This window comes from Chitinophaga sp. W2I13 (assembly GCF_050434005.1).
GTDB lineage: Bacteria > Bacteroidota > Bacteroidia > Chitinophagales > Chitinophagaceae > Chitinophaga.
The window spans coordinates 2363185-2593870 of sequence record NZ_JBNPWD010000001.1; the positions used below are offsets into that span (position 1 = coordinate 2363185).

183 protein-coding genes, 6 tRNA genes and 1 riboswitch (2 of these 190 running past the window's edge) are annotated in these 230686 nt (G+C 46.3%); of the genes, 94 read left to right on the forward strand and 95 right to left on the reverse strand.

The features are described from left to right. The 10 genes from QFZ48_RS09605 to QFZ48_RS09650 form a co-directional block, all read right to left on the reverse strand. On the reverse strand, positions 1-183 hold the 5' end (the start) of the coding sequence (locus QFZ48_RS09605) for a cytochrome c oxidase subunit 3 (RefSeq protein ID WP_370909122.1). It extends 399 nt beyond the left edge of the window; the window shows 183 of its 582 coding nt (coding positions 1-183); it begins with the start codon at positions 181-183; the stop codon falls past the left edge of the window. A 1-nt stretch (position 184) separates the two neighbouring features. Continuing rightward, entirely contained in the window at positions 185-1084 is a 900-nt protein-coding gene (gene cyoE / locus QFZ48_RS09610; RefSeq protein ID WP_429062097.1) for a heme o synthase, read from the reverse strand. Between the two features lie 125 nt (positions 1085-1209). Continuing rightward, complete coding sequence (locus tag QFZ48_RS09615) at positions 1210-3021, reverse strand: cytochrome c oxidase subunit I (RefSeq protein ID WP_429043657.1); 1812 nt, start codon at positions 3019-3021, stop codon at positions 1210-1212. 112 nt (positions 3022-3133) lie between these two features. After that, the gene (locus QFZ48_RS09620; protein ID WP_370909119.1) at positions 3134-4186 is read right to left on the reverse strand and encodes a cytochrome c oxidase subunit II; all 1053 of its coding nucleotides are present in this window, start codon (positions 4184-4186) and stop codon (positions 3134-3136) included. Positions 4187-4249: 63 nt separating this feature from the next. Next, on the reverse strand, positions 4250-5455 hold the full coding sequence (locus QFZ48_RS09625; protein ID WP_429062099.1) for a quinol:cytochrome C oxidoreductase: 1206 nt from the start codon (positions 5453-5455) through the stop codon (positions 4250-4252). Between the two features lie 43 nt (positions 5456-5498). Next, positions 5499-6098: a c-type cytochrome gene (locus QFZ48_RS09630; protein ID WP_370909117.1), complete on the reverse strand. Its 600-nt coding sequence runs from the start codon at positions 6096-6098 to the stop codon at positions 5499-5501. Between the two features lie 83 nt (positions 6099-6181). Further along, positions 6182-6775, reverse strand: coding sequence for a DUF3341 domain-containing protein (locus tag QFZ48_RS09635; RefSeq protein WP_370909116.1), 594 nt, complete (start codon positions 6773-6775; stop codon positions 6182-6184). Positions 6776-6823: 48 nt separating this feature from the next. Continuing rightward, positions 6824-8260 (reverse strand): NrfD/PsrC family molybdoenzyme membrane anchor subunit, encoded by a 1437-nt coding sequence (gene nrfD / locus QFZ48_RS09640; protein ID WP_370909115.1) that lies wholly within the window; start codon positions 8258-8260, stop codon positions 6824-6826. Between the two features lie 109 nt (positions 8261-8369). Next, positions 8370-11438, reverse strand: coding sequence for a TAT-variant-translocated molybdopterin oxidoreductase (locus QFZ48_RS09645; protein WP_429043650.1), 3069 nt, complete (start codon positions 11436-11438; stop codon positions 8370-8372). 69 nt (positions 11439-11507) lie between these two features. After that, positions 11508-12782, reverse strand: coding sequence for a c-type cytochrome (locus QFZ48_RS09650; RefSeq protein WP_429062101.1), 1275 nt, complete (start codon positions 12780-12782; stop codon positions 11508-11510). A 508-nt stretch (positions 12783-13290) separates the two neighbouring features. Here QFZ48_RS09650 and QFZ48_RS09655 point away from each other — a divergent pair. From QFZ48_RS09655 to QFZ48_RS09665, 3 genes are all read left to right on the forward strand, one after another. Then, the gene (locus QFZ48_RS09655; protein ID WP_429062103.1) at positions 13291-13983 is read left to right on the forward strand and encodes a copper resistance protein NlpE N-terminal domain-containing protein; all 693 of its coding nucleotides are present in this window, start codon (positions 13291-13293) and stop codon (positions 13981-13983) included. A 171-nt stretch (positions 13984-14154) separates the two neighbouring features. Continuing rightward, the gene (gene purN / locus QFZ48_RS09660) at positions 14155-14730 is read left to right on the forward strand and encodes a phosphoribosylglycinamide formyltransferase (protein ID WP_429043643.1); all 576 of its coding nucleotides are present in this window, start codon (positions 14155-14157) and stop codon (positions 14728-14730) included. A gap of 48 nt (positions 14731-14778) precedes the next feature. Further along, complete coding sequence (locus QFZ48_RS09665) at positions 14779-15447, forward strand: hypothetical protein (RefSeq protein WP_370909110.1); 669 nt, start codon at positions 14779-14781, stop codon at positions 15445-15447. A gap of 6 nt (positions 15448-15453) precedes the next feature. Here QFZ48_RS09665 and QFZ48_RS09670 read toward each other — a convergent pair whose 3' ends face one another. The 3 genes from QFZ48_RS09670 to QFZ48_RS09680 form a co-directional block, all read right to left on the reverse strand. Further along, positions 15454-17919 carry a TonB-dependent receptor gene (locus QFZ48_RS09670; RefSeq protein WP_429062105.1) on the reverse strand — a complete coding sequence of 822 codons (2466 nt, stop codon included), beginning with the start codon at positions 17917-17919 and terminating at the stop codon, positions 15454-15456. Between the two features lie 135 nt (positions 17920-18054). Then, complete coding sequence (locus QFZ48_RS09675) at positions 18055-19239, reverse strand: GTP-binding protein (protein ID WP_429062107.1); 1185 nt, start codon at positions 19237-19239, stop codon at positions 18055-18057. Between the two features lie 97 nt (positions 19240-19336). After that, positions 19337-19795 carry a MerC domain-containing protein gene (locus QFZ48_RS09680; protein ID WP_429043634.1) on the reverse strand — a complete coding sequence of 153 codons (459 nt, stop codon included), beginning with the start codon at positions 19793-19795 and terminating at the stop codon, positions 19337-19339. 203 nt (positions 19796-19998) lie between these two features. On the opposite strand from QFZ48_RS09680, the gene QFZ48_RS09685 reads away from it, so the two are divergent. After that, positions 19999-20625, forward strand: coding sequence for an SCO family protein (locus tag QFZ48_RS09685; protein ID WP_429043631.1), 627 nt, complete (start codon positions 19999-20001; stop codon positions 20623-20625). 14 nt (positions 20626-20639) lie between these two features. Next, entirely contained in the window at positions 20640-21074 is a 435-nt protein-coding gene (locus QFZ48_RS09690) for a Fur family transcriptional regulator (protein ID WP_079471705.1), read from the forward strand. Between the two features lie 52 nt (positions 21075-21126). Here the strand turns inward: QFZ48_RS09690 and QFZ48_RS09695 are convergent, their stop codons facing one another. From QFZ48_RS09695 to QFZ48_RS09705, 3 genes are all read right to left on the reverse strand, one after another. Further along, on the reverse strand, positions 21127-22848 hold the full coding sequence (locus QFZ48_RS09695) for a M3 family oligoendopeptidase (RefSeq protein WP_429043628.1): 1722 nt from the start codon (positions 22846-22848) through the stop codon (positions 21127-21129). 207 nt (positions 22849-23055) lie between these two features. Continuing rightward, positions 23056-23730 carry a DUF5606 family protein gene (locus tag QFZ48_RS09700; RefSeq protein WP_370909104.1) on the reverse strand — a complete coding sequence of 225 codons (675 nt, stop codon included), beginning with the start codon at positions 23728-23730 and terminating at the stop codon, positions 23056-23058. A 93-nt stretch (positions 23731-23823) separates the two neighbouring features. Continuing rightward, positions 23824-25536: a lamin tail domain-containing protein gene (locus QFZ48_RS09705; RefSeq protein ID WP_429062109.1), complete on the reverse strand. Its 1713-nt coding sequence runs from the start codon at positions 25534-25536 to the stop codon at positions 23824-23826. Between the two features lie 148 nt (positions 25537-25684). On the opposite strand from QFZ48_RS09705, the gene QFZ48_RS09710 reads away from it, so the two are divergent. Beyond that, the gene (locus QFZ48_RS09710; RefSeq protein ID WP_370909102.1) at positions 25685-26674 is read left to right on the forward strand and encodes an aspartate-semialdehyde dehydrogenase; all 990 of its coding nucleotides are present in this window, start codon (positions 25685-25687) and stop codon (positions 26672-26674) included. Between the two features lie 315 nt (positions 26675-26989). Then, a complete protein-coding gene (locus QFZ48_RS09715) occupies positions 26990-27241 on the forward strand; it encodes a hypothetical protein (protein ID WP_079471700.1) in 252 nt (83 codons plus the stop codon). Positions 27242-27462: 221 nt separating this feature from the next. Here QFZ48_RS09715 and QFZ48_RS09720 read toward each other — a convergent pair whose 3' ends face one another. The 4 genes from QFZ48_RS09720 to uvrB all read right to left on the reverse strand — a co-directional run bounded on the left by QFZ48_RS09720 (position 27463) and on the right by uvrB (position 33507). After that, positions 27463-28122 carry a DUF2461 domain-containing protein gene (locus QFZ48_RS09720; RefSeq protein ID WP_429043622.1) on the reverse strand — a complete coding sequence of 220 codons (660 nt, stop codon included), beginning with the start codon at positions 28120-28122 and terminating at the stop codon, positions 27463-27465. 154 nt (positions 28123-28276) lie between these two features. Beyond that, positions 28277-29362, reverse strand: coding sequence for a porin (locus tag QFZ48_RS09725; protein WP_429043619.1), 1086 nt, complete (start codon positions 29360-29362; stop codon positions 28277-28279). A 289-nt stretch (positions 29363-29651) separates the two neighbouring features. After that, positions 29652-31043, reverse strand: a complete 1392-nt coding sequence (locus tag QFZ48_RS09730) for an ammonium transporter (RefSeq protein ID WP_429043616.1) — start codon at positions 31041-31043, stop codon at positions 29652-29654. Positions 31044-31452: 409 nt separating this feature from the next. Then, positions 31453-33507 carry an excinuclease ABC subunit UvrB gene (gene uvrB / locus QFZ48_RS09735; RefSeq protein ID WP_429043613.1) on the reverse strand — a complete coding sequence of 685 codons (2055 nt, stop codon included), beginning with the start codon at positions 33505-33507 and terminating at the stop codon, positions 31453-31455. Between the two features lie 104 nt (positions 33508-33611). Between uvrB and QFZ48_RS09740 the strand changes: the two genes are divergently transcribed. Then, positions 33612-34403, forward strand: a complete 792-nt coding sequence (locus QFZ48_RS09740) for a S1/P1 nuclease (protein WP_429043610.1) — start codon at positions 33612-33614, stop codon at positions 34401-34403. Positions 34404-34621: 218 nt separating this feature from the next. Here QFZ48_RS09740 and QFZ48_RS09745 read toward each other — a convergent pair whose 3' ends face one another. Both QFZ48_RS09745 and QFZ48_RS09750 read right to left on the reverse strand, forming a co-directional pair. After that, the gene (locus QFZ48_RS09745; protein ID WP_370909096.1) at positions 34622-35545 is read right to left on the reverse strand and encodes a PfkB family carbohydrate kinase; all 924 of its coding nucleotides are present in this window, start codon (positions 35543-35545) and stop codon (positions 34622-34624) included. Positions 35546-35623: 78 nt separating this feature from the next. Next, positions 35624-37039: an MATE family efflux transporter gene (locus QFZ48_RS09750; protein ID WP_429043607.1), complete on the reverse strand. Its 1416-nt coding sequence runs from the start codon at positions 37037-37039 to the stop codon at positions 35624-35626. Positions 37040-37489: 450 nt separating this feature from the next. Here QFZ48_RS09750 and QFZ48_RS09755 point away from each other — a divergent pair, with 450 nt between their 5' ends. Beyond that, positions 37490-37999, forward strand: a complete 510-nt coding sequence (locus tag QFZ48_RS09755) for a hypothetical protein (protein WP_429062111.1) — start codon at positions 37490-37492, stop codon at positions 37997-37999. A 212-nt stretch (positions 38000-38211) separates the two neighbouring features. Here QFZ48_RS09755 and QFZ48_RS09760 read toward each other — a convergent pair whose 3' ends face one another. The 4 genes from QFZ48_RS09760 to QFZ48_RS09775 all read right to left on the reverse strand — a co-directional run bounded on the left by QFZ48_RS09760 (position 38212) and on the right by QFZ48_RS09775 (position 54415). Beyond that, a complete protein-coding gene (locus tag QFZ48_RS09760) occupies positions 38212-40266 on the reverse strand; it encodes an OmpA family protein (protein ID WP_429043603.1) in 2055 nt (684 codons plus the stop codon). A 63-nt stretch (positions 40267-40329) separates the two neighbouring features. Continuing rightward, positions 40330-41337, reverse strand: a complete 1008-nt coding sequence (locus QFZ48_RS09765; RefSeq protein ID WP_429043600.1) for a PorP/SprF family type IX secretion system membrane protein — start codon at positions 41335-41337, stop codon at positions 40330-40332. An 89-nt stretch (positions 41338-41426) separates the two neighbouring features. Then, the gene (locus QFZ48_RS09770; RefSeq protein WP_429062113.1) at positions 41427-50774 is read right to left on the reverse strand and encodes a gliding motility-associated C-terminal domain-containing protein; all 9348 of its coding nucleotides are present in this window, start codon (positions 50772-50774) and stop codon (positions 41427-41429) included. Next, positions 50753-54415 carry a hypothetical protein gene (locus QFZ48_RS09775; RefSeq protein ID WP_429062115.1) on the reverse strand — a complete coding sequence of 1221 codons (3663 nt, stop codon included), beginning with the start codon at positions 54413-54415 and terminating at the stop codon, positions 50753-50755. Before QFZ48_RS09775 ends, QFZ48_RS09770 begins: the two co-directional genes overlap by 22 nt. A 631-nt stretch (positions 54416-55046) precedes the next feature. Here QFZ48_RS09775 and QFZ48_RS09780 point away from each other — a divergent pair. From QFZ48_RS09780 to QFZ48_RS09800, 5 genes are all read left to right on the forward strand, one after another. After that, complete coding sequence (locus QFZ48_RS09780; protein ID WP_429043594.1) at positions 55047-57650, forward strand: hypothetical protein; 2604 nt, start codon at positions 55047-55049, stop codon at positions 57648-57650. Between the two features lie 33 nt (positions 57651-57683). Further along, a complete protein-coding gene (locus QFZ48_RS09785; RefSeq protein WP_429043591.1) occupies positions 57684-58592 on the forward strand; it encodes a transglutaminase domain-containing protein in 909 nt (302 codons plus the stop codon). 16 nt (positions 58593-58608) lie between these two features. Next, on the forward strand, positions 58609-60459 hold the full coding sequence (locus QFZ48_RS09790) for a chloride channel protein (protein WP_429043589.1): 1851 nt from the start codon (positions 58609-58611) through the stop codon (positions 60457-60459). Between the two features lie 73 nt (positions 60460-60532). Further along, entirely contained in the window at positions 60533-61138 is a 606-nt protein-coding gene (locus QFZ48_RS09795) for an NAD(P)H-dependent oxidoreductase (protein ID WP_429062117.1), read from the forward strand. Position 61139: 1 nt separating this feature from the next. Then, the gene (locus tag QFZ48_RS09800; RefSeq protein WP_429062119.1) at positions 61140-63032 is read left to right on the forward strand and encodes a monovalent cation:proton antiporter-2 (CPA2) family protein; all 1893 of its coding nucleotides are present in this window, start codon (positions 61140-61142) and stop codon (positions 63030-63032) included. 1 nt (position 63033) lies between these two features. Here QFZ48_RS09800 and QFZ48_RS09805 read toward each other — a convergent pair whose 3' ends face one another. From QFZ48_RS09805 to QFZ48_RS09815, 3 genes are all read right to left on the reverse strand, one after another. Continuing rightward, positions 63034-63285 (reverse strand): hypothetical protein, encoded by a 252-nt coding sequence (locus tag QFZ48_RS09805; RefSeq protein ID WP_370909085.1) that lies wholly within the window; start codon positions 63283-63285, stop codon positions 63034-63036. A 7-nt stretch (positions 63286-63292) separates the two neighbouring features. Further along, complete coding sequence (locus QFZ48_RS09810) at positions 63293-63550, reverse strand: hypothetical protein (protein ID WP_370909084.1); 258 nt, start codon at positions 63548-63550, stop codon at positions 63293-63295. Between the two features lie 153 nt (positions 63551-63703). After that, positions 63704-64885 (reverse strand): DUF5009 domain-containing protein, encoded by a 1182-nt coding sequence (locus tag QFZ48_RS09815; protein WP_429043581.1) that lies wholly within the window; start codon positions 64883-64885, stop codon positions 63704-63706. 140 nt (positions 64886-65025) lie between these two features. Between QFZ48_RS09815 and QFZ48_RS09820 the strand changes: the two genes are divergently transcribed. The 4 genes from QFZ48_RS09820 (at position 65026) to QFZ48_RS09835 (ending at position 69877) form a co-directional block, all read left to right on the forward strand. Next, positions 65026-67077: a M13 family metallopeptidase gene (locus QFZ48_RS09820; protein WP_429062120.1), complete on the forward strand. Its 2052-nt coding sequence runs from the start codon at positions 65026-65028 to the stop codon at positions 67075-67077. Positions 67078-67294: 217 nt separating this feature from the next. Further along, a complete protein-coding gene (locus QFZ48_RS09825) occupies positions 67295-67684 on the forward strand; it encodes a GxxExxY protein (RefSeq protein ID WP_429043577.1) in 390 nt (129 codons plus the stop codon). A 160-nt stretch (positions 67685-67844) separates the two neighbouring features. Further along, positions 67845-68783, forward strand: a complete 939-nt coding sequence (locus QFZ48_RS09830) for a carbohydrate-binding family 9-like protein (RefSeq protein WP_429062122.1) — start codon at positions 67845-67847, stop codon at positions 68781-68783. Positions 68784-68788: 5 nt separating this feature from the next. After that, complete coding sequence (locus QFZ48_RS09835) at positions 68789-69877, forward strand: family 10 glycosylhydrolase (protein WP_429062124.1); 1089 nt, start codon at positions 68789-68791, stop codon at positions 69875-69877. A gap of 191 nt (positions 69878-70068) precedes the next feature. On the opposite strand, the gene QFZ48_RS09840 is transcribed toward QFZ48_RS09835, so the two are convergent. The 3 genes from QFZ48_RS09840 to QFZ48_RS09850 form a co-directional block, all read right to left on the reverse strand. After that, positions 70069-71328, reverse strand: coding sequence for a GH92 family glycosyl hydrolase (locus tag QFZ48_RS09840; protein ID WP_429062126.1), 1260 nt, complete (start codon positions 71326-71328; stop codon positions 70069-70071). Beyond that, a complete protein-coding gene (locus QFZ48_RS09845) occupies positions 71300-72358 on the reverse strand; it encodes a glycoside hydrolase domain-containing protein (protein WP_429062128.1) in 1059 nt (352 codons plus the stop codon). The genes QFZ48_RS09840 and QFZ48_RS09845 overlap by 29 nt, the downstream gene beginning before the upstream one ends. A 63-nt stretch (positions 72359-72421) precedes the next feature. Beyond that, a complete protein-coding gene (locus tag QFZ48_RS09850; protein WP_429062129.1) occupies positions 72422-73633 on the reverse strand; it encodes a glycosyltransferase family 87 protein in 1212 nt (403 codons plus the stop codon). A 327-nt stretch (positions 73634-73960) separates the two neighbouring features. On the opposite strand from QFZ48_RS09850, the gene QFZ48_RS09855 reads away from it, so the two are divergent. Then, positions 73961-75808: an ABC transporter ATP-binding protein gene (locus QFZ48_RS09855; protein ID WP_429043562.1), complete on the forward strand. Its 1848-nt coding sequence runs from the start codon at positions 73961-73963 to the stop codon at positions 75806-75808. 79 nt (positions 75809-75887) lie between these two features. On the opposite strand, the gene QFZ48_RS09860 is transcribed toward QFZ48_RS09855, so the two are convergent. Together QFZ48_RS09860 and QFZ48_RS09865 are read right to left on the reverse strand one after the other, a co-directional pair. After that, on the reverse strand, positions 75888-76259 hold the full coding sequence (locus tag QFZ48_RS09860; RefSeq protein WP_429043559.1) for a hypothetical protein: 372 nt from the start codon (positions 76257-76259) through the stop codon (positions 75888-75890). Then, positions 76249-76734, reverse strand: a complete 486-nt coding sequence (locus tag QFZ48_RS09865; RefSeq protein WP_429043557.1) for a sigma factor-like helix-turn-helix DNA-binding protein — start codon at positions 76732-76734, stop codon at positions 76249-76251. Before QFZ48_RS09865 ends, QFZ48_RS09860 begins: the two co-directional genes overlap by 11 nt. Positions 76735-76830: 96 nt before the next feature. Between QFZ48_RS09865 and QFZ48_RS09870 the strand changes: the two genes are divergently transcribed. Further along, positions 76831-77550, forward strand: coding sequence for a hypothetical protein (locus QFZ48_RS09870; RefSeq protein ID WP_429062131.1), 720 nt, complete (start codon positions 76831-76833; stop codon positions 77548-77550). A gap of 20 nt (positions 77551-77570) precedes the next feature. Here the strand turns inward: QFZ48_RS09870 and QFZ48_RS09875 are convergent, their stop codons facing one another. Then, complete coding sequence (locus tag QFZ48_RS09875; protein WP_429043551.1) at positions 77571-78287, reverse strand: hypothetical protein; 717 nt, start codon at positions 78285-78287, stop codon at positions 77571-77573. Between the two features lie 29 nt (positions 78288-78316). Beyond that, entirely contained in the window at positions 78317-78529 is a 213-nt protein-coding gene (locus QFZ48_RS09880) for a helix-turn-helix transcriptional regulator (protein ID WP_429043548.1), read from the reverse strand. 164 nt (positions 78530-78693) lie between these two features. Between QFZ48_RS09880 and QFZ48_RS09885 the strand changes: the two genes are divergently transcribed. Next, entirely contained in the window at positions 78694-78945 is a 252-nt protein-coding gene (locus tag QFZ48_RS09885) for a hypothetical protein (protein WP_429062133.1), read from the forward strand. 541 nt (positions 78946-79486) lie between these two features. Here the strand turns inward: QFZ48_RS09885 and QFZ48_RS09890 are convergent. From QFZ48_RS09890 to QFZ48_RS09900, 3 genes are all read right to left on the reverse strand, one after another. After that, positions 79487-79762: a hypothetical protein gene (locus QFZ48_RS09890; RefSeq protein WP_429043544.1), complete on the reverse strand. Its 276-nt coding sequence runs from the start codon at positions 79760-79762 to the stop codon at positions 79487-79489. A gap of 156 nt (positions 79763-79918) precedes the next feature. Continuing rightward, positions 79919-80215: a winged helix-turn-helix domain-containing protein gene (locus QFZ48_RS09895; RefSeq protein WP_429062135.1), complete on the reverse strand. Its 297-nt coding sequence runs from the start codon at positions 80213-80215 to the stop codon at positions 79919-79921. Next, entirely contained in the window at positions 80212-80595 is a 384-nt protein-coding gene (locus QFZ48_RS09900; RefSeq protein WP_429043539.1) for a response regulator, read from the reverse strand. Before QFZ48_RS09900 ends, QFZ48_RS09895 begins: the two co-directional genes overlap by 4 nt. Positions 80596-81493: 898 nt before the next feature. On the opposite strand from QFZ48_RS09900, the gene QFZ48_RS09905 reads away from it, so the two are divergent. From QFZ48_RS09905 to QFZ48_RS09925, 5 genes are all read left to right on the forward strand, one after another. Beyond that, positions 81494-81566: transfer RNA gene (locus tag QFZ48_RS09905), tRNA-Ile, on the forward strand. 7 nt (positions 81567-81573) lie between these two features. Then, positions 81574-81647: transfer RNA gene (locus QFZ48_RS09910), tRNA-Gln, on the forward strand. Positions 81648-81686: 39 nt separating this feature from the next. Continuing rightward, positions 81687-81758, forward strand: a tRNA-Phe gene (locus QFZ48_RS09915). A gap of 482 nt (positions 81759-82240) precedes the next feature. Continuing rightward, positions 82241-83335 (forward strand): slipin family protein, encoded by a 1095-nt coding sequence (locus QFZ48_RS09920; protein ID WP_429043537.1) that lies wholly within the window; start codon positions 82241-82243, stop codon positions 83333-83335. Positions 83336-83353: 18 nt separating this feature from the next. Beyond that, complete coding sequence (locus QFZ48_RS09925) at positions 83354-83602, forward strand: YwbE family protein (RefSeq protein WP_429043535.1); 249 nt, start codon at positions 83354-83356, stop codon at positions 83600-83602. Here QFZ48_RS09925 and pth2 read toward each other — a convergent pair. Then, positions 83599-83994, reverse strand: coding sequence for an aminoacyl-tRNA hydrolase (pth2, locus tag QFZ48_RS09930; protein WP_429043533.1), 396 nt, complete (start codon positions 83992-83994; stop codon positions 83599-83601). The genes QFZ48_RS09925 and pth2 overlap by 4 nt on opposite strands. Positions 83995-84017: 23 nt before the next feature. Then, a complete protein-coding gene (locus QFZ48_RS09935; RefSeq protein WP_429062136.1) occupies positions 84018-84578 on the reverse strand; it encodes a hypothetical protein in 561 nt (186 codons plus the stop codon). Positions 84579-84675: 97 nt separating this feature from the next. Between QFZ48_RS09935 and recD the strand changes: the two genes are divergently transcribed. The 4 genes from recD to QFZ48_RS09955 are packed head-to-tail and all read left to right on the forward strand — an operon-like array spanning position 84676 to position 93162. Then, positions 84676-86493 (forward strand): exodeoxyribonuclease V subunit alpha, encoded by a 1818-nt coding sequence (recD, locus tag QFZ48_RS09940; RefSeq protein ID WP_429062139.1) that lies wholly within the window; start codon positions 84676-84678, stop codon positions 86491-86493. Between the two features lie 45 nt (positions 86494-86538). After that, positions 86539-89748, forward strand: coding sequence for an exodeoxyribonuclease V subunit gamma (gene recC, locus QFZ48_RS09945; protein ID WP_429062140.1), 3210 nt, complete (start codon positions 86539-86541; stop codon positions 89746-89748). Further along, entirely contained in the window at positions 89745-91862 is a 2118-nt protein-coding gene (locus QFZ48_RS09950; protein ID WP_429062142.1) for a UvrD-helicase domain-containing protein, read from the forward strand. Before recC ends, QFZ48_RS09950 begins: the two co-directional genes overlap by 4 nt. Then, on the forward strand, positions 91843-93162 hold the full coding sequence (locus QFZ48_RS09955; protein ID WP_429062143.1) for a 3'-5' exonuclease: 1320 nt from the start codon (positions 91843-91845) through the stop codon (positions 93160-93162). The genes QFZ48_RS09950 and QFZ48_RS09955 overlap by 20 nt, the downstream gene beginning before the upstream one ends. Positions 93163-93196: 34 nt before the next feature. Here the strand turns inward: QFZ48_RS09955 and QFZ48_RS09960 are convergent, their stop codons facing one another. From QFZ48_RS09960 to QFZ48_RS09975, 4 genes are all read right to left on the reverse strand, one after another. Continuing rightward, the gene (locus QFZ48_RS09960) at positions 93197-93910 is read right to left on the reverse strand and encodes a hypothetical protein (RefSeq protein ID WP_429043520.1); all 714 of its coding nucleotides are present in this window, start codon (positions 93908-93910) and stop codon (positions 93197-93199) included. Between the two features lie 68 nt (positions 93911-93978). Continuing rightward, on the reverse strand, positions 93979-95148 hold the full coding sequence (locus QFZ48_RS09965) for a glycoside hydrolase family 76 protein (RefSeq protein ID WP_429043519.1): 1170 nt from the start codon (positions 95146-95148) through the stop codon (positions 93979-93981). Between the two features lie 231 nt (positions 95149-95379). Continuing rightward, positions 95380-96078 (reverse strand): dTMP kinase, encoded by a 699-nt coding sequence (gene tmk, locus QFZ48_RS09970; protein WP_429043516.1) that lies wholly within the window; start codon positions 96076-96078, stop codon positions 95380-95382. Positions 96079-96185: 107 nt separating this feature from the next. Beyond that, a tRNA-Asn gene (locus QFZ48_RS09975) sits at positions 96186-96259 on the reverse strand. A 288-nt stretch (positions 96260-96547) separates the two neighbouring features. Between QFZ48_RS09975 and QFZ48_RS09980 the strand changes: the two genes are divergently transcribed. The 7 genes from QFZ48_RS09980 to QFZ48_RS10010 all read left to right on the forward strand — a co-directional run bounded on the left by QFZ48_RS09980 (position 96548) and on the right by QFZ48_RS10010 (position 105113). Continuing rightward, positions 96548-97132 carry a sigma-70 family RNA polymerase sigma factor gene (locus QFZ48_RS09980; protein ID WP_429043515.1) on the forward strand — a complete coding sequence of 195 codons (585 nt, stop codon included), beginning with the start codon at positions 96548-96550 and terminating at the stop codon, positions 97130-97132. Between the two features lie 75 nt (positions 97133-97207). After that, entirely contained in the window at positions 97208-98395 is a 1188-nt protein-coding gene (locus QFZ48_RS09985) for a FecR family protein (protein WP_429062144.1), read from the forward strand. 57 nt (positions 98396-98452) lie between these two features. Then, entirely contained in the window at positions 98453-100330 is a 1878-nt protein-coding gene (locus QFZ48_RS09990; RefSeq protein WP_429062146.1) for a TonB-dependent receptor plug domain-containing protein, read from the forward strand. Between the two features lie 103 nt (positions 100331-100433). After that, positions 100434-101993: a hypothetical protein gene (locus QFZ48_RS09995; RefSeq protein WP_429062148.1), complete on the forward strand. Its 1560-nt coding sequence runs from the start codon at positions 100434-100436 to the stop codon at positions 101991-101993. Between the two features lie 4 nt (positions 101994-101997). Beyond that, positions 101998-103464, forward strand: a complete 1467-nt coding sequence (locus tag QFZ48_RS10000) for a RagB/SusD family nutrient uptake outer membrane protein (protein WP_429062149.1) — start codon at positions 101998-102000, stop codon at positions 103462-103464. 29 nt (positions 103465-103493) lie between these two features. Beyond that, positions 103494-104165: a hypothetical protein gene (locus tag QFZ48_RS10005; protein ID WP_429062150.1), complete on the forward strand. Its 672-nt coding sequence runs from the start codon at positions 103494-103496 to the stop codon at positions 104163-104165. An 18-nt stretch (positions 104166-104183) separates the two neighbouring features. After that, positions 104184-105113 (forward strand): DUF5007 domain-containing protein, encoded by a 930-nt coding sequence (locus QFZ48_RS10010; RefSeq protein WP_429043502.1) that lies wholly within the window; start codon positions 104184-104186, stop codon positions 105111-105113. Positions 105114-105207: 94 nt separating this feature from the next. Here QFZ48_RS10010 and QFZ48_RS10015 read toward each other — a convergent pair whose 3' ends face one another. Both QFZ48_RS10015 and QFZ48_RS10020 read right to left on the reverse strand, forming a co-directional pair. Next, positions 105208-106059 (reverse strand): nucleotidyl transferase AbiEii/AbiGii toxin family protein, encoded by an 852-nt coding sequence (locus QFZ48_RS10015; protein WP_429062151.1) that lies wholly within the window; start codon positions 106057-106059, stop codon positions 105208-105210. Continuing rightward, positions 106056-106694, reverse strand: a complete 639-nt coding sequence (locus QFZ48_RS10020; RefSeq protein ID WP_429062152.1) for a type IV toxin-antitoxin system AbiEi family antitoxin domain-containing protein — start codon at positions 106692-106694, stop codon at positions 106056-106058. Before QFZ48_RS10020 ends, QFZ48_RS10015 begins: the two co-directional genes overlap by 4 nt. Positions 106695-107102: 408 nt before the next feature. On the opposite strand from QFZ48_RS10020, the gene QFZ48_RS10025 reads away from it, so the two are divergent. After that, entirely contained in the window at positions 107103-108020 is a 918-nt protein-coding gene (locus QFZ48_RS10025; protein WP_429062153.1) for a restriction endonuclease, read from the forward strand. A 422-nt stretch (positions 108021-108442) separates the two neighbouring features. On the opposite strand, the gene QFZ48_RS10030 is transcribed toward QFZ48_RS10025, so the two are convergent. Beyond that, on the reverse strand, positions 108443-110917 hold the full coding sequence (locus QFZ48_RS10030) for a S8 family peptidase (protein ID WP_429062155.1): 2475 nt from the start codon (positions 110915-110917) through the stop codon (positions 108443-108445). Positions 110918-110929: 12 nt separating this feature from the next. Further along, entirely contained in the window at positions 110930-111910 is a 981-nt protein-coding gene (locus QFZ48_RS10035; protein ID WP_429062157.1) for an AAA family ATPase, read from the reverse strand. Between the two features lie 309 nt (positions 111911-112219). Here QFZ48_RS10035 and QFZ48_RS10040 point away from each other — a divergent pair. Then, positions 112220-113319 (forward strand): IS3 family transposase gene (locus tag QFZ48_RS10040; protein ID WP_394349268.1). Its coding sequence is split into 2 segments (ribosomal slippage): positions 112220-112475 and positions 112475-113319, totalling 1101 coding nucleotides; the frame shifts between segments, so codons are not numbered across the junction. Between the two features lie 251 nt (positions 113320-113570). After that, complete coding sequence (locus QFZ48_RS10045; protein WP_429062159.1) at positions 113571-115112, forward strand: recombinase family protein; 1542 nt, start codon at positions 113571-113573, stop codon at positions 115110-115112. Here the strand turns inward: QFZ48_RS10045 and QFZ48_RS10050 are convergent. The 4 genes from QFZ48_RS10050 to hflX all read right to left on the reverse strand — a co-directional run bounded on the left by QFZ48_RS10050 (position 115075) and on the right by hflX (position 118502). Then, positions 115075-115151 (reverse strand) — tRNA-Asn (locus QFZ48_RS10050). The genes QFZ48_RS10045 and QFZ48_RS10050 overlap by 38 nt on opposite strands. Before the next feature lie 126 nt (positions 115152-115277). Further along, positions 115278-116900 carry an ArnT family glycosyltransferase gene (locus QFZ48_RS10055; protein WP_429062161.1) on the reverse strand — a complete coding sequence of 541 codons (1623 nt, stop codon included), beginning with the start codon at positions 116898-116900 and terminating at the stop codon, positions 115278-115280. 70 nt (positions 116901-116970) lie between these two features. Next, complete coding sequence (locus tag QFZ48_RS10060; protein WP_079471652.1) at positions 116971-117312, reverse strand: Rieske (2Fe-2S) protein; 342 nt, start codon at positions 117310-117312, stop codon at positions 116971-116973. Continuing rightward, complete coding sequence (hflX, locus tag QFZ48_RS10065; protein ID WP_370909043.1) at positions 117312-118502, reverse strand: GTPase HflX; 1191 nt, start codon at positions 118500-118502, stop codon at positions 117312-117314. Before hflX ends, QFZ48_RS10060 begins: the two co-directional genes overlap by 1 nt. A 135-nt stretch (positions 118503-118637) precedes the next feature. Between hflX and QFZ48_RS10070 the strand changes: the two genes are divergently transcribed. Both QFZ48_RS10070 and QFZ48_RS10075 read left to right on the forward strand, forming a co-directional pair. After that, the gene (locus QFZ48_RS10070; RefSeq protein ID WP_429062162.1) at positions 118638-120623 is read left to right on the forward strand and encodes a S9 family peptidase; all 1986 of its coding nucleotides are present in this window, start codon (positions 118638-118640) and stop codon (positions 120621-120623) included. 22 nt (positions 120624-120645) lie between these two features. Then, a complete protein-coding gene (locus QFZ48_RS10075; protein ID WP_429062164.1) occupies positions 120646-121422 on the forward strand; it encodes an enoyl-CoA hydratase-related protein in 777 nt (258 codons plus the stop codon). A gap of 98 nt (positions 121423-121520) precedes the next feature. On the opposite strand, the gene QFZ48_RS10080 is transcribed toward QFZ48_RS10075, so the two are convergent. Beyond that, entirely contained in the window at positions 121521-122225 is a 705-nt protein-coding gene (locus QFZ48_RS10080; protein WP_370909040.1) for a porin family protein, read from the reverse strand. Positions 122226-122508: 283 nt separating this feature from the next. On the opposite strand from QFZ48_RS10080, the gene QFZ48_RS10085 reads away from it, so the two are divergent. Next, a complete protein-coding gene (locus QFZ48_RS10085; protein WP_429062166.1) occupies positions 122509-125457 on the forward strand; it encodes a PAS domain S-box protein in 2949 nt (982 codons plus the stop codon). Between the two features lie 5 nt (positions 125458-125462). Here the strand turns inward: QFZ48_RS10085 and QFZ48_RS10090 are convergent, their stop codons facing one another. From QFZ48_RS10090 to QFZ48_RS10120, 7 genes are all read right to left on the reverse strand, one after another. Further along, positions 125463-127157: an ATP-binding protein gene (locus QFZ48_RS10090; RefSeq protein ID WP_429062167.1), complete on the reverse strand. Its 1695-nt coding sequence runs from the start codon at positions 127155-127157 to the stop codon at positions 125463-125465. Continuing rightward, positions 127154-128278, reverse strand: a complete 1125-nt coding sequence (locus QFZ48_RS10095) for a sensor protein KdpD (RefSeq protein ID WP_429062168.1) — start codon at positions 128276-128278, stop codon at positions 127154-127156. The genes QFZ48_RS10090 and QFZ48_RS10095 overlap by 4 nt, the downstream gene beginning before the upstream one ends. 11 nt (positions 128279-128289) lie before the next feature. Then, positions 128290-129372 carry a porin gene (locus QFZ48_RS10100; protein ID WP_429043468.1) on the reverse strand — a complete coding sequence of 361 codons (1083 nt, stop codon included), beginning with the start codon at positions 129370-129372 and terminating at the stop codon, positions 128290-128292. A gap of 111 nt (positions 129373-129483) precedes the next feature. Further along, positions 129484-130047: a potassium-transporting ATPase subunit KdpC gene (gene kdpC / locus QFZ48_RS10105; RefSeq protein ID WP_370909035.1), complete on the reverse strand. Its 564-nt coding sequence runs from the start codon at positions 130045-130047 to the stop codon at positions 129484-129486. Between the two features lie 26 nt (positions 130048-130073). Further along, positions 130074-132119 (reverse strand): potassium-transporting ATPase subunit KdpB, encoded by a 2046-nt coding sequence (kdpB, locus tag QFZ48_RS10110; protein WP_429062170.1) that lies wholly within the window; start codon positions 132117-132119, stop codon positions 130074-130076. A gap of 21 nt (positions 132120-132140) precedes the next feature. Then, positions 132141-133853: a potassium-transporting ATPase subunit KdpA gene (kdpA, locus tag QFZ48_RS10115; RefSeq protein ID WP_429043465.1), complete on the reverse strand. Its 1713-nt coding sequence runs from the start codon at positions 133851-133853 to the stop codon at positions 132141-132143. 235 nt (positions 133854-134088) lie between these two features. Continuing rightward, positions 134089-134433 carry a DUF7674 family protein gene (locus tag QFZ48_RS10120; protein ID WP_429043462.1) on the reverse strand — a complete coding sequence of 115 codons (345 nt, stop codon included), beginning with the start codon at positions 134431-134433 and terminating at the stop codon, positions 134089-134091. 246 nt (positions 134434-134679) lie between these two features. On the opposite strand from QFZ48_RS10120, the gene QFZ48_RS10125 reads away from it, so the two are divergent. Then, positions 134680-135711, forward strand: coding sequence for a tetratricopeptide repeat protein (locus QFZ48_RS10125; RefSeq protein WP_429062171.1), 1032 nt, complete (start codon positions 134680-134682; stop codon positions 135709-135711). A 30-nt stretch (positions 135712-135741) separates the two neighbouring features. Continuing rightward, positions 135742-136275, forward strand: coding sequence for a DUF3267 domain-containing protein (locus tag QFZ48_RS10130; protein ID WP_429043457.1), 534 nt, complete (start codon positions 135742-135744; stop codon positions 136273-136275). A 45-nt stretch (positions 136276-136320) separates the two neighbouring features. Here the strand turns inward: QFZ48_RS10130 and QFZ48_RS10135 are convergent, their stop codons facing one another. Next, positions 136321-140061, reverse strand: a complete 3741-nt coding sequence (locus tag QFZ48_RS10135) for an SNF2-related protein (protein ID WP_429043454.1) — start codon at positions 140059-140061, stop codon at positions 136321-136323. 227 nt (positions 140062-140288) lie between these two features. Beyond that, the gene (locus QFZ48_RS10140) at positions 140289-141083 is read right to left on the reverse strand and encodes an MBL fold metallo-hydrolase (RefSeq protein WP_429043451.1); all 795 of its coding nucleotides are present in this window, start codon (positions 141081-141083) and stop codon (positions 140289-140291) included. A 227-nt stretch (positions 141084-141310) separates the two neighbouring features. Between QFZ48_RS10140 and QFZ48_RS10145 the strand changes: the two genes are divergently transcribed. After that, positions 141311-141691, forward strand: a complete 381-nt coding sequence (locus QFZ48_RS10145; RefSeq protein ID WP_429043448.1) for a DoxX family protein — start codon at positions 141311-141313, stop codon at positions 141689-141691. Between the two features lie 194 nt (positions 141692-141885). Here the strand turns inward: QFZ48_RS10145 and QFZ48_RS10150 are convergent, their stop codons facing one another. The 3 genes from QFZ48_RS10150 to gcvT form a co-directional block, all read right to left on the reverse strand. Next, entirely contained in the window at positions 141886-142608 is a 723-nt protein-coding gene (locus QFZ48_RS10150; RefSeq protein WP_370909026.1) for a 2-phosphosulfolactate phosphatase, read from the reverse strand. A 16-nt stretch (positions 142609-142624) separates the two neighbouring features. Beyond that, positions 142625-143098 (reverse strand): SRPBCC family protein, encoded by a 474-nt coding sequence (locus QFZ48_RS10155; RefSeq protein WP_429043445.1) that lies wholly within the window; start codon positions 143096-143098, stop codon positions 142625-142627. Positions 143099-143189: 91 nt separating this feature from the next. Next, positions 143190-144278: a glycine cleavage system aminomethyltransferase GcvT gene (gcvT, locus tag QFZ48_RS10160; RefSeq protein WP_429062173.1), complete on the reverse strand. Its 1089-nt coding sequence runs from the start codon at positions 144276-144278 to the stop codon at positions 143190-143192. A gap of 202 nt (positions 144279-144480) precedes the next feature. On the opposite strand from gcvT, the gene QFZ48_RS10165 reads away from it, so the two are divergent. From QFZ48_RS10165 to QFZ48_RS10200, 8 genes are all read left to right on the forward strand, one after another. Then, positions 144481-145758 (forward strand): M28 family peptidase, encoded by a 1278-nt coding sequence (locus tag QFZ48_RS10165; protein WP_429062174.1) that lies wholly within the window; start codon positions 144481-144483, stop codon positions 145756-145758. A gap of 106 nt (positions 145759-145864) precedes the next feature. Next, the gene (locus QFZ48_RS10170; protein ID WP_370909022.1) at positions 145865-146260 is read left to right on the forward strand and encodes a nuclear transport factor 2 family protein; all 396 of its coding nucleotides are present in this window, start codon (positions 145865-145867) and stop codon (positions 146258-146260) included. 12 nt (positions 146261-146272) lie between these two features. Further along, positions 146273-146683 carry a hypothetical protein gene (locus QFZ48_RS10175; protein WP_429043435.1) on the forward strand — a complete coding sequence of 137 codons (411 nt, stop codon included), beginning with the start codon at positions 146273-146275 and terminating at the stop codon, positions 146681-146683. Between the two features lie 12 nt (positions 146684-146695). Beyond that, positions 146696-147382 carry an NUDIX hydrolase gene (locus QFZ48_RS10180; RefSeq protein ID WP_429043432.1) on the forward strand — a complete coding sequence of 229 codons (687 nt, stop codon included), beginning with the start codon at positions 146696-146698 and terminating at the stop codon, positions 147380-147382. Between the two features lie 206 nt (positions 147383-147588). Beyond that, positions 147589-148494: an NUDIX domain-containing protein gene (locus tag QFZ48_RS10185; protein WP_370909019.1), complete on the forward strand. Its 906-nt coding sequence runs from the start codon at positions 147589-147591 to the stop codon at positions 148492-148494. Between the two features lie 18 nt (positions 148495-148512). Next, the gene (locus tag QFZ48_RS10190) at positions 148513-149928 is read left to right on the forward strand and encodes a nicotinate phosphoribosyltransferase (protein ID WP_429043429.1); all 1416 of its coding nucleotides are present in this window, start codon (positions 148513-148515) and stop codon (positions 149926-149928) included. 121 nt (positions 149929-150049) lie between these two features. Beyond that, entirely contained in the window at positions 150050-151636 is a 1587-nt protein-coding gene (locus QFZ48_RS10195) for a transferase (protein ID WP_429043426.1), read from the forward strand. Positions 151637-151698: 62 nt separating this feature from the next. Then, a complete protein-coding gene (locus QFZ48_RS10200; RefSeq protein ID WP_429043424.1) occupies positions 151699-151899 on the forward strand; it encodes a hypothetical protein in 201 nt (66 codons plus the stop codon). A gap of 33 nt (positions 151900-151932) precedes the next feature. On the opposite strand, the gene QFZ48_RS10205 is transcribed toward QFZ48_RS10200, so the two are convergent. The 6 genes from QFZ48_RS10205 to QFZ48_RS10230 all read right to left on the reverse strand — a co-directional run bounded on the left by QFZ48_RS10205 (position 151933) and on the right by QFZ48_RS10230 (position 160489). Next, positions 151933-155115, reverse strand: coding sequence for an efflux RND transporter permease subunit (locus tag QFZ48_RS10205; RefSeq protein ID WP_370909014.1), 3183 nt, complete (start codon positions 155113-155115; stop codon positions 151933-151935). Between the two features lie 41 nt (positions 155116-155156). Then, a complete protein-coding gene (locus QFZ48_RS10210) occupies positions 155157-156227 on the reverse strand; it encodes an efflux RND transporter periplasmic adaptor subunit (protein WP_429062175.1) in 1071 nt (356 codons plus the stop codon). 37 nt (positions 156228-156264) lie between these two features. Then, positions 156265-157629: a TolC family protein gene (locus tag QFZ48_RS10215; RefSeq protein ID WP_429062176.1), complete on the reverse strand. Its 1365-nt coding sequence runs from the start codon at positions 157627-157629 to the stop codon at positions 156265-156267. 24 nt (positions 157630-157653) lie between these two features. Continuing rightward, positions 157654-158268 (reverse strand): TetR/AcrR family transcriptional regulator, encoded by a 615-nt coding sequence (locus QFZ48_RS10220; RefSeq protein ID WP_370909011.1) that lies wholly within the window; start codon positions 158266-158268, stop codon positions 157654-157656. A 9-nt stretch (positions 158269-158277) separates the two neighbouring features. After that, the gene (locus QFZ48_RS10225; protein WP_429043407.1) at positions 158278-158883 is read right to left on the reverse strand and encodes a TetR/AcrR family transcriptional regulator; all 606 of its coding nucleotides are present in this window, start codon (positions 158881-158883) and stop codon (positions 158278-158280) included. Between the two features lie 346 nt (positions 158884-159229). Next, complete coding sequence (locus tag QFZ48_RS10230) at positions 159230-160489, reverse strand: pyridoxal phosphate-dependent aminotransferase (protein ID WP_370909009.1); 1260 nt, start codon at positions 160487-160489, stop codon at positions 159230-159232. A gap of 386 nt (positions 160490-160875) precedes the next feature. Here QFZ48_RS10230 and dnaN point away from each other — a divergent pair, with 386 nt between their 5' ends. From dnaN to QFZ48_RS10245, 3 genes are all read left to right on the forward strand, one after another. After that, a complete protein-coding gene (gene dnaN / locus QFZ48_RS10235) occupies positions 160876-161994 on the forward strand; it encodes a DNA polymerase III subunit beta (protein ID WP_370909008.1) in 1119 nt (372 codons plus the stop codon). Between the two features lie 336 nt (positions 161995-162330). After that, positions 162331-163167: a sterol desaturase family protein gene (locus QFZ48_RS10240; protein ID WP_429062177.1), complete on the forward strand. Its 837-nt coding sequence runs from the start codon at positions 162331-162333 to the stop codon at positions 163165-163167. Between the two features lie 49 nt (positions 163168-163216). Next, complete coding sequence (locus tag QFZ48_RS10245; protein ID WP_370909006.1) at positions 163217-163468, forward strand: hypothetical protein; 252 nt, start codon at positions 163217-163219, stop codon at positions 163466-163468. On the opposite strand, the gene QFZ48_RS10250 is transcribed toward QFZ48_RS10245, so the two are convergent. Then, the gene (locus tag QFZ48_RS10250; RefSeq protein ID WP_370909005.1) at positions 163465-163941 is read right to left on the reverse strand and encodes a lipocalin family protein; all 477 of its coding nucleotides are present in this window, start codon (positions 163939-163941) and stop codon (positions 163465-163467) included. The two genes, QFZ48_RS10245 and QFZ48_RS10250, sit on opposite strands and share 4 nt — an antisense overlap. A gap of 63 nt (positions 163942-164004) precedes the next feature. After that, positions 164005-164108, forward strand: a riboswitch (TPP riboswitch). Between the two features lie 52 nt (positions 164109-164160). On the opposite strand from QFZ48_RS10250, the gene thiS reads away from it, so the two are divergent. The 7 genes from thiS (at position 164161) to thiH (ending at position 170264) form a co-directional block, all read left to right on the forward strand. Then, positions 164161-164328 carry a sulfur carrier protein ThiS gene (gene thiS, locus QFZ48_RS10255; RefSeq protein ID WP_429062179.1) on the forward strand — a complete coding sequence of 56 codons (168 nt, stop codon included), beginning with the start codon at positions 164161-164163 and terminating at the stop codon, positions 164326-164328. Between the two features lie 121 nt (positions 164329-164449). Next, positions 164450-166306 (forward strand): phosphomethylpyrimidine synthase ThiC, encoded by a 1857-nt coding sequence (thiC, locus tag QFZ48_RS10260; protein WP_429043396.1) that lies wholly within the window; start codon positions 164450-164452, stop codon positions 166304-166306. 23 nt (positions 166307-166329) lie between these two features. Then, positions 166330-166986, forward strand: a complete 657-nt coding sequence (locus QFZ48_RS10265; protein ID WP_429062181.1) for a thiamine phosphate synthase — start codon at positions 166330-166332, stop codon at positions 166984-166986. After that, on the forward strand, positions 166962-167714 hold the full coding sequence (locus QFZ48_RS10270) for a hydroxymethylpyrimidine/phosphomethylpyrimidine kinase (RefSeq protein WP_429043391.1): 753 nt from the start codon (positions 166962-166964) through the stop codon (positions 167712-167714). Before QFZ48_RS10265 ends, QFZ48_RS10270 begins: the two co-directional genes overlap by 25 nt. Continuing rightward, positions 167711-168343 (forward strand): thiamine phosphate synthase, encoded by a 633-nt coding sequence (locus tag QFZ48_RS10275; RefSeq protein WP_429043388.1) that lies wholly within the window; start codon positions 167711-167713, stop codon positions 168341-168343. Before QFZ48_RS10270 ends, QFZ48_RS10275 begins: the two co-directional genes overlap by 4 nt. After that, positions 168331-169104, forward strand: a complete 774-nt coding sequence (locus QFZ48_RS10280) for a thiazole synthase (RefSeq protein ID WP_370909000.1) — start codon at positions 168331-168333, stop codon at positions 169102-169104. Before QFZ48_RS10275 ends, QFZ48_RS10280 begins: the two co-directional genes overlap by 13 nt. A gap of 29 nt (positions 169105-169133) precedes the next feature. Next, the gene (gene thiH / locus QFZ48_RS10285) at positions 169134-170264 is read left to right on the forward strand and encodes a 2-iminoacetate synthase ThiH (RefSeq protein ID WP_429043384.1); all 1131 of its coding nucleotides are present in this window, start codon (positions 169134-169136) and stop codon (positions 170262-170264) included. 404 nt (positions 170265-170668) lie between these two features. On the opposite strand, the gene QFZ48_RS10290 is transcribed toward thiH, so the two are convergent. Next, on the reverse strand, positions 170669-171124 hold the full coding sequence (locus QFZ48_RS10290) for a ferritin-like domain-containing protein (protein ID WP_370908998.1): 456 nt from the start codon (positions 171122-171124) through the stop codon (positions 170669-170671). Positions 171125-171381: 257 nt separating this feature from the next. Between QFZ48_RS10290 and QFZ48_RS10295 the strand changes: the two genes are divergently transcribed. From QFZ48_RS10295 to QFZ48_RS10345, 11 genes are all read left to right on the forward strand, one after another. After that, positions 171382-171534, forward strand: a complete 153-nt coding sequence (locus QFZ48_RS10295) for a lmo0937 family membrane protein (protein WP_325640676.1) — start codon at positions 171382-171384, stop codon at positions 171532-171534. A 256-nt stretch (positions 171535-171790) separates the two neighbouring features. After that, a complete protein-coding gene (locus QFZ48_RS10300; protein ID WP_429062182.1) occupies positions 171791-172507 on the forward strand; it encodes a ferritin-like domain-containing protein in 717 nt (238 codons plus the stop codon). Positions 172508-172548: 41 nt separating this feature from the next. After that, positions 172549-173385 (forward strand): ferritin-like domain-containing protein, encoded by an 837-nt coding sequence (locus tag QFZ48_RS10305; protein WP_429043380.1) that lies wholly within the window; start codon positions 172549-172551, stop codon positions 173383-173385. 124 nt (positions 173386-173509) lie between these two features. Next, positions 173510-174655 carry an esterase-like activity of phytase family protein gene (locus QFZ48_RS10310; protein ID WP_429062184.1) on the forward strand — a complete coding sequence of 382 codons (1146 nt, stop codon included), beginning with the start codon at positions 173510-173512 and terminating at the stop codon, positions 174653-174655. 44 nt (positions 174656-174699) lie between these two features. Then, positions 174700-175143, forward strand: coding sequence for a copper resistance protein NlpE (locus QFZ48_RS10315; protein ID WP_429043375.1), 444 nt, complete (start codon positions 174700-174702; stop codon positions 175141-175143). 122 nt (positions 175144-175265) lie between these two features. Further along, positions 175266-176867: a DUF6377 domain-containing protein gene (locus QFZ48_RS10320; protein WP_429043373.1), complete on the forward strand. Its 1602-nt coding sequence runs from the start codon at positions 175266-175268 to the stop codon at positions 176865-176867. Positions 176868-177257: 390 nt separating this feature from the next. Continuing rightward, positions 177258-180209 (forward strand): SusC/RagA family TonB-linked outer membrane protein, encoded by a 2952-nt coding sequence (locus tag QFZ48_RS10325; protein ID WP_429062186.1) that lies wholly within the window; start codon positions 177258-177260, stop codon positions 180207-180209. A gap of 23 nt (positions 180210-180232) precedes the next feature. After that, positions 180233-181771: a RagB/SusD family nutrient uptake outer membrane protein gene (locus tag QFZ48_RS10330; RefSeq protein ID WP_429043370.1), complete on the forward strand. Its 1539-nt coding sequence runs from the start codon at positions 180233-180235 to the stop codon at positions 181769-181771. A 141-nt stretch (positions 181772-181912) separates the two neighbouring features. Beyond that, positions 181913-184372 carry a TIM-barrel domain-containing protein gene (locus QFZ48_RS10335; protein WP_429062187.1) on the forward strand — a complete coding sequence of 820 codons (2460 nt, stop codon included), beginning with the start codon at positions 181913-181915 and terminating at the stop codon, positions 184370-184372. Positions 184373-184423: 51 nt separating this feature from the next. Next, the gene (locus QFZ48_RS10340) at positions 184424-185086 is read left to right on the forward strand and encodes a hypothetical protein (protein WP_429043365.1); all 663 of its coding nucleotides are present in this window, start codon (positions 184424-184426) and stop codon (positions 185084-185086) included. Between the two features lie 81 nt (positions 185087-185167). After that, a complete protein-coding gene (locus QFZ48_RS10345) occupies positions 185168-186649 on the forward strand; it encodes an FAD-binding protein (protein ID WP_429062189.1) in 1482 nt (493 codons plus the stop codon). Between the two features lie 4 nt (positions 186650-186653). Here QFZ48_RS10345 and QFZ48_RS10350 read toward each other — a convergent pair whose 3' ends face one another. From QFZ48_RS10350 to QFZ48_RS10360, 3 genes are read right to left on the reverse strand one after another with little or no spacing between them, the layout of a single operon-like run. Beyond that, entirely contained in the window at positions 186654-189830 is a 3177-nt protein-coding gene (locus QFZ48_RS10350) for an error-prone DNA polymerase (RefSeq protein ID WP_429062190.1), read from the reverse strand. A 15-nt stretch (positions 189831-189845) separates the two neighbouring features. Beyond that, positions 189846-191348 carry a Y-family DNA polymerase gene (locus tag QFZ48_RS10355; RefSeq protein ID WP_429043357.1) on the reverse strand — a complete coding sequence of 501 codons (1503 nt, stop codon included), beginning with the start codon at positions 191346-191348 and terminating at the stop codon, positions 189846-189848. A 1-nt stretch (position 191349) separates the two neighbouring features. Next, positions 191350-192081, reverse strand: coding sequence for an ImuA family protein (locus QFZ48_RS10360; protein ID WP_429043354.1), 732 nt, complete (start codon positions 192079-192081; stop codon positions 191350-191352). A gap of 127 nt (positions 192082-192208) precedes the next feature. Between QFZ48_RS10360 and QFZ48_RS10365 the strand changes: the two genes are divergently transcribed. The 3 genes from QFZ48_RS10365 to QFZ48_RS10375 all read left to right on the forward strand — a co-directional run bounded on the left by QFZ48_RS10365 (position 192209) and on the right by QFZ48_RS10375 (position 194118). Continuing rightward, positions 192209-192820 carry a hypothetical protein gene (locus QFZ48_RS10365; RefSeq protein ID WP_429043351.1) on the forward strand — a complete coding sequence of 204 codons (612 nt, stop codon included), beginning with the start codon at positions 192209-192211 and terminating at the stop codon, positions 192818-192820. 77 nt (positions 192821-192897) lie between these two features. Then, positions 192898-193395, forward strand: coding sequence for a methylated-DNA--[protein]-cysteine S-methyltransferase (locus QFZ48_RS10370; protein WP_429043349.1), 498 nt, complete (start codon positions 192898-192900; stop codon positions 193393-193395). A gap of 51 nt (positions 193396-193446) precedes the next feature. Beyond that, positions 193447-194118, forward strand: coding sequence for a DNA-3-methyladenine glycosylase family protein (locus tag QFZ48_RS10375; RefSeq protein ID WP_429062192.1), 672 nt, complete (start codon positions 193447-193449; stop codon positions 194116-194118). A 74-nt stretch (positions 194119-194192) separates the two neighbouring features. Here QFZ48_RS10375 and QFZ48_RS10380 read toward each other — a convergent pair whose 3' ends face one another. From QFZ48_RS10380 to QFZ48_RS10395, 4 genes are all read right to left on the reverse strand, one after another. Continuing rightward, positions 194193-194942, reverse strand: a complete 750-nt coding sequence (locus QFZ48_RS10380) for a LytR/AlgR family response regulator transcription factor (RefSeq protein ID WP_429043344.1) — start codon at positions 194940-194942, stop codon at positions 194193-194195. Beyond that, complete coding sequence (locus QFZ48_RS10385) at positions 194939-197656, reverse strand: sensor histidine kinase (protein ID WP_429062194.1); 2718 nt, start codon at positions 197654-197656, stop codon at positions 194939-194941. Before QFZ48_RS10385 ends, QFZ48_RS10380 begins: the two co-directional genes overlap by 4 nt. A 274-nt stretch (positions 197657-197930) precedes the next feature. Next, complete coding sequence (locus QFZ48_RS10390; protein WP_429062196.1) at positions 197931-199601, reverse strand: glycosyl hydrolase family 28-related protein; 1671 nt, start codon at positions 199599-199601, stop codon at positions 197931-197933. A 252-nt stretch (positions 199602-199853) separates the two neighbouring features. Further along, positions 199854-199927 (reverse strand) — tRNA-Ile (locus QFZ48_RS10395). Between the two features lie 117 nt (positions 199928-200044). Between QFZ48_RS10395 and QFZ48_RS10400 the strand changes: the two genes are divergently transcribed. Beyond that, on the forward strand, positions 200045-200674 hold the full coding sequence (locus tag QFZ48_RS10400; protein WP_429062198.1) for an HAD family hydrolase: 630 nt from the start codon (positions 200045-200047) through the stop codon (positions 200672-200674). Positions 200675-200702: 28 nt separating this feature from the next. Here QFZ48_RS10400 and QFZ48_RS10405 read toward each other — a convergent pair whose 3' ends face one another. The 3 genes from QFZ48_RS10405 to QFZ48_RS10415 form a co-directional block, all read right to left on the reverse strand. After that, on the reverse strand, positions 200703-200945 hold the full coding sequence (locus QFZ48_RS10405; protein ID WP_429043336.1) for a hypothetical protein: 243 nt from the start codon (positions 200943-200945) through the stop codon (positions 200703-200705). Positions 200946-201028: 83 nt separating this feature from the next. Continuing rightward, a complete protein-coding gene (locus QFZ48_RS10410) occupies positions 201029-201379 on the reverse strand; it encodes a TM2 domain-containing protein (protein ID WP_370908959.1) in 351 nt (116 codons plus the stop codon). 10 nt (positions 201380-201389) lie between these two features. Further along, positions 201390-201686, reverse strand: coding sequence for a DUF2752 domain-containing protein (locus QFZ48_RS10415; protein ID WP_370908958.1), 297 nt, complete (start codon positions 201684-201686; stop codon positions 201390-201392). A 166-nt stretch (positions 201687-201852) separates the two neighbouring features. On the opposite strand from QFZ48_RS10415, the gene rimP reads away from it, so the two are divergent. From rimP to QFZ48_RS10445, 6 genes are all read left to right on the forward strand, one after another. Further along, positions 201853-202317: a ribosome maturation factor RimP gene (gene rimP / locus QFZ48_RS10420; RefSeq protein ID WP_370908957.1), complete on the forward strand. Its 465-nt coding sequence runs from the start codon at positions 201853-201855 to the stop codon at positions 202315-202317. Positions 202318-202333: 16 nt separating this feature from the next. Continuing rightward, the gene (gene nusA, locus QFZ48_RS10425; RefSeq protein WP_079471571.1) at positions 202334-203581 is read left to right on the forward strand and encodes a transcription termination factor NusA; all 1248 of its coding nucleotides are present in this window, start codon (positions 202334-202336) and stop codon (positions 203579-203581) included. Next, positions 203568-207380: a translation initiation factor IF-2 gene (gene infB, locus QFZ48_RS10430; protein WP_429043333.1), complete on the forward strand. Its 3813-nt coding sequence runs from the start codon at positions 203568-203570 to the stop codon at positions 207378-207380. The genes nusA and infB overlap by 14 nt, the downstream gene beginning before the upstream one ends. A gap of 219 nt (positions 207381-207599) precedes the next feature. Continuing rightward, positions 207600-208982, forward strand: a complete 1383-nt coding sequence (locus QFZ48_RS10435) for a peptidylprolyl isomerase (RefSeq protein ID WP_370908955.1) — start codon at positions 207600-207602, stop codon at positions 208980-208982. Positions 208983-209254: 272 nt separating this feature from the next. After that, on the forward strand, positions 209255-210982 hold the full coding sequence (locus QFZ48_RS10440) for an amidophosphoribosyltransferase (RefSeq protein ID WP_429043331.1): 1728 nt from the start codon (positions 209255-209257) through the stop codon (positions 210980-210982). Between the two features lie 212 nt (positions 210983-211194). Further along, entirely contained in the window at positions 211195-211689 is a 495-nt protein-coding gene (locus tag QFZ48_RS10445; RefSeq protein ID WP_370908953.1) for a SixA phosphatase family protein, read from the forward strand. Here QFZ48_RS10445 and proC read toward each other — a convergent pair. Continuing rightward, positions 211686-212483: a pyrroline-5-carboxylate reductase gene (proC, locus tag QFZ48_RS10450; RefSeq protein WP_429043329.1), complete on the reverse strand. Its 798-nt coding sequence runs from the start codon at positions 212481-212483 to the stop codon at positions 211686-211688. The two genes, QFZ48_RS10445 and proC, sit on opposite strands and share 4 nt — an antisense overlap. Before the next feature lie 88 nt (positions 212484-212571). Here proC and QFZ48_RS10455 point away from each other — a divergent pair, with 88 nt between their 5' ends. Further along, entirely contained in the window at positions 212572-215862 is a 3291-nt protein-coding gene (locus QFZ48_RS10455; RefSeq protein ID WP_429062199.1) for an AAA domain-containing protein, read from the forward strand. A 102-nt stretch (positions 215863-215964) separates the two neighbouring features. On the opposite strand, the gene QFZ48_RS10460 is transcribed toward QFZ48_RS10455, so the two are convergent. Next, positions 215965-216534 (reverse strand): NUMOD4 domain-containing protein, encoded by a 570-nt coding sequence (locus QFZ48_RS10460; protein ID WP_079471790.1) that lies wholly within the window; start codon positions 216532-216534, stop codon positions 215965-215967. Positions 216535-216578: 44 nt separating this feature from the next. Further along, a complete protein-coding gene (gene dusB / locus QFZ48_RS10465; protein WP_370908950.1) occupies positions 216579-217646 on the reverse strand; it encodes a tRNA dihydrouridine synthase DusB in 1068 nt (355 codons plus the stop codon). Positions 217647-217829: 183 nt separating this feature from the next. Between dusB and QFZ48_RS10470 the strand changes: the two genes are divergently transcribed. The 5 genes from QFZ48_RS10470 to QFZ48_RS10490 all read left to right on the forward strand — a co-directional run bounded on the left by QFZ48_RS10470 (position 217830) and on the right by QFZ48_RS10490 (position 221047). After that, positions 217830-218777 (forward strand): CPBP family intramembrane glutamic endopeptidase, encoded by a 948-nt coding sequence (locus QFZ48_RS10470; protein WP_429062201.1) that lies wholly within the window; start codon positions 217830-217832, stop codon positions 218775-218777. Between the two features lie 29 nt (positions 218778-218806). Further along, positions 218807-219058: a DUF2007 domain-containing protein gene (locus tag QFZ48_RS10475; RefSeq protein WP_429043322.1), complete on the forward strand. Its 252-nt coding sequence runs from the start codon at positions 218807-218809 to the stop codon at positions 219056-219058. 112 nt (positions 219059-219170) lie between these two features. Then, positions 219171-220052, forward strand: coding sequence for a phosphatidate cytidylyltransferase (locus QFZ48_RS10480; RefSeq protein ID WP_429062203.1), 882 nt, complete (start codon positions 219171-219173; stop codon positions 220050-220052). A 94-nt stretch (positions 220053-220146) separates the two neighbouring features. Continuing rightward, positions 220147-220800: a phosphatidylserine decarboxylase family protein gene (locus QFZ48_RS10485; RefSeq protein WP_370908946.1), complete on the forward strand. Its 654-nt coding sequence runs from the start codon at positions 220147-220149 to the stop codon at positions 220798-220800. Between the two features lie 28 nt (positions 220801-220828). After that, positions 220829-221047 carry a hypothetical protein gene (locus QFZ48_RS10490; RefSeq protein ID WP_429043311.1) on the forward strand — a complete coding sequence of 73 codons (219 nt, stop codon included), beginning with the start codon at positions 220829-220831 and terminating at the stop codon, positions 221045-221047. A gap of 38 nt (positions 221048-221085) precedes the next feature. On the opposite strand, the gene QFZ48_RS10495 is transcribed toward QFZ48_RS10490, so the two are convergent. Continuing rightward, on the reverse strand, positions 221086-221781 hold the full coding sequence (locus QFZ48_RS10495) for a YjjG family noncanonical pyrimidine nucleotidase (protein WP_429062204.1): 696 nt from the start codon (positions 221779-221781) through the stop codon (positions 221086-221088). Positions 221782-221876: 95 nt separating this feature from the next. Here QFZ48_RS10495 and QFZ48_RS10500 point away from each other — a divergent pair, with 95 nt between their 5' ends. The 3 genes from QFZ48_RS10500 (at position 221877) to QFZ48_RS10510 (ending at position 225471) form a co-directional block, all read left to right on the forward strand. Beyond that, positions 221877-222578: an SDR family oxidoreductase gene (locus QFZ48_RS10500; RefSeq protein WP_429043307.1), complete on the forward strand. Its 702-nt coding sequence runs from the start codon at positions 221877-221879 to the stop codon at positions 222576-222578. A gap of 147 nt (positions 222579-222725) precedes the next feature. Then, a complete protein-coding gene (locus QFZ48_RS10505; protein ID WP_429062206.1) occupies positions 222726-224669 on the forward strand; it encodes a BatD family protein in 1944 nt (647 codons plus the stop codon). 19 nt (positions 224670-224688) lie between these two features. Continuing rightward, positions 224689-225471 carry a tetratricopeptide repeat protein gene (locus tag QFZ48_RS10510; RefSeq protein WP_429062208.1) on the forward strand — a complete coding sequence of 261 codons (783 nt, stop codon included), beginning with the start codon at positions 224689-224691 and terminating at the stop codon, positions 225469-225471. Here QFZ48_RS10510 and QFZ48_RS10515 read toward each other — a convergent pair. From QFZ48_RS10515 to QFZ48_RS10545, 7 genes are all read right to left on the reverse strand, one after another. Then, complete coding sequence (locus QFZ48_RS10515; RefSeq protein WP_429043301.1) at positions 225466-226212, reverse strand: LytR/AlgR family response regulator transcription factor; 747 nt, start codon at positions 226210-226212, stop codon at positions 225466-225468. The genes QFZ48_RS10510 and QFZ48_RS10515 overlap by 6 nt on opposite strands. A 116-nt stretch (positions 226213-226328) precedes the next feature. Next, on the reverse strand, positions 226329-227135 hold the full coding sequence (locus tag QFZ48_RS10520) for a sensor histidine kinase (RefSeq protein ID WP_429062209.1): 807 nt from the start codon (positions 227133-227135) through the stop codon (positions 226329-226331). 221 nt (positions 227136-227356) lie between these two features. Continuing rightward, positions 227357-228067 carry a response regulator transcription factor gene (locus tag QFZ48_RS10525; RefSeq protein WP_079471554.1) on the reverse strand — a complete coding sequence of 237 codons (711 nt, stop codon included), beginning with the start codon at positions 228065-228067 and terminating at the stop codon, positions 227357-227359. A 61-nt stretch (positions 228068-228128) separates the two neighbouring features. After that, a complete protein-coding gene (locus QFZ48_RS10530) occupies positions 228129-229148 on the reverse strand; it encodes a sensor histidine kinase (protein ID WP_370908938.1) in 1020 nt (339 codons plus the stop codon). Next, positions 229145-229633 (reverse strand): gliding motility lipoprotein GldH, encoded by a 489-nt coding sequence (locus tag QFZ48_RS10535; protein ID WP_429043293.1) that lies wholly within the window; start codon positions 229631-229633, stop codon positions 229145-229147. Before QFZ48_RS10535 ends, QFZ48_RS10530 begins: the two co-directional genes overlap by 4 nt. Before the next feature lie 15 nt (positions 229634-229648). Beyond that, entirely contained in the window at positions 229649-230524 is an 876-nt protein-coding gene (locus QFZ48_RS10540; protein ID WP_429062211.1) for a YicC/YloC family endoribonuclease, read from the reverse strand. A 142-nt stretch (positions 230525-230666) separates the two neighbouring features. Beyond that, a protein-coding gene (locus tag QFZ48_RS10545; protein ID WP_429043287.1) for a pseudouridine synthase crosses the window boundary here: on the reverse strand, positions 230667-230686 show its 3' portion. 577 nt of this gene lie beyond the right edge of the window; only the last 20 of its 597 coding nucleotides appear in the window; its start codon lies beyond the right edge, outside the window; its stop codon occupies positions 230667-230669.

Here is a 230686-nt window from a genome sequence, read left to right on the forward strand (position 1 = left end):
CCAGAAAATATGCGGCAGTTCAAATGCCAGCCAGTTTGCCTGGGATCTTTTAACAATGTAAGCACTGGTAAACCCTATGAACATCATGGTAATACTACCCATGGCGATCCATAAGGAATATTTATGCGGATGTATTTTCTTACGTTGTTCTAATGTCATAGTATCCATCACTCCTCTTTTCATTTTACGCTTTGTCCAGCAGTTGTACCAGCTGAACAATTGTCAGATAAATATAAGATCCGAACATGAGCTTTCTCGCTGCAGGAACATCGTTCTTTCTGTACAGGTTAACTGCCCTGTAAAGGAAGAAACCTCCCGCCAGAATAGCCACTATGGCAGAAATGCTTCCAGTGATCTTCAGGAGGTATGGCGCTACGCCGGCGGGAATCAGCAACAACGTGTACATGGCGGCCTGTATGGCGGTGTACTTGTTGGGCTCTCCGCTGCCCGGCAGCATTTTAAAACCTGCCCTCGCATAATCTTTATACGCAATCCAGGCAATGGCCCAGAAATGCGGAAACTGCCACAGGAACTGGATAGCAAACAACGACCAGCCACCTTCGCTCAGGTTGTTGGCGCCGGCTGCCCAACCGATCAGGGGAGGCATGGCACCAGGAATAGCTCCTACCAGCACGGCAAGAGAGTTCCATTTTTTCCAGGGCGTGTACACAAAACCGTATAACACCAAAGATAACCCGCTCAATGCAGCACTTAACCAGTTAAAGCAGTACCCCATTACGAGGAGTCCCGCAACACCGGTTACCGCAGCCAGCGCTATCGCCTCGTTGTCGTGCATACGCCCCGAAGGCAATGGACGAACAGCGGTGCGCGCCATCAGTTTATCTGTCTCCTTCTCCCAAATCTGGTTAATGGTATTGGCTGATCCGGAAACCAGCAAACCACCAGCAAATAATAAAAGAACTTTTACTAAGTTAAACTCCACGCCAGGCACCAGCAGGTAACCAACCACAGATGAAAATACCACCATAAAGGTGAGATTAAACTTCATTAACTGAGAGTAATCTTTCACCTTGCTTGCTACCGCATATGATGACGACAATTTTATGGAGTTTTCTTGCAACATTTTTTTTCTAGCCACATCCCGGGTTTAAGTCCGGAACAAATTTACAAACATCACAGTGAACAAAATCCCGGAAGGAAGATTTTTCGCCTGAAAGGTGTCTTCCTGCCGGAATTCCGAACTATATTTTAGTGCGCTGATTCATTAGGTCCGATAGGCTCTGTTTGCGGAATGAAATCTCTTCCATCCTTGCTATAGTCATAAGCCCAACGGTATACTTCAGGAATTTCACCAGGCCAGTTACCGTGACCGGCATGGATAGGTGTAGTCCATTCCAGGGTAGTTGCGTTCCACGGATTCTGTGTGGTCATCTTTCTACCTTTGAAAATGCTGTAGAAGAAGTTGAACACAAACAGCAGCTGTACTGCAAATACCAGGATTACCACGATAGTGATGAACTCATTCAAACCACCAAACTGTTTGAAGGAAGCCCAGCCAGATACATCATAGTACCTTCTTGGCATACCCGCCATACCTTCGTAGTGCATTGGCCAGAAGATCAGGTAAGCACCGATCATGGTTACCCAGAAGTGGATATAACCAATGGTCTGGTTCATGAAACGGCCATACATTTTAGGGAACCAGTGGTAGATACCGGCAAACATACCAAAGAACGCAGATACACCCATTACAATGTGGAAGTGAGCGATTACGAACATGGTATCATGCAGGTGAATATCGATAGAAGAGTTACCTAACCAGATACCTGTTAAACCACCGGAGATGAAAGTGCTCACAAAACCGATAGAGAACAGGGAAGCAGGCGTAAAGTTGATATTACCCTTCCAGATAGTAGTGATCCAGTTAAATACCTTGATGGCAGATGGTACCGCAATCAATAAGGTTAAGAGTACGAAGAATGCACCCAGGAATGGATTCAAACCTGTTACGAACATATGGTGCGCCCAAACCAGGAAGGCCAGGATACAGATGGCGAACAGGGAACCGATCATCGCCAGGTAACCAAAGATAGGCTTGCGGGAACTTACCGCCAGTACTTCAGAAACCATACCCATCGCCGGGAGGATGATAATATATACCTCAGGGTGACCTAAGAACCAGAATAAATGTTGATAGAGAATAGCGCTACCACCTTCATTTGCCAGTGCTTTACCAGCAATAAAGATATCAGACAGGTAGAAGCTGGTACCAGCGTGACGATCCATGAGCAGCAGGATGAAACCTGACAACAATACAGGGAAAGACAATACGCCCAATACAGCAGTGAAGAAGAATGACCAGATAGTCAAAGGCATTTTGGTCATCGCCATACCTTTGGTACGCATGTTCAGCAGTGTGGAGATATAGTTCAAACCACCCAGCAGCTGCGAAACAACAAACAGCGCCATACTGGTCAACCAAAGATCCACACCTATTTTAGAACCGATGGAAGCGTCTCCCAATGCACTCAGCGGCGGATACATCGTCCAACCTCCGGAAGCCGGACCTGTTTGAACAAACAGGGAAGCCATCATTACCAGGCTGGCCAGGAAGAAGAACCAGTAGCTCAAACAGTTCATAAAGGGAGAGGCCATGTCACGTGCACCTACCTGCAAAGGAATCAGCAGGTTAGAGAAGGTACCGCTCAGGCCGGCCGTTAATACAAAGAATACCAGGATGGTACCGTGCATTGTTACCAGTGCATAGTAAGCTTCCGCTGTAATGCGGCCACCTTTAGCCCAATGACCCAGGATACTTTCCAGCCAGGGGAAAGTGGCATCAGGAAAACCAAGTTGCAAACGGAACAGTACAGAGAAGAAAGCACCAATGATAGCCCAAACGATACCAGTAATCAGGAATTGTTTGGCGATCATTTTGTGATCCATGCTGAACACATATTTCGAAATGAAACTGTCTTCATGGTGGTGCTCATGATCATGATGATCATGCGCTCCGTGCATTACCTCCTGTTGACTGTGCAATGTTGCTTCGTTACTCATAATCGGTTCGGTTTATTATAAACTAACGCCCGGGAAGTATCGTCGTTTGTCAGTTTGTCTTTTTAGTTTTTAATTGTACTCCGTCAAAAATTCTTCTACACAAAATTACAGCTTACTGAATATTTGCAGCTACTGCTTTTTGTGTGCTATCTGCTTTGGCTTCGCCGGCAGGCGCAGCCGGAGCTGCAGTGTCTGCGTGTGTCAGGCTGTATGTTGATTTCTGGGCAGCTACCCATTTATCATATTCTGCCTGAGTTTCCACCACTATCACGCCTCTCATGGAGTAGTGACCGCTACCACACATCTGATCGCAGGAAATTTCATAGGTGAAATCCGGGTTACCGGTTTTTTCCTTCATTTGTTTAGTAGTGTACTTAGGTGTAAACCACAGGGTAGTAGGGATACCGGGAACCGCATCCATTTTCATGCGGAAGTGAGGCAAACCTACGTCATGGATTACATCGCGGGAACCAATGATGAATTTTACCGGTTTACCAACTACCAGGTGCAGTTCGGTAGGCATAAAGTCATCCTTGTTCAAAGGATCGTTCCAGTCCAGACCCAGTTCATTACCGGCGGAAGGATCAATATTCTTAATGTCACGACGACCCAGTGCGCCATCCTTACCAGGATAACGGAAGATCCAGTTAAACTGTTTGCCGGTTACTTCTACCACAGCAGCGTCTTTTGGCGCTTCTGAGGTAAGCTGGAACCAGTGTTTCAAACCAAAAGCCACCAGTACTGTTAAGGCAATAGCCGGGATAACGGTCCAGATAACTTCCAGTTTATTATTATGCGGAAAGTAAAATGCTTTACGGCCTTCTTTCTCCTGGTATTTGAATGCAAACCAGAACAATGCAACCTGGGTAACCACGAACACGATACCGGTGATGGCCAGTGTTACGTAAATGAGGGTATCAACGCCTTCGCCCTGTTCTGATGCAGATTCGCCCAGGATCTTGCCCTTCAGCAAATCATTACAGTAGTACACTCCTATAAGCCCCAGCACCAGGAATGCAATCAGCAGGAAACCATTTATACGGTTGCTTTGCTCGCGCGCTTTCTTTTCTCCCTTCAATATGGACACATATTCGCTCGCCTTCGCAATCTGGAAGATGACTATGAATATGAGAACAACAACTAAGACTGCTAAAAATCCTGACATTGCTATATGAAATAATTAAGTTATCTAATGCTTTTCTTTTGCCTAATCTCCTTGATCACCCAATTAGGTGTGGTGAATGATACTTTCTTTCAGGTAAGGATGATTCTTCGGAACCAATGCAGCTTTAGTCAGCTGGTTAGATACCAGGAAGATGATCAGTCCTACGAAACCGAGTCCGAGTCCGAATTCATACCAAGGGAATACCAGGGTTTTAACGGTACCTGGGTAAACCATTTGCCAGAAATCCAGCCAGTGACCGAAGATGATCACAATAGCGATGAAAACGATGGCAGTATAGTTACGTTTGGTGTCCCTTTTCATCAGGAACAACAACGGAGTAACAAAGTTGATCAGGAGGTTCAGGAAAAAGATTGGTCTCCACTGGCCCCAAACACGCGGCTGGAAGTATTCAGTTTCTTCCGGCATGTTGGCGTACCAGATCAGCATGTACTGGGAGAACCAGAGGTAAGTCCAGAAAATGCTGAATGCAAACATGAATTTACCCAGATCGTGCAGGTGCTCTTCCGTTACATAAGTGAGATAACCGTGTTTTTTCAGATATACTACGAACAGTGCTATCAGCGACAGACCGGATACCCAGGTGCTGGCGAAAGTGTACCAGCTGTACATGGTAGAGAACCAGTGTGCATCGATACTCATTAACCAAACCCATGGTGTGGTAGATCCAACGCTCAGGGTAAATACTACCAGGAAGCCACCGCATACAACGGTATTTCTCCAGAGTAATTTACGGCCTGTTTCAGGACGCAGATCCCATCCATCTTCTTCGATAGACATTTTGCGGAGCTTCAGGGTAAAGAATATCCAGAGGCCCAGTGTCAGGATAGTAGCTACGGTAAAGAATCCTTTGTTCAGGAAAGCAGATTTCCAGGTCAGGATCTTATCCTCCGCTACGTGATGTGCGTTTACCCAGTGGTAAATATCTTCTTTTCCACCAAAAACAAGGATCATTACAATCACAAATAAAATGGCAGACAAAACAGGAACGGCCATTGAAATCGCTTCAGGTACACGGCGGAAAGCAATCTGCCAGCCACCATGTGCCAGGGTAGTGGCAGCTATAAAGAAGGTGCTCGCCAATGTAATCAGCAAAAAGAAGCTGCTGTTTTGCAACAGACCGGCCCAAAACCGTGTCGCGTTCTCACCTCGAAACGCAATTAATCCGATCAATAACGTCAGCAAGCCCACGCCCATTAACACGAAGCTGGTCTTTTTTAATCTTGCCGGTACTACAAATTGGTCTTTCATTACTGTATATTAAAATACTTGATTGAAATTCAGTTTAACTCATTTATTTAGCTGCAGTGCTATCGTTAGCAGGAGCGGCAGACGGGGCGGCAGCACCTGGCTGTTTACTCTTGATATAAGCAGCAATCTTCCAGCGCTGGTCTCTGTCGAGCTGACTGGCATAACTACCCATCATGTTATAACCATAAGTCATTACATGGAACAGGCGGCCTTCTGTGTAACCGGATTTTGCACCGGCAATCAGGTTGGCAGGAGCTGCAGGATAAGGTCCATCTCCACCTTTGTACAGCGGACCATTACCATCTAATGCAGTACCATGACAGATACCACAGTAGATATTAAATAAACGTTCGCCTTCCTTCAGATCAGATGGCGTAATAGTTAATGGATTCTTTACCAGATTAGCCAGTGCCGTATCTGATTCTTTCAGATGGTATGGCAAAAGTTCTCCTCTTTTTACTGTTCCTTCCACTGGCTTCAGGCCTGACAAACGAGCACTGTAAAATTCATACGCACGGGATTCATACATGTCTGGCATATAAATCCTGCCGGGCTTTCTGTTATGCTCCCCCCTGTTACAGGCTGCCAGGAAAGCTCCAGTTGCCAATGCGGCTACAATCAATATGTTGGAAGTCCTTTTCATCAGAAATTATTTATCTAGCTTTCATTAGTTCTTGCTTGCTCAAATCCTAATGTCGCAACGGTATGTTTTAGCTGTTATTTTAATTAAGCGTTTGCGGTCTGAATCTTACGGAGATAAGGCTCATCGTCCTTATCGTATCTTCCGAACCACCATCCTGCTTCAGCCTTCTGCTCATTGATATCCTGTGCACCTGCAGCAGCGAGGAAGCTCTTTACTTCTTCCGCATTGGTTTTTTCTGTCAGCTCTATTACCATCACAAACTTATCGTCTGTTTGTCTTGGATGGAAGATGTGTTTCTTTACACCCGGCATTAACTGGCACAGATAACAGAAAGTCATCACCATACCCACCGCCGCAAATAATACGGTCAGCTCAAAGGTGATAGGAATGAAAGCTGGTAACGGGAAATGTGGTTTACCACCAATGTTCAGCGGCCAGTCTACATTAAACACCCAACTCATGAAACCCAATGCTGTAGTGGTACCAGTGATACCATATATGAAACCGGCTGTGTGCAGACTGGTTTCTCTTAAACCCATTGCATGATCGAGGCCGTGAACAGGAAAAGGAGTGTATACATCGTGCAATTTGTATCCTGCAGTGCGTACTTTCTTTACTGCCGGAAACAATACCGCCTCATCGTCAAACAAGCCTACAACAAATTTTTTAACAGCCATATATTTAAAAATTCAAATTCCAGGTAATAAGTTCTCTTAATTCATCTATTAATGTGCGTGAGCCACATCATGAGCAAATTTCTCTGCAGGCTCTTCTTCGTACACTTCCATTTTCTCCTTGTAGTTCTGACCGGATGTTTTCAGGATTGACTTGATTTCAGCCAGTGCAATTACAGGGAAATATTTAGCAAACAGGAAATAGCAGGTAAAGAACAAACCGAAAGTACCCATGTAGAAACCTACTTCAGGCCAGGACGGACGATAGTATGACCAGCTGGATGGCAGGTAATCGCGGTACAGTGAAGTACAGATGATTACGAAACGCTCGAACCACATACCAATGTTCACAATGATGGACATTACGAAAGTCACCATTACATTTCTTCTCATTTTACGGAACCAGAATACCTGCGGCGTTACCACGTTACACGTCATCATGATATAATATGACCATCCTAACGGACCGGCAGCACGATACTTGAAGAAAGTAGCGAACTCGTAAGGGTTAGCGCCATACCATGCCATGAATAACTCAGTCAGGTAAGCACAACCTACTACAGAACCCGTTAACACAATTACCTTGTTCATGGCTTCCATGTGACCCAGGGTAATGTATTCTTCAAGATGTAATATTTTACGTGTAATGATCAGCAGCGTTTGTACCATCGCAAATCCGGAGAAGATCGCACCCGCCACAAAGTAAGGAGGGAAGATGGTAGTATGCCAACCAGGAATTACAGAAGTCGCAAAGTCAAAAGATACGATCGTATGTACAGACAATACCAGTGGAGTAGCCAAACCTGCCAGTACCAGCGACAGCGCTTCATGACGTTGCCAGTGCTTGGTAGAACCGGTCCAGCCGAATGCTGCTACACCATATAATAACTTGCGCAATTTTGTTTTAGCCCTGTCACGAACACTGGCGAAATCCGGAAGGAGACCAGAGTACCAGAACAGCAGGGATACGGTAAAATAAGTAGAGATCGCAAATACGTCCCAGAGGAGCGGAGAGTTAAAGTTAACCCATACCGGACCGCGGGTATTTGGATAAGGCAGAATGAAAAACGCCATCCATACACGACCCATGTGAATGATCGGGAACTGACCGGCGCACATTACCGCGAAGATCGTCATCGCTTCCGCCGCACGGTTCACCCCTGTACGCCAACCCTGGCGGAACAGCAGGAGGATCGCGGAAATCAGGGTACCGGCGTGACCAATACCTACCCACCATACGAAGTTGGTAATATCCCAACCCCAACCGATGGTTTTATTCAGATTCCATACTCCGACACCGAAATAGATCTGCCAGAACACGGAAAAGGCACCAAAGCCCAACAGTGTCAGGGAGATGAAAAAGCCTACATACCACAGTTTTCCGGGCTTCCCTTCAATGGGACTAATGATATCTTCCGTTACCTGGTGATAATCCTTAACCCCGTCTACCAAAGGTTCTCTCAGTGTGGATTCGTATTTTAAATGCATATTCTATAAGCTTTTAGCTGCTAGCTTCTAGCTACTAGCCCTTGTCTTTTGTTATGATCTCAGATTCTGTTCTTTCTGTCTTTTTCTTAACGGTTACCGGTTAAGACCATTACGCGTGATGCGCTTCTTCCTTGTGAGCAGACTCTTTTTCTGCTTTAGGAGCGGCATCCTTGTTTCTGATCTTCGCCAGGTAGCTGATAGATGGCAGTACGTGTGTTTCTTCCAACACATAGTACATCCTGTCTACCTGCTGCTCGTTACGAATCTTATAGATTTCGCTGTTCTTGTCGTTGATGTTACCAAATACAATCGCATCAGCGCCACAAGCTTGCTGGCAGGCGGTTTTAGCAGCTCCATCTTTCAATGGGTGACCAGCTTTCTTCGCATCCAGTTTCGCTTCCTGTAAACGTTGTACGCAGAAAGAACATTTTTCCATCACACCACGGCTACGAACCACTACATCCGGGTTCAGTACCATGCGCGTCAGGTTATCGTTCATATCAGCTACATCGTACAGGTTGTTTTCAAAGCTGTCAGCACCATTCCAGTCTCTCCAGTTCAGGCGACGTACTTTGTAAGGACAGTTGTTAGCGCAGTAACGGGTACCGATGCAACGGTTGTAAGCCATCTGGTTAATACCTTCAGAGCTGTGGTTGGTTGCGCCAACCGGACAAACGTTTTCGCAAGGCGCGTTATCGCAATGCTGACACAACATCGGCTGGAACACCACTTCCGGATTCTCTTCATCCCCGCTGAAGTAACGGTCGATGCGGATCCAGTGCATTTCATGCGCTTTAGCCACCTCTTCTTTACCTACAACAGAAACGTTGTTTTCTGCCTGGCAGGCAATTGTACATGCACCACAACCGAAACAGGTGTTCAGATCAATAGACATGCCCCATTTGATACCAGGGTAGCTGTAATTAGGATACAGGGTAGCATCCTTGCGGAAGTCAGGACCAAATTTCTTCAGTTCCAGTCTGTCTTCGTTTACCTCTTTAGGGTTCTTGATGAACTCTTCCAGGGTAGTTTCTTTAACGATCGGACGACCTTCGTAACTATTATGTGTTTGCGTTAAAGCAACAATTTCCTTTTGACCGGTAGCCTCTACTGTTGCGTCAACAGCGAAGTAGTCGAAGTTCTGACCATTGAAGCTAACAAGCGGATAAACATTTTTACCGATACCACCGGCAGCTCTTCCTACATTATTGCTCCGGCCGTAACCTACTGCAATAGCGATTACTTCAGGGTGCATACCCGGAACAATCAGCAGCGGCAGTTCGATTTCTTTACCGTTGGCTTTAACCTTCAGCACTTTCTTCTCTGCGTTGATTTCGTAATCATCACCTAATTGAGTAGAGAAAGTTTTAGCCAGTTTGTTGGAGATACAGGCGTAGTTACCCCAGGTAGAACGGGTGATCGGATCAGGCATTTCCTGTAACCATGGGTTGTTGGCAGATCTGCCGGTACCGATAGCTACTTTTTCATAAAGCACCAGTTCCAGTTTACCACCTTTCTTGGCACTGCCGATCTTCGATGCAGCACCGGCAATATCACCGGCAAATGTAGCACCACCTAAAGCAGGAGCTGCAGCTGGTTCAACAATACCATCCTGTAATGCTTTATCCCATGCTTCCTGTCCGCCCAGTTTGCTGATCCACTCATTTTTCAGGTAGTCAGCCCAGGTAGTAGTAGTGTTACCAGACCAGGTGAGGAGGGTATCCTGTATAGCGCGTGTTTTAAACAGCGGCAGGATAGTAGGTTGGGCAAAGCTATAGTAACCTGCTCTTCCTTCAGCATCGTTCCAGGATTCCAGGAAGTGATGATCAGGAGCTACATATTTACACAGTTCAGTTGTTTCGTCATTTCTGTCGTTAAAGGATACCGCGACTTTCACTTTCTTCAGACCTTCTGCGAATTTCTGAGATTCAAAGTAGTCGTAAGCAGGATTAGCGCCATAAATCAGTACAGCACCGATGCTGCCTGCGTTCATATCGCTTACCAGTTTGGTCATGTCGCTGTCGATACCCTGTCGGTAGTTGGATGGAGATGCGAAATCGATGGTAGTACCATTGGCGCCAACGATGTTGTTGATGGCGTTTACAATGATCTGTACATTTACATCGTTAGAACCGCTTACTACCAGTGCTTTACCGGCATTGGCCTTCAGTGATTCCGCTGCTTTTTTGATACCATCTGCTACACGTTTGTCAGCAATAGCCGGAGCGGTAACGCTGCCGCCAACTGCTGCCAGCAGTGCCAGTGCTACTGCACCGGTTTCAGAAGGTTTGTGTGTATATCTTTCGTCCGCGTTTGCACCGGTAAGGCTCATATGGCTTTCGAACGCGAAAAGTTTGGACATTTCGGGTTTCTGAGCATTGATCTTACGGGTAGAAGAAAACTGGCGGGCATATTCAACAGGGTTCAGCCAGGTTCCGATAAAGTCTGCACCTAAACTCACTATCGCTTTGGCATTTTCAAAGTGGTAGGAAGGAACAACTCTTTGACCGTAAGAGGCTTCATTTGCCTGCAGCATACCGGAGTAAGAAACTGCATCGTATACTACGTGGCGGGAGTTTGGATATTTTGCCAGGAACTCGCCGATCACTTTTTTGGTAGTGGGGCTGAGTAAAGTAGCGCTTAATAAAACAACAGGAGCACCGCCTAATCCGGCCAGTGCTGCACCTACTTGTTTATCCAGTTCTGCCCAGGTTGTTTCCGTACCACCAATAGATGGGAAACGGAGACGGGCAGTATCATACAGGCTTAATACAGCGCCCTGTACTTTGGCGGATGTAGCGCCCTGTGTGATAGCTGATAAAGTATTCCCCTCCATTTTGATGGGACGACCTTCGCGGGTTTTCACCACAACCGGTACGTATTCGCCATCAATGGCGTAAGAAGAAGCATAATAATTGGCTACACCCGGGGTGATCTCTTCCGGTTTGTTTACATACGGAATCGCTTTCTTAACCGGTGTTTCACAGCTGGCAGCAATAGCGGCTGCAGCGGTGGTGAACCCCAGATATTTCAGAAAATCCCTGCGGGGGGTAGTAGCATTCAACAGGCCTTCACTCTCGAACGGAAGTTCTTCACTGAATTCATTCTTCACAATTTCCTGATGCGCATCGGTATTGTGCAACTCCTCCAAGCCTTTCCAATACTTTTTTTGCTCCATGTTATATTAACGAGTTACGTTTATAAATTTGATATCTTCTGATTAAGAGAAAATCTCTCTAAATCCTTCCTAGTAGTGACATTTTTGACATTCAGTACCACCTACCATCTCAACTGTTACGCTATCGATCTTCTTATCTTTAATATCCTGATGAAGCTTTTCGAAGATGCTGTAATAGTTGTTGTCCGCAAACTGCACTTTGGTAGTACGGTGACAGTTGATGCACCATCCCATAGAGAGATCGGCAAACTGATGTACTTCATCCATTTCGGTGATGGCACCGTGGCAGGTTTGACATTGTTGCTGACCGGCAACCACGTGTTGAGAGTGGTTAAAGTAAACGTGGTCAGGCAGGTTGTGGATTTTAGTCCATTCGATCGGTCTGCCTGGCTTGGTATATTTACCAGCTTCAGGATCCCAGCCTACGTAATCGTATAATTTTGCAATTTCAGCAGTACCATCTACCTTCTTACCTTCTGCAGTTGTCAGCTCAGGACCGGAGTATTCCTTAATGGCCTTGTGACAGTTCATACAGATATTTTCAGAGGGGATCATTGCATGCTTGCTCTTCTCAGCACCGGCGTGGCAGTACAAACAGTTGATCTGGTTGATACCCGCATGCACCTTATGGCTGTAGAAGATAGGTTGCTCCGGCATATAGTCTTTCTGGCGACCCAGGCCGATAGCCCCCTGAATAGTGAAGTAACCGCCTACCATGAACAGCACCAGGATAATCAGCGCCAGGTAAGCTTTATTTTTGTAGAAAGGAACAGGGTCTGGAGTAGGAACACCCTCTTTATCACCCGCCAGCTTATTCAGGTTGCTGTTGATCTGCATGAGGATCAGCGCTACTACTGCAAGGATCAGTGTGATGATACCAAACAGTAAACTGTTGTCATTGCCTTTGTCTTCAGCACCTTCAGTTGCACCAGCTTCAGCAGGTTTGGCGCCTCCGGGAGTTTTCGCTTGCTCAACTTTTACGTAAGCCAGGATGTCGTCAATTTCCTCGTTGGATAACTGGGGAAACGGCGTCATCGCTGTCTTGTTGTACTCCTGGTACAGAGCATTAGCATACTTATCTCCCGTAGCCAGTACAGACGCAGAGTTGTGGATCCACTGGTGCAATAATTTCTTATCGGGCCAGCGATCTTCTACCCCCGCTAATGCAGGACCTGTCAGCTTCTTATGGACATTATGGCAGGAAGCGCAATTTGTTTGGAATAATGCTTTACCCTTCGCTGGATCCGCTGCCTTAACAGAAGAAAACGGAATTACTATACTAGCGCATAGAATAAGCACACTCACAAAATGCTTGCGCAAAAGAATGGAAACACGACGATACACAGCCTATATAGTTTAGATTTGACCTAAAGTTTCTTAAAAGTGCCAGCAAAAATAAGACAGAATGTTGACAATTTACCAACAATTAAAAAAAATTATTGTCTTATAGAATGCTGTTTTTAACCCGTTTTTTGAACAACGATTGAGCTGAAAGTCTTGCTGCTGGCCTATTTAAACACTTTGTTTAATATTTCCTTTCAAAACTTATTATTTTAATTGAAAGTTCAATTCCTCTGTGGGCGCACGTCTACATCATAACGTGGGGCAAGGTTTGCGGGGATATAATTATAATATATGCAGATGAAAATCAAATAGTGGTCCCCTATATCCTTCAACACACAATATAATATATTATCTGTCAGCGCAGTTAATTTCTGCGAGAGTTGTTATTTTTACCTTTATAACCTGCCGGCGGACCAGAATGTTCAATCCACCACCGAAAAAATCGCTCCCATGAAAAAAAGTATCATATTCCCCGTTTTGCTTACCGCCTTCGTGGCCTGTAATAATAATGCCTCCACCACCCCAAAACGATAGCACCACGCAAAAAAGCACACCGGGTATACCCCCCCCCGCCGTGATAACCGGCACCTACCAGGGTACCCTCCCGTGCGCCGACTGCCCCGGTATGGACTACCAGATCAGTTTGTTTGACGATCATACGTTTCATGAACTGGTGGCTTACCAGGGAAGAGGACAGGGGATAGCCTCCGTGGAAACCGGTACCTGGAAACAAACCTCCGACTCCACCGTAATGCTTCAAAAGAAAACGGACAGCACCTCCTTCCTCGCCTCTGAAGGAAAACTCCTCCTCCTCGATACCAAAGGCAAACGGATTGAAGGTGTGCTGGCCAGCAACTATATCCTCAAGCCGGTAGAGGGTGGCGACCGCAGGCAACTGCTCGCCGAAAAGACAAAAGCCGGCATCCGGTTCACCGCCAACGGCAACGAACCCTTCTGGAGCCTCGATCTTGATAACAAAAAAATACGTTTCAACAACGTTAACGGCGACAGCCTGCAGGCAACCCTGCCCCCTGCAAAACCCAATACCGATACTTTAAAGGTGTATACCACACCGGATATCACGGTAAGTATCCGCAACACCGTTTGCACCGACGATATGAGCGGACTGATGAAACCCAATACCGTACAGGTTCAGGTGAAAGACAAAACATACCAGGGCTGCGGGGAATATCTCAAATAAGGATCAAGTCCACCTCAACTCCCCATCAAGTCCACCTCAAAGGCGTGTCAAAGGCTGGTATAAAGCATGCCTGAAGCGTATTCCAGGCATGTTGGGGGCGTCTTTATATTCATTACTTTAAATCCCTGCTAAATTATCTATTTTTGTACCCTACTCAAACAGTAAGAGATTTTGAAAAATATTGCCATATTCGCATCGGGTGCAGGAAGCAACGCGCAGAAAATTATAGATCATTTCAAACAGTCAGATAAGGCCAGGGTTACCGTAATTGTATGTAACAAACCCGGAGCCGGTGTTTTACAGATTGCCGAACGCGAAGGCATTACGAGTATACTCATTGAAAAGGAGGCCTTCCTCCATTCAGATAAATACATCCAGTTATTAAAAGAGCAAAAGATCGACCTGGTAGTGCTGGCCGGATTTTTATGGAAAATCCCCGCTAACCTGGTACAGGCTTTTCCTAACCGCATTATCAATATCCATCCGGCCCTGTTACCAAAATTTGGCGGGAAAGGAATGTATGGACATTTTGTGCACGAAGCCGTTATCGCTGCCGGAGAAAAAGAAAGTGGGATCACCATCCACTTCGTGAACGAGAAATACGACGACGGGGAAACGATCCTGCAGGAACGCATTATCATTACACCGGAAGATACGCCCGAGTCGGTAGCACGTAAAGTACAAGCGCTGGAACATCAGTGGTTTCCGGTAATTGTGGAACGATTATTGACCGGTTCTGAAAGCTGACAAACGCCCGGATGGAGGTCCTGAAGCCAGTCTAACCCTTACAACTGTATGAAAAAGACACTGCTGTTAATATGGTTATCCTGTTCGTTTATTTTATCATCCTCTGCCCAGGATGGTAAAACACAATTGAGCAAAAACACCTTTCTTAAAGTAAATCCCACCACCTTAATTAATGAACTCGATATTTACCTGGAACAGGAAATAACTGATAAATTCAGCCTGGAGGTAGGTATCAGTGGTATCTATACCGATTATCCGGATTATGTGCTGGCGAAAAAGATTGACATCGGCCAGAAAAAACCAGACATCAGTACGGAACAATTTGTGGACGGCCGGGGCCTCGGCTTCCGCGTGGGTGCACGCCTGTACCTTATTTCACAGGAAATGTCGCCCTCCCGCGCAGCCGGCACTTACTTTGAACCTGTATTATTCGTTAAAAAGGTGTTCTATCCTAATGAAGACAATACCTTCAGTAATATTACCTACACTAACTCCGGCGATAAAACCGTAATTGGCCTGCAGCTTTTAATAGGCCGGCAGTTCAAAAAGGACCGCTTTATCCTGGATCCCTTCATCGGCGTAGGTATCCGCAGTAAAATCTATAAATACAGTACCTATCATTTCGATGACGACAAAGTATCACTGAACGATGGTAAAATGGTCAGCATACTGCCAAGTCTCCAGATAGGTATTAAAATGGGACTTAAACTATGGTAATCTTCCCTAAAACGGTACAATCACTTTAGCGCTGAAATTTCTGCCCATGTTATATATGCCCAGCCGCCCATTGGGGGAGGAGCTGTAGTATTCAAAATATTTCAACCGGTTCATATTGGCCTGGTAGGCTACGTTGGCCACATTATCCAGCTGCAGGAATACTTCACACACCGTTTTCCCTTTTTTGTTAAGAATACCCGAACCGACGCCTATATTGAAAAGAGTATATCCCGGCGTAAATGTTTCAGTATCATCCACCCCGTAAAAATGGGGCTGGTCAGCGATAATATCAGCCTCCACACGGGCATAGGCTTTGGTGAATATCCCATAATTGCGTTGGGTGGTTGCCTTCAGCTCGCTGCGTATATGCGTGGGGGGTATAAACGGCAGATACCGCGCCTCGTCGCCATGCGTACTAATCAGTTCCATATTCCGGTTACGCCCCTGCGTGTAGGCGATACTGTTATTCATAGTCAGCCAGGCAATACTCCGCGGATGGAGATTCACACTCACTTCCGCTCCAAATAACCTCGCGGCAGATTGCTGGTACTTGTAAGTAGCGTTACCTGGCACAATTACCACCGGGTTGCCAGTATTATCATATAGCTTTGCCTGGTAGATATAGTTCTCAATATTATTGTTAAACAACTCCACACTGATATCCGCATCCGGCAACCAGGCCTGAATGCCAATATCTTCCTGCAAACTGAACTCCGGCTTAAATCCACGGTTTCCCAGGTATACAATATGCGCCCCCGGATCAAGACCGTTGGAGCCAATCTCTGTGATATTCGGGGCACGGTAGCCCCTTGCAATGTTAGCCTTTACCAGCACCCGCTCGCTGATGTTCCAGGTAGCGCCCAGGCTGCCGGAAATACCGGTATACTGATGACTGAAAGAAGGGAACTGCAGATGGGCTCCCGCGGTATCCGGCAACTGCGCATGCTGCTCAAAGCCATTCTGTTTATTGGGTCCCACGTAGAAATCATTCCAGCGGATAGAGCGGTTATCGTAGCGGATACCACCCGATACATCTACTTTACCAAAAGACTTCCTGGCAAAAATAAATCCGCCTATGTCAAACAGGTTATAATCCGGAATGGGGAAATCGGTGCCGTTCTTACTTTTATTCGACTGGTACATACCGTTTACCCCTATGGTTGTTTCCAATCCGTTCATTACCGGCAAATTGTAGCGCACATCATAGTTCAATGTATTCAGCACCACGTACAGCCCAGGCTGCTCAGGCATCTCCGGGTGATTATACTCCCGCCGGATACTTTGCTGCACGCCAATCATGGTATTAACATCGCCGGTACCCACATTCCATTTGGAATGGTTATACACGCGGTAATGCTGGATACGCTGATGCAACGGGTTAATGGTGTAAGTGCGCAGCTCATTTTCCGGCACCAGTGGCCGGTCTTTTATATCATCCCCACTGTCTTTCACTTGCTTTGTAAACTTGCGGGTCAGGGAATCACGGCTGCCATCAGGAATTTCCTGTGTATTGTCATAAAGTGTAGCGCCGAACTGGGAATGCCCCCACGATTTATCTACCCTTGCCAATGCCGTGAGATTATACTCCCGGAAGGCCGTGCCGTATACAAACCCATCCACACTGTTGCGGTAATTATGCGCTGCCTTTACAGTGCCCCGCAATACATATTTCCAGTCGTTTTGCCGGTAAGCCAATCCAAGTGAAGAACCTATCATCCCGTTATTACTGTGGTAATCAGTGAGAAAGCTGCCCTGTAATTTTCCGGGTGTCAGTTCCGGGATGTCGGGGATCATGTTGATCACGCCGGCCAGGGCATCGGAGCCATAGGTAAGACTGGCAGGGCCTTTCACCACTTCCGCCCGTGCAATGCCGTATTGGTCTATTTCAATGCCATGTTCATCCCCCCATTGTTGTCCTTCCTGCCGTACGCCATCGAACAGCGTCAGTACACGGTTGTAGCCCAGCCCACGGATAAATGGTTTTGAAATATTGGGGCCGGTGGTTACCGCGCTTACACCCGGTACTCCTTTAATAATAGCATCGATGATGTTATTATTTACGTTCATATTCATTTCCCTCTTACCAATAACGGCAATGGGTATAGGATTTTTCCGGACAGCCGTGGCGCGGGATACACCGGTTACTACTACTTCATCTAACTTCGACAGATCCTCTTCCAGTGAAACATTCAATACCGTTGTCTGACCTGCGGTAATTTGTTTCTTCAGCTTAACCGTTTGGTATCCTACCATTGATATTTTGATATCATAAGTACCTGCTGCCAGGTTTTTTATATTGAAAATACCCTGCTGGTCGGCAGTAGCGCCGGTACGCAGAGCAGGAATGGCAATGTTGGCAAATTGCACCGGCTTCCCCTCTTTGTTCACCACCGAGCCTTTCACCATGCCTTGCTGGGCATATGCTGTAGTAATGATTAATAAGAAGAATAGTAATGTAGATACTTGTTTCATGCGTATAAGTAATGTAGGTTTTAAACTTTAGTATAGTGTTTTCACGGATAGTAACAATGGATCACACTTCCAATTTAATTTTCAACAAAACTATCTTCTATTTTTATACTTGTCTTAATTATTTTTTAGATTAGTCTAAATATCAAGAAAAGGATCTTTAAAAAGATGACCATCCCGGAAATTTGTAATCTCGGATTCTGTGCACAGGCAGCTGTCGAGATCAATGATGATATCATGCGTATCCAGCCCCTGGCCTATGATTACCAGTTCATTATACCTGTCTGCAAAGCGGGTATCCCAGCGGTTGGTGATGAGTTCATAGGTTTCGGGATCCATTTGCCATTGCCCCCGGGGAATGGCACACCACCAGTAGCCCGCCTTTTCTGCGCGCAGTGATCCGCCGGCCTGGCTCCAGTTCACCGCTATATCCGGCCGCGAAGCCAGCCAAAACAATCCTTTACTGCGGATAATATTACCAGGCCAGCGTTCATTGATATACTGCCAGAAGCGTTCCGGGTGAAAGGGTTTGCGGCTGCGGTATACAAAAGAAGAGATGCCGTATTCTTCCGTTTCAGGGGTATGCTCATTTTCCAGTTCGGCCTGCCAACCGGCACTTTGGGAAGTGGTGTCAAAGTCAAAAAGACCGGTGTGCAGTATTTCATTCAACGGCACCTGGCCTTTGATTGATTCCACGATGCGGGCAGTGGCATTTAGTTTACGCAGTACGGCTTTCAGGTTGCCCAGTTGGTCTTTTGTTACCAGGTCGCATTTATTCAACACAATCACATTGGCAAACTCCACCTGGTCGGTCAGCAGGTTCACAATAGTGCGCCGGTCAGCCGCATCATCCGTTAAGCTTCTGTCCTGCAGTAACGACATGCTGCTATAGTCGCCGATAAAATTATACGCATCCACTACCGTCACCATTGTATCCAGCTGGCTTACCGTAGTAAGGTCAATGTTGTTGGCTTCATCCTGGTAGCAAAAAGTTTGCGCCACAGGTATTGGTTCCGAGATCCCGGTAGATTCTATCAGCAGGTAATCAAACCGTTTCTCGGCGGCCAGTGCAGCTACTTCCTTCAGCAGGTCTTCCCTCAAAGTGCAACAAATGCAGCCGTTGCTCATTTCCACCAGGCGTTCTTCCGTTTTGTGCAGCGTATTTTCATTCTTCACCAGTTGCGCGTCGATATTCACTTCGCTCATGTCGTTAACAATAACGGCTACACGAAGATTTTCGCGGTTGTGCAGCACGTGATTAAGCAGCGTAGTTTTCCCCGCGCCGAGAAAACCACTCAACACCGTAACAGGTAATTTTTCCATGTGTGATAAGTTATATTGCTATAGGACTGTGTATTTTAGTTGTGGCACTGTTTATAAGTCCCGGGTGATACGACCCTGCTGTTTTACAATCAAATTGTTATAATCCCTCTGCTGTCAAATGCTGTTTACCGGATGATGGCCCCAGGTGATTATGAACCCCGTGTTTCCCATTGACGCATTGCTTACAACGCTTCAGGTTTAATATATGCGCAGTCGTTACTCCCGCCGCGCCGGCAAAGATGATAGCGGGTGTCCAGAACCCGCCGGCCACCCCGAAGTGCCCTCCCACTAACAAGGCAAATCCCGCGGTGAAGATCAGCAGCGGCGCTATGCGCCGGTGAAGTCTGAAATACCCGCGCCCCAGCGATAAACAACCCACGCCAAAGGAGAAAGACAACAAGCCATACTCCAGCATTTCATTTTCCAGTACATGCGATCCTATCAATGGTAATACCGTGAGCAGCAAGGGGAGTAAGGCACAGTGCACGGCGCACAACAGGGATGCCCCTATTCCAATAGTGTCCAAACTCATCTTCTTTAAAATATTCACTTCCATGTTCCCATTTTTTCTATCCGGACAAAACTACGTAAATTTGCAACAATGTTGCAAATTAAAATATCTCTTATCTTCAGATAATTTATTTTTTCAACTATAAAATGTTGCAGGCGTGTTAAAAAAATAAGAGATGGGTGGTACTGATGGGCATCTGTTAACTATGTGCTACCTTTGTATATCGAATAAAACAAGGAATCATACCTATGTCGAAGAAAGCAATTATACTGATTTCATTTTTTGTGTTGTTGAGCGCAGGCTTCCTGACCTATGCGGGTTATATTATTAAGGGAGAAACAGGCACCTTCTTTGGAAAAGATAAATTGCCTCACCTGGGCGCGCCGGGACATACCATCCCCGGCTTTTCCTTTACCGACCAGGATGGCCGCACAAAAGCGAAGGCAGATGTTGAAGGCAAGATCTATGTATCTGAGTTCTTTTTTACCACCTGCACCGGTATTTGTCCGAAGATGAATGCCAACATGGATAGGGTATATGCGAAGTATAAAGACAATCCCAACTTCCTGATCCTTTCGCATACGGTAGATCCCGAACACGACAGCGTACCGGTACTAAAGGCATATGCCGCCAAACATGGCGCTGATTCCAAAAACTGGTGGTTCCTCACCGGCGATAAGAAACAGCTTTACCGGTTGGCCAGGCAGGGCTACCTGGTAGACGATGGCGTATATACCGGGGAAGAAGACTTTGTACATACCCAGTGGTTCGCGTTGGTCGATAAAACAGGACAAATCCGCGGTTTGTATGAAGGCACAAAAAAACAGGATGTAGATAAATTGATTGAAGACATAGACCGTTTAATGGAAGAATAAAGTTTTTTTTCATCATGGGCACCAAACAACAAATAACAGAACGAATTGGCAGTATACTGCGCGAAAGCAAGCTGAGTGTAACAGAAACCCGGACAAGGATCCTGGAACTGTTCATGAAAAGCAACGGTGCGCTGGAACATAGCGATTTTGAAAAGCTGGCCGGTCAGTCGTTCGACCGTGTAACCGTATACCGTACTTTACAAACATTCCTCGACAAAGGAATCATTCATAAAATACCCACTACAGATACATCTGTACGCTACGCTTTATGTAAGTCGGAGTGTTCAGAGCACCATCATCACGATCATCATATTCATTTCAAGTGCGAAGAATGCGGCAATACGATTTGTTTAGATGAAACTGATGTGCCGCAGATACAGCTTCCCAAAGGTTATGCAGCGCATAATGTGGAAGTAGTGGTGAGTGGGGTTTGTAAATCCTGTAAATAAAAAAATGCCTTTGTTAATGCCGCTACGCGGAACGTTAACAAAGGCATCCTTACTATATCTTTTCTATCTCCGCTTTCACAAAATCGGCCAGCTCCTTCACATAGGCCGGAGAAAAATCAAATTTAATTCCTGCGGCTTTATACAACTCAGGCAACGTTTTGGTATTACCTAAACTTAACGCCTGTACGTAATTATTCAGCGCCTGGGTTTTGTTTTCCTTGAATTGCTTCCACATGGCAATAGCGCCTAGCTGTGCAATACCGTATTCAATATAATAGAAAGGTACTTCAAACAGGTGGAGTTGCTTTTGCCAGGTGATGGCGCGGTAATCTTCATGACCACTCCAGTCAACCACAGCAGGGGAGAACTCATTCAGTATTTCGAGCCATTTGGCGGTTCGTTCTTCTGTAGTGTGCTGCGGATGTTCGTAGATCCAGTGCTGGAACTTATCGATGGTGGCAATCCACGGAAAAATGGTGATGGCTCTTTCCAATTGCTGCAAGCGTGCACGGCGGAGCTGTGTTTCATCATCAAAGAAAATGTTCCAGTAGTCCATGGTAAATAATTCCATGCTCATGCTCGCTACTTCCGCAATCTCCATTGGGTATTCCTTGAAGGCGCTGAGTGCGAGGTGATGACTGAGGAAAGAGTGTACCGCATGCCCACCTTCGTGTACCATGGTGGTAAGATCTTTCATTTGGCCGGCGGCATTCATAAAAATGAAAGGCACGCCTGTTTCTGCCAGCGGGCAGTTATAGCCTCCCGGCGCTTTACCGTTGCGGCTTTCCAGGTCGAAGCGCCCCATTTGTTTCATTACCCGGAGGCAATTGCCAAAGAAGGGGCCCAGTTCATCAAAAGTAGCAATGGCTTTATTCACCAGCTCTTCACCTGTATGGAATGGCTCCAGTGGCTTCACGCCCACTGGTTCTGCCTCTGTGTCCCACGGGCGCAGGGTGTCCAGCTGCAGTTTGGCTTTTTGCTTTTCCAGGATCTGTTGTACCAGCGGAACAATGTGCGCTTTAATGGCTTCATGAAACTGGAAGGCATCTTCTTTTGTATAGTCGAAGCGACCGAGTTCTTCGAATTTATAATCACGGTAATTTGCGAAGCCGGCATTCTTTGCTACCTGGTCGCGTTTTAAAATCAATCCGGTGTACAGGTCATCCAGTGCTTTCCTGTCTTCCAGGCGGCGGGCGCCGGTTTTGGTGAACACTTCTTCCCGCAGGGAGCGGTCGCTGTTTTCCAGGAATTTAGCAGCCTGTTGCAGGGTATATTCCTGGTCTTTTACTTTGATGGTCATTTTACCTGCAATAACACCGTACTGTTGCGCCATTACGCTCAGTTCCGCCTGGATAGGAATGTTTTCCTCCCGGAACAGTTTCACCTGTTTCTCTACATTGCGGAGATAGGTTTTATACAGGTCGGGGTCTAATCCCTTTACAAACGGACTTTCCAGCAGTTTTTTATTGAGCGCATCTGCATAGGGTTGCAGTTTGGGCTGAATTTCCATACAGAAGTAGGCAAAGGCTTCTTCGAGCGATTTATCGGTGATATCGCAGGTCATGCGGATCTGGCGCCAGCAAGCGTCTTCACTGATCACTGCTTCCAGTTCACTCATGTCTTTCAGCCATTTTTCCAGGTCGTGCACACTGTTGATTTTTCTTTCCTTCAGCGCTTCAAAGTAAGGCTGCAGGGTATCCCAGGTGGTTACTTTAAAATCTTCCGGAAGAAATGTACGCGGTAGTTTCTTTATATCTGCACTTAGTTTATCCATGCTATCTGCTATTTTTAAATTTTTCGGATGTAGAAATTTAGGCAATTTTACGCTAATGCCCGGTGTTTCCGGCTAAAAGAATCGTTAAATATCGGAAGGCTAAAACGATTCAGGCTTCTATTTACAGAAAATGATCTCTGTAAATAGAAGCCTGAAATATTTTGCCGGCAGATGATTGTTTTGATCATCAAACCGCCCGGATCCTTACTATTCTTCTGTTTTCTTCTTGCGTGGCTTAGCAGCTTTTTTAGGCTCTTCACCTTCTGCAGCCGGTGCGTCATCTTTCTTAGCTTTGGCTTTCTTAGGTGCTTTTTCTTCAGCGCCTGTTTCGCCTTCTTCTTTTTCAGCGGCCTTTTTAGCGCGTGGCTTCTTAGGCTTTTCTTCTGTAGCTGCTTCTTCAGAAGCTTCAGGAGCTGCTTTCTTCTTTTTCTCCGGAGCAGCGGTTTCTTCTACTGCCACTTCTTCCACTTCTCCTTCACCTTCGGCGAGGATCTCATCAAATTTCAACAGATCGTTTGCTTTGAGGATACCAAACCATTTTACCATCTTCTTCATATCACTCACATACACTCTGTCTTCATCGAATTCAGGGAATACGCTTTTGAAATAAGCTTTGATAGCATTGTTGTCTGCTTTACCGGCTACAGGCGGGTGTGCCGCTGCCTTTTCCTCCATGGCCTTGAATACCTCAGCCAGGTTTACGTTTTCGCCGGTAGTGAATACTTCAATACTTTCCAGTGGAGTAAAATTATGCACGCGGGAAGATACAAACCTTGTACTTTTATCTTCCAGTGACCTTACGATGGCGCCATCTTGTTTACTGGCTACTAACTGAAACAAACCGCCCAATCCGGTTACTGCAACAATTTCTCTGTACTGCATGTTCAAATTTTTAGGAAGCGCAAATATAAATAATTATAATAGATTGCCCGCGGCTATTTTTAGCTTGCAAAAAGCGGGCAACGGGGGCGTGCGTCAATTCAACTTTCGTGCCATGACCACCGTGCGTTTACAGCGTTTTACGTAGCCCTGAAGATTAAATATCTCTATAAAAAATATATAAATCCCTGACGGTAAAACTACTGCATTTTCACCAATTCCATCCCACGGCAAATATCCGGTATTTCCCATCAAAATATTGCGGGCCAGGTATCTCACCGGTTTGCCCTGCAAATCATATACGGTAACATTACCCATGAAGCCCGGGCCGGGCAGTTGCCAGGAAAGCTGTGTTACATCCGTTGTTCCGTCGTGATCAGGTGAAAACACTTCCGGCAACAATGCAATATTTAGCGAATCGTCTGCATTGCCCCGGCGCTGGGAATTGGGCCATCCCGGGGTGGCGTATCCTGCTGTAGCAGCGGCAGAGTGCCAGTTGGCCGCATCAGAAGCGGGAAGCTGGTACGCCAGCCGCTCCAGCGAAATACCCTGCAACTCACTGGCCAGCGGAAAGTGTTGTCCGCTGGTATATGGCAATTCATCAATAACCATACTATCGGCCCGCAGCAGCACAACATCCCCACCGTCCAGCGGCATGGAGGGCAGGCTGCTTACTTCCTGGATATTTTCCTGCGACCGGCAGTTATAATAACTGCAAAGCAAATCCTTGTTGGTGGTAAATGCCAGCAGGTGCCCGGGCATCAGCAGACGGCCGCTGGTGGTTATCTTTTTAAAAGTACTTAATCCGCCACCGGCGGTACGTGCGCAAAGGCGTAGCTCATTTAAGTTCACCACTTTACGGCTCGCGTTATATAGTTCAATAAATTCGGGGATACCGGTGGGCGGGTAAAACAATACTTCATTAATTAATACGTCGTTGCCAGCCGGTGGTTGTGATATGCCAAGTGTTGCACTGTTGTAGATACTGCTGGTAGCCCCATTGCAATCTGCCAGTCCGCTGGTATTAATAGTATATACCTCCTCTGGCCGGATAACAGCATCCAGTTGCAGTTCCACACTGTTAAACAGCGGAGGCTGTACCCGGCAGGCCGTTATGTGTATTCCGCCAGTAATCTGATAACGCGCAGGATCTGCTGCCAGCACACTATCCAGCGTTTTACTGAACTGTAACAACACCCGCATGCTATCTGCAATGGCAGCAAACAGCAGGTCTGGTTTGGAAAGATCCGGGGTGTTCGCGGCCGCAGCATTTACGGAGCCGGGCGTGCCACCGGCAGAGGCAGTACTGGCCATCCAGTTTGCTTTTCCACTGCAAGGAAATGCCGTATTGATCATTTCCAGGCTGATTCCGCCCTTGCCGGCCTTTCCGCCTGCGTACCATCCTTGATGATAATCTACCGCATGTATCACCCTTTTGAATGCGTCATATAAAACAATCAGCGCGCTGTCGTCTGCCACTGCCGGAAAACGGTCTATTCCCCTGATATTGGGAATGTTATAACTGCTCACTGCTGCCTGAGCGCATAGCACCAGCAAACTGTCGGGTTGCAGCAAATACGCTGGCAGCAGCACTTCCCGCTTATTTACCGCTAAACGCCAATTGCTAAGTTGCACAGGTGCAGTGCTGATATTCCGCAGTTCTATGTATTCATACGGTGGCAAACCTAATACAGGAGTGGGTTTGGGCATCACCTCGTGGATAATCACGTCATAAATAGCCGGCGCCTGGGTAAAACCGGTGAGGGCCTGCAGTAGCAGCAGGCAGGAACAAACAATGGGTAACCGCATGAATAATTATTTTATAGCTTTCAAACTTAACATTCTGTTGATCGCCTGGTGTTAATGCCATGTAAATGGTAAAAAAAAATCTTAATGTTATGAAAAGCGGGGGCTATATGTTAATTTTGGGCTTCCAAAATTAAAAATGTAAAACAAAATGAAAGTTGCCGTAGTTGGAGCGACCGGACTGGTAGGCTCAAAAATGTTACAGGTGTTAACGGAAAGGAATTTTCCCGTTACTGAATTGATTCCCGTGGCTTCTGAGAAGTCCGTTGGTAAGGAAGTAACATTTAAGGGCAAGACCTGGAAGGTGGTGAGTGCGGATACGGCGATTTCTATGCAACCAAATGTGGCTATCTTTTCTGCCGGTGGCAGTACCTCCCTGGAGTGGGCGCCTAAATTTGCAGCGGCAGGCATTACTGTAATTGATAATTCCAGCGCGTGGAGAATGGACCCTACCAAGAAACTGGTAGTGCCGGAAGTAAACGGCGATGCTATTACGCAGGAAGATAAAATTATTGCCAATCCTAACTGTTCTACTATTCAGATGGTGCTGGTACTGAAACCCCTGCACGAAAAATATAAAATCAAAAGGGTAGTGGTATCTACCTACCAGTCGGTAACCGGCACCGGTGTAAAGGCAGTGACGCAGTTAATGAATGAAAGACAAGGTATTACCGGTGAAATGGCGTATGCTTACCCGATAGATCTGAATGTTATTCCGCAGATAGACGTGTTTCTCGATAACGGCTATACGAAAGAAGAGATGAAGATGGTAAATGAAACCAAGAAAATTATGAGGGACGACAGCATCCTGGTAACGGCTACGACTGTACGTATTCCGGTAATGGGTGGTCATAGTGAAGCGGTGAACATAGAGTTTGAAAATGAATACGATGTGGCGGAACTGAGGGCATTGCTTGAAAAAACACCTGGAGTAATCGTTGTAGACGATCCGTCGAAGGCTTTATACCCAATGCCAAAGGATGCACACGATAAGGACGAAGTGTTTGTGGGCCGTATCCGCAGGGATGAAACACAGCCTAAAACAGTGAATATGTGGATAGTAGCAGACAACCTTCGCAAGGGGGCTGCTACCAATGCCGTGCAGATAGCAGAATACCTTACCGGTAAAAACTGGCTGTAATCATACTGTTGTGCTATGTAATTTAGGAGTATACCACTCTTAATAGCACCTCCCGTATATGACTATACGAAAATATATTTATAACTCGTTAAGAGCAAGCATTTTACCGCTTGCTCTTTTTTGCGCGTGTTACAAAAGCATAACACACAAACCTTAAAAATTACACGGAAGTAGTATTGATTTGTGCGGGATAAAATCCAATTTTGGTAGTAATAATCCTATGCCAACTTAACTCTTTGAAAAAGAAGAGAAGTCCAATTTTAGAGATGCCGGTATTTTTCGTTATTTTCTAATCAGAAAACACCCTTAAGTCCTATGAAAACCAACACCAATCGAGAGCTTCTGTTAATGCACAAGTTCACCGAAGAGTGGAGCACTAATTTCTCTTCACAAGTATCCAGGATCATGAACATCGTTGATCAGCAGGATACGCTTGACGGAATTATACCGATTATTGAAGTGGCCAATGTTTACAATCAACGTTTTGCTCACGCACGCACGGACAAGGAAAATCTTTTAAAGAATCGCAAAGCGCGGCCGTTCGAATTCCTGATTCACAAGAATTAAGCCGGGGTAAGCCGGAGAAGTATTTATTAGTTTATCAGGTAGTCCGCTATCATGAAATTACCAGGAGAGAATAAAGAACCATTTGCATATCTATTGGTTTGGATACTGGGTATTGGTTGCGGTGTACTTTTTTTAATGATGTTTGCAGCCACTGTTTACATGTTAGTAACAGGCAACTATTAAAAGGTTAACTATCTGATAAACTAATAAACTACTTTACATTAGTCCATGGCGCGGTTAATGAACTGCAATAAGGGTTGCATCAGTGCAAATGTCTTCAGAATTTCCTTTACCATAGCAGGTTGTATACACGCCTCATCTGTAAACGGGTGAGACACAATCACGCTTTTCAGTTTTAGATACGCGATAGCCGGGTTATCTGGCTGATATCCCTGCGGAGCTGTTTTAAGAGCATCGCCCTCTACCTTCCCAAAGTGTTTGATAAATTCTTTATTAGAGATGATTTGTTCAAATTCCCGGAAATTATAGTCGATTTCCTGGCGGAGCTTTTTCAGTTCCGGAGCTGCCGGCATCCAGATACCGCCGCCGGCAAAACTATTGCCTCCTGGTTCAAGCTGAAAATAATAACCGGCAAACGCCGATTTTTTGCCACCTGCCTGAAAAGAAGCACCGAGATTGGTTTTATAGGGAGTTTTGTCTTTTGAAAATCTGACATCCTTGTAAATACGAAACACACAGTCTTTCACCTGGAGCCCCTGCATGGTGGCATCCTGTCTTGCCAAACCATCTATCAGCTGCTGTACCATGCTTTCAAAATCGGCCTTGGCCGCCATGTACTCGGTTTTGTGTTCATCGAACCAGACTTTATTATTATTCAGCCTGAGTGACTTAAGAAATTTTAACGTGGACGGCTGCAACATTACTTCTTTTTGCCAGCAAGATAATACAAATCATTTATGGTTTTTTGAATTTTGAGGGGCCATTTGGAGGGGTTTAAAAAAAACAGATGCAGGATGTATGCCGGAAGGCGATCTCTTCCCGTGGCAAACTCCTGCACCTGTTTGAATGCAACTTTTAGAAGTGGTAGGTGGCGGCTAATAAAACATTGGATGTGATATCAGCAGGTTTACCATCCGACTTGCTGAAAATATCTGCGGAGGCTTTATCCAGCCTGAACTCCGGCATAATAGTAAGGTTTCCTACCTTATAGTTAAAGGTGAGTGTACCGGCAACTACATTACCTCCATCCGGTACGGCTCCAAAAACTTTAAGCCCGTCTTTATCACTGAAATATTCTCCACGAACTGTTAATCCGATCTTGTCAGTGAAATCGAGGTTCACATACAGCGCATTGCCCCACCATTTTGCGTTTTCGCGGGTGCTTTTAGGTGCACGTGTGTCGGTATAGGTGCTGTAGGTAGCGTTATATCCCAAACCGAATACGGTGTTGATCTGGTAAGTGGCTACCAGGTCTACCTGGTGATTCTGGATACCGAAAGTATCTTTTCCTTCCAGGTAATTCAGGTATAATTTGATGGGTGTTTCTGCCGGAGCAAAGCCCAGCTGAGCACCAATATATTTGTGGCTGTTAAGGGTAACTGATTTCAGATCGGTAGGATTAAATACGCCTACCATAGCGCTTAAAGAAGAGGTGAGTGCAATATCTGCCTTCACGCCTGTATTAAAGAAAGGGCCGTAACTGAACATATAGCTCATGCTATAGTTCCTGTTGGCGTAGGCATCTACCAGTTCGTAACCAATGTGGGTGGCGAAGCTACCGAGACTTATTTTTACTTTCTCAGCTACCTGGTAAGATACATACAATTGTTTAATAGCCATTGACAGGCCGTTAGCGGAGCCGGGAACATCGTTATAGGAAAACTCTCCGGCTCTTTTGCCGAAGCCGAGGTCGGCAACGATGCTACCATTTTTAAATCCGTGTTCTACTTTCAGCGACACCATTCCCAATTCGAAAGAGTTGTGGGAGTTGGTAAAGCTGGTTTTATTATCAGTATAATTTCCGTTGAGATTGTATTTATAATACACATCTGCAGATCCTGATAATTTAAACGCGGGAGCAGATGTACTATCTGTCGTGGATTGTGCCATGGCAACGAGGGTGCTGCCCATGGCAAATAAGGTCGTTAACATTCTTTTCATACTTATAAATTTGGTTGATAAAATGGTAAGTACTAATGCGGCCTTTTCTCACGGATTGTTTCGGGGGTGCGTGCTACAGTATCTTCTGATGCTACATTCAGAAAAATAGAAGGAATGGATAATCAGTAATCAATGATTGGTGCGAGTTTCACTTATTTACAGCAAGTTTAACTACCAATTATCCATTCCAGGTTCTTACAACGTAAAGTATATGCGTTTAATAAAGTTGATAAAGATCGTACTCAAAGAACTGTAACTCATTTTTGATACCTCTGAAAGGAATTGTTTTTCAGGAGTGAATCAGTTCGTCTTCTTCTTTCAGTGAACCGTTGTCGGAGATACTGATCATAGAAGGATGATAGTTTTCGTTGTGCTGTGTAACATCCAGACCCAGTTCTTCTTCTTCTTCAGATACGCGCAGCGGGTGAATCAGGTTGATGAGTTTGAAGATACCGTAAGATACAGTGAAGCTGTAACCTACTACCAGTAACAGACCCAATACCTGGTTTTTGAACAGTTCGAAGTTGCCGTAAAGCCAGCCATCAGTACCAGCTGAATTCACAGCCTTGGTAGCGAAGATACCGGTGAGCAGCATACCTACCATACCACCTAAACCATGGCAAGGGAATACATCGAGTGTATCATCAATGCTGGTTTTGGATTTCCAGTGTACCGCAATATTAGAAATGATAGAGGCAATGAAACCGATGAATATACTCTGCGGGATAGCAACAAAACCAGCAGCAGGAGTGATAGCCACCAGACCAACTACCGCACCGATGCAGAAGCCGAGGGCAGATGGTTTGCGTCCGCGGATTACATCGAAGAATACCCATGCTAAACCGGCAGCAGCAGTAGCTGTGTTAGTAGTAGCAAAAGCGGAAGCTGCGAGGGCGTTGGCGCTCAAAGCAGAACCTGCGTTGAAACCGAACCAGCCGAACCAGAGTAAACCGGTACCCAGTAATACAAAGGGAATATTTGCAGGTTGTAATTCTTTCTTTTCGATATGATCCTTTCTTCTTTTCAGTACCAGGGCGCCTGCCAGGGCAGCGCAACCTGCAGAAATATGTACCACAGTACCACCGGCAAAATCCAGTACTCCTAATTTAAACAGGATACCATCAGGATGCCAGGTCCAGTGTGCAATTGGTGCATATATCAGCAAACTGAATAACACCATGAACAATACATAAGAAGTGAAACGGATCCTTCCCGCTACTGCTCCAACTACCAGTGCAGGAGTGATGATTGCAAACTTCATCTGGAAGAGCGCAAACAATAACAGCGGAATAGTAGGCGCCAGGCTCCATGGAGCTCCTGATCCTACATTCTGAAACATAAAGAATGTACTGGGATCTCCAATAATGCCATTAACAGATTTACCAAACGCCAGGCTAAATCCAACTACTAACCAAACGATGCTGATTAAGCCGGTAGCAATGAAACTTTGCATCATGGTAGAAATCACGTTCTTCTTATTTACCATGCCTCCATAAAAGAAGGACAAACCGGGAGTCATCAAAAATACCAGGGACGATGCTACAAGAATCCAGGCGATATCAGCGGAATTATATTTGCTGGCATCAGCAAAACTTGGGAGGGCAGGCATAAAAATTCCAACTATTGCGATGAGCGCAAGGAAAATGAAGGGGAGATAGTCCTGAAAAGATATTTTCTTCATAGCGTTTGATTTTTAAATTTCTTAAATAAAAGTAGGTCCGAAATTTAAAACATCAAATAGAAGGGTCTAAAAATAGAAATATTTGAATAAGAGGTACGATAATTAGGATTAAATCAATGATATTATAATTTATAATAATATTAATTATTATTTTTTAAGATATAGCGGCTTTCAGGGAGATAAAATTTTGATCTAAATAATTGAATATCAGTAATATTAGAGGAATATTAAGGAAAGGTTAACAATTTTCAAATTTGCCAGGTGCACGCGCTACTGTAATAAGGGAACAAGCCGCGCAAACACCTGGTAAACAACAATATATAAATTAATAATTAATCACTTTAATTGCTGGAACAACTAATTTATATTACAAATAATTGCATATAATGTTCTGAATTTGCGAAGCCGATTATTGTTTCATTTCGAGTAATTCGCGCTCCATTGCAAACATCTGATCCCTCAAACGGGCGGCTTCCATGAAATCAAGATCGCGGGCAGCCTTCTCCATATCTTTCTTCACTTTGGCAATCGACTTCTCCATCTGTGGGATGGTTTTTACATTGGCTGCAGAGGATTTTGCATAAGCCATCGCATCTTCCGCTACCAACAGCACTTCATCATGGATAGCCATCGGTGAGTTTTCATCGAAGTGCTTGATTTCCAACACGGAAGTTTGTCCCATGATCTGTTCTTTGCTTTTACGGACAGTACGGGGCGTAATATTATGTTCTATATTAAATGCCACTTGCTTCTCACGGCGGCGATCCGTTTCGTCAATCGTCCGCTGCATACTCTCCGTGATCTTATCAGCATAGAAGATCACCAGCCCGTCCACATTACGTGCCGCACGACCCGCCGTTTGTGTAAGAGAGCGCTCATCGCGCAGAAACCCTTCCTTATCGGCATCCAGGATAGCCACCAATGATACCTCCGGCAAATCCAACCCCTCCCTCAGCAGGTTTACCCCAACCAATACATCTATATTACCTAACCGCAGGTCACGCAATATTTCAATTCGCTCCAGGGTGTCTACCTCAGAATGGATATAACGCGACTTAATATTAATACGTCCAAGATATTTGTCCATTTCTTCGGCCATGCGCTTTGTCAGGGTGGTTACCAGCACGCGGTCGCCTTTTTGCACCCGCTTGTCTATTTCTTCCAGCAGATCATCCACCTGGTTCACACTTGGTCTCACTTCAATAGGAGGTTCCAGCAGGCCTGTAGGCCGCACCACCTGTTCTACCACTACCCCTTCTGTTTTCTTCAGTTCATAATCACCGGGGGTAGCGCTCACAAATATGGCCTGGTTCACCATATTCTCAAATTCATAAAAGTTCAGCGGGCGGTTATCCAGTGCGGAAGGCAACCGGAAGCCAAATTCCACCAGGTTCAGTTTACGGGATCTGTCGCCCCCGTACATCGCCCCGATCTGCGGAATGGTCACATGGCTTTCATCCACCACCAGCAGGAAATCTTTCGGGAAATAATCCAGCAGGCAGAAAGGCCGGGCGCCGGGCTTACGACGGTCGAGGAACCTGGAATAGTTTTCAATACCACTGCAATAACCCAGTTCACGGATCATTTCCACATCATAGTTTACCCGGTCAGACAGGCGCTGCGCTTCTATCAGCTTTCCGTTAGCTTTAAAATATTCTACCTGTGCTTTTAGCTCATCCTGTATTTCATATATGATCTGCTGCATCATATCCTTTGGAGCCAGGTACATGTTCGCCGGAAAAATGGCCGCGTTGTCTACCACTGTGATCCGCTTACTGTTTTGCACATCAATGGTTTCTATCTCTTCTATCTCATCTCCAAAAAAAGTAATCCGGTAACCATAATCCACATAAGGCAGGTTAATATCAAGGGTATCGCCCTTTACGCGGAAGTTACCCCGGTTAAAATCGCCGGTAGTACGACTGTACAGGGAGTTTACCAGGCTATGCAGCAAGGTATTGCGACTCACCGTTTGTCCTTTCTGAATGCGGATAATACCATTTTCATAATCTGTAGGATTACCGATACCATAAATACAGGAAACGCTGGCTACCACAATAATATCCCGTCTGCCGGAAAGCAGGTTGGACGTAGCCTTCAGCCGGAGCTTATCCAGTTCCTCGTTAATGGCCAGGTCTTTTTCTATATAGGTATCACTTACCGGCATATACGCCTCTGGCTGGTAATAATCGTAATAGGAAACATAATATTCTACGGCATTTTCCGGGAAAAACTGCCTGAGTTCGCCGTAAAGTTGGGCCACCAGCGTTTTGTTATGGGTCAGCACCAGGGTAGGGCGCTGCACCTGCTGGATAACATTAGCAACTGTAAATGTTTTACCCGAACCCGTTACCCCGAGGAGCGTCTGAAACGGTTCGCCTTCTTCGATTCCTTTTGTTAATTGTTTGATCGCTTCCGGCTGATCACCAGCTGGAGCGTATGGAGCATGTATATTAAAAGACATATTGAAATTGTATTTGAGCAGTATCTGTAAAAATACTAAAGAATATGGAAGTGAAAGTGTTAAAAAAGAAGCTTTAATTTGCTGCCACAATCAAGAAAGGACTTATGAGAAAAAAAATTTTAATAGGGCTGATACTGGCCTTCCTGTTACCCATTGCCACCTTTGCCTGGGGCCCCAACGGGCACCGTATTACCGCCGAAATAGCCTGGCTTCATCTTACCCCCCAGGCGCGTAAAGCCATTACGAATATCCTGGGCCGCGAAAGCCTGGCGATGATCGCCAACTGGCCTGATTTTATCAAATCAGACACTACACACCAGTACGATCATACCAGTAAGTGGCACTACCTCGATTTTCCCGGCAATATTGACCGGGCAAAATTTGATCAGCTCCTGAGCGCAGCCAGCGGTGAAAACCTGTACACGGAAACACAGGCCATGATAAAGGATCTGAAAAACCGTAACCTGCCGAAAGACAAACAACGGTTTGCACTCACCTTCCTGGTTCATATGATGGGCGATATGCATCAGCCACTCCACGTAGGCCGTGATGAAGATATGGGCGGAAACAAAATCGCGGTTATGTGGTTTGATAAACCTTCCAACCTGCATAAGGTATGGGACGAACAATTGATCGATTTCCAGCAGCTGAGTTATACAGAATACACCAAAGCGCTGGACATTGCGTCTGCAGCGGAAATTAAGGCCATGCAGCAGGGTTCTATCGCCGACTGGATGTTTGACTCACACCAACTCTCCGACAGGGTATATGCTTATACCCAACCTGATGCCAAGCTCAGCTACCGCTACAATTACGTTTTTGTAACCGACCTGAACCAACAGCTGCTGAAGGGGGGCCTCCGGTTGGCGGCTGTTCTTAATAGTATTTACAAGTAGCGCCTTCGGCGCTGGGAAATTGTCTTGGGCGCTGATTATACTGATTTTCGGATTTTATTTTTTGGATTTTATTATAATTAATAAGGGAGATATAAGCGGATAAGTCCGCATATATCTCCCTTAATCTTATAAAATCAAAACTGATCAAATCCAAAAAATCAGTATAATCAGCGTAATCAGCGCCCAAGACAATTTCCATCGCCGAAGGCGATCCTCCGCTACACCAGGTCGATATCGAAGTTCACCAGCTGAACAAACTGCTCCAGGCGGGCCGCAATATCTTCATGGGTAATTTCGCGGATGCGTTCTGTTCCGAACTTTTCCACGCAGAAAGAAGCCATAGCAGAACCTACGATGATAGCGGTTTTCATGTTTTCAAAGGAAATGTCCTTTGTTTTAGCGAGGTGGCCAATGAAACCTCCCGCGAAAGTATCGCCGGCGCCGGTTGGATCATATACATCATCCAGTGGCATCGCAGGAGCGAAGAACACATGATTTTCGTAAAACAACAATGCGCCATGTTCGCCTTTCTTGATGATCAGGTAACGGGGCCCCATAGACATAATTTTACGGGCAGCCTTTACAAGAGAGTATTCCCCACTCAACTGGCGGGCTTCTCCATCGTTTACCATCAGCACATCCACTCTTTTCAGTACTTTCAATAAATCGTCCAGTGCTACTTCCATCCAGAAGTTCATGGTATCCATCACTATCAGCTTGGGACGTTCCTTCAACTGATCCAGTACACTCATCTGCACCTGTGGGGTCAGGTTACCAAGAATGAGGAACTCACTTCCCTGGTAGCTTTCCGGGATAACAGGCTGGAAATCGGCCAGTACATTCAGTTCTGTTGCCAGTGAATCGCGGGTATTCATATCCATATGGTACTTGCCGGACCAATAGAACGATTTTTCACCCTTCTTCACCTGCACGCCATCCAAAGCTACGCCTTTAGCAGTCAACGCATCCAGTTCTGAAGCGGGAAAGTCTTCGCCTATTACAGACACCTGGTTAATAGGCTGCACGAAATTAGACGCTGCCCATGCGATGTAGGTGGCAGACCCACCAATGATTTTACCTGACTTTCCAAAGGGGGTTTCGATTTCATCGAACGCCATAGTGCCTACGACTGTGAGTGACATGCTTATTGAGTTATTTTTATTATGTAAAAATTTAATGCAAACCTCGCAAAGGTAACTACTTATACAGAAAGCAGGAAGCTAAATCTTCACCTGCTTCCAGGTGCCCCGGCGAAACAGCCATATAGCCACCAAAGCGGAAGTGGACTCCGATATGGCCATAGCCCAGAAAACCCCAACAGGGCCCATTTTAAGCCATATAGCCAGTGTATAGGCCAACGGCATCTGGAATAACCACATAATAAACATATTGATCAACATAGGCGTGCGCGTATCACCGGCGCCATTGAAAGATTGGGTAAGCACCATACCATAGGCAAAGAAGACATAACCGGCACTCATTAACCGGATACACTGCACGCCATAGTTGATTACCACCGGATCGGTGGTAAAGAAACCAATAATGGCAGGCGCCCATGCCATAAATACTACTGCCACCACACCCAGGAAGATCATATTGAAGAAGGCAGCCCTCCAGGCCGATTTTTCGGCACGCTCCGGCTGCTGCGCCCCCAGGTTTTGCCCTACCAATGCAGCAGCGGCATTCGCCATTCCCCAGGCTGGCAATATGGTAAAGATCACCACCCTGATAGCGATCGTATATCCAGCTACCGCATCTTTTCCAAAATATGAAATGATCCGCACCAGGAAAATCCAGCTTGCAGAAGCAATCAGCATTTGCGCAGTAGCGCCGGCGGCAATTTTAAGAATGGCGCCAATCAATGGAAATGCCGGAGCCAGGTGTTTTTTTGTAATGCGGATCAGGTCTTTTCCTTTTACCAGGTGATATAACTGGTACATCACGCCTGTGCCCCTTCCAATAAAGGTGGCTATAGCAGCGCCTTTCAGGCCCAATGCAGGAACCGGACCCCATCCCGAAATTAACAGCGGGCATAATATAATATTCAGGCCATTCGCAATCCATAAAGAGCGCATCGCCAGCGCCGCATCACCCGCACCTCGAAAGATACCATTGATCAGGAATAATAAAATGATGACGATATTACCACCAAGTATTATCTGCGTATATTCGTGGCCGTAGTCAGCCACTTCTTTGGCAGCCCCCATTACCAGCAATATATCTTTCGCGAAAAATATTCCTGCTATACTGATGAGTACAGACACGAGCAATCCCGGGTATAAGGATTGCATGGCTGCATGCGCTGCGGCATCAGGATCCTTCTCACCGGTTCTGCGGGCAATCATGGCGGTTGCCGCCATACTCAATCCCATAGCGCCGGTATATACCAGCGTGAGCACAGATTCCGTAAGCCCTACCGTGGTAATAGCATTCACACCCAAATGACTTACGAAATAAATATCGACTACCGCAAACAATGACTCCATGGCCATTTCAAGGATCATCGGAATAGAGAGCAGAAATATTGCACGGTCTATACTTCCAGTGGTGAATTCTTTTTCACTACCGGTAACGGCTATCTTAAATAACTGAAAAAAACGACGTATACGCTGCGGTGCGTTCGTTAAAAGAGGCATAACTTACTTTTGAAAAATAACAATGAGGAACAGTGCACCATTGGCACTGCAAACTAAAACAGGAAAAGTGGGAGGGCGACAAACGGAAGTACCGTGGTCTGATTAAATTTTCATATGCTATCAGTTCTGGCATCTTATGATGCTTCGCAAATGTAATTTAATTTTTCAATCATCAAAAACCATCTTTTCAAATAGGCGGATCAACATCAGTTATAACAGGTATTTTCTTTCAAAGAGAAAATGCGATCGCTACGATCCACAATAGGTAAAGGTTACAGGCAGGCGAAAAAAATATTTAAAAAATACTTTACCTATAGCTGTAACTTTTTATTTCCACCTCCGTTTAACATTCCTAGTAAGCGCTGAAAACCTATATTAAAACAAGATCACAAATCACAAACATTACAATTACAAAACCACAATCGTAAAATCTTCATAAAAACTGAAATCATGCTTATGTTCAACAAAAACACACTCCTGACGGGAGTAGTGATCGCTACTGTATTGGGTATTACTGTAAGTTCCTGTAAAGATGATGATAATCCAACGCCACCTCCACCAACACCACGTTCCAAGACGTTTGATCTGAAAGGAGCCGGCGCAGACAGAGATAAAAAGGTAGGTGATATTACCATCACCGAGAACACAGATAGCAGTGTGAATGTTGTACTGAATCTCACCAAAAATGTTAAGGATGCGGATCATGGCGTTTACCTGATAGCCGGTACTGCCGCGGCTCCCAAAACAGATACCTTGCTGAAAGGAACGTTCAAAGGAACTGGTGCTGCACTGAAAATAGATCTTTTAACAAAAGTAAAATCTATTAAGGTTTCAAAGCCAGGCGGCATTCAGAAAGATACTGCATTCAAGTATAACAATGCGATAGAACTGAGTTCTCATCTGAAAGTGATGAAAGCTGCTGACACCATTGCTATTGGTCTCTTTGGCAAAAGCAACTAATCCGGAAGTTAAAAATTTACATTACAACTATTGAAAGCATGTTCACAAAATGAACATGCTTTCTCCTGTGTTATATTTAAGAAGGAATCCTAATAATAATGAAATACTGCAACATCATCAAACAAAAAGCCGACCACGGGGGCCGGCTTTCTAAATGGTTATTACAGGATATGGAAGGATCCGGCTACCAACAGCCGGTTTAAGGGAAAACTTTATTGACTACTACTGTTACCATCTTCCACCTTTACCTGAACTTGTCTTTTTAACACCTTGAATTCAGTTCTGCGGTTAAGCTGACGTCCTTCAGGATTGTCTTTATGATTAGGCAGAGAGTTTGGTGCAATTGGTCTGGATTTACCGTAGCCTTTAGCAATGAGCCTTTCCGCGGAAATACCTTTACTGATCAGGTAATCCACACAGGATTGCGCCCTTGCCTGCGACAGTTTCTCATTGAATTTCACGGAGCCTACGCTATCGGTATGTGCGCTCATCTCGATAGTTAACTTCGGATTATCGTTCAGCATATCAACCACTGTATCCAATACTACTTTAGATTCTTCGCGGAGGGTTGCCTTTCCGAAATCGTAGTAGATATTATTAAGAACAATTGGTTTTTCTATTTCGTAATGCTTGAGGCAAAGTGTGGGATTATCCATTGAATCTATCCGCACTAAAGAATCTGTATTAAAATAGAGTGCTTTGGTGAAGTAATTATCTTTTTCAGCAATTACCTTGTAAAAGCGCTGTGGGTCTACTTCAAAGGTATACCTTCCGGTGGCGTCCAGGGTAACTTTACGGATTGTTTTCTTCCTCACAGTATCAAGCAGGGTAACAGTAGCCCCTTCCAGCGGGAGATGAGTATCGCAGTCGATGATCAAACCGCTTGCTATTTTACGGATGCGGTTAATACTGAATACTTCCAGGCAGCAGATAGATTCCCTGTCGGAGCTGATGAAGCCGGCTGCAAAAGGATGTGTATTATCCAATGCCGTATAATAGATATCATCCTTAGGAGAGTTCAATGGTTTTCCCATATTAACGGGAGCAGACCAGGTACCGAAATCGCCCTCGCTCTGGAAGAAATCGAGCCCTCCCAAACCTACGCGGCCATCGCTGCTAAACACGAGCAGGTTTTTCTCTGCATCGTAAAATGGCGCCTGTTCTTCATCTTTCGTATTGATGGCAGTGCCCATGTTGCGCGCTCCACCGGGTGTGCCGTTGGTCATGATGCAATACCACAAATCATTTTTACCCATACCTCCGGGCCTGTTGGACGCAAATAGCAGGTATTTTCCATCGGCCGTGATATAGGGCTGCATAGAATTATACCCTGCAACATTTACGTTCTCGCCTAATATTTTCGGTTCCGACCATACCCCGTTCTGGCGACTGCTAAAATAGATAGCGGATTGTTTCACCCCATCTTTCACAGACCAGCGGGTGATATAAAGTGAATTACCATCGGGGGTAATGGCAGATACTCCCTGATCGAATCCTTTGGCGGCAGGGATTTTTACCTTCTGGCTGTTGTCGAAAGTATTGCCGCTTCCGGTGGCTGTGTAAAGGTCATTTACATATGGGGTTCCTTTTTTTGCTTGTTTTTTTGTTGTGGGTTGCTTAACAGTGGTTGGCAACGGTGGGTTCTCAGCACGGGAAGAGGTAAACATTAAAGTGCCGGGATCCAGGATCACCGGCGCGTAGTTTGCTCCGCCTTCATTAACATTGCCGGCAGTTTTCACGATCGTAAATCTCGGTTCCTTATTGGATTCGGAAAGTGCGAATTCGCAGCAGGCAATTTCAAGCGGGGTTCTTACAGACAGTTCATCGGCGACGGTGTAGCTTTGTTTGAATTTTTTAAATTCATCCAGTGCTTCCTGGTACTTTCCATTGTACCGGAGGCAGATGGCATACCAGTATCGTGCCTGGGGATATGCCGGGTTATTAAACCCAACCAGCTGTGCATACCAGGTTTCAGCATTTCCATAGTCGTAGAAGAGCCGGTAGGATTCGGCCAGCCGGGCTACTACCTGTTGATAATCTTTTAGTTTACCACTGGGAGGAGCGCCTGCAACTGTATAGGGCAATACCTGCTCTGGCTTGATTTTGAAAGTGCCCAGTGCCTTATTGTAGTACTGTGCAGCGGAATAATAATCCCGTGAGCTATAAAAAACATCCGCAGTATGTTTAAAATCATAAACATATTGCGCTTGTATAGAGCTAATTATTCCTGCAAAAATCACCAGCCAACAGAGAGTAATTTTTTTCATGAGGGTTCCATTTCTTTTTTCTGTATAAGTTTTTGCCTCCATTCTGATCCGGTTTTTGATAGATTATAACCTGGGACAAATAAAGTATTCTTCGTTAAGCGTTCTTCTTTTGCGGCTGATAAAAGAAAGTGATATTTCAAAGCTCTGGCTGCCATTTACGAGGCGGCGCATGTTGGAAGTATTGGCATCATAGCTTAATCCCAGTACAAAGCTTTTGAAATGGAAACCGGCAAAAGGAATCACCGCATCATTGAAGCGGTAGTTACCTCCTACCAGGAAGTCGAATTCAGGATTTACCATTAGCTGCGCATACATACCTGCCACGATTTCCTCGGCATTGCCTTGTCGCATGTAAAGACCAGTAGGAGTAAGCGTCACGGCGTCATTCAACCTGATCTTGGTACCACCGTGAACAAGATATCTCACTGGCAGTTTTCTTTCGGTGCCATCGGAGGAAAACGGATCTTTCGGTTGTGTGAGATGTTGCGCTGCAAATCCGGCGAATGGGTTCAGGATATGATTTGGATTACCATCAAAAAACACAACCCCTGCGCCGGCGTCAAATTGATTGGAGGTTGTATTACTTACATTTTCTCCGTTAAATATGCTTGGATCGAAACCGGTTACCGGCTGATACTGGCTGCCTGTCTGGAATTTGGCAGGGTCCAGTCTTCTGTTGATCAATCCCGCATTAATCCCAAACACCAGCTGGCTGGTTTTGGTACGGCCAAATTTCACACCGGTATAAGAAACGCTGGCCATTGCATTAAAAAAGTTATAGCCTGCGTCACCTGCCGACATATTCATTACATTGATACCTACACCGATGTTCTTATCTGTGGCGGCATCTGCAGAAATGCCCACTGTTGAGAATGGCTTCCCATAATTGGCCCACTGATTACGATAATCAGCGCTAATCCGGTAGTCGCCATCTATTACACCTGTCAGAGCAGGGTTAAGCCATAACGGGTACGCATAATACTGCGAAAAGTGCGGATCAACCTGGGCAACAGCAGTGCGGGGCAATAGGCTGCTCCATAAAATCATTGCAACTATAAAAATCCTTTTCATAGGAACATTTTTAAGTATTTCTGGATAAACCGGGATGCCTTGAAGCACCCCGGTTTTATTTTTGATTTGATCTTGCTGATGAATCATCATTATCTCATGAGGGTCACGTTACCCTTCTTCGTGATCACGGTGCCATCCTGCATAGTAGCCTTCACTATCCATACATACACACCTACAGGTTGTTTCTGTCCGCTCATGGTACCATCCCATCCCTGACGCTGGTCTTTCGATGTGAATACCAACTGACCCCACTGGTTGTAGATCCTGAATTCAAGCTGTGCGATGGCGGTTCCATATACATACTCGATATCATTTATACCGTCACCATTCGGGCTGAACAGGTTTGGTACATAGATGTTATTGCCTTGCGGGTTCTTCGTTTTGTCCGTTACTGCGGCAGACAGTGCACTGTTCTGGCAGGTGGATGCCCCGATGGCACGTACCTGGATCGTAGCACTCTGGTTCGGCTGCAGGCCGGAGATAGTATGTGTGGTACCAGTTGCACCTGAGCTTGGCGCTGTGAATGTGACGCCATTGTCTACTGTTACTTCGTAACGTTGCGCTCCAGTAACCGGTGACCAGCGGAAGGTGATAGCGGTAGCCGTCGTGTTATCCACTGTTACAACTGGTGCAGGCAGCGGTTGTGCCAGGCTGACATCCACCCTTGTTCTGGCGGAGCTGGTGCAACCACCTGCTGTAAATGCTTCTACATAATAAGTAGCATTGGCATTCAGCGCCGGTGTAACAAATGTTGCACCTGTGGTTATCGGCGTACCGCCAGTGGCCACGGAGTACCAGCGGAAATCAACATCCGTAGTGGTGGAAGTAGCCATCAGTATGGCTGTGCTGCCCGGGCATACCGGATCGTTTCCGGTTACACGTGGCCCGGCTGGCGGAAGTGTTACTTCAACGCTTACCGCGGTACGTGTTGGACTTGAACAACCATTATTGCTGGAAGCTTCCAGGTAGTACATCTGATTTGCGGTTACCGCAGGTGTTGTATAAGAAGCACCTGTGGAGACAGCTGTACCGCCTGTTGCGGTAGTATACCATTTGTAGGTGAGCGTGTTATCCGGGTTCAGCGCATTCAGCGTAGCTGTGAGGCCGGTACAAACTTTAATGCTTGCACTGGCTACTGCAGGAGCAGCTGGCGACGGATTCACGGTTACTTCCACCCTTGTTCTGCTTGCACTGATGCAACCGCCGCTGGTAGATGCTTCCAGGTAGTATACGGTACTTACTGTTGGTGTGATGGTGAAATCTGCACCGGTAAATACTTCTACTCCGCCACGTAATACGGTAAACCATTTGTAAATGATGCCCGGCTGCCTGCCTTTCACAGAAAGTACCGCTGTGTGTCCGCTACATACTGTCAGCGGATCTGCCAATGGTGCGTCTATATCGTTGCGGACATTTGCTGTTACGGCTTTGCGTCCGCTGCTGCAACCCTGGCTGTTCAGTGCTTCCACATAGAAGGTGGTGTTTGAGGCCAGCGGTTTGGTTGCGTATGAAGTACCACTTGCGAGGAATACACCGTTGTTCTGCGCATCATACCAGCGATAAGTCAATGAAGCGTCTGCACCCTTGATACTGAATGTTACGGTGCCACCTATGCAGGTTGTCAGGTTATCCGCATTTACTTCCGGTATTGGCGGAGTTGGGTCAACGGTTACTGTTACCGCTGTTCTGCTGCTGGAGCAGCTTCCCAGATTCGCCTGCACATAGAAGGTAGTGTTCTGGGTAACCACCGGTACGCTGTACACTGCATCAGAAGAAAGCAGGTTGCCACCCGTTGCAGCATCGTACCACTGATAGGTAACTCCAGGTTTGATAGTTTTCACAGATACGGTGATACCTGTGCCCGCACATGTTTTAAGTGCGGAGGCTACTACATCCGGAGCTGTTGGCGGAGCCACTACTGTTACAGTAGCTTTCACCCTCGCGGATGGACTACCGCATTGACCCGTAGTTCCGGTTGCTCCCACATAATAATCCATGCTGGCGTTGAGCGGTCCTGTCTGGAATACCGGTCCTACACCTACAGAATCATTACCTGCGGCCGAAGTATACCATTTATAGATTATTCCGTTGGTAGCGGAGGTTACACGGAGTGTTCCGGAAGTTCCCATACAGATAGTGAGTGCGTTGCTTTCCAGGATTGGTGTTGGCGCTTGTCCTACGCCTACGGAAACTTTCGCTCTTACACTATTGCTGCAATTACCATTATTCGCTTCTGCATAGAAATCAGTACTTGTATTTAATGCGCCGGTTGTGTAACTGTTGCCTGTGGCAAGCAATGTACCACCAGATGCGACGCTGTACCAACGGTAGGTAACACCCGCCACAGGATTCTGGATTGAAAGTGTTACGCTGCCACCCTGACAAACGAACAGGGAAGTGGATGCAATTACAGGTGTTGCCGGTACGCTCTTCACGGTGATGGTGGCCTTCGTTCTGCTTGCGCTTGGGCAGCCTCCATTTACCAGTGCCTGTACGTAGTAGCTCACTGTAGAATCCAGCGCCGTGATATTAAACGTTGGTCCTTCGTTCACTTTATTGCCGCCTGTTGCTGCATCAAACCATTCGTAGGTAACTCCTGCGGCAGGATTTTGTATCTGCAGTGTTATATCCTGGCCTTTACAAACTTCCGCACTGTTGCTTACCAATACAGGAGCCGATGGTACCGGTACTACGTTGATCTTCGCAGCAGCTCTTACAGAAGGTTTACCACAATTTGATGTGTCACCTGTAGCTTCCACATAGTAGGTTACATTAGCGGTCACATTATTCACGGTAAAGATTGGGCCTGTAAACACCGCTACTCCGCCGGTTAATGTGGTGTACCACCTGTATGTGATATTATTCACAGAAGAGGTCACTTTCAGTACAGCTGTTCCGCCCTGACATGCTGTTACATTATTATTTTCCAGTATTGGGGTTGGAGCAACACCCACACCGATTGACACCTTCGTTCTGGCAGCACTGCTACATCCACCCAGAGAAGCTTCTGCATAGAAGTCTTTCGAAGCGGTGAGGCCTGTCACCTTGTACACCGGACCGGTGAACAGTAATGTGCCGCCTGTTGCTGCGCTATACCAGCGGTAGGTCAATGTATTGTCCGCATTCTGAATGCTCAGTGTTGCGGTATCGCCTACACAGATGCTGATGGCTGATGCAGTAATAATCGGAGCTGGTATATTACCTACTGTCACTTTCACTTCCTTCGCGCTGCCGGCTGCATTTGCGCATCTGTTGCTTCCTTCTACTGTTACATAGTAAGAAGTAGTTGCGCTCAATGCACTGGTAGTATATGTTGCGCCTGATGCAAGGAATGTTGTCAGGGCAGCATCTGCATACCATTTGAATATTGGGTTTGTTACGGTAGTTGAAGCAGCTGTGAGTTTAACCGTAGTGTTTGCACAGATAGTTGTATCTGCCGCTACAATGTCTGATGGTGTGGCGGTATTATTCACGGTTACTTTTACTGCTTTCAAATCACCTGCTTTATTCTCACACTTGCCGGCGTTGCTTACACTTACATAGTAGGTGTATGTTCCTGGCATTAATCCTGTGATACTTAATACGCCTGTGCTGCTTACACCCTGCGTGATCGGACCGGTTCTGTCGGCATTAGCGTACCATTTGAATACAGGGTTCTGTACGGTAGTGGTAGTTGGTGTTAATACCGCTGTATCACCGGCACAGATTACTTTATCTGTGATCTGAATGTCGGCCGCTGTTGAGGCGCTGTCTACAGTGAGTGTAATTCTGGTGCGGCCGCTGTCGTTAGCGCAGTTACCTGCATTCACTGCTTCCACATAGAAGTTATAGATACCTGCCTGCAGACTGGCCGGCGTAGTATATTCATTACTGTTAGTTACCAATGTTGCTCCGCCTGTTGCTGCGTCGTACCAGTTGTAGCGAACACCTGCTACAGCTTTTACCCTGAGGGTAGTTGGTGTATTCAGACAGGTAGATACATTATTGGCTTCCGGAACCGGAGCTGATGGTGATCCCTGAACGGTTACTGTTATCGCTGCGGATGCGGCGCCCGGACAACCGTTCCTGGTTGGTACTACTGTATAAGTATGTACTCCGGAATCGAGTGTGGTTGGCGTTACATATGCAATACTATCCAGTAAATGATTACCCTGGCTGTTGTACCAGCTGTAAGTGATACCTGGTGCAGGATTTATTACGCTGAGAGTAGCTTGACTACCCTTACAGATAGTAGCGTTGTTCACCTGTACTTTCGGTTGAGCAATAACGCGTTGTGCGTAGTTGAAGTCAACATCGAGTAAGGCTCCCAGGATACCTGATCTGAGTTTCACTTGCACACCGTCAAACTGCTTGGTTGGTACAAACCACAGGATAGCGCTTCTGCTACCGCTCAGCAGATCCAGGTGCAGGATCGGATTGGATGTTAATACGGAATCACCTGGGGTGTTACCGTTGTAGGTAGTGAGTTGTATACTGCCGAGCACCGCTGCAGAAAGGATCTGGCTTGGGTTAGACAGTTTCACTCTTACAGTATCACCCGGAGTAGATAATCCGTTGAAGGTTACTTTCTGGAACACCGTTGCATTGATAGCTCCGAGGTTTATCACCAGGGAAGATCCTGTGCTTGTAAAGGCATCCACAGCGAGTTGCGGGTTATATACATTACCCAGCACCAGCAAGCCGGATCCGCCAATTGTTTGTCCGGTAGCGGCTTCACATGGCACCTGACCTGAAGGAGTTACGGTAATTGCATTCACCGCTATCCTTGCAGACTTACAGGTTGCTGCACCCGGCAGGGCTGCTTCCACCCAGTAGGTAACGGCTCCCAGGGCGGTAGACGCAGGACCTTCGAAGGAAGCACCTTTAAATAAGGTGTCTGTTGCTGTTTGTGTTCTGAACCAATAGAATTCTGCGTTAGCCGCATCTGCTTTTGCAATGAACAGCGGACGCTGGCCAATCACAACGGTGTCGTTTACAGGTGTTACTGTTGGCGGCGCCAATGATGTACCTGTTTTAACGGTAACCGCTGTTCTGGTGGCAGATATGGTATTACAGCTATCGTTGATAGCTTCTACGTAATAGATTGCCTGTGCAGTTACGTTGGTCACAGTAAATGTTAAGCCGCTGTCCGGAACCGGATTCAGTCTGGTTCCACCAGTAGCCACATTGTACCATGCGTAGCTGTATCCACTTACCGGGTTGTTAATGGCAAGTTGGGCATCAGATCCGGCACATACTTCCACATTCGCAGATCGTACTACCGGAGGCGCAGGCGCTGCCACCACTTTTACATCCACCCTTGTGCGACCACTGCTGGCGCAATTGTTCCTGAATGCTTCTACCAGGAAGGCAGTATCTGTAGTCAGGGTACCGGTGGTGAAGGATACACCATCTTTACCTGTGAGATAAACACCTTTGCTGGTGTACCAGCGATAAGTAACGCCTGCTGCAGGATTCTGTACATCCAGTTTGGCGGTACCGCCAGCGCATACTGTTACCTGTGCTGACTGAACTTTCGGAGCTGCCAGTGCACGTTGTGCGTAATTGAAGTCTACCGTGGTTAATGCACCGAGTATGCCTGATTTCAGTTTTACTTCTACTGCATCAAATGCTTTGGTCGGTACAAATTCGAGGATAGCCTGTCTCTTGCTGCTCAGTATAGTGAGTTTAATGAGCGGGTTATTTACCAGGAGAGAATCTCCGGGAGTGGTACCATTATAAGTTGTTAACTGCACACCACCCAGCAGTGCTGCAGAAAGCACCTGGCTTGGGTTCGACAGCCATACCCTTACGGTATCTCCAGGAGCAGATACTCCGTTGAATTTAGTTCTTTGCCATACCTGTGCGTTCAATGCGCCCAGGTTAATTACCAGTGAAGATCCGGTGCTTAAGCTGCCATCTACTGCCAGGGCAGGATTGTATACATTACCCAATATGAGTAATCCGCTGCCGCCAATTGTTTGCGTAGAAGCGCCTTCACATGGACCAGGATCCGGACCAGGTTCAGGTCCGTAAACTATTACTGCAGGCACCCTGATAGATTTGCAGGAAGCACCGCCTGTTAACCTGGCTTCCACCCAATAGGTAACGGTTCCTATTACATTGGATACAGGAGGAGTGTATACTGGTCCTGTAAACAGACTATCATTACCAGCCTGACTTGCATACCATACAAACTGAACATTTGCCGTATTGGAGGTTGCTGTCAGTGCAGTTTGTCTGCCTACTACAGTTGAATCCGGATTTGGCGTTACCACCGGCGCGCTCAATGAAGCAGATATCACAATGCTGATGGCTTGTCTGCCTGATGCAGCACCACAACTGCTAACCGCTTCTACATAGAAGGTAGTATCCCTGTTAACCGCTGTTACATTAAATACAAAGCCGCTGTCGGTATTCAGTTTGGTACCGCCGGTTGGCACATTGTACCAGTTGTAGGTCAGTTGATGATCCGGGTTAGAAACCTGCAGAGACGCATTTGAACCAGGGCAAATATTCACGGTAGCCGGAACTCCTGGTACAGAAGGAGCAGGTGTAACGGTAACGGTTACAGGTATACGATCCGGGTTAGGACAATTGTCTGGTCCGCCCAGTACCGCTACATAGTAGGTTACTTTACCTGCCACTTTCAGCGTATCAGTAGTGTAACTGTTTTGTGTGCTTAATACGGTGCTGCTGGTTGAATCAGCATACCACCGAACAGATGTGCCGGCCGCAGGAGTTACAGAAAGCGTAGCCTTGCTGTTGATACAAGCGGTTGCATTTGTCGTATTTACAGTTGGTTTAGGATATATGATCCTTGCACCATAAATATCAATTGAATTCAGGAGATTCAGTACACCTTTCATTCTTACTTCTACCCGGTTGTAAGCAGCAGGAGCTACTACGGTAGCCAGGAATTGCTGGCCATTGAGTAACCGCAGGGTAAGCAATCTTGAGAGGGTGTCTGTTTTAACCAGTACATTATTGTTATAGAGAGAAATCAGTGTACCTCCCAGGAGACTTACGTCCGCCAGTCCTACTGAATTACCAAGACGTACCTGAACACTGTCTGCTGCAGATCCTGCATGCGGGAAGATCAGCTGTTGATATACTGAGCCTCCGAGCGCACTAACAGGTACAGACAGCGTAGTGAAGTTGGTTTTGCTACTGTCTATATCATTAGTAGGATTATTTACACTACACAGGATACAACCCAGGGTAGTACTTGAGGTCTGACTGGTTGGAACATTACAATCCGGAGAAGGAATCACAACTCCTGTTACTTTTACATTTACAGTTGCACGGGCAGATTCGCAGGCGCCGGCAATTCTTACCGCCGCATAATAAGTATAAGTGCCCGGTGTGTTAAATGGTCCTACCTGGATGGTGTCACCCATACCCTGAACAGTAGTCGCATCTCTATACCATACAATAGTGGCCCCTGGTACCGGTTGAGCGCTTAATATCGCTTTTACACCGGTGGTTACCACCACATCGCCGGTTACAACCGGAGCAGCTGGAGCTGGTACCACACGTACTGTTGCTGCCTTCAATGTACCGGCTGCATTTTCACACTGACTGGTTCCGGATACACTTACATAGTAAGTATAGGCGCCGGCAGTCAAGCCAATGATGGTCAGGTTGCCTGTGCTATCCAGTGCATAGCTTACCGCGCCTTCTACCAGGCCGTTGGTAATTGGAGATGTTTTGTTTGCATTTTTATACCACTTGAATACAGGAGCGGTAACACCTGCTGCAGTTGGAGTTAATACTGCTGGTCCGCTGGTGCAGGCAGTAGTAGTATCTGCGATAGTGATATCACCTGACTGGCTGATTGGGTTAACGGTTACCCTAACCGGCACCCGGTTTGGATTCGCGCAACCATTTGCGCCAACCGCCTGAACATAATAGGTAAATGTACCTGCTGTTTTCAGCGTGTCGGTGATGTATGTATTTAAAGTGCTCTTTATAATAGTGGTAGTAGAATCGGTATACCAGCGTACAGTTGTACCTGCTGCCGGTGTTACTGTTAATGTGGCAGGTTGACCAGCACATACCACCACGTTTTGTGTGGTAACTGTGGGATCCGGAACAACTGCACGTACATCATAGATGTCCAGTGAATTGAGCAGATTAGCAACACCTGTCAGCTTTACTTCCACGCGATCATAAGCGCCGCCTGCCGGAACAGTAGCAAAGTAGCGGGTACCGCTCAATATTCTCAGCGTGAGCAGCTGGGATAATGTTTGAGTGCTTACAACGGTTGAGCCGTTATAAACAGTTACCACTGCACCACCGAGCAGGCTAACATCTGCCAGTCCGCCTGGTGAAGCCAGTTCAAAGCGGATACTGTCTGATGCCGCACGCACTGCAGGGAAGATGAGGCGTTGGTAAACTGAACCTCCCAATAAACCTACCGGTATATTCAGGCGGGTGAAATTAGTAGGAATAGAATCAATGTCGTTGTTTGGATCAACAACGCTACACAGCACGCAACCGAGCGTAGTTCCGGTTACCTGGCTGGTAGGCACGTTACAGCTGGCAGGTATAACCGGACCAGTTACTGTAATCACGATTGGCAAACGGTTGGATAAACAACCACCTGCCAGGCTATCGCCTACATAATAAGTATATACTCCCGGACTTGCGAACGGAGGCAAAGTAATAGAATTGCCAGTAGCAATTGGCGCCAGCGTAGTATCGCTATACCACAGCACAGTGGCGCCCGGAGCAGGCGTTGCGGTGATGGTTAACGGCAACCCGGTGCTGATAGTATAATTCTGTACCACTGTTGGCGGAGCCGGAGCGCTGACAACTTTGATGGTAGCAGCCTTCAAAGTTCCGGCTGCATTTTCACAACGGTTAGCACCGGATACACTTACATAATAAGTGTGATTACCTGGTGTAAGGCCGGTTACACTAAGCTGACCGCCTGCGGTGATGGTAAAGGTAGCACCGCCAATAACAGCACCATTTACAATCGGCGTAGTTTTATTAGCATCTGTATACCATGTAAATACAGGTGTAGTAACACCGGCTGCAGTTGGTGTCAACACTGCCGGTCCGCTACCACAACTGGTTGTGGTATCTGCTATGGTAATATCTGCCGCAGTAGCCAATGGATTTACAGTGGCTGTAACCGGGATACGGTTTGGATTAGGGCACGTGCCATCCATTACCTGTACATAGTAGGTATAGGTACCGGCGGTTCTCAGCGTGTCTGTTGTGAATGTAGGTTGATTACCCAGGGAAACGCCGCCGGTTGAATCAGCATACCACTGAACAGTGGTACCAGCGGCCGGAGTGGCGGTGAATACGGCACGCTGACCAGCACATACTGCCACATTTTTGGCGGTAATAACCGGATCCGGAACAACGGAACGCACGCCATAGATATCCAGGGAGTTAAGCAGGTTCGCTAACCCGGTTAATTTTATTTCAACGCGGTCATACACGCCACCAGCAGGTACTGTAGCATAGTAACGGTGTTACCGCTTAATAATCTTAAAGTAACTAATTGTGATAAATTCTGAGTACTTACCACAGTAGTACCATTATATACAGTGACTACTGCGCCACCCAGTAAACTTACATCTGCCAATCCGCCTGGTGAAGCCAGGTCGAAGCGGATGCTGTCGGTTGCATCACCTGCGGCAGGGAAGATGAGCTGTTGATAAACAGCGCCTCCCAACAAACCTACCGGTATATTGAGGCGGGTGAAATTGGTGCCAACGGTGTCGATGTCGTTGGTTGGGTTTACAACACTACACAACACGCAGCCAAAAGTTGTTCCGGTTACCTGGCTGGTAGGCACGTTACAACTGGTGGTAGTAATAGGACCTGTTACCGTGATGGTGATCAGCACGCGGCTGGAAACACAACCACCTGGCAGGCTGTCGCCGGCGAAGTAGCTATATACACCCGGCGTAGTAAACGGCGGCAAGGTAATAGAATTGCCGCTGCCAATGGATGCCTGTGTAGTATCGCGGTACCAAACTATCGTTGATCCCGGAGCCGGTGAAGCTACCAGTGTTAATGGTAAGCCGGTAGATACGGTGTATGACTGAACCAGCGTAGGAGGTGCAGGAGGGGTAGTTACTTTTATAGTAGCAGATTTCAGGCTGCCGGCTGCATTTTCGCAACGGTTGGCACCTGATACGCTTACATAATAAGTATGATTACCCAGTGAAAGGCCAGTGACAGACAGGCTGCCGGCTGCATTTATAGTAAAGGTGGCGCCACCAATAACAGTGCCGTTGGTAATGGGTGTTGTTTTATTGGCGTCTGCATACCATTTAAATACGGGAGTTGTTACGCCTGCGGCTGTTGGTGTGAGTGTGGCAGCACCACTTCCGCAAACGTTAGTAGTATCTGCAACGGTAATATCAGCTGCAGTGCCCAATGCGTTCACGGTAACGGTAACAGGTATACGATTTGGATTCGCGCAGGTACCATCCATTGCCTGTACATAATAAGTAAAGGTACCGGCGGTTCTTAACGTATCGGTCGTAAATGTCGGCTGATTGCCCAGGGAGATATTGGTGGTTGAATCAGCATACCACTGAACAGTAGTACCAGCAGCTGGAGTGGCTGTAAATACAGCGCGCTCGCCAACGCATACGGTCAGATTGCCGGCTGTAATAACAGGATCCGGTACAAGAGAGCGTACACCATAAATATCCAGGGAAGTAAGCAGATTCGCTACGCCCGTAAGTTTCACTTCCACGCGGTCGTATACGCCACCAGCGGCCACTGTAGCATAGTAGCGGGTTCCGCTCAGTAATCTTAAAGTGAGCAACTGGGATAAAGTGTGTGTACTTACAACCGTTGTTCCATTATAAATGGTAACTACAGCGCCGCCAAGTAAGCTTACATCTGCCAGTCCGCCTGGTGAAGCCAGATCAAGACGAATGCTGTCTGTTGCATCGCCTGCAGCAGGGAAGATAAGTTGTTGATAAACTGATCCTCCTAATAAACCTACCGGTATATTGAGACGGGTGAAATTCGTAGAAACCGTATCTATATCAAATCCGGGATTTACAACACTACACAATACACATCCCAATGTGGTTCCGGTTACCTGGCTGGTGGGCACGTTACAACTGGTAGTGGTAACAGGGCCGGTTACGGTAATGACCACAGGAACACGGAAAGACGTACAACCTCCGGTAGTTTTTACACCTGCGTAGTAAGTAAATACACCAGGACTGGTAAACGGAGGCAGGGTGATGGAGTTGCCTACTGCAACCGGCGCCTGCGTGGTATCGCTGTACCATTCAATAGTAGCGCCGGATACTGGTGTGGCTGTTAACACCAATGGTATTCCGGTTGTTACCGCGTACGTTTGGGAAAGTACCGGTGGCGCAATTTGCGCGGATACAGTTACCGGAGCCGCCTTCAGGGCGTTAGCTGCATTTTCACAATGATCGCTGTCCGATACGCTTACATAATAGGTGTATGATCCTGCAGCAAGACCGGTAATATTTAATTTTCCGGTAGTATCGATGCTGTATTTAACGGCTCCTTCTATCAGGCCATTTGTAATAGGCCCGGTTTTATCAGCATTTTTATACCAGCTGAATACCGGGTTATTATTAACAGTTGCAGAAGTAGGGGTAATTGTTACGGTATCCGCGATGCAGCCCTGTGTAGTGGCAGGAACAGTAATATCTGCAGCGGTAGAGAAATTATTAACCTTTACAGTCACCAACGTTTTGGCTGATTCGGTTGAACAGCCGATCCTGGTGGCGGAAACATAATAACGGAAACTTCCGGCAACACCTACAGGAGGACTGTAACTGGTGCTGTTGGAAGCTACCACAGTGGTTTGGGTAGAGTCGTACCAGCTATAAGTTAACCCTGCTTCCGGACTACTTACATTCAATGTAAGCGGCGAATTCAGGCAGGTAGTTCTCAATATCCCACCAGCTGTTGACGGACCTGCCGGGAAACGTTGTATTTCATGTACTCTCAGGGAGGCGAGTGCGCCTGCCAGCCCGGAGCCTATCTGCACTGTTACGTGATCGAAAGGCGCTGTAGGCTGGAAAGTTAACGCCTGTAAATTTCCTCCTCCTGAAAGAAGATTGAGGCGCAATAAATTGCCATCGGCCTGAATATTATCAACTACAGTACCTCCATTATAAGTAATAATTCTAACAGAACTAAATAGCTGTAGGGTAAGCAGCGAAGCAGGATCTGACACTACCACACGGATAGAATCACCTGCTTTAGAGAGACCAGGGAATACTGCAGTAACCTGGGCACTGCTGCCTAACGCCCCAACAACGCTGCTCAGCGTTGCATAATTGGCTGCAGTAACAATACCATCACCTGCAGCAGCAGGATTGGTTACTACTCCAAGTGAAGCTGCCTGCCCGGTAACGCCGTACAGCACATCTATTGCAGCGCCACAGTTTATTGTACCTGAAGCAGGTGTATCATAATATGCTGAGAATACCTGTATGCTACCGGCTACTCCTGCTAATCCGCCATCTACTGTTACTCTTACACGGTCGTATGTGCCGCCTGGAGCAGGTAAAAATATTTCCGCCTGGTTGCCACTTGCCAACAGGGTTAATACTGAGTTATTGGCAAAGACAGTACCACCTACCGGCGTACTGCCATTGTAGGCTTGTACATAAACGCCGCCAAGCAGGTTTAAATTTACCAGCGTGCCGAGTGTGCCGGCAGTACCTATTTTAACTACCGCAGGCGTATTATTGGTAACGGCAGCCGGAAAAATCAGGTCCTGTGAGGCCGTAGCGCCCAACAGTGTTACCAATGTAGAAATAGTGGAGGCTGTAGTAAGGGAGCCATCCACTGCCTGTGTACCATTTGTTACACCACAACCGATGCAAAGTCCGGAGGCTCTGCCTACTTGTGTATTGGCATATACCCTCGTGGTATAGGTTTGCGCCTGGCTGTCCCGCGCGCCTATACCGAATAGTAATAATAGTAGCAGAAAACTTTTCCAAGCTATTGACCCGGCTTTATGGAAAAAGTGGGCAACGCTGGTTTTCACAGCTTCCTTCCCTGCAGAGCGAGGGAAACAGAAAAGGGCAGTAAAAGGGCTATTAGGAGTAGCTTTTGAATGCATAGCATCAAATATTTGAATAAAAATTGTTCAGTTTCATTGCATTACAACAAAACTCTAAGGGCGGCAGGCAGGTTAGGAATAGCTTGGGGAAGGGATACTGGTTGATAAAAAAGTATACTTCCTTGCGGTCATTTGTTAAAAGAATGTTACAAGAACGCTACGAATGTATACTGAAGGGCTGATTTTTGGATGTGTCTTTCTTGTTCATTTCCGGCTGACAATTCAGTTTGTTCAATCTTCGTTTTTTCTGTTCATTTTGTTCATTCGGAAGGTAGGAGTTGGAGAAAAACAGGCAGGAAAATAAGGGACCATTGCATTTAAAACAGGAAAAAGAAAAGTTTCGGGGCTGGCTAATAAAGTTATTTGTCCGTTTTCCTTACAGTCAAAGTACTGGAAAATAATATATAATATATACTCATATAGAAACATTATGCTGTACGTCATCATATTTATATATGATATCCAGATGACAACTAATAATAAAATTAATTTTATTAGTTATTTTCATATATATAATTCAATTTAATGTTTTCTGTTCATTTTGTTCATTCGGTCTTCCGAAAATCTAAACGCAAATACGATACGTAATTAAACAGGTACCGACAATTCGAAAATCCATTTATTGTCCCCTATGATTGATCTATCCTATGACTTTATCATTACCCTGCAGAATGAAGTTCTCCGCAGGTTCGGTGTTGAAGTCATGTTGCCAGGAGATTGCAAACATCTCTCTCAGTCCATATTGGATAACACCACGAAACTGGTAAGCGAAACTACGCTTAAAAGGGTGTTCGGATTTGCTGTTGCTCAACACAGCTTCTCCAGATATACCCTGAATACCCTTTCGCAATATTGCCAATATAAAGACTGGGAAGATTTTCAGCAACATCACTACCGGAAGATGAACACCGCTTCCACTGCCACCAATGCGGCTACTTCAGCCGTAGCATTGGATAATGGAAAATGGTCTGACCTGAAAAACAAGGCAGACGCAGTTTCCCATTACACGATGCTAACCCTCAAAAACCGCTCTGGCATTGCTTTTCCGTATACCGTTCACCGGCCCTTCTGTAATGCCCACATCGAAAAATTCCTGGAAAGCGACTACGCCGCTACCGCGTTAATAGCGCCATCAGGATGGGGTAAGTCGCTGGCATTGGTACACCTCGCAGAACATTGCTGGTTTGGCAAAGAAGCCCGTTATAAACAGGACGTTTGCTGGTTCATCCATGCTCATGCGGCCGGCAGCCTCCTGCTGAAAGGATTCTCCCTTTCCTCCTGGCTCGATAACCAGATGAACCTCGGTAATGGTGAAAACTTCCGCGAATACTTTTCCAGCCACTTCGATAAAAAAGGCGGACGCCTTATATTAATAATAGACGGCTTCGATGAAATCGCCGTAGCCGGCGAGAAACTCCGCCTACTATATTCCAAACTGGAAGACTTTGTGTATTCCAACGACTTATACCCCTGGGTGAAAGTCATCCTTTCCATCCGGAGTAGTACCTGGGCCGAAATATTCCAGCACTCCCAGCAATACCCCGCCTTCCGGCGCTATTGGTACCTGGGCGCTGAAATGGATGAGGAAACCAATATCAATATGCCCCGGCTTACGGAACAGGAAGTGAAGTCTATTCTTTATAACCACCAGTTTGATCCCGCTACCGTACGGCTGTTTTCTGAAAACTTCCTGCAAAAACTGCGTTATCCTTATTACCTGCAACTATTTTGTCAGCTCAACAGCGGCCCGGATCAAACCTTTGTAGATGAACACCTTAGCCTGTTCGAAATTGTATCGCGCTTTATTCAGAACCGCGTGTTCAATTCGCAAAGCAATTCTTTCAAAATAAAAATCATTGAAAAATTACTCACCCTGCTCGACCTCGGCAGAACAGGGATCTACGCAGATAAAAATTTGCTGCTCACCCAGAATGCCGATCTGTTCCCTGCCTACAAAGAACTACTGGCCGATAATATATTGGTGGAAGAAAACCTGAGCCAGGAAATTATGTTCAATGTGAAGGTGCGCTTTGCCCATACCATGTTGCTCGAATATTTTGTGGCCATGCACTACCTGAAAGAAAACGGCCAGGAAATAAACGAGCCCCTGCTAATGGCAATACTCGAACACCTGCCACAGTCGCCTTACCGCATCGGCGTATTCAGATGGCTGCTCCGCTACGCTATCAACCATGCGCAGATCGATGGCATCATCAAAATGTTGCATTTACCATTATCCAACATAGAAAAATCCCACCTGCTGGAATACCTCGTATTACACTACCAGCATGATGGCAACAACCAGGGTGAACTCAAATCCATCTTCCCCGCGGGCTTCTTCAAGAAGAACCCTATTGGCCCTTTTATCAGTGACGAATTTATTCATTTCAGGAAACGCAAAGTACTTAACGCTTTGCTGGGACTTGCCGAAGCCCGGGAAGACAAGCTCAAAATCAGGAGCAAATTATTTACAATGGCCCTGCTGCAACTCGATGCAGAACAGTGCGAAATAGAACTCAATAATATTAAGAAAATCTACGCAGCCGATGAATTTGAAGATGAGCTTTGGGTAACACCTTATGAAATCCAGCTCTTCATCTATGAATTCCTCAAATTTGGTATTATAAACGAAGATATCCGGGAGAAGATCTATAACTATTTCCGCTACTGGACCGGCACCAGCGGTGGTAAGAAACCCATCAGTGAACCCCAGGAAATCGTATTCCGTAATATGGGGATCGTGTTCACCCTGCTGGGAGACAACGAACACCTCCTCAGCTTTACTACCCGGATTTTTGAAACATATCCTTCTTTACAACACCGTAAAACAGATTCACTACGCCTCATGTTACTCTGCTGGCAGGCGCAAGCCTACCTCGGCCTGGGCCAAACAGCTTCCGCTGCGCGGATCTGCCGGCACACCGACCAGGTGATCAAGAAATATTCTGCCGATTATTTCGGCGGAAAATACCTGGAGTCTGTGCAGAAATTATTATACGCGGGCGTATATTTTAATGAACACGAATTCAATAAAGCTATCCGCACTGCAGAAACAGCTGTAGAGAACGCGCAAAAACTGGATTTCAAAGTATTGGCGCTGATGAATTTCGGATTGCTGAATAAAATCTATCAGCAGCTGCAAATGGATAAACAGAAAAATGATACGGTTCAGCAAATAGAACTCATCCGGAAAAGTACTTCCTTTAAACAGGCCGTTTCAAACTTTGCGAGGTGATTATGGCATAATTTTGCTTTATTGCGTAGCATAATGGCCATAGACGAAAGCAAATATACCGTAGCACAGAATATATTGTTCAACACATTGAGTTTGTTGACCTTATTATTGCTGGCACCCTATATCAACAGCTTTACACCTCCCATCGTAGCGAACGGCTGGCACATCGACCTATTATTGGCCGTGGTAGCGAGTTTCATAGTTGTTTATTTGCTCCGCTGGGTGTTCAGGCCACTGATTATTCCCATCTTTTTACTGGTATGCAGTGTAATGGTCATTAATAAAGTTACTGACCGCTATACCTTTTATAATGTACTCAACGACTATAAAGGTATGGTACAGGGCAACCTCAACACCAAAGGCAGCAAACAACTGGATATCCTCAGTCTTTATCCGAGAAGAGTAGAAAGCTACCGCGATAAAACCGTACGCGGCATGCGGGAAAAAATTAATTTCCAGGACTCGGTGGTCCGCAACTTCTCCGTAAAACACTCCCTCGATTACTACGACGAATATTTTTATAAATACGGGAAAATAACCCGGTTCCTTTCCCTGTTCCGTTATATCAACGGCCAGTTTAAATATGTGCTGGATTCCCGGCGCGACGAATACTTCGCCACTGCACAGGAAACCATACAAAATGGTTTGGGGGGCGACTGCGACGACCACTCCATCCTCATGACGTCCTGCCTGCAATCGATCGGGGCAAGATGCCGTATTGTACTGGTGAAAGGCCATGCCTACCCGGAGCTATATTGCGGTGATAAACAAGAGTTTGAAATCATGAAGCAGGCCATCATCACACTTTTTCCGAAGCCAGCCGTGAAAGAAATATACTATCACGAACTGAAAGGGGAGTACTGGATTAACCTGGATTACACGGCCCGTCGCCCTGGCGGTCCTTATATGAATGATAAAGTTTATGCACTGATTGAGCTTTGATCCTTAAATTTGCCGCATGAGTCAATTTAACCGCCTGCGGAAATACCATAGCTTTTTTCGATTCAAAAAGGATTTTGAACAATACAGTTTAAAGAGTGCCAAAAGCTATGAGCTCATATTACATTGGTTACACAGCAAAATGAGCCGCAGCCAGTTCTTGCTGCTTTCAGGTATACTGGTAGGCTGTTCGGCAGGGTTAGCAGGCGTTGTCTTAAAAAGCCTCGTCCATTACATTCATTATGTAATCACCTATAAAGTACATTTCAGCACACAGGTTATTTTTTATGTGGTGTTTCCCTTCCTGGGAATTGTGCTCACTACCCTCATGGTCATCTGGTTTTTCAAGGGGCAATCGAGGAAAGGGATTCCCGCAATCCTGCACGAAATAGCCCGGAACTCCAGCCTGATCCCACCCGTAAAAATGTATTCACAAATATTACAGAGTGCTATCACTGTGGGGCTTGGCGGCTCAGCCGGATTGGAAAGTCCCATTGCAGTTACCGGTGCAGCACTGGGCTCCAATTATGCGCGTACCTATAAACTTGGCTATAAAGAACGTACGCTGTTACTGGCGGCCGGCGCTACCGCCGGGATAGCGGCGGCATTCAATGCACCGATTGCGGGGATGATGTTTGCTTTTGAAATATTACTCACCGGCGTGGTATTTTCTGATTTCATGCCGCTGATTGTGGCAGCCGTTTGTGGCAGCTTACTCTCTAAAATCATTTTACAGGAAGAAGCCTTGTTTCATTTCGAGTCGAGGGTTGCCTTTAACTATCATAACGTACCTTATTACATAGCCCTGGGCATACTCAGCGGATTTTATGCAAGATATTACGTGGTCATCTCACAAAAAATAGAACATTTTTTCCACTCGCTAAACTGGACAGCGATACAACGCGCCCTCCTGGGCGGTGTGCTGGTATCTGCCCTCTGCGTGGCGCTGCCTCCTTTATTCGGTGAAGGCTACTCCAGCGTGAAATCGCTGGCGGCCGGCAATGGCGAGGCCATTCTTCAAAATAGTTTCTTCCGGTATCTTCCCCTGCAAAGCTGGATGATAGTGGTGTTTACCGGCTGCGTGTGCCTGCTGAAAGCATTGGCCGCTTCCGTCACCATACAAAGCGGTGGTAACGGCGGGAACTTCGCACCATCACTGTTTGCCGGCGGATTCCTGGGATTCTTTTACGCCATGGTTTGTCAGCAGATGGGATTCACCGATATTCCGGTTACCAACCTCGTGATTGTTGGTATGGCCGGCGTAATGGCCGGTGTAATGTATGCCCCGCTAACGGCCATCTTCCTGATTGCCGAATCCAGCTCCGGGTACGATCTTTTTATTCCGCTGATGATTGTTTCTACCATCTCTTTCCTGATGGCAAAATGGTTTTCACCTATCTCCCCGGAAATTAAAGAACTGGCCAAAGATGGCAAAGTATTTACGCATGCCCATGATAAAAACATCCTGCTACTCCTGAAAATGGAGGACCTTCTTGAAAAAGATGTACAAACAATTTCTATTGACGCCACCCTGCGGGATATTATAGAACTGGTGAAAGAAGGCAGCCGGAATATTATTGCGGTAGTGAACCACGAACAACTGTTTGAAGGCGTTATTACGCTGGATGAAATCAGGCCGATTATGTTTAATCCTGAACTGTACGATACCGTTACCGTAAAGAAGCTGATGCACGCCCCGCCGGCGGTGGTTAATTTAAAAGATAACATTAACGTAGTGATCAAAAAATTTGATACGGCCCAGGCCTGGAACCTGCCGGTAATACAGGATCAACAACTGGTGGGCTTTATCTCCAAATCCAGTATCCTCAATAAGTACCGGCTGCTTTTACAGGAGTATTCGGAAGGTTGATACGGAATTCGTTATCACAGAAGGACTATGTTTGAAACAAAATACCTAAATTCCTTTATACGAAAATCCAATAATGGCGAGAGTTCTGATAAATTTTGCACATCCCGCCCTGGAAAAATCCAGGGTACATTCCCAGTTGCTGCGGGTGGTTAAAAATATCCCGGGGATTACTTTCAACGACCTGTATGAACAATACCCTGATCTGGATGTGGATGTAGCCCGTGAGCAAAAGTTGCTGGAGCAGCATGATATTATTTTTATGCAACATCCTTTTTACTGGTACAGTGCACCAGCTATTGTAAAGCAGTGGATCGACCTGGTGCTGGAGCACGGCTGGGCATATGGACATACCGGCAAAGCCTTACAGGGAAAGTATTTCAGCAATATTATCACAGCAGGGGGCGCCGAACATTCCTATCAACCGGATGGTCACCACGGACATACCGTGCATGAATTCCTGCTGCCTTTTATACAAACCGCCAAATTATGCAATATGCATTATGCGGCTCCTTTTGTGATATATGGCGTTCACCGGCAGGATATTTCAGATATCCAGGAAGATACGGCCCAGTTGAAACAGGTGCTGGAACGTCTCCGCGACGATAAATTTGACCTTACACCTTTGCCTGGCCTGGAAAATCTCCGTCAAATACTTCAACTACCCGCTCAAACCAGATAATATGGATCAACATTCTTTACTATTTCAGTCGATGGTATACCTCGCTGCAGCCATTGTGTTTGTGCCGCTGGCCAAAAAGATGGGACTGGGAGCTGTTTTAGGCTACCTGATCGCAGGTATTATCATAGGCCCTTCTTTACTGGGTTTTATAGGAAGAGAGGGAGAAGATATTATGCATTTTGCGGAATTCGGTGTAGTGATGATGCTGTTCCTCATAGGGATAGAGCTGGAACCGGCGCTGTTGTGGCGGCTGCGGTCCTCCATTCTCGGGCTGGGAGGGCTGCAGGTGATAATCAGTGCCGCTGCCATTGCGGGCATTGCCTACCTGGTAGGACAACCCATCAACACATCGCTGGCACTGGGCATGATCCTTTCGTTGTCGTCCACCGCCATTGTGTTGCAAACGCTGAATGAAAAAGGGTGGATGGGCACATCTGCCGGGCAGAGCGCCTTTTCGGTGTTGCTGTTCCAGGATATTGCCGTGATCCCGATGCTGGCCATATTTCCATTGCTCGCTGGTAATGTCGCAGCAGATGCCGCTCCACACAGCGCCTCCCTGAGGGATAATTTACCCGGATGGGCGCAAACACTGGTAGTGCTGGGCGCAGTAGCCATCATCATTATTGCAGGCATGTACCTGGTGCGGCCGCTGATGCGTATCATTGCCCGGACCCGTGTACGCGAATTATTTACCGCCACGGCCTTGCTGATGGTGGTTGGCATTGCTGTGCTGATGAACCTGGTGGGCCTCAGCTCTGCGCTGGGAGCATTTTTGGGCGGCGTGGTACTTGCCAACAGTGAATACCGCCATGAGCTGGAAAGTGATATTGAACCTTTCAAGGGATTGTTACTCGGCTTATTTTTTATCGCCGTTGGAGCATCTATTGATTTCAGGCTGATCATGGAACAGCCCTGGCTGATCATGGGTTTGGTAGTAGGGATCATGGCCCTGAAAGGTGTTGTGTTGTTGCTGCTGGGAAAAATATTCAGGCTGAGCACCGACCAGAACCTGCTCTTTGCTTTTGCCCTCGCAGACATCGGGGAGTTTGCGTTTGTGTTGCTGTCGTTTACCAGTCAAACGCGGCTGATGAGTAAGGAAATGACGGCCATGATAACAGCAGTAGTAGCCATCAGCATGGCGCTTACCCCGCTGATTATGCTGCTATATGAAAAAGTGATTCAACCGTATTATACCCGCTCAGAAGTAAAAGCGGAAAGGGAAGCAGATGAGATCAACGAAAAGAACCCGGTGATCATTGCAGGCTTTGGCCGCTTCGGCAGCATGACCGGGCGTTTCCTGCGGGCCAATGGTATTAATGCTACTATCCTCGACCTGGATTCCGACCGGGTAGATGCGCTGCACAACCTGGGTATTAAAGTATATTATGGAGATGCGTCCCGTTATGACCTGCTGGTTGCCGCCGGCGCTAAAGATGCAAAAATGCTGATCATTGCCACTGATCATGCGGAACAAACACTGGAAATAGTGAGAATGGCCCAACGGTATTTTCCTCATCTGCAACTGTTGGTAAGGGCAGAAAATAATGAAGATACTTTTGAACTGATGGACCTGGGCGTACTACATATTTACCGCGAAACGGTAGACACTTCCCTGCGTGTTGGCGTGGATGCCCTGCGTATGCTGGGTGGAAGGGCTTACCGGAGTGAACGTGCCGCACGGACTTTCTTCCGCCAGGATGAACGCACCCTGAAAGGCTTATCTGCATTGCGCGATGATAAAAAACAATACATCAGTTCCATGAAGGAACGTATCGATGAAATGGAAAAGCTCATTTCCTCCGACCGTGTAAAAACCTGGCTGGATGAAGGGCAGGGATGGGACCCTGAATCATTGCGTGACGAGATCCGGGGAGAAAAAATTGATGAGGAATAATTTATTGCTGAATATGCTGGATAATGAGTTCTGCCACATGATGTAGCAATCCTACATCTACAGGATTTAAATGATCGTGCATAGGCTTGCTGGAAACAGCGCGTACGTAGCCTTCTTCATCAGGCTCAAAAGTAATTTCATGTTCCTGAACGGCTACCTTATAAACCGTTTTGAATTGCTGATGAGCGGTTTGCACATCCAGGATGTGCGGATGCCCGTTGTATTCAAATTTAAGTGTGAAGAAGTCAGACATATCGTTATTACCGTTGTGCAGTATTCACTTCGCTTTCATCGTGCTGGCGATGATAGTAACGTTTTATCCTGTTTTTTTCATCACGGGAAAACTGATGAATCAACCACAGGCAAAAACAAGCAAGACCGCTGATGATCAATATGTAGCCTATAAACCCAAGGGTGTGGAACACTTTGAACCACATCCAGTCGTTGACTAAGGCGTACTGCGCTAAGATAGCTAAAATCAATCCTGCTGACGCTAATACAATTGCAATTTTTTTCATGGGGGAACTTTTGGGATGCAAAATCTGTTTACATGAATGAAAGGGACAAACGAAATGCCACAACTATTTACGCGCTATACCCGGTTACGGATGTATTTCACGTAGATATTTTTCTACATTACGAGAGTTATAACGAAGCAGTGTGTAAGATTGTTACAGTTGCAGGCGAATTCCCAGCTTGTTTAATCCCTTTACCAGGAAGAGCATGATTACTGCAAAAAAAGCGCACCAGGCAATACCCGGCAGTCCTTCTCCCAATACAGCCGGCAGGCTGATCCCCGCGAGCAACATGCCATAAAAAACAATGTCCGGCAGGATATAAGTGAGCAAAGGATTGGAACCTGCCGGGCGAAAGAAAGCCGTCCACTTACTGACCTGCTTTACATCTATCAGAAAATATAACAGGGAAAATACAGCCACACATATAGCACTGCAATAGAGGCACCAGCTGGGGGTAGCCTGGATCTTGGATAGTTTATAAGCAGGTCTTAACAAAACACCGGCTATCAACAGTAAAATAAGGTATCCCGTTACCCGCGACACCAGCTTACTTCCTTTCAGGCCCAGGTCTTCATCAAAATAAAATAATGTCAGCAACATTCCCGACAACACAATGGAAGTATGCGCAGCATGACCTGCCTGTGATGTAAGCCAGCCCCATTCTCCCATGAACGGCTGTTTACATAAAATATAATACCCGATACATACCGCTATCATCAGCATGATGGCGCCCGCCGCACCTTTAAACACCTGGTAAATGATACATGCATACAGGTATGCCCAGCCTATCAACCCCAAAATACCCCACCAATCCGGGGTTAATCGCTCCGTTCCATCTTCACCTCCGCGGAAAATCAATGCCAGGATGATCAATCCGATCATGCCCGCACCCTTGAAACACCATGCGAGCCATGCGTTTTTAAATTTATAAACATTCCAAACCAGTATAGCGCATACATAAAATAGAAGTGACCACGCGGCGCCACTCATACCGGTAGCAGCTGCATTCACCTTTTCAGCATTTACCATAAAAATACCCAGCACCCACAAACCCAATGTACGCCAGGCAATATGCCGCTGCAACTGCCAGAAAGTATCTCCCTTTGCCAACCGGCTATTGATAGCAAAAGGTACCGACATCCCCACTATAAACAGGAAGGCAGGGAACACCACATCTACAAAGGTCATCCGGTCTTCATTACCATGCGCATGCTGCATCCAGGAAGGGATACCGCTCACTCCCGCCACACTGTTAACGAAAATCATGACAAGAATAGTAATGCCGCGGAAAGCATCGATAGATAAAATGCGGCCAGTCTTTAAATTGTTGATCATAAGCGTTGCAGGTAAGGAAATGACTTTGTACCAAAATACATTATTTACTTTATATTCTCCTGCTGCCGTTAAGCCCATTTTAATAATCAGGGTGATAAAAAATAATTACCTTTCTTCCGATAACAAAATCTCAACAGCTTATGATAAAATCCATCCTCACCGGAACCGGTCTGGCTGCCATTACCTGCTTCGCTGCATGTAACCAGGGACAGAAACAACCCGGCACCGACGCATCTTCCACCCCCGACGCAGTAGCCGCTAATGTAGACAGCACCGTAAATCCCACCCAAGATTTTTTTGATTATGCCAACGGCGGCTGGATAAAACGCAATCCCATACCAGCAGAATACAGTTCATGGGGCATCGGTAACCTGGTACAGGAAGAACTGTACAAACGCCTGCGTATCATCAATGAAAAAGCGGTAGAAAATCCTACCGATCCTATCTCTAAAAAAATTGCCGCCTTCTGGACCAGCGGAATGGATTCCGTGCGCATCAACCAGGAAGGCATAAAGCCTATTGAAGCGGAGCTGAAAGCCATTGATGCCATTACCACCATCCCGCAGCTGGTGCAAATGGCCTCCAAGCTGAATATCAACACCGGTGCCTTCTGCAGCCTGTACATCGGGCAGGACGCCAAAAACAGTGACGTCATCGCTGTGCAGCTGGCACAAGGCGGGCTGGGTCTTCCCAACCGCGACTACTACTTCAACACCGACGCACGCACCACCAACATCCGGAATGCCTATCCCGGTCACGTTGCTAAAATGCTGCAATTTGTTGGCTACGACAGCACCGCCGCTAAAAAGGCTGCTGCCGGTATCGTACAACTGGAAACAAACCTGGCTAAAAACAGCCGCAAACTGGAAGCACTCCGTGATCCGGAAGCCAACTACCATAAGATGGCTGTCACCCAGCTAAATAAAATTGCCGGCAACATCGACTGGAATGAGTTCATCAAACAACAAGGCATCAGTAAATTCGCCGATACAATTATTGTTGGCCAGCCGGAATTTTATTCCAACCTGAGCAACGCCGTTAAATCGCAACCACTTCAAACCTGGAAGGACTACCTCAAGTGGAACCTGATCAACGCAGCCTCCCAACATCTCAGCGATACCATCGCCAACACCGACTTCGCATTTTATGGCACCCTTCTCAAAGGACAAGACAAGCAGAAACCGCGTTGGAAACGAGTGCTGGACGCAGAGGAAAGCGCAATGGGAGAGGCCCTCGGCCAACTGTTTGTAAAAGAGTTCTTTAATACCACCGCCAAAAAAAGATATGAAAACCTGGTAGAAGAAATCCGTGCGGAACTGAAAATACGCATTGAACACCTCGACTGGATGAGCGATAGCACCAAGCAAAAAGCATTATACAAACTCTCCAAGATCACCAAGAAAGTAGGCTATCCCGATAAGTGGAAAGATTTTACTGCAATGGATATCAAGGAACAATCGTACCATCAGAACATCGAAGCAGCCCACCAGTGGTGGCAAAACTACCAGATCAACAAACTTGGCAAACCGGTTGACCGTAATGAATGGGATATGACGCCGCAAACATACAATGCCTACTATAACCCCAGCAACAACGAAATTGTGTTGCCTGCCGGTATCTTCACCGTTCCCGGTAAGCGCGATGAAGAGCTGGACGATGCCGTTGTATACGGCTATGCCGGCGCCTCCACCATTGGCCACGAAATCACACACGGGTTTGATGATGAAGGCCGCCAGTTTGATGCCGCCGGCAACCTGAAAAGCTGGTGGACCAAAGACGATGAGAAAAAATTCAATGAGCGCGCATCCGTCATGGTAAAACAATTCAACAACTACGTAGTAGTAGATACCTTATGCATCAACGGCAAAGCCACTCTTGGTGAAAATATCGCGGATCTCGGCGGTATCCTGCTGGGATGGGAAGCGTTCAAAAAAACAGCACAATATAAGAAGAACGAAAAGATCGCCGGATACACGCCGTCGCAGCGGTACTTCATGGGCTACTCCCTGGGCTGGCTGGGCCACACCAAGAAAGAGTCGCTGGCCAGGCAGGTACTGACCGATGTACACTCTCCCGCCAAATTCAGGGTGAACGGTCCTTTTAGCGACGTGGACGCCTTCTACGAAGTGTATGGCGTGAAGCCGGGGGATGGCATGTACCGGGCGGATAGTGCGCGTGTACGCATCTGGTAACGCGCGCGAAGGTTGTCTTACCCAGGATTACGCTGATTTTGTTGATTACCGTGATTTTGTTCTTTGTGATTTTATTACTGATTTTACTTTTGAGTTATTGGTTCTGATTTTACTTTTTTTGATTTTATTTTTTTTAGCCGGATAAATTATCCGGCTCTTTTTTTTATTGGAATAGTTAAATTAGCGTCATTGTTTGTTTAACCTTAATACATGACGTATGATTAACCCAATTTATAAGCATTCGGAGCTTACCGGAAAAATTATTGGCTGTGCCATGCAAGTGCATCAGATACTCGGATCAGGATTTCAGGAAGTAATTTACCAGCGTGCATTGGCCATCGAAATGAGCGAAAAACAAATTCCATTTGAAAGAGAAAAAGACATGCCTATATACTATAAAGGTGAAGTAGTGGGAAGCAGACGAGCTGATTTCCTGGTGGAAAACGTTGTTGCTGTAGAACTAAAGGCTTTATCATTAATGGAGCAATCAAACATCTTACAAGCCAAAAGCTATATCGAAGCATATAACGTAGAAACCGGATTACTTATTAACTTTGGCCGGCCAAGCTTAGAATTTAAAAGACTCATTAACGGAAAATATAAATGACAATAAATCCTTCCATCACAAAAAAAATTATCAGCGCAATCATTATAATCAGCGTAATCCTGAGTAAGACAACCTCCGCTCAAACCGGGCTGGAATTGTATAAGCCCGTAAACGAAACACCCCGCGCCACTACGTATGCCAGGAAACGAAAAATAAAGTAGTGATCGATGGTAAACTTGATGAAGCCGCCTGGCAACAAGCCGCCTGGACGGAAGATTTCAAAGACATCGAAGGCGACGCTAAACCGGCGCCGGCACTGCGCACCAGGGTGAAGATGATGTGGGACCAGCAATATCTTTATATCGCAGCTACGCTGCAGGAGCCACATATCTGGGGAACACTGGTGGAGCATGACGCCATTATTTTCCGGGATAATGACTTTGAAGTATTTATAGATCCCGATGGAGATACCCACCAATACTACGAGATAGAAATCAATGCTTTAAATACCGTGATGGACCTGTTTATGGGTAAGCCTTACCGCAACATGGGAGAGGCGCTGATCAACTGGGACACCAAAGGAATTATCACTGCCATACATATCGATGGCACTATTAATAATCCGTCGGATACCGATAAAGAGTGGACAGTAGAGATGGCCGTGCCTTTCAGCGCCCTCAGCTTCTTCAATAAAAACCAACGACCCGGAGAGAATAGCCTGTGGCGCATCAATTTTTCGCGGGTGGAGTGGGACACTGATATTAAAAACGGCAAGTACGTAAAACAACAGCAGCCAGAACACAACTGGGTTTGGTCGCCACAAGGAATTGTGAATATGCATGCGCCTGAACGGTGGGGTTACCTGTTGTTTACCAGCAAAGCCAATACTACTTTCCAGCTACCTCCGGCGGAGGAAGCCAAACAATATCTCTGGCAGATTTACAGCGCCCAACTACAATTTAGGCAAGCCAATGGCCGTTATGCTAAAAACTTAAAAGAGCTGAAGATCTCTGAAAAACAAACCGGTACTAATAAAGAAGCATATACATTATCAATGGAAGGCATTTCATTACAGTATAACGCCAGCGTTACCGGTAGTAGTTTTGCTGGATCCGTAAATATCAACCAGGAAGGTAAAGTGTATAGTAACAGAAAATAAGCGCTATGGATAAACGTCTTTTTATAAAATCATTGGGCATCGGTGGATTGGCACTGGCGAAATCTGCGCTGCCGGCCAGCGCAGCTACTGCAAAAGAAACAGCGCCCACACTGGAAAAGAATGCCGTGCAACACCGCGTGTGGATCAATCCGGATCATAAAGATACCGCCGCTGTCTTAAAAGCAAGATACGCTGCTTACAGAAAAGCAGGGATCACGGATATTATGTTTGAGGAAGATAGCGAACTGCATTTTAAAACCGCTAAAGCCAACGGCATCAACGCTCACCGCTGGATGTGGACTATGAATCGCGGGGAAAAAGAACTGCTTGCCAGTCACCCGGAATGGTATGCGCAAAACCGCAAAGGTGAATCCTGCGCCAACCATCCTCCCTATGTGGATTACTACCGCTGGCTATGTCCCAGCAAACCGGAGGTAGTGAATTATCTGAAAGACCAGGTGGAAAAAATCCTTTCACTGGATTACGTGGATGGCATCCATCTCGACTATGTCCGTTACTGCGATGTGATATTACCCGTGAACCTCTGGAGTAATTATGGTATTGATCAGTCGAAGGAATTGCCAGAATACGATTTCTGCTATTGCGAACAATGCCGCAATGCCTATAAAGAAAAACATGGCGCAGATCCTTTACAAATAGAGCATCCCGATCAAAGTCCTTCCTGGCGCAAGTTCCGCTACGACCGGATCACTAATGTGGTGAGCAATCTCGCACAAGTAGCCCGGCAACATAAAAAGCCAATTTCCGCAGCAGTATTCCCTACTCCTGAAATCGCCAAACGTATCGTACGCCAGGATTGGACCAACTGGCCTTTGAACGCCATCTGCCCAATGATCTATCATGGCTTTTACAGGGAAAACGTGAGCTGGATAGGCGATGCGGTAGCAGAAGGTGTGAAGGGGCTCCATGGCGCCTTCCCATTATACGCAGGCCTGTACCTCCCGGACTTCCATAGCAACTACGCCGACCTGGCCGAAGCTGTTAAACTGGCCATCCAGAATGGCGCGGCAGGCGTTTCCATCTTCGGCAACGTAACACCAGAGGTGTTGCGCGTGCTGGGCGAGAATGCCTAACGCGTAGGTTGTCTTACTCAGGATTACGCTGATTTTGCTGATTACATTGATTTTACTTTTTGGATTTAAAATGATTATGGGAGATATAAGCGGATATTTTCGCTTATATCTCCCATAATCATTTTAAATCCAACGTGATCAAATCCCGAAAATCAATAAAATCAGCGTAATCCTGAGTAAGACAGCCTACGCTAAAGCGCGTTTGATGGTCTGTCCGCTGCAGCCTTACCAAAGCTGAGGTTGGGTTTGTTGCCCATTTTAACTACCAGCGTTCCGCCGGCTACCACATCCTGGTGAGTGATGAAACTCTTCGTATATGGTTTACCGTTAAGGGTAACGCTTTGGATATAGATGTTCTCTGCACTATTGCCGATGGTTTGTACCGTGAAAGTTTTACCGGCGCCTACTTTAATAGTTGCTTTGTCGAACAGCGGGCTGCCTAATACATAGGTGCCGCTGGCGGAGTTTTCAGGGTAGAAGCCCAGGGAGGAGAATACATACCAGGACGACATCGCGCCGCAATCTTCGTTACCAGCAAGACCTTCCGGCTGATCGAAGTAAAATTCTTTCATTACCTGTCTTACTTTTTCAGCGGTTTTCCATTGATAACCGGAGAATGCGTACATATAGGTAACGTGATGACTTGGCTCATTACCATGCGCATACATACCTATGAGACCGGAGATATCGCTGGATGCTTCCGCGCCCATATCGCCTTTAGCGGTGAAGAGGCTGTCGAGTTTGTTGGTGAACGCATCGTCGCCACCCATCAATTGGATCAGTCCTTCCACGTCCTGTGGCACCAGCCAGGTGTATTGCCAGCCGTTACCTTCGGTGAAGTCGCCTTTTTCGTGGACGGAGTTAAACGGATCGTAAGGCGTTTTGAAGCTGCCATCGCTCATACGCGGACGTACAAAACGGATGGTGCTATCGAAATAATTGCGGTAGTAAGCAGCGCGTTTTTTGTAGTATTCGAAGTCGGCAGTTTTGCCTAATTTCTTCGCCATGGCTGCAATGCACCAGTCGTCGATGGCGTATTCCATGGCTTTGGAAACGGATTCGTATTCTTTATCTGCCGGGATGTAACCCAATTCCTTTACGTATTTCAAGCCCAGGTCGTCGCGGTTAGCGGTAACCTTCATGGCTTCAAAAGCCTCTTCTGCGTTGAATCCTTTAAATCCTTTCAGGTAAGCGTCCACAATAGGCGGTACGGCGTGATAGCCCACCATACAGTTGGTTTCATTGCCCATCAGCGGCCATACCGGCAATTTGCCTTGTTGTTTGTGGATGGTGAGCATGGAGTTCACGAAACTGTTCACCTTTTCAGGATGCAGGATGGTGGCGAGTGGTGCGCAGGAACGATAAATATCCCAGAGAGAAAATACGGAGTAGTTATCGAAGCCTGGATTGGTATATACTTTTTTATCGGTGCCCGCGGTAGCTGCCGTCATGGTCATTGAACAATGCCGGATCAATCATGGTGTGATACATGGCAGTGTAAAATACGCGGCGGGCGGCTTCGTCTTTTGTTTCAATGCTTACTTTAGCCAGTTCCTTGTCCCATTTAGCGTTAGCGCTGTTAATGGTTTTGATGAAGTCCCAGCCTGGTATTTCTGCTTTTATATTTGCCAGTGCGTTTTCGCTGCTTACGGGAGAAACGCCTACTTTCAGCATTACCTGTCCGGGCGATTTATCGAATACAATCACCCCTTTCGCTTCTTTCGATTTTACTTCTTTACCGGTTTGTTTATTATCTCCATCAAATACCAGGAATTGTTTCACCGGTACATTTGATTTAATGGCAAACCAGAGGCGTTGGTCTTCCGCCCATCCCTTGGAGTAGCGGTATCCTTCGAGCGTATATTCATCTACCTGGCGGATAAATGTTTCTACCGGCGCATCCCAGCCGATACCTTCTTTCAGGTCGATGATAATATTGGCAGGTTGATCTTTCGGAAAGGTATACTTATGAAAAGCAACTCTTTCTGAAGCGGTTAATTCTGCTTTGATATTGTAGTCGTCCAACTGAACGGCGTAGTAGCCGGGACGAGCAGTTTCGCGGTCGTGGGAGTAATGGGAGCCGTATCCTGAAGTTGGATCTTCCTGTGTGCCGCGGTTAGTTCTCACCTTGCCGGTGTAGGGCATAATGAGTACATCGCCCAGGTCGCCGATACCGGTTCCGCTGAGGTGCATCTGGGAAAAGCCTATTAATACGCTGTCTGAATAATGATATCCGGAGCACCAATCCCAACCTTTTACAATGTTGGTAGGACCTGTTTGTACTGCGCCGTATGGAACGCTGGCGCCAACAAATACGTGTCCGTGGCCCCCGGAGCCGATATAAGGATCTACTGAAGCAACTGATTTACTTTCAACAAAGCCTGGCAATGATGCTGACTTCTTCTGTGCACTTGTTTGAATGCCGTGAAACAGCATAGCAGATAACGCAAATGCACTACCTATCTTGAATCCCGTGTTCATAATCAAAAACCTTTAATAATCCGGCAATTTACGTCCGGATTATTACTTTTTTCGTTAATTTTTTCACAATACGGCAACGGGTTCCAATTCCTTGACAGGCGCGGGAGAAACATCTTTTTTTAACAGATATTTCCGGGTGTAGATCTGATAGACGATCACCAGCCATAATACCAGGCATGGCAAGGCTTTCACGGCATATGGCATAGCAATATTTCTCCTGAACCAGGGAGTAAGTATATCTGAATGGGAAAAACTGATCAGGAAGATGAGGAAAAACATAAATATGTTATTCCTTCTGGTAGATGGCTGCATTACATACCAGATACATACCGCCGGTATAGCGATGATGTAGGTAGGCGACTCAGAACTGGTGCTGAAAAGTACCGGGAATATCAGTGTGGAGCAGAGTATATACAGCCGGTAACGGGAATTGTAGCGATCTGCCAACCGGGTATATTGTAAAAAGAAAAGTACTACCGCAGGAATGAGTACTACATTATTACTCAGGTCCGGTAAATGAAATACCCTTTTTATAAAGCCTCCGGCAGATATATCCTGGAACAGGATATTCGCGCCTTCATTCAGTTCGTTTTTGTGTACCAGCGCAGCATACCAATCAAAGTAACATTGAATAATATATTGGGGAGAAGATATGATCATGGGTAGTGCAAACATGACCGCGCCCCATAAAAACAGGTAACCGATAAACCGTTTGGGATTGGGGGTAAAGAAGAAGAATGCAAGTCCTACGATACCATAAAACTTTGTCAGCGTTCCCAACACAATAAAGAAAGCCGCCCAAAGTTCTTTCCCTTTAACCGTATTGGCAAAAGTGAGGATAATGAAAGCGCCGATGAACTGGTTCATCTGGAACCAGCTGCTGGCGCCCATCAGCTCCATTGAACATAGCAACAGGATAATATTCTGTTGCATGCGTAAGAGTGGCAGTTGCCGGATGGCATAAAATAAAACAGCGGAACCGGTGAGCGACCACAACATCGCTCCGAGGTGGATTTCCAAACCTGCAAAAGGAGCAATTACGAGGCTGAATAAGGGGCCATAAAGATTTACATCATAATAATCGGCCGGGTAGGGGATGTATAGTGGCTGCTGGTGAATGACGTGAAAAAATACGTCTTTAAATATGCGGTAATTATTAAAATTATTCCGGGATACTTCCATGAAGGCACCGATAAAGGACAGGCCAAACCATAAACTCATGATCAGCCATTCCTTTTCTGCCAGGTAAGTCAGCACATTCCTTTTTTCACGCATATCGATAATTGCTAATTAAATAAAAGCTATAGTACGCAGGTATAACGCACCTGGAAGGGGTATCCCTCTATTGTAGTTTTTATTTATTCAGCTCAGATATCCGGTACTCAATTAAAGCGCAGTATTAGTTTTCTGATGCCGCCCATTGTTTGGATTGCTCATTTACAGCGTATACAACGCCGGCAACAATCACACAACAAACGATCAGCAAGGAAACGATCAATAATAACATAGCATTCTGGTTTATTCACATGAACCCAAATTTAAAACAAATCCTTTTAGATAATGCGCTTATGTTTGGAGAAGCAATTTTCGTAAATTACCGGTATGAGTGCAATGGCAACGCCCCGGAAAAAACGCCCGGGGAAAGACGAGAAATTAACCTTCAAAGAGCGGCTGGCAGCTCTTCGCAACCTACCGGCATTTTTCAGGATGGTATGGCAAACCAGTCCAGGGCTCGCTATAGCGAACACTATTCTCAGGGTGGCTCAATCTGCCATGCCGTTATCGTTATTATATGTGGGCAAGCTGATCATCGACCAGGTGGTACACCTCACCAAAGATGCCGGGCATTCCACCACCTGGCTGTGGCAACTGGTGGCGCTGGAATTCGGACTGGCCATATTATCTGATGCGCTAAGTCGCGCTATTTCATTGCTGGATGGCCTTTTGGGCGATCTGTTCGCCAACCATACTTCGGTGAAGATCATGGAACATGCCGCCAAGCTGGACCTCGACCAATTTGAAGATGCAGAATTTTATGATAAGCTGGAACGTGCCCGGCAGCAAACCTCCGGCAGAACCGTGCTGCTGGCACAGGTGCTCAGCCAGGTACAGGACATCATCACGATTGTTTTCCTGGCGGCAGGACTGGTATTCTTCAATCCCTGGCTGATATTATTATTGCTGCTGGCAGTAATCCCGGCGTTCCTGAATGAATCGCACTTCAACGACCTGTATTATAAACTGGCCTGGGGCCAAACGTCCGACCGGCGTGAGCTGGATTATATCCGCTATCTCGGCGCCAGCGATGAAACGGCTAAAGAGGTAAAAGTGTTTGATCTTTCCAATTTCCTGATCAATCGCTTTAAGGTCATCTCCAATAAATTTTATACCGATAAAAAAGTACTGCAGATCAGGGATTCTATCTGGGGAACTGCTTTCGCGGTCGTTGGCGCGGCGGGATATTATGCCGCTTATGTGATCATCATCCTGCAAACGATCCAGGGGCATCTTACCATCGGCGACCTGGCTTTCCTGGCGGGGTCTTTCAGGCAGTTGCGTACCACCTTCCAGGGTATCCTTATCCGGTTTTCCAGTGTTACCCAGGGCGCCCTTTACCTGCGCGACCTGTTTGAATATTTTGAGATACAGCCTAAAATGGTTCCAGTGCTTCATCCCCGGGCATTCCCGCGGCCTATTCAACAGGGATTTACTTTTGAAGATGTAGGCTTTAAATATATCAACTCCGACAAATGGGCTATCCGACACCTCAACTTCACCCTTCATCCCGGCGAGAAATTAGCGCTGGTAGGGGAGAACGGCGCCGGCAAAACCACGTTGGTAAAACTATTATCCCGCCTCTACGACCCCGTAGAAGGACGCATTTTGCTGGATGGCATAGATCTCCGTGAATATGATCTTAAAGAACTGCGTACGCAGGTAGGCGTTATATTCCAGGATTACCAGCGTTACCAGATGACGGTTTCCCAGAACATCGCCGTGGGGAATATCGCAGAAAGCAACAACCTTCCCATGATTGAGGATGCGGCCAGGCAAAGTCTTGCTTTCCCACTCATAGAAAAAATGCCGCTCGGCTATGAACAAATGCTGGGGCGCCGCTTTAACCAGGGTATAGAACTCTCCGGTGGCGAATGGCAAAAGATAGCGCTGGCAAGGGCCTACATGAAAGACGCGCAACTCCTCATACTGGACGAGCCCACCTCCGCCCTCGACGCCCGGGCAGAATACAATGTATTTCTCCGGTTCGCTGATCTTACCCGTGATAAAACCGCCGTGTTAATCTCACACCGGTTTTCCACAGTACGCATGGCTAACCGCATCTTAGTACTGGAACGCGGCACGCTGGTGGAAATCGGGAGCCATGAGGAATTGCTGGCCCGTAAAGGACGTTACGCCGAATTATTTGAATTGCAGGCTGCCGGATACAAATAAAGCGCCTCCGGAAGGAGACGCTTCATAAAAACCTATGGCGGAAAGAAGAGGAAATCCCTCTTTCACTACAGGACGCAGCTCAACGGCTGGTACCCCTATTCTCTATCTTTTTATCGGCAGGCAGCGCCTCGCGGAGATAACACCACTTCAACGTAATGGCCAGCAGCAACATAATTAACGTGGCAACCACCCCTGCCCAGGGCACCTGTTTTCTTTCCTTTCTTGCGGCTTGAATTTTCTTCCAGGCCTGCTGCGGATAATAGTTGCCCATCTGTTTCAACTCTTCCTTCAAAGTGGCTTCCTTGCTTAACTCCGCAAACAACAGCTGGTTCTCCTCACTGGCATCTATCCACGCCTCCAGCTCCTCACTTTCCGCTGCTGAAAGTGCGTTTTCCCAATACTTTATTATTAACCGGGACCGGTGGTAATATGATTCCAGATTATTCTGCAATGGATAAGAAGAAGTTTAATACGAGAAAAGTTTCCGGCTTCAGTCGCCAGTGCAATAACTCCTGTGCCCTTGCTTTCTGGGTTTTCACCCAGCTTACCGGCATCGACATCTCTGCCGCAATCTCTTCGTTTCTCAGTTCCTCCACATAGCTAAGCTTGAAAACTTTACTGCAGCCCTCCGGCAGTGCAGCGATAGCCCGGTTTATTTCCCCGCCTACTTCCGCCCTTATAAAGGCAGCTTTTATACCCGCTTTATGCGCGTGGCAGGCATTCAGCACTTCTTTGTACAGGAACATTTTGATGGCCGGGAAATCATCGTCTTCATGCTCATAATTTATAAACACTTTTTGCACGATATCCTCTGCCAGGGCGGAATCCGCGATCAAAAGATCAGCAAACCGGCAAAGGCGCAGGTATAGCAGGTCAAATAATGACTTCAGTTGGAGGTGAGATTGTTTTGGTAGGTGCGTGGACATTATAGTAAAAATAGGGAGAAAAGAGGGGATTAGCAAAGGGTGATAGGTATTCTATATTTATATTTGTATATCATTTCAAGACAAGTCATACTAATAATGCCATTGAACATCCCACAGCTTATTCTGCAGTTTATCGAAAACCAAACAGAGACACGCACCATGTTATTGCCCTTTCATTACCCCAAAAAGGAGGAATGGGAGGAATTTCAAAGCGGTTTCAGGTATCACGGTCTTTCGGGGGAAGATCTGACTTCAACTAAAGAAGGTGAATGGCAGCCCGGCTGGTACGTCATAGCTCTCAACGAGATGGATGATCCTTTTTTTATTGACCTGAACGAAGAAGCTTCCAGCTTTCCGGTTTATTATGCACTGCATGGAGCGGGGCGATGGGATGCCATTCCCCTCGGTTTCAATATTGTTTCTTTGGGCCACTTTTTGGAAAAGATGGAAAAGGCTGGTAAAGATAAAACCGCCTGCCTTCAACTTGTGGAGCATTCTACAGATATCCGGAATCCTTTCTGGTTAGAACTTCACACGACCATACAGGAATGGGACGATGAAGAAGCGGAAAGCACAGAAATAGACCCTGCATTGCTCCGGTACGGAAAACTGGTGATTACAAACGCCGGCCCCAACAAAGTAAAGGTGGCCAAATACCTCATGAAGATCTGGGATATCGGTCCGCAGGAAGCATTAGTCAGACTGACCCAACAGAATGTACTGGTAGCAAATGGCTTTCTCCTACACTTACAAAAGCATATTGATAATTTGCAGCAGCTTAGAGCAACGGTGGCCTGGACTGATTTACCGATTTAAAATTCCAGGTCCGATTAGGTTCAGGGAAACAACCCAATATTATCCACCACCATATTGTACAGCCGGTCAACGATCAACGATCTTCCGGCCATAAATCCTGACTCGTGTTGAGAAAACTCCGCATCTCCAGCCATTTTATTGGCAATTACCGATTCTGTTTGGCCTTTATATTGCTGATAAATTTCATCGCTACATTTCCTTGCAATGCGCAAATGATCCGCAACCTGCGGTAGGTTAAGCATCGTTTCCAGCTGCGAAACAACTATATCCGGATGAAAGTAAATAGCGCTGCTAAAGCCTTCCCAATCTTCATAACTTAAAAAATCGTGCAGTATTAACAAACAATATACATGAGGGGGTAAATGTCCCAGTTCTTCCAAAGGCAGCCAAAATTTCCGCTGGATATTCTCTGTGGATTCAATGCTTTGTACGATGAGGGTTAAGGCTTCTTCTTTATTATTCTTTGCTTTTTTTAAGATGCGCTGGGATAAGGTAAAGCGCTCCTCGTCAATACTGGAGATGGTTTGCGCAATATCATAATTATGGATTATCAAATGCTTCCTGGCTATTTCTGGTGAGACGGCCGTTTTATTCACGATAACCTGGACCATTTCGGCTTCAAATAACAGCCTTGCTTGCTCTACGTTTCCATTTGTTTGATTAAGCAGGTTAAGACCATGACGGGCGCCAATGGGGATTTGTTGGCGAAGGAGGGCAAGACTTTCTTTATGTAACATTTAATGCGATCACTTGGGTCAGGAGTAGATTATTTGGTTTTTCTTAATACCAGCAATTCTCTTGCTTCAACGTCCAATGCTTCTGCAATCTTAAAAAGAGTTTCCACCGTCGGTTGCATTTGATTCGTACACCATTTAGAAACGGTATTCCGATTCATATCTAAAGTTTCTGCTAACCAATTATTTGTTTTTCCTTTTTCAGCGAGCACTGCTTTTATTCTATTGAATACTTTATCACCCATATTACTGCCTTATAAGCATATTTTTCATCAATATAAGCAGAAACACAATCATTATGACAGCATAAAAATCACACAAATAAGCAGATTATCACAATAAATAATACGCATAATCACATTTATTATTACATTTTTACTATCTTAGCGCACAATAAAAATCTATTGTTATGCAAACCTCCCGATCCTTTTTTCATTACACACACTTATCCGGGCCGGAATCTGTTGATCCCATGCTCGCCATTAACCGCTTTTGTGAGCTGTTCTCTCCTGCTGCAGCACGACAAACACTGTGGCTGTGGCTTTCAGAAACACTCGCTGCGGAGGACACTCAATATGAGGACGCCCAACACAGGGCTGACCTGCTTTTACTTTACAATGAATTGCTGAGACTATTGGACGCCAATTATCTTTTAAGCTAAAGGCGGCAAATAATAACGAAGCGCTGGTAATATCCCTCTGATATCAATTCCATTTCAAATGAGCAGCATTGACCCCAAAGCGGGCTGCATAGAGGTATGCAGTTGGCTTGCAAACATCTGGATCTGGGCGCAAATGACAAGATCCGGTTGCCGGAGTCAATGCTTATTTGTAAAATTGTCGAAACTTACCTGTAAGCCAAATGCAGGATTTAAGAAAACAGGTGTAAACCTATTTCAGGACTATTCAACCCTAAACTAGGAGGCATAGTGTATTGGGAGTGTATGGGAAGTGTATTGTGAGTGTATGAGGAGTGTATGGGAAGTGTATGGGAACTATATAGGGACTATATAGGGACTATATGGGGAGTACGACACATAGCTACTCCTAAGTAACTGAGAAGTATCCGAGAAGTATCCAGGAAGTATAGCAGCAGTATTAAGAATACAGGGCGTAAACCAGCTACAGCCCGCTATTTGCCCCTCCACAAAAAAGCCCGGCATCACTGCCAGGCTAGTTCCATAAACCCATTATCTTCAGAGGTTATACAATTCTATACCACGGCAAGCCGTCACAGCCCTTTGGGTGGTGAATGGATGGCCGGATACTGGTACCATTGATTTCAAACCAGGGAAAAGAACTCCAGCCATGCGGATGGTGAATCGTAGGATATAGTTTATCCTCCCGCACCTCATACCAGGGTAGGGAACGGGATCCGCCCGCGTGGTGGATAGTGGTAAAAACATTATTGTCTCTTATTTCATATTCTGCTAATGAACGCCCACCATCAGGATGATGCAATGTTCTGTGGAGTTTCATGGTTAATAATTTTGTAGTAAATAAATTTGGTTAACGGTTATATTTTGGGTTTACTAAACAGTAACGAATATAATAAAATATCTGGTTAGGAAAACACACCAACAACACAAAAAATATTGGGATAAATAGGCAAAAAAACCTTGCGGCAACAGGAAGTCATGGCACAATTAATTTATACCCTTTACCACGTACATTATGAATTCTTGAACCCGGGTGATCTTTAATAATGCGCTTGAGCCTGGATATGTATACGTACAATTTATTAATATCGTGATGCTCCTTTCCGAAAACCGTATCCATAATTGCTTCCATGCTTATTAGTTCATTGCGGTTATCATAGAGGCATCTGTAAACCTTCTTAATTTCCGGTGCAACTTTTCTTGGCCTTCCGTGGGAGCCGTAAAACTCATTATCTCCGGGAGAATAATAAGGCACCCTTATAGTTCCTTTCATAAGATGTAATTATTGGTGTAGATAAGAGACGCCTGCAATCTGCCTGTCAACTCACGCAGGTTAAAAGTTTTAGGGAAATAGCCATTTGCACCACCTCTGCCAAATACTTCTGCTGATACCAGTGCCAGATCTTCACCGGATAAATAGAAGATAGGTATCTGGCTATCCCTGCTACGTATACGTTCACCAAGATCAATCCCATTCATGCGGGGCATCATAATATCCAACAAACAGGAATGAAATGACATTTCATTAAACAGCATCCATGCGTGCTCTCCGTCAAAAGCGCTATAAACTTCAAGTCCTTGCTGATGGAGGATTTTTTTTACAATGCCGGAAAATATGGTGTCGTCATCGGCATGTAGAATGCGGTGTTTCATAGAAGGTTAAATGGATTACAGGTGATAATAAATTAGCTAAGAGTGCTGAACGGCAAGGCGTCAGCATAATCGTATATGCTTTCCGTTTACCTGAAATATATTTATGATAATCTCTCATACACTCCGATTAATAACTCAAAGAAAAAAACTATTCATCACTAAACCCGAAATCTTAACGGAAAAATTTAATTCTAAAAATCAAAGTGCAGTTTAAATTATCAGAACAACAAAATCTACTACAATAAAGGGTTTCGTAAGTATACATGAGCTTCATTTGTTAATCAGCATTAACAAACATTTGATAAAGTTAGCAGTCCGAAATATTTGTTAATGCGCCAGGTATTTACATTTCATTAATAAACACCAGTTTAACATGAAATAAAGTATACGCATAAACGAATTCTCCCTGCTTATAAATGCTGCCTTATTTATCTACCCAAAAAATATTTTTAAAATTTATTTGGAGATATTAAAAAAATATACTCACCTTTGCATCAACAAAAAAACAACAAACATGTACCGCTCAATTTTTAACATACAATCAAAACACCAGTTTAGTCTGATACCAGGCTATACCAGTGGCGGGGCATGTTATGCTGAAGAATAAGTTGAAATAACGAATTCGATATAACACAGGCCCCGCAAGAGATTGCGGGGCTTTTTATTTGTACTAAAAACTAAAAATGCGCATGCAAATGCATACTCATAACATACAATTTAGTAACGATCATAACAAACCACTGTTATCGGTTTGCTATCGCTATGAAATATTTCATCAACGACACCGGTGTCGACGAACATAAGTAACGCTTATGTATATACGTAGAAACCGGTCGTGCTGAACGCCCGGTTTTTTTTATGCCTGATAAGAGCCGCCGCAGAAGCACAGACGCAAAACAGTCCGGTAGATCAAAGGTTAGGGCGCCTGTCTTATACGCAGCTGGCTATTGGTTCAACTCCAATCCGGACTACACAAAAAGCCCTGTGGCACAATTGGTTAGCGCGTCTGCATTTGGAGCAGAAGGTTATTGGTTCGAGTCCAATCAGGGTTACTAAAGACAGTGAGTAAGCAGCGTAGCTACTCACAACCCGGATGAATAGCTCCAATGGTAGAGCAGCGGTTTGAAGCACCGCCCGTGCAGGTTCGACTCCTGCTTCATCCACCCCGCAAATGGAAAGCATTTGCTAAAAAAGCTTCCTCAACAGGAAGACGGGGACAGATGTTCTTCAAAGCAACCCAGGCAGGAGTATCATACTACTCCGCAGTGCAGCCGTAATAACGAGCTGTATGCTGTTGCCGCAAAACACTGTTCCCGCATACATAGTCTGTGGGTAGAAGGTTCGAATCCTTTCCGTTCTTGAAAAACGGTAGCTCATTGGTTAGAGCAATAGACAATCACAGAAGGACTTGGAATCCTTTACAACAACAAACAAAGCCAGGGCTCACCGTCCCGCCGCCTCATCAAAAGGATGATGCCGGCAGGAGGGTAAACACCTGCAAACAAGGACTACATCAACCCCTTATCATCACTTAGCACTTCCGCCCTAACTGATGAATAAGCACTGATCAACACCTGGTTTTCCGTGTTCATCATCCGGGCAACAGCACTGGCTTTATTTATCAACACCCCCAAAATGAAAGAAAATGAAAAGAGTTACCATCAACGCCTACGAAAGAGGCCTGGTTTTTAAAAACGGCGTTTACCAGCGAATGCTGCCGGTAGGCCGCCACTGGCTGATTAACGAAGATGTAACCATCTACGATATCAACAAGCCATTCATCGCTCCGGTAGAACTGAACATCCTCCTGCAGGATGCAGACGTCACCAACGCATTGCAGGTAGTGGAAGTAAAAGAAACTGAAATTGTGCTGCACTACGAAAATGGATTACTGAAGCAGGTATTGACCGCCGGCAGGTATGCCTTCTGGAAAAATATCATCGACAACAAATTTGTTCGCGCAGATATCGCTAAAATAGCGATCACTGAAAATATAGACCGGTCTACCTTGTGCCACCGGCTGGTAGCGCCTTACGTAAGAACCTTCAGCGTGGAAAACCACGAACAGGCCGTGATGCTGGTAGATGGTAAGTATGCCATGACCCTGTACCCAGGCGTTTATTGCTGGTGGAAGAATAACATCACTATCACCGTTAGTAAAATAGATACCCGGCAGTTACAGGTGGAAGTAAATGGACAGGAAATCCTGACCAAAGACAAAGCAGCACTGCGAATCAACGCATGGGCACAGTACCGGGTTACAGATATCAATAAAGCCGTGTTACAAAACAAGGAATACGAACGGCAGCTGTATGTACAGTTCCAGCTGGCTTTGCGGGAATATATCGCAGCCCTGAACTTCGATGAATTGCTGGAAAAGAAAGATACCCTCGCGCCGGCTATACTGAAAGCAGTAAGCACAAAGGCGGAAGTTCTCGGCATTAACGTGACCAGCTTCGGTATCCGGGATATCATCCTGCCAGGTGATGTAAAAGACATCATGAACCAGGTACTGGTAGCCGAAAAGAAAGCACAAGCCAATATCATCATGCGAAGGGAAGAAACTGCCAGCACCAGGAGCCTGCTCAATACCGCCAAACTCATGGAAGACAATCCCATGCTGTTTAAATTGAAGGAAATGGAGTATGTGGAAAAAATCGCGGAAAAGATCAACAGCATCAGCGTCAGCGGAAATGGTGTACTGATAGATCAGCTGCGGCAAATCTTCATCCCTAAATAAAAAACGGTGGGTCAGCATATGATCCACCGTTTTTATAAAATTCATAGCTTTGCAGTTATGGACGGACAATATAGAAAAGATATCTACCCTGGCCTGGAAGTGGCCATCATCCTGAAGAAAGATCAACGCAGCGGTAAAAAAACCTATGGCATTGTAAAGGATCTGCTCACCTCTGCCGCTTATCATTCCCGCGGTATCAAAGTACGGCTGGAAGACGGACAGGTAGGTAGGGTTGTAGAAACGGATGTGGTAGGAGACGAAGACTAAAGCAACTTCAGGTCCTTCGTGATCCGGTCTATCTCCTCATTTGAATTAGGCCCGATGGCACAACAGGTTTTGGTGGGCACACCACCAAATTCTGTTAACCCCGAATCCGTAATCAACGTGGCATTCAGACCATCTTCCACCGCCTGTTGGTATACCCTTTCCAGGTCTTCTTCAGAATCTACCGACAAACAAATCTTTGTAAAACCTTTCGTCATCCACTCCGATACCTCTTCCGGATTCCTGATATTGGTTTGCAACGTATGCCCGTCGATGGTAGCATGGCGCGTCAAAAAAGCAATGGAAGCATGGGCGCCCTGTGCAATCATTTTTCCCTTGCGCATATTCAAATCCTTGCGCATCACTATTACCTGCTTAACTATCCTGGATGACATATCTCACTGTTTAAGCAGCTAATTTACAAAATTACATAGCCAAAGTTGATGCGTGCACTGGGATACACCGAATTACTATAACCATCGTCCGGCACAAAAGAAACGCCGAAGCGGGCTTCAAAACTGAAATGACGGCCCCAACTGCGCTGCATTCCCCACGCTGGTGTAAAAACAGCCGTGCCTCGGGGAGAATAATAGTCCGTAGTCGTAATAGGACTGCCCTGGTAACCTCCCGTGAAACTGAAAAAATTCCCGGCATTGTTATCTATCCGCTTATTCCGCTCAGCCCGCCGGGCAATACCATAGTACTGCCGAAACTCTGCCGAAAAAACCGGGTAAAGCGCAAACTCCCATTCTTCTCCTAAATAGCTACCATTAGAATAGGAAACTCCCATTTCAATTCCCGCTTCCAGGTTAAGGGTGGCATATTTTAACAAACGCAATTCGTAATTTACATTAGCACCCACCAGGGAAATATTTGCTTTCAACTGACCTGGTTTTCTCCAGAGATCTTCCTGGGCGCTGGCATGCAAACAAATAAATAATAAAAAGATGGTGCTAAGGGTTAGCAATTTCTTTGTCATAGTGTATAGAAAATAGGTTTAGAATCCCCACAATATATAGTGTTTCAGGGGAAGCAGAAAAAGTTGTACTTTAATCTTTTCAAGTGTCCAGATAAGAATGCGAAACATACCCACCCTGAATGATGTACACCAGCAATTTGCCGAGTATTTTGATATACCGGCGCTGAAACCGTACGCTTATCTGTTATCAAAGAAAGGCAGCGAAGGGCACATCTGTCTTCATCTCGATAAAATAGCCGCAGAAAAAGAAAATCTCCCGGAATCCTACCAGAAAATAGAAACCAGCAATCAATTGCTGGAAAGTATTCCACTGGTAGGCACGGAGGGCAACGATAAACAACCCTTTGTAATTTACCAGAACCGGCTGTACCTGCAACGCTATTTCCGGTATGAAACCGCATTCCTTCAAAGTATCAGGCAATTCCTGGTAAAGGAAAAAACACAATTGCCTGAAAGGATTGCCCTGTTGCAACAACAGCAACCGCTGATCAGTAAACTATTTGCCGCCACTGGCAGCAATGATAATAACGATCCGGCCGACTGGCAGCTGGCCGCCGCCATCACCGGGGTGCTGAATAATTTTACCATCATCACCGGCGGCCCGGGTACCGGGAAAACCACTACCGTCGCTAAAATACTGGCCATCCTGTTTGCCACCGATCCGGCGCTGAAAGTAGCGCTCGCCGCGCCTACCGGTAAAGCTGCCGCCCGTATGGCGGAAAGCCTGCGCAATACTACTATCGAAGTAGATGCGCCCATCTCTGAAAAGTTCGGGCAGCTGCAACCGGCTACCATACACCGTTTGCTGAAGTCTGTTAATGGCAGCCCGTATTTCAGGCACAATAAAGATAACCCGCTCAACTACGATGTAGTGATCATCGATGAGTGCTCCATGATAGATGTGGCCCTGTTTGCCAAACTGCTGGACGCCATCCATCCGGATACGCGCCTTATTTTGCTGGGCGACAAAGACCAGCTGGCCTCCGTGGAAGCAGGCAGCCTGTTCGGAGACCTCTGCCAGGCACAGGAACACCTGAACCGCTTTACTTCCGGGCGCCGGCAGCTGATCAATAGTTTTATACCGGAACAAAACCGGCAGATTCCCGCCGAAGCAGAACAAAACGATGATCATCACCCGTTGTTCCAGCATCTCGTGGAACTGCGGCGCAGTCACCGTTTCACCGGCGACAAAGGCATTGGTAAATTCAGTAAGGCTATCATCAGTAATAATGTACCGGTAATAACTTCTTTTTTTCCGCCTTCGGCAGATGAACAGGTAGTCGTTGACCCGGATGCTTCGGTACCGCTGTTCGAAGACTTCATTGCCGGCTACGCCGCTTTCATCGCAGAAAAGGATATCGCGGCCGCGCTCAAGCTCCTGAACGCGCAGCGTGTACTCACTGCCGTAAGGGAAGGGCCGCAGGGACTTTACGCCGTAAACAAACAAATAGAAAAATATCTGTTCGATAAAAAACTCATCACCGCCAATGGGGAATTCTATGAAAACCGGCCGGTGATCCTTACCCGTAACTATTATGAACATGGCTTGTTCAATGGCGATACCGGCATCATTCGTGCAGATGAAAATGGTGTGCTCATGGCCTGGTTTGAAGACAGCACCGGCGCCTTAAAAGCCGTGCTGCCCGGCTATTTAACCCAGGCGGAAACCGCCTTTGCCATGACCATCCATAAAAGCCAGGGCTCCGAATTCGGAGAAGTACTGGTATTGTTGCCGGATACCACCGATGTACCCATTCTCACCAGGGAGCTGTTGTACACCGCTGTAAGCCGTGCAAAAAATAAAGTGTATGTACAGGGAACGCCGGAGGTAATACTCATGGCAGCAGAACGCTTCGTGGAAAGGGCCTCCGGCATCGCCTCGAGGTTCAGGGAAGTGAATGCAGCTGCAAATTAAATCACCTGCTTCGGGAATGGCGGAGTGCAAACAAAGGACTTATCAATGGCATTGTTTTTAAAAGTTTCGAACTCACTGAACAGTTTATCATCCGGACTGGCGCAAAACCTCCGCGATGCAGGCAACAGTGTGTTCCAGCCTCACTATATCATTACCCAAACGGAAGGGATGAACAACTGGCTGAAACTCCAGCTGGCCAGCCACCTGGGCATTGCAGCCAACTGCCGCTTCATGAAGCCCAACGACCTGCTCTACCAGCTGTACGTAGTGCTGGGAGGGCCGCATTCAGAAGTGCTGTCGCCGCAAAACCTCAGCTGGCTGGTATTTAAACTGCTCGGCCAGGAAGAGTTCATCGCCAAATACCCGAAAGTTGCCGCCTACTATACGGCCGATGAAACGGAAAGTGACCTGAAACGTATGGCCCTCGCAGAAAAAGTAGCCGATCTGTTTGACCAGTACCAGGTGTACCGCCCGGAAATGATCCAGGCATGGACCTTTACCGATACCCCCGAACTGGCCACCGCCGGATGGCAACACTGGCTGTGGGTAAAAGTAAAACAACTCTCCGGCGGCTCGCTTCCGGATAAAACCATCGTAGGGAATTTTATCCTCGACGCCCTCCGCAGCAACAGCCCGAAAACAGGACTGCTCACCCGCATGCCGGTCGTACACCTGTTTGGCTTATCCATCATCACCGCTTATCACGTAAAAATATTGCACGAACTGTCGTCTTTTATAGACGTGCATTTTCATATCATCAACCCTTCTCCGGTTGTATTCTGGTTCGACGACCGCAACGAAAAACAACTGGCCCGCTGGCGGCAAAAAGGTCTCAAAGATATCCAGGACTCCAAAGCAGGCAACGCCCTCCTCACCGGCTGGGGACGGGTTATACAGGACAGCTTCGGCCTCTTCTTTACATACGATGCCTTCATCAACGCCTACGAAGAAATTGATACCGTGGAACCGGAACCGGATAGTCTCCTGCATAAAATACAATACGATATCTTCACCGCGGCAGCCACCACGGCCGACCGGCAGCTGATCACACCGCAGGATATCCGCGACGGCTCCATTACCATCAACGCCTGCTACACCGTATCCCGCGAAGTGGAAGTGCTCTACAACTACCTGGTACACCTGGTAGCGCAACGGAAAGAAGCCTTATCGCCCCGCGACATCGTGGTAATGGTAAGTGATATAGATGCCTATGCGCCCTATATCAAAGCCGTTTTCAACAACGCGCCTTATACCTTCCGGTATACGATTGCGGATGAAAGTTACACCGACAACGACAATCTCTTTAACGCCCTGCATGCGGTCCTCACCATGAATGAAGAAAACTTCAAATCGGAAGCCGTGATGCAGCTGCTCGACTTCTCCTATATCCGCAAACGCTTTAACCTCCAGGACCCGGTGCTGATCCGCCGGATTATTGAGGCCGCCAATATCCGCTTCGGCATCAACGGCAGCAAAAAGGAAGAAACGCATTTCGTGAGCTGGCAATACGGTATCCAACGCATTATGTTTGGTATTTGCATGAGTGGGGAAGAAGAATACGGCCTCGGGGAAGACAGCTTCTTCCCGTTGGATATTACCGAAGGCAGCGACGCGCACGATGTGATCCGCTTCTGCCATTTTGCAGAAGTGCTCATGTCGTCTATCCTCGACAGGCGGCGCCCACGCACCATTGTGGAGTGGGTTGCCTATACCGAAAGGGTATTGCATAATATCGTGTACGAACCAGTAGATGATATCGACGAAGATTATAACACCCTCATCAAACAGCTCACCGCCTACAACGCGCTGAACGAATTTATGAGCGAAAAAGTAACCTTCGAAGTGTTTAGCCACAGCTTCCTGGACACGCTTACCGGCAGCACCCGCGCAGGATTGTTCGTAAACGGCGGCGTCACTTTCTGCTCGCTCATTCCGATGCGCAGTATCCCCTTCAAAGTGGTGGCGCTGATGGGACTGAACTACAATAAGTTTCCACGTCGTGAAAATAAGTCGAGCTTTAACCTCATGGAAAAAGACCGGCAAAAAGGCGACCGTAATGTGAAGGAAAATGATAAGCACCTGTTCCTCGAAACCCTGCTTTCAGCAAGGGAATACCTGTATATCAGCTATATCGGGAAAGATGCAAAGGATAATACGGACCTTCCGCCATCCGTGCTGGTAGACGAACTGGTAGACTATATAGAAGCCGGTACAGCCGCGCCGGAAGCCGTGCGCAGCGAACTGGTTACATTGCAACCTTTACAAAGCTTCAGCAGGAAATATGCCGGTACAGATAGCCGTCTTTTTTCCTATCTGAGCAATAAGGATACCGGCAAAAAAACATATCTCAACGAAAATAAAATTACTACTCCCTTAACCTTCGAAGAAATTACCCTGGAAGAACTGATCAGCTTCTTTAAAAATCCTTTCCGGGCTTATTACAATAAAGTACTGGGCATCCGGTATAACGACAGCCAGCTGCTGCTCAGCGAAACGGAGATCTTTGGTCTCAACAGGCTGCAGCAATGGTCTGTTAAAAATGAACTGCTGCCGGCTGCCGGCGATAAAAAGAATACACTGCAAACCACGCTGGTAAAAAAAGGCAAACTTCCGCTCCGCAATATGGCTACCGTTTCTATTCAAAAAATGGAAGAAATGGTAGTACCCGTGCGCAGCCTGTACGAAGCCGTTACCAAAGGCGCGGAAGAAAAACGCATTACCGTTGAATTACCGGTAGATAACAGCATGCTGAAAGGAAATCTGCGGATCTTTGATCAAACCCTGGTGCAGGTGTCGTGGTCAAAAAAAGAGAGCAAATACCTGGTAGAGGCCTATCTCCGTTATCTCGCAGGAAAAGCGGCAGGCGTGGTAACAGATCTCTGCTATATTTCCGGTGCTAAAAAAGAAGATGCTTTCCAGGCGATCCCGTTAACATCTGAAGAGGCATTGAGGAGATTAACGGAAATTGTAAAAGTTTATAAGACGGGCTTCAGCAAAATAATATCCTTTTATCCCGACCTGGAAATCACGGAAAAAGATTGGCTCTCCATGGACCTTAAAAAGTTCAGGGATAAAATATCCGGGATGATCGACCGGCAGGAATCGCCGGACCCATATCTCGTGCAGGTATATGAGCAGGGATTTTTTGAGAAAGAAGAAGCATTAACCGGCTACCTCGATATTTATGAGCTGCTGATATTGCCGTTAACAACCCTGCTGCCGGCTTATTTAGAAACACCCGATAAAGAGAAATGATCGATAGCATTATATATAAACAGTTTGACGCAGGCACCGTTCCGCTGGAAGGCAGCAACCTCATTGAGGCCAGCGCCGGCACCGGTAAAACGTACTCCATCGCGATACTGGTTTTACGGTTGATACTGGAGCAAAAGCTGTCTGTCAAAGAAATCCTGATGGTTACCTTTACCCGCGCGGCGGTAGCAGAACTGGAAGAAAGGATCCGGCTGTTTATCCGGCAGGCGTACAAAGTAAGCCGTGGACAGGAAATCAGCGATCAGAAAATTATGGACCTGGTGTTCAGCGTAATCGACTTCGATGATCCGCGCCCCGTGCAGCAGCTGTTGCGCGACGCCATCCTGTTGCTCGATGAAACGGCTGTACTTACCATCCATGGCTTTTGCCAGCAAACACTGAATGAATTTGCGTTTGAAACCAACCAGCTGTTTGGCGCCACCATGGTACCTGATCTCACGCCGGTTATTGAAAACGAACTGAATAAATTCTGGCGCAGGAGTGTAACCACGCTCAACGCTGCCCTGCTGGAACAGATCTGGGATGAGGACATGAAAACGGAGATGCTCAACGTGATCAAAGAACATCTCAGCGGAAAGAAATTCCTGGGCTACCGGGAAGATACTCCCGACGATATCAGCGAAACCCTGCAGGAACAATGGATGCAGGAGCTACAGCAGTTAATGGCAAAAGAACAGGCAGCGAACGAAGCGTTGTATGCATACATTACTGCCAACAACGCGCACCTTGCCGCAGCCTGTGCTACCAATCATAATACCCGGAAAGAATGGCCTGAACTGATTTCCCAACCGGAGCTGCTGGTAAAAAGGATCCGGAGTAAAAGAAGCAGCGCCAAATACATTGAGAAAGTTTTTGCAGACTTATTACCGGCAATTGACCAGGCAGATGAAATCAGCAAACAACTGCTGGAGCATCAACAATTGATCCGCCGGCAGGTGTATTATGCCGCCATCAAGGAAATCAGCGAACAGGTACGCGCCTTCAAAGAGCGCAGCAACATGATGGGCTATGATGACCTGATCAATAACCTGCATACCGCTTTAGTAAAGAATAACAACGAAGAACTGATTGCTTCCCTGCAAAATAAATACAAGGCCGTTTTTGTGGATGAATTCCAGGACACCGATAAAGAACAGTTTGAAATATTCGATCGTGCCTTCGGCCAGAACACGATCCTGTTCTACATCGGTGATCCCAAGCAGAGTATTTACGCCTGGCGCAAAGCCGACATATTTACCTATTTCAATGCCCGCAACGGGGTACAACATGTTTACGACATGAACCAGAATTTCCGCTCGTCGGAAAACATGATCCGTGCCATGAACGTATTCTTTAAACCCACCCCGGACTTTCCAACATTTGATTTCACGGAGGAAAGCGACAGCATTGACTATATAGAAGTACACAGTCCTGATAATAATAAGAAAGGCTATCTCTATAAAGGCAATACACCGGATACACCTATTGAAGTAATTGCCTGCGATAAAAAAGAAACCATCTGCAACAGCGTAGCCGCGCAAATTGCGCAGCTGCTGCTGAATAAGGACTACCGCATAGAAAATAAAGAGGACTCCCGCTCCATCGTTCCGTCAGATATTGGTATTCTCGTGCGCACAGGGCAGGAAGGCAGGGACATTAAACATGCCCTGGCGAAGTTGGGCATCCCGGCCGTTACCATCGACGAAGCCAGGGTGCTGAGGTCCGCGGAGGCACAGCAATTACTGCACCTGCTGGAAGCGATGGAAACACCGGACCGCTCATCTATTAACCGCGCATTGCTCGGTTCATTTACCGGCTACAACAGTCAAACCATCCTGCAACTGGACGATGAAACCATGCTGGACCTGTTTGCCAAGTACCGCACCTTATGGCAGCGCGATGGTGCGTACACGGCGCTCATGGAGTTTATTGCAGATTTCAGCGTGCGCCAGGTATTGCTCGATGGCCACACTGAAAACGGCGAACGGATCATCACCAACCTGTACCAGCTATCAGAACTGGTACACCAGGTGCAAAGCCGGAAAAACCTTTCCATGCGCGATCTTTATCTCCTGGCTCAAACGCGGCATCGATGGCATGACCACCGATGGAGATGAATATGCACAGCGCGTGGAAAGTGATGAAGATGCCGTGAACATAGTAACTATCCATAAAAGTAAAGGGCTGGAATACAAAATAGTGATGGCGCCTTTCCTGGATTTTGTAGAGAAATCGAAAATTGAATTTGTGAGTTTCCGTGATCCGGCAACCGGCGATTACCTGGGCACACAAAAAGCCCTGCTCACGGAAGAGCAGTTAAAAGCCTATCAACACCAGCAGGAACAGGAAAACCGCCGCCTGATATATGTAGCCATTACCCGCGCAGTATATAAATGTTATCTCTTTAAAAACTGTTATCATGCTTTTAAAGATTCGTCGCTGTCGGTTTTCCTGAAAGCACTGGCGGCCGAAGCGCCGGATGCCTCCCTGATACAGCTGCAGGGCCCCGTACCCGAAACGCCGGCAGAAAGCTATCGCCAGCAGCTCCACAAAGGCCAGCTGGCAGTGAGCCTCGCGCCGGTATCCTTTCAATTGAAAGAACAAAACTGGCGGAAGATGAGCTATACCATGCTGGCGGCAAAGCCGGAACACCAGCCACGGGTGCGCTCCTTCCTGCAAGCCGACCCTTACGATAACTTTATATTTACCACCCTGCGCAGAGGTGCTAAAACCGGTAACCTGCTGCACTTTATCTTTGAAAGCATCAACTTCTCCGATAGCAGTAAATGGGAACACTGGCTGGAAGAAGCCATCCGGAAATTTGTGCCCGGCCAGCGGGAGGTATATCTCGAACGGCTGCACGAAATGCTGCAACATGTGATGTACTCTACAATACATATCGATGGCGCCAGTTTCCAGCTGGCATCGGTAGGGCGGCAGCAGCGGCTGGCAGAATTTGAATTTGATTTCCCGGTGCCGGTGTTTAAGTCGAACCTGCTCAATAATCTTTCAGACGACCAGGTAAGCATAAGCGTAAAACGGTTTTCAGAATACAGCAGCCAGGAGCTGGAAGGCATTATGAATGGGAAAATAGACCTGTTCTTTGAGCACCAGGGGAAGTATTATATCCTCGACTGGAAATCGAATTACCTGGGCAACAGTGTGGCCGACTACGATGCGGCGGGTTTAGCGGCAGCGATGAACGAAAACAATTACCATCTCCAGTATTTCATTTATACGGTAGCGGTAAAAAAATACCTGGAAAGCCGGATTCCTGGCTTTAATTATGAGAAGCAATTTGGAGGCGTCATCTATTGCTTTGTACGCGGGGTCAGGAATGTGAGCGGGCAGGGAATATTTACCACGAAGCCGGATCTTAAAAAGATAAAGTTGCTGGAATCATTACTTACAAAATAAGAAAGGCTGGTCCGCAAAGACCAGCCTTTTACTTTTATGGCTTTTTGAAGATGCTTTCATCCACTGGTACATTATTTTCCAATTTGGTAATGTTGATCTTTATACCTACTGGTTCCTGTGAAATAGCGGTACCATAGTTATAACCATCCGCCGTTTTCAGGAAATTGCTGATGTCTGTTACCAGGTCCATCTGTTGTCCCTGGATTTCCAGCGAATTGGATGTTCTCAGCACATTACCCGTTACAGGGTCTACAAAGCAGGTAGTGGCGTTGCCGTTAGTGTAGGTAACTTTCACTTTGGCAAGTTTAGCGCCATTCACTGTGTCGGCGGACAGCAGCTCCAGTTTGTTACCTTTCTCATTATAGCGGTAAAAATCACCGGTCAGATCCAGTTGTTTGCCCAACGCCTTAATGGTGGCGGAGTCCATGTCTTCCGGATTAGTTTTACCCATTACCGGCATCTGCATCCAACCGCCGGCATCCGTTAACACCTGGATATTGGTGGTACCCATCGCTGTAAATTCCAGGCGCATGGCTTTGTCTTGCAACACCCATCTTTTGAAGGGAAAATTCATTCCCTGCATTTCCATGGTACCCTCTGCATACTGGGTTTTCAGTGTTTTCAACTTATCGGCGCCGCCGAGTGCCGCCACGTTTTTATTAACGATATCCTCCAGGGATTGCGCCTGTGTGATGATGCCTGAAAATATTACGAGCAGCAGCAGTGCGATTCTTTTTGTGTTCATCATAACCGTTAGATATAGGTTTATTTCACACAAATTAATTATCTCCCGGAAGAAAAACAAAAGCCGGGGAATTAAAACAGCCAGACGCCATTCATCATAGCTACGCCGCAGGTAGTTTCAAACGAGTTCACGTAGTTATCCGGGGTTCTGTGCCACCACTGGCCCCACATAAGACCATTGGAGTTACGGTAGTTCCATGCCTCCGCGGCGTTGTAGTTAAGCCAGGAGGCATAAGTACCCTGGTAGCTATGGTCCTTTACAAACCTGCAGGCCCAGCGGGCAAAGATGGCTTTGAAGCCCTGGCAGTCTTCGTTGTCATATTCATCCGGAAGCAGGCCCTGTGCATTGCACATACTGATTTTCGTATAGTCCATGGCTTTAGCCCCCATTGCCTTGTAGTTATTGGAGGGGTAGGAGTTATGGAGCATGCTACAGGCGCCGATAAAAGTACCCTGGGTATAGGTACGGGCACCTTCGGTAATTACGCCGGCAGCGTTCATGGCGCCTTTCACCTCGCCGGTGCCGGGTACATACAACTTAGTGACCATCCAGTCGACGATTTGTTTGGCTTTGGTTTTATAAGCCGCGTCGCCGGTAGCCTGGTAGAGATACATAGCGCAAATGGCGGCGGGCGCATTTACGCAGGCATTTTTGGTATTGTTGGCGGTGGTCCACCACAGGCCGCCACCCAGGTTGGTGTCCCATGCGCGGTTCCATACCATATCGAAATTGTTTTTGGCCATATCTTTCATGCCGCCGTCGTTGGTGATCTGGAAGGCACGGATGCACATTAATGCGCCCCAGATCACGTCGTCGTTGTAGATGTTCGAGGTCCAGAGCAGGCCATAGGCATCGCGCATACCGTTGTACAGGTACACCATTTTGTTTTTGAGATCTGCATCGTTGTTGATATTGTATGCATCAATCAGGGTTTCGATGGCTTCTGCCTGCCGCCAGAAATCCATCCGGCCGGTATGGTTTACATCTGAATAGTAATAGGCTTTAAACGACGGGCCATAGGAGCCGTACTGGTGATAAAATGCGTTGTTGTAGCATTGCATTGCCAGCAGCGCTTCAGATTTTACGGGTTGAACGGAGTTAATTGCCACCAGGCTGGAAGCAGTGCCTTCGGGGGTATTTTCGGAAGATTTGATCATTTCCGGCTTCTTACAGCCAGTAACCATAAATGCCAGGAGGAGCACTGCCATGCAGGTGCTGCGGAAAAGTGTTTGAGTTTTCATGTTTTTCAGTTTTGTGGAATAAAAAGATATCAGGTTTTCAATGTGCTCAGCCAGTCGTATATAAAGCCGTATAACTCAATAGGGGATGAGCCTGCGCGCTCATAACAGTGGAACCGGGTTTTGCGCAGGTGCTCACATACGAGGACAGGTATACAACCGGTAATTACTTACAACCGGTAAAAATATTTTTTGGGAGATGCTAGCGGGGATGGCTACACGAAAGGGGGGATCTTATAACTGCACCTGGCTGTTGACCAGCTGAATAATTTCTTCGTGGATTTCCCGTATCGGGCGCATTTGTGCCGCTTCATTATAGCAGGTGATCCTGTTAATAGTTTTATCGGTTACCAACAGTGCATCATATTCCTTTTTCACGGCCAGCTGCAGGGAGAAGTCCGCTTCATGGATATCATCTTTTCCCTGGAGGTATTCCCGGTCTTCGTTTGCGCGTCTTTTAGTCAGCGCCGACTCGGTGAACGAAAACGGTACATCGAGGTAAATGGAGAAATGTGGCTTGGGGATTTTATTATAGTTGTATTCAAATTCATTGATCCAGTTGCGCAGGTATTGTTTTTCTTCGTTGGTATGGAGTTTAGCGCACTGAAAAGCAATGTTTGACAGCACGTACCTGTCTACCAGTACAAAATAACCATCGTTCAGCCATTGGTTGATGGTGGTGGAAAATTCTTTACGGTCTTCTGCAAACAACAGGGCTACCAGTTGTGGGTGCACGTTTTTCACGTCGCCAAATTCACCACGCAGGAATTTAGCGATGAGTTCCCCAAACATGCCCTGGTTGCTCCGCGGGAAATGTACAAACCTGGTCTTCTCATTTTTAGACTCGAGGTATTTCGTCAGCAGGTCAATCTGCGTTGATTTCCCTGCGCCATCTAAACCTTCTACCGCTATAAATTTGCTGCTTTTATCCATTATGGAACGATTGTTAATCCGGAAGTTAAAGAAAATCCTTCGTGAGTGGGCGTACAATGGCACTGCTTCCAATAAAAAAAGCCTGGTAAAGTTACCAGGCTTTTTTGCTCCCCCTGCTGGACTTGAACCAGCGACCCTCTGATTAACAGTCAGATGCTCTAACCAACTGAGCTAAGGAGGAATATGACTATAAGCCCATTCAGATGAAGATGTCTTATAGATGCTCACCTTTTTGTGAACATCGGCGGCAAATCTAGTTAAATATTTGATTAAATGTGCAGGTTATATTGATTTTTATTGGATGATGTAGAAATCGCCTACGGAGGAAGGGGACTGCCCGATAGTAGTTTCGGTCAACTTACCATCTTTCTTTGCTAAAATTGCATATGGAAATATTATATGAAATACTTAATATTGTCTCACTCCCTTTTTTGCCTGAAAAATATCAACCAATTCTGTAAATAAAATCATGGGGTTAAAAAGTATCGACAATGAAGAAGAAATACTGACGCAAATCGCCGGCGGCAGCCAGCAAGCATTTGCCAGGCTTTTTCACGGCTATGTAAATCAGGCCGGGCGTATTGTTTATACGATTGTTGGCTCCAGGGAACAAACAGAAGAAATTTTGCAGGACATCTTTATAAAGCTGTGGAAAGACCGGGAAAAACTCACTTCGGTAAAACAGTTCAACGCTTACCTTTTTATTCTTCTTCGAAATCATACCCTTAATTACCTGACAAGCCTGGTGGCGGAAAGAAAGAAGCAGGAGCAGTATGCGCTCTTTGCCCAAAAGCAGGAAGATAAGGCGCCAGGCTATCCCGATAACCGCCTCGATATGCTGGATAAGGCTATTGATGCGCTACCCATGCAGCAGAAAACAGTTTTCCTGTTGCGGGCGCAGGGATACCGGAACCCGGAAATTGCCCACCGGATGAATTTGTCCACCGATTCTGTAAAGAAATATAACCAGCTTGCGATTAAATTTATTTACCGGTATATGAAAGTGAGGGAAACAATTTTCTTGTCCCTGCTGGCTATCCGGTTGTTCAAATAAATTTTTCATCTCCATATCTCCTTTTACACCCCCTTTACTGTCTTATATATTGGGCACCTACTTTAAGCCGCTATTATGCAGGAAGACAGGTTAATATACTTATACCAAAAAGCCGTTAACAACAGCATTTCCAAAGAAGAACGGGAAGAGCTGCTTGTTTTACTGGCTGATCCTGAGGCGAAGCAGCTTTATCATCAACTGTTTGACTGGGGCGCCAGGCAAACAACCCCGCAGGAGGACTTATTTTCACCACAGCAGGCCGGTGCTTTACTGGACCGCATTAACAAGGTGAATGAGCCCGGCAACCGCAGTAGTATATTTAAGTTGAGGCCAACACTTACATGGACAGCTGCCGCGGCTGTAACGTTGTTATTAGGGCTGGCTTCCTACCATTTGTTTTACAGGCCCGCGCCGCCGGTAAAGGTCAACAGGGAAATTGCGCAAATAACACCGCAACCACCTGCGAAGGCACATGTAATGCTTACTTTGTCTGACGGCAGACAGGTAGCCCTCGACAGTGCCGCAACAGAGCAAATAATTGAGCAAAAAGGCATCCACGCAGTGAACAGCGGAAAAGGAGCGCTTACCTATGCCAGGCCAACCGGAAACGATGCAGCGCAGCCGGAGATTGTATTTAATACCCTTACCACGCCGCGGGGAAAGTATTATAAGATCATACTTCCGGATGGTACCCGGGTTTCTTTAAATGCCGCTTCGTCCCTTCGCTATCCTACCATTTTCAGCGATGGTCAGCGCAAGGTAGAACTAACCGGTGAGGCATATTTTGATATCGCCAAAGATGCCGGCCAACCATTTGTAGTAGTAACGGGAAAGCAGGTTATTGCTGTACTGGGCACGGCTTTCAACGTGAAAGCATATGCCGATGAATCTTATATTAAAACTACCCTGGTAGAAGGCCGCATAAAGATTGATCCCAGGAATGGAACGGAAGCAAAGTTGCTTAATCCTGGAGAACAGGCCATACTGGAAAATAACCAGTTGCAAATCAGGAAAACAGATACCAAGGAAGATATCTCCTGGATGTCTGACATGTTTTATTTTTCAGACACCGACCTTCACGCTGTTGCACACCAACTGCAGCGCTGGTATGATATTGAAGTGGATTATTCGTCCCTTCCGAACGCAAAATTATATGGGCAGCTGCCCCGCAGTACACCACTGTTACAATTACTGAGAGCTATAGAGAAAACAAGTGACATAAAACTAAAAATGAGCAATAACCGGGTATTAACCGCGCATTAACCGCGCATTAATACCGTTTTTTTATCAACCAACAGTCAATCCTTTAAAATCACATTTATGGAAATTAAACGTGGCCACTTTGTGGGCCATTGGAAGCGTTATGCCTGCAGCCTAATGCTTGCGGCCTTCTATTCCCTGGCAACAGCCGCTGCTGTTTTCTCACAGCAGGTAAGCCTGCGGGTTACCGATGCCAGGCTTGAACAGGTGCTCGCTTCCATCAGAGCCCAAACGAATTATTCCTTTGTTTTCGATGCCAGGTTTAACCGGAACGCTTTGCCGGTAACCGTTAATATCAAAGAAGCGCCGCTTCAGAAAGCACTGGAAGAAGTATTTAAAGATCAGCCATTCACTTTTGAAATAAACGATAAAATTGTAACGGTACTCTCTTCCCGCCAGGGACAGGCCGCCGTTGTATCGTTGTCAGGTAAAATCCTGAGCCCCGACAACCAGCCAATCATTGGCGCCACTGTGATAGTACAGGGCTCCCGGCAAGGCGCTACCGCAGATGAAAATGGTAAGTTTACACTCAACGGCGTTCCTGAAGATGCTACCATCGTTATTTCATCCATTGGTTTCAACACCCTGTTGCTCCGTTTGAACGACGGCGTGCTAACCACTGCCGGTAAAGAGTTTAAAAGTCAGCTGGTGAGAAACACCCCGCAAAACCTGCTGATCACACTGCAGCCTTCTGCCTCCCAGCTCCAGGAAGTGAATGTAACCGTTGGATACGGAACGCAGAAAAGAAGGGAAACAACTTCCGCGATATCCACCATCAAAGGATCGCAGCTGCAAAATAAACCGTCCGGCTCTATAGAAGGACTGCTGCAGGGTTTGGCTCCCGGGCTGGTGGTACAGAATAATTCCGGTATGCCCGGCGGCAGAAGTATGGTACAGATCAGGGGACTTGCTTCATTTTCCAACTCCGCCAACTCCGGCGTAGTAAGTACGCCGCTCTTTATTATTGATGGCGTACCGCTTGAACAGGATGTTTTTAATCCTTCCGACCCGCGCCAGGCCATTACCAGCGTACTGGCCGGTTTCAGCCCCTTCGACCTGGAGTCCGTGGATGTATTGAAAGATGCTTCTGCCACCGCTATCTATGGATCGAGAGGCGCGAACGGCGTTATCATCATCAATACCAAACGCGGAAAAATCGGTAAGCCTATTGTATCCTTAAATACACAATATGGCCTGAGCTATTATCCGTCCCTTCGTAAAACATTAGGCGGTAAAGCAGAACGCGATTTCAAGATTGCACTGTACAATCAATACAAATCCTCTAAAGTAGGTGGCGGTTATACCGATCTGCCCATTGAGCTATCAGATAGCCTGAACAGCTTTTATAACAACTCCACCGACTGGCAGAAGTTATATTTCCGTGATGCGGATCTGAAGAATATCAACCTCGGTATCAGCGGAGCCACGGAAAACGCCAGCTACCGCTTAGGTGTAGATTATTATAAAGAGAAAGGTATTGTTCTCGGTTCGGACTTCTCCCGTTTTTCACTGACGTACAACGGCATATTTAAGCCAACGTCGAAATTAACCGTAACCGGCCGGGCCAACCTGAGCCAAACAGATGCGAGCCAGAAAAGAGGTGATACCTACAATGCCGCCGTAGTAGGCAATAACTTTTCGTCGTCCTTTCGTCCGGGCCCCAGCAGCGGATTTTTTGATGCCTTCCTCGAATCTTACAACAAAGGAGTGAACATCGACCTCACCAGGAGAGCCCTGGCGCAACTGGAAGTAAGTTATGATGTTTTTAAATTCCTCAACATTACTTCCCGCGCATCCGGCAACTATGAATTTTACCGCACGCGGACATTTGAGCCTTCTGCCACCAGGAATGATCTGAAAGCAGCCGCCTCTTATTATTCACAAGAAAAAGTAAATCTGCTTAGCGAAACATTTCTCGCGTTTATACCATACGTTTGAATCAAAACATTCCTTTGACCTTGTATTAGGTAACACCATTAACACCAGCGAAAACAATAACATTTACGGCGCTGCCACCGGCGGTCCAAGTGATGCGCAACAGGTGATACTCGGCTACCCGCAGGCAAATCTTAAACTCGAAACGCATAATCTTCAATACGGGTTGCTGTCGTATTACTCCAGGCTGTCTTATAACTACAACAGGAAATACCTGCTCCAGGCAGTGGTACGTGCCGATGGTTCTTCCAAGTTCGGCAAGGATAATCAATGGGGTTATTTCCCTTCTGCTTCGGCAGGATGGGTATTTACAGAAGAGAAATTTGTCCGCAATAATATCGGCCGCTGGTTAAACTTCGGAAAGATCCGTGCCAGCATGGGAAAATCTGGTACGCAGTATGAAGACAACTACCTCGCTGTAGGCGCTTATCTTACTAAAAGCGGCGACAATGCTACCTACAACGGTATTCCATTGCTATCGCCTAACTATGGCGGCGGCAACGGGATTGCATTACCTAACCTCACCTGGCAAACTACAAAAGACCGCGGCATAGGACTGGATCTTGAATTCCTGAATAGCCGCATCACCATGGTACTGGATTATTACGATAAAAAAACCGATGGGTTCCTGTTCCCCGATGCATTGAACGGCACCAGCGGATACGCATCGCGGTATATCAATAGTGGCGCTGTACGTAACTATGGCTATGAAGCAGCTATCACCGGGTACATCACCAAACCCGGCAAAAACTTCCAGTATTCAGTAACCTTTATTGGCGCCATCAACAAAAATGAGCTGACTAAACTCCCGGATTTCGGCAGAAGCGTGTCCAGGAGCAATTATGCTGTTGGCCAGCCGTACCTGCAAATTGGTCGCCCCCTGAATGGCTTCTACCTGATGAAATACCTGGGCGTGTATCCCGATGATGCATCCGTTCCTGTTAATAAATATACCGGCAAAAAATTGTTCCCGAACGTTAGCGGTTTCTCCTCACAAGACCCTTACCACGCCGGCGACATCCGGATACTGGATGTAAACGGGGATGGCAGGATAGGCGTGCTGGATAATTCCGACAGGGTGTACAGCGGCGATCCGAATCCTAAGTTTACCGGAAGTTTCTCCCATAGCTTCAGCTATAAATTTAAAAACAACTCTAACCTGCAGCTGGATGTATTTTTCAACTATTCTGTCGGCAACAAGGTATTCAATAAAGTAAAAGCCGACCGTATCCGCGGAGTAAGCTGGACCGCCAGTGAAAACGTAAACTATCCCGGCGGACAACGAAACCTGCTGGATGTTTCCGACCTGGATTTCTGGACGCCGGAACACACCAATGCCAAATATCCCGTGTTAAATCCCTGGAGATATTATGGTACGTCGAGTTATGATTTTATAGGCAACTACGAAATCAATACTGACATGTTCCTGGAAGATGGAAGCTTTATCCGGTTGAATAATGTGAACCTCAGCTACGACTTCTCCACTGCGTTGCTGAACCGGATAAACATCCGCCGGCTGCGCGTATACGGAGGCATGAGCAATGTGTTCATTCTTACAAAATATACCGGCGTGGATCCGGAAAACGTGGATCCATACGGATATGACCTGGGCAACGGTTATCCAATCCCCTACAAATTCAACTGCGGCTTAAACTTTGAATTCTAAGCATATGAAAATAATAACTACCCGGAAAAACAAAATTGTGTGCGTACTACTGGCCTCCTTCGCATTATTATTTTCCTGTAAAAAAATACTCGACCCGGAGATCATAGAACTTCCTACTGCTGCCAATGCCATCACCTCATCTTCCGATGTTGAGAAAGGCATCGCAAGTGCCTACTCGCTGCTTCGCACAGTAGTGCCGGATAAAATCTTCCTCATGGGCGACGTACGTGCAGATGTATTTTCCAGTTACTCGCAAAGTTCGAACGTACGCGTAGAAACCAACATCGCTACCAATACGGCATCCGCTTTATTCAACAACGGCGGCGGCAACTGGAACCAGTTCTATACTGCTATTGCACAATGTAACCTGCTGCTGGAAAAGATCCCGGCGATTACTTCCTACGATGAGTCACTGCGGAAAAGACATATTGGAGAAGCCAGCTTTATAAGGGCGCTTACTTACTTTTACCTGGTTCGTTTTTGGGGAGATGTACCGCTGAACCTGAAAAGCGTGAACACGGATAATTTATCCAGAACACCGCAGGCAGATGTATTCAACCAGATCAAAGCAGACCTGGATGTAGCCATCAGCAACCTGGAACTGGACTATGGCGACGGCGACAAGGCCGTAAGAGCAACCAGGGGCGCGGCCTGGGCTATCAAGGCACATGTGCTGGGCTGGTTGCAGGACTTTGCCGGCTGCGAGAAATTATGCGACAGCGTAATCACCAAAGGCCCTTATAGTTTGGTTACAGATACCACCAATCTCCTCAGCATTTTTATTGGCAAATCGACGGAAGGCATCTTTGAGTTTAACTTCGATGCCAATTTAAGAGAAGTACAAAAGAACCGCGTATACAACAGAACATTGGGAAGGCCCTGGTACAAAGATCAATCCGATGGCGGCGGCGGAAGCGACCGTTACTTACTGTGTCCTACCAGGCAACAGATCAATGTGATGTTCACACCCGGTGCGCGGGATGCACGGTTATTCACCTGGTTTATCCGCGAAACCTATCTGCAGGGCGTGAACGAAGACCGCATCTTCCTGGGAAAATACAGAACCTTACAGTTAAAAGGTGATACTTCTACCCAGAACATCAACGAGTCTAACATTATTATTACCCGCCTGCCGGATATTATGCTGCTGCGGGCAGAAGCCCTCGCCACCCCGGCAGTTGGCCGAACAGCAGAAGCCATTGTGCTTCTTAATAAAGTACGGGAGCGCGCATTTGCCACACCTTATACCGGCGGAGGAAACCTGCAGGATACCATCCTGCTTGAACGTAAAAAAGAGCTGCTTGGAGAAGGGCAATATTTCTTTGACCTGGTAAGAACAAGAAAGCTGGATAAGGATTCGAAAATTACGGATGGCGACTGGTTCAAAAAAGGCGCATGGCTGTTACCAATCGACCAGGGTATCATTGCCAAAAGCAATTTCATGATTACACAGAATGACTTCTGGAAATAATTACTCCCATTTCTTGATAAAGATATAGTATGAACAAACTTACTTCGTTAAAAACAGCTATACTCCTTGCAGCAGGCGCCGTGCTTGTACTGGCGTCGTGCAGGAAAAATGACTACTACCTGGATGGTGGCCTCTCACAGCAATCCGAAGCCGAAAAGAACATGCCCTTATACGATTTCCTGAAAAGCAGGTCCAACCACATGTTCGACTCCCTGGTTAAAATCATTGACCTCACAGATGCCAGGTCGATCGTAAACCAATCCAACATCACTTTTTTCGCAGCGCCTAACAACGCCGTGATGCGGCTGCAAATGAACTTCAACCCCGACGATCGGCAGGCCCTGAGACCATTGGAAAACATCGGGAAAGATACCTTGCTGAAATTACTCGGCAGGTTCCTCATCCCCAATGTAAAAATAACGCTGGAACAAGCCTTAAAAGATAAATCAAAATACTATAAAGCCCTCAACGGCGACAGCCTGTTCATTTATGGCAGGGGAGGCGGTGTAAGTGCCGGCAGTTCTTTACAAACATCCGCGTTCTATGTAGAGTATGAGCATCTAAAAATACCTGGTATGGACTCTATCAAATATACCGGTGGTATCCAAACACACAACATGATTACTGCCAATGCAGTAGTACATGTATTAACCTACGGCTCCAGTTTCGCTGCCGGATTGAAGCAGAAATATTTCAGATAATCCTAACTATTTTTTATCATGAAAATATCAATAAAAATAACGTGCATACTATGGCTGGCTGTCACTCTGTTCGCTATATCATGCACCAAAGACAGCAGCGACGGCTTTTTAAGTCCGGCGCTGAAATATACCAATCCTTCCATTAAAGTAGCCGTAGGCGCGTCGCTGATTCAATCCGGAGCCATGGTAACCGATGAATCCACCAAGCCGCTGGAATTCACCATCGACGGCATTTACACGGAGGATGGCAAGCGCGCCGATAAAGTATTGGGCTACAAAGTAGATACCTACTTCTGGCAGGCGGAATACACCGGGAAAGAAAAAACGGTGCAGGAACTGGATACCAAACGTCAAAAGGTAAACCGCCCGGCCATAGACATCAACCCGGAGAATGGCAACATTGTGATCTACCCCGAAGCCACCGATTCTTTACTGCTCACTAAAGGGAAATATACCATAGATGTGAAAGTAAAGAACAGCTCCGGTGAAAGGGTGATAAAAGCTGCGCTGACAATAGACGTGAGCTACGCTTTGCCCTATACCTACCGGTTCTCCGGCATCGACGGTAAACTCACCGGCATCGATGTAACATTTGAACGGCAGGTAAATACCGGCAACAAAATACTGGTGTACGTATTGAAAAAAGATGGCTCCGCGGTTGACCCGAAATTATTATTCGGATACGATTATTCCAGTACCCCCGGCGTAACAGATTTAAAAGACTGGCATAACCTGGGCCTGAACAATCCTACCAAATACACGGAATTCCCGGATCACCTGGAACTCGAAATAGCGGGGTTTCCGCTGCCTTTCGTAGCAGGGCAGGTGCTGAGAATTGATATGTATAACAACGGTGAAATCAATGGCGACTATTTCAATTATTGGTTTGATATGTCTATTCTGAAAGAAGGGATTTGGAAGGTGACGATTAAGCTGAAGTATAATTAAGGCTTTTATATAAAGTGGGCTGATCAGGAAGCGAAATACTTTCGGGTCAGCCCATTTCATTTTATGACGCTTCGTTGCTGGAATAATTGATGGCTTACTTTGTCTTTAGCTTATCTACCAGGTCTTTAAAATATTGGGGACTCCAAATATCAAGTGCAGAAGCATCCGGTATAAACCTTACAATATCTTCCCGGATACGATCAAAGGAAACAGCATCGATTTTTGTTTTTAATAATTCGATCAATTGATCTTGTGTAATGGTGTCTTCTATCCAATCACCGGTATCCTGCGCGCGAAGCAGAAAGTGATGCAAGTCGAGCACTATTCCCTTCTTGATATACCATTCGAGATCATACCAATCCCTACCTTTTACCCGCGTTCCCCATTTGCGAAAGAGCAATGCATGCATTTTTCCTGCAAAGAGATTCGGCAACGTAAAGCATTTCACATAAAAGGAAAACGGTCGTAATAGAAGCTTTTCTTCTGTTTCAAAACCGAGAGGAGGCTCACGATCTATTTCTATTTTAATCCTTATACTTGGAGAAGCTTGTACTCCTGCCTGTGGTATAATTCCGTCAAGGATCAGCTCTTTCCAAACGGTCTCGGATTTTAAAAATGCGGAGTCTATATTGGTTTGATTAGTTTTCTTTTTCTCTCTAATGCTTACTTTCATTCCAATAGCCTCAAACTCCTTAATGATCCCTTCAAAATATGCCTCAAGAGAAAAGTCCGGGTTCACTTCAAGCAGAGAAAAATCCAGGTCTTCAGAGAACCTGTTTAGACCGTAAAATATTCTGAGAGCTGTACCACCATAAAAAGCTGCTTTCTCAAAAAAGCCTGTTCTTTGTAAACCTGCCAGGGCAACTTCCTGCATGATTTCCCGCAATGCGGATTCCGCTTGTTCTTTATTTTGAGGATTATATTCCTGAATCCATTCCTTGATCATAAGCTCTTGATTGTTTTTACCATCATAGATAAGCTTTCTTTCTTGGGAGCATCCTTGATCCAGGAACTAATGGCACCCAGGTCAAGTTCGCGCAATTTCTCGTCATCTATTCTTAGATCATCAACTAAATATTCCCGTGCTTGCCTGGAGCTGCGTAGAATTATACCAGATGTTGTAATTATTTTATCACAAATCGCTTTTTCCGGAGAGGCGATTAAAGCAACCTGTTTGGGAGTAAGTTGAACACTTTTAATCCCAAAGGAGTAATAAGGTAACGGGGCATTTATGTAACTAAATCTACCAATTGAAGTTTTATACATCTTCGATATTTTGGTAGTAAGAGAACTAATCTCAAATACCTTTTCGGGAATCAATCCCCAGTATGAAAGGGCGGCATCCATGGATACATAGCTTGGCCCCCAGAGATGATTGGCTATCAGAAAAGGTTCAGGCTTGGCAATATTGATTTTAGGTCCGGTCACATACAGCCCTTTCTTTATGCTTATTAACTCTCCTTTTTTGATCAACTCATTTATTTTATCGTTTGGACGCTTAAAATCCTTTAGCAGATCCATCATGATTTGCCTGGTGAGTGGCTCTTCCGCGTATTCATATACGGCATCCCTGAAACTCATATTGTAAGAATTTGATGCAAAAATCGGATTATTTCCGATTATACGCTAAAAAATTAACAATATTATGTCAAAAAAGTCGCTGGCAAGCCGGAAATTAACCGATTTACTCGTAAAAAATTTACATAAATTACTATTCATTGCCAGCAGGTAGGTATGCCTTTGAACATAAATGTGAGAGACCAGTTTGAAGAAAAAGTGAAAGCAATATTTGAAAAAATCTTGACTAATCTTGAACGAACCAACAACTGTCTTTCCTTCGCGATTGACTTCTGCCAATGTTACAACAGGACAATTAGACAAGCTATTCAGATTAATGGCAATAAATTGATTCAATCTTCTTATAATTGGAGTGAGCAAAAAGTGGGTTTGGTAAATTGATAAAAAGGCCAAGAAAAAATAGCTAGTGTTATGCCAATACCGGACTATCAAACAATAATGTTGCCTTTATTGAAGCAGTTATCTGATCGAAAAGAATACTTGTTTAAGGACGTAATAGCTTTATTAGGCAAACAATTCGAGTTAACTGAGGAAGAAATGAGTGAACTTCTTCCCAGCGGCCAATCCCTATTGTTTGCGAACCGGGTTGGTTGGGCGAGAACTTATTTGAAAAAGGCGGGTTTGTTAGACTCTCCTAGAAGAGGAGTAGTTTGTATAACCGAGCGGGGCTTACAGGTATTAAAAGGAAATCCGAAGAAGATCGACAACAATTTACTCAAACAATTTCCTGAGTTTGTAGAGTTCCAGAACATAAAAAAAGAAGAATCTGGATCATTGGAGCAGATCGATACTACTCAAGTAGAACAACAAACTCCCGAAGAAACAATCGATCTTGCCTACCAAAGTATACGCCAATCCCTGGCACAGGAACTTATCGATACAGTTCGTCGATTAAGTCCGGCTTTCTTTGAGCGTTTGGTTGTGGAATTATTGGTAAAAATGGGTTATGGTGGTTCTATGAAGGACGCTGGAAAAGCGATTGGGAAAACTGGCGATGAAGGGATTGATGGGACCATTAAAGAAGATAAATTAGGGCTGGATATTATCTATATTCAGGCAAAGAGATGGCAAGCAGGCAACATTGTCGGCAGGCCGGAGTTGCACAAGTTTGTTGGGGCTTTAGCCGGGCAGGGAGCGAAGAAAGGGATCTTTATCACCACTTCATCTTTTTCAAAGGATGCACTTAACTATGCTCCTAAAAACGAAACAAAGATTGTATTGATAGATGGCGTGCAACTAGCACAATTAATGATTGATTATAATCTTGGCGTATCGGTACAGAGATCTTATGATATTAAACGTCTGGACAATGATTATTTTGAAGAATAATCAACTTGATCCCCGGTAAGCACCTCAACCTCCACTCCTATAAACGAAAGAAGCCTTACTAAGTAAGGCTTCTTTTTCTTTGCTCCCCCTGCTTTACGGATTTCGAACACATTTTTAGAAGATTTAAGGCGTATTTATGAACTAGAGCCAGTTCTGGCTCGTTATGCTATCGGAGTAAATTGGGCTGGTAATAGGGCAAAGCAGTAGCCTGTCTATATTATATTCCCTTACATGACTTGAAACATATAATAATACTAATCTGAATAATATAGTTACAGACTATAGAGTACGGGGTTCAATTCAATTTTGAACTACATCCCCCTAGACTGCATACTATTGTTTTAGCAATCAATCAGGGATCCAAAAAAGTAGCCACTAGAAGGAATTCCATAGGTAGAACTATATCCCTATGCGTATAGTTATTAAATGTCAACTTGAACTAGATTAGCCACAGACGTATATATGTCAACGTCAATAAGTGTTTCAGGTGTTTCGATTGTTACGATTATGCTATAACGAACCTTATTATTATATCTTAATAATTTCTTACGCGTTTTCCACCAACCACCAACTGGGTACACTGCAATCTTATTTCTTGAGGCAAGATCAATTGCCAACCCTTCCCAAATATCCTTGTGTATAGAACCTTTGTTCCTTATTTGATCGCCTAAAATCCAGTTTTCACTCCCTTCCGCCTGATAATCATCTCCTCTCATTGCCCTGCTAATTCTGGACCTGAACGCTGTTTCGCGCTCATTTCTGTCAATCATTTTAAATCTAAGGCCATGTGAACGATAACCAGCAGCAAGTTGATAGTTTTTGTTATTGGGATTGGGTTCAATAAAATAAGATAAAGTAACTTTTAGCTTAACAGAAGTCTCATGTAGGGCCTCTAGTGCTTCCTTGGGCCACGGCAGATCAAATAAATGAAATTCATCAGTTTTTGTTTGCGACGCCTCTAATTTATATGGTTTTATTTCGCGTTCAGCAATAAGAGATAGAGAATTATTAGCACTGTGTCTGGCTCTAACCATATTAGGAACTCCATACCCTACATGACTAAGCAAATGTCGCTTATCATCAAGTGACAATTGATTTATATGCCTATTCCTTAACATTTCCGATGTCCAATCTGCACTATGTATTACTAATCCTCGTATTGTTTCTGGCCATAATTCGGGATACTGCTGATAGAGAATCGCGCCAAAACGAGATGCCAAAGCAGTAGCCCCACTAGTATCACCAAAATTATGCAGCCATGGAACATTAATACCTCCTCTGCCAGTTGATAGTATCAACAAGGAATCAGGATAAGCCAAGGCTTGCCGAAATAAAGCGTGATTTCCCCCTTCCATAACAATATCTGGCTTCCTACACCACTCGTTTTCCCAATAGTAAGAAGTGGTACTACAAGGAGCCATCGCTCCTCTCACCGCTAAAGGAGTTGCGGAAGGATATCTCTGTAAATCAATATTATCCTTTAACGTATAAGCTCCTACCGTAATAGCGTTAAATGATTGACCGGGATCTTCTATTGATATGGTTTTATTAATTAATGGATAATTGATTCTATCAGGCTTATCGATATTGCCTGCAGCAATGAAAAAAATTGTTTTTTGGTTTGGGTCATCATATGCTCCAAAAACAATTTGGTCCACAGCAGCGGACCATGAAGTAGGCCGGCCCCTGTGTGCTATTGTATCGCTACCCACTGCCATACACACAATCCTTTTATGTTGCGGATTTATTATTTCACCTCTCGAAACAGCCTCAATTGTAATTGCTCCATACAAAGCGGGATCATTAGAATGATTGGGAGAAACGATTTTTATACTCTCAAGATGATGCTTGATTTCTACTCTATTTCTATGAGCCAATAATTCAGTAAGATCACCATAAAATGCTAACCCAGCCATTGGAGTACCATGTCCTCCATTCGGATGAATATCATCTTTTCGCCAAGCAGGATTCACTGTATCCAAATGCGCTTGTGGAATCAAGTCTGTTAATAAAGGGTTAGCGATGGTAACTCCTGAATCCAATAAACAAACGGATACTTGGTCAGGCTGAAAATCAACTCTATTCCTTAAATCATTTACCCAGTCAGTTTGTTCACCGTAAGGCAAGCCTGTAAAAAAATCTACAATTTCTCCCGGTTTTCGAATTTCTGCTAACTTATCACTGTATAATAATCCTCGGCCAAGTTCATCAACATTGGCTTTCATTAAGTAAACAAAATGTTCTGGAAAAGAAATAAATCTATCTGCTATCTGAATATTCGCCTGTCCAAGTCGTTCAGCAATACTACCAATTGGATTGGTCACATTATCTTCAGGAACTCTAGAAAGCCATATTTCCCACCATACTCTTTCATCATTCTCAGGAAAGGGTAACTCTGGTTCTTGCCAAAAACTTTTCAAAGTCGCAGCCCTTATTTCCTCGATATTAGCAATTAATGACCTATTTAGAGGATGCCCTTTTGGGGTATCTCTCGTAATATATCCTTCAATCTTCCGTAAAAAAGTAGAAATAGCACGCGTATTAAGGTAGACTGTCGCCTCATAATAAAAATATGGCTCACCATCTTCTCCAACCACAGTACTAGGAAGACGTTTATATGTTTTAAGCTTTATGTTTTCTCCACTATCCTCAAGTTTATCGAGATCGAGAAAAAAATCGGGAGGTGATTTAAAAACAACATACACAAAACCCAAGTCTCTATCCCCATCGAATGCTTCAACAGCTTGGGTCATTTGTCGTTCTAATGACTTCCCATGTTGTTCCCTGTTAAGACCTTCTCGTGGAATAACTGGAGACCTTCCTTGATTGATACTGGTATACGGATATGATGTGGTGTGATCTCTGACCAATAAGTGATCGGCTAAGAATTGGGGCATACTCGGACAACGTTAAAATGGTTTTTTCCTTTGCTCGATATATGTTTTAAGACTTGTTTCTGTTAAAATTTTCTTCCCATAAACTAATCCATCCTTTTGAATATCCTTACATACATTGCTAACATCAGAATAACTTAGTCCTAAAGCCATCTCGGCAACTTTACTAAAATTTAAATTCTTGGATATTTTGAACTCGCTAAGTACCAATTGAAGAAGTTCCTGTATTTGTTCTCTATCTGGTAGTATGTATTTTATTATACTATCAAACCTTCTGAAGAGAGCATTATCAAGAGATTCTGGTAGGTTTGTAGCAGCAATAATTAGACTACTTGATTCATCCTTTTCGATTTGAAGCAAAAAGGAGTTAAGCACTCTCTTAATTTCTCCCACATCATTACCTATGGTTCGCATTGTGCCTATGCTATCAAATTCATCAAATAAATACACTGCCCGAACCTGTTTCATCGCGTCAAATATCAATCTCAACTTGGCAATTGATTCACCCATATATCGGCTAATTAGCCCATCTAAACGGATAATAAACAGAGGCAACCCTAATTCAGAAGCCATTACTCTCGCAGACATTGTTTTACCACAACCTGGAGGGCCAACAAAAAGTAATTTTCTACTTGGGTATAGATTATTTTCTGCTAAAATTTCAAATTTTTCTTGTTCGTCGATGACCTTTTGCAATGACTGCTTAATAGTGGGAGCAAGGATCATTTGGGCTAATTTGACTTGAGGATACTCAAGCTCTAACAAGTCACTTAGTTCCTTCTGAGCAGCATTTATCGGCATTGCTTTAATTAGACCTTGAGGGCCATGCTTGCCAACTTTTGCCTTATCAATCAGTTTCTTTAATTCCTCTGCAAAAAGATTGTTCCCTTTTCGAGCCTCGCCAGCTGCAATTTGCATAGCTGTAGCATAGAAACGGGCATCGTCTCCATCGCCAAAGGATTGAATTAAGGATTTTATCTGATCTGCAGCAGCCATATTCTATGAGTTATTGAAACTTAAAATATAAAAATTTATACGTTTACAAATCAACTCTTTATAGATAACAGATAAGGAGTCTATTATGTTTTATTCAGGAGCCAATTCTTAGCAAAATTAGAACAATTTTATGCCAAAAATTTGCAGTAATATAACAATTTGTTTTAAAACCGAACTAATTGTTAAGCTTTATCGTTGCTGGCTTACCCATGATTGAATCATAATTAGTGACCTCCCCCCAATAAATCGGGCCATTGAAAAGTAGAGAAATCGGGCAATAATTCATAATTTAAACATGAAAAATTGCTCATGAAAAAAACAAAATTTACCGAAAGCCAGATTGTGTTTGCGCTTAAGCAGGCGGACAGTGGTGTAAAGGTCCAAGAAGTATGCCGGCAAATGGGTGTCAGCGAAGCTACTTTTTACAACTGGAAGAAAAAGTATGGAGGACTTGGAATGAGTGAGCTAAGGCAACTGAAGCAACTTCAGGACGAAAATGCGAAGCTGAAGCAGATTGTCGCAGATTTAAGCCTGGACAAACAGATGTTGCAGGATGTGCTAAAAAAAAATCTTTGAAAACCCGTCAACTACGGCAGTTGGTAACCCATTTAACTGCCGACTACCAGGTATCCCTTCGAAGAGCCTGCCGCGTAGTTTGCATGCCCTGGTCCAATTGGCATTACCGTTCGCGCCGCCGAGAAGATCGGCACCTTCGCCAACGAATGCGCGAGATTTCAGAGGCGAGGGTCAGATATGGGATGTGGCGGATTTACATACTGTTACGCAGAGAGGGGTTTAAGGACAATCATAAAAGGATTCATAGGATCTACAAAGAAGAAGGGCTTAACCTACGCAGCAAAAGACCACGAAGGAATAAATCAGCGGCACACCGTCTGGAAAGACCCAATATCACTAATTTACACCAATGTTGGAGCATGGATTTCGTAGCCGATGCTCTCTTCGACGGACGTAAATTCAGGTCGTTAACTATAGTCGATAATTTTAGTCGCTACTGCCATGCGATCCGGGTCGGGAAATCCATCAAGGGGATAGATGTAGTGGAGGCTCTGGAAACTCTTAAGCGGGAGAATGGCACCGTCCCAAAACGGATACAAGTCGATAATGGAAGTGAATTTATCTCGAAGGATTTTGATCGATGGGCATATGAAAACAAGGTTGTGCTGGACTATTCTAGACCAGGTAAACCTACAGACAACCCATTCATAGAATCCTTCAACGGTTCATTCAGGGATGAGTGCTTAAACGTAAACTGGTTCTTATCCTTGGATGATGCCTATGAGAAAATTAGCAACTGGGTACAAGAGTATAATACCTTTAGACCACATAGCTCATTAAACGAGCTAACACCTGCTCAGTTTGTAGCCAATTGCAAACAGAACGAATATTGAGATGGTAGAAATAAAAATAAATCCTGATGATAAAAAGACGTCTTTTGCGGCAGTAGAATATAAACCAACGGCATCAGAAAAGACATCTTTTTCCCATCAGTTTTGTATCTTTAGATAGCCCGGCTTTCTCTATCTCACACTGACCCGACAAATGGGGGGACCTCAATAGCCCGGCTTTCTCTATCTCACACTGACCCGACAAATGGGGGGACCTCAGACCTCAAAATTACTCTAATTCTTGCGGCCGAAATATGGGGGAGCCGACACGAGTATCAACCGATGAACAAGCTCGCACTGGCTTTAGTTTGAATCACCAAGAATCTACATTAAAGGCATATTGCAAGATCATAGATTGTACCGTAATTTACACAGTACGCGAAGATCATTCAGCAAAGACGTTTAATCGTCCGGCATGGAATAATATGATAGAATTCATTAAGGCTCATAAAAAACTGGTAGATAAAGTTATTTTCCTTAGATGGGATAGATTCTCCCGTAACATGGAAGAGTCGTTGAAAGCAATACGCCTCTTACGCTCAATGGGTGTTGGCATTGAATCAATGGAGCAATCATTGGATTTAGATAATCCTGAAAGCAAAGTATTGCTAGCACTTTACCTTAGCATGCCGGAAGTAGAAAACGATAAAAACTCTATTCGTACCACTGAAGCATCCCGTCGATCAAGGCTAGAAGGTTTCTGGACAGGAACCGCCCCATTCGGATATAGTAACTTTCGTGACATAAACGAGAAATCAACCTTAATACCGAATGATAAAGCAGGCGTAGTAGAAGAAGCTTTCAACTTAATGGCTACTGGCGTTTTCTCCGCGGAAGAAGTGAGAATGAAACTAAGGCCCCAAGGCATACATCAAAGCAAGCAAGGGTTTCTAAACCTGCTACGCAATGTTGTCTATATTGGAAAAGTACATATTGCAGAATACAAAAAAGAGAGCGCTTATGATGTTATAGGCGCTCATCCTGCAATTGTGGATGAAGAAACCTACAATAAAGTTCAGGATATCCTAAAAGGTAAAAAGCCCAATTTCAAATTTGGCCAAAACAGAACTAACGATTACCCTCTACGCCAGTATCTGAAATGCCCCAGATGTGGTGGTGGCTTAACTGCCAGCGGCTCCCGTAGCAGGAATAAACAGATATATCACTACTATCACTGCATAAATAATAGCTGCAAGATTAGATATGGTACGGATAATACTCATAACGATTTTAATACTTTCCTCGGCTCACTGGTCGTACCGGAAGAGTTACGGGAGTTATACCAAGACGTTTTGGAAGATGTATTCAAAAAAGACGATGTTGAAAGATTGAAAGAGATTGATAGCCTGCAAGAAAAGATTGAATCATTGCAGAAGCGCATTAAAAAGGTCGAAGATGATTACCTTGATGGTAAGCTACCGATCAATGACTATACCTCAATAAAAGAGCGCTATTCAAAGGAACAAACACAGTTAGAAATAACTGCAATAGAAAAGAAGATGGAAAAGACACCATTTAGAAAATACCTCTCCTTTGGCCTATCAGTAGTAGGAAATATACAGCACTATTACCATCAGGCACCGGTGGAAGTAAAACAAAAACTGATTGGTTCAATCTTCCCCGAAAAACTGACTTATGAAAATAATTCATTTCGAACCGGCAAAGTAAATGAGGTGTTCGCCCTGATCGCTAGCAATAACAAGGCTTTCGAAGCAACTAAAAACAAAAAGGTCCGCATTTCTGCGGACCAGTCTAGTATGGCTCCCCCTTCTGGACTTGAACCAGAGACCCTCTGATTAACAGTCAGATGCTCTAACCAACTGAGCTAAGGAGGAGTGTTTCCCGTATCGTTTGCACGATTTGGGATTGCAAAAATAGGTAAATTTTCATTTTTGCAAAATCTTATTTCATTTTTTTTTGAAAAAAATTAGAAACCGGCCGCCATAGCGGGTTAAACAATCCTATTTTTTCACTGCCACCAGCAGCCTTTCCCCTAAAGCGCCCGCCCGTGTCGCCTTGCGGACAAATGGCAAATCCAGTTTGCTCACATAAAAATGCGGGAACGACCTGATCACTGTGCAGGTATATCCGTGCTGTTGCAGGGAAGTCACGGCGTCGGGAGTGGTAAAAACGAGTGCAGTAGCGGAATCGGGACGTAGCACCGGCGCCTGCAAATAAAAGTCGAATGCATAGGAGTTTGCCTGATACAGGCCGATGCTTTTACCGGGAAGATGAGCATTAGCATAGGCTGCTGCTGTACTTCCGCTTTGGTATTGCATCATATCGGGATATAAAATAGTGTTCAGGTAAAGGTTCAGCAGAATACTGATGGAAATGGTGCGGTAAAATACGGCCTGCCGGGTAGATTTATCCAGCCAGTAGTGCAGCAGCAGGTAAAGCAGGAGCAGGGCGGCGGCCAGCAGCAGCCACGCATAATGCATAGCCGGCTTGTACAGAAGGTCGATTACTACGCCTGCAACGGCTATCAGGATGATGATAGTATACTGTGTAACCCGGAAAAATTTCAGTCCTTTTTCTGTTTGCAGCGATAAAATATAATGGGCGGTAAGGATGGCAAAAAACGGAAAGATGATGTTCAGGTAGTGCGGCAGCTGAAAGCGGGAGAGTGAAAACAATGCAAAAGTGGCCAGGGCTGCGCAAATGCAGTAGTATTCCTTTTGCTGTTTCCATTTTTTTATGAAGATGATGATCGCTGCGTACAGCATCACCGACCAGGGAAGGAAAGCCCACAGGAGTGTATGAAAAAAGAAGAATGGATCGCCGGAACCCTTGATGGGACCGGTGTTCATAAAGCGCCCGAACTGGCTGTCCCAGAAGAAAAAGCGGATGCCTGATACGCTGGTAGCGCCGAATACAATTTTCTCCGGGTGCTGGTCGAATTGCTGGTACAGGGCATACAGCTCCGGTGTAATGAAAAGCGCTATCAGTACTACTGCCAGCGCCCAACGCCAGTGAAACAGCTCTTTCCAGTTGCGTGTAAACAGTAAATGACCGCCAATAGCAGCGCAAACCGGCACCAGGGCGAACAACCCCTTCGTCATGATGGCAAAGGCCGTAAAAAGGGCGCCCAGGAGGATGCCACGGCGGTAGAAATGATACACTGCCGCAATAATCAGTCCCGTGAGATAAGGCTCTGCTCGTACATCATTGTTGGATATAACAAGATGTTCGGCCGTAAGTAAGATACACACGGCCCAGCGGGCTATTTTTTCATCATATAAATGAAGTGCAAAACGGTAAGTGTACCAGGCGCCCATCAGCAAAAAAAGGATGGCGGGCAATTTATACGACCAGGTGTGAATACCAAAAAGCTGGAAGCTGATAGCGGCCATCCAGAAAGGGAAGTGGGGCTTGTCGAGCCAGTCATGACCATCGGCATAAAGATTCCAGTAGTCGTGTTTAATCACCATGGTTTTGGCGATGCCGGCATACAGCGCGCCGTCGGGTTCCAGGATGGGTACAAAAAGGGCACTAAACTGCAATAGTATCAGCATAGCGGTGATGAGCAGCCATACTTGTTTTTCAGAGAGAACAAATGAGCGTGTAACAGTTGTAGTCAGCATAACGAAAAGTTACAGGCATATACCGGTTACTTCAAATACGACGATCACTCTTAACAAAAAGATAATTATTTTACCAGAACCAGCCGCTTTTCTCCATGCCCAGCCAGGGCCCGTCTTCACGCTGCTCTATGGGATACGTTTTCAGGTAATATCCTTCCCCGCTGCTATTGTACCCATTTTTAAGACTGAACTTATAACGGTGCAGCGGGCATACCACATTACCGGCGGCATCAATCACGCCATCGGCCATAATGCCACCGGCATGCGGACATTTATATGCAAAGGCAAAAAGCTGCCCCTGGTGCAGGGTACAGCAAATTTTTTTGCCATTTACCTCCATTACGCTAATCTGTTTCTCTGCAAAGGGCAAACGGCCTTCTTCTAATTTATACCAGGAATATTCTTTGGCCATTAGTAGAAGAATTCGGTTTTATACGGGAAGCGCTCCTTGTACAATTGGGTTACTTTGTCCAGGATGGTTTTGCGCAGCTCCTCGATATTCCTTTTTTCCAATGCGGAAATGAATACACAATTCCCCTGGGTTTTTGTTTCCCAGTCCTGTTTCAGGGTGTTCAGGATATCCTGTTTGATTTCCGGCTCCAGCCATTTATCAAAGGTGTTGGCCTCGTACAGGTCCATCTTGTTAAAGATCATGATGGTGGGCTTCTCAAACGCTTTCAGTTCCTGCAGCGTGCGGTTCACCACTTCAATCTGCTCTTCATACTGCGGATGGGAAATATCTACCACATGGATCAGGATATCGCTCTCGCGTACCTCATCCAGCGTGGATTTGAAGCTTTCCACCAGGTGGTGGGGCAGTTTACGGATAAACCCTACCGTATCGCTGAGCAGGAAAGGCGTTTGATCGAATACTACCTTACGGGTGGTGGTATCCAGGGTAGCAAACAGTTTGTTTTCTGCAAACACCTCACTTTTGCTGAGCAGGTTCATGAGGGTGCTTTTGCCAACGTTGGTATACCCCACCAGCGCCACACGGATAAATTCGCCGCGTTCCTTACGCTGGGTAAGGGATTGGCGGTCGATATCCTCCAGGCGTTTACGCAGCAGCGATATTTTATCTTTTACAATACGGCGATCCGTTTCAATTTCCGTTTCACCAGGCCCCCTGCTGCCGATACCGCCTCCCTGTCTTTCCAGGTGACTCCACATACCGCGCAAACGTGGCAGGATATACTGGTACTGCGCCAGCTCTACCTGCACCCTTGCCTGCGCCGTGCGGGCACGGTGGGCGAAGATATCCAGGATCAGGTCACTACGGTCGATCACTTTTACTTTCAGCACCTTTTCAATATTGGCGATCTGTGAGCCGGTAAGCTCATCATCAAATATAACCAATGATATATCCCTGCCTGCAATAAACTGCTGGATTTCTTCCAGCTTACCTTTCCCTACAAAGGTGGCCCTGTCGGGATGCGCCAGCCGCTGGGTAAAGCGCTTAACAGCCGTAGCTCCCGCAGTTTCCGCCAGGAACATCAGCTCATCCAGGAACTCATTCACCTGGCGCTCTGTCTGGTCTTTGGTAATAACACCAACTATGACGGCTCTTTCCTCTTTTTGTACTACTTGTTTTTTCTCAATCAAGTTATTTCAGAATTTGAAGCAAATTTACAGAGAATTTAATCGCTACGCCATTTCTTCCTACATTTACCCGATCCAAAACAACCTTTCGATATCATGTTTAAACCTTTTTTACTGACAGGACTATTAATATCAACTATGGCAGTAGCCCAGGATAAGATGACACCCGAATTGCTATGGCAACTTGGACGGGTGAGTGGAGAGGCGTTGAGTGCTGACGGCAAAACCGTTATCTATGGCGTATCTCAGATCAATATGGCAGAGAACAAAAGCGAGAAGAACCTCTATGCGATCCCGCTGGCAGGCGGCGCCGCAAAGCAACTCACGCAAACACCCGGCGCAGAAGGAGATGTAGCCGTATTACCCGGCAACAAAATTGGTTTCTCCCTCAAAGGACAGTGGTATGAAATGAATGCCGATGGATCTGACCCGGTGCAAAAAACCAACGTGGACGGCGGAATGCAGAACATCCGCATTTCTCCCGACGGGAAGCATATTTTGTTTTCGAAAGAAGTAAAAATAAAGAAGATATCCGGCAGCGACCACTACGCGGATCTTCCGAAATCCAATGTGCAGATCTACGATAACCTGAACTACCGCCACTGGGATACCTGGGAAGATGGCAATTTCTCCCACGTTTTTTATGCCACTTACAATAATGGCGAAGTAGGCACGCCCGTAGATATTATGGCGGAAGAACCACACGATTGCCCGCAAATGCCCTCCGGTGGCCCTGAAGATATGATCTGGAGCCACGACGGGAAAAGTGTAATTTATGTTTGTAAGAAAAAATTCGGAAAAGATTACGCCATCAGCACCAATACGGATATCTACGAATATAACCTGGATACCAAAGCCACCCGCAATCTCTCCGAAGGAATGATGGGCTACGATGTGGCGCCCACCTTCAGCCACGACGGCAAATACCTCACCTGGTTAAGCATGGCCCGCGATGGCTATGAAGCAGATAAAAATGATGTAATCATCATGGATCGCGCTACCGGCGTTATCACCAACCTTACCAAGGGCTGGGATGGCACCGCTGCTTCTTCCCGCTTCAGCAACGACGGTAAAAAGATATATTTCCTGGCCGTAATAAAAGGCACAGAACAGCTGCTGGAAATTGCCCTGCAGAAAAATATCGCCCAAACAACGGAAAAGCATATACGCCAGGTAACCACCGGCGACTTCGATATCAACGATATGCTGGCACAATCCGGTAACACCCTGGTTGTGTCCCGCACAGATATGAACCATGCAGCGGAACTGTTTACTGTGGACCTGCAGAAAGGCGCCGTTACCCCGCTTACCAGCGTAAACAAAGCCGCTTACGATAAAATAGGCATGTGCAAAATTGAAAAGCGCTGGGTAAAAACCACGGACGGTAAGGATATGCTTACCTGGGTGATCTTCCCGCCGGATTTTGATCCTGCTAAAAAATATCCGACCCTGCTGTATTGCCAGGGCGGACCGCAATCGGCCGTATCGCAGTTTTACTCCTACCGCTGGAATTTCCAGCTGATGGCATCCCAGGGTTACATCGTGGTGGCCCCCAACAGAAGAGGGATGCCGGGTCACGGCGTAGAATGGAATGCGTCTATCAGCAAGGACTGGGGCGGGCAACCGATCAAAGATTACCTGAGCGCTATTGATGATGTGAGCAAGGAAAGTTATGTGGACAAAGCCCGATTAGGCGCTGTAGGCGCCAGTTACGGCGGCTACTCCGTATACATGCTGGCAGGGGTACACGAAAACCGCTTCAAAAGCTTTATCGCCCACGATGGCTTATTCGACCTGAAAAGCTGGTACGGTACTACCGAAGAACTGTGGTTTGCCAACTGGGATATCGGCGCTTACTGGGACCCCGCCAATGCCAATGGCTACAAACATTTCAACCCAAGTGAATACGCCAATAAATGGAATACACCTATTCTGATCATCCAGGGTGGTATCGACTTCCGCGTTCCTATTGAACAGGGCCTGCAGGCCTTCCAGCTGGCGCAGCTGAAAGGCATTAAAAGCAAGCTGCTGTACTTCCCGGAAGAAAACCACTGGGTGCTGAAACCGCAGAACGCCATCGTATGGCAGCGCGAGTTCTTCAACTGGCTGAAAGAAACCCTGTAAATCACTTATTAACCATATTATCATGGCTGCTTTATTACTGGATATTCAGGATGGTATTGCCACCATCACGTTAAACAGGCCTGAAGTATACAATGCGTTTAATGATCCGCTCAGCTATGAGCTACAGGACGCATTAAAGAAAGCAGAAAAAGATCCGGCAGTGAGGGTGGTAGTGTTAACAGGCGCCGGCAAGGCTTTCAGCAGTGGACAGGACCTCAAGGCTTCTATGGAGTCGGGAAAGCGCGACCTGAGCGAATCGCTGCGCAAACGCTATAACCCGATTATACGCGCTATCCGCAATATGCCCAAGCCGGTTATCTGCCGGCTTAATGGCGTGGCGGCCGGCGCCGGATGTTCCATTGCACTGGCCTGCGATGTGATCATTGCCAGCGAGGAAGCTACTATGATAGAAATTTTTGTAAACATCGCCCTGGTACTGGATTCCGGCTCCTCGTATTTCCTGCCCCGTACCGTGGGCTACCACCGGGCGTTTGAACTGGCCACCAAAGCCAGTAAAATCAGCGCGGCGGAAGCATTAAAACTGGGCCTGGTAAATAAAGTGGTGCCTGCTGCCGAACTGGATGCCGCCGTACAGGCGGAAACCGCTTACTACGCTGCCGCACCTACGAAAGCCATTGCACTCATGAAAAAAATGCTCACCAAAGGCATGACGGAAAACCTCGATGAAGTACTCGAGTATGAAGCATATTGCCAGGAAATTGCCGGCAACTCTGCCGATAACGCGGAGGGGATCCAGGCTTTCCTTGAAAAAAGAAAACCTGTATTCAAAGGTGAGTAACCGGTAAAAGATAAGAGATCGCTCTGATTATCTCCCAATAAAAAACGGCCCAGGTGTTAAACCCAGGCCGTTTTCTTTATATAAAAGCCCGGAGGCTGTTACAATCCGCTTAAACAAATACCGATCTGGTAAGGTCTGATATCCAGGTTATTGCTGGCGTTGTCTTTCAGCATTGGATTCAGGGAATATGCGCCAAACAAGGCAAAGTTACCATAACCTACGCGGGCAGTTGCCGCAAAGCGCCATGGGTTAAAGAATCCCCTGTTGGCATCTTTATCAATATCCTTGCTGCCATTGGCGCCGGTATATTTTACTTTGGTATGAGCATCCACCAGGGCGCCTACTTTTACACCAATTGCCGCTTTGAAGCCTTTATTGGCGTTGTCCGGCACACTGCGATACCTTAATTCAATAGGAATTTCCAGGTAAGTGGTCGCTACTTTATTCTTTTTAGCCGAAGAAGTAGGGAAAGATACCTGGTTAGGATTCAGCTTTCCCTGGATATCCATCGTATGATCTTTCAGGTAAACACCGCTGGTGCTGATACCTAACCCTGCTGCCATACTCAGTTTGGATTTCTTGAACGGGAAGTCGTACATCAGGGCAATATTAAAACCCCTGTTAAGGCCGCTCTTAATACTGTCAGGCGCACCCGCCCAGCCATCGTATGACAACTGTACCATTAAAAAGTCGTTGGAATGGGTAACCTTATTAACCGCCTTATTCATCGGTGAGCCACCATCCTGTGCAAAAACTCCAATAGAAACAGCTATCAGACCCAGGGTAAAAATTATTTTCTTCATATAATATACATACTTAGGAAAAAGAATATTAGGCAAATATAATGGAATGATTGTAAAGACAATCCGTTAAAGTATTGCTAAAACATTCACCCGGTCCTACATTCGCACGCCGAAAGTAACAGAAAAAGAAATATTGACCACCATAATCTTTTCCTGGTCCATACGTTGGATTGAACAAGATGAACAACAATATTGCCGCAAAATATCCTATTTTGAATAAATAATCCATCACCAACCTCATAACCCCTGCCAATGCTATTAAAGAGCCGTTGAAAAACTTCGCATGAAAAAAATTGTGAATACAGTGCTGGTACTTATCCTGGCAGTATTTATGGCGCTCATGGGCTTTGTTTATTATGCCTGGATCGTTAAAAACAGGAGCAGGAGCGCAGCTGAAGACATAATACAAACCAACCTGCTGATAGATAAGGTAAGATCCGTAGCCATGCTGGATAACAACTATACCAACAGCATCCGCGACATGCTGCTGAGGGGACAATCCACCATACCCGCCGCCAATTATGCCCTGCCAGACAGCATGCTGCACATCCTGAAGTCTGTTGCCGCCAGCATGCCCGGTGATACGCTCTCTCAAAAAATACTGGATAATTTCAGTACCCTTCTCCAACAAAAAATCAGTTATCATCAACGGATACTGGCAATAGCAGCCACTCAACCAGCACTGGCCAGGCAACTGATAACCGCCCCTGAAAACGCCCGGTTCCGGGAAAACGTAAGAGCCGCCGTGAATAGTTTCCTGCAGGAAAACCGGCGGAAACTGATTGTACGGATCGATAAAGACAATCGCTATACCCTGTACTCCTTCTGGACTACCATTATCATCAGCCTGTTCACCCTGGTGCTGCTGCTGGGCGAATCGCGGTACTTATACCGGATGTTCAGGAAACTGAAGCAGAAAACCAACCAGCTGCATAAACGGGAACAATCCTTCCTGCGACTGGCGGAAGAAACAGAACTAATCCTCTATAAAGCCCGGCTGGATGGCACCTTCACTTACGTAAGCAAAGGGGCCACCGAAATGACCGGCTACAGCAATACAGAACTGGTAGGCAAACATTACTCCCTGTTCCTGGAAGAAGATACCTGGAAACGGCTCGAAGCTTTTTACACCAACCAGGTGAAAACAAGCGACGACTATACCTCCCAGGAATTTGAAATCATTACCAAATCAGGCGCAAAAAAATGGGTGGAACAAATGGTCGCACTGGTGTATGACGAAGATGGCCGCGTAAAGGAATTTCAATGCGTTGTAAGGGATATTGATAAGAAAAAAAGGAACGAAGACCAGGTAATGTATCTCCAGGAACGGTTGGACGCTATCCTCGACTTTATGCCATCCATGATGTTCATAAAAGATATGCCAGGGAAATACCTGCTCGTAAATAACCGGTTTACCGAAATACACGGCGCAGATAAAAAAAATATTATCGGCAAAACAGATGCAGAGCTGCCATACGACTGGGTGCAACGCTATACCAGCCTGGATCGCGAGGTAAGAGCAACAGGCGCCAGGATAAAATCAGAACAGACCTTTGCCGTGAACGATAAGACCTATCACTTTCTCATTACTAAATTCCCTCTCCGGAATGCAGAAGGTGAAATGATCGGTATCTGCGGCATAGGACAGGACTTCACCGAAAAAAACAACTATATCGCTGCCATTGAAAATGCAAACAACCTTGCACAGGAGGCCGTCAGCGCGCAGGAAATGTTCCTCGCCAATATGAGCCACGAAATTCGTACCCCCATGAACGGTATCATCGGCATGACCAACCTCCTGATGCAGCAAAGCCAGTTATCTACCATACAAATGGAGTATACCGGCGCCATCAAAACATCCGCCAACCGCCTGCTGGTGATCATCAACGAAATCCTCGACTTCTCAAAAATAAAAGCCGGCAAACTATTGCTCCTACATGAACCGATGGATATTTACGAAGTAATAGACAATGCCCTCTTTCCCCTGAAACTACAGGCACAACAAAAGGAACTATTGTTTTTTGATGAGATAGATACCGCCATACCACCCTGTCTTTTAGGAGATGAAGTGCGTCTTAACCAGATCCTGACCAACCTCGTGGAAAACGCTATTAAATTTACTCCCGCCGGAAAGGTAACCGTGAAAGTATCCCTGGTGGAGGAAGATAAAGAACAATCCACACTCCGGCTGGGCTTTGAAATAACGGATACCGGCATAGGCATAGATCCGGAACAACATGAACTGATCTTTAAAAGCTTCTCCCAAACACATGCAAACAATGCCCGCAAATTTGGCGGTACCGGCCTGGGATTAGCCATCACCAAAGAACTCATTACCCTTCAACATGGATTCATCCGGGTAAACAGCCATCTGAATGAAGGTGCTACTTTCTATTTTGAACTGCCGTTCACCCGCAATAACAAAGCAATGACCAGTAAAAATGAAAAAGGCCCCCTGCACCAGGCGGAAAAACCACTGCAGGGAAAAACGATATTGGTGGTAGAAGACGACGACATCAATCAACAGGTGGTATTTCATACGCTGCGGAATGCCGGCGCCAGAACAGACGTGGTTAACAGCGGGAAATCGGCCCTTGAAATGCTGGACTGCAAAACGTACGATTGCATCATTATGGATATACAGATGCCGGGAATGGATGGCTACCAGACCACTCAGGCCATCCGCCGGAAAGGCATCCGGACTTATATGATTGCCATGACTGCCTCCGCACTGAAAGGAGAAAAGGAACGCTGCCTGGCCGCCGGGATGAACGAATATGTGTCCAAACCATTTGACCGCTCAGACCTGTTTCAGAAAATATTGAAAGGACTCGGGGAACAAGTGCCGGAATCAGCCACTGACAAAGAAAAAACCACTGAAATGCCCAACAGCGAACTAAACTTATCCGCCGCATACGGCATGATGTCCGGCGAAAAAGAACATGTAAAAATAATGCTGGAGGAACTGCTCGACAGCATCCCGCAAAAGCTTTCAGAGATGCACCAGCTGCTGGCAGAAAAAAACTGGCAACCACTTTATATGCTGGCGCACCAGATGAAATTTAACCTGAACATGGTTGGCATGCAATACGCATCAGATATAGCCTTATCTGTTGAGAGAGATGCCCGGCTGGAGGAAAACCTCGACAGTATTCCCGCCAGGCTGGAGGAACTTACTAACTTCTATTACCAACATGTGCCCCTGGTAAAAGCGCATATTGAGCAACCCTGACAGCACTATGCTTCCGGTAAAGTGAAATAAAACTGGCTGCCTTTCCCTTCCTCGCTATTTACGCCAATAATACCGCCCTGGGCTTCGATAAACTCCTTTGAAATGGCCAGTCCGAGGCCGTTTCCCTGGCCTTTCATCCCAGGCACCTGGAAAAATCTTTCAAAAATTTTACCCCGGAAAGCTTCCGGGATACCTTTCCCGTAGTCCTGTACCACAAACGATACCATCTCTGTTCCGGTAGGCGTTACCGTTAGTTTTATGGCAGCACCATGAGCAGAGTAGCGGATTGCATTGGTTAAGAGGTTCACCAGCACCCAGGCGGTTTTCTCCACGTCTGCCAATACTTTTGGCAAGGTGTCCGGCACCTGTGTGCGGATAGTGATTTCGCGTTGGGCAGCCTGTTTCTGCACCGTATCCATGGCGTATTGTACAATACTCATAGCAGTAACCGGTTGCGGCTGTAATTGTATATTGCCGCTTTCTACCTGCGACAGATCCAGCAATTCACTCACAATTTTTATCATGCGCCGGTTGTCCTGTTTCAGGCTGTCGACCAGTTCTTTTTGTTCAGCACTAAGTACCCCTGTCCGTTCATCTTCCAGCAGTTTAATACTGAAATCAGAGGCCGCCAGCGGCGTTTTCAGCTCATGGGAAATGGTGGCAATAAAATGTGTTTTGGCAATATCCTGTTCTTTGAAAGTGGTAATATTCCGGAGGATCACTACATAGCCTATACGATTTTCCTCATGCCTGATATTTGTTGTTTCCCGCGTGAAGAAACATTCTTTTCCATCCACCACTATTTTTAGCGGCGCATTTTCCTTTGTATTCACGAGGAAACGCAGCAGGTCGTTGCGTTTGGATATTTCTTCCGCCGGCTGCCCGATCAGATCCTTCTCGGGTATGTTCAGCAATTGCAGGGCAGGGGTGTTGGCAAACAGGATCACATTATTTACATCAAAACCAATGGTGGCATCTTTCAGGCTGCTGATCACGGCTTCCGCGCGTTGCTTTTCAAATACAATGCGCGCCAGGTTACTGTGCTCGTATTCATCCAGCCGCTGGGCCATGGTATTGAAGGCTGTAGCCAGGTCGCCAAACTCGTCGCCGGATTTAAAGTAGAGTCTTTTGCCGTATTGTTTATTGGCAATGTCTTTAATCCCTTGGGTAAGCGCACCAATAGGATTGGCAATGTACCCGGGAAAATTATACACAAAAGTAAAGCCCAGTACAAAGCAAAGCCCGCTGATGATGGCAATGTAAAGCAGTGCATTGTCTGCGGTTTTCTTTACCCTTTCATTTTTTCCTACGATAGCCGCCATATTGAGATCCATGATGGTGTAGATATTTTTCTTTATGGCGCCTGTTTCTACTGTGGAATCTTTTTGCAATAGTTCAAAAATGCGGGTTACTGCTGCCGTTGCATCTTTCTCGCCTCTTTCTGTTACGTTGGCCTGTTGCTTTTTGAGATTATCGGAAAAAGTTTGTGTCGCAGCAGCACGATGAACCGGCAGATCTTCCAAAGCTACCAGCATATTTTTCGAATACTCCAGTGATTCATAGTTATCCTTGAGAATAAACTTCGCCTTTTCGTTCAGGCGGTTCAGATAGTAATAGCCCAGTATGCTCACCACCAGCAGCATGATGTACAGGAACAATACCCCAAGCGTAATCTTTGTTTTTAATCTGAACGTATTCATGATAATATGATAATGTCGATATCGTTGGAAGAAAGCGTTTTCAACAACTGGTTAAACAGATTGGTGCGCAAAATGATACGAAAAAGACTGATATGCGGTTTTCCCATACAAATAGTGGTAACATGTTTTTCCAATGCAATGTTAATGATAGCTTCCGATACATTAGCGTTATGTTCCTGGATAACTTCCGCACCGAGTTCTGTAGCCAGTTTCAGGTTATTAATAAGATGACGTTGGGCAGCGAGCGCGATTTTGTCGGCACTTTCGCCAGGGGTTTGCACATACAATACAAACCAATCGGCGTGATAATAGGCCGCCAGCCGCGCTGTTTTCCGTATTACTTTCCGGGCCACTTCATCGTTGGTAGAAATGCATGCCAGGAAGCTTTCATGGCGCATCTGTAAGTTACGCGGGATCTGGATCTCTACTTTCCGCTCCACCTGCGTGGTTACTTCTTTCAGTGCCAGCTCACGTAGTTGCAGGATTTTATCTGCCTGAAAAAAATTGCCCAGGGCGCTCTCCACTTTAGAGCGATCATAAATTTTACCTTCTTTCAAACGGGTGATCAACTCATCGGCGGTGAGGTCGATGTTCACCACTTCATCGGCCATTTGCAGCACCAGATCAGGAACGCGCTCCTGTACTTCCACACCGGTTATGGATTTCACCTCCTGGTTAATGCTTTCGATGTGTTGTATGTTCACGGCAGAAATAACATTGATCCCTGCATTCAGGAGGTCCACCACATCCTGCCAGCGCTTTTCATTTTTGGAGCCGGGGATATTGCTGTGTGCCAGTTCATCCACCACTACCCAGTCGGGCGACAGGAGCAGGATGGTGGAAAGATCCATTTCTTCCAGCATTTTCCCTTTGTAAAATACCTGCCTGCGGGGAATTTGCGGTAATCCATCCAGCAGGGCATGCGTTTCCGCACGCCCATGTGTTTCGATGTAACCAATCTGGATATTCACCCCATTTCTTAACATGTCATGCGCTTCCTGCAACATACGGTACGTTTTTCCTACGCCGGCGCTCATACCGATGTAGATCTTAAACTTCCCCCTGCCGGCGCGGTTAGCCAGGTTAAGAAATTGCTGTACGGAGTGTTCTTTATCTGTCATTATTTATTTAGTTAGAACCATACGGCCAGTGATGCGGTAATCGCTGTATTCGTGTTCTTCAATTCTGTTCCTTTTATAAATGTGTTGTCTTTTCCGTTAAACGTTCTGCCTTCCAGCCGGAACATCACGTTATTCACCGGGGTAAAATCCAGGTTAAGTGAATAGCCGGTGGTTTGGAAGCCATCCGGTGTACCGGTGCTGATGATAACGCCGTTCTTATCATTATACTGCTCTACGCGTCCCGCCATCGCAAATTTATCTGTAAAGGCGTACCGGGCAATTACAACAGGACTGTACCAGCTATTGAAGTTGGATGATCCTTTAGTTTTTTGCTGTAATCCATAGTCGAATCCTGCGATGACACTGAATTTATCCGTTATGCTAAAGGTACCATAAACATTATTAAAGTAGCGCATCTGGCGTACACTATCCGGGAGATCATTACCGATATAAGTGCTCCAGTTGAGCAATATTTTTGTTGTTGGCTTAAAGGTGATTTGTGTACCAAAAGCAGGGGTTTGGTTGCCATCCACTTTTTTAATCCTTTGCCATCCGTTCAGGTACATAGCGGCAAACGACCATTTGTCGTTGGGCGTCCAGGTTACTTTGGCGCCGGCTTCATAATAGGGGGAGTTCTCTGCGAGGATGCTCCGGGTAAGCGTAGGGCAATCTTTTCCGATGGCGCTTTCAAAACCGATGTGTGCGGGCATTACTCCTGCATCGATCCAAACGTTCTTGCCTATACGGATACCGACGTTTGCCTCGTATACATACTGCATCAGGGTGGGTTCTGCTGCCAGGTTGTATTGGGGATAGGTGCCGGCCATCAGCCCTACGTTGGCACGGATACGGTCCGATGTGTAGTTAACTTTTACCATCGCCAGGTTGAGGTTTAATTCATTGTGGCGATTGTAGTTATACAGGAACCCAGGCTTAGTATGATTGGCCGGGTTGTTCAGGTCGTAACTGTAATATGCCTCTGCATAGCCGGAAAAGGTTACTTTTCCTTTCTCTTTCTCTTGTGCCGGTGCGTCCTGCGCAAACATAGTAATAGCAACTGCCAGAGCGCCGGCCAGTAATAAAAGTTTCTTCATTTTAAATATATAGGTTCGTGTTGGTAGATCACTGGTAACCTGCTGCGACAGGCCACCAGTTAAAAGGTTGTTCACAGGACATTCAGAGGTAAGGAATAATAGAACTGCGCGCTACTTCATATCGTCGAGCGCTATGTTTAATTTTAACACATTAACAGTAGATAGTCCAAACAGTCCCATCAAGGGGCCTTTGGTATTGGCATCGATCAGTTGTTGCAGTTTGTCCGCAGGAATGCCTCTTAGTTTCGCCACACGCGGCACTTGTACATAAGCCGCAGCGGGAGTGAGGTGCGGGTCTAAACCGCTGGCAGAAGCGGTGACCAGTTCTGCGGGGATGTTTTCTTTTTTTACATCCGGGTTGTGTACCATGAAAGAATCAATTCTTTCCTGTACCGTTTTCAGGTAATCCGGGTTACCCGCTGCTTTATTGGACCCACCGGAACCGGCGGCATTATAATCAACCGTAGAAGGACGGGGCTGGAAATACTTATCATCACTGAATTTCTGCGCAATGTTTTCATAGCCCACTACTTTTCCGTTATGCATTACTTTGATACCATCGCCTTTTCCGGGAGCCATTTTAGCCACGCCGGCAATGAACAGCGGATATATTCCTCCCAATAATACCACCAGTAACAGTGTGAGTTTTACAGAAGGCCAAAGATATTTTTTCATCTCTTTAAAAATTTATCAGTTTACAATTACATAAAAAGCGCTATCAGCATATCAATCAGTTTGATACCGATGAAAGGCGCTACAATACCGCCAACACCGTAGATCAGCAGGTTGCGGCGAAGCAATGCGCTGGCGCCGATAGGCTTATAGGCCACGCCGCGAAGGGCCAGCGGTATCAGCATCGGGATAATGATGGCGTTGAAAATAACCGCACTCAGGATCGCTGTTTCGGGGCTGTGCAGTTTCATGATGTTGATGCCCTGCAAGGCTGGTATGGAAGCCACAAACAGCGCGGGCACAATAGCAAAATATTTTGCCACGTCGTTGGCGATGGAGAAAGTGGTAAGGGTACCGCGCGTCATTAACAGCTGCTTCCCGATTTCCACAATTTCAATCAGCTTGGTAGGGTCATTATCGAGATCCACCATGTTACCGGCCTCTTTTGCAGCCTGGGTACCGCTATTCATGGCCACGCCTACATCTGCCTGTGCCAGGGCGGGCGCATCGTTGGTACCATCGCCCATCATGGCTACGAGGCGGCCCTCGTTTTGCTCTTTGCGGATATAGCTCATTTTATCTTCCGGTTTGGCTTCGGCGATGAAGTCGTCCACACCGGCTTTGGTGGCAATATATTTAGCTGTAAGCGGGTTATCACCGGTTACCATCACCGTTTTCACGCCCATTTTACGCAGGCGGTCGAAACGCTCGCTGATACCTGGCTTAATAATATCCTGCAATTCAATAACGCCCTGCACCTTGCTGTTGAGCGCTACTACCAGCGGCGTACCGCCGTCGTTGGAAATAGATTCTACTTTTGCGAGTGTTTCCGCGGGGAAAGAAAATCCTTCTTTTTCAGCGAGCCGCCTGATGGCATCATAGGCGCCTTTGCGGATACGGCTACCATCGGGTAGATCGATGCCGCTGCTGCGGGTTTCCGCGGTGAACTTCACCAGGCTGGCGCCACTCACCGATAATTTACTCACCACATCTTTGCCCGCCAGTTCCACGATGGATTTACCTTCCGGTGTTTCATCCGATAAAGAGCTGAGTGCGCAGAGGCGGATAAAATCCGCCGTGGGTATACCATTGGTAGCGTAGAAGTTAGTGGCCTTGCGGTTACCGATGGTGATGGTACCGGTTTTATCCAGCAACAGCACATCAATATCGCCGGCAGTTTCCACGGCTTTCCCTGATTTGGTGATTACGTTGGCCCGCAGGGCGCGGTCCATTCCCGCAATACCGATAGCCGATAATAAACCACCGATGGTAGTAGGGATGAGGCATACAAACAGGGAGATGAAGGCCGCAATGGTGATCGGTGTTTGTGCGTAGTCGGCAAATGGTTTCAGCGTTACGCATACAATGATAAATACCAGGGTGAAGCTGGCCAGCAGGATGGTGAGCGCAATTTCATTCGGTGTTTTCTGCCTGCTGGCGCCTTCTACGAGGGCTATCATTTTATCCAGGAAAGATTCACCGGGCTCAGTGCTTACCCGTACTTTAATATGATCGGACAATACCTTGGTACCGCCTACCACACTGGATTTATCACCGCCGGCTTCCCGGATAACCGGTGCACTTTCACCGGTGATGGCAGATTCGTCGATGCTGGCCAGGCCCTGTACTATTTCGCCATCGGCAGGAATAATATCGCCTGGCTCACATACGAAGATGTCGCCTTTACGCAGGGAAGAAGAGGATACGATTTTGATTTCGTTGGTAAAGATTTCACCTACCAACTCTACTTTCTTTGCTGGTGTTTCTTCTCTTGTTTTACGTAAACTTTCGGCCTGTGCTTTACCACGCGCTTCCGCAATGGCTTCGGCGAAGTTGGCAAACAACACGGTAAGGAAGAGTACTATAAAGATGGCGACATTATACGCCGCACTGCCCTGTTCCTTATTGCCGGTAAAGAGTGCATACAGCGCTACTATCAGCATTACGGCAGTACCTATTTCCACGGTGAACATCACCGGGTTTTTGATCATTAATTTCGGATTCAGTTTTACGAAAGACTGCTTCAGGCTCTCCATCACCAATTCTTTCGGAAACAATTTATTATCATGCTTCATGGTAGTCAGTCATTAAAAAAATTACAGGGAAAAATACTCTGCGATCGGACCCAGTGCCAGCGCCGGGAAATAAGACAAGGCAGTAAGGATCACGATCACCGCGAAGGTCATGGCGCCAAAAGTGAGTGAATCTGTTTTCAACGTACCGGCGGATTCAGGTATATATTTTTTCGAAGCCATCAAACCTGCAATGGCCACTGGTCCTATGATAGGCAGGAATCTGCCGAGGATCAGTATAAAGCCGGTAGATACATTCCAGAAAACGTTTCCATCTCCCAAACCTTCAAAACCGGAACCGTTGTTAGCATTGGCAGAAGTATATTCGTACAGCATTTCGGAGAAGCCGTGATAGCCGGGGTTATTTAACCAGGCCGATGGCTTCACTGCCCAGTTGGCATCCGGATGGTGCGACAATACCCATGATGATAAAGCAGTGCCCGCCAGTATCAGGAACGGCGACAACAGCGTAATAATAGCGGCGATCTTTACTTCCCGCGCTTCCAGCTTATGCCCCATAAATTCAGGCGTACGGCCTACCATAAGTCCGGATATAAACACCGCGATAACAATAAAGATGTAATAGTTGAGGATCCCCACGCCACAACCGCCATAGAAGCAGTTCAGCATCATGCCCAGCAGTTGCATTAAACCTGTCATAGGCATGGTGCTATCGTGCCAGCCGCATACGGAACCAGTAGAAATAATAGTGGTTACTGTACTCCAGTACCCTGTGGCGGCGGCTCCAAACCGCACCTCCTTTCCTTCCATAGTCCCGGTAGCCTGCTGGATACCCATGTGGGCAATGGCAGGATTACCAGCCATTTCCTGCTGCATGGAAGGAATCAGCAGGCATATCATACCGATGGTCATGATCCCGAAGATGACCATCGCAAATTTTTTCCGTTGAATAAACATCCCCAGTGCAAATACCATTGCGATGGGAATGAGTACCTGCGCCACCATTTCTGTCATCCAGGTAACGTAGTTGGGATTTTCCAGGGGGTGTGCGGAGTTGGCGCCAAACCATCCACCACCATTGGTGCCGAGGTGCTTGATCGCCACAAACCCTGCTACCGGGCCATGAGACACATTCACTGTGTCGCCCTGCATAGTAACAATAGCCTCTTTGCCGGCGTAACTGGCAGGCATGCCATTGAAAACAAAGATCAGTGCAATTACGATGCTTATTGGCAGCAGGATGCGGGTGATTGTTTTCAAGAAAATATCCCAGAAGTTCCCCAGCTTAGTGGTTGTTTTTTCTTTCATGGCTTTGAACACCACGATCAGCGCTGCAATACCGGTAGCGGCGCTCACAAACTGCAGGAAGGCCAGTACAAATAATTGGGTGAAATAAGTAACGCCTGTTTCACCGGAATAGTGCTGCAGGTTACAGTTTACCACGAAGCTGATGGCGGTATTAAACGCCAGGTCGGCCGACTGGCCGGGGTTTCCATCCGGGTTCAGTGGCAGCTTGTCCTGGAAAAACAGCGCAAAAAAGGCATATACAAACCATACCAGATTGATGGTCAGTAATGCCTTCAAATGCTCTTTCCAGTTCATTTCCTCATTAGGATTGATACCGGAAATTTTAAAAAAGAGGCGTTCCAGCGGCGCCATAAAATCGGACCAGGTACGATCGCCCCTGAATACCTTAACAATGTACCTCGACAAGGGCCAGGCCAATAAAAGCGTGATGCCGTAGGTGGCGATTACGCCTAAGATTTCTGTTGTCATTTAAATAAGCTTTTTTGCGTATAGGCGTGGGAGTAATATCTCCAATCAGAATTTTTCAGGTTTTAACAGTACATAGATCATGTAGCCGAAAACGAAAAGTGACAAAACAAATAATGCAGTCATGATAACAAGTGTTTTAGTTAGATCTTTTCGAAATAGTCGACCGATTTAAAGAATACGGCGAAGCAGGCCAATCCTGCCAGCACCAGGAGAATAGTCATCATCATAAAAGTGTTTAAATAGCTATAGTTTGTAAATGCTGAATCCTTACGTTCTTCAGTGATATAGGAAGCAGTTCCTTATGCTTTCCGCAGAGCAGGGGAGAGAGGGTATACATAAACGCGCTTTCGATGGCGTTACGCAGGGCATTGCTTCCATTGTGATACAATACAGCGGCCACGTTAAAACAACGTTTCACCTCATGAAGTTGCTCACTCCGGATCATCCTGCCGGTATAATCAGCAAAAGTGTGGATCACCTTACTGATGGAACTCTTTGCAGGTTGATGCTGTTCTGCGGGAAATGTTAACCCCGGAATCTGTAAACCTATCAGTTGAGAGATTTTTGAATCTGGTAGCATATGAATCAATTGTTTTGATACAAATGAGGTAATGCCAGCGGAGTGCCATCATTGGGAATGAATGCTTCAAAAGGGAATAAGCAGTTATTAATCAGGGTATTAAATAATTTTCAGGGGAGACAGGGAGAAGATATTCATTGGCCAAACCATGCAAAAATGGTAGGGTGTATGCAAAAATGAAAGAGTTTTGATATCTTTAATTTATATACCATATAACCCAATCCCTTACCTAAACCATGTGTATAAATGGATGAACTAAACGAAGAAGCTCCCAGAAATGGTTGTCATAATTGTTCCAACCCCGAAATAGAACCCGGATATCAAGCACCACTTTGCCGGGACTGCAGGAAAAAGTTGAGCCGTTACCCTGTACTAACCAGTGTAAAACTTGCCGCCGCAGGAGTACTTCTGCTTTTTTTAATTTCGGGCTATAACTTCCCAAAGTATTTTAAAGCAGGCGTTATCTATGAAAAGGCGATAAAAGCAGAAGCGACTCATCATTATGTAACGGAAAAAAGATTGTTAGAAAAGGTATTACAGCAGTTCCCCGACAATTTTGAGGCCTGTGAGCATTATATTATAGCCGCTTTCAATAATGTGGAATTAGAAGAAGCAGATAGTGTAATAAGGCTGGTAGCCGGCAGAAAGAATGACAACGTGGAGTTAATTGACAAGACAAACAACATTATAGCAGATTTTCGTTATTATATGATCGCGGATACTGCATTTGCTGCGTCCCTAAGCCGCATACCCATTGACTCGCCTTTGTATGAACAGACATTGGAGAAATATTGCAATAATCATCCTGAAGATGCCTGTGCAAACTATATCCTGGCTAAGCATGCATACAATAATGATAATTTCTCCCGGGCCGACAGTTTGCTTAATAAGCTGTTAAAAAGCAATCCCGATTTTCAAGTCGCTAAGATCATGCTCTCTCATAGCTACAGGAAAGAGAAAAAATTTGAAAAAGCACTGCAATTGTGTGAAGAGGTACTGCAACAAAATGCAGAATCTTACTATGCACTGGCCAGCTATGCAAAGATTTTGCTGGCGCAACAACGCAATAAAGAAGCGTTGCAAAGGGCGCAACAGGCTTATGAACTGAATCCGCATGAAGTAATGACATTAGGCACGTTGACGCTTGCCAATCATTTTAACGACAATATTAAAGAACGCGACCGGTTACTTAAAGTACTAGTATCCCTGCCAGGAAGCGATTCCAGCAGCATTGCTGATATAACCGGTATCATCAACGGTAAAATCAGTTATCGCTAATCATCTCTCTGATCTTAAAAAATAAAAATAATGTTTGTCCCAGGCATTCTTATTACCACGCTTACGTTTCCAGGTGTTGTTGTGCATGAATTTGCGCATCAGCTTTTTTGCCGGTTGTTTGGTGTTGCTATATTTGAAGTAAAATATTTCCAGGTGGACAATCCCGCTGGATATGTGATCCATGAAATACCGCGTAACCCATTACATCAGCTCATGATCAGCATAGGCCCATTCATTGTAAACAGTCTGCTGGGATTAATTATTGCATTCCCCGCAGCCATTCCGGTAATAACCTTCGAATCGGGTACCGTGTTCGATTATGTGCTGCTTTATCTCGGTATCAGTATTGCCATGCATGCTTTCCCAAGTATTGGCGATGCAAAAAGTATGTGGTCTATTTTATGGCATGGTGAAAGTACGCCGCTGTGGCTGAAAATCATTGCTGTACCGGTAGCTGGCATTATTCTGCTTGGTGCCCTGGGTTCCTTCTTTTGGCTGGATCTTGCTTACGGCATCTTCGTCGCCATTGGATTACCGAAGATCATCATAGCGCTTTGTGCATAAAAAAGGGAGCGATGCAACATCGCTCCCCTATAAATTTATTCCGTTCTAACTGAACAGGTACAATACATCTTCTTTCGTCAGCTTCTTCACAAAACCACTGTCGTCAGAAATAATTTCCTTCACCAGTGATTTCTTACGTTCCTGCAGCTGCAATATCTTTTCTTCCACGGTGTCTTTACAGATCATGCGGTAAGCGAAGATATTCTTCGTTTGCCCGATACGGTGGGTACGGTCAATGGCTTGTTGCTCTACTGCCGGGTTCCACCACGGATCTACAATATACACATAGTCGGCAGCAGTAAGGTTCAGCCCCACACCACCGGCTTTCAGTGAAATAAGGAACACGCGGCACTCATCGTTGTTCTGGAAGTTCTGAATAGCCTTTTCACGATCAACGGTGGAAGTGCTGCCATCAAAATATTCATAAGGTATTTTGAGATGCTGCATCCGGTCGCGGATCAATCCGAGCATGCCCAGGAATTGCGAGAAGATCAACACTTTGTGGTTGCCGATGTTTTCAGAAATTTCGCGGGTGAGTTCATGCAGCTTCACAGAATGGTTCGGATACTGTTCCGTATCATTCAGGATAGCCGGTGAATCGCAGATTTGCCGCAGCTTCATCAGGCCCTGCAGGATGGTGAGCTGAGAGCGTTCCATACCCTGATCTTCAATAACACCGAGGATCTTGGAGCGATAGGTATTCCTGTAGGCATCATAAATATGCCGTTGTTCCGCATCCATTTCGCAGAAAATTACAGTTTCTATTTTTTCCGGGAGATCTTTCGCTACCTGTTCTTTGGTACGGCGAAGGATAAACGGATAGATCAGCTTACGCAGATGTTCTTTTCTTTCTTCATCCTGGAATTTATCGATCGGCGTAGCAAATTCGTTACGGAAAAAGTCCACGCTGCCGAGCATTCCCGGGTTCAGGAAGTTCATCTGGGCATAAATATCGAAGGTATTATTCTGCATCGGAGTACCGCTCAGCGCCAGCCTGTTCTTTGTCTGGAGCAGTTGTGCGGCTTTGGTTACTTTCGACTGCGGATTTTTAATGGCCTGTGATTCATCGAGGATGACATAATCAAACTCCAGTTTCATCAGCAGTTGAATATCACTGCGAAGCGTACCGTAAGTGGTAATGATAGCATCAAATTTACCCAGCTCTTCAGACGATTTTAATCGTGCCGGCCCGTGATGGATATGATGCCTGATATCAGGTGTAAATTTCCTGATTTCATTTTCCCAGTTATAGATCAGCGTAGTAGGACAAACAATCAGCGCCATTGTTTTACCACCGTGCTTGTTCTTGTAATACTGCAGGAAGGTAAGCGCCTGGATGGTTTTACCCAACCCCATGTCATCCGCGAGGATACCACCCCATTTGATATCATCGAGATAGTTCAGCCATTGGAAACCGCTTTCCTGGTAGGGGCGCAGGGTGGCCTGCAGGTTTTCCGGCAGGGCAATATTGCGGATTTCATCAAACTGCAGCAGTTTCCGGCGCTTTTGTTCAAGTTCCAATACTACTGCTTCATCATCAATAAATTCATAGAGTTCATCAATGACACTGAAATTATATTTGCTGAGTTTGAGTCCTTTATCTTTTTCTTCCCCAACTTTGAAGAGCAGGGAATATTTGCGCAGCCATTCTTCCGGCAACAGGCCCAGGGAGCCATCTGCCAGCTGTACATAGTTCTGTTTGTTGGCCAGCGCATTTTTAATATCCTTGATACTTACTTTCTGATCACCATACAATACTTCAATCTGTGCATCAAACCAGTCGATGCCGGAGCTGATCTGTAAATTGGTAACCGGCTTATGCGAACTGAACTTAAAGTTGCGCAGGTTATCGAATCCGAACACCCGCACATTCATTTCTTTCAGTGCATCGAAGAACAGGAAGAACCAGTTATTTTTCAGCGCCTCTTTAGCACGCAGGTAAAAATAATTGTGGTTATCGTGTTGCGTGAAGTTGGTATGTAAGGTGCGGAGTTTATTTACAAAAGTTTCTTCGGCTTCTTTATTCCGGTGGATGATGAGTACTTTATTTCCTTCCTGCACCGTGATCTTGCTCTCATCGTTCCACTCCACTTCCTGGCCGCGGTAAGCAAATCCGGGTTGTATGATAAAAGTTTCGCCCAATTCTTTCAGGAATACCCGTGGCTCGGGCATTACATCTTTCAGTTCTGCCAGCAGTCCTTTATCGAACTGGATATCGTACTGACGGCTCAATGGCAGCAGGTAGTCTTTCAGGTAAGCGGGCCAGTCTTTGCTAGCGATGCGCAGCTGACCGTTTTGACGGAAGAGTTCCACGTGCAGGGCATCCTGCGGGCTTTCAAACAAATAGATCATCTGTTTGTGCAGGAACAGCAACGGGCTTTCCCATTCGTTTTCAGACACATTCACCAGTTCTCCTTCGATGGTCACGTAGCAGTTAATGTCTACATGCGTATCGCCGGTGTTGGTTTTAATGACCAGTTTGAGCCTGTCGGCGCCTATCTGCAGTTGTTGCAGGTTCTTTGTTTTAAACGCCTGCCGGTTGGGCAGTTCAAATACCAATCCATGTTCTGCCAGCTGCGGGAACAGTTTGGCGAGTTTAGGATGCAGGTATTCCAGCATCAGTTCTTTTGTTTCTGTGGGAAGTTCTTCTGCATTTTCGTGCGTTATATTTTCCCAGATACCGGCAAACGGAGAATTTTTGCTGAGAAATTTGCTGACTTCGCTGCCCTGTAATTTTCGTATAGGCGCTATCAGTTCCCGGTCTTTTTCCTTGAACTGGTAGAAGTCGACGTATTTGGTAAGATCCAGTTTGCTGGCCAGTGATACGAAGGCCGTTTGCTCTTCGTTAATTTCGCCGCTTACCAGGTCTATTTTGAAATAAGGGTATAATGTTTCGTTGGCGTTGAAAACCGCTGCCAGCCGTTGTGTAATGGTAATGGTCTCCTCCGGTGGCGGGGGGGCCGTAACCGGTTGCCTGCTGCCTGCGGCGGCGCCATCTACCCGTTTGATGGTGGGGTCCAGTACACGTAAAAACGGTTTGCCGTCCATATAGGAGAAGGCAAACTTTCCGTCCAGGTCGTCGGTAAGAGAATAGCCGTATAAGGATAGCAGCTTGTTCTTTTCTTTGTCCCAGTTGCGGAGGGTATCGAAATAAAACGGACCGTTTTTCTGCAGGAGTTGCAGGAAGAGGGCTGTTTTATGTACACACAGTGCATGTTCTGTTTCATCGCAGGTGCAATGCGTATCAAAAAACCGTTCTTCATTCCGTTGAATGATCAGCGGGAACTCTTCTCCATTGACTTTCAGCAGGGCTTCTACCTTTTCATCTTTGGCCAGGCTTATTTTGGCGGGATGTTTCTTGGCAATTTCCTCTGCTTCTGCCAGTATAGTACCGGAGGTAAGCAGTTTAATGGATTTGATATCGATAGACTTCATTTTAATCAGCGTATGCTGCTGATCAAACTGTGTGTCGAAGCTCTCGAAATGATTTTTGTCCAGCATTTCCTGGAGCTGGAACAGTGCTGCCGCCTCGTGCCGGCAGATGTCGCCCAGGTTGTAAGGGCATTGGCACCGGATGGACATACCGGTAGTTTCTCCATACTTATTGATGGAAACACGGTAATAATTGGCATGTGTGTCGCTCTTAACGCGGAAGGTAGCTGTTTTCAGCACCGGGTCTGCCTCGATGAGCTCAACGCCCCCGGCCGAAAAAATACGCTTCCCCCTGCGGATCACTTCATCAGTGCCGTTGTTGTAAACATATTTTAGCAAATGGGGTAGCGACATACTATACGTTGTTGCCCGCTTTTTATTATCAGCAAAAGGGTTACTAGATATATCAAAAAAACTTAACAGCTGATAAAAAGGCAATCCACAAAAGTAAGCAGAAAATTTCTAATAACCCGCGGGTCACTCATTAAGAACCCGTTAACCGCTCTCCGTTTACTATGGCGGTGTAACGCGTATTTTTCAACATAATTTTTTTTAAATATAGAAGCTTGTTTATCAAGCGTTTACCGGATACGTTTCAGATATCTTTCCAGTGAAAAGTCGACAGCCTCCCTGGCGCCGGTTTTAATATATTTTCCAAAAGCGCCATACATCGCATCATAGTTTAACGGTTTTATGGCGGCATGCAGGGTATTAATTTCGGTGGCAGATAAAGGAATATTATTCGGATAACTGTACATCACCGACACAGTTTTCCTGTCGGAAGATACCTGCACCACATCGCCCACAAGCAAACATCCCTTTCCGGCCGGGGAATACAACACATTGCCGCCGGCAAAATGACCACCGCATAATACCAACCGGATGCCGTCCCACAGCAGCAATTCATTGCCTGCCCATAATTTAATCACATCGTCGTGGCGCTGCAGCCATTGGGCGTCCAGTTGGTGCACATAAACGGGAATGTTGCCAAAAGCATGACTCCATTCCACGATGGTGGAGAAATAATGCGGATGGGAGAGGGCAATAGCCTTGATGCCACCCAGTTTCTCAATAATATTAATCGTAGAGGCGTCGAGGTTAGCTATGCAATCCCAGAGGATATTCCCGGATGGGGTAATCAATAAATGCGCCCGCTGCCCGATGGCAAAATCCGGCGTTGTGTAAATAGCATAAAGATCGGACGCCACCATTTCTATAATATTCCGGTGGGTTTGCCGCACCTGTTCCAGGGTCGTCCATGCTTGTCCGCCGGGATTTACATACTGCCGCTCATCTTCACAAATAGGACAGCATGCCGGCGCCTTTTCTGTGGCATCATATTGCACTCCGCAGGTGCTGCAGATATAGTGTGTCATATCATCCTCTTTAGAAAACAGAATATAGGATTTTTTAGTCAAAGCGAACAAGCCGGCATAACAGAACCATTTGTTTTTATTTCATGGATGCTCCAAGATTTAGTCCACCTGGCTGACCAGCCAATGAAACAAGGCCGGTAAAAAAAGTCCAATACAAAACACATTTTATCCATCGACTTCCCTGGTTCATCATCTTATTTTTGCATCACATTTTTAAACTCTTTTCTATGACAAACAACAACAAACTGGCATTTCTTATTCTTCGTATAGGCATTGGCGTATTATTCACAATTTTTGGTATTATGAAAATTGCCGGCGGCGCCGGTACCTGGGAATTTCTTGGCGGCACCCTGAAAATAATGGGTATTACTTTCTGGCCGGCGGTTTGGGGTATTCTGGCTACCATGGCTGAATTCCTTGGCGGCATTGCACTGATCACCGGCTTCTTTGTACGGCCGGCGGCAATTGCCTTACTACTTACCATGGTAGTGGCAACGCTGTTTAAAATTACCAGCGGCGCGCCCTTTGCCGAAATTTCCTATCCGCTGACGATGTTACTGGTAACCATATTTTTCACACTGAACAAAGGTATCGCCCCAAAGGAGTAGGAGTTTGTCTTGGCTCAGGATTACGCTGATTATACTGATTACTAAGATTTGACCATATTTGATTTTAAAATGATTAAGGGAGACATAAGCGGAAATATCCGCTTATGTCTCCCTTAATCATTTTAAAAATCCAAAGGATAAAATCCAAAAAATCAGTATAATCAGCGTAATCCTGAGAAAGACAAAATCCGCGCTCACCCTGCAATGAGTTCCCCGTCTCTGAACAGTGGCAACACGTTGGCGCCGTCTGCAGTAAGACAGTAGTGAATATCTTTTTCCAGACCGTACTGCGCGAGGCGTTTGTAGTGGGAGGCCTGTTTCATGAAGGTATAGATATCGTGTTTAGCGGAGTGGTAAAGTGTTTCCGCAGCAATGGCGGAGTCGCAGTTTACGTCAAAGTGCTCTTTAATGCGGCTTACCACGGCACCGGCAAACAAGGTATCTTCCATGTTTACACGGTCTTTCCAGGCAGCGCACCCGAGGATGACATTTTGGTTTTGCGCCACCAGGTAATCGCAAACAGCGCTGATGTTGGGGAAGGAACCGGTAATGATTTGTATGGCATCTTTAGCCATGTGGAGCAGCTTAGTACCGTTGGTGGTGGTGAGTACCAGTGTTTTATTTTCCACGAACTCGCGTGGATATTCAAAGGGAGAATTGCCGTATGCCAGTCCTTCTGCTATCCTGCCATCTCTTTCACCGGCGGTGATACCGCTGATCGCGCGGCCGATGTTCACACATTCCTCCACGCTGGCAACCGGTATTACCCGGGAAGCACCGTTGTACAGGGCGGTGCAGATGGTAGAGGTAGCGCGCAGTACATCTATGATAACTACGATGCTGTTTTTTACATCAAACAAATGTAATAATGCCGGAGATAAACATACTTCCAGGCTGGGTTTGTTGCTATCTGTCATTCAGTTATGTTTTGCTTTAATCAAGGATTACCCGCCACTTTTCGCTCTCTGCATAATCCTTAATGGTATTATTTCTTTCCTGCAGGAGCCTGGTCATATATTTTTGCAGGTAGAGCCGCTCAAATATTTTTCCGAACCAACCATAAGGGGCGCCAAAGTCCATAATATCAATCATCACCGTGGCATTCTCTATTGGTTTAAAGTAATGTTCATGATTCATATGGGTAAAGTCGCCGGCAGTCATCTCATCGGTAAAAAACTCGTTTTGACGCATGGCAGTGATTTTAGTGGTCAGTTCCCTCATTTTTCCCAGGTGCTTTGCTCTCCAGGTCACTGTTTCATTATAAGATATCAGGCCGTTGGTGCGGCCTTTTATCGCATCTTCCTGCCGGTGCGACATACTTCGCTTGTGCAGCGTAATGCTCCTGCTCAGGTCGTAGACCCGCTCCAGGGGAGCATAGATAACGGTAGTTAAATGAATAGTAGGCATAGATATGGTAATAAAATATAAAAATTCCGGTGCACCGAAAACTTTCCAGGCACCGAAATTAACAACTTTAACCGGCTATTCATACATATTCCTAGCTCAGGAAAGGCACTTTTACCACTTTTGCTTTCAGGGCCTTGTCTCTTACTGCAATAAAAATTTCTGTATCCTGTGCTGCAAAAGCCGTTTTCACATACCCGAGACCGATAGCCTTCTGCATAGAGGGCGATTGGGTACCCGAAGTTACGCGGCCAATTACATTACCTTCAGCATCCCTGATTTCGTAGTCGTGGCGGGGAATGCCTTTATCTACCATTTCAAAGCCTACCAGTTTTTTGGTAACGCCTTCTGCCTTTTGTTTTGCGAATAACTCGCTGGAGGTAAATGGTTTGGTGAATTTGGTAATCCAACCCAAACCTGCTTCCATTGGAGAAGTGGTATCGTCGATATCATTTCCGTAGAGGCAGAATCCCATTTCCAGGCGAAGTGTGTCACGTGCGCCCAAACCGATAGGCTTCAGACCTTTAGGAGTGCCTTCTGCGAAGATGGCATCCCAAATCTTATCGGCTGCTCCGTCGGTATCTTCAAAATAAATTTCGATGCCGCCTGCGCCGGTGTACCCGGTAGCGCTGATCACTACATTTGGTACGCCTGCAAAGGTTCCCTTGGTAAAGGTGTAGTACTTCATGTTCACCAGGTCGGTTTCTGTAAGCGGCTGGAGGATGCTGGTAGCATTGGGGCCCTGGATGGCGAGCAGGCAGGTTTTATCGGAAATGTTGTGCATTTCCACTCCTTTGGTGTTGAACCGGGAAATCCAGTTCCAGTCTTTTTCAATATTACTGGCGTTTACCACCAGCATGTATACTTTATTTTCTTCGATACAATAAACGAGCAGGTCATCTACGATACCGCCGTCGTTGTTTGGCAGGCAGCTGTACTGCGCTTTCCCGGCAGTGAGCTTGGAAGCGTCATTGCTGGTAACACGCTGAATCAGGTCCAGCGCATTTTCACCCTTTAAAATAAATTCGCCCATGTGGCTTACATCAAACACACCGGCGTTGGTACGTACCGCCTGATGCTCATCGTTAATACCAGTGTAGGAAATAGGCATGTTGTAACCCGCAAAGGCAGCCATTTTGGCGCCCAGCGCAATGTGTTTCTCTGTAAAAGGCGTGTTTTTCATACTTTGTTTTTAAAACGGGGCAAAAATAGCGATTTGGAAATTATGAACGGCCAACATAAAACGGCGTATGACTGTTTTAAGACGAAAGGCATACATTATAAATACTTAAAATACAATGATATAGTCAAAAGAATTAACTGCCGATGTGCTTTGGGCCGTCTGTAATTCGTAATTTTGCTGCAACACCCAAAACAGATTCGCTGTGAAAAAGAAGACCTGGCTGTTACCATTGGTAGTTGTAACCATACACGTTCATGCCCAGAAAAAGGAAGACCGCAAAACAATTGGTAACCTGCAAACACACATCAGTTACCTGAGCAGCGATAAGCTGGAAGGCCGCAGTACCGGTGCTCCTGGCGAACAGCTGGCAGCCGCCTATATCTCTGCGCAAATGCAGAAAATAGGATTGACGCCTATGGGCGAGGATGGTTTTTTACAGGCATTTACAGTTAAAGAAACCCGTGAACCGTCGGCAGACTGTCAGATGACCATTGGCGGAAACAAACTGGAATCAGGTAAACAATTTGTGCCACTGCCTTTCAGTGCCGGTAAATCGGCCAAAGGAGAAGCTATTCCGGGGGTGAACGAACCCGATAATATCTGGCTGATCAATGCAGCCGAACTGGATACCGACGGCCGGAAAAGCATGTCAGACCAGTATTTACAGCAAACACAGACTGCCGAAAAAGCCGGCGCCACCGGTGTGGTATTTTACAATGGCAAAGAAACAGCTCCCGAAGTAATGAAATGGCTGGCCGAACGTCCCAAAGCCGCCGGCATCCCGGCCGTATGGCTTAATGCCGACGTCAGCAAAAAACTGAGCGCTGACGACGCGGATGGATTTCCTATTCACATGCAGGTAGCCTTCAAAACTATAAAACGTAATGGCACCAACGTAATCGGCTATATCAACAATAAAGCTCCCAGAACCATCGTGATTGGCGCGCATTACGATTACCGCGGCTGGGAAACCACCGACAAAACGGAAGACAATGCCAGCGGTACCGCCGCCATGCTGGAAATAGCCCGCTTACTGAAAGGCTCCCGTCTTCATAACAACAATTATATTATTATCGCCTTTTCAGGGAAAGAACAGGGACTTTCCGGCTCTTCTTACTTTGCGTCCCACAGTACCGTAGATCTTTCGCAGGTGAACTACATGATTAATATGGATGGTATCGGCACCCTGAACCCGGGTACGGCATTACAGATCGGTGGCACCGGCACATCGCCCGGATGGTCGGCCATTGTTCAGGAAGCTGCCGGCAAAGAGCTGCCACTGGTATATGATTCCAGTGGTATCAGCAACTCCGATCATGCATCTTTCTACAAAAAAAATATACCGGTACTCTATTTCTGCAAAAATACTTCCGCAGATAAAGTGAACTACGATGGCACCCTGCATGTGCTGAAGCTGGTGTACAACATCATCGACAAAACAAATAACAGGGATAAACTCGCGTTCAGCAGCATCCAGTGAGGTGCCTGAATTAAGATCGCTTCAAAATTTGCAGGTTACATATAAGTGCGAAATGTATATTTTCGCATAAATACGTCATTCGTAAAATTTCAATTTATCCCTATAAATGGACGAGAAACTGGCGCTTATATACCGGTATTTCCAGCTGCTGGAGAGCTTTTCAGCAGATCCCGTTGAATTTGCCAGGATCTTTCATCCAAATATTATTCAGACTGAATATCCAAACCAGCTCTCGAATGAAATTAAACAACGGAACTTTGAGATCATGCTGGAAAGCATGGTCACCAATAAAATAATTTTGAAATCGCAGCACTTCAGCGTGCTGAAAGTAGTGGAATCAGGAAATACCCTGGTGGTAGAGGCCAAATGGACAGGGGAAATAGGCGTGGATGCCGGGCATTTCCGCCGGGGACAAATAATGAAAGCATTCATTTGCACCATCATAGAATTCCGCGACGGGAAAATTTACCGGCAACGCAACTATGATTGTTACGAACATTAAAGCTATGAGATTATGAAAAAAATATTATCACTACTGGGAGTTGCTTTGTTGCTGTTTGCGTGTAACCATACCCGTAACGATGAACGCACCACCGACAGATCGGCCTACGACGTTATCACCGAAAAATGCTACGTGTACCGCGAGTTCAAGCCGGCCTCCAACCCACTGACCGATTCCGTACTGCAATTGAGAAAAGAGCTGACTGATTACCTGGATCAGCACCAGTATAAAAGACATATGGCGGGAAAAGACAGTTTGCTTTTCCACCGCGAAAACGGCCAGGAAGTGATCATTGAGCTGCCCACCCCGCAGGATATCTGGGAACAAAGCACCATCATCGTTTTCGATCCACAGAAAAATCCTTTGTTCGTAAATTTACACAAAGGCACTGCCCAACTGGAACATTACATTCAAGCAAAATAATCAGATAAGAGTTTGCCGATCATACAAAACATCAGACTAACTGTAGATGCAGTGGTATTTGGATATATTCCCAAAGAAGGCATCGTGGTGCTGCTAATCAAGCGTACCATTGAGCCATACCTGCACAGCTGGGCGCTGCCCGGCGGCTTTGTGCTGGACGATGAAGCCCTGGAAACAGCCGTTACCCGTGAGCTGCTGACAGAAGCCGGCGTAAATATCAACTACCTCGAACAGCTGTATACTTTTGGTTTACCCGGCCGCGACCCGCGCGGAAGGGTAGTATCCATTGCTTACTTCGGACTCGTAAATCCCACCAATTTCAAACTGGCCGCCAGTTCCGATGCAGAAGACGCCAAATGGTTCAATATCAAAGACCTGCCCACACTGGCTTTTGATCACGCCGCCATTATTGATATTGCCGTACAACGCCTCCGCAACAAGATCCGTTACGAGCCTATCGGCTTTGAACTGCTGGATAATAAATTCCCTATCGCCGACCTGGAAAAACTTTACGAAACCCTGCTGGACCGGCCTATCGACCGCCGCAATTTCCAGAAGAAGATTAATCATCTCGGGATATTGATCGCCCATAACGAAAAACAGAAACAGGTATCGCAGGGCAGGCCCGCGAAGCTGTTCAGCTTTGATGAAGCCAGGTATTTTAAGCTGAAGAAAGAAGGAATGACGTTTGAAATATAAACCCGTCGCATCATACAGGCCGGTTAAAGATTGAACAGCCACGGCATGCCGGCAATCTTCCACATGCCATTTTCCCTGCAATAATCCCTATATTAATATCCTGTAGCAACCGCATTTCCTATTTTGTGTATTTTTTACAAGAAATATTTTGGAAATACAGAAGCGGTTTCTATATTTGTGTAACAATTACACAAAATAGCTCGGATATGCAAAACACAAAGCCCACAGGAGTTATTATCGCCCGGTTCCAAACGCCTTCCCTCCATGAAGGGCACCTGGAACTCATCCGCCAGGTGAAACAAAAGCACAACCGCGTACTCATCATACTCGGCGTTAGCCCGGTGAGAGGCAGCCGTAAAAACCCACTGGATTACTATACCCGTGAACGGATGATCAAGCAGCAATTTCCGGAAATCATTGTACTGCCCCTCAGTGATCAGAAAAGCGATGATGTATGGTCACAGAAACTGGATGAACTGCTTAGCAACAACTTCCCGCACGAAAGCTTTTTGCTGTACGGCAGCCGCAACAGCTTTATGGATACCTACTCCGGCAAATATAAAACAGAAGCCCTGCCTCCGGTACAGGATTATAACGCCACCGCCATGCGGGAAGCGATATCTGACAAGGTGTTTGATACGGAAGAATTCCGCGCCGGCATCATCTACAATACTTATAATCTCTTTCCTTCTGTATATGCTACCGTAGATATTGCATTGTTCAGGAACGATAAGAAAGAACTGTTGCTGGGCCGCAAGCCAAACGAAAACGTATGGCGTCTCCCGGGAGGTTTTTCCGACCCAACAGACGACAACTTCGAAATGGCCGCCGCCAGGGAGTTACAGGAAGAATGCGGCGCCGTGGAAACCGGTCCCATGCAATATGTAGCTTCCCTCAGGGTAAATGACTGGCGCTACCGCAGCGAAGTAAACAAAATCATCACCACGCTGTTCAGCACAGACCTTATATATGGCGAACCCACCGCTGGCGACGACTTACAGGAAATCCGCTGGATAACGGTAACGGATATACCTGGTTTAATTGCCAAAGGAGAGATCAATGATACACATATCCCCCTGCTGGCAAAACTGACCGAAAAATATATTGACTAAGACTAAAACTTTTGAGACATGACAAAGGAAAATCTCATCCTCCTGGCCGATGCTTATAAATATTCCCACCATAAACTGTACATTCCAGGTACACAATTCATCTACTCTTACCTGGAAAGCCGCGGCGGTAAATTTGAAGAAACTGTTTTCTATGGCTTACAATACTTTCTGAAAGAATACCTGAGCGGTGTGGTATTCACCAAAGAAAAACTGGACGAAGCCGAAACCATCCTCACAGAAGTGTTTGGCCGGAAAGATGTATTTGACCGCAGCCGCTTTGAATACATCATCGATAAATACGGCGGTAAACTCCCCGTTCGTATCAAAGCAGTGGCAGAAGGCACGGTAGTGCCTGTACGAAATGTGCTGATGACCATAGAAAACACCGACCCGGAATGCTTCTGGCTCACCAACTTCCTTGAAACACTGCTGATGCAGGTATGGTACCCCTGCACCGTGGCATCCGTATCCAGGGAAATAAAAAAAGTAGTAAAGAAATATTATGAAGAAACAGCCAGTGCAGCTGCCTTCGGCGGTATCGACTTTGTGCTGAACGACTTTGGATTCCGTGGCGCCAGCTCTGTTGAAAGCGCTGGTATCGGCGGGAGTGCCCACCTGGTAAGCTTTGCGGGCAGCGACACCATCCCCGGCTCCGTATTTGCGAAGAAATATTACGATGCACCTGCCGCCCCCGGTTTATCTATCCCGGCTACCGAACACTCCGTTGTTACACTTCTTGGAGAAGAAGGAGAGCTGGAAATATTCAAACATATATTGGATAGTTATCCTACCGGCACTATCGCCTGTGTATCTGATTCCTACAACATTTTCAGGGCCTGTGAAGAATACTGGGGCACTGCTTTAAAAGAACAGATCCTCAAAAGAGAAGGCACGCTGGTAATTCGCCCTGATAGCGGCGATCCGGTACAAACCCTGCTCCGCATCTTCACCATACTGATGGATAAATTCGGCTATAGCACCAATGAAAAAGGATTTAAAGTACTGCCTCCGCAAGTAAGGGTAATCCAGGGCGATGGCATCAGCTATTCATCTATCCCCGGCATACTGGAAGCCGTGAAGCAGGCCGGCATCAGCGCAGAAAACCTGGTGTTGGGCATGGGAGGCGCCTTACTGCAACGTGTAAACCGCGACACCCAGGAGTTTGCCCTCAAATGCGCTTACGCTGTGGTAAACGGAAAAGCAATTAATGTTCAGAAGATGCCCGTGGAACTAGACGCCAGCGGCCAGTTACGCACTTCTTTCAAAAAATCAAAAGCTGGGAAACTCAGGCTCATAAAAGACAACAATACTTTCAAAACAGTGTCTGAAGAAGAGGCGCCTGCATCTGCCGACCTGTTACATACGGTATTTGAAAATGGTGAAGTAACACTCAGCTACACCTTTGATGAAGTCAGAAAAACCGCAACACTATAACGTATTCTTATTTCTTCCAACCGTGTTTTCCTCAGGAGGGTGTATCAGATCTACGATACACCCTCTGTTATTTTTGCATAATACGTATACAAAAAATCATCGCATTCCTTAACTTCATGGCATGTATTTACTCATCCCCGGCCGGCATCACCTGCTAACAGATTTTCAGTTCAAATACCTGAACCGCCTGATCAAATGTAAACTGGAAGGCGAAAAAGACGTGTATGGCCAACCGTTAGTCGCACAGGAAATAGAAGGCGTGATCTTCGCGGTTACCTCCGCCAATCATTTAGGCACCAAACGGAACCCGGTGCCATTCTACCTCCGCGCTATGATCATCCAGGAATTTTCTAACTCCCTGGATGTGCCGGTATACGTATACGGTATCGACGATGTAGGCGTGATCAATGATTTTACAGAATATACGGTGAAGACTATACGGCATTCCAGTGAAGGGATCCATTCCCTCACCCCTGCCAATACCCTCGTTATTTGCTCCACCGCAGTAAAGGAGATGTACATCAAACATGGCTTCACCATACTGCCGGCAGAGTGGGACCCGGAAAGCAACCAGTTCACACAACCCATGCCCTGGGATATTGTAAAGCTGGTAGCGCAGGCCGGCGACTGGCGAAAAAACAAAACCGTCCTCGACCAGATGCACCCGGCCTCTTTCAAAATCTGGTCGCTCTACAACGTAGGAGACAAGGTGCAACATATCCTGAAAGATCCTATCATTGGCGCAGACGGCGATCTTACTGCTACGCGCGACTATAACGTATACGTGAAACAAATGGACGACATCGCCGCCCAGAAATACCGGGAAACAGCTCCTTATATTCAGCCGGGCAACATCGGCGATATCGGCTGCGCCGTTGGTTCGTGGATAAAAATGGCCTGCGAAGATGATCGCCTGCATGAATGCGATTTCTACGGTATAGAGGTATCCCGTCATTTGTATGATATCTGTCTTCAAAGAAAACATAACGGTGAATTCGCCAACCCTTCCGTGTTCTTCTCGCAAAAAAATGCAGTGACCAGCCTCGTATTTGAAGCAGGCAGCATGAATACCATTCATACTTCTTCGCTCACCCATGAAATAGAATCATACGGCAGCCGGGAAGACCTGATCGCGTTTATACGTAACCGTTATAATGAACTGGTTCCCGGCGGGGTCTGGATAAACCGGGATGTAGTAGGACCGGAAAACAAAGACGAAACCATTTTGCTCTGGCTCAATGAAACCGACGGGGAAAATGATATCGCATTGCCCGAAAATGCAGGTACGCCCGAACTGGCGGCCTGGCTGGGAAAGCTGTCGACCAAAGCGCTGTTCACGCAGTTCGCGAAAGACTTTCGCCGTCAGGAGGGCTTTCAATTACCCTATGAATGGGTAACCATAGCAGGACAAACTTATGCACAGCTGTCCATGCAAAATGCGTGTGAATTCCTGTTCAAAAAGGATTACCACGATAACTGGCTCAGTGAAATGCATGAAACGTTTTGTTTCTGGAATTATGAAGACTGGAAAGCCGCCCTGGAAGAAGCCGGCCTGCGGCTGGATAATTTGTCTGCTACCTGGCGTAACGAGTGGATTGTGAATAACAGGCTGGAAGGTAAGGTACAATTGATGCGCCCGTGCAAAAATGGTGTACCCTTACCTATCCCTTTTCCTGTTTCGCATATGCTGCTTTTAGCAAGAAAATAATCTGTCACCGGGAAGTGGCTGTAAATCACTTTCCGGTACATCTCATAATCCATAGTCTTTCAGTGGAATTATTTTCGGCTGGTTATCCGCCACCAGCATGTTTTCTGTCTGTTGATCGTTTTTTGGGAGAAGTGTCAGGAATAAATGCATTTGCTGCAAATATAAACTGTGGAGAGATAAACGGGATTGTGAAAAGGAAAGAATTTATTGTTAAAATCAAAGAAAAAGAAAGCCGGAGTATGATTACTCCGGCTATTACCTAAACCTACAACTGTTACACTGTTAGTAACATATCTTTAATTCGAATGAATTTCATTTAAAGGCACTTCCTCATAAGAGGCCACCATACGTTGCCTGATATAACGTTTGCTGGACAACCTGCCCATTCCCAGCTTCGCCATACCCATATCTACGATCATATATACCACCGGCACCACAATCAGGGTAAGGAACATGGAGCTCATCAAACCACCGATGATAGCCCAGGCCAATCCATTTTTAATGGACCCCACACCACCTGTTGCCAATGCAATAGGCAACATACCTATCACCATCGCGATGGTGGTCATCAGGATAGGACGCAAACGTGCGTGGTTGGCATGAATCAGCGCCTGGTAAGTACTTTGGCCCTGCTCTTTCATCTGGTTCGTAAAATCCACCAGGATGATCGCATTCTTCGCCACCAACCCGATCAACATAATGATACCCATGATGGTAAAGATGTTCAGCGTATTGTTGGTGAGTGCCAGTGCCAGTAATGCACCGATGATCGCCAGCGGAATAGAGAACAATACCACGAAAGGATAAATGTAGTTGTCGTACAACGCCACCATGATCAGGTACACCAGCACAATGGAGATCAGCAATGCCGCGCCCATGGTACCAAAGGAGTCGCCCTGGTTTTCTGCATCACCACCAAAAATGTAGTTGATGCCGGCGGGCTTGTCCATCTTTGCCAGCTTGTCGGAAAACTCCTGGGTAACCGTACCTGACGGACGCCCCATTACCTGCGCCTGCACTGATACAGAAGTGTTTTTATCCCTTCTTTCCAGGTGACTGGGTCCTGAGCCTTCTGTTATCACAGCAAACTGCGACAGCTTGATCAGTTGCCCCTTATCGTTGATGAACTGTATATTGGATACATCTTCCAGGTTCTTACGGTTGAAATCATCAAAACGGATGTTGATATCGTACTCATAATCCCCCTGACGGAACTTTACTTTAGAGTCATCGGCTGTACCGCTGAAAGCGGTTTGCATAGTACCACCCACGGCATCCAGTGTGAGGCCCAGTGCGGCCATCTTATCCCTGTCTACCTGCACATTAATTTCCGGGTTACCATCTTCTACCGACAGTTTTACTTCTGTAGCACCACTGATAGTTTTGAGCGTATCCATGGCTCTTTTAGCGTAGTTCATTACGCTGTCCAGCTCCGTACCCATCACCACCAGCTCTACCGGCGCCCGCTCTGCGGTACCGAGGATACTTACATCCGTGGTTTTTACCTTTACACCCGGTAAGATACTTTTCAGTTCTTTTTTGATCTTGGCGGCATAGATATCGGAAGCATCCAAACGGTGTTCCGGCCCCACCAGCATTACGGTGATCTCCGCTTTATAAGCAGTTGACTGGGCATTACCAAAACCATCTTCACTGGTTTGACCTACTGTTGTGATCAAACGGGTAACTTCCTGTTTTTTATTAAGATATTTTTCTGCAGTACGTGTGGCCAGGTTAGTTTGTTCTACAGATGCATCCTTTGGCATTTCCAGCATTACAATGAACTGTCCGCGGTCGCCCTTGGGAATAAACTCTCCACCGATGTAGCCTTTACCTACCAGCATGAAAGAAGCTACCAACAAACCAACTGCCACGGCTATGGTGATCCTTTTATGACCCAGCGCCCATTTCAGGATGCTGGTCATCCAGTTGGTGAACTTCTGCAGCTGTGCTTCAAACCAGAGAATGAATTTCTCAAAAATGTTTTTACCGGTAATATGTTCCAGCTTACCAAAGCGGGATGATAATAGCGGCACAATCATAAACGACGACAACAAGCTAAGCATCGTGGAAATCATTACCACCACGCAAAACTCACGCAGGATCTTTGATACCAGCTCATTAGTTAAAGAGATGGGCAGGAACACCACCACAATTACCAGCGTAATAGAGGTAACGGTGAAGCCTATCTCTTTCACACCATCAAATGCCGCACGAACACGGTTCTTACCCATTTCCATATGCCGGTAAATATTTTCCAGCACCACAATCGCATCATCCACGAGGATACCTACTACCAGCGACAAGCCCAATAACGACATGAGGTTCAGCGAGAAGCCCATCAGTTTCATACCGATGAACGTAGCAATGAGGGAAGCCGGAATGGAAATCATTACAAACAACGCACTTCGGATACTGTGCAGGAACAACAGCATCACAACAGCCACCAGCACTACCGCGAGGATAAGGTCATGTATTACCGAGTCGGCAGATTCCAGTGTAAAGTCGGAGGAATCGTTTGCTACCAGCATTTTCAGGTCGTTTGCAGCATAATCTTTTTCAATTTTGCTGATGGCCTTTTTCATTTCTTCACTTACGGTTACCGCGTTGGCATCCGTTTGTTTCTGTACCTGCAGGGCAATCGCACTAACACCATCTACGCGGGCAATACGATCCGCATCTTTCTGGGCATCCTGTACATCGGCAACGTCTGTCAGCCGCACCTGTGTGCCATCCTCAGTTGTTTTCAACACCAGGTTACGCAGCTGGTCTACGTTTTTATATTTACCGGCCAAACGGATCAGGATCTGCTCATTGGCAGTTTTCACCTTACCGGTTGGAAAGTCAAGGTTAGCGTTGGTGATCAGCTGACGTAATTGCAGGATAGATAAGTTGAAAGCTTGCAATTTTTTTGGATCTACGTTTACCTGTATTTCGCGCTCCTGGCCACCAATCAGTGATACCTGGGCTACACCAGGTAACCGGGATAATAATGGCTGCAGCTTCTTATCTACCAGGTCGTAAAACTGTTTGTCATCCATTTTAGCGGTGGCAGACAGCGTCATGATCGGAAGGTCATCCAGGGAGAATTTGTTGAGCGACGGCGGCTTGGCATCACCCGGCAGATCTGCCAGGATAGCGTTTACCTTGCGTTGTGCATCCTGCAGGGCAATATCCACATCCGCATCGTTGTTCAGCTCAACGGTAATAACAGAAAGACTTTCAGAAGATTTGGAAATGATCTTTTTGATCTTTTCCATAGATGCTACCGCATCTTCAATCTTCTTGGTAATCGTACTTTCCACCTCATTGGGAGAGGCGCCGGGATATACCGTAGAAATGGTTACGATAGGGGAGCTGAACTTTGGCAACAGCTCGTAGTTCAGCGATTTATAACTCATCACGCCCAGGAGGGTGAGGATGGTGAACACCACCACCACGATCGTAGGTCGCTTAATTGATACTTCAGTAATCTTCATGTTGCAAAAATTTGGTCAAACACCAGATACATTTTCCTCGCTTACTTTTTGCCGTTCTGAGCCACTACAATAGCGCCTTCAGTCAGGTTAATCTGACCGCTGGTAATCACGGTGTCCCCTTCGTTCAGCCCTTCCCGTATTTCCACCTGGTCGCCAACAATGCGGCCAGCCACTACTTTGCGTTTCTTTGCCACATTACCGTCCATTACATAAATGGTATTGCTGTTTACGCCACCCACAAATGCGGTGCGGGCAATGAAAATTGTTTTGGCCGCATTCGGATCTACGAAATGTGCAGTACCATACATACCTGCTTTCAGGTCTTTTCCATCAATATTGCGGACTTCCATCTCCACCGGGTAGTTGAGGGAGTTATCGCCTTTTGCAGCAATAAAGGTAATAGTGCCTTCATACTGGGTTTCAGGGAATACGTTGGAAGTAACCTGTACTTTCTGGCCGGTTTTGAGTGTTACCACTTGTCCTTCCGGTACAGATACAGACAGTTTCAGCCTGGATACATCCACGATGTCGAACATTTTATTGCCTACAGAGAGGTAAGCACCCTGTTCAATATATTTTTTATTAATAATTCCGGAGATAGGCGCTTTCACATAAGTATCGCTTACGCGACGGCTGGCAGCCTCATAGCGCGTTTTCGCAATGTCGTATTGCAGGCGTGCATCATCCATTTGTTTCTGCGTAACGCCTCCGGTCTGGAACGCGCTCTCGTATCTTTCTTTATCTACTTTCAGCTGGTTGAGGTTAGCTTTTGCAGATTCGAGGTCGGTATTTAAAAGCTGACCATCAATGTAAGCAATGGGTTGTCCCTGTCTTACCACGCTGCCTTCATCTACGAGCAGTTTGGTAATACGGCCGGCGGTTTCGGCGAGGTACGTCAGTTCGCGTACTGGCTGAAAGTTACCATTGGCCAGGAATCCCTGGGAAAAATCATTGCGGGATACTTTCTGTACCAGCACCGGGATGTCGCCGATATTGCTTTGTTTTACGAATTCTGTTTTAGCCTCGTTCGTTTTTTTGTTAGCGCTGAGTTTCCACATGATCAGTACTACTGCACCTACTGCCACCAAGCCCCAGATTATAAACTTTTTCATCTGCAAAATAGTTTGTGTGTTCTATCGTTGTTTTCGTTTATACGTTTAGTTCAGGAGGTCTTTCAAACTTCCTTTGCTTTTTTATTATCTCCAGCTCTGCCAGTTTGTATTGCAGCAGGGCTTCGTTATAACTGTTTTGTGCATCTGCCAGCGAAGTTTCTGCGTTCAGCAGATCCGTCAGGCCTGCCAGGCCAAGTTTGTAGTTATTCTGAGTAGAATAATACACTTCATTGGCGAGGTCCACGTTCTCCTTTTGCGTGGTGATGGTAGATAAATTACTACGCACCATCAGCTTGGCGTTTTCGTAGTCGGTGTTGAGGGTCAGCTCTGTGTCTTCCAGTTGCTTGCCCAGCTGACGCAGGGTTACATTAGCCTGACTCACTTTGGAGCGGCGGCCAAAGCCATCGAAGATGGGTACCTTCAGTGATACGCCGATGGCTGCTGCACCAAACCAGCTGGTTGAGTTGGTCGGGTCTTTCGAAAAAGCCCATTGCTGACTCATCCCGTTGTAAGAGTATCTTCCGAACAACGACAGCGAGGGATAATTTTCTGCCTGGTAAGCTTTCTTCTGGAATAACTGCAGTTCTTCCTGTTTCTTCAATAATTTGTATTCCGTTCTGTTGGCGAGATTCATATCATCATACTGCAACACACCGGCGGCTTTGTTTTCAATGTCTTTCAGTGAAGCCGGCGGCAACAGGAAAGTTGACTGCAGCGGCATACCCATCACCTTTTTCAGGTTGTTGGTTTGCGTTGCATATTGATTCAGCAACTGTGTACGTTGTGTCATATTGTTGATGAGGTTCACTTTGATACGGTCCAGGTCAATTTTTTTGGCGAGGCCGTTATCAAATTGAGATTTGGTGGCGCTTACCAGTTGCGTAAGCTTCTCGATGTTGCTGTTGATGGTGATGATCTTTTCCTGTGTTACCAGCAGCTGGTAGTAGAGCTGTGATACATTATAGATCACATTTTCAACAGATTGTTCCGTTTGTATCTTATAATATTCTTCTCCTGCCTTGGAAGCTTTCAAACCGGTAAACACTGCCTGATTAAAGATTTGCTGGCTGAGTTCTGCGCCTACGGTAGCATTGTATTTAACACCAAAAGCCACCAGTATGGAACTATCCGGTTTGCCAAATACAGCACCGGGGATGAGCGATTTCTGCAGCATCAGGTTGTCTGTATAAGAAGCGTTACCATTCAGTTGTGGCAGGGCCTGGGAGCGGACTTCCTGGGTTTTGTATTTACCCATTTCTTCGTCCATTTTGGTTTTGGCCAATTGTTTATTGTTGTTCAATGCAAACCTCAGCGCTTCCTGTAAGGTCAGTTGCGTTTGGGCATAGCCGTTATATACCCCTATCCCAATGAGGAGGACAAGCGTTAACTTTAATCGCTTCATAAAATAAATCTTAGCGTAGTAGTTTTATTCTTCTTCTTTTATTTGCAGGTACTGGTTTACCAGTTTATGTCCCCGGATAGTGGCAATTCCCAGTATAAAGTGGGCGGTTACCTGTTCCATTACCTCATGCATTTCAAATTGATCTGCGGGGTATTGCTCCGGGTCAAAAGCTGCCTCCAGCTGCAGCTGGCGCATACGTGCTACAATATCTATATGAAGGTTCTGGCGGTATAGGCCTTCCGCCATTCCTCTTTTTAAATTCTTTTTGATGTTACAAAGCATGTTATCCGACTTAAAACTCTCAATACTGCGCCAGGTATCCGGATGATACTTCTGGATTTCGTGCAGCATTACCGGGTTCAGGGTTTTAGCCAGATTGGTAATGTACTTCATGTTACGCACCAGTTCTTCGATGGCATTGTCTGTGGTTTGCAAACACTCATGGAAGTAGTTAATATGGTTTGTCAACAGTTGTTGCATCCCTTCGTCTATCAGCGCCTGTTTGTCTTCGAAATGCTCATATACTGTTTTCTTGGAAATCCCACAGTCGCGGGCGATATCAAACATAGTTACCCCTTTCACACCGTATGTCCTGAACATTTTCAGCGCAGTTTCCAGTATCCTTTCCCTCACTACCATGATTTCCGTTTATGCTTTTATTCCTTTTATGAAAATTTCGAGTAACTGTTTTTGTTTTTCTATTACCTGGTCCATCATTTCTTCATCCAGCTCCATGTCTTCCCGGATATGATCGGGCACAGAAAAGCGCAATCCCATAGCAGCCAGCACCAATAGTTCCGCGGTTTTTTCAGGATCTTTTACTTTAAACTCTCCTGATGCAATACCTGCTTTAATGATGGTGGTATGGATATTAAATTCCCGTTGTTTTGCCTTCTTCTTTTCTTCGAGGAAGAGCGCCGAGTTATCCTGTAATATTTTAAATATTTCCAGCCGGCAGAATTTGCTGATAAAATCTTTCCGGAGATCAATGATATTATATAATGCTTCGGCAGCCGATTTCACCTGAACTGCTTCCTTCTCCATTTGCTGAAAATATGCTTCCGCAATTTTTTGCAACACGGCAATGTGCATCGCCTTTTTATCGGGGAAATAGTAATACAGCGATGCTTTGGAGCAGTGAAGATCATCTGCTATTTCGTTCATCGTTGTTTTAGAAGCGCCATAATGAGTAAAACGCTTCAGAGCCGCCTCCAGGATCTTATCCCTCATTTCATCTTTAGCTTCTGTGTGCATTAACTTTTTGACTTTTTTAGTTTCAAGGTCAAAATTAGGGACTTTTTTTGAAATAGTAACTAAAGTTGACCTTTTAACACCTATTTAACTTTTCGAAGATAAAAGTCAGAAAGTCAGGATGGAGATTTGAGCGGATGGATCGCCGCGGAGGTTGTCTTGAGCACTGATTACGCTGATTATACTGATTTTTCTTTTTGGATTTTTTTGATTTTCGTATCTCCCTAGAAACAAAAAAAAGGAGATATGAGCGAAACCCGCCCATATCTCCTTAAACTTATAAATCAAAAAAAGAAAAATCAGTATAATCAGCGTAATCAGTGCTCAAGACAACCTCCGCAACAATCCGCTATTTCAGTTTTTCGAGTGCAGCCTGCAGTTTCTCAAACATCGCCGGGATCTCTTCTTTCACGCAGGTACCTACGCTGAGGCGGTACCATGGAGAGTTTTTAGCGGATCCGAAAGCATAGAACGGCACCAGGGCTATTTTAGCTTCATTCAGGATGTAAGAGGTAACAGCGGCCTGATCTGCAAGCGCAGTGCCATCAGCCGTTTGTTTGCCTACCAGGTCAAATTTAACGGTGAGATAGATAGCAGCCTGTGGAGCAATGGCTTCTACTTTATGACCTGCATTTTTCAGTTTGTCGAAGCCTTCGTAGATTTTCACCAGTCTTTCTTCGATTTCGCCTTTAAAGTGTTGCAGGTATTTATCCACATTTTCTTTCTGTACCAGGTAGCGGGCAGCAGCTTTTTGTTCTGCCATCGGGCTCCAGGCGCCAACATGGGAAAGGATGGATTTCATTTTACCAATTACGTGTGCGGGTCCTAACGCCCAGCCAACTCTTACGCCGGTAGCAGCGAAAGCTTTACTCATACCGTCGATGAAGATCGTATAATCCCTCATTTCCGGGCGGAGGGTAACCGGGTTGTGGTGGTGTGTTTCACCAAAGGTGAGCACCCAATACATCTGGTCGAACAATACATAGAGGGGCTTTTCATCGGCGCCTCTGCTTTTGTTTTCGGCCAGTACCAGGTCGCATATCTCTTCCAGCTGTTGCTTACCGAAAGCGGTACCGGTTGGGTTCTGCGGAGAGCAGAGCGCCAGCAGGGTAGCACCTTTCAGGAGCGGCTTCAGTTCTGCAGCCGTGGGCATGAAGAAGTTTTCTGCTTTGGTTTCCAGCACTACGTGTTCCGCTTCCAGGAAGTGGGTATAGTGGTTATTATTCCATGATGGTGTAGCGTATACTATTTTCTCGCCACGGTCAACGATGGTTCTGAAAGTAGCATAAATGATAGGACGACCGCCGCAGGAAATAACGATTTCCTTTGCAGGATCGTAGGAGAGACCCTCACGCTCAGCTATAAAACCACCTACTGCCTGTCTTAACTCCGCGATACCATCGGCAGGAGGATAATTGGTCAGGTGCTCCTTATAGGCTGTTATGATTTCCTGTTCAAATTCAACCGGGATAGGAAATACCTTCGGGTCAAAATCGCCAATCGTGAAGTTGTATATCTTCTCACCCTTGGCCTGTTTCTCCTTTATTTCAGCTGCTAACTTAATGATTTCGGATCCAATCAACGTTTCGGCTAAATGAGACAGTTTCATAACCTGCTTTTTTTTGTTGGTTTGTAATAATTTTTCAGCGCGGCAAAAGTAACCGATTTGAAGATAATTTAAAAGAATAGGTAAATTCTTTTCACTTCCGTTAATAAATGGCACTGGTTATTGCATCTCATCTAACCAGAAGGGGTATTTTTATTCTTTCTATCTAGTATTATACTAAAAAGAAATATATGAATGACTGCAAATCGTTGTGTAAAACCACGTTATCTTAGTGTATAAGATGTGATGAAATTAGGGAGAACGACAAAACTTTCTATCTTTGTTTACAGTACATTTGACCTTTTATGTGAGGTGCCAGGAGAAAATCAGGGCGGCATGCCCTAAAGGTTACCCTTCAACAAAAAATGATAAGCAAACTTATATAAACCATGAAATTTATTGTTTCTTCCTCTACTTTATTAAAACAATTACAACAGATCAGCGGGGTTATCAATTCAAACACAGTATTGCCTATACTGGAGGATTTTATGTTCCTGATTGACAAAAACGAACTGACTGTAGTTGCAACTGACCTGGAAACTGTTATGCGGGTGAAGCTGGAGGTGGAAGCCAAGGAAAGCGGTCGGATCTGTATCCCGGCAAAAATCCTGATGGATTCCCTCAAAAATCTGCCCGACCAGCCACTGACTTTCCACATTGACCTGAACTCCTACGCAGTAGAAATCACTTCAGACAATGGTAAATATAAAGTGATGGGGGAAAATCCGGAGAACTTCCCGAAAGAACCCGCTGCGGATGATACCACCTCCTTTACCATGGCTGCTACAGGTCTTGTTACCGCCATCAATAAAACCCTGTTTGCGGTGAGCAACGATGACCTGCGACCTGCTATGACAGGCGTATTCTTCGAGCTGGCTCCGGACAGTCTTACTTTTGTTGCCACCGATGCACATCGCCTGGTGAAATATGTAAGAACAGACGTAAAGTGCCCGCAGGCAGATACCTTCATTGTGCCTAAAAAACCGCTGAACCTGCTGAAATCAGCCCTGCCTGATAACGAAACTGAAATTAAAGTAGCTTATAGCCAGAACCACTTCTTCGTGCAACACGAGGGTGCACAGATGATCTGCCGCCTCATCGATGCCCGTTTCCCTGACTATAAGGTAGTAATACCAAAAGATAATCCTTACCGCCTCACCGTGGTAAAAAGCGATTTCCAGAACGCCTTAAAACGTGTGGGTGTATTCGCCAATAAGAGCACCAACCAGGTAGCTTTAAGCATCACCGGCAGCGAACTCCAGTTGTCTGCCCAGGATGTGGACTTCTCCTTTGAAGGTAACGAACGCATGAACTGCCAATACACCGGCGATGATATGCAGATTGCTTTTAATGCGAAATTCCTCATCGAAATGCTGAATGCAGCGGAAGGAGATGAAATCTCCATCGATCTGGCCACTGCCACCAAAGCAGGTATCCTCAGACCATCTGAAAAAGAAGAGAATGAGGACCTCCTTATGCTGGTAATGCCGCTGATGCTGAACAACTAATCGGCGGTTGTTAGCTAAATGCTAAAAAGATAAATACTTATAGCTAAAAACTCATACATAAAGCAATCTCTGACAAAGAGGTTGCTTTTTTCTTTGCCTGTGGCCTAAAAGAGGCCTTTTTATATTCCCCAAATAGTTGTAATTTTTCTCCGGAATCAGTGGTTGGAACACACCCGAGGATTCAGGACAGTAACGCAAGGGTAATAACAGTAACGGATATATGTTTACTGCGTATTACAAGATCACATCCCCCATATCCACTGCAGAGATTTTGTTGGCCTGGTTAAGGAGAACCACAGCATAGCGTAAAAAGACCGTTATATATATTACCATGATATGGTAAGTTTTTTTGAAAATATTCCGTCAGTATACCGTACTGCTATCCTGGTGAGCGGGCTATTGTTGTTATGGATCATTGAGGGCATAGCCCCCCGGTTCCGTTTTAGCAGCAACCGCTACCGCCATGCCGGTACCAATCTCTTTTTTACATTAACCACGGTGATTGTAAATACAGGGCTGGCATTTCTTATTGTAAAGGCTTCCCGGTGGACCAGCGCCCAGCAGTTCGGCATCCTGTACCTGACCCAACTGCCGCTGTGGCTACACACCATACTGGCATTATTACTGCTGGATTTTATTGGGGCCTGGCTCATACATTGGGTACAGCATAAAACGGCCTGGATGTGGCAGTTTCATAAAATTCACCACATAGATACACAGATAGACGCCACTACCGCCCTCAGACACCACCCGGTGGAAAGCCTATGGAGAGTAATAGCCCTTTTTGCCGCTATTATGATTCTCGGAGTGCCCTTCTGGATGATTATGTTATACCAGACCATATCGGCCTTAATGTCGCAGTTCAATCACGCTAATATCCATCTGCCCAAATGGCTGGATAACGCGCTTAGCTGGATCATTGTATCACCGGATATGCATAAAGTACATCATAGTCATTACCAGCCCGAAACAGACGCTAATTATGCCAATATATTTTCTATATGGGATCGCCTCTTCGGCACTTTTGTAAAAGTACCGGATACACTGGCGATCAGATACGGACTGGATGAATACCAGGACGCCCGCTACCAGGAAATAGGATCCCTGTTAAAAGTGCCCTGGGAACACGATAATCCCGTGATGAAGGAAAAGATCAGTAGTCAGCATAAATAAAATACCTGCAAATAATTATTCCTTCACCTGTTCTTTAAAATTCGAATATATGCAACACTCAACAGCATTAACAAAAACAGCCTGTATATCAGCGCTCATTATTGGTGTACTATCGGCAGCATTCGCTTTCAGTACACACACGCCTTCCTATGCAGTTACCGCAGGCTCAGTAGCTATAGTAGTTGGTCTTCTTTCCCTGTATATAGGAAGAAAAAATATTGACGATATGCAGCTCGCTGCTGCCGGCGTATTTATGGCGGTAGTAGCCTGCCTGGTAGGACTCTGGCAGCTATATAATTAATTGCTTCTATGATATTTTTCCACGTAGCCTTCGGCGGCTTTTACAGGAAACAATACCAGTGAGGTGTCTGACAGTTCTTTTATAATAGTTGTATCCACGATCGTGGAGGTATCTTTTACGCCTTCAGAATGATTCCACAACAGCAGGGTGTCGTGTGTCAGTAACCATTTTTCGTATACCAATGTGTACATGTTAATGGATCTGGCAGTTCCGTTCTTTCTAAGCTGAAAACCCTGCGTTTCCTTATCCAGGCCCGCTACGGGCTGTATCCACTTTCCTATGAGCTTAGCTGCGTCAATATGCAGCGTATCCGCAACAGCAGCAATGCTGTCAGTAATGCCGGCATTACTGCTGTCTGCGATTATACTAACCAGGCTGCTGTCATCCTGTAATTCTTCCTGCTCCGCCTCCTTCTTACTCCCCTTACAGGCAACCGCCAGTATCAATAAACACATTAAACTGAATCGTACCATAATTTAAAAATACACAATTCATCATTTGTAATGTAATTTTTAAATATTTCCATTACTTTTACATCTACACTTTAGGGGTGTTTATCCAATATGAAGGATAAACTGAGATGATACCCTCAGTACCTGAAGCAGTTCATACTGCCGTAGGGAAAAGTAACTGAACCTTTCTCATCTTTCCACATCCTTAAAGTTTATTGTTTCACTTAAATTCCAATTAACATGGAAGTGCATGTAAACAATAAACTTTATGCGGTGCAGCCGGGAACAACCATCGCTGCACTCTTACAGTTTATTCAGATCTCTGCTCAAAAAGGCATTGCAGTGGCCGTCAACAACCAGGTGATACCGAAAACCTCCTGGGAAAACCAAACCACTATCTGCAGCTGATAATATTACTATTATCCGGGCTACCCAGGGCGGCTAAACCCTGCATTTCATTTTTCGTATAGTCTTTTCCGTGATGCATCATTACGGACCGGCATTTCTATCTCTAAAAAAACCAGACATCATGCATAATCAGCCTGTGGCACTTAGCCGCACACCCTTTCCTGCTTCAGAAAAAATATATGTGGACGGAACTATCCACCCGGTAAAAGTAGCCATGCGCAAAATAACGCTCACGGATACACGCATTCATGGAAAAAACGGAGAAGCCGTTCCTAACGCCCCCGTTGTTGTATACGATACCAGCGGCGCCTTTTCCGACCCCAATATCCATATTGATGTGTCCACCGGTATTCCGCGCATCCGTGAAACATGGATCAGCAGCCGGAAAGACGTGGAGCAACTCCCGGAGTATACCAGTCCCTTTGTAAGAGAACTGATGAAAGAAGGAGGCAAGATGCCTTTGATGAGCCACACGCATAAACCGTTGCGCGCCAAACCCGGTCAAAATGTAACCCAGTTGTACTACGCACAACAAGGCATCATTACACCCGAAATGGAATACATTGCTATCCGGGAAAATCAATGCGCCGACAAACTGTTTGAGCAAAACAACCCCCTCTGGGACCAGCATAAAGGCCAGAGCTTTGGCGCCAACACACCTGTAAAGTTCATCACCCCTGAATTTGTACGCCAGGAAATTGCCGCCGGCAGGGCCATCATCCCCGCTAATATTAACCACCCGGAAAGTGAACCCATGATCATTGGCCGCAATTTTCTTGTAAAAATAAATGCCAACATCGGCAACTCCGCGGTTACTTCCAGTATAGAAGAAGAAGTGGAAAAAGCAGTATGGTCCTGCCGTTGGGGCGCAGATACCATCATGGACCTCAGCACCGGCAAAAATATCCACGAAACCAGGGAATGGATTATCCGTAATTCGCCCGTGCCCATTGGCACCGTACCTATTTACCAGGCACTGGAAAAAGTGAACGGAAAAGCGGAAGCCCTTACATGGGAAATTTTCCGCGACACATTGATTGAACAGGCAGAACAAGGTGTGGACTACTTCACCATCCATGCCGGCGTGCTGCTGAGATATATACCGTTAACAGCCAAACGCGTAACCGGCATTGTTTCCCGCGGAGGCTCCATCATGGCTAAATGGTGCCTGGCGCATCACAAGGAAAATTTCCTGTATACACATTTCGAAGAGATCTGCGAAATCATGAAGGCATACGACGTTTCATTTTCCCTGGGCGATGGATTACGCCCGGGCAGTATTGCCGATGCCAATGATGCAGCGCAGTTTGCAGAACTTGAAACCCTGGGGGAACTTACCAAAATAGCATGGAAACACTCAGTACAGGTAATGATTGAAGGCCCGGGCCACGTACCCATGCACCTCATCAAAACCAATATGGATAAGCAGCTGGAACACTGTCATGAAGCTCCTTTCTACACACTTGGTCCTTTAACCACCGACATTGCACCTGGCTACGATCATATCACTTCAGGAATAGGCGCCGCCATGATAGGCTGGTTTGGCTGTGCCATGTTATGTTATGTAACACCAAAGGAACATCTTGGGTTACCAAATAAAGAAGATGTACGGCAGGGGGTGATCACCTATAAGATCGCTGCGCATGCTGCCGACCTGGCGAAAGGCCACCCGGGTGCGCAACACAGGGACAATGCACTCAGCAAGGCCCGCTTTGAGTTCCGCTGGGAAGACCAGTTCAATCTGGCACTGGATCCGGAAACAGCCCGCTCGTATCACGACGAAACACTGCCTGCAGACGGCGCCAAAGTGGCTCACTTCTGTTCTATGTGCGGTCCCAACTTCTGCTCCATGAAAATAACGCAGGAAGTACGTGACTTCGCCGCGCAAAAAGGTTTGGAAGAAGAGGACGCCATGACTGCCGGCATGAAGGAAAAGGCCGCAGCTTTTGCAGAACAGGGCGGCGAAATTTACCTGTAGATACAGCATTTAAACACAAATATTTGATCTGGATCATCACATCACCCGAACGTATACACGAAGAAGTGGATATCCTTGCGGCCTTATTAACTGCGGGAGTAGAGCGGGTACTGTTAAGAAAGCCTGGCTGGTCAGCCGGGCAGTATGCCGCTTTACTGGACAAGCTGCCGCCGGAGTGTTACAACCGCGTACTTATCCGTGATCATGGTGCGCTCGCTGCCAGGTATAGCCTCGCGGGCGTACACTGGAGCAGAGAGGGGATACAACGGTTTTTATCAGATGCTGCGACCAGTAACGAAAAAACGGCCCCAGGTGCCGGTGAAACGGAACCACTAACCAGTTATCTAGCTCCGGAAAATTTTAAGGAAAACAGCACAGGTATTCATTCGCCGGAAGGTATAACGCTAACGGACAAACGCTTTCAAACATTGTTACTGAGCCCGGTATTTAACAGTATCTCAAAACCTGGCTATCATGGCCGGGTACAAGGGATGTTACCTGATAAAAACAACCGCCGGGTGCTTGCTTTGGGAGGCGTGGATCACAGCAATATACATTTATTAAAAACATGGCAATTTGATGGTGCAGCTTTGCTGGGAGCCATCTGGAAAATACCGGCGCAAGCCGTGGAACACTACTGCCGTATTCAACAACTATGGAACAAGAGCGACCTTACGTGATGAGCTTTGCCGGCCTGGATCCCAGCGGGGGCGCAGGTTTACTGGCAGATATCAAAACGTTTGAACAACACATGGTAAACGGAATGGGCGTTTGTACTGCCATCACGGTGCAAACACCTGCACAATTTATATCAGTGGAGTGGATACCGGTAACGCATATACTGGCGCAGGCAAAACCGTTGTTATGCAGTACACGGCTGCAATACTGCAAAATAGGTATCATGCCGGATATACAGTCTTTGCTGGAGCTGGTAAGACAGGTAAAACAATTATCGCCCGGTATACGTATCATCGTGGACCCGGTATTAAAAGCGTCGGCGGGTTTCTCTTTCCACGGCAGCATTCACCAGCAGGCCTGGAAAGAACTGCTGGCCGAAATTTACCTGTTAACGCCTAATTACGACGAAGCATTGTTGTTAACAGGGCTTACGGATGGAGAAGCAGCCGCCCGGCAATTATCTGCCGGCTGCGCGGTACTGCTAAAGGGAGGTCATCATAAAAACAAACCGGGATACGATATACTTTATACCGGTGATGTGATCCATACCTTTCCTCCTGTACAGAAAGAAGTATTTCCAAAACATGGTTCGGGCTGTGTGCTGTCGGCCGCCATCACTGCTGGTTTGGCACGCGGCGTTTCACTACCGGAAGCATGTGCTAACGGTAAAGTATATACGGAAAATTTATTGGCCAGTCATTCATCATTAACAGGATACCATCACATATGATCAGCAACTTACATTACATATCGCAACCATCGCATACCGATAATATACTCGCCGCCTGTGACGCCGGCTGCAAATGGATCCAGCTTCGTATCAAAAACGAATCACCGGCCACCGTATTGCCGCTGGCGGAGCTGGCAAAAAAAATCTGCGATCGTTACCAGGCGTCTCTCATTATCAACGACTATCCGGAGATCGCGGTAGCGGTAAATGCAGCGGGCGTACACGTAGGCAAACTGGATATGACCGTTGCCGCGGCCCATGCCATTACCGGCAGGAACATGATTGTTGGCGGCACGGCTAATACCCTTGAAGATATCCTGCAGCATGTGCAGGATGGCGCCAACTACGTAGGTGTTGGTCCGTTCCGGTTCACTACCACCAAGCAAAATCTCAGCCCCATATTGGGACTGAGCGGTTATCAATCTATCCTGCAATCTTTAAAAGAAAAAAATATAGGCATTCCCGTTATTGCCATTGGCGGTATCCTGCCGGAAGATATCCCGGCATTGATGGAAACCGGTATTCACGGTATTGCCCTCAGCGGGCTAATTACACATGCAACAGACAAACGGGCCGTTGTGAACCAGATTCATCAACAGTTAAAACAATTATCCACATGGAGCCATTAATTATTGCCGGCAGGGAATTTCATTCCCGTTTGTTTACCGGTACCGGTAAATTTTCTTCTCCCCAGGTGATGGAAAGTGCGCTGCTGGCCTCTGGCAGTGAGCTGGTCACCGTGGCGCTGAAACGGGTAGAAATGGATAATAAGGCAGATGATATGCTGCGGCACCTGTCGCATTCAAGAATACACCTGCTTCCAAATACTTCCGGCGTACGTACTGCCAAAGAAGCCGTATATGCGGCACAGTTAGCCCGTGAAGCGTTGGAAACCAACTGGATAAAGCTGGAAATCCATCCTGATCCCCGCTACCTCATGCCCGACCCGATAGAAACATTACTGGCGGCGGAAGAGCTGGTGAAACTGGGTTTCGTAGTGCTTCCTTATGTGCATGCCGACCCGGTATTATGCAAGCGGCTGGAAGATGTGGGCACTGCGGCGGTGATGCCGCTTGGCGCTCCTATTGGCAGCAATAAGGGATTGAAAACCTTCGATTTCCTGGAAATCATTATCGCACAAAGCAATATACCGGTAATTGTGGATGCAGGTATTGGCAGTCCTTCCCATGCCGCGCAGGCAATGGAAATGGGCGCCAGCGCTGTGCTGGTAAACACCGCGATAGCCGTCGCCCGTAACCCGGTGGAGATGGCCGCCGCATTTAAAGCAGGAGTGGAAGCGGGGCGCATGGCCTACGAAGCTGGTTTACCTGCCAGCAGCCAGCACGCGGTAGCTTCCAGTCCGTTGATCGCATTTCTTGATGAAGCATAATTATTTTATCATCTTATTAATCCTTCCGTATGTTTAAAAGCATATTTGATCAGTATGACTGGAACGAGGTAAAGGCCGGCATCTATGCTAAAACAGCCAGGGATGTGGAACAGGCCCTGCATAACCAGCGCCGTTCACTGGAAGATTTTGCGGCACTTATTTCCCCGGCGGCGGCGCCTTACCTCTCCCAAATGGCGGCTATCAGTCAGGCGCTCACCCGCCAGCGGTTTGGGAACACTATGCAGTTGTATATCCCGATGTATTTGTCGAACGAATGCCAGAACATCTGCACCTATTGCGGATTTAGTCTCGATAACAAGATAAGGCGAAAAACCCTCAGCTCTGCAGAAATCCTGCAGGAAACAGCTGCTATCAAAGAAATGGGGTTTGAGCATGTTTTGCTGGTAACGGGAGAAGCTAATCAGCTGGTTAGCACCGACTATTTTAAGAAGACCTTACAACTACTCCGGCCGCATTTTGCCAATATTTCGATGGAAGTGCAGCCGATGGATGAACAGGATTACCGGGAACTGGCGGAACTGGGATTACATGCAGTGTTGGTGTACCAGGAAACGTACCACCAGGACGACTATAAAAAGCACCACCCCAAAGGGCGGAAGTCCAATTTCGACTACCGCCTGGAAACGCCCGACCGGCTGGGACGCGCCGGCATTCATAAAATGGGCCTTGGCGTGCTGATAGGGCTGGAGGACTGGCGCACCGACAGTTTCTTTACTGCGCTGCACCTGGCCTACCTCGAGAAAAAATACTGGCAAACAAAATACAGTATCTCCTTTCCGCGGCTGCGGCCATTTTCAGGCGGGTTAACACCGAAAGTAGTAATGAACGACCGGGAGTTGGTACAGCTGATCTGCGCCTACCGGCTCTTCAACCAGGAAGTGGAGCTTAGTATTTCTACCCGGGAAGAGGAAAAATTCCGGAATAACATTGTGCATCTGGGCGTGACAGCCATGAGTGCTGCGTCAAAAACCAATCCTGGTGGCTATGTGGTGGATCAGCAATCGTTGGAGCAGTTTGAAATATCTGACGACCGGAGCGCCGCCACTATTGCCGGTATGCTACGGGAACAAGGATTTGAACCGGTTTGGAAAGATTGGGATCCTGCCTTCTCGGGGGACATAAAAAAGGTGGTTGGTTAGACCACCTGGTAGTTATTGTTGTTGTTTTTCATGGGGAGGTTAAAAGTAATACAAGAGATACTTCTCTCAATCATTTCAAAGATAGTATAGGCCTTTGAATTCTAAAAGCACCTGGTCAAACTGAACAAAATGAACAGCAATACTGCCATTGAACAGAACCGGTTCCTGTTCGCTGTTTTCTGGAGCTTATTTCACGGAAAATCTCCCATATCCAATATAAAAAAGGGCTGCTTCAAACGATGAGGAAGCAGCCCTGTACCGAAAATCCCGTAGTTGCCATATTACTTATTAATATAAGTATGATTGGAATTTCATGAATCTAAAAGTAATATGGCTATCCTGAACAACCGCTTAATGGGTTGATTTGAACAAAAAGAACAGACGCTACCTATCTGCACAGCATGTTACTGGCTCACCACATCGCGGTAGCTCTTGATAGTATCGTGTGCTTCCTTGAGATTTGCCTGTTGATTACCAATGATTTCCCTCATACTATAGGGCATAGCTACATCCATACTGAGGGCATCGGCGTAGGCACGCTGCACGGCATCTTCCCCATATTCACAGGAGGAAAAAAGAGAATACCGGTCCCTCCCTGTAAAGGTGGTTTTTATGGCCATCCAGGTGCGATATAGTTTCCCGCTAACAGTAGTATCAGTTTCCGCATCTGCGCCCTGCGCTCTCAATAACAGGTTTAGTTCTGCTACATATTTTAAACTGTCGTTGATCATATGTTGAAACAGTGCCTTCACATCTGCGTCATCACTGGCGTCCTGCGCTTGCTTATATCCTTCTATCCGGTCATTGTTGATTTTTACGAGATCGCTTAAAAGTGTGACCAACTTTTCCTCTTGTAACATGATCAAAAATTTATGGTTAAAAAAATAGTCTTATAATATAACTATTCTAATTCCAAAAATTCGTCCATACTGTAAAACCCTCTATCACAAAGTATTTCCGGATGGAGAGCCTGCTATTTCCCGTCCTTTTTTTTCTCGGATGGTGGAGAAGGTTCCACAATGGAACGGCGTCAGCAATGGAAAATAGCTGTATACAAAGCGATTATCTTATTGGCATAAATTTTCTAGTACAAATAAGCGAATCAAATCCTTAAGACATGAACAGCCTTCTTTATTTAATTGCCGTAATTCTAATTATTGGATGGATACTTGGATTCTTTGTTTATTCAGCCGGTGGTTTAATACATGCCTTACTTGTGCTGGCTATTATTGCCATCCTTATAAATATAATCAGAGGCAGGGCCTTATAGGATTACGCTGCACGTTATTCTTTTCCCTGTCTAATTGGTGATTCGTTACCAATTGGACGGGGACTTTTTTTGTTATCCCTTCCATTAACGTCGTGATAAAAATATTTTAGCTTTTTTAAAACCGCTTTTTGCCACACCCCGTATATGGTCGTCAGGCACCTGTGCGGGCATACCTCAAGGCGCCTTTGAAACCCGCTACTGTTAGGCAACGGGGCATTGTGATCATGTATTATCTATTCACGTAAAACTTTTTCTTATGCACATTATCAAGCACTCTTCTCAGGAGGAGGGTAAGGAAGTTATGCCTAAACTGCAGCGCCGCAACTTTCTGAAATACCTCGGCATGGGCTCCGCATTTGTTACCGCTGCTACCATTGCCGCCAGCTGTAATAAAAAAGATGATAACAATATGGGCGGCTCCGGTGTGAGCCTGGGTTCAGGTGACGTAGCCGTGCTAAATTATGCTTATGCCCTTGAGCAGCTGGAGGCGGCCTTCTATACACAGGTGGTGCTTACACCCTACGCAGGTATGTCCGACACGGAACTGGATTTTTTTAAAGATATCAGAAATCATGAAATGGGGCATCGCGAGTTTTTCAAAACCGCTTTATCAACCAATGCCATCGCTGGCCTGGAGGTAGACTTCAGTTCCATTGACTTCACCAAAAGGGCCAGCGTACTGGCAACGGCTAAAGCATTTGAAGACCTGGGTGTTTCCGCCTACAACGGCGCAGGCCAGTATATTTCATCTTCTTCAACAGGATTGGTATATCTCGGTCTCGCAGGCAAAATAGTGTCGGTAGAAGCACGTCATGCAGCCTATATCCGGGACCTGATTGAGCCGGGATCATTTGCTGCCGGCGATGTAATAGATGCAAACGGACTGGATAAAAGCAGGACGCCGATAGACGTTTTCAACATTGCCAAAACGTATATCAAAACTAGGATCAATACAAACACATTACCTAAGTAAAGCAACTGCTATTATTATTTTATCTGTTTAAATCTGATCATATGGACCTGTTCAATATTTTCAAGGAAATCGAAAAAATCGATCCTGATGTATACGACCGGCTGGATTCCCGCCGCAATGCCATGAAACAATTTACCAATATCAGCGGTAAAATTGCACTCGCAGCTATTCCGTTTGCACTGGGCAGCATGTTTAATAAAACATATGCGCAATCTACCGGCACTTCGGTAGCAGATGTATTGAAATACGCCCTTACACTGGAATATCTTGAAGAGGCTTTTTATGTAAAAGGGGTAGCCACGCCCGGCCTGATACCTACCGCGGCTGCAACTGCCGCCCTCACCACCATCAGGAACCATGAAACCGCTCACGTTATTTTTTTGAAAAGTGTGCTCAGTAACATGGGTGGCGCGCCTGCCAGCCCCGCGTTCGACTTCACCGCCGGTGGCACCTTCCCCGCCGTTTTTACCGATTACAATTTCTTCCTGGCTATCGCACAAACATTTGAAGATACCGGCGTTCGCGCCTATAAAGGCCAGGCAGGAAACTTATCAGGAAATAATACGGTGCTCACGGCGGCACTGAATATACATTCTGTGGAAGCACGCCATGCAGCCCATATCCGGATGATGCGCAGGGCATTGGGTACGCTGGGTGCTTCCCCTGCACTTAAACCCTGGATCACGCTGAATCAAAGCGGCATCGCTACTACCGCGGTAAATCCTTCCTATGCAGGAGAGGAGTTAACCATGCAGGCAGGGGTGGACATTGCCGCATTGGGTGGTAACATCGGGGCTAACAGCGCATCAGAAGCATTTGATGAACCATTGTCGATGGCGCAGGTATTACCCATTGCTTCTTTGTTTATAAAATCTTAAGTACGCTATATAGTTGGTCAGATGTAGAAAAGGCTGGCTCTTTCGGGCCGGCCTTTCCGTGCGCATAACAAATCCTTCATGCAGCGCGGCGATCTGAATGCAGGAGATTTCCTAACTTGCCGTCATGAAAAAATACCTGCTTTTTCTGATCCTCCCTGTACTGGCGGGCATCTTCAGCTGCAACACCACCCGTAAAGCGGCTACCGCTGCCAATACCATCGGCCAGCTAAAATTTATCGGTGAATATATTGTTCCATATAACCTTCCTTTCAATGGTACGGTAACCGGTGGTTTATCCGGTATCGATTACGCCCCTTCCTCCGGGCAATATTATCTTATTTGTGATGACCGCTCCGCACTGAACCCGGCGCGTTTTTATACCGCCCGGCTTTACTTTTCCGATAAATCATTCGACAGTATAAAGTTCACAGGTGTTACTCCTTTGTTGCAACCCAACGGACAGCCTTATCCCGATACCAAAACCAATCCCTCGCTTACGCCCGACCCGGAAGCGATGCGGTATAATAGTAAAAAGCAACGACTGGTGTGGAGCAGCGAAGGCGAACGCATTGTAAACGAAAAAGATACCATTCTTACCAATCCGGGTATTTATGAGATCCGCATGAACGGGCAATACCTGGATTCATTCGCGCTGCCATCGCAATTCAGGATGCAGGCCACAGAGAACGGGCCACGCCGCAATGGTGTATTTGAAGGACTGGGATTTACCCCCGGTTATAAATACCTGTATGTGAGCCTGGAAGAACCCCGTTATGAAGATGGTCCGAGAGCCGAAGTAGGGCAGGGCGCCTATACCCGTATCCTTAAATTTGACAACAACACCCGGCAACCGGTGGCGCAATATGCGTATAAACTAGAGCCGGTGGCGTTTCCCGCCATTCCTGAAAATGCGTTCAAAGTGAATGGCATTTCAGATATCATGGTGTTGGACAATAATAAAATATTAACCATTGAAAGGTCATTTTCCAGTGGCGTAAAGGATTGTACCATTAAAGTGTTTATCACCGATCTTAGCAATGCTACTGATATCAGCGGTATTAATTCCCTGCAGGCGGATACCCGTTTTAAGCCAGCGGCCAAAACGTTACTGCTGGATTTTGTGCACCTTGGGAAATATATAGATAACATTGAAGGCGTTACTTATGGTCCTGTTTTGCCTAACGGGCATCGGAGCCTGGTGTTCGTAGCAGATAATAATTTTTCTGATAAAGAAGAAAACCAGTTTTTCCTGTTCGAAGTTATCCCGTAAAACAATAATGACCACCGGTTGTTTATAATCAGAAAACCCCCGATATGAAACACTTGCCACTATTGTTGCTGCTGGTAGTCCTGGCTGCCTGTCAGCATTCCGGCGCCAAAACCGGCCAGCCGGATAGTATAGCAGTAAACTCTCCTTCAGACACTGCCTCCGGCGTTACTTATTCAGGAATGTTGCCCTGTGCTGATTGTGAGGGCATTGTTACGGAGCTGACCCTCCAAAGGCCACCGGATGATCATTTCACATTAAGAGAGACCTACAAGGGGAAGAACCAGACCTTTGCCAGTGAAGGCATTTATACCATTGTGCATGGCACCGCTGTTGACCCGGGAGCTACCGTGATTCACCTCAATCCCAATAAAGACAGAAACCTCCAGCGCTATTACCAGCAGGTGAATGAAAATGAGCTGTTGTTACTGGGTGCCGACCAGAAAACTATACAAACCAGCCTTAATTATACCCTGAAAAAGGTACTTTAATATTAAAGGAAGATAGAAGGAAGATGGGGAGCCGGTTTAAAATAAACCGGCTCCCCGCATTATATCAAAAAAGTCGCTTAAATTTAGCGGTGACCTGTGACCTTTTATCATTCTAACTTATTATGAATCGAATTCGGGGCTATCTGATTTTATGTTTATTCTTCTCTATACATACCTATGCCAAAGCACCGGTAGACAGTCTTCTGAAGGAGCTGAACAAGGTGATGGCGAAATCGGCTGCTTATGATTCCATTAAACTCCGTGGAATTGACAGCATAAAACTTACCCGGCAGGTGGCAGGCAATGATCCTGCCCGCCAGTACCTTATTTGCCGGCAATTATATAATGCTTACAAGGTATTTAATTTCGATTCCGCATTTACATATGCCCAGCAGCTGCAGGTATTGGCCGGCCAGTTGCATGATCCGGTATTGTTAACCGATGCCCGGATTAAGCTGGGATATGTTTTATTGTCATCGGGCATGTTTACAGAAACTGCTGCTTTTATTAATACCATTGACCCTACCGGCGCTCCGGATAGTATCCGGGTGGAGTTTTTCCTGATGAAGAGCCGGTTGTATTTCGACCTGGCAGACTATAACCAGGATAAGTATTATACCCCCGCCTATATTAAAGTGGCCAGTACATTTGTGGATTCTGCCCTCCACCTGATGCGTCCCAACTCTGTTGAGTACCGATACAATAAAGGATTGCAGCTATTCAAGCTGGGTAACATTCCGGCAGCGCTGGCCATTTTCCCGGATCTGAACCAGCCTGGTATTTCAGGGCGGCAACTGGCCATATTGGCCTGCACCCTGGGCTCTATTTATGATGCAGCCGGTAATAAGGATACCGCCATCAGCCTGATGGCCAGGTCGGCCATTGCGGATCTGCAGACTTCCACCAAAGAAACGATGGCCGCCTACAGCCTGGCAACCCTGCTTTTTGAAAGAGGTGATGTAAAGAATGCATCTCATTGTATTGAGCGGGCTATTTCGGAAGCGGTGTTTTACGGTGCAAGGCAAAGAAAGGTAATGGTAAGTAGTATTTTACCAATAATTGAGCATGAACGGATCATTACAGCAGAAGAAAGAACCAAGTCACTGCTGATCTATGCCGCTATTGTGACCCTGTTGCTGGTTGCGTTGGTGATATTGGCCATTACGGTGTTCCGGCAGGTACAAAAATTAAAAACCGCGCAGCGCATTATTACCGCAGCCAATCTTAAACAACAGGAAATCAACAACCAGTTGCTCGAAGCCAATAAAATTAAAGAGGAGTACGTGGGGTATTGTTTTAACATCAATGCTTCCTACATCGGTAAAATAGAAAAGCTAAAACAGAATCTTGAGCAAAAATTAACGGATAATAAGCCTTCAGAGCTAAGGTTCCTTGTAAATAATATCAATATCCGCCAGGAAAGAGAGGAACTATTTACCAGCTTCGACCGGGTATTCCTTAAAATATTCCCACATTTTGTGGCTGAGTTCAACGCGCTTTTTGACAAGGAGAACCAGGTAATCCTGAAAGAAAACGAACTGCTGAATACAGACATCCGGATTTTCGCGCTGATCCGTATCGGTATCAACGACAACGAAAAAATTGCCCGTATCCTTGAGTATTCTGTGAACACTATTTATGCCTATAAAACCAGGATCAAAAAGCGCGCGCTTATTCCAAGCGAAGAGTTCGAAACCCATATTATGAGCATTAAAGCCTTGTAAAAAGCGGGAAAAACCGTCTCATGCCATTAATATATTAATTATTTATATATAATCATAACCGTCTGATTATCAAAATTTTTTGTGAGATAATTTTGGTTTATTCGGCTTTATTTTCTATATTTTAACTGTAAAACTTGTTACCCTGCTGATTGATTTTTTACTTTGAATCAGTAGAATGATAATACCAAAACTCTAAATTCTAACAGGAGAACTAAAAACCACTAAAGAAGACAGAACGGCTAAGGTCGATTTAAAAAAAACAAACATTATCCACGTTGACAAATTGCGGGCATCCCCGGCAAACAACGCCTTATTTCCATTATTAAAATTTAATGAAAAACATTTAATCCACGGAAGCAGTATTACATAACTGCTCAAAAAATCCACTTTATGTTTAAAACAAGATCCATCAAGAATCTTTTTTTGTGCTCATTGCTTTTAGCAATACAAGGTATAGTAGGTGCACAGAACAAGACCATTACCGGTAAGGTCACTGACAGGAACGGCGTTGCTATCCCAGGCGCTACTGTTCAGATAAAAGGTACCAAAAGCGGAACATCCGCCGATGCCGATGGGGTTTTTAAAGTAACTGCACCACCTGAAGCCTCCGCGCTGATCATCACTTTTATAGGATATGCCACCCAGGAAGTGAGCATTGCTGGTAAAACAACTATAAACGTACAGCTGGCACAGGAAAATACAACCCTCACTGATGTGGTGGTAGTAGGCTATGGTACCTCCCGTAAAAAGGACATTACCGGCGCTATAGCCCAGGTGAAAGCCGCTGATTTTAATAAGGGTATCACCTCCGCTCCCGATCAGCTGATCCAGGGTAAAGTATCCGGATTGATGATACTGAATAATAACGGTGCTCCCGGCGCCTCCGCCACGGTAAGGATCAGGGGCGTATCTTCTGTCCGTACTGGTAACCAGCCGCTTTATGTGGTGGATGGAGTACCCCTGGATGGCCGTGTGGCCCGCCCTTCCCTGAACCTCACAGGATTGGGACAAACACCGGACGCCAACCCGCTCAACTTTATCAACAGTAATGATATTGCGACCATGGAAGTATTGAAAGATGCTTCTGCCACCGCGATATATGGTTCCCGTGGTTCAAACGGCGTAATCATTATCAATACAAAAAAAGGAGTAACCGGTCCTACGGTAGTAGACGTAAACTACTCTGTAGGGATGAGCAACATCATGAGAAAGCTTGATGTACTCAATGCAGATGAATACCGTGCTGCCTTAAAAGAATACAATCTTACCGGCGACGGCGGCGGTAGCTCCGACGGACTTGGCTCTATCCTCAGAACAGGCGTTACCCAAAATGTACAGGTAGCAATGAGCGGTGGAAGTGAAACCAGCCGCTACAGGGCATCCTTTGGCTTACAGGACCAACAGGGTATTGTGAAGAAAACAGGCATGAAGAAATACACCGCTTCCCTCAGTGGCCAGAACAAATTCCTGGAAAGCAAACAATTGGGAATTGACTACGGCATCATGGCGGCACAAACCAGTGAACAATTGGCGCCTATTTCCAATAACGCCGGTTTCACCGGAAGTCTGATCGGTCAGGCATTACAATGGAACCCAACAGTTCCATTGACTAAACCCGACGGATCACTGAACATCCTCGCTAAAAACCAGGCGATCAACCCAATGAACATGTCGCAGGGTTATAACGATAAAGCCAACATCAGTTATATCCTGGCAAGTATTTCCCCGTACTTCAAATTCAATGACAACTGGGAATACCGCATGATGTACAGCGTAAACCACCAGGTAGGGCAAAGAAGGGCATCCCTGGATTCTTCCATTAACATCGACCAGGTACTGGGAGAAGGTATTGCCGCTTATAATACCGCAGAGCTGACTACCCAGTTATTCAATAATACCTTGAACTACACCAAAGAGTTTTCCGGTGGCTGGAATCTCGGCGCAATGGTGGGCTATGAATATCAGAAATTTGCTTACTCCGGTGTAGGTATCGGCGCAAGAGGCTTTCCTACTAACGCGGTAGATTACACGGATATCCTCCAGACACCTGAACAGGTGAATACCAACATCAACTCTTTCCGTAATCCTAGCTCAGAGCTGCAGTCTTTCTTTGGCAGGGTAACTATAAATGCAAAAGATAAATATCTCCTCACTGCTACAATGAGGGCAGATGGTTCCAGCAAGTTTGGCTCCAACAACCGTTATGGTTACTTCCCTTCCTTTGCAGCCAAATGGAATATTTCCAACGAAGGCTTCATGAAGGATAACACCTTCTTCAGCAACCTGGGATTAAGAGCCGGTTATGGTATCACTGGTAACCAGGAATTTCCTGCCGGTGCGGCACAAGCTCAGTACGGTTTAACCACCGGCGGCAAAGCCAGTCTCATCAACGTACCAAATCCAGACCTGAAATGGGAAGAATCCAAACAACTGAACGTTGGTGTTGATTTCGGATTCCTCAAAGGCCGGATAAGCGGTACCGTGGACTACTTCCTGAAAAACACCACCAACCTGTTGTTCAGCTTCCCGGCTATTCAACCGGCGCCAGCCTCCAGTTACTGGATCAACTTACCAGGTAAAGTAATGAATACGGGTGTGGAACTGTCTCTTAAAGGAAATATCATCCAGTCTAAAAACTGGCTGTGGAACCTGGGTGTAAACGGTACCTGGCTGAAAAATGAAATGTCTGGTTATTCCGGTCCTACGGTTAATACCGGTTCCATCGACGGACAAGGCGTATCCGGTGTAACCTCACAGCGCCTGGCGAACGGCTACCCGTTAAATACATTCTATCTCCGCAGATTTGAAGGCTTCGATGATAAAGGGGTGAGCATTTATTCCGATAACGGCAACACCCTTTATTACATGACAAACCCGAATCCGAAAGTATTACTGGGTATCAACACAGAAGTAGCCTATAAAAAATGGAGCCTTTCTGCCAGCTCTCACGGCGCCTTTGGTTTCCAGGTGTATAACAACACTGCCAACACGGTATTACCCATCGGTAACCTTGGCTCCAGGAACATCGCCAAAGCACTGGTTGGTAACGGCGAAGCACAAACGAACTCTCCCGCCGCTTCTTCCCGCTACCTGGAAAACGGTAACTTCCTGAAACTGGATAACCTGACCATCTCCTATAACCTAGGTCCTGTGGGTAAGGTTTTCAAAGCTGCTGCCGTATCCCTGACTGGTCAGAACCTGTTTGTAATTACAAAGTATACTGGATTTGATCCGGAAGTAAATACCGATAAAAACATAAATGGTGTAAGTTCATTTGGTATAGAATACTCTCCATACCCAACTGCAAGAACCTTTATGCTTGGTGTACAGTTTACCTTATAATCTACTTCTAAAAAAAGACCACAATGACGACTCAACATATAATTAAAACAGCCATAGTAATAGCCAGTGCCATTGGTTTCACGGCTTGTAGCTTAAATGAAGACCTGGGGAGCAACCTGAATCAGCAGCAGGCAGATTCACTGATCAAAGCATCCCAGCTGCTGGGATCTGCTTACGATAACCTTCAGAATGCCTACCAGGATTTTTCGCAGACATGGGGCATGTCTGAAATCAGTACCGATGAAGCGCTCGGACCCACACGTGGCGGCGACTGGGATGATAACGGTGTATGGCGCGCTCTTCACCAACACCAGTGGACACCGGATCACTCACATATTCAGAATACCTTCAGCGCCCTGTTGCTGGAACAGTTCAGCGCTACCAATGTATTGAATTTCCATCCTTCACCAAGACAGGAAGCAGAAGCACGTTTTCTGCGTGCCTTCTCAATGTTTGCGGTGATTGACCTGTACGGTCAGGTACCCTATCGCGAGCCGGGCGAAAACCTGCTGAAGCCACCAAAAGTTTTCAAGGCTGCCGAAGGATTGGACTTCATTGTCTCTGAATTGAATGCTATCCTGCCCAACCTGCCGGACAGGGTTACAGCCAAGGATGCTTATGTAGCCAGCCAGGATGCGGCCCGTTTCCTGCTGATGAAGATATATCTGAATAAGGGTGCTTTCCTGAACAGAAAAGCACCCACCTTCGATGCGGCAGATATGCAAAAGGTGATTGCCCTGGCCGACCAGATAACAGCCAGCGGTTATACCCTCCAGGCGAAATATTTCGACACCTTTGCAAGGGATAACGATGCAAAATCCACCGAAAATATCTTTACACAACTGAATGGCCCCGGGGTTAGTAATAACCGTAGCGGCAATAACGTTTACTGCCGTTGGATGTGTACCCTGCACTACAGCCAGAACCCCAGCGGATGGAATGGGTTTACCACTTTATCTGATTTCTACGATTCATTCGAAGCAACGGATACCCGCAGAGGCGGCGACTATGCAGGCGTTACAAATGTTTCCGGTTTGAAAGTAGGTTTCCTTTTGGGCCAGCAATATGATCAGACCGGTAAGAAGATCCTGGATAGAAGCAACCGCCCGCTTATCTTCACCCGCGAAGTGGAATTGAGAGCCACCGGCACGCAAGTGGAAATGTCTGGTATCAGGGTAGTGAAATATCCTCCTGACATGGGTTCCAGCGGTAGCAATGCCACCAACGACTTCGTATTTTTCCGTTATGCAGATGCGGTGCTGATGAAAGCTGAGGCGCTGATCAGAACCGGCAATACCGCGGCAGCACTCCTGATTGTAAATGACCTGCGTTCGAAACGCGGCGCTACGCTATTCACCAGCATTGATCTCACCAAGATGCTTGCTGAAAGAGGCCGTGAATTATATTGGGAAGGCTGGAGAAGAATGGATCTGATCCGCTTTGGTAAATACCTGGACGCATGGCAGCTGAAAACTGTAAGCGATCCAAAATACCTGCTGTTCCCGATTCCAACCAGTGATCTTGCTGTAAATCCAAACCTGGTACAAAACCCGGGCTACTGATAATTATTCTTTTGTTGCGGGCAGGGCTATCCGGCCCTGCCACCGCAGCAAATCCTTCTCCCAAAATATATTTTATACCTGCTACGCATTACATAGCTAATGCGACAGGGGAGTTTTTTGCGTAGCAATTCAATTATTCTTATGTATACAAAAGCTCTGCTAAGGCGCTCAGGATGGATTTTACTGCTTTCCTGCCTGTCGGCCCAGGCACAAAACCAGGTAAAAAAGATCGGTAAAATAAATACGGTCAGCATCTCAGGGCAACAGATAAAAATTAGTGCGGAAAACGCGTTCGCGGAAATCACCGTGTACAGTCCTTCTGTGGTCCGTGTAAGAATGGATCAGCATCCGCTTGCGGCAGATTTTTCTTATGCGGTAATTGCCAAACCAACCACCACCCGGTTGCAGACTACACAAAACAACAATGAAATCAATGTAACCACGGATTCCCTTCAACTGCGTATTTCTAAAAATCCTTTTGCCATCCGCTTTCTTACCCTTTCGGGAGAAATGATTAATGAGGATGAAGAAGGATTGACTACTTCCTGGATCGGCGATGAAGTAACCACCTACAAGAAAATGCAGGAAGGGGAACGGTTTATTGGTCTTGGCGAAAAAACCGGTAACCTCGACCGTAAAGGAGAAGGCTATACGAACTGGAACTCTGATAAGTTTGGCTATGCTGCCAACCAGGATCCCATATACGCCACCATCCCTTTTTACGTGGGGATACATCATCATATCAATTACGGTATTTTCTTTGACAATACCTTCCAGAGCGATTTTAACTTCGGCGCCAGCAACAACCGCTTTTCTTCTTTTGGCGCAAGGGGAGGAGAGATGAATTACTATTTCATCTATCACCCACAAATGGCGGATATCATTACGTCTTATACCAATCTTACCGGCCGCATGCCCATGCCGCCGCTGTGGAGCCTCGGATACCAGCAGAACCGCTACAGTTACTACCCCGACACCGAAGTATTACGGATTGCGCAAACCCTGCGGGAGAAAAAAATCCCGGCAGATGGTATTACCCTCGACATCCATTACATGGACGCCTACAAACTGTTTACCTGGAACAAAAACCGTTTCCCCAATCCCCAACAACTCAGCAAACAGCTGAATGATATGGGATTTAAACTTACCGTAATTGTAGATCCAGGCATAAAAGTAGAAGAAGGTTATGCTGCTTACGAGAGCGGAAAAAAAGAAAACATCTTTATCAAATATAGCGACGGACAAAATTATACCGGGCAGGTATGGCCCGGCTGGTGCCACTTCCCGGACTTTACCAGTGGAAAGGGCCGCGACTGGTGGAAAGGCCAGATAAAATCGTATATGCGTGACGGTGTGCGTGGTATATGGAACGACATGAATGAAATTGCCACCTGGGGCCAAAAGATGCCTAACAACGTGATCTTTGATTACGAGGGGCATCCGGTAACCCACCAGCAGGCGCACAATGTATATGGTCTTGAAATGGTACGCGCCAGCTATGAAGGCTCCAGGGAGGAATTAAAGAAACGCCCGTTCCTGTTAACCAGGGCCGCTTACGCAGGCTCGCAGCGCTACAGTGCTATCTGGACCGGCGACAACCGCGCAGAAGAAGATCATATGCTGCTGGGAGTTCGCCTGATGAACAGTTTGGGAGTTAGCGGCATGCCTTTCTCAGGTATGGACATAGGCGGTTTTACCGGCAACGCTACTGTGAGCCTGTATGCCCGCTGGATGCAGATCGGCGCCTTCATTCCTTACTACCGTAACCACACAGGAGTAAATACCAAGTCGTCCGAACCATGGGCATATGGCGAAGAGGTGCTGGAAATTTCCCGCAATTATGTAAACCTGCGTTACCGCTTGCTTCCCTACCTCTACAGTTCGATGTTTGAAGCAACTCGTACCGGCATGCCCGTTATGCGTACGCTGGCGCTCACCAATACCTTTGACGCCAATGTTTACGACACCCGTTTCCAGAACCAGTATGGGTACGGGAATGCCTTTATGGTAGCGCCCTTTGAAAGCACAAAAGAATTCGGCTCCATCTATTTCCCGGAGGGAAAATGGTATAACCTTTATAACGACACCATCACCGCCGGGAAGCAGGAAGTTATTACGCCGCTGAATATAAAATCCCTGCCGGTATATGTAAAAGAAAGCAGTATCATCCCGATGCAATCGTTGATACAAAATACTTCCGAAAAGCCGTCAGATACGCTTTTCCTGCACATCTACAAAGGTGATAAACAAAATACCTTTGTTTATTATGAAGATGACGGAGAAACTTTTGATAACGAGAAAGGAGTGTATTATCAACGGACTATCGCTTATCATCCCGCAGATAAAAAAATTATCCTGGAAAAAGTAAGTGGCAGTTATGCATCGAAATTTCACCACATTAAATTATTACTCCACGGATTTGGGGACCAAAAAAGTATAACCGTTAATGGTAGTCCGCTATCGTTAGTGTCAACTGGTTATTCTTTCCTTTCACCTATATCACGCTTTGATCCGCAAGGATCCTCGATTCCCGCAGAGCGTTGCACTGTACAGCAGGCAACCTTTGATAATGGTAATCAGTTAATTAACGTGGATTTGTAATAATAAGAACGGCCTCCTGGATTTTCCGGGGGGTCTTCTTTATATTTGGGCATGAAATACTTGCCTTTTCTGCTGTTGCTGTTCTTTTCAGCCTGTATATATAGCGCCCGCCAACATAATACAACGGTTACGATCGCAGATGATACCATCCCTTCTGATATAGACTCTCTAATCCATCTTTACAAAGCATTTGAACAGGACACCCTGGAAATTTTACCCGGCGCTTTTGGTGATCCTGACACCTGGCATTTTAAAGGTACTGCCATCGATAGCCAGCTACAGCCGTTGCTGAGCGATCGCAGGTATAATGAAGATTATCTTTTTTACGCCTGCTATAAATTCAACCTGAATGCCAATACAATTGGCCTGGTTACCAGGTCTCCTTCTGAATACGAATCTTCTTCCGTTAAACTGTTTGCTTACCATAAGAAAACCAAAACCATCACCTTTGAAACTGAGCTGGCAGAAGAATTTGGCGACGCCGGTGATGTGCTGATAAAAAAGTCCTGGCTGTATCATTCTCCGGACAATGGCTGGCAGGCGATCCTGGAAAATTTCAGCTCCAGTCAGTATGGGGTTCCCGAAGATACCGTTGCCGTAGAATCCTATGATTACTATCATTTAACCTGGAATGGCAGCAAAATAGATACGCTCAGCACCGATAGTTCCGCCTTGGTGCAGGTATATAAACTGATGCCGGCAAATAAAAAATAGCGTTTGTTTGCTACCGCTTTTTACTATTATATTTGGGATGTCCTGCACCCTTACCTTCACTTTCACCTTAAAGCCGTCAATATGAACTTTAGTATTATCACTCCGGCAGATGCAGCATATGATCAGTGGAACGATCGTGGTGCGAACCTGAGATGGAAGGGGCATCCTTCCGGGATCATTCCTGTAACTACTGTCGATGAACTGAAAGACGCGCTGCAATATGCAGTGGACAACAACAAGCGGGTAGTGGTACGCGGTGGCGGCCACTGTCTTGAAAATTTTGTAGGTGATCCTGCTGTAGAAATAGTGATTGATATTTCCAACATAAAGGGGATCCGCTATGATGAAGGAATGAATGCGATTGAGGTGATGGCAGGTGCAACATTGGGAGAGGTGTTTGAAACACTGGACCGCGAGTGGGGTGTTTTACTCCCGGCCGGACAGCATCCGGCCATCGGGATAGGAGGGCATATATCCGGAGGGGCTTTTGGCTTTCTGCATCGTCACCATGGGCTGGGAGCCGATTACCTGTATGCAGTAGAAGTGCTTTGGGTAAATAATGAGCGGCAGGTGGAAAAGGTGATTGCTACAAGGGAAGAAACAGATAGTAACCGTGAACTCTGGTGGGCGCATACAGGAGGTGGTACCGGCAATTTCGGGATTGTTACCCGTTATTGGTTCCGGGCACCCGGTGTAACAGCGCGTGATCCTTCCCTGTTACTACCCAAGTCGCCGGAAGTACTGGAAACAATGGAGATGGAATGGGACTGGGATCAGATAGATGAGCGGGTATTTAAACAATTGCTGGACAATTTCGGAGAGTGGGGTAAGATGCACAGCAGTACAGACACGGAGGCCGGCAGGCTGTTTGCCACGCTTTACCTCTCCAATAAGGTGACTGGTAAAATTATGTTGAAGGCTGTGTTATCCGATTGTCCGGAAGAAATAGCAGAAGAATTTGCAGCCGCAGTTTCCGCAGGCATGGGTATAACAGGAAGAGCTATACGAAAACCGATGCGTTGGGTGGAATTTGCGTTACAGCCTTTTCCGGATATTTTCATAGACATGCGGGTTGCTTTCAAAGTAAAAGATGCCTTGCTACGTGCACCCTATACAGCCGCACAAATCGGAACCATATACCGGCATCTGACGGAGCATAATGATGTGCCGGGAGGTTCTGTTGGCGTCGCTTTTTTTGGTGGCAAGATGAATGCTGTAGCGGCGGATGCTACTGCATTCCCACAGCGGGACTCGATTTTAGCCACTGCCTGTACATCCGGCTGGTTAGATGCGGCAGATGAAGCGAAGTCTGTTGCATGGACCCGTAATATTTATCAGGAGCTGTTTGCAGCAACAGGCGGAGCACCTGTACCCGGGGAGCAAACAGGCGGATGTTTGATTGCCCATCCCGATGCTGATATGGCGGATGAACAATTTAATAAATCAGGTGTGCCGTGGCATGTGTTTTACTACCAGGATAATTATGAGCGGCTTCAGCGTGTAAAAAGAAAGTGGGACCCGTGCGGAATATTCCGGCACAGGCTGGGTGTGGAAGGGATATAAGCATCTATTTAAAATTCCTGGCTTCAGAAAATAACGTCGCGGATATTTCATCCGTTTTTGATGGTGGTTGCATTAGCGGAGTTGTTGTTTTTGAAGGAAGTAGCTGACGCAAGAATTTAGACAAATCGTAACAACAGGATACAATAATGTGAACCACCTCGCCTTCGCGTTGCAGGGTACCTTCCACCATCAGCAACCTGGCCTGCAGGATTTCTTTACGATACTTATCAAACAGTTGTTGAAAGACCACCAGGTTACTGCAACCCGTTTCATCTTCGATAGTGATAAAGCAAACACCCTTAGCGGTGCCCGGTCGTTGGCGTACCAGTACAAGACCCGCTACCTTCACTGCTGCGCCATTTTTTACGCCATCCAGTTCTTTTGCGGAGAGGATATGCAGCAACTGTAATTTTTCCCGGACAAAGCTTACAGGATGTGCTTTCAAAGACAAGGTGGTGGTGCTGTAATCGTGTACAACATGTTCTGATACCGTCATTTCCGGTAGCTGCACATGGGTTTCTGCAGCGCTTTCAGATGGCTGGCCTGTGAAAATACCAACAGGTCGGTCGTGAAGTGCGGAGACCTCCCAGAGTGCCTGACGGCGATCAAGTCCCATCGACCGGAAGGCATCTGCATCTGCCAGTTTCTCCAGCGTGATCAATGTAACACCTGCATCCCGCAGTGCATGGATGGTGGTATAGCCTGTACCCCGGCGGTCAATTAATGACTGTACATCCTCCTGGCCGAGGCCTTTTATCTGTCGGAAGCCGAGGCGCAGCGCGCATAATTTCCCTGTTTTTTCTTCCAGTATATTATCCCAGAGAGAAAGATTTACATCTGCAGGTCTTACTTCCACACCATGTTTACGGGCATCAATAACAATTTGTGCCGGCTGATAAAAGCCCATGGGCAAACTGTTTAACAATGCGCAGGCAAAAACATCCGGGTAATGACATTTGAGCCAACTGGAAACGTACACCAGCAGGGCGAAGCTGGCGGCATGGCTTTCAGGGAAACCATAACTTCCAAACCCTTCCAGCTGCTTAAAAACACGTAGGGCAAAATCGGCGTCGTATCCATTTTTCACCATGCCTTTTACCAGTTTTTCCCGGAACCGGCTTACCTGTCCGGCTGCCTTGAAAGTGGACATGCTTCTCCGGAGTTCATCTGCTTCCGATGGAGTAAAGCCAGCAGCTACTATAGCAATTTTCATCGCCTGTTCCTGGAACAGGGGAACTCCTAACGTTTTTTTTAAAATTTCTTTCAGTTCAGGAGAGGGGTAATCCGGCTTTTCCTCTCCATTGCGACGGCGCAGATAAGGATGCACCATATCGCCCTGGATGGGTCCAGGTCTTACAATCGCTACTTCAATAACCAGGTCATAAAAGCAGGTGGGCTTTAGCCGTGGTAGCATGGATTGTTGCGCACGGCTTTCGATCTGGAATACACCAATAGTATCGGCATGGCCTATCATTTCATACACATCAGGATCATCCTGCGGTACGCTTGCCAGGGTAAGAGGACGATTGTGATGCGTTTTTGCCAGGTCGAAAGCTTTGCGGATACAGGTAAGCATGCCGAGGGCGAGCACATCTATCTTAAGAAAGCCAAGAACATCGATATCATCTTTATTCCATTCAATACAGGTTCTGTTTTCCATGCGTGCATTCAGAATAGGACACAGATCAGAGAGGGCGCCTTGTGTGATAACAAAGCCACCGGTATGCTGCCCCAGCTGACGAGGAAAACCGATGAACTCCTGCGTGAGTTCCAGCATCTTCCGCAGATGCGCATCACTGGGATCAAATCCCTGTTCTGCAAGGCCTTCCCCTTCCAGCCATTCGGCGGTAAAATCCCATACGGAAGCAGAAAGACGATTGATAGTATCAACAGACAAGCCCATTGCTTTTCCTACATCGCGGATAGCCCCCTTTTGTCTTTGTTGGGTAACAGTGGCTACAATGGCGGCGCGGTGGCGACCATACTTTTCATAAATGTATTGAATCACTTCTTCCCTGCGTTCATGTTCGAAATCCACATCAATATCAGGGGGCTCGTTACGGGCGGAGGAAATAAACCGTTCAAACAGCAGGTCAATTTTTGTAGGATCTACAGCAGTAATGCCCAGGCAATAACAAACCGTGGAATTTGCTGCTGAACCGCGGCCCTGGCAAAGAATTCCCTGCTGCCTCGCAAAACGGACGATGTCATATACGGTGAGGAAATAAGATGCGTAATTCATCTCTTTTATAAAAGAGAGTTCATAGTGAATCGCAGTAGTAATTTTTTCAGGGATATCATCTCCGAAGTACTCCCTGGCGCCTTCCCATGCTAAATGTGTAAGTTCTTCCAGTGGTGCGCGGCCATTGCTGGTAATTTCTTCCGGGTATACATATTTAAGTGTATCAAGAGAAAAACAACAGCTTTCTGCAATCTCTTTTGTACGCAGGATCGCATCAGGATATTGCCGGAAGAGGCGTAACATTTCCTGTTGTGGCTTTAAGTATCTTTCTGCGTTTTCATGCAAACGATAACCCGCGGTATAAATGGTACATTTCTCCCTGATACAGGTTACAATATCCTGCAGCTGCCGACGTTCGGGGATATGATAATGTACATCGCCGGTAGCTACTAAAGGAATATTATATTGAGAAGATAACTGTGAAAGACGGTGTAACTTTTTAAAATCATCTCCCTGATAAGAGCGGGTGGCAGCAAGATAGAGGTTTGTTCCCAGTACCTCCCGGTACTCTTTCATAGCTACGCTGAAGGCGTCATCAAATTCAAATCTTTCATTCAGGGTTGCGGGTGGTAATGCAATAAATTTCATGCCGGCGGCATGTTCAAATACATCTGTTTTGTATAAGTGACATTGTCCTTTTTCTGCTCTCAGATTGCCTTTGGTGAGCAATGCAGAAAGGCGTCCGTATGCCTGTGTATCAGTGGGATAAGCAAGTAAGGAAGGTCCATCCAGCAGATCGATCCGGCAGGCGGGTATGATGCGTATCCCGCTGGTTTTTGCAGCTGCATGTCCGCGAACAATACCAGCAAGACTATTTCGGTCTGTAATCGCTATTTCTTTATAACCCAGTGCTGCAGCCTGTTCTACCAGTTCTCCCGGGTGTGACGCGCCTCTTAAAAAGCTAAAGTTGGTGGTGATCTGTAATTCTGTGTAGCTCATATCTCCTCTTTTTTCTCACGCAAAAAAACCATGAATAAACCAGGCATGGGGTTTATCACCGGTATAATGCCCCAGCCTGAACAGCCAGTAACGGCTGCCAGCATCATCTTCCACTACATAATAATCCCGGTGCTGTCCTTGTTGCAGCCACCATTCACTTTCAATCCGTTCAGGGCCATCCGCTTTCTTTACTTTATGTACTTTTCCTTTATAACGGAAATGCATCGGTGGATAATCGGGTATGGGCGCCGCTACTTCTATCGGTTCAGGTTTGGAAAGCAGTTGAATGGGACGGGGCCTGTCTGTTTTCCATGAAGTAGCTGTTTTTTCAATAAGACTGGTAACGGGTTTAACGGACCACTCCGGCCAGTGATGTTCAGCAGGCAGATAGCGGTGAACAGTTCCTTTGCCAGCCTTACCTTCCAGCCGGTCGATCAGCTCCGCGATACCCACATCTTCCAGTCCTCCTGCAGCATTCCAGAATGTTTCCTGCAAGGGCCGCACCTCTTCCACTTTAGGCGCTTCCAGTACAAATAATTCAATCCCCAGGTCTGGTTTGATCGTTGGTATTTTCGCCTCAAACAATTTGAACAGGTGGTTGATATTATGTGATGGATGCCCGGTACCGATCTCCAATTGTTCAATGGCCCCGTCTACCTTATAGCATTTCAGCACAGCGTTCCGGAGTCCTTTTTCCTCCTGGGAAAGGCGGTGGCAAAGGGCTTCCAGCAATCGCCTGAGCGCAATTTCAATACCGGTACCTGTTACAATAGGCTCCAGGCATGGCAGCCGTTCCTGGTAGGGTTCAACCGGCAGCAGGGGTTGAATTACTTCATCTTCCTGTCCGGTGAACTGATCAAGCCGGAGTAGCAGCTCCTGGCCAAAGCGCCGGCGGAGCACTGTTCTGGGCATTCCTATAAAGCTTCCTGCCTCGCGCAGGCCTAATTTCATTAACCTTTCGCAGATAGCGGGTTCCAGTCGTAATGCAGTCGGAGGCATGTCCATTAATGCAGCAGACTGCTCACCCGTGGGAATTACAGACAGTGTTTGACTGAACCGCGGCATGGCCCATGCTGCGCCAATCGTATCGGCCATGCCTGCACGCACCTGGTATCCAATATGCGTAAGTTTGGTCACTATATCTTTCAGATATAATTCTTCGCTGCCCCAAAGGTGTGCACAGCCGGTAACTTCCAGCAGCAGGCCATCGGGGGGATCTGTTGCGGTTACAGGTGTGAAGCGGATAGCCCATTCCCCTAGTGCGTTTAATATGCGGTTCGATTGCCCCGGCTTATCATCAATTACCTCCAGTGTGCCGATGAGCGCGCGTGCATCCGCCACGGCCATTCCCTTTGTGATGCCTTGCAACTGCGCGGCTCTGCTGGCTGCTGTTACAATCATCCGGCCGTGATCGGGAGTAGCCAGCACAAACGCTTCCTGTTGCAACGCCGGGCGGCAACGGATTAACCAATCGGTCATCAGATGAGGAAACCATATGGAAACAAAACGCCTGGCCATACTACCCGATTTTGCGGATCAGTTCCGGTGGTGCGGAAGACAATTGCTCATCCATCAACCTGAACCTGCCGGCTGACCATTCTATTTGCCAGGTGCCAGGCTTACCATTCCGGATCTTCAGCAGATCAACATTCCAGCGGGGATAGCCAACACCAGGCAACCCATCTTCCGGTTCGCTGGCTAATGGTGTAATGCGCCAGCGGGAAACACAGGCGGTGGGATTAACAGCAGTGGATTCCCGGCGAATAATAAACCCTGTTACCCTGCTTTGTTCTACTGCCAGTTGCAGGCGGCGGGAGGCGGTAAAACTGATATCCCTTACTTCCCCGATAACTGCGGCGAGTCCTTCACACTTCAATGCTTCTTCCATTGCCCAGAGTACATCCTTCTCCCGTTTCAGGTCTACAAAAATGATCCGTTCAGGCTCGATACCAAAGGTTTTCAGGGCAGGAGGAAAAAGCGTGCGGCAGGTGCTGATCCATATACAGGCGCCGCCGCCCTGCATTAACGCATTTAATAAACCACCGATAAACCCGGTGGCCGCAGCAGTATGTTCTGCTGCCGCACTCATAAACTCATGTATTGCTCCGGTTGGAAATGTTGCATTCGGAAAAGCAGCTGTAACCCGCCCAAGTCCCATATCCACACTCGTATTACTGGCTTGTTTAAAGCCCTGCAAATGGAGAATATCCCTTTGCAAGCCGGCAATAATAGCTGCTTTATCTGCGGGCATAGTTGACAGCTGGTTTAAATACTCATGACTAATTTATTTAGCAATAATACTAAATAAATTAGTATTTCATCAATATTCTTTCCGGATATATGTAACTTGTGGTCGGCATAATTTAAAGTGCATCGGCATGTTACAGAACAGAGTTGATCCATCCGGTAATATTATCAGGACAGAGGCCAGGGGACTATTTATGGGTAACCGGGGCGTTTTACACAACGACAACAAAGAAATTGTCAGGCCTTATAAGATCAAGATCTGGATTACTTGTATGTTGGCATTTAAAAACAGGAGAAGACCGGTAATGGCTCCTAACCGGTATACAGAACTCTTTTTTATGGATGAAGCAACTTCCTTTGCTGCCGGCCACCGGCCGTGTTTTGAATGCCGCAAAGCAGATGCGCATCAATTTAAATCCCTTTGGTTGAAAGGTAATCCGGATAAAGGGTTTAATGAAAAAACACTTATTAAAGAGATAGATAACATCCTTCATACAGAAAGGATAGATGAGCATAACCTAAAGATTACATTCGGGGAACATCCGGAAAACCTGCCCGACGGCACATTTGTACGCATAGGGGAGGAGCCTTATCTTCTTAATAAGGGGTTGCTGTATTTATGGTCGCCCGGTGGTTATTCAGAAGGCATCCCTTTGCCGGGGAGCGGGAAACTACCTGTTTTAACGCCGGCCTCTGTGGTGAATGCCTTCAGGGCAGGCTATGTTCCTCAAATGGCCATTTAATAGGATTAAGGGCAAGAAACGGGTTCTTTCAGATGGGTGTGGATGGTAAATTTGTATCATCATAAAAAAATAAAAAGATGACATACTATCATAAAAAAATGACTTCTCCCGTAGGGCAGCTTACGCTGATAGCGAGTGACAAAGGTTTGGCCGCAGTGCTGTGGGAAAATGAACTTGCAGACCGCGTACCCATAAGCGCCGGTGCAAACGATATACATCATCCTATCCTTTGCCAGGCAGAAGAACAACTCAATGAATACTTTGCCAAAAAGCGAACTTCTTTTACTGTAGAACTGGACTTTGTGGGAACGGAATTTCAAAAGAAGATATGGAAAGCACTGCTGACAATTCCTTTCGGTGAAACGAGGACCTATGGCCAGATCGCCAAACAAATTGGTGATCCGAAAGCAGTACGTGCTGTTGGTGGTGCAGCCAATAAAAATCCCATTTCTATTATTGCTCCCTGTCACCGGGTGATAGGCGCTTCCGGAAAATTAGTCGGATTTGCAGGTGGTATAGCCAACAAAAACCGCTTACTTCAACTAGAAAACAGTGTTAGTCCTACGTTGTTTTAGGCACTTGCTGACGTGGGGAGTTTATACTATCTTTCCACAAACCTGAAATAAGTGTTGCATACCTTTTCAACAGAAAACTTTCACTCCATCTGTGATCAACTATGTACCCAGGATCCGGAGTTAGCCTTCATTGTGAAAACATATGGCTATCCGCCGATGTGGACAAGACCCAATACATTTGAAAGCCTGATACACATTATCCTGGAACAGCAGGTATCACTGGCTTCCGCCTTAGCGGCGCTCAATAAATTAAGAGAGAAACTCACAAAAATTACACCCGCCAAACTGCTGGAACTCACGGACGAAGAATTAAAAGCCTGTTATTTCAGCCGGCAGAAGATGTCGTATGCCCGGTTTTTAGCCCAGGCCATTCAAAGCAAAGCATTCAACCCTAAAGCCATGGAAAAGCTGCCGGATGAAGAGGTAAGGAAAGCGCTGGTAGCGCTGAAAGGAATCGGCAACTGGACGGCGGATGTGTACCTGATGTTTGTATTGCAACGCGCGGATATTTTCCCCATCGGAGACCTGGCCGCCGTAAATGCACTCAAGCAGGTGAAGAAATTACCTAAAGACACTCCTCCAGAGAAACTACTGGGAATATCGGCAGCATGGCAGCCCTACCGAACTGTTGCCACGATGATATTGTGGCATTATTACCTGTCGTTGCGGGTAAAAGATACTGCTGCAGAAACGGAGAAAATAAAGAAGGCCGTGACGCTTTAGGGACGGATCATACCGGGCTTAAGCACGGCTTAAAGGTGGACTTGATCAACATCACTTAGCAGGGCACATGGTAGCTATTTCATCAGCAGCTTTAATACTTCTTCTTTGCGTTGACGGGAAACAGGCACCTGGCTGCCATCTTCCATGGAAATGGCGCCACCTTCTGTTTTTATCCAGGCTGTAATTTTATGGCTGTTGACCAGGTGGGACTGGTGGGTGCGTATAAAATGTTTATCAGCCAGCAGGTCGTTGTATTCTTTCAGGGTTTTACAAACAATCAGTTTTTTTTGACCGGAGATGTATACATGCGTGTAGTTTCCTGCCGCTTCGAGGCGTACGATATCTTCCGGCAGGGCAAAAATAATTTTATCGGCCAGTGGGAATGCAATACGGTTTTCTGCCATGGGCTTGCCCATATTGGCTACCAGTTCCCGTAAACGGCTGTTTTCCTGCTGGGGTACAATCTGTGCGATCGCTTTTTCCACTGCGCCGGAAAGTTCCAGTACATCTATAGGTTTCAGCACATAGTCGATAGCGCAGGCTTTTACTGCCGCAATACCGTAGTGGTCATAGGCTGTAACAAAAATAACTTCAAAGCGCCTGTTGGCAGGAAGTGATTGCAGCAGCTGAAGCCCTGAGCCTCCGGGCATTTCAATGTCGAGGAAAAGAAGGTCTGGTTCCAGTTGCTTGATGAGCCTGAGCGCACTCGCCGCAGAATCGGCTTCCCCGACTATGTCAATAGCCTGACAGTATTCGCCCAGGAGTACGCGCAGGTTATCCCTGCTTTTTGCCTCATCATCTACAAGAATACTTTTTATCTTCATACACTTTCAATTGGAATAGTGAGTAATGCCGTTGTGCCGTTTCCGTTACTGATATGCAAACTGGCTGTTTGTCCGGCGATACTAAAAAGCTGCAGCCTTTCCTGTACCAGTTTTAATCCTACACTTTTATGCGTGCCGTTGCCCGCTTCCGGATGATATCCCTGGCCATTGTCGTACACTGCGATCAGTAATGCCGCGCCTTGTTTCCCCACCGTAATGCGGAGTAAGCCTGCTTTTCCTTTGGAAGAAATACCGTGCAGGATCGCATTTTCCACCAGCGGTTGTAAAATCATGCCGGGGATATCTACCAGGTCAGTAGCCAGTTCTTCAGGGATATCTATTTCAAAGGAGAAATCAAAACGCAGTTGTTCAAGCTCGCAGTAAAGGCGTATGGTAGCCAGTTCATCTGCCAGCGTGATCATATTCTTTTCCACATTATGCAATACACTTCTTAATAACAACGAAAATTTTACAAGATAGGTATTGGCAGCTTTATATTGGCTGGTGTTGATCAACGATTGAATGGAGTTCAGCGCATTAAAAATAAAATGCGGATTCATCTGCGAGCGAATGGCTTTAATTTCCAGCTCCCGGATCGCGGTTTTCATGGCCTCCGCCCGCTTGATCCGCTGAATGCGCACCCGGTAAATCCAGATGCCCACCAGCACAGTAAAGAGGATGGAGCCAAGGCTCCATCCAATAATATTCATCACGCCGGCTTTTTGCAGGACCGAAAAGCGCGGTGCTTTTGCGGCATCATCGATGGCCGTATTCAGGTCATCCCATAAGTTGTCGTCGGAATAGATATGATCTGATATTATTTTTCCCCATTGATCCAGTACAACAACATTTTTCTTGCCCATTTCGGATATCCCGTATACTTCATAGTTTTTATCTCCCTGGTTTTTTATTTCAATACTGTTAAAGTTGGGCAGTGTTGCGAGTTCCGGATCATGTCGGCGGTTAAGGCCAGGCTCATTGATCCATGCGAACACAAAGGTTACTTCGGGATGCTTTTTAACCATTTTAACCAACGCACTATCCTGAAAGTAGCTGGCATGGTCAAATATGAGACAGGTAGTTTTACCATGCTGAGTTTTCAAATCATACGTTTTGCCATTGGCTAGCGATAGGATTGGGTATGGCGCTGTATTACCCGGCGCCCAGTGTTCCATGAACTTCCAATCTTTTATAATGGGTTTAATGATGCTGCTGTCGTCGCAGTTACGAATAAAGTCTTCGAAATAAGGTTTCAGTCGCTGGTTTTTTGCAAAGCTATTTGCTTTCATGCTCTCGTTGATCCCTTTTGATAATTTATAGTACAACGGGTATCCCTTCAGCATAGAAAGCAGGACAAAGTAATTGCTGTAAAAGGAAGATTCTTCTGAACTGCCGCCAGCAGAGAGTCCGATGCGTGACTGCTGATAAATCAGGAGCCAATCGAGGTATTGATGATAGAAGGAGAAGTGATTGTCGTGATAAGAATTCATTGTCACCGGCATGGTATCAATACCGGTGGTAATCATTTCCGGTATGCCCTCAAATGGCCGTTTTTCCGGGGCTACCCGGTAGCCATGATTATACAGAAAAACCAGCCAGTCATCCGCAATACGGTATTGCCAGTTGGTTTTATAGTAGTCGATACTTTCGGGAGATGCTTTCCCCTCATAGCTTTGCAGCACTGCTTTGAATCTGGCATTTGCGCTTTCCTGTGCGGCCAGCACTTCCTGCAATGTTTTGTTTCTGTACATGGTATTCATGCCCTCGTCACCGTAAAAGACGTCATTCACCTCCTCTGCCAGCATGGAACTCCATTGGGCACTACCCGACAGCTTTCTGGGTTGCCGTCCCCGGGAAGTATCGGCATCCGCTTCAATGATCAGCGTATCGCCAGGTGCTAAGAAAACATACCCTCCGTTATTTTCCATAGCAATATACCGGCGTTCCGGTTTTGTTAACAGCAACGGGCAATAAAATTCTCCCCGGCTATTAACAGGAAAGCTGAGGGTGCTGTCTCCCAGTTCAATTTCCACTTGCTTTTTATGAGCGTGTGCCAACGTGCCTTTTATCAATGCATTGCCTGCAACCGGAAAGGACGCGCCGGTAAGCAACTGGGCGTATTGATATTCGGTTTTGGCGGGAATGAGGCCAGGTATGCCGTTATTGGCGCTGCGCCATTTCAGCATCGCTTCTATCGCGGGGCGCAGCTCCTCCGGCGGCATAGGTGAGAAAGTTGAACGGATGGATATGCCGACCTGCTTCTGAGGACTATAACTCGTCATCAGCACCGGCAACGGTGGTTGATCTTTGTCGGTGGTCAATGATACGATTTCGCCGTTGGCTGTAATTTCCAGCAGGAACATCCCTTTAGGCGGCTTTTTTTCTAACCCCTGTTTATAAGGCGGATAATAACTATCGTACCCCATCCAGCCAAACTTCTGATCATATGGAGTATACGCTACCACTCTTTCATGGGTGATGCTGTATTGTTGGTTGCCATTAGGCAGCTGGTTCTGCAACCGGTACCGCAGCACATACCGGCGTTGAAACTGTAATAACGGCTCCATTACCGGATAGTAATTATTATCCTTGTGCTTCGTGATCTGCATATCAAACCAGTCGCCCGGTTTCAGGGCAAAGTAGCCGGGCTTGTCCTGTGCGGGCAGCAGGTAGGGCAGGCAAAGCAGCAACCATAGATAAACTGTTCTTTTCATGATACAATAATTTTATTGTACCAAAGCTATCTTTATCAGACGCCTGGGTTTACATCCACTTAGCAAACGGTAAAGCTGACTGAATATCCGGTGAATATATGACTGAAACGGGTATTTTTTGGGTTCTTTTGGGGTGGGGGTGGTATTTGAGAGAAATGGGAGTAATTGTGATACATAATTTCAATCATTGTGATTGACCGATTCTTTTCCGTAGTATATGGCGAATAGTCAGGCGAAAGCTGAATTGCCTTCGCCTGACGTAATTCTATTCTGGTTAGATCATGTTTACAACTTTAGCCGTTACCCAAAAACCAGTGGAAATATTTCTAGCAAGCTGGATATTTCCATCAGATGTAACGCTGTAAGTATTCACGACACTTGTATAACTATTGTTATCATTGAGTAGTGATTTTATTTTCACGATTCCACTGGTCCTTGAACGGGATATTACCAGGTAGTCGATAAAATAAGAAGTGCCATCTATCTGTGAGAATCCTCTTACAGCAATCATACAGGAAGCGCGTGTAGTTGGCATGGTTAAAATTGTAACCGGAGCAGTACCTGTTACAGCAGTAACCAAACCATTTACTTCCAGAGAATCAAAATGAATACTGTTATAGTTCCTGTTCAACAGGTGAACCTGAGATGGCTGTATTGAATTGGATAAATTGATCTGGGATCTTTTATTGGTAACATCATCACCATCCAGCAAGTTGCTGAGTGTAATAATGTAAATGGGGGTATTGTCTACAGAACCGATGTTGTTGTTGTTGTAGGTTCCAAAGTTAAAAACGCCACCACCAAAGAAAAGGAACCAGGCACCGGCAGCCGTTGGACCTCCACAATTCATAAAGGAATCCAATATTACAACATTCTTGATATCGAGAAATCCGGTACTGTTGATCCGGAACGGGGCTTGTGTATTATTGGCGTTTAGCGTATTTGTTAGGGCCTCACAGTGAAATCCATCGATATGAATATTTTTCGAGAAAATATCCATGATCTGGCCATTTTGATTCAGCTGGAGGGTTGCGCCCAGATAACCATCATAGGAAGAATCAACAATATAAACATCTGTAGAATAGTAAATTCTATATCCTCTATATCCAACACCTTTTGGAAAAACCGGTTCGTTATTACTGTTCAATCGGTTTACTATAAAGCTTTGAATGCAACATTTTGAAATCCTTATGGTGGTGCTGCCTCCCTGGTTAAAACCACTGGCAATATCAAATCCTATTGCCTGTATGGAGGAAACCCCTTCATAGATATCGAAGTAAATAGATTTAAAATCCAACTGCCAAATCAGGCCGGTATTTGGTGTCGATTTGATACCAGTATGAGCGCCAATAATAGTAAAACACTCAAAAGTGGTGTTGTTCACCTGGTCATTTACGGTGCTGCCACCTTTGTGGAGCCAGATAGCAACGCAGTTCTCGTTGATCTGATCATAGTGTAGGGACTCGAAACTAATATTCAATCCAGTGTAGGTAGATCGGCTAGCCTGTATATTAATGGCGGTAATGGCGCTATCAGGAGCAATTGTCGCACCTTCTCCGATAATCTGCCAAAAAATAGCATTGGTCATATTCAGGGTTTCGGAGATGCGATAACGGCCCCTAGGGAACACCAGTTTGCCTCCATTCGTAAATATCTGTTTGGCGTAGTCAAGACATTTATTGATTGCCGGAGAATCATTAATAGAATTATCACCTTTTGCACCGAACCATTTTACATTTAATTCGCCGTCATGTAGTCTTTTCCAACGACCTGTTGAAGCAATAAAAATTGTTCCTCCATTTTCAGGAGAAGTGGTGTCGCTGCTGTCCCAGTAGAATTCTCCGCCACCGCCATCGTTGGCAGTTGCATAGCCTAAAACGTGGTAAATAGTGTTTGCCTGGGGAGTACTCAGGCTTTTAAGGGCATTAATGGACGTAACTGTCATAAATAAGGGTTTGTGGTTAACAAAGATTTACTTGAAAATAGGCATAGGATATGTACCCTATTTGCGTAATAAAAACTTATTGAGAAATGTTACTGGGTTATAATTCAATAGGCTTCCTTATTGAGGGATGGGATTGGTAATTAAGCGTATTCTATAGAATAATATTAAAATGGGCAGTTAACATGTTTCAAAACATGTATCAAATGAAAAAAGGCTTTCCGCGTCTCACCGCTGAAAGCCTTTTCTACTGCGTGGTCCCACCTGGGCATGATCCAGGGACCCCCTGATTATGAGTCAGGTGCTCTAACCAACTGAGCTATAGGACCTGTTCCGAAGAACTAATTTCCCCTTTTCAGGGGACGGCAAAATTAATTATTTTATTGAATTAACCTAAATTTTTTTTTAATCCCAACGCTTACGCATATACTTAATAAATTTGCGGCATGCAAGGCATAAAGAACATTATTTTCGATCTGGGTGGCGTTATTCTGAACATCAACTACCAGCTTACCAACGAGGCATTTATTGCGCTTGGCGTGAAGAACTTCAATGAGTTGTATTCACAGTTTCATGGTTCCAGCTTATTTAATGGCCTGGAAACGGGGCATGTTTCCGTGGAAGAATTCCTGGCGGAAATGCAGCGCCATGTGCCGGAGGGGGTTACGGGTGAGCAGATAACAGCGGCGTGGAATGCGATGTTGCTGGATTTTCCTTTACAGCGGCTGCAGTTATTACAGCAGCTGCGGCAGCATTATAACCTGTATTTGCTGAGTAATACCAATGCGATACACCTGGAAGCTTTCAACCGGTTGTTACAGGAGAGCAGGGGAATTCCTTCGCTGGGCAGCTTTTTCGACAGGGCCTACTATTCGCACCTGATGGGACATCGTAAGCCGGACAAGGAGTCGTACCTGATGGTGATGGAGGAAAACGGGTTATTGCCGGAGGAAACGTTGTTTATAGATGATACGTTGCCGAATATAGAAGGAGCGAAGGCGGTAGGGTTGGAAACCATTCATCTGCAGGCGCCCCGAACGATTATGGATATTTTTCAGCCTAAAAAGGCGTTATAAAAAAGGCCGGTGATGCACCGGCCTTTTTCTATTTAACATCTTCAAAATCGAGGTAATCTCCCTTATCCACATTTTTGGGTTGTGGGGTAGGAGGAGGCTGTGGACCTTTTGGTCCGCCGTTTTGCTGTTCATATTGCTGACGCATATGATCCTGCATATCGCTCATTTGTCTGCGCACTTGTTTGGTAACCCTGTAGCCTGGTATGATCAGGTCGAATACCAGTTTGTACAGCAGCCAGGCCAGAAATATAGAAAGAAAAAATTTTAGCATAATGACACGAAGGTAGCGGAATATCCTTTCCGACCTCCTGAAAACCACCTCATTTTAAGGTTTTTTTAACTTTCAGGGAGCGATTAAAGTCCGAGTAAAGCGGCTGATGCCAGGGATTCTTTTTTATTGAACTGCCAGGCCATTTTGCGGGCGTTGATGGCGTCTATAATGGTACCGATGCCGCAGAAACCAAGGGTAATAAAATATACAATTCCCATGGCGATCTGGTCTACCAGGAAGCGTTGCACACCGGCTACGCCCAGGAAACCTATGAGGCTGCAGATAAGGATTGTTTGCGGATCTTTGCGTCTGCCCTGGTATACGGCCAGGAACCGCTGCTTGTTTTCGGCAGAATAGCTCTTGGTCAGTTCCTGTAGCCACATCATTTCCTCGGCTTCAATTCCGGGGAGCATTGCAAATGAAAAGTCGTTCATAGTGTTGGGTTTATGATTGTTTGAAATCAGCATATTGATACCGGGCCAGTTGCACGGTGCGGTACAGCAGCACGGCTACTACCAGGGGAGCAAGCCAGTGGTGTTGGATGGAGGCAGTCCATTGTCCGTGTAAAAAATAGTGGATACCATGACCTAATCCGCAACCGGGGCAAATAGGGAGACCTATATTTTTAAAGAAACACAGGCTGCCGGCATTTTCGTCGGGCGGCATCATATACAGGAGGGTCAGGCCCAGGGGCCATGCCAGCAGTTCGATATTTATTTTTCGCCAGAAAGCGGTCGCCACGTCAGATATTTTAAAAACACATATGAATGATGGCAGAGCATCTTACATAAATATTTACATACAAGTTAAAGAAATAGTTTTTCAATCAAAATAAAATCCTAATTTTGTATAAGGAAAAATGATTCAAACGAAGGGGACGAGATATTGTCCCCTTCGCGCTTTTTGTATGGCAAACGAACACGTGATAAAAACTATCCGGGAAATGGCAGAAGGACTGCTGGCGAATAATCCCGACAATTTTTTGGTAGACATCAGAATTAAGCCCACTAACAATATCAAGCTCTTTCTGGACGGGGATAAAGGGGTGCCGGTGGCTACGCTGGTGTCATTCAACCGTCAGTTATATCCTTTGCTGGAAGCGGCTGAACTGTTCCCAAATAACGATTTCTCCCTGGAAGTTTCGTCCGCAGGCCTGGATGAACCGCTCAAACTGCACAGACAATACCTTAAAAATATTGGACGCAAAGTGGAAGTTACCCTGCTGGATGGCTCTGTAAAAGAGGGCACCCTGCAAACGGTAACCGAAGATGCTATTAACATCGAGGAACTGATTGGCAAGAAAAAAGAAAAGAAGTCAACTGATTTAAAACTTAATGAAATAAAGCACATAAAGGTGTGCATCGTGTTTTAAAATATAACAACTAAACATGGCTAGTATTAACTTGATTGAGTCATTTACCGAGTTCAAGGAGGCGGAAAACATTGACCGTCCTACATTGATGAAGGTCCTGGAGGATGTGTTCAAAACGCTTCTGCGGAAAAAGTATGGCTCAGATGAGAATTTTGACGTGATTGTAAATACCGAAAAAGGTGACCTTGAAATATTACGCCGTCGAACCATCGTAACGGATGGGGAAGTAGAAGATGATAATGCACAGATCGCATATTCCGAAGCTATTAAGGTAGAACCGGATTATCAGGTCGGTGAGGATTTATATGAAGAGGTAGAGATCATGGATTTCGGCCGCAGGGCTATCCTGGCGGCAAAACAAACTTTATCTGCCCGTATCGGCGATCTGAAAAAAAACATCCTGGTAAAGAAATATGCCGACAAAGCAGGTGAAATTGTAAACGGCGAAGTATACCAGGTTTGGAAAAAAGAAGTTTTATTGCTTGATGATGAAGGGAATGAGTTAATTTTGCCTAAATCTGAACAAATCCCCACAGATTATTTCAAAAAAGGGGAGAACGTAAGAGCGGTGGTGAAGAAGGTAGAAATGAAAAACAATGCCCCACTCATCATTCTCTCCCGCACACATCCATCCTTCCTGGCTAAATTGCTGGAAATTGAGGTGCCTGAGATCTTTGACGGGCTTATAGTGATCAAGAAAATTGTTCGTGAACCGGGAGAAAGAGCCAAAGTGGCTGTTGAATCCTACGATGACCGTATAGATCCGGTAGGAGCCTGTGTGGGTATGAAAGGAAGCCGTATACATGGCATCGTGCGCGAATTGAGAAATGAAAATATAGATATCATTAACTTTACCACCAACATTCAATTGTTGATCCAGCGTTCTTTAACGCCCGCCAGGATCAGCCGCATGGAAGTGGATAACGAAAACAAATACGCTTCCGTTTACCTCAACCCTGACCAGGTATCACTGGCTATCGGTAAAAAAGGAGTAAACATTAAGCTGGCTTGTGAACTGACTGGTTTCGAGATTGATGTATTCCGTGATGAAGCGCAGGAACAGTCTGAATTTGATATCGATCTGGAAGAATTCTCGGATGAAATCGAAGAATGGATAATAGATGAGCTTAAACGAATAGGTTGTGACACTGCCCGCAGCGTATTGGAGCTGACCGTTGAAGAACTGGTTCGCCGTTCGGATCTGGAAGAAGAGACAGTGCAGGATGTAAGAAGAATATTACAGGAAGAGTTTGACAAAGAATAAAGCCGAGCCACAACCCTTCCCAGGTAAAGGCCTTATTAGAAAGGGAATTGATTTTTTCGAGTTATTGTTTAAACGTAAAAAAACATCCCGTTTTGAAGAAACGGGAAACAGGGGAGGCCCGAAATACGATATGCCTGAAACAACAAACAACACACCACGATTGCTGGCTGCAGCCAAAGAGTTTAATATTGGTAAGGAGACCCTCATCGATTTCCTTGGCAATAAAGGCTTTGATATGGACGGCTTTGGTTCTCCCAATGCCCGTCTTACGGCTGTTATGTACACAGCACTGCAGTCGGAGTTCCAGCAGGACAAGGCTAACAAGCGCAAAAGCGACCAGATAGCCCTGCCTAAAGGAAGCGTGTTAGAAACGATGAAGAAGAAAGAGAAGGAGGAAGCGGAAGCGGCGGCTAAAAAGAATACCACCAAAGAAAAAGAAGAGGCTGCTCCTGCTGCTAAACAGGAAGCAAAACCTGAACCTAAACCGGAACCAGTTAAGGAAACCCCTAAACCGGAACCGCAACCACAGGCGAATGTTGCCCAGGCAACTCCGCCTCCCGCAAAGGAAAAAGCTGAACCGAAGCCTGAACCACCCGTTGTTACAGCTCCCCCTGTTGCGGAAGTTCCCAAAGCACCGGCAACGCCTCCTCCGGCAGAACCAGACCCAGTGAAGAAAACGGATTCGCCGAAAATCAACGGCCCTAAAGTGATCACCACTATCGATCTGGACGCATTAAACCGCAATAAAAAACCAGTTGCTAAAAAAGCAGACCAGGAAGAAACTCCGGCTCCGCAACCAGAAGCAGTGAAACCACCGGTAAAAGAAGAAAAACCGGCTCCCGTTACACCCGCTCCCCCAGTTGCTGAAAAACCGGAACCTAAACCCGTTCCTGCCCCTCCCGTACAGGAAGCAACTACAGCACCAACTGAAAAACCAGTTGAGAAAGCTGATAAAGCTGAAAACGTGGAACAGGCCCCTAAAGCCGAAACCACTCCATCAGCAGAGAAAGTAGCGAAAACAGAAAAGACCGATACGACAGACAAAACGGAAAAAGCCGCACCGGTTGAAGATAAACCTGTAGTTAAAAAAGTGGAAGAAGTATTACAAGCCGCAAAACCGGCTGCAGTCAAAGAACCGGCGCACGTTCCTGTTAAACATGTCGTAAAAACGGAAAATCGCAAACCCTCTACTGCCGAAAACACCCCACCAACACCTCCCCCCGCTGCCCCACAGGCACAGGACGAGGCGGCTGGCTCTGCGGTGATCGAAAACATCCAGGCCGAAAAACTGACCGGCCCTAAAGTGATCGGCAAAATTGAGCTGCCAGTTCAGTCTGACAGACGCGATAATAATAAGAACAGCAACTTTAGCCGGGATGAGAAACGCAAACGCAAGCGTATCATCGTGGAAAAGAAACCTGAACCCGTTCAGCCTAAAGACTTTAAAGAAGGTGACCGCAAAGAAGGCGGCGCCCCAGGCGAACACCGCCCGCATCAGCATGGTGGACAAGGCGGGAATCGCCCGCACCACGATAACCGCGGAGGTGGCCATCAGGGCCAGGGCGGCGGAAATCGTCCGCAAGGCGATAACCGTACCCATAACCGTCCAGGTGGTACCAACACAGGTACCGGCGGCGGAGGTAACTACAACAGGCCTGCCGGACAAGGCCAGGGTCAGGGCGGAGGCTATAACAGGCCCGCCGGACAAGGCGGTCCAGGCGGCGGAGGTAACAGACCAGCCGGACAAGGTGGCGGTTACAACCGTCCAGGCAGCGGACCAGGTGGTGGCGGCAACAGACCCGGACAAGGCGGTGGCTATAACAGGCCAGGCCAGGGTGGCGGCTACAACAGACCAGGTCAGCACCGCGGCGAGGATAAACGTACTACCGAAGAAAAAGAAATCGATAAGAACGAGATCCAGAATAAGATCAAGGAAACAATGGCCAAGCTCGGTGGCGGCGGTCGCGGTAAAAACGTGAAAGCTAAACACCGTAGAGAAAAACGTGAGGAAAGAGCCAACCAGAAAATTAACCAGGGCGACGGAGACAACAAACTCCAGGTAACAGAATTCGTTTCTGTATCCGAACTGGCTAACCTGATGGATGTAAGCTTCGCGGAAGTAATCTCTAAATGTATGGGCCTCGGTATCATGGTATCTATCAACCAACGCCTCGATGCGGAAGTAATAGAACTGGTGGCCGGCGAATTCGGATACGAAGTTGAATTCATTGGTCTGGAAGATGCAGAAGAAACCGATGATGAAGATGAAGTAGATGATCCTGCAGATCTGGTTCCACGTGCACCGATCGTAACCATCATGGGTCACGTCGATCACGGTAAAACCTCCCTGCTCGATTACATCCGTAGTGCAAACGTGGTAGCCGGTGAAGCCGGTGGTATCACCCAACACATCGGTGCGTACCAGGTAACAACTGCCAGCGGCAAAAAGATCACCTTCCTCGATACCCCAGGTCACGAAGCGTTTACCGCGATGCGTGCCCGTGGCGCCAAAGCAGCGGATATCGCTGTAATCGTGATCGCTGCTGATGATGCTATCATGCCGCAAACAAAAGAAGCCATCTCCCACTCACAGGCAGCCGGACTACCAATGGTGTTCGCTATCAATAAAGTGGATAAAGAAGGCTCCAACCCTGAGAAAATCAAGGAACAACTGGCCGGCATGAACCTCCTGGTAGAAGACTGGGGCGGTAAATACCAGAGCCAGGAAATATCTGCCAAAAGCGGGTTAAATATTGATGTGCTCCTCGAAAAAATATTACTGGAAGCGGAACTGCTGGAATTGAAAGCCAATCCCGACCGCGAAGCCTCCGGAAGTATCGTGGAAGCTACCCTGGATAAAGGTCGCGGTTACGTTGCCTCCCTCCTGGTACAAAATGGTACCCTCCGTCAGGGCGATACCATCGTATCCGGCTCCTTCTTCGGAAAAATCAAAGCCATGTTCAACGAACGCGGCCAGAAAATGGAAGAAGCAGGACCATCCATGCCAGTACAGGTACTCGGCCTGAATGGTGCACCACAGGCAGGTGAGAAGTTCAAGATGTACTCCGAAGAATCTGAAGCCAAAGAAGTGGCTAACCGCAGAGCACAAATCGTTCGCGAACAAGGTATCCGTACCAAGAAACATATCACCCTGGATGAAATCGGCCGCCGTTTGGCACTGGGTAACTTTAAACAGCTGAACCTCATCATCAAAGCCGACTTTGATGGTTCCGTAGAAGCGTTGAGTGACTCCCTGCAGAAACTGTCTACCGAAGAAATCGTGATCAGCATCGTTCATAAAGCAGTAGGTCAGATTACAGAATCCGACGTATTGCTGGCAACCGCTTCTGACGCCATCATCCTCGGATTCCAGGTACGACCTTCCTCCCAGGCTGCCAAGCTCGCGGAGAAAGAGAATATCGAAATCCGTAACTACTCCATCATCTATGACGCGATCGATGAAATCAAGAGCGCCATGGAAGGTATGCTGGAACCAAAAATCGAGAAGAAAGTGGTGTGCAACGTTCAGGTGCGCGAAACTTACAAATTCGAGAAGGTTACCGTGGCAGGTTGCTTCGTTATCGATGGCAAGCTGACAAGAAACACCCGTATCAACGTGGTGCGCGACGGTATCGTGGTTCACACCGGCGAACTCGGCTCCCTGAAACGTTATAAAGATGACGTGAAAGAAGTAGCTGCCAACATGGAGTGTGGTTTGAGTGTCCGCGGATACAGCGATCTGAGACCTAACGATAACATCGAAGGGTTTGAAGAAGTAGAAGTGAAGAGAACTTTATAAGAAGCCTGTAGCCAAAAACTACCCGCTTTAAAATAACATACAGCGAAGAAAAGAACGATCCGTAGTGTAAAACCTATCATCGTTATTTTCTTCGCTGTTTTTTTGGCTAAGATGCTTATGGCTAAAAGGCGGCAGCTTATCTAAACTTTTGTTAAATCCATCGACATTCCCTATGCTACTGACTTTTAAATGGTTATTTTTGGTTTTTACCGCTTTTGTATGAAGAAACTTTTAGCATTATCCGCAGGCGCTTTGCTGCTATGGCAGGCTTCTACGGCCCAGAAACTGGTGGCAGACAAGATTATCGGCGTTGTAGGGGATAAAATTATCCTCAAATCCGATATGGACGGAGCACTCAGCGATCAGCAACACAACTCACCCGATGGCAATCTGGCGCCTGATGCTGCTTGCAAAACACTGGAAATGCTGATTTCCCAGAAAGTAATGGTGTTACAGGCGGAAAGAGACAGTTTACCGGTAAGTGACGGCGACGTGGAAGCCCAGATGGAAAACCGTATCCGCTACTTCGAATCCATGTACGGCAGTAAGGAGAAAATGAAAGAAGTTACCGGCTACTCCATTTACCAGCTTCGCGAACGCTTCCGTCAGCCTATCAAAGAAGGTTTGCTGGCCCAGGCAATGCGTAACAAAATCATTGAACCGGTAAAAGTAACGCCCTCAGAAGTAAAACGCTTCTTTGACGCTATCCCTAAAGATAGCCTCCATTTTTACGAGTCAGAACTGGAAATAGGTACCCTCGTGCTGCAGCCCAAAGCTACCCGCGAAATGGACCAATACGCCATTGACCGCCTCCTCGATTTCAAAAAACGCGTTCAGAATAAAGAATCAGATTTCGGCTCCCTCGCTATCCTGTACTCCGAAGATCCGGGCGTAAAGGATAACAAAGGTGTGTATACCCTGAACCGTAATGATAAAAATACCTGGGATCCCGACTTCCTGGCATCTGCCTTCCGTTTGAAAGAAGGGGAAATTTCTTCCCCGGTGAAGTCGCAACACGGATACCACCTGATCATGATGCTGAAACGCTCCGGCGATAACGTTACTGTACAACACATCCTCGTAAGAGCCGCCGTAACCAAATCCGACCTGGCCAGCAACACTGCCAAACTGGATTCCATCCGTAAAAGCATCGTAGCAGGCAAAATCACTTTCTCAGAAGCCGTAGCCAAATACAGCGACGCACCAAGCGCCAAATTTGATGGCGGTATGATGCAGTCCAAAACCGGCGACGGAAGCACCCTGATCACCATTGATCAGCTGGATGATCCAACCGAAAGGGATATCGTAATGATGCTCGATACCCTGAAAGCCGGTCAGATTTCCGCCCCCGTACAGTATACAGACGAAAACGGCCGTGCAGCAGTACGGATCGTATACCTGAAAACACGTACCCAGCCACACCGGGAGAACCTTACAGATGATTATTCCCGCATCCAGCAAAGAACACTGGATATCAAACGCGCGGAAGCCATCAACAAATGGCTCATCGAAAAGATCCCGACCTTCTACGTTCACGTAGATGATCAATACAAAGACTGTAACCATATCAGCCAGTGGATGGCTGCCCTGGCCAAGCAATAACAATACTATTTATACAAAGCGGAGATAGGAGCGGAAGCTCTTATCTCCGCTTTTTTATGCCCTGATACTGAATAGGCAAAGGCTGATAGCTTTACAATCGCTTTCTGGTTTTCTCCTTTTTTGGCGTACCTTTGCGACTTCAATTTTCTGCCATGAGTGATGCGATCAAACATGAATGCGGTCTGGCATTTATAAGATTAAGAAAGCCGTTTTCCTACTACCAACAAAAATATGGGAGCGTTTTCTATGGGCTGAACAAACTGTATCTGCTCATGGAAAAACAACACAACAGAGGCCAGGATGGCGCTGGTTTGGCCACCGTGAAACTGAATACCGAACCAGGTGTCCCCTTCATGCACCGTATCCGCAGTGCTGCTCCACAAGCCATCGGAGATATTTTCGCGAAAGTACGTGATGAGATACAGGAGATAGAAAAATATCAGCCGGAAATCACCAAATACCCCGGCCTGATGAAAGGCCATGTTCGTTTTCTCGGTGAACTCATGATGGGACATATCCGTTATGCCACCCAGGGTAAAAACAACGTGGAACTCTGCCATCCCTTCGTACGCTACAATACCATTCCTGCCCGCAACCTCGCCATGGCCGGTAACTTTAACCTGATTAACACGGACGAGCTGTTCGAGTTTTCCAAGGCACAACCCGGCGAAGTACACAAAAACAGTGACCTTGCCGCCATGCTCGAAGTTGTACACCATTTCCTCGCTAAAGAGGACAATGAAGGCAGCAACGACCTGGATATCAAAAAGATCCTGCAACAGGCATTTTCCATGTTTGATGGTGGTTACCATACCTGCGGCCTGATCGGCTCCGGCGATGCTTTCGTGATCCGCGATGCACATGGTATCCGTCCTTCTTACTACTATATTAATGAAGATGTGATTGTAGCCGCCTCCGAAAGGGCCGCTATCCGCACTACTTTCAATGTAGGCGAAAATGAAGTACTGGAACTCATGCCGGGTAATGCGCTGATCGTTAAAAACAACGGCGACTACTCCATCGAACAAATTCTAGAACCCAAAGAACGTAAGGCCTGCAGCTTTGAAAGGATTTACTTCTCCCGTGGTAACGACGAAAAAATATACAAGGAACGCACTGATCTTGGCCGCCACCTGTCCGGCACCGTATTAAAGGCGATCGACAATGACCTCCGCAATACCATCTTCTCTTTTATACCAAATACTGCTGAAGTAGCCTTCTATGGCCTGTTAAAAGGACTGGAAGAATATCTCAACAAAATAAAGGTTGAACGCATCCTTTCCTGGGGTAATGATTTTGATGAGGAAAAGCTCACCGAAATGGTGAACCGCCGTATCCGCATTGATAAAATAGCCACCAAGGACGTAAAAATGCGTACGTTCATCACCGAAGACTCCAGCCGTAATGAAATGGTACAACACGTGTACGATATCACCTACGGTAAGGTAAGACCCGGTATTGACTCGCTGGTGGTGATCGATGATTCAATTGTACGTGGTACCACCCTGAAAGAAAGTATCGTTAAAATGCTGGACCGCTTAGGACCCAAAAAGATCATCATCGTATCTTCTGCCCCGCAGATCCGCTACCCCGATTGCTATGGTATTGATATGAGCAAGATGGGCGATTTCGTAGCCTTCCAGGCCGCTATTGCCCTCCTGAAAGATCATGGCAAGGAACATATCCTGAACGAAGCCTACGGCCTCTGCAAGGAACTGCAACGCACCAATACCCTTCATGCACAAAACGTAGTGAAGAATATCTATAAGCCGTTTACCCCTGAACAGATCTCTGCCAAGATCGCAGAAATCCTCAACCCAGGCGGTATTAAAGCAGAAATAGAAGTCATTTATCAATCTATCGAAAGCCTCCATCTGGCTTGTCCGAACAACCTGGGCGACTGGTACTTTACCGGTAATTACCCTACTCCGGGCGGCAACCGTGTGGTGAATAAAGCATTCATGAACTATATGGAAGGCAAAAACGAAAGAGGATATTAATCGTATAAATAATCAGAGATCTGGTTATTTGGTTATCAGAAGAAATTCTTCTTTTGAGCTGAATAATCAGATCTCTGATTTTTTAAATGACTATTTGTTTTCATGTTAATTTTATCTTAAATAACCCCCTTCCTCCTGACTGTATAAGTCTAACAAGTTAACTTCCTGTAAAATCTGTATTTTCGTAATAGTTAATTATAGGTTTTCAGCCCATGAAAACATTACTACTTATTCGTCATGCTAAATCCAGCTGGACCGATCCGGATATGGATGACTTTGACCGGCCCCTCAATAAACGGGGAAAAGCGAACGCGCCCGAAATGGCACAACGCCTTATTACCCGCGGCATGGTGCCGGAATTAATTATTTCCAGCCCGGCCAAAAGAGCCAGAACTACCGCTAAAATAATGGCGAATGAGTGGAGTTATCCCAAACAGGCGATCCTGCTGGAAGAAGAACTGTATCTCTGCTACGCTGCCACCTTTCTGAAGGTAATCACCAAAATTGATGACGACTTCGGCGCCGTGGCCATCTTTGCCCATAACCCAGGCATCACCGATTTTGCCAATTACCTCACCGAAGAAATCAGGATAGATAATGTACCCACTACCGGTATCTTTGGTATCCAGGCAGACACCGATAGTTGGAAAGATTTTGACCTGGCAAAGAAAAAGTTCCTCTTCTTCGAGTATCCCCGTAAAGATTAGTCTTTCACAATTTTATTGTAAGAAGCGGTAATTCCCTTGATCAGGGAAGAACTGAAGCCCTGGTGTTCCATTTCGTTAAGACCGGCAATAGTGCAGCCTTTCGGGGTAGTTACCTTATCGATTTCCTCTTCCGGATGGCGGTTTTCACGGATCAGCAGCTCTGCAGCCCCTTTTACCGTTTGAGCGGCAATTAAACTGGCCGTGCGCACATCAAATCCAATTTCAATACCCCCCTGGATATTTGCCCGGATATAGCGCAGCGCAAAGGCAATACCACAGGCGCCCAGTACTGTAGCTGCATCCATCAGTTTCTCATCGATCGTTACGGTAGCTCCGAGCTGATCGAACATGGTTTTTACATACCGGATCTGCTCTTCGGTGGCGTGTTTATGAGAAATACAGGTAATAGACTCCTGTATGGCGATGGCTGTATTAGGCATGGCCCGTACCACCGGCATGCCGGGTACCACATGCTCCAGGTCGTCGATGCTTACGCCGGTAACCACGCTGATCAGTATATGTTTTGCCGGGTTAAAGGACCCTTTGAACTCCTGCAATACTTCCCGCACATTGTACGGTTTTAAAGCTACCACAATAATTTCCGCTTCGCGGATGGCAATATCATTGTCCGTTTCTATCCGCACACCTGCATCACGCAGATCCGTAAGGGTACTGGTGTTACGCTTGGTAACAATGATATCGCCGGCCTTTGAAAACCCGCTCTTCAACAATCCCTGGGCGATGGCCGATCCCAGATTTCCTCCACCTATAATGGCTATTTTTTTGGCTGACATAAAAAATGAAGATTACATTATAAATCGTAAGAAAGGTATAACAAATGCTGCATCCATGCAAACGGCAACGATTCATTAACTTGCGGATATGCAGGCATTACATACAGCAACTGCGTTTTACGCCAGAATAAAAGAAGCCCACAATATTCCTGATACGGAAGATAAAACCCGTCACTATAAACAGATACTGGAAATCCTTTTCCGGGAGCTGACCCGTAAAGAAACCCGCTCTTTCGGAAACCTGTTTGCACGCATGCAGTTTTATTTCGACCGGCAATCCGTGCCACCGGATATCCATCAGCAGCTGACGGCGCTCCGCATACTAACTAATAAGGCTACACGGGGAATGTTTCCCCTGCAGGACGCCGAACACCTCCTGTGCATCAAAGCCCTTACGGAATCTGTGGCCTGGTGCTACCAAATAGCACCGCCTGCAGAACTCACCGCACTATACGCCTCCGCAGGCTCACATAAACTGTCGCTTGCATGGCAACACCGCCCCGGCAGCCTGGCATTGCTGAAATGTATGGTTACCACAGTAGGCACGCTCACCACCACCACGCTCGGAAAATATACCCTGCTGCTGGATGTAAAAAATGACGAGCAGGGAGCTTTCCAGCTGCTGCTGGAACATATGGATCCCGAAGCGGTAATATCCCTGCATGGACTGCTGCGCCCTTACGACACCATTCACGTACTCCACTGCCGCCAGGGAGCCAACGGACATGAATACACCACCACCAGTGAAAGCCAGGTAGTACTGGAGCCGGATCTGCTGATAGATATCAGCGACCTGGCAGAATGCTTCACCCATAAAGGACCCAACCGGTTATTATATCTTGTTAAAAAACTCACTCCCCAGCAATCCAGCCCGGCGGCATTTAAGGGAAACCTGGTAAATGCCCTCCTGGATGAAATGCTCCGCAACAGGGACATAGATTTCAAAAGTTCATTTGTGGAAGCCGTAGCAGAAAACGTGCTGCAGGCGGCCGCCTACGGCCGGGAAAAGATCAACGACATGTTTCGCGATATCCGGCAGCAACACTGGGGTAACCTGCATAATACCGTAAAAGAACTGCAGGATAAACCGGTGAAGATAGAACCCACCTTTTTGTCCGCCCAGTACGGTTTGCAGGGTCGACTGGATCTCATGGCGGAAGATGATACCGATGAATACCGGAAGGAAATTTTTGAGCTGAAAAGCGGGAAATGCCCCGACTTCAATACCTGGAAAAATCACGAAATGCAGGTAGTGGGATATAACCTCCTGCTACGCTCTGCTTTTGGCCGTCAACGAAAGGGAGGATCGGCCATCCTGTATTCTGCCGCCACCACTAACCCGTTGCGGAACGTGAGCAGTACACATCATACCGAAAATGATTTACTACTGCTGCGTAATGAAGTAGTAGGTATGCTCCTGCGGCTCGCGGGCGGCGAGTTTGAAATACTGTCCTCTATCACTACCGCAGCTGCCCTGGGCCTGCCTTCTTTCAGTGCTGCGCATTTCACCACTTTTGAACAGGCCTGGCAAACGGCGCCTCCTGTGGCAAAGGCCTATTATCACGAGTTCCTCGCCTTTATGCTGCGGGAATACCTGCAGGCGAAGTGCGGCATGTTTTCAGAAATTAACCGGGAGGAAGATGCAGACGGCTTTGCAGCGCTATGGCTGCAACCCGAAAAAGATAAGCTATCCCGCTTCAATATTATACCAGGGCTTCGCTTCCGGGAGTTTGATACCGTTAACAGCTCCGTGTTATTTGATATAGTCGTTCCCGTTAGCCATAATTTCCGCAAGGGGGATACCGCTATTATTTATCCGCGTACCAGCACTGAACTACAGCCGTTGCAGCAACAGTTGCTGAAGGGCAGGATAGAGGATCTTGGGAAAAACCAGTTGAGCTTTTCCCTGAATAACCGGCAGATGACGCTCGACTTTTTCCGGCAATTTGATGAGTGGATCATAGAGCATGATATTTATGAATCCAACTACTGGATAGCAACGGCGTCACTTTTTCATGTGATTTCCCCGCTTTACCGTGAGCGTACCAATATGCTGTTGGGGCTTACTACACCCCGCTGGTATCCTTTACAGCACACTACGCCGGCCATGTTTAATCCTAACCAGGAACAGTTGGTAAAGCATGCCCTGGAGGCACAGGATTATTACCTGTTACAGGGCCCGCCGGGCACCGGTAAAACATCTTCCATGCTTACTACTATAGTGGGGGAGATGGTAAAACAGGATCACCATGTGATCATTGTTGCGTTTACCAACAAGGCGGTGGAAGAAATATGTCATAAGCTGACGGCTAAAAATATTACGCATCTCCGTATGGGCGGGCGTAACTCCTCCGCTTCACTCACGCTCCGGCAATATTGCCTGGAAGGCTCCCTGGATGAGGCGCGGAATTATATTACCAGTCACCGTGTGTTTGTAGCCACAGTGGCTACTATGGCCACCCGGCTGGAGCAGCTTACAATGATGGGGATTCCTACCGATACTTTAGTTGTGGATGAAGCTTCCCAGTTAACCGAGCCACAGCTACTGGGGTTGCTGATGCCATTTCGTAAATTTATCCTGATAGGAGACCAGAACCAGTTGCCGCCGGTGGTGGCGCAGGAAGCGCATTTCTGCCAGGTGAAAGCGCCCTGTTTACAGGAACTGGGTATCGGGGATTTGCGGACCTCTATTTTCGAGCGGCTCATACAACGCTGTAAAACCAGCCAGTGGCGGCATGCCTGGGGCATGTTGAATACCCACTTCCGGATGCATGACAGTATTGCGGCATTGGTAAATCATTACTATGCAGGTCAGTTATCTTCCGGAAGAGAGGAGCAAAAAGCCGGTTTCGATTTGTATGGCGGTCACGAGAATTTAGGCTGGGAGCGGGTTTTATCTTTAGGAAGAAAAGTATTTATTGGCAGCCCGTATGAGCCGAGTTCCAAGATGAACAGGACGGAGGCGGCGTGGGTAGTGTCGCTGCTGCATCACCTGAAGAACCGTTATGGTGCGGGTTTCAGTAAAGATACCGTGGGGGTGGTAACGCCATGGCGAACGCAGATCAGCTTGATCCGGGAGTTGATTGCGGATGATGAAGCGTTGCAGGACATTAATATTGATACCGTGGAGCGGTTCCAGGGTTCTGAAAACGATATTATCATTGTGTCGCTGGCGGTATATCATGCGGCGCAGGTGCAAACCTTGCAGTGCCTGGGGCAGTTTAACTGGGAAGAAGAGGAGATAGAGGTAGACCGGAAGTTGCTGGTAACGTTGTCGCGTGCACGAAAACAGGTGATATTGCTGGGATACGAGCCAGTGTTGCAGGATAGCGCTCATTACCGTAAGGTATTGGGGGAGATGAGCAGAGGCGTACTCTAACGGCAGGTACTATACGTTGCGGCTCCAAGTAACAATGGCCATACGGTTAGTATGGCCATCGTCAGACAACATCATATATGATCAGTCCTGGTAAACCAGGCTTTAATCCAGTGTAACGTGCCCCCAGTTTTCGCCGCTTTTAATGCGGTAGAGCTGCATTTCACTGATATCGAACTGTTCAGCGATTTGCTTCATTGTTTTCTTGCCGGGTTTATTCAGCAGGCGTTTGATGCTCTTTACTTTGGTAACATTCAGTTTGAGTCCTTTCACGCGGTTGCGTTGCTTTTCTTTGTAGGCGAGCTTGGCGGGACTTTTTTGCTGATGTTCTTCCATTTCCTCCTTGGTGGCCCATTGGAGGTTGGAGGCTTTATTATTTTTTTTATCGTAGTCCAGGTGTATCACATATTTATGTGCCCGTCCTCCTTTTTTGCTGAAAAGTTTGGCCACTTCCCTGTGGAGGTACAGTGACTGGTAGCTATCTGCGGGCTTTACGTTTAATACCGTATAGCCTTCTACGGTAGACCCCGTGAGCAGCTTACCATCTTCGGTACTTTCATGATAACTGATCACTCTCCCCATGTTTGAAACGGCGTATTTTTTACGCAGGGCAGATTTGTTTTTAATCTGTAAGTCTTTCCAGACTTCATTTTTCAGATTTTTAATTGTGGTCATGTGAAAGTATTTTTTATTTTTTTTATATCCTGGGGTTTATCCGTTTATCCGTAAACGTTACAACCGGCCATTTCATTATCAGCCGGCAGAAAATCGTGTGCAGCTAATTGGGGAGCGGCCCGCTCGAATATATGGTCCTTGTATTGTAACACAACCGCGTCTAGTACTTCCTCAATCTCAGCTAATGTATTGTAAGTTACTAATTGTTGTCTGAATTCCTTGATATGCGGCAAACCTTTGAGGTAATTTGTATAATGCCTGCGCATTTCCAGTATGCCTACTACTTCACCTTTCCAGGAAACTGACTGGTGAAGGTGTTTTTTGCAAACTTCTACTCTTTCCAAAACAGTTGGCAGGGGTAAATGTTCGCCTGTCTTCATAAAATGCTTGATCTCCCTGAAAATCCATGGATAGCCGATTGCGGCTCTCCCGATCATAACGCCATCCACGCCATATTTCTGCCTGGCGGCGATTGCCTGTTCCGGCGTACATATATCACCGTTACCAAAGATAGGAATTTGTATGCGGGGATTGTTTTTTACTTTTCCGATGAGGGTCCAGTCAGCGCTGCCTTTATACATCTGTGTACGGGTGCGGCCATGAATAGTAAGGGCTTTGATGCCTACGTCCTGGAGCCTTTCCGCTACATCTTCAATATTTTTGGTGTCGTCGTCCCAACCCAGGCGGGTTTTAATGGTTACCGGCAACCTGGTTGCCTTTACAACGGCAGCCGTAAGTTTTACCATTTTAGGAATATCTTTTAGGATGCCCGCACCGGCGCCTTTACAGGCTACCTTTTTTACCGGGCAGCCGAAGTTAATATCCAGCAGATCGGGATTAGTGGCTTCCACAATTTGTGCGGCCAGCGACAGGGATTCTTCATCTCCGCCGAAAATCTGGATTCCTACCGGACGTTCATAGTCGAAAATGTCCAGTTTTTTGCGGCTTTTGATGGCATCACGTATCAGTCCTTCCGAAGAAATGAACTCCGTATACATGAGATCGGCCCCATTATCCTTGCACACCGCACGAAAAGGCGGATCGCTCACATCTTCCATGGGCGCCAGTAATAAAGGGAATTCTCCCAATTCAATATTTCCTATCTTCACCATAATTTATATAACCACAGCAGCTTTTGCCGGAGTTATTATTTTAATATTTTATATACTATTTCTTTTACAAGCAGGATTTCTTTGCAGTAACGGCTATCGTTCAGCAGTTGCGGTAAGCGGTAAGCATCTGCAAAAACTTAATTTCGCGCTGTAAATTTACGCAAAAAAATACAGTATCTTCTTATGTCCGGTTATCTGAAGCAGTCTCCCGTTTCATTGCAGTTTGTCTCTTTCCTGGGCTTTTCCTTTGGGTTCTTTGCCCTGTACCTTTATGCGCTTCAGGCAATTACGCCAGGTGTTACCGGTCAAACGCTGGAAGCGCTTCAAACCGGCACGCTTACCGACCCTAACTCGATCGGCTATCTGAAAATAACACAATTCCTTTATACCGTGGTCGCCTTCTTTGTGCCGGCGGCAATTTTTGCCTACCTCTGGCAGCCTTATCCGATGAAATACCTGGGGCTTAAAACGCCCACCGGCTTACAGGTTATACTGGCGCTGCTGGCTATGTACGGCAGTTTACCATTGGCCAGCCTGCTGGGTGAGTGGAACGAAACCTGGCCTATTTCCCAATCGGCCCGCGACCTCCAGGATATGGCGGAAAAGCTGCTGGGCATTATGCTGAAGATGCCTACCCTGAAAGATCTTTTCATTAATATGATACTGGTAGCCATTGTACCGGCTATTGCGGAAGAACTGTTTTTCCGCGGCGTTTTACAGCGGCTCATTATTAAAGCTACCGGAAAGGTATGGCTGAGTGTATTTATCACGGCTATCTTATTCAGCGCCATCCATGGCGAAATGCTGGGGTTTCTGCCCCGCGTGTTAATGGGTTTTGCGCTGGGAGCTATCTACGTGATCAGTGGTAACCTGTGGTTAAGCATCTTTGCCCATATCCTGAACAACGGGCTGCAGGTAACGCTGCTGTACCTGTTCCAGCATGGCATGATAAAAGACGATCCAATGAAAAACACACCCGTGGAATGGTATTATATCGCTTTAAGCGTTCCCGTAACCATTGGACTGTTTTGGGCGTTAAGTAAAAAATCCACCCCCATGCTGATGACAGATCCCGTGGATAAAAAAGAAGGGGAAGAGGTGGATGAAATTGGAACAGACGAAAATTTTTAATCTTAATAAAAGATACTAAAACAATCATTATGGAAAAGGACTGGGTTAAAGTTTTTTCGAGCGACAGGCCATTTGAAGCCGAAATTGTAAAGGGTATGTTACTGGACAACGATATTGAGGCGGTTTTACTCAACCGTCAGTCGTCTTCCTACAATATCACGCTGCCGGGACAGGTGGAACTGTATGTACATGAATCAAAGGAACAATTAGCCAGGGATCTTGTACACAATCACAACAATCTGCCTACCGGCGATCCTAATGAGATAGATGGGGAAGAATAAGTGACAGCTCCCGTGGAATGGCGCCCTCCGGGCAGTTCCAGAACGGGATTTGCTCCGTAGGCTATTTTTATCCACTTTTGCGGGTAGAACTTAATCAACAGATACAACCATAATGAAGACATTTTTCACCCGCACTGCCTCTGCGCTTGTGTTTGTGGCAGTAATGCTGGGAGGGATCCTATGGGCCGACTACACCTTTTTCCTGCTTTTCTTTCTGATAGGCTGTTTTGCCCTGCAGGAGTACTTCAGGCTGCTGCGTGGGATCGATGCAGACTATGCCGGCGTTTCGCCCTGGCATAAATGGGGCGCTACCATCGCGGGAGCCGCCATCCTGCTTACTTTTACCGGAGATAATTTTCAAATAGGCGGCATGCCCACCGGGCTGATTGGCTGGTGGACAGCCGTTATTTTCCTGCTGGTAATGCCTTTGGGAGAAGTATTGATGAGTAAAGATTTTTCTTTAAAGAATATCGGGTATTCGGCTATCGGGCTATTGTATGTGATTATTCCGTTTGGGTTGCTGATCCATATCCGGATGAATGCCATCAACATTCACTATACACCCGAAAACGTAGGCACCGCTCCCGGCTGGCTCATTCCTTTGCTGCTGATCATATTCATCTGGATAAATGATACTATGGCTTATATAGTTGGGTCGCTGATTGGGCGTACCCCTTTTGCCCCGGCTATTTCTCCAAAAAAGACGATTGAAGGGACGGTAGGGGGGATGATCCTCGCGGTAGCTACTGCCGGCATTTATGGCCATTTCTGGGGCTACCAGTACCTGGCCTTACAACACTGGATAGCGCTGGCGCTCATCGCCGCCATATTTGGCACCATTGGCGACCTGATTGAATCGAAACTCAAAAGGATGGCCGGCGTGAAGGATTCCGGCCGGATCATGCCCGGCCATGGCGGCTTTATGGACCGGTTCGATTCGCTGCTGCTGGCGGCACCCTTCGCCTGGATCTATGTTCAGTTTTTTATGATGTAATACGTTAACAAAATATTCGTATTCTAAAAAAATTGAATTAAAGTAACTTTGCACCCAGATTAAACACATAAATCAAACATCTAATAAAAAAACAATGAAGATCCATCGTGAAGGATTTGCTACTATTTCCCTTGTATTCCTGGTACTGGCGTTAATAAACGGAGCAGTATTTTATTGGTTCGGTAACGCGCCGGCACTATGCTGGACGGTATCCATTATCTCCCTTGCGTTCTTCCTGTTCATCGTTTCATTCTTCCGTATTCCCTCCCGTCAATATACAACAGGTGATTCGCTGGTTGTTTCTCCCTGCGATGGTAAAGTAGTGGTCATTGAAGAAGTATATGAGCCGGAATATTTCAAGGATAAGCGTTTGCAGGTGTCTATTTTTATGAGTCCTGCCAATGTGCATGTAAACCGGAACCCAATCAGGGGTACGGTAAAATTATCGCAATACCACGCCGGCAAATACCTGGTGGCCTGGCATCCAAAGTCTTCAACTGAAAACGAAAGGCATTCCGTAGTAATCGGTAACGGTAAAACGGATATCCTGGTAAGACAAATTGCCGGTGCGCTCGCCCGCAGAATTGTGAACTACCTGAAACCAGGCATGGAAGTAAATCAGAATGAGGAAATGGGCTTTATTAAGTTTGGCTCCCGTGTAGACCTTTACCTGCCTATCGGTACAGAAGTAGCGGTACAGCTGGAACAGGTAGTGCAGGGTGGCATTACGGTTATTGCTAAAATCTAGGTATCTTTAGTAGCTAAACGGCATTATTATGATAAAGAAAGCTTTTACCGGCCTGGCTGCCTTACTGCTGATAGCAGGCGTAGCGCTGGCACAGGAGAAAACCAAAACAGCCGCTAAATCTAAAAAGGATTGTTCGGCTGCCTCGTGTAAAACTACCGCAAAAGGTAAAAGCTGTTGTCAGCAGCCGTCTAAAACCGCCAGCCTGAGAATGGCTGCCGCTACCAAAACAAAAGCGAAAGCACAATAAAGAAAGAAGGAGATGTGGTTATCACATCTCCTTCTTTCTTACAGAATATTTCTCAGCTCCCCAAGGTGCCCGATCACATAGGTAGGTTGAAAATCAACCGGTGGTTTAGCCGGATTAAAATATACCTGGTCCATTCCCGCACCATGGGCACCCTTGATGTCCAGCTCCATGGCATCTCCGATCATAATACTCTCTGTAGCGCTGGTATTGGCTTTCCCGATGGCATAATCAAAAATTTCCCGGTAAGGCTTTAAGCTGCCCGCCACTTCCGATGTAACGATGTGCGTGAAATAGTGGTCGATCCCGGCATTCTTCATTTTCAGCAACTGTGTTTCCTCGAAACCGTTGGTGATCATATGCATAGGGTATTCCTTTGCTGCCAGGTATTCCAGCGTTTCCTTTGCTTCCGGGAATAATGCTTTTTTATATGGCAGTATTTCCAGGAATTCTTCGCTGATTTTCTGGGTCAGTTTTTCATCTCCTATTTTAAAGTCGATCAATGTAAGGCGGAAGCGCTTGTCGCGTAATTCCCGGCGGGTAATGAACCCTTTACGGAAGCGATCCCACACGCGCTCGTTATGATCCACATAAGAAACGGAAAACGCCTCAAAAGATGGTATTCCCCTGCTCTCTAAACCATGCCTGTTATAAAGCTCCAGCAAGGTTTCCTGTTCATTTGTTTCAAAGTCCCAGAGGGTATGGTCCAGGTCAAAGAAAAGATGTTTGTATTTCATGACGGCGCAAAGGTACAAAATACCTCAGAGATGGGTGGAAGGCGCCGGTGTATTCAAAGTAAATTCCTTATTTTACTGCATCAATGAAAGAAACTATGAATGCAGTAATTACGGGCGCCAGCAAGGGGATTGGAAAGGCTATAGCGGAAAAACTGGCGCTGGAAGGATTTAATGTGGCTATTTGTGCAAGACATGCCGACACGCTGGCTTTGGCCAAAGCGGATATTCAGCGGAAAAACCCGGCAGTAACGGTGCTGGCGGAGGTGGTGGATATGGGAGATAAAGCACAGGTACTGGCTTTTGCAGATAAAATAAATGCGGCATTTCCGCAGGTGGATATCCTGGTGAACAATGCCGGTATTTTTGTACCTGGCGCCCTTCACCAGGAAGAAGAAGGGTTACTCGAAAAGATGATGGCGGTAAATGTATACAGTGCTTATCATCTTACCAGGGCATTATTACCCGCCATGATCACCCGGCGTAAAGGATATATTTTTAACATGTGTTCCACTGCCAGCTACCGCGCATACCCCAATGGCGGCGCTTACAGCATTACCAAATATGCCCTGCTTGGCTTCACCAAAAACCTGAGGGAGGAGCTAAAGGCACACTACATCGGGGTTTCGGCAGTAAGTCCGGGCCCTACCTTAACCGCTTCCTGGGAAGGCTTTGACGCCCCTCCCGACAGAATGATGCCCCCCGAAGATATAGCCAGCGTAATATGGGCCGCATGGACAATGGCCAAACAAACCGTTGTGGAGGAAATTGTACTGAGACCTATGTTGGGAGATATTTAAACATCTTATTATATTGGCTTTTTAGTGGATGGTAATCGTTCTTTCTCCGGATAACTAAATAAGAACATATTAAAAGGTTTTAACTAACTTTTAACGGGGCCTTACAGCGCTTCCGGCGCGGCTTTGGTTAAATTTGTTGACATAATTATGATGTACAGATTTTGCATAAGGAAGTGTATTTACGCCATTTTGATTTGTATAGGACTGGTAGCTTGTGCCCACGCCCAGGATTTCCGCTTTACTACCACTGTGAGCAATAATGCCGTGACGCAGGATGAACCATTCCAGATCCAGTTTATGCTGGAAAACGGCGTAAACGTCTCCAGCTTTACACCACCCAGTTTCAAGGATTTTGAAGTATTACAGGGCCCCTCTCAAATGCAGGGTCAATCTATTTTCAATGGAAAACGGTCTGAATACATTGCACTAAGCTACCTGCTGCAACCAAAGCATGTGGGCAGTTTTACCATCGCCGGCGCCCAGGCCCGTGTAAACGGGAATATCGTAAAATCAAACCCGGTTTTAATTGAAGTCAGAAAGGGCAATGCGCAACAACAGCAGCAGGCCGCACCTCCTTCTGCCGGCTACCCGCCGCATCGCGGCTCCCCCGGTGGTAACGAAGATATCCAGGAAGGTATTTTGAAGAAAGGAGAAGACATCAATGAAAAGCTGAAGAAAAATATTTTCCTGAAAGTAGAAGTAGATAAAACCAATTTATACGAAGGAGAACAACTAACGGCCACGTATAAACTTTTTACACGCCTTCCAACCAATTCCAGTGTAACTAAAGTCCCGGCATTCAAAGGATTTTCTGCCAAGGATATTGAGCTGCCTAACCCGCCACAGGCTACCGAGGAAAGGGTTAACGGCATTCCGTATAAAGTGTTTACCATCCGCAAAACATTGCTTTTCCCACTACAGTCGGGCACCCTGGAACTGGACCCTGTAGAAGTGGACAACCAGGTGCGCCTTGTAAAAATGGTGAGCAAAAAAGGTGGCAGCAGGGGCAGGGATCCCTTTGAAGATTTTTTCAACGATCCCGCATTCAGAGATCCTTTCTTTGATGATTTCTTTAATCGCCCGGAAGTGGAATACCAGGATGTTCCCTACAAAATCCAAAGCAATCCGATAAAGATCAATGTTAAACCGGTTCCGGTCGACGGGCGCCCACTCAGCTACAACGGCGCTGTGGGTAACTTTAACATGACAGCGGTAGTGGATAAGAAGAAGCTTACCACAGATGACGCCCTCACGCTGAAAGTAACCGTTAGCGGGCAAGGAAACGTAAACCTCCTGAACTCTCCAAAGGTGGAAACGCCTACCGGCTTTGAAAAATATGATCCAAAAGTAACAGACGACATTGAAAAGAACAGCAACCCGCTTTCCGGCAGCCGTACTTTTGAATATGTGCTGATGCCGCAGGAAGCCGGCGATCATACCATACCGGCAGTAGAATTCTCTTACTTTGACCCGGCCGCCAACAGCTATAAAACATTGCGTTCCCAACCTTTCGATATCCATATCGAACAGGGCAAACATATTAAGCAGGATAAACAGGATTATGGCGCCGGTAAAAATGAACTGGTGAAAAATGACACCGGTATCCTCGACTGGACAAAAAATCACAGCTGGTTTATTCTCAGCCCATGGTTCTATATCCTGTTGTTATTGCCGCTGCTGATAGCTGCAGGTATTATTTTCTACAAACGCCGCAAAGACTACAACACCACCAACGCCGCAGTGCTGAAACACCGCTACGCCAATAAGGTAGCCCTGAAACGATTGGAACTGGCTGCGCGTTATCTGAAAGAAGGCAAGGACAAGGCATTTTATGAAGAAACTTCCCGCGCCGTTTGGGGTTATCTCAGTTCCAAACTGAAAATACCAATGGCCGATCTGAGTAAACAACTGATACAGGATAAGCTGAACGCCCGTCATATCAACGGCAGCAATACGCACGACCTGTTTAACCTGATCGATAATTGCGAAGTGGCTTTATATGCACCCGGACAGGATAACCGTAAAATGCAGGGTACATATGAACAGGCGGTGAGCATTATCACCAACCTGGAAGATGCGTTGAAGAACTAACTACTTAACGAAAGGCGAAATGCTGAACTACAGAAAAATGAAACCGGTATTATTGGCTGTTATATGCCTGCTCTCTTTCACCGGAAGCCGCGCACAAACGCCGCCACAGAATCAGCAACAACGGTTTGAAGAAGCGAACAAACTCTTTAACCAGAGCAAGTTTACAGAAGCTGCCAGGCTTTACCAGCAGTTGCTGGATGAAGGTCATACGCAGAAGGCACTTTACTTTAATGCCGGCAATGCCTGGTACAAAGCAGGTAAAACCGGGCAGGCTGTTTATAACTATGAGAAAGCATTGCAGTTGTCGCCCAATGACGCTGCGGTGAAACATAACCTCGCTATTGCCAATCAGAAAGTAAATGGTTTTGTGGAAGAGCTGCCGATGGTATTTTTCCAGCAATGGTGGTTACAATTGCAACATCTTCATAAAGCCAACGGCTGGGCTATTGGCACCATCCTGCTTTTCTGGTTGTTTATTGCCGCCATTATGCTCAATGTATATACCCCCGGATGGGGAAATAAATTTTTGCGCTGGGGCACTTATGTGTTGGGAGTATTGTGTGCCTTATACCTGATCATGTCTGTAGATACTTACCTGTGGTCCAACAACCATGAAGCGGGTGTTGTAATGAACGGTAACATCAGGGCCAAAACGTCGCCTGATGAAAACAGCAAGGATGCCTTTGAAGTGGGAGAGGGCATGAAAGTGCGTATCACCGATGCCACACGCGACTTCTGTAAGATTGAACTGGCCGATGGGAAAAACGGCTGGATCAGTTGTAACTATATCAGGCGGTTATAGTCTTTCGATCCTTTGCAGGAAGTCCTGTTTCTTGTCCCGTGCCAGCGGAACGCTGTAGCCATCGGACATAATGATCTCCCCGCCATCTCCTTTAATATATTTCTCCATAAAAGACAGGTTGATAAGGAAGCTGCTGTGTACGCGGAAAAATCCTTTATCTGCGAGCCATTGCTCCATTTCCACGAGCGTGCGGCATACCATTACGGGCTTTTCCGGCTCCTGTAAATGCAACCGGGTTTGCATGCCCGCACCTTTGCAATAAATAATGTTCTTTGCAACTACCATGCGCAGTCCGTCTGACGTGGGCAATGCCAGCCGTTCGTCCTGGTTGAGGTGCTGTTGCAGAAAGCGGAGAAGGTCTTCTACTTTTCCGGCGGTAATAACGGTGGATTGGGTGCTGGCTTTTTCCACTGCGTCTTTTAATTCCTGGCTATCGATGGGTTTGAGAAGATAATCTAACGCACTGTGATGAATAGCCTGCAGGGCATACTGATCATAGGCAGTGATGAAAATAACGGCAAAGGAGTGATATTCACTGGCTTCCAGCACCTGAAAACCATCCATTCCCGGCATTTCGATATCCAGGAATACCAGTTCAGGATGTAGTTCATGAATGGCAGTCAGGGCTTCAGGACCACTGCTGCAAACGGCTTGTACAGAAACTTGCGGGCAATATCTCTCCAGCATCATGTGCAGCGCATCCCGACTATGCTTCTCGTCGTCCACGATAATGGTACGCATTTGAGATCAGATTAATGAAAGGTGGTTTCAGATTTACTGTTGTGGAAAGTATATGGTCATTGATTCTATTAATCCATGTAGAAATTAAGCAATTTGCCGGACATTTCCAATTCAGGCTATCCGGCCAGGGACTGCCGGGCGGCAACATGTTGCATGCTGATAATAAGGCGGTTACCGGAGGGTTCACGCTCTTCGTCATACATCTGCAGGGATTTGATGCTGGCCTGCATGTGATATTTCTCGCTCATCATGTACAGCCGTTCCGAAGCGATATCGATGCCGGAGGCCTGCCGTTCGCCGGTGCTGTCGAGCATTTCAGTGATCAGTATCCCATTATCTTCCAGCTGGATCTGGAGCCGGTCATTTTCTTTGGAGATGGTGATCCGGAGCAGTCCGCCTGATTTTTCGGGGCGCAGCAGGATCCTGTGCCAGATGGCATATTGCACATAGGGTTGGATGATCAGGGGAGGGACGAGGGTAAACTGCCGGTTTACTTCCGGCATTATGATGAGCTGGTAATCGAACTGTTCATCAAAGCGCAACTGTTCCAGCTGTATATACAGTTCCAGGGCATCCAGTTCATCCTGCAGGGAAATCCATTCTTTATTGAAATTACCGATCATGAGGCGCATGAGGCGCGAAAAGCGGGTGAGATAAAGGGAGGCCATGTCCGTACTGGTGGTAAGGATGTAGTGGTGAATAGCATTGAGGCTATTAAAAATAAAATGAGGGTCCATCTGCGCCTGGAAAGCATGTAGCTCCAGGTTAATCAACGCATGGTTCTTGGTGATTTCTTTCGCTGAGGCTCTCCTGATTCTTCTTTCCCGCAGGGTAAAAAATACTATTAGGGTAACGAGACTTAACAAAAAAAACAGCCAGAAGGGCCACTCCGCAGCAAAGACGATATCGGTATAATGTGTCACTAACTAGGTTTATAGGAAGTACTTCTCTACGCTTATAAGCTCAATAAATATCGGCTAATTAATCTCCACTATAAAGTGGGATTTACTACGAGGTCGGATTTTAAAGGAAACTGGGGAGAATGAGGTGAAAAGTGGCTGTTTGCTACAGGCATTTAGCCTTTAGCAAATACAGCAAAGATGGTTATACTTATCTACTGCTGCATTTGCCAAACGGCTGGTATTTAGGCTTCCGTAAACTTATAGCCCACTCCTCTTACGGAGTGGAAATAGCGGGAATTCCGGCTATCTTCTTCAAAATACTTGCGGAAATTGAGGATAAAGTTGTCGATGGTCCTGGTAGTAGGATATACGTTATAACCCCAAACCACCTGGAGGATTTTTTCGCGGGTAACTACTTCGCCCTTATTTTCGATGAGCAGTTTCAGCAGCATGGCTTCTTTCTTACTCAGTTCGTAGTGTTTTCCATCTTTACCAACGCATTCCTGCGCGGCAAAGTCGATTACATTATCGCCGAAGCGGTATACGTTGGGTACGCTGTCTTTGTCCTGGATCTTTTTATTTTTTACGATGAGTTTTTCCACCCTTAACAGGAGTTCTTCCAGGTTAAAGGGTTTAGTCATATAGTCATCGCCGCCCTTTTTGAGGCCCAGCACGCGATCGGCGCTGCTGTTTTTGGCGCTCAGGAAAAGGATGGGGATTTCATTATTCTGAATACGGATGTTTTCGCATACCGCGATACCATCCATTTCAGGCAGCATAATGTCCAGTATAATGAGATCGAAATATTCGTTTTTTACTGCTTTGAGAGCAGCAGTGCCGTTGTCCACTGCGGTGACCTCGTAACCTTCCAGCTCCAGGTTCAGCTTCAGGGCTTCCTGGAGATTTTCTTCATCCTCCACCAGCAGTATTGATGCCTTTGTCGCTTCCTTCATGTGTTATTGTTTGATTTTACATCGAATCCGGATTCCGGTATTCATCAATCCGTCATCTAATTTACGCCGTTTGAACGGAATATTCAGGCCATGATATTTCAAAGCAGCTGCCGGCAGGTACATTGTCTTTTACTTCAATGCGTCCGTGGTGCTGTTCCACGATTTTAGCGGTCAGGAACAGGCCCAGTCCGGAGCCTTTAGCCTTGCGGGTATTTTCGTTACCCACACGGTAAAATTTCAGGAAGATCCTGCTTTTCTCTTCTTCCGGGATGCCCGGGCCTTCGTCGATCACCTGTAATTTCAGTTGCTGGTTACTTTCAAATAGTTTTACAGAGATGGTGGTATTTTTCGGGGCATATTTCGCGGCATTCTCCACCAGGTTGCTTAGTACAATTTGTAAAGTCAGCTTATCGCCGTCCATCCATACGTCCGGTAAAATATCCGCGATGATCTGATGGGTACCAATGCGGCCATCGAGGTCTTTGATACTGTTTTCTATCAGGGCTGAAAAATCCAGCGGTTCTTTAAACACCTCGTATTTATGTGTTTCCAGTTGCGCCGCCAGCAGGATGTTGTTGCACAGCTGGTCGAGGCGGTTGGTTTCACGGATCGTATTATTGATCAGTTTCAGTTGTTTTTCTTCGTCGAGTTTATGTTTACGGATGGTTTCGAGATTCAGTTTGGCGGCAGCGATGGGTGATTTCAGTTCATGTGTTACCGCCATCATAAAATTCTGTTGCTGCCTGCTGAGCTTCATATATTTCCATACAGCCCGGTATACAAAGAGTGCGCCGAGTAAAATGATCCCTAAAAAGATGAGGCCCTCGCCCAGGTATTTAAAAGAGCGCATGCGCTCTTCTTTGTTGATCCGCTCCAGTTGCAGCTGATGTTCTACTGGTTGTGCGAGGCTGTCTACCCGCAAAGAAAGATTTTGTTGTTCAAAGCGGCGGATCTGTTCACTTTGTCTGAACAGCAAAATGCCCCACCAAACCAGTGCGGCAATTGTGTACGCCATTACTAAAAAATAAACGAAGGAAACGGATTTCCCTTCCTGCATTTTATTGGAAATTCTTTTCATCATGGCCTTGTGCCGGCTTTCTCAATCCGCAAGCCAACATTCATTACATGGGGGAGCGGATTTTGCCGCATATTTTGTTCAAAGGTAAATTTATAGGTCCCTGGTTTATTAAAAACAGCCCGTTGCTGAATGAAAATACGGTGTTCATAAATATCATCCAGTCCGGTACCGGACCATTTGCCTGTTACATCTGCGAGCGGCAGTTCCACCCGTTGTTCCTTTATGGTACTGTCACCGGGATACTGTGTACCTACCAGTAACCAGATATTACTGTATGGATAAGCATCCGTATGCCTCACGTTCACGCAGATATTGTAAAGGTACGCAGTATCTTCCGGTTGTATTTTTACTTCAAAAGACGGTTTATAATCATATGCCCACTCATGCCTGGGGATCTCCAGGTTTTTCTCGTAAGTGTCCATTTTAGGCGGCATGCAGGCGGCAGCCAAAAGTAACAAGCCTGCTGTGGCCAGGAAAAGTTTGTTCATACGGTATTCGCCTTACTATAAAACGTTTAATACTTGTTCTTTGGCTTTTTCCAGTTCATCTTTCATCAGCACCACCCATTGCTGTATACCGGCATCATTGGCTTTGGAACCGGTAGTGTTGATTTCACGGCCTATTTCCTGTAACACAAACCCCAGTTTCTTGCCTTTGGCAGAGTCACTGTCTTTCAGTATTTCCGTGAAATAACGGAGGTGGTTTTCCAGGCGGGAGAGTTCTTCAGAGATATCCAGTTTTTCCAGATAGAAGATCAGTTCCTGTTCCAGGCGGTTGCCATCCACATTTTCTTTTCCTACATGCTCGGCCAGCAATCCTTCGAGGCGCTGACGGATACGGTCTTTACGGAGCGGGTCCAGTTCGCGGACCTTCTGCATATAGCTATCGATGTTTTCTATGCGTAACTTCAGATCGGCTTCCAGCATGAGGCCTTCATCCTGGCGATGTGTATCCAGGTCGATCAGGGCTTCACGCAGTGTATCTTCCACATCTTTCCATTCTTCTTCGGTCATTTGCTCTGAAGCCGGACTTACCACTTCCGGTAATTTCATCAGCACGTTGAGCATATCTCCCTGGGGAAGTTCCAGCTGGTTGGCCAGCATGGTGATAGACTGGTAATAATATTTTGCAAGGTCTGTATTGATCACAACCGGGCGGGTGGCGCCATTCTGGCGGATATTGATCGTTGCATCAAGGGTGCCGCGCTGCAACGTTTGCTGCATTAGGGTACGGATGTCAAATTCATAGGGTCTTAACAAAGGAGAAAACTTCAGATTCACCTCAAACTGCTTTCCATTCAGCGATTTGATCTCCACTACGATACTAGTTTCGCCTCTTGCGCTTTCTGCCCTTCCGAAGCCGGTCATTGATTTCAGCATAATAGAAATTTGTAGGTGACAAACCTAGTTAAAAAAGCTGAAAGCATAAAGCTTAAAGCAAAAAGCGGGTGCAGGAGGACGGGAGCTGCAGCCCCACCTCAGAGGCGCGACTATGCCAATAGTGCGCTGAGAGCCGCCATCACTACTTTGCCCTTAACTTTA

Bases quoted from the DNA above. Each gene is read 5' to 3' on its own strand.
- cyoE (WP_429062097.1), bottom strand. From the start codon at position 1,084: ATGTTGCAAGAAAACTCCATAAAATTGTCGTCATCATATGCGGTAGCA.
- QFZ48_RS09615 (WP_429043657.1), bottom strand. From the start codon at position 3,021: ATGAGTAACGAAGCAACATTGCACAGTCAACAGGAGGTAATGCACGGA.
- QFZ48_RS09620 (WP_370909119.1), bottom strand. From the start codon at position 4,186: ATGTCAGGATTTTTAGCAGTCTTAGTTGTTGTTCTCATATTCATAGTC.
- QFZ48_RS09625 (WP_429062099.1), bottom strand. From the start codon at position 5,455: ATGAAAGACCAATTTGTAGTACCGGCAAGATTAAAAAAGACCAGCTTC.
- QFZ48_RS09630 (WP_370909117.1), bottom strand. From the start codon at position 6,098: ATGAAAAGGACTTCCAACATATTGATTGTAGCCGCATTGGCAACTGGA.
- QFZ48_RS09635 (WP_370909116.1), bottom strand. From the start codon at position 6,775: ATGGCTGTTAAAAAATTTGTTGTAGGCTTGTTTGACGATGAGGCGGTA.
- nrfD (WP_370909115.1), bottom strand. From the start codon at position 8,260: ATGCATTTAAAATACGAATCCACACTGAGAGAACCTTTGGTAGACGGG.
- QFZ48_RS09645 (WP_429043650.1), bottom strand. From the start codon at position 11,438: ATGGAGCAAAAAAAGTATTGGAAAGGCTTGGAGGAGTTGCACAATACC.
- QFZ48_RS09655 (WP_429062103.1), top strand. From the start codon at position 13,291: ATGCCTCCACCACCCCAAAACGATAGCACCACGCAAAAAAGCACACCG.
- QFZ48_RS09665 (WP_370909110.1), top strand. From the start codon at position 14,779: ATGAAAAAGACACTGCTGTTAATATGGTTATCCTGTTCGTTTATTTTA.
- QFZ48_RS09670 (WP_429062105.1), bottom strand. From the start codon at position 17,919: ATGAAACAAGTATCTACATTACTATTCTTCTTATTAATCATTACTACA.
- QFZ48_RS09675 (WP_429062107.1), bottom strand. From the start codon at position 19,239: ATGGAAAAATTACCTGTTACGGTGTTGAGTGGTTTTCTCGGCGCGGGG.
- QFZ48_RS09680 (WP_429043634.1), bottom strand. From the start codon at position 19,795: ATGGAAGTGAATATTTTAAAGAAGATGAGTTTGGACACTATTGGAATA.
- QFZ48_RS09685 (WP_429043631.1), top strand. From the start codon at position 19,999: ATGTCGAAGAAAGCAATTATACTGATTTCATTTTTTGTGTTGTTGAGC.
- QFZ48_RS09690 (WP_079471705.1), top strand. From the start codon at position 20,640: ATGGGCACCAAACAACAAATAACAGAACGAATTGGCAGTATACTGCGC.
- QFZ48_RS09695 (WP_429043628.1), bottom strand. From the start codon at position 22,848: ATGGATAAACTAAGTGCAGATATAAAGAAACTACCGCGTACATTTCTT.
- QFZ48_RS09700 (WP_370909104.1), bottom strand. From the start codon at position 23,730: ATGCAGTACAGAGAAATTGTTGCAGTAACCGGATTGGGCGGTTTGTTT.
- QFZ48_RS09705 (WP_429062109.1), bottom strand. From the start codon at position 25,536: ATGCGGTTACCCATTGTTTGTTCCTGCCTGCTGCTACTGCAGGCCCTC.
- QFZ48_RS09710 (WP_370909102.1), top strand. From the start codon at position 25,685: ATGAAAGTTGCCGTAGTTGGAGCGACCGGACTGGTAGGCTCAAAAATG.
- QFZ48_RS09715 (WP_079471700.1), top strand. From the start codon at position 26,990: ATGAAAACCAACACCAATCGAGAGCTTCTGTTAATGCACAAGTTCACC.
- QFZ48_RS09720 (WP_429043622.1), bottom strand. From the start codon at position 28,122: ATGTTGCAGCCGTCCACGTTAAAATTTCTTAAGTCACTCAGGCTGAAT.
- QFZ48_RS09725 (WP_429043619.1), bottom strand. From the start codon at position 29,362: ATGAAAAGAATGTTAACGACCTTATTTGCCATGGGCAGCACCCTCGTT.
- QFZ48_RS09730 (WP_429043616.1), bottom strand. From the start codon at position 31,043: ATGAAGAAAATATCTTTTCAGGACTATCTCCCCTTCATTTTCCTTGCG.
- uvrB (WP_429043613.1), bottom strand. From the start codon at position 33,507: ATGTCTTTTAATATACATGCTCCATACGCTCCAGCTGGTGATCAGCCG.
- QFZ48_RS09740 (WP_429043610.1), top strand. From the start codon at position 33,612: ATGAGAAAAAAAATTTTAATAGGGCTGATACTGGCCTTCCTGTTACCC.
- QFZ48_RS09745 (WP_370909096.1), bottom strand. From the start codon at position 35,545: ATGTCACTCACAGTCGTAGGCACTATGGCGTTCGATGAAATCGAAACC.
- QFZ48_RS09750 (WP_429043607.1), bottom strand. From the start codon at position 37,039: ATGCCTCTTTTAACGAACGCACCGCAGCGTATACGTCGTTTTTTTCAG.
- QFZ48_RS09755 (WP_429062111.1), top strand. From the start codon at position 37,490: ATGCTTATGTTCAACAAAAACACACTCCTGACGGGAGTAGTGATCGCT.
- QFZ48_RS09760 (WP_429043603.1), bottom strand. From the start codon at position 40,266: ATGAAAAAAATTACTCTCTGTTGGCTGGTGATTTTTGCAGGAATAATT.
- QFZ48_RS09765 (WP_429043600.1), bottom strand. From the start codon at position 41,337: ATGAAAAGGATTTTTATAGTTGCAATGATTTTATGGAGCAGCCTATTG.
- QFZ48_RS09775 (WP_429062115.1), bottom strand. From the start codon at position 54,415: ATGCATTCAAAAGCTACTCCTAATAGCCCTTTTACTGCCCTTTTCTGT.
- QFZ48_RS09780 (WP_429043594.1), top strand. From the start codon at position 55,047: ATGATTGATCTATCCTATGACTTTATCATTACCCTGCAGAATGAAGTT.
- QFZ48_RS09785 (WP_429043591.1), top strand. From the start codon at position 57,684: ATGGCCATAGACGAAAGCAAATATACCGTAGCACAGAATATATTGTTC.
- QFZ48_RS09790 (WP_429043589.1), top strand. From the start codon at position 58,609: ATGAGTCAATTTAACCGCCTGCGGAAATACCATAGCTTTTTTCGATTC.
- QFZ48_RS09795 (WP_429062117.1), top strand. From the start codon at position 60,533: ATGGCGAGAGTTCTGATAAATTTTGCACATCCCGCCCTGGAAAAATCC.
- QFZ48_RS09800 (WP_429062119.1), top strand. From the start codon at position 61,140: ATGGATCAACATTCTTTACTATTTCAGTCGATGGTATACCTCGCTGCA.
- QFZ48_RS09805 (WP_370909085.1), bottom strand. From the start codon at position 63,285: ATGTCTGACTTCTTCACACTTAAATTTGAATACAACGGGCATCCGCAC.
- QFZ48_RS09810 (WP_370909084.1), bottom strand. From the start codon at position 63,550: ATGAAAAAAATTGCAATTGTATTAGCGTCAGCAGGATTGATTTTAGCT.
- QFZ48_RS09815 (WP_429043581.1), bottom strand. From the start codon at position 64,885: ATGATCAACAATTTAAAGACTGGCCGCATTTTATCTATCGATGCTTTC.
- QFZ48_RS09820 (WP_429062120.1), top strand. From the start codon at position 65,026: ATGATAAAATCCATCCTCACCGGAACCGGTCTGGCTGCCATTACCTGC.
- QFZ48_RS09825 (WP_429043577.1), top strand. From the start codon at position 67,295: ATGATTAACCCAATTTATAAGCATTCGGAGCTTACCGGAAAAATTATT.
- QFZ48_RS09835 (WP_429062124.1), top strand. From the start codon at position 68,789: ATGGATAAACGTCTTTTTATAAAATCATTGGGCATCGGTGGATTGGCA.
- QFZ48_RS09840 (WP_429062126.1), bottom strand. From the start codon at position 71,328: ATGACGGCAGCTACCGCGGGCACCGATAAAAAAGTATATACCAATCCA.
- QFZ48_RS09845 (WP_429062128.1), bottom strand. From the start codon at position 72,358: ATGAACACGGGATTCAAGATAGGTAGTGCATTTGCGTTATCTGCTATG.
- QFZ48_RS09850 (WP_429062129.1), bottom strand. From the start codon at position 73,633: ATGCGTGAAAAAAGGAATGTGCTGACTTACCTGGCAGAAAAGGAATGG.
- QFZ48_RS09855 (WP_429043562.1), top strand. From the start codon at position 73,961: ATGAGTGCAATGGCAACGCCCCGGAAAAAACGCCCGGGGAAAGACGAG.
- QFZ48_RS09865 (WP_429043557.1), bottom strand. From the start codon at position 76,734: ATGTCCACGCACCTACCAAAACAATCTCACCTCCAACTGAAGTCATTA.
- QFZ48_RS09870 (WP_429062131.1), top strand. From the start codon at position 76,831: ATGCCATTGAACATCCCACAGCTTATTCTGCAGTTTATCGAAAACCAA.
- QFZ48_RS09875 (WP_429043551.1), bottom strand. From the start codon at position 78,287: ATGTTACATAAAGAAAGTCTTGCCCTCCTTCGCCAACAAATCCCCATT.
- QFZ48_RS09880 (WP_429043548.1), bottom strand. From the start codon at position 78,529: ATGGGTGATAAAGTATTCAATAGAATAAAAGCAGTGCTCGCTGAAAAA.
- QFZ48_RS09885 (WP_429062133.1), top strand. From the start codon at position 78,694: ATGCAAACCTCCCGATCCTTTTTTCATTACACACACTTATCCGGGCCG.
- QFZ48_RS09890 (WP_429043544.1), bottom strand. From the start codon at position 79,762: ATGAAACTCCACAGAACATTGCATCATCCTGATGGTGGGCGTTCATTA.
- QFZ48_RS09895 (WP_429062135.1), bottom strand. From the start codon at position 80,215: ATGAAAGGAACTATAAGGGTGCCTTATTATTCTCCCGGAGATAATGAG.
- QFZ48_RS09900 (WP_429043539.1), bottom strand. From the start codon at position 80,595: ATGAAACACCGCATTCTACATGCCGATGACGACACCATATTTTCCGGC.
- QFZ48_RS09920 (WP_429043537.1), top strand. From the start codon at position 82,241: ATGAAAAGAGTTACCATCAACGCCTACGAAAGAGGCCTGGTTTTTAAA.
- QFZ48_RS09925 (WP_429043535.1), top strand. From the start codon at position 83,354: ATGATCCACCGTTTTTATAAAATTCATAGCTTTGCAGTTATGGACGGA.
- pth2 (WP_429043533.1), bottom strand. From the start codon at position 83,994: ATGTCATCCAGGATAGTTAAGCAGGTAATAGTGATGCGCAAGGATTTG.
- QFZ48_RS09935 (WP_429062136.1), bottom strand. From the start codon at position 84,578: ATGACAAAGAAATTGCTAACCCTTAGCACCATCTTTTTATTATTTATT.
- recD (WP_429062139.1), top strand. From the start codon at position 84,676: ATGCGAAACATACCCACCCTGAATGATGTACACCAGCAATTTGCCGAG.
- recC (WP_429062140.1), top strand. From the start codon at position 86,539: ATGGCATTGTTTTTAAAAGTTTCGAACTCACTGAACAGTTTATCATCC.
- QFZ48_RS09950 (WP_429062142.1), top strand. From the start codon at position 89,745: ATGATCGATAGCATTATATATAAACAGTTTGACGCAGGCACCGTTCCG.
- QFZ48_RS09955 (WP_429062143.1), top strand. From the start codon at position 91,843: ATGACCACCGATGGAGATGAATATGCACAGCGCGTGGAAAGTGATGAA.
- QFZ48_RS09960 (WP_429043520.1), bottom strand. From the start codon at position 93,910: ATGATGAACACAAAAAGAATCGCACTGCTGCTGCTCGTAATATTTTCA.
- QFZ48_RS09965 (WP_429043519.1), bottom strand. From the start codon at position 95,148: ATGAAAACTCAAACACTTTTCCGCAGCACCTGCATGGCAGTGCTCCTC.
- tmk (WP_429043516.1), bottom strand. From the start codon at position 96,078: ATGGATAAAAGCAGCAAATTTATAGCGGTAGAAGGTTTAGATGGCGCA.
- QFZ48_RS09980 (WP_429043515.1), top strand. From the start codon at position 96,548: ATGGGGTTAAAAAGTATCGACAATGAAGAAGAAATACTGACGCAAATC.
- QFZ48_RS09985 (WP_429062144.1), top strand. From the start codon at position 97,208: ATGCAGGAAGACAGGTTAATATACTTATACCAAAAAGCCGTTAACAAC.
- QFZ48_RS09990 (WP_429062146.1), top strand. From the start codon at position 98,453: ATGGAAATTAAACGTGGCCACTTTGTGGGCCATTGGAAGCGTTATGCC.
- QFZ48_RS10000 (WP_429062149.1), top strand. From the start codon at position 101,998: ATGAAAATAATAACTACCCGGAAAAACAAAATTGTGTGCGTACTACTG.
- QFZ48_RS10005 (WP_429062150.1), top strand. From the start codon at position 103,494: ATGAACAAACTTACTTCGTTAAAAACAGCTATACTCCTTGCAGCAGGC.
- QFZ48_RS10010 (WP_429043502.1), top strand. From the start codon at position 104,184: ATGAAAATATCAATAAAAATAACGTGCATACTATGGCTGGCTGTCACT.
- QFZ48_RS10015 (WP_429062151.1), bottom strand. From the start codon at position 106,059: ATGATCAAGGAATGGATTCAGGAATATAATCCTCAAAATAAAGAACAA.
- QFZ48_RS10020 (WP_429062152.1), bottom strand. From the start codon at position 106,694: ATGAGTTTCAGGGATGCCGTATATGAATACGCGGAAGAGCCACTCACC.
- QFZ48_RS10025 (WP_429062153.1), top strand. From the start codon at position 107,103: ATGCCAATACCGGACTATCAAACAATAATGTTGCCTTTATTGAAGCAG.
- QFZ48_RS10030 (WP_429062155.1), bottom strand. From the start codon at position 110,917: ATGCCCCAATTCTTAGCCGATCACTTATTGGTCAGAGATCACACCACA.
- QFZ48_RS10035 (WP_429062157.1), bottom strand. From the start codon at position 111,910: ATGGCTGCTGCAGATCAGATAAAATCCTTAATTCAATCCTTTGGCGAT.
- QFZ48_RS10045 (WP_429062159.1), top strand. From the start codon at position 113,571: ATGGGGGAGCCGACACGAGTATCAACCGATGAACAAGCTCGCACTGGC.
- QFZ48_RS10055 (WP_429062161.1), bottom strand. From the start codon at position 116,900: ATGCTGACTACAACTGTTACACGCTCATTTGTTCTCTCTGAAAAACAA.
- QFZ48_RS10060 (WP_079471652.1), bottom strand. From the start codon at position 117,312: ATGGCCAAAGAATATTCCTGGTATAAATTAGAAGAAGGCCGTTTGCCC.
- QFZ48_RS10070 (WP_429062162.1), top strand. From the start codon at position 118,638: ATGGCAGTAGCCCAGGATAAGATGACACCCGAATTGCTATGGCAACTT.
- QFZ48_RS10075 (WP_429062164.1), top strand. From the start codon at position 120,646: ATGGCTGCTTTATTACTGGATATTCAGGATGGTATTGCCACCATCACG.
- QFZ48_RS10080 (WP_370909040.1), bottom strand. From the start codon at position 122,225: ATGAAGAAAATAATTTTTACCCTGGGTCTGATAGCTGTTTCTATTGGA.
- QFZ48_RS10085 (WP_429062166.1), top strand. From the start codon at position 122,509: ATGAAAAAAATTGTGAATACAGTGCTGGTACTTATCCTGGCAGTATTT.
- QFZ48_RS10090 (WP_429062167.1), bottom strand. From the start codon at position 127,157: ATGAATACGTTCAGATTAAAAACAAAGATTACGCTTGGGGTATTGTTC.
- QFZ48_RS10095 (WP_429062168.1), bottom strand. From the start codon at position 128,278: ATGACAGATAAAGAACACTCCGTACAGCAATTTCTTAACCTGGCTAAC.
- QFZ48_RS10100 (WP_429043468.1), bottom strand. From the start codon at position 129,372: ATGAAGAAACTTTTATTACTGGCCGGCGCTCTGGCAGTTGCTATTACT.
- kdpC (WP_370909035.1), bottom strand. From the start codon at position 130,047: ATGAAAAAATATCTTTGGCCTTCTGTAAAACTCACACTGTTACTGGTG.
- kdpB (WP_429062170.1), bottom strand. From the start codon at position 132,119: ATGAAGCATGATAATAAATTGTTTCCGAAAGAATTGGTGATGGAGAGC.
- kdpA (WP_429043465.1), bottom strand. From the start codon at position 133,853: ATGACAACAGAAATCTTAGGCGTAATCGCCACCTACGGCATCACGCTT.
- QFZ48_RS10120 (WP_429043462.1), bottom strand. From the start codon at position 134,433: ATGCTACCAGATTCAAAAATCTCTCAACTGATAGGTTTACAGATTCCG.
- QFZ48_RS10125 (WP_429062171.1), top strand. From the start codon at position 134,680: ATGGATGAACTAAACGAAGAAGCTCCCAGAAATGGTTGTCATAATTGT.
- QFZ48_RS10130 (WP_429043457.1), top strand. From the start codon at position 135,742: ATGTTTGTCCCAGGCATTCTTATTACCACGCTTACGTTTCCAGGTGTT.
- QFZ48_RS10135 (WP_429043454.1), bottom strand. From the start codon at position 140,061: ATGTCGCTACCCCATTTGCTAAAATATGTTTACAACAACGGCACTGAT.
- QFZ48_RS10140 (WP_429043451.1), bottom strand. From the start codon at position 141,083: ATGACACACTATATCTGCAGCACCTGCGGAGTGCAATATGATGCCACA.
- QFZ48_RS10145 (WP_429043448.1), top strand. From the start codon at position 141,311: ATGACAAACAACAACAAACTGGCATTTCTTATTCTTCGTATAGGCATT.
- QFZ48_RS10150 (WP_370909026.1), bottom strand. From the start codon at position 142,608: ATGACAGATAGCAACAAACCCAGCCTGGAAGTATGTTTATCTCCGGCA.
- QFZ48_RS10155 (WP_429043445.1), bottom strand. From the start codon at position 143,098: ATGCCTACTATTCATTTAACTACCGTTATCTATGCTCCCCTGGAGCGG.
- gcvT (WP_429062173.1), bottom strand. From the start codon at position 144,278: ATGAAAAACACGCCTTTTACAGAGAAACACATTGCGCTGGGCGCCAAA.
- QFZ48_RS10170 (WP_370909022.1), top strand. From the start codon at position 145,865: ATGGACGAGAAACTGGCGCTTATATACCGGTATTTCCAGCTGCTGGAG.
- QFZ48_RS10175 (WP_429043435.1), top strand. From the start codon at position 146,273: ATGAAAAAAATATTATCACTACTGGGAGTTGCTTTGTTGCTGTTTGCG.
- QFZ48_RS10185 (WP_370909019.1), top strand. From the start codon at position 147,589: ATGCAAAACACAAAGCCCACAGGAGTTATTATCGCCCGGTTCCAAACG.
- QFZ48_RS10190 (WP_429043429.1), top strand. From the start codon at position 148,513: ATGACAAAGGAAAATCTCATCCTCCTGGCCGATGCTTATAAATATTCC.
- QFZ48_RS10195 (WP_429043426.1), top strand. From the start codon at position 150,050: ATGTATTTACTCATCCCCGGCCGGCATCACCTGCTAACAGATTTTCAG.
- QFZ48_RS10205 (WP_370909014.1), bottom strand. From the start codon at position 155,115: ATGAAGATTACTGAAGTATCAATTAAGCGACCTACGATCGTGGTGGTG.
- QFZ48_RS10210 (WP_429062175.1), bottom strand. From the start codon at position 156,227: ATGAAAAAGTTTATAATCTGGGGCTTGGTGGCAGTAGGTGCAGTAGTA.
- QFZ48_RS10215 (WP_429062176.1), bottom strand. From the start codon at position 157,629: ATGAAGCGATTAAAGTTAACGCTTGTCCTCCTCATTGGGATAGGGGTA.
- QFZ48_RS10220 (WP_370909011.1), bottom strand. From the start codon at position 158,268: ATGGTAGTGAGGGAAAGGATACTGGAAACTGCGCTGAAAATGTTCAGG.
- QFZ48_RS10225 (WP_429043407.1), bottom strand. From the start codon at position 158,883: ATGCACACAGAAGCTAAAGATGAAATGAGGGATAAGATCCTGGAGGCG.
- QFZ48_RS10230 (WP_370909009.1), bottom strand. From the start codon at position 160,489: ATGAAACTGTCTCATTTAGCCGAAACGTTGATTGGATCCGAAATCATT.
- dnaN (WP_370909008.1), top strand. From the start codon at position 160,876: ATGAAATTTATTGTTTCTTCCTCTACTTTATTAAAACAATTACAACAG.
- QFZ48_RS10240 (WP_429062177.1), top strand. From the start codon at position 162,331: ATGGTAAGTTTTTTTGAAAATATTCCGTCAGTATACCGTACTGCTATC.
- QFZ48_RS10245 (WP_370909006.1), top strand. From the start codon at position 163,217: ATGCAACACTCAACAGCATTAACAAAAACAGCCTGTATATCAGCGCTC.
- QFZ48_RS10250 (WP_370909005.1), bottom strand. From the start codon at position 163,941: ATGGTACGATTCAGTTTAATGTGTTTATTGATACTGGCGGTTGCCTGT.
- thiS (WP_429062179.1), top strand. From the start codon at position 164,161: ATGGAAGTGCATGTAAACAATAAACTTTATGCGGTGCAGCCGGGAACA.
- thiC (WP_429043396.1), top strand. From the start codon at position 164,450: ATGCATAATCAGCCTGTGGCACTTAGCCGCACACCCTTTCCTGCTTCA.
- QFZ48_RS10270 (WP_429043391.1), top strand. From the start codon at position 166,962: ATGGAACAAGAGCGACCTTACGTGATGAGCTTTGCCGGCCTGGATCCC.
- QFZ48_RS10275 (WP_429043388.1), top strand. From the start codon at position 167,711: ATGATCAGCAACTTACATTACATATCGCAACCATCGCATACCGATAAT.
- QFZ48_RS10280 (WP_370909000.1), top strand. From the start codon at position 168,331: ATGGAGCCATTAATTATTGCCGGCAGGGAATTTCATTCCCGTTTGTTT.
- thiH (WP_429043384.1), top strand. From the start codon at position 169,134: ATGTTTAAAAGCATATTTGATCAGTATGACTGGAACGAGGTAAAGGCC.
- QFZ48_RS10290 (WP_370908998.1), bottom strand. From the start codon at position 171,124: ATGTTACAAGAGGAAAAGTTGGTCACACTTTTAAGCGATCTCGTAAAA.
- QFZ48_RS10295 (WP_325640676.1), top strand. From the start codon at position 171,382: ATGAACAGCCTTCTTTATTTAATTGCCGTAATTCTAATTATTGGATGG.
- QFZ48_RS10300 (WP_429062182.1), top strand. From the start codon at position 171,791: ATGCACATTATCAAGCACTCTTCTCAGGAGGAGGGTAAGGAAGTTATG.
- QFZ48_RS10305 (WP_429043380.1), top strand. From the start codon at position 172,549: ATGGACCTGTTCAATATTTTCAAGGAAATCGAAAAAATCGATCCTGAT.
- QFZ48_RS10310 (WP_429062184.1), top strand. From the start codon at position 173,510: ATGAAAAAATACCTGCTTTTTCTGATCCTCCCTGTACTGGCGGGCATC.
- QFZ48_RS10315 (WP_429043375.1), top strand. From the start codon at position 174,700: ATGAAACACTTGCCACTATTGTTGCTGCTGGTAGTCCTGGCTGCCTGT.
- QFZ48_RS10320 (WP_429043373.1), top strand. From the start codon at position 175,266: ATGAATCGAATTCGGGGCTATCTGATTTTATGTTTATTCTTCTCTATA.
- QFZ48_RS10325 (WP_429062186.1), top strand. From the start codon at position 177,258: ATGTTTAAAACAAGATCCATCAAGAATCTTTTTTTGTGCTCATTGCTT.
- QFZ48_RS10330 (WP_429043370.1), top strand. From the start codon at position 180,233: ATGACGACTCAACATATAATTAAAACAGCCATAGTAATAGCCAGTGCC.
- QFZ48_RS10335 (WP_429062187.1), top strand. From the start codon at position 181,913: ATGTATACAAAAGCTCTGCTAAGGCGCTCAGGATGGATTTTACTGCTT.
- QFZ48_RS10340 (WP_429043365.1), top strand. From the start codon at position 184,424: ATGAAATACTTGCCTTTTCTGCTGTTGCTGTTCTTTTCAGCCTGTATA.
- QFZ48_RS10345 (WP_429062189.1), top strand. From the start codon at position 185,168: ATGAACTTTAGTATTATCACTCCGGCAGATGCAGCATATGATCAGTGG.
- QFZ48_RS10350 (WP_429062190.1), bottom strand. From the start codon at position 189,830: ATGAGCTACACAGAATTACAGATCACCACCAACTTTAGCTTTTTAAGA.
- QFZ48_RS10355 (WP_429043357.1), bottom strand. From the start codon at position 191,348: ATGGCCAGGCGTTTTGTTTCCATATGGTTTCCTCATCTGATGACCGAT.
- QFZ48_RS10360 (WP_429043354.1), bottom strand. From the start codon at position 192,081: ATGCCCGCAGATAAAGCAGCTATTATTGCCGGCTTGCAAAGGGATATT.
- QFZ48_RS10365 (WP_429043351.1), top strand. From the start codon at position 192,209: ATGTTACAGAACAGAGTTGATCCATCCGGTAATATTATCAGGACAGAG.
- QFZ48_RS10370 (WP_429043349.1), top strand. From the start codon at position 192,898: ATGACATACTATCATAAAAAAATGACTTCTCCCGTAGGGCAGCTTACG.
- QFZ48_RS10380 (WP_429043344.1), bottom strand. From the start codon at position 194,942: ATGAAGATAAAAAGTATTCTTGTAGATGATGAGGCAAAAAGCAGGGAT.
- QFZ48_RS10385 (WP_429062194.1), bottom strand. From the start codon at position 197,656: ATGAAAAGAACAGTTTATCTATGGTTGCTGCTTTGCCTGCCCTACCTG.
- QFZ48_RS10390 (WP_429062196.1), bottom strand. From the start codon at position 199,601: ATGACAGTTACGTCCATTAATGCCCTTAAAAGCCTGAGTACTCCCCAG.
- QFZ48_RS10400 (WP_429062198.1), top strand. From the start codon at position 200,045: ATGCAAGGCATAAAGAACATTATTTTCGATCTGGGTGGCGTTATTCTG.
- QFZ48_RS10405 (WP_429043336.1), bottom strand. From the start codon at position 200,945: ATGCTAAAATTTTTTCTTTCTATATTTCTGGCCTGGCTGCTGTACAAA.
- QFZ48_RS10410 (WP_370908959.1), bottom strand. From the start codon at position 201,379: ATGAACGACTTTTCATTTGCAATGCTCCCCGGAATTGAAGCCGAGGAA.
- rimP (WP_370908957.1), top strand. From the start codon at position 201,853: ATGGCAAACGAACACGTGATAAAAACTATCCGGGAAATGGCAGAAGGA.
- nusA (WP_079471571.1), top strand. From the start codon at position 202,334: ATGGCTAGTATTAACTTGATTGAGTCATTTACCGAGTTCAAGGAGGCG.
- QFZ48_RS10435 (WP_370908955.1), top strand. From the start codon at position 207,600: ATGAAGAAACTTTTAGCATTATCCGCAGGCGCTTTGCTGCTATGGCAG.
- QFZ48_RS10440 (WP_429043331.1), top strand. From the start codon at position 209,255: ATGGAAAAACAACACAACAGAGGCCAGGATGGCGCTGGTTTGGCCACC.
- QFZ48_RS10445 (WP_370908953.1), top strand. From the start codon at position 211,195: ATGAAAACATTACTACTTATTCGTCATGCTAAATCCAGCTGGACCGAT.
- proC (WP_429043329.1), bottom strand. From the start codon at position 212,483: ATGTCAGCCAAAAAAATAGCCATTATAGGTGGAGGAAATCTGGGATCG.
- QFZ48_RS10455 (WP_429062199.1), top strand. From the start codon at position 212,572: ATGCAGGCATTACATACAGCAACTGCGTTTTACGCCAGAATAAAAGAA.
- QFZ48_RS10460 (WP_079471790.1), bottom strand. From the start codon at position 216,534: ATGACCACAATTAAAAATCTGAAAAATGAAGTCTGGAAAGACTTACAG.
- dusB (WP_370908950.1), bottom strand. From the start codon at position 217,646: ATGGTGAAGATAGGAAATATTGAATTGGGAGAATTCCCTTTATTACTG.
- QFZ48_RS10470 (WP_429062201.1), top strand. From the start codon at position 217,830: ATGTCCGGTTATCTGAAGCAGTCTCCCGTTTCATTGCAGTTTGTCTCT.
- QFZ48_RS10475 (WP_429043322.1), top strand. From the start codon at position 218,807: ATGGAAAAGGACTGGGTTAAAGTTTTTTCGAGCGACAGGCCATTTGAA.
- QFZ48_RS10480 (WP_429062203.1), top strand. From the start codon at position 219,171: ATGAAGACATTTTTCACCCGCACTGCCTCTGCGCTTGTGTTTGTGGCA.
- QFZ48_RS10485 (WP_370908946.1), top strand. From the start codon at position 220,147: ATGAAGATCCATCGTGAAGGATTTGCTACTATTTCCCTTGTATTCCTG.
- QFZ48_RS10490 (WP_429043311.1), top strand. From the start codon at position 220,829: ATGATAAAGAAAGCTTTTACCGGCCTGGCTGCCTTACTGCTGATAGCA.
- QFZ48_RS10495 (WP_429062204.1), bottom strand. From the start codon at position 221,781: ATGAAATACAAACATCTTTTCTTTGACCTGGACCATACCCTCTGGGAC.
- QFZ48_RS10500 (WP_429043307.1), top strand. From the start codon at position 221,877: ATGAATGCAGTAATTACGGGCGCCAGCAAGGGGATTGGAAAGGCTATA.
- QFZ48_RS10505 (WP_429062206.1), top strand. From the start codon at position 222,726: ATGATGTACAGATTTTGCATAAGGAAGTGTATTTACGCCATTTTGATT.
- QFZ48_RS10510 (WP_429062208.1), top strand. From the start codon at position 224,689: ATGCTGAACTACAGAAAAATGAAACCGGTATTATTGGCTGTTATATGC.
- QFZ48_RS10515 (WP_429043301.1), bottom strand. From the start codon at position 226,212: ATGCGTACCATTATCGTGGACGACGAGAAGCATAGTCGGGATGCGCTG.
- QFZ48_RS10525 (WP_079471554.1), bottom strand. From the start codon at position 228,067: ATGAAGGAAGCGACAAAGGCATCAATACTGCTGGTGGAGGATGAAGAA.
- QFZ48_RS10530 (WP_370908938.1), bottom strand. From the start codon at position 229,148: ATGATGAAAAGAATTTCCAATAAAATGCAGGAAGGGAAATCCGTTTCC.
- QFZ48_RS10535 (WP_429043293.1), bottom strand. From the start codon at position 229,633: ATGAACAAACTTTTCCTGGCCACAGCAGGCTTGTTACTTTTGGCTGCC.
- QFZ48_RS10540 (WP_429062211.1), bottom strand. From the start codon at position 230,524: ATGCTGAAATCAATGACCGGCTTCGGAAGGGCAGAAAGCGCAAGAGGC.